Origin of the sequence: cyanobacterium endosymbiont of Epithemia turgida isolate EtSB Lake Yunoko (assembly GCF_000829235.1) — a bacterium.
GTDB lineage: Bacteria > Cyanobacteriota > Cyanobacteriia > Cyanobacteriales > Microcystaceae > Rippkaea.
Genome location: NZ_AP012549.1, coordinates 1,441,790 through 1,672,475 on the forward strand (window position 1 = coordinate 1,441,790; position 230,686 = coordinate 1,672,475).

The 230,686-nt window shown below is 33.5% G+C and carries 131 protein-coding genes, 5 tRNA genes, 3 rRNA genes, 13 pseudogenes and 1 riboswitch; of the genes and pseudogenes, 65 read left to right on the forward strand and 87 right to left on the reverse strand.

Features of this window, described 5'->3' with window-relative positions:
* Positions 1-2,534: 2,534 nt before the first annotated feature.
* The 3 genes from ETSB_RS04440 (at position 2,535) to thiC (ending at position 7,164) form a co-directional block, all read left to right on the forward strand.
* Complete coding sequence (locus ETSB_RS04440; RefSeq protein ID WP_044106551.1) at positions 2,535-4,115, forward strand: glucose-6-phosphate isomerase; 1,581 nt, start codon at positions 2,535-2,537, stop codon at positions 4,113-4,115.
* A gap of 241 nt (positions 4,116-4,356) precedes the next feature.
* A tRNA-Gln gene (locus tag ETSB_RS04445) sits at positions 4,357-4,428 on the forward strand.
* A gap of 1,251 nt (positions 4,429-5,679) precedes the next feature.
* Positions 5,680-5,776, forward strand: a riboswitch (TPP riboswitch).
* A gap of 5 nt (positions 5,777-5,781) precedes the next feature.
* Complete coding sequence (thiC, locus tag ETSB_RS04450; protein WP_044106552.1) at positions 5,782-7,164, forward strand: phosphomethylpyrimidine synthase ThiC; 1,383 nt, start codon at positions 5,782-5,784, stop codon at positions 7,162-7,164.
* A 1,591-nt stretch (positions 7,165-8,755) separates the two neighbouring features.
* Here thiC and recR read toward each other — a convergent pair.
* Positions 8,756-9,349, reverse strand: coding sequence for a recombination mediator RecR (gene recR, locus ETSB_RS04455; RefSeq protein ID WP_044106555.1), 594 nt, complete (start codon positions 9,347-9,349; stop codon positions 8,756-8,758).
* A gap of 141 nt (positions 9,350-9,490) precedes the next feature.
* Positions 9,491-10,606, reverse strand: a complete 1,116-nt coding sequence (locus tag ETSB_RS04460; RefSeq protein ID WP_044106557.1) for a DUF3747 domain-containing protein — start codon at positions 10,604-10,606, stop codon at positions 9,491-9,493.
* 545 nt (positions 10,607-11,151) lie between these two features.
* Between ETSB_RS04460 and gltB the strand changes: the two genes are divergently transcribed.
* Both gltB and ETSB_RS04470 read left to right on the forward strand, forming a co-directional pair.
* On the forward strand, positions 11,152-15,816 hold the full coding sequence (gene gltB / locus ETSB_RS04465) for a glutamate synthase large subunit (RefSeq protein WP_044106559.1): 4,665 nt from the start codon (positions 11,152-11,154) through the stop codon (positions 15,814-15,816).
* Positions 15,817-16,989: 1,173 nt separating this feature from the next.
* Positions 16,990-17,784 carry a hypothetical protein gene (locus ETSB_RS04470; RefSeq protein ID WP_044106561.1) on the forward strand — a complete coding sequence of 265 codons (795 nt, stop codon included), beginning with the start codon at positions 16,990-16,992 and terminating at the stop codon, positions 17,782-17,784.
* Here the strand turns inward: ETSB_RS04470 and ETSB_RS04475 are convergent.
* The 4 genes from ETSB_RS04475 to ETSB_RS04490 form a co-directional block, all read right to left on the reverse strand.
* Positions 17,770-18,615 carry a peptidoglycan DD-metalloendopeptidase family protein gene (locus ETSB_RS04475; protein ID WP_044106562.1) on the reverse strand — a complete coding sequence of 282 codons (846 nt, stop codon included), beginning with the start codon at positions 18,613-18,615 and terminating at the stop codon, positions 17,770-17,772. The two genes, ETSB_RS04470 and ETSB_RS04475, sit on opposite strands and share 15 nt — an antisense overlap.
* Before the next feature lie 4 nt (positions 18,616-18,619).
* Positions 18,620-19,918, reverse strand: a complete 1,299-nt coding sequence (locus ETSB_RS04480) for a homoserine dehydrogenase (protein WP_145972280.1) — start codon at positions 19,916-19,918, stop codon at positions 18,620-18,622.
* Between the two features lie 331 nt (positions 19,919-20,249).
* Positions 20,250-22,286: an FAD-dependent oxidoreductase gene (locus ETSB_RS04485; protein ID WP_171816403.1), complete on the reverse strand. Its 2,037-nt coding sequence runs from the start codon at positions 22,284-22,286 to the stop codon at positions 20,250-20,252.
* Between the two features lie 1,146 nt (positions 22,287-23,432).
* Positions 23,433-23,690, reverse strand: a complete 258-nt coding sequence (locus ETSB_RS04490; protein ID WP_044106568.1) for a hypothetical protein — start codon at positions 23,688-23,690, stop codon at positions 23,433-23,435.
* A gap of 2,902 nt (positions 23,691-26,592) precedes the next feature.
* Here ETSB_RS04490 and psb28 point away from each other — a divergent pair.
* Positions 26,593-26,715, forward strand: a complete 123-nt coding sequence (psb28, locus tag ETSB_RS10870) for a photosystem II reaction center protein Psb28 (protein WP_145972281.1) — start codon at positions 26,593-26,595, stop codon at positions 26,713-26,715.
* 482 nt (positions 26,716-27,197) lie between these two features.
* Here psb28 and hpnI read toward each other — a convergent pair whose 3' ends face one another.
* Positions 27,198-28,349, reverse strand: a complete 1,152-nt coding sequence (hpnI, locus tag ETSB_RS04495; RefSeq protein WP_044106570.1) for a bacteriohopanetetrol glucosamine biosynthesis glycosyltransferase HpnI — start codon at positions 28,347-28,349, stop codon at positions 27,198-27,200.
* Positions 28,350-28,809: 460 nt separating this feature from the next.
* Between hpnI and ldpA the strand changes: the two genes are divergently transcribed.
* On the forward strand, positions 28,810-29,892 hold the full coding sequence (gene ldpA, locus ETSB_RS04500) for a circadian clock protein LdpA (RefSeq protein ID WP_044106571.1): 1,083 nt from the start codon (positions 28,810-28,812) through the stop codon (positions 29,890-29,892).
* A 42-nt stretch (positions 29,893-29,934) separates the two neighbouring features.
* Complete coding sequence (locus ETSB_RS04505) at positions 29,935-31,710, forward strand: R3H domain-containing nucleic acid-binding protein (protein ID WP_044106572.1); 1,776 nt, start codon at positions 29,935-29,937, stop codon at positions 31,708-31,710.
* 1,524 nt (positions 31,711-33,234) lie between these two features.
* Here the strand turns inward: ETSB_RS04505 and petL are convergent.
* On the reverse strand, positions 33,235-33,336 hold the full coding sequence (gene petL, locus ETSB_RS09255; protein WP_084220189.1) for a cytochrome b6-f complex subunit PetL: 102 nt from the start codon (positions 33,334-33,336) through the stop codon (positions 33,235-33,237).
* A 901-nt stretch (positions 33,337-34,237) separates the two neighbouring features.
* On the opposite strand from petL, the gene aroB reads away from it, so the two are divergent.
* Positions 34,238-35,326, forward strand: coding sequence for a 3-dehydroquinate synthase (gene aroB, locus ETSB_RS04510; RefSeq protein ID WP_044107613.1), 1,089 nt, complete (start codon positions 34,238-34,240; stop codon positions 35,324-35,326).
* A 3,653-nt stretch (positions 35,327-38,979) separates the two neighbouring features.
* Here aroB and ETSB_RS04515 read toward each other — a convergent pair.
* Positions 38,980-39,318: a hypothetical protein gene (locus ETSB_RS04515; RefSeq protein WP_044106573.1), complete on the reverse strand. Its 339-nt coding sequence runs from the start codon at positions 39,316-39,318 to the stop codon at positions 38,980-38,982.
* Positions 39,319-42,151: 2,833 nt separating this feature from the next.
* Between ETSB_RS04515 and ETSB_RS04520 the strand changes: the two genes are divergently transcribed.
* Complete coding sequence (locus ETSB_RS04520) at positions 42,152-42,388, forward strand: hypothetical protein (protein ID WP_044106575.1); 237 nt, start codon at positions 42,152-42,154, stop codon at positions 42,386-42,388.
* Positions 42,389-42,468: 80 nt separating this feature from the next.
* On the opposite strand, the gene rpe is transcribed toward ETSB_RS04520, so the two are convergent.
* The 6 genes and pseudogenes from rpe to bioB form a co-directional block, all read right to left on the reverse strand.
* The gene (rpe, locus tag ETSB_RS04525; protein ID WP_044106576.1) at positions 42,469-43,170 is read right to left on the reverse strand and encodes a ribulose-phosphate 3-epimerase; all 702 of its coding nucleotides are present in this window, start codon (positions 43,168-43,170) and stop codon (positions 42,469-42,471) included.
* 400 nt (positions 43,171-43,570) lie between these two features.
* Positions 43,571-44,188, reverse strand: a complete 618-nt coding sequence (locus ETSB_RS04530) for a CPP1-like family protein (protein ID WP_044106577.1) — start codon at positions 44,186-44,188, stop codon at positions 43,571-43,573.
* Positions 44,189-44,263: 75 nt separating this feature from the next.
* Positions 44,264-44,548 (reverse strand): TatA/E family twin arginine-targeting protein translocase, encoded by a 285-nt coding sequence (locus ETSB_RS04535; RefSeq protein ID WP_044106578.1) that lies wholly within the window; start codon positions 44,546-44,548, stop codon positions 44,264-44,266.
* A gap of 789 nt (positions 44,549-45,337) precedes the next feature.
* A complete protein-coding gene (gene lspA, locus ETSB_RS04540; RefSeq protein WP_044106579.1) occupies positions 45,338-45,814 on the reverse strand; it encodes a signal peptidase II in 477 nt (158 codons plus the stop codon).
* A 58-nt stretch (positions 45,815-45,872) separates the two neighbouring features.
* Complete coding sequence (locus ETSB_RS04545; RefSeq protein WP_084220190.1) at positions 45,873-46,457, reverse strand: biotin transporter BioY; 585 nt, start codon at positions 46,455-46,457, stop codon at positions 45,873-45,875.
* A gap of 88 nt (positions 46,458-46,545) precedes the next feature.
* Positions 46,546-47,494 (reverse strand): annotated as a pseudogene (gene bioB / locus ETSB_RS04550) (biotin synthase BioB).
* 285 nt (positions 47,495-47,779) lie between these two features.
* Here bioB and ETSB_RS04555 point away from each other — a divergent pair.
* The gene (locus ETSB_RS04555) at positions 47,780-48,124 is read left to right on the forward strand and encodes a 4a-hydroxytetrahydrobiopterin dehydratase (protein ID WP_044106580.1); all 345 of its coding nucleotides are present in this window, start codon (positions 47,780-47,782) and stop codon (positions 48,122-48,124) included.
* Positions 48,125-48,368: 244 nt separating this feature from the next.
* Here ETSB_RS04555 and ETSB_RS10630 read toward each other — a convergent pair whose 3' ends face one another.
* The 6 genes from ETSB_RS10630 to ETSB_RS04585 form a co-directional block, all read right to left on the reverse strand.
* Positions 48,369-48,647: a hypothetical protein gene (locus ETSB_RS10630; RefSeq protein WP_044106581.1), complete on the reverse strand. Its 279-nt coding sequence runs from the start codon at positions 48,645-48,647 to the stop codon at positions 48,369-48,371.
* A 417-nt stretch (positions 48,648-49,064) separates the two neighbouring features.
* A tRNA-Ser gene (locus ETSB_RS04565) sits at positions 49,065-49,151 on the reverse strand.
* A gap of 489 nt (positions 49,152-49,640) precedes the next feature.
* A complete protein-coding gene (locus ETSB_RS04570; RefSeq protein ID WP_044106582.1) occupies positions 49,641-50,039 on the reverse strand; it encodes a DUF309 domain-containing protein in 399 nt (132 codons plus the stop codon).
* Positions 50,040-50,047: 8 nt separating this feature from the next.
* Positions 50,048-50,416, reverse strand: coding sequence for a ferredoxin-thioredoxin reductase catalytic domain-containing protein (locus ETSB_RS04575; RefSeq protein WP_044106583.1), 369 nt, complete (start codon positions 50,414-50,416; stop codon positions 50,048-50,050).
* A gap of 1,933 nt (positions 50,417-52,349) precedes the next feature.
* Complete coding sequence (locus tag ETSB_RS04580; RefSeq protein ID WP_044106584.1) at positions 52,350-53,306, reverse strand: PhoH family protein; 957 nt, start codon at positions 53,304-53,306, stop codon at positions 52,350-52,352.
* Positions 53,307-53,619: 313 nt separating this feature from the next.
* Positions 53,620-54,804 carry an NAD(P)H-quinone oxidoreductase subunit H gene (locus ETSB_RS04585; protein ID WP_044106585.1) on the reverse strand — a complete coding sequence of 395 codons (1,185 nt, stop codon included), beginning with the start codon at positions 54,802-54,804 and terminating at the stop codon, positions 53,620-53,622.
* A 2,352-nt stretch (positions 54,805-57,156) separates the two neighbouring features.
* Between ETSB_RS04585 and tilS the strand changes: the two genes are divergently transcribed.
* Positions 57,157-58,131, forward strand: a complete 975-nt coding sequence (gene tilS / locus ETSB_RS04590; RefSeq protein ID WP_044106586.1) for a tRNA lysidine(34) synthetase TilS — start codon at positions 57,157-57,159, stop codon at positions 58,129-58,131.
* A 70-nt stretch (positions 58,132-58,201) separates the two neighbouring features.
* Here tilS and ETSB_RS09620 read toward each other — a convergent pair whose 3' ends face one another.
* Positions 58,202-58,339, reverse strand: coding sequence for a Photosystem I reaction center subunit IX (locus tag ETSB_RS09620; RefSeq protein WP_145972282.1), 138 nt, complete (start codon positions 58,337-58,339; stop codon positions 58,202-58,204).
* 649 nt (positions 58,340-58,988) lie between these two features.
* On the opposite strand from ETSB_RS09620, the gene tsaD reads away from it, so the two are divergent.
* Entirely contained in the window at positions 58,989-60,029 is a 1,041-nt protein-coding gene (gene tsaD / locus ETSB_RS04595) for a tRNA (adenosine(37)-N6)-threonylcarbamoyltransferase complex transferase subunit TsaD (protein WP_044106587.1), read from the forward strand.
* Positions 60,030-62,561: 2,532 nt separating this feature from the next.
* On the opposite strand, the gene ETSB_RS09925 is transcribed toward tsaD, so the two are convergent.
* A complete protein-coding gene (locus tag ETSB_RS09925) occupies positions 62,562-62,708 on the reverse strand; it encodes a hypothetical protein (RefSeq protein WP_171816404.1) in 147 nt (48 codons plus the stop codon).
* A 285-nt stretch (positions 62,709-62,993) separates the two neighbouring features.
* Positions 62,994-63,263 carry a glutaredoxin family protein gene (locus tag ETSB_RS04600; RefSeq protein ID WP_044106588.1) on the reverse strand — a complete coding sequence of 90 codons (270 nt, stop codon included), beginning with the start codon at positions 63,261-63,263 and terminating at the stop codon, positions 62,994-62,996.
* 1,044 nt (positions 63,264-64,307) lie between these two features.
* On the opposite strand from ETSB_RS04600, the gene ETSB_RS04605 reads away from it, so the two are divergent.
* Positions 64,308-65,651 (forward strand): adenylosuccinate synthase, encoded by a 1,344-nt coding sequence (locus ETSB_RS04605; protein WP_044107615.1) that lies wholly within the window; start codon positions 64,308-64,310, stop codon positions 65,649-65,651.
* Between the two features lie 35 nt (positions 65,652-65,686).
* Positions 65,687-65,995: a 50S ribosomal protein L25 gene (rplY, locus tag ETSB_RS04610; RefSeq protein ID WP_044106589.1), complete on the forward strand. Its 309-nt coding sequence runs from the start codon at positions 65,687-65,689 to the stop codon at positions 65,993-65,995.
* 119 nt (positions 65,996-66,114) lie between these two features.
* Here rplY and ribH read toward each other — a convergent pair whose 3' ends face one another.
* Positions 66,115-66,708: a 6,7-dimethyl-8-ribityllumazine synthase gene (gene ribH / locus ETSB_RS04615; protein WP_044106590.1), complete on the reverse strand. Its 594-nt coding sequence runs from the start codon at positions 66,706-66,708 to the stop codon at positions 66,115-66,117.
* Between the two features lie 4,770 nt (positions 66,709-71,478).
* On the opposite strand from ribH, the gene rsmG reads away from it, so the two are divergent.
* Positions 71,479-72,210: a 16S rRNA (guanine(527)-N(7))-methyltransferase RsmG gene (gene rsmG, locus ETSB_RS04620; protein WP_044106591.1), complete on the forward strand. Its 732-nt coding sequence runs from the start codon at positions 71,479-71,481 to the stop codon at positions 72,208-72,210.
* A gap of 1,851 nt (positions 72,211-74,061) precedes the next feature.
* Here the strand turns inward: rsmG and ETSB_RS04625 are convergent.
* The 4 genes from ETSB_RS04625 to ETSB_RS04640 form a co-directional block, all read right to left on the reverse strand.
* Positions 74,062-74,134 (reverse strand) — tRNA-Arg (locus ETSB_RS04625).
* Positions 74,135-74,193: 59 nt separating this feature from the next.
* A complete protein-coding gene (locus ETSB_RS04630) occupies positions 74,194-75,105 on the reverse strand; it encodes an ABC transporter permease (RefSeq protein WP_044106593.1) in 912 nt (303 codons plus the stop codon).
* A 1,091-nt stretch (positions 75,106-76,196) separates the two neighbouring features.
* Entirely contained in the window at positions 76,197-76,427 is a 231-nt protein-coding gene (locus ETSB_RS04635) for a NifU family protein (RefSeq protein ID WP_044107617.1), read from the reverse strand.
* Between the two features lie 230 nt (positions 76,428-76,657).
* A complete protein-coding gene (locus ETSB_RS04640) occupies positions 76,658-77,290 on the reverse strand; it encodes a ribonuclease H-like domain-containing protein (protein WP_044106594.1) in 633 nt (210 codons plus the stop codon).
* A gap of 1,110 nt (positions 77,291-78,400) precedes the next feature.
* Here ETSB_RS04640 and ETSB_RS04645 point away from each other — a divergent pair.
* Entirely contained in the window at positions 78,401-79,018 is a 618-nt protein-coding gene (locus ETSB_RS04645) for a 7-carboxy-7-deazaguanine synthase QueE (RefSeq protein WP_044106595.1), read from the forward strand.
* Between the two features lie 848 nt (positions 79,019-79,866).
* Here ETSB_RS04645 and ETSB_RS04650 read toward each other — a convergent pair.
* Positions 79,867-80,712 carry a prohibitin family protein gene (locus ETSB_RS04650; RefSeq protein WP_044106596.1) on the reverse strand — a complete coding sequence of 282 codons (846 nt, stop codon included), beginning with the start codon at positions 80,710-80,712 and terminating at the stop codon, positions 79,867-79,869.
* Positions 80,713-80,827: 115 nt separating this feature from the next.
* Positions 80,828-81,814 carry a porphobilinogen synthase gene (hemB, locus tag ETSB_RS04655; protein ID WP_044106598.1) on the reverse strand — a complete coding sequence of 329 codons (987 nt, stop codon included), beginning with the start codon at positions 81,812-81,814 and terminating at the stop codon, positions 80,828-80,830.
* 306 nt (positions 81,815-82,120) lie between these two features.
* Here hemB and ETSB_RS04660 point away from each other — a divergent pair, with 306 nt between their 5' ends.
* Positions 82,121-82,906: a pseudouridine synthase gene (locus ETSB_RS04660; protein ID WP_044106599.1), complete on the forward strand. Its 786-nt coding sequence runs from the start codon at positions 82,121-82,123 to the stop codon at positions 82,904-82,906.
* Between the two features lie 5 nt (positions 82,907-82,911).
* Entirely contained in the window at positions 82,912-83,712 is an 801-nt protein-coding gene (locus ETSB_RS04665; protein ID WP_052470627.1) for a helix-turn-helix domain-containing protein, read from the forward strand.
* A 1,919-nt stretch (positions 83,713-85,631) separates the two neighbouring features.
* Here ETSB_RS04665 and ETSB_RS04670 read toward each other — a convergent pair.
* A complete protein-coding gene (locus ETSB_RS04670) occupies positions 85,632-86,051 on the reverse strand; it encodes a membrane protein (protein ID WP_044106600.1) in 420 nt (139 codons plus the stop codon).
* A 334-nt stretch (positions 86,052-86,385) separates the two neighbouring features.
* Between ETSB_RS04670 and ETSB_RS04675 the strand changes: the two genes are divergently transcribed.
* From ETSB_RS04675 to topA, 3 genes are all read left to right on the forward strand, one after another.
* Complete coding sequence (locus tag ETSB_RS04675) at positions 86,386-86,700, forward strand: DUF1825 family protein (protein ID WP_044106601.1); 315 nt, start codon at positions 86,386-86,388, stop codon at positions 86,698-86,700.
* Between the two features lie 125 nt (positions 86,701-86,825).
* Complete coding sequence (gene lhgO / locus ETSB_RS04680) at positions 86,826-88,007, forward strand: L-2-hydroxyglutarate oxidase (protein ID WP_044106602.1); 1,182 nt, start codon at positions 86,826-86,828, stop codon at positions 88,005-88,007.
* A gap of 661 nt (positions 88,008-88,668) precedes the next feature.
* Entirely contained in the window at positions 88,669-91,287 is a 2,619-nt protein-coding gene (gene topA, locus ETSB_RS04685; RefSeq protein ID WP_044106603.1) for a type I DNA topoisomerase, read from the forward strand.
* 550 nt (positions 91,288-91,837) lie between these two features.
* Here the strand turns inward: topA and sfsA are convergent.
* The 5 genes and pseudogenes from sfsA to pipX all read right to left on the reverse strand — a co-directional run bounded on the left by sfsA (position 91,838) and on the right by pipX (position 96,219).
* Positions 91,838-92,572 (reverse strand): DNA/RNA nuclease SfsA, encoded by a 735-nt coding sequence (sfsA, locus tag ETSB_RS04690; protein ID WP_044106604.1) that lies wholly within the window; start codon positions 92,570-92,572, stop codon positions 91,838-91,840.
* A gap of 713 nt (positions 92,573-93,285) precedes the next feature.
* On the reverse strand, positions 93,286-94,107 hold the full coding sequence (proC, locus tag ETSB_RS04695; RefSeq protein WP_084220191.1) for a pyrroline-5-carboxylate reductase: 822 nt from the start codon (positions 94,105-94,107) through the stop codon (positions 93,286-93,288).
* An 88-nt stretch (positions 94,108-94,195) separates the two neighbouring features.
* Entirely contained in the window at positions 94,196-94,768 is a 573-nt protein-coding gene (locus ETSB_RS04700; RefSeq protein ID WP_044106607.1) for a cell division protein SepF, read from the reverse strand.
* Positions 94,769-95,241: 473 nt separating this feature from the next.
* On the reverse strand, positions 95,242-95,898 hold the full coding sequence (locus ETSB_RS04705) for a YggS family pyridoxal phosphate-dependent enzyme (RefSeq protein WP_044106608.1): 657 nt from the start codon (positions 95,896-95,898) through the stop codon (positions 95,242-95,244).
* A 51-nt stretch (positions 95,899-95,949) separates the two neighbouring features.
* Positions 95,950-96,219, reverse strand: a pseudogene (pipX, locus tag ETSB_RS04710) (transcriptional coactivator PipX).
* Positions 96,220-96,753: 534 nt separating this feature from the next.
* Between pipX and ETSB_RS04715 the strand changes: the two are divergent.
* The 5 genes from ETSB_RS04715 (at position 96,754) to rrf (ending at position 104,104) form a co-directional block, all read left to right on the forward strand.
* Entirely contained in the window at positions 96,754-97,668 is a 915-nt protein-coding gene (locus tag ETSB_RS04715) for a substrate-binding domain-containing protein (protein WP_171816405.1), read from the forward strand.
* Positions 97,669-99,113: 1,445 nt separating this feature from the next.
* A 16S ribosomal RNA gene (locus ETSB_RS04720) occupies positions 99,114-100,600 on the forward strand.
* A 152-nt stretch (positions 100,601-100,752) separates the two neighbouring features.
* Positions 100,753-100,826 (forward strand) — tRNA-Ile (locus ETSB_RS04725).
* A gap of 218 nt (positions 100,827-101,044) precedes the next feature.
* Positions 101,045-103,917, forward strand: a 23S ribosomal RNA gene (locus ETSB_RS04730).
* 69 nt (positions 103,918-103,986) lie between these two features.
* A 5S ribosomal RNA gene (gene rrf / locus ETSB_RS04735) occupies positions 103,987-104,104 on the forward strand.
* Together the 16S, 23S and 5S rRNA genes with 1 tRNA gene alongside form the textbook arrangement of a ribosomal RNA operon.
* A gap of 181 nt (positions 104,105-104,285) precedes the next feature.
* On the opposite strand, the pseudogene ETSB_RS10300 reads toward rrf, so the two are convergent.
* Positions 104,286-104,585, reverse strand: a pseudogene (locus ETSB_RS10300) (7,8-didemethyl-8-hydroxy-5-deazariboflavin synthase subunit CofG); the annotation flags it as partial.
* Between the two features lie 134 nt (positions 104,586-104,719).
* Positions 104,720-104,850 (reverse strand): annotated as a pseudogene (locus ETSB_RS09625) (7,8-didemethyl-8-hydroxy-5-deazariboflavin synthase subunit CofG); the annotation flags it as partial.
* 1,487 nt (positions 104,851-106,337) lie between these two features.
* On the opposite strand from ETSB_RS09625, the gene ETSB_RS04750 reads away from it, so the two are divergent.
* From ETSB_RS04750 to ETSB_RS10875, 3 genes and pseudogenes are all read left to right on the forward strand, one after another.
* Positions 106,338-107,624, forward strand: a complete 1,287-nt coding sequence (locus ETSB_RS04750; protein ID WP_044107624.1) for a glutamyl-tRNA reductase — start codon at positions 106,338-106,340, stop codon at positions 107,622-107,624.
* 1,649 nt (positions 107,625-109,273) lie between these two features.
* Entirely contained in the window at positions 109,274-110,299 is a 1,026-nt protein-coding gene (gene purM, locus ETSB_RS04755; RefSeq protein ID WP_044106614.1) for a phosphoribosylformylglycinamidine cyclo-ligase, read from the forward strand.
* A gap of 713 nt (positions 110,300-111,012) precedes the next feature.
* Positions 111,013-111,099: pseudogene (locus ETSB_RS10875) on the forward strand (Mo-dependent nitrogenase C-terminal domain-containing protein); the annotation flags it as partial.
* Between the two features lie 587 nt (positions 111,100-111,686).
* On the opposite strand, the gene ETSB_RS04760 reads toward ETSB_RS10875, so the two are convergent.
* Positions 111,687-113,369 (reverse strand): DUF3352 domain-containing protein, encoded by a 1,683-nt coding sequence (locus ETSB_RS04760; RefSeq protein WP_044106615.1) that lies wholly within the window; start codon positions 113,367-113,369, stop codon positions 111,687-111,689.
* Between the two features lie 174 nt (positions 113,370-113,543).
* On the opposite strand from ETSB_RS04760, the gene ETSB_RS04765 reads away from it, so the two are divergent.
* From ETSB_RS04765 to ETSB_RS04780, 4 genes are all read left to right on the forward strand, one after another.
* A complete protein-coding gene (locus ETSB_RS04765; RefSeq protein WP_044106617.1) occupies positions 113,544-113,894 on the forward strand; it encodes a rhodanese-like domain-containing protein in 351 nt (116 codons plus the stop codon).
* Between the two features lie 354 nt (positions 113,895-114,248).
* Positions 114,249-115,334, forward strand: coding sequence for a heat-inducible transcriptional repressor HrcA (gene hrcA, locus ETSB_RS04770; protein ID WP_044106618.1), 1,086 nt, complete (start codon positions 114,249-114,251; stop codon positions 115,332-115,334).
* A gap of 683 nt (positions 115,335-116,017) precedes the next feature.
* Entirely contained in the window at positions 116,018-118,531 is a 2,514-nt protein-coding gene (locus tag ETSB_RS04775) for a glycogen/starch/alpha-glucan phosphorylase (RefSeq protein WP_044106621.1), read from the forward strand.
* A 1,022-nt stretch (positions 118,532-119,553) separates the two neighbouring features.
* Entirely contained in the window at positions 119,554-120,942 is a 1,389-nt protein-coding gene (locus ETSB_RS04780) for a hemolysin family protein (RefSeq protein ID WP_084220192.1), read from the forward strand.
* Positions 120,943-121,077: 135 nt separating this feature from the next.
* On the opposite strand, the gene ETSB_RS04785 is transcribed toward ETSB_RS04780, so the two are convergent.
* The 5 genes and pseudogenes from ETSB_RS04785 to ETSB_RS10635 form a co-directional block, all read right to left on the reverse strand.
* A complete protein-coding gene (locus ETSB_RS04785; protein WP_044106623.1) occupies positions 121,078-122,331 on the reverse strand; it encodes a serine hydrolase in 1,254 nt (417 codons plus the stop codon).
* Between the two features lie 89 nt (positions 122,332-122,420).
* The gene (locus tag ETSB_RS04790; protein ID WP_044106626.1) at positions 122,421-123,176 is read right to left on the reverse strand and encodes an RNA methyltransferase; all 756 of its coding nucleotides are present in this window, start codon (positions 123,174-123,176) and stop codon (positions 122,421-122,423) included.
* An 86-nt stretch (positions 123,177-123,262) separates the two neighbouring features.
* The gene (locus tag ETSB_RS09270; RefSeq protein WP_084220194.1) at positions 123,263-123,463 is read right to left on the reverse strand and encodes a hypothetical protein; all 201 of its coding nucleotides are present in this window, start codon (positions 123,461-123,463) and stop codon (positions 123,263-123,265) included.
* Positions 123,464-124,117: 654 nt separating this feature from the next.
* Positions 124,118-124,264 (reverse strand): hypothetical protein, encoded by a 147-nt coding sequence (locus ETSB_RS09930; RefSeq protein WP_171816406.1) that lies wholly within the window; start codon positions 124,262-124,264, stop codon positions 124,118-124,120.
* Positions 124,251-124,904, reverse strand: a pseudogene (locus tag ETSB_RS10635) (chorismate-binding protein). Before ETSB_RS10635 ends, ETSB_RS09930 begins: the two are co-directional and overlap by 14 nt.
* Positions 124,905-125,319: 415 nt before the next feature.
* Here ETSB_RS10635 and ETSB_RS04805 point away from each other — a divergent pair.
* From ETSB_RS04805 to ETSB_RS04825, 5 genes and pseudogenes are all read left to right on the forward strand, one after another.
* Positions 125,320-126,108, forward strand: a complete 789-nt coding sequence (locus tag ETSB_RS04805; RefSeq protein WP_232509865.1) for a PspA/IM30 family protein — start codon at positions 125,320-125,322, stop codon at positions 126,106-126,108.
* A 276-nt stretch (positions 126,109-126,384) separates the two neighbouring features.
* A complete protein-coding gene (locus ETSB_RS04810) occupies positions 126,385-127,152 on the forward strand; it encodes a PspA/IM30 family protein (RefSeq protein WP_044106634.1) in 768 nt (255 codons plus the stop codon).
* A gap of 152 nt (positions 127,153-127,304) precedes the next feature.
* A complete protein-coding gene (locus tag ETSB_RS04815; protein ID WP_044106636.1) occupies positions 127,305-127,634 on the forward strand; it encodes a thioredoxin family protein in 330 nt (109 codons plus the stop codon).
* A 94-nt stretch (positions 127,635-127,728) separates the two neighbouring features.
* Positions 127,729-128,866, forward strand: a pseudogene (locus ETSB_RS04820) (LL-diaminopimelate aminotransferase).
* Between the two features lie 271 nt (positions 128,867-129,137).
* A complete protein-coding gene (locus tag ETSB_RS04825) occupies positions 129,138-129,476 on the forward strand; it encodes a P-II family nitrogen regulator (protein ID WP_044106638.1) in 339 nt (112 codons plus the stop codon).
* Positions 129,477-129,538: 62 nt separating this feature from the next.
* On the opposite strand, the gene ETSB_RS04830 is transcribed toward ETSB_RS04825, so the two are convergent.
* The 10 genes and pseudogenes from ETSB_RS04830 to ETSB_RS08880 form a co-directional block, all read right to left on the reverse strand.
* The gene (locus tag ETSB_RS04830; protein WP_044106641.1) at positions 129,539-130,081 is read right to left on the reverse strand and encodes a LabA-like NYN domain-containing protein; all 543 of its coding nucleotides are present in this window, start codon (positions 130,079-130,081) and stop codon (positions 129,539-129,541) included.
* Between the two features lie 3,061 nt (positions 130,082-133,142).
* Positions 133,143-135,038 (reverse strand): ATP-dependent zinc metalloprotease FtsH, encoded by a 1,896-nt coding sequence (gene ftsH, locus ETSB_RS04835; protein ID WP_044106643.1) that lies wholly within the window; start codon positions 135,036-135,038, stop codon positions 133,143-133,145.
* A gap of 201 nt (positions 135,039-135,239) precedes the next feature.
* The gene (locus ETSB_RS04840) at positions 135,240-136,976 is read right to left on the reverse strand and encodes a DUF3685 domain-containing protein (RefSeq protein WP_044106644.1); all 1,737 of its coding nucleotides are present in this window, start codon (positions 136,974-136,976) and stop codon (positions 135,240-135,242) included.
* A gap of 51 nt (positions 136,977-137,027) precedes the next feature.
* Positions 137,028-137,359: pseudogene (locus tag ETSB_RS04845) on the reverse strand (transcriptional repressor).
* A 1,609-nt stretch (positions 137,360-138,968) separates the two neighbouring features.
* A tRNA-Met gene (locus tag ETSB_RS04850) sits at positions 138,969-139,042 on the reverse strand.
* A 118-nt stretch (positions 139,043-139,160) separates the two neighbouring features.
* Positions 139,161-141,377 carry a peptidoglycan DD-metalloendopeptidase family protein gene (locus ETSB_RS04855; protein ID WP_408643884.1) on the reverse strand — a complete coding sequence of 739 codons (2,217 nt, stop codon included), beginning with the start codon at positions 141,375-141,377 and terminating at the stop codon, positions 139,161-139,163.
* Between the two features lie 469 nt (positions 141,378-141,846).
* Positions 141,847-142,305, reverse strand: coding sequence for a tRNA (uridine(34)/cytosine(34)/5-carboxymethylaminomethyluridine(34)-2'-O)-methyltransferase TrmL (gene trmL / locus ETSB_RS04860; protein WP_044106645.1), 459 nt, complete (start codon positions 142,303-142,305; stop codon positions 141,847-141,849).
* A 109-nt stretch (positions 142,306-142,414) separates the two neighbouring features.
* A complete protein-coding gene (gshA, locus tag ETSB_RS04865) occupies positions 142,415-143,557 on the reverse strand; it encodes a glutamate--cysteine ligase (protein ID WP_084220196.1) in 1,143 nt (380 codons plus the stop codon).
* A gap of 996 nt (positions 143,558-144,553) precedes the next feature.
* Positions 144,554-145,702, reverse strand: a complete 1,149-nt coding sequence (gene proB, locus ETSB_RS04870; RefSeq protein ID WP_044106646.1) for a glutamate 5-kinase — start codon at positions 145,700-145,702, stop codon at positions 144,554-144,556.
* A 535-nt stretch (positions 145,703-146,237) separates the two neighbouring features.
* Positions 146,238-146,579: a hypothetical protein gene (locus ETSB_RS08880; RefSeq protein ID WP_052470631.1), complete on the reverse strand. Its 342-nt coding sequence runs from the start codon at positions 146,577-146,579 to the stop codon at positions 146,238-146,240.
* Positions 146,580-147,137: 558 nt separating this feature from the next.
* On the opposite strand from ETSB_RS08880, the gene alr reads away from it, so the two are divergent.
* Positions 147,138-148,328: an alanine racemase gene (gene alr / locus ETSB_RS04880; protein WP_044106647.1), complete on the forward strand. Its 1,191-nt coding sequence runs from the start codon at positions 147,138-147,140 to the stop codon at positions 148,326-148,328.
* Positions 148,329-149,639: 1,311 nt separating this feature from the next.
* Here alr and ETSB_RS04885 read toward each other — a convergent pair.
* The 3 genes from ETSB_RS04885 to hemW all read right to left on the reverse strand — a co-directional run bounded on the left by ETSB_RS04885 (position 149,640) and on the right by hemW (position 153,576).
* Entirely contained in the window at positions 149,640-150,881 is a 1,242-nt protein-coding gene (locus ETSB_RS04885) for a BaiN/RdsA family NAD(P)/FAD-dependent oxidoreductase (RefSeq protein WP_044106648.1), read from the reverse strand.
* Between the two features lie 789 nt (positions 150,882-151,670).
* A complete protein-coding gene (locus ETSB_RS04890) occupies positions 151,671-152,153 on the reverse strand; it encodes a flavin reductase family protein (RefSeq protein WP_044106649.1) in 483 nt (160 codons plus the stop codon).
* Positions 152,154-152,331: 178 nt separating this feature from the next.
* On the reverse strand, positions 152,332-153,576 hold the full coding sequence (gene hemW / locus ETSB_RS04895) for a radical SAM family heme chaperone HemW (protein ID WP_044106650.1): 1,245 nt from the start codon (positions 153,574-153,576) through the stop codon (positions 152,332-152,334).
* Positions 153,577-153,789: 213 nt separating this feature from the next.
* On the opposite strand from hemW, the pseudogene ETSB_RS10640 reads away from it, so the two are divergent.
* Positions 153,790-154,654, forward strand: a pseudogene (locus tag ETSB_RS10640) (PIN/TRAM domain-containing protein); the annotation flags it as partial.
* 328 nt (positions 154,655-154,982) lie between these two features.
* Here ETSB_RS10640 and ETSB_RS04900 read toward each other — a convergent pair.
* Positions 154,983-156,584 carry a helix-turn-helix domain-containing protein gene (locus ETSB_RS04900; protein ID WP_044106651.1) on the reverse strand — a complete coding sequence of 534 codons (1,602 nt, stop codon included), beginning with the start codon at positions 156,582-156,584 and terminating at the stop codon, positions 154,983-154,985.
* 1,719 nt (positions 156,585-158,303) lie between these two features.
* Between ETSB_RS04900 and nadC the strand changes: the two genes are divergently transcribed.
* A complete protein-coding gene (gene nadC, locus ETSB_RS04905; RefSeq protein ID WP_171816408.1) occupies positions 158,304-159,152 on the forward strand; it encodes a carboxylating nicotinate-nucleotide diphosphorylase in 849 nt (282 codons plus the stop codon).
* Between the two features lie 208 nt (positions 159,153-159,360).
* On the opposite strand, the gene ETSB_RS10880 is transcribed toward nadC, so the two are convergent.
* Positions 159,361-159,498 (reverse strand): hypothetical protein, encoded by a 138-nt coding sequence (locus tag ETSB_RS10880; RefSeq protein ID WP_145972284.1) that lies wholly within the window; start codon positions 159,496-159,498, stop codon positions 159,361-159,363.
* Positions 159,499-159,754: 256 nt separating this feature from the next.
* Here ETSB_RS10880 and trpB point away from each other — a divergent pair, with 256 nt between their 5' ends.
* From trpB to proS, 3 genes are all read left to right on the forward strand, one after another.
* Positions 159,755-160,996, forward strand: coding sequence for a tryptophan synthase subunit beta (trpB, locus tag ETSB_RS04910; protein WP_044106652.1), 1,242 nt, complete (start codon positions 159,755-159,757; stop codon positions 160,994-160,996).
* Positions 160,997-161,806: 810 nt separating this feature from the next.
* Positions 161,807-161,980: a hypothetical protein gene (locus ETSB_RS09935; protein WP_171816410.1), complete on the forward strand. Its 174-nt coding sequence runs from the start codon at positions 161,807-161,809 to the stop codon at positions 161,978-161,980.
* A 1,696-nt stretch (positions 161,981-163,676) separates the two neighbouring features.
* Positions 163,677-165,503 (forward strand): proline--tRNA ligase, encoded by a 1,827-nt coding sequence (gene proS / locus ETSB_RS04915; RefSeq protein WP_044106653.1) that lies wholly within the window; start codon positions 163,677-163,679, stop codon positions 165,501-165,503.
* Positions 165,504-166,532: 1,029 nt separating this feature from the next.
* On the opposite strand, the gene ETSB_RS10500 is transcribed toward proS, so the two are convergent.
* From ETSB_RS10500 to ETSB_RS04935, 6 genes and pseudogenes are all read right to left on the reverse strand, one after another.
* Positions 166,533-166,616 (reverse strand): hypothetical protein, encoded by an 84-nt coding sequence (locus ETSB_RS10500; protein WP_269763996.1) that lies wholly within the window; start codon positions 166,614-166,616, stop codon positions 166,533-166,535.
* A 29-nt stretch (positions 166,617-166,645) separates the two neighbouring features.
* Positions 166,646-166,873, reverse strand: a complete 228-nt coding sequence (locus ETSB_RS10315) for a sugar transferase (RefSeq protein ID WP_070104602.1) — start codon at positions 166,871-166,873, stop codon at positions 166,646-166,648.
* 600 nt (positions 166,874-167,473) lie between these two features.
* Positions 167,474-168,124, reverse strand: a complete 651-nt coding sequence (locus ETSB_RS04925; protein ID WP_044106654.1) for a DUF3318 domain-containing protein — start codon at positions 168,122-168,124, stop codon at positions 167,474-167,476.
* A 121-nt stretch (positions 168,125-168,245) separates the two neighbouring features.
* Positions 168,246-169,052 (reverse strand): sulfite exporter TauE/SafE family protein, encoded by an 807-nt coding sequence (locus ETSB_RS04930; protein ID WP_044106657.1) that lies wholly within the window; start codon positions 169,050-169,052, stop codon positions 168,246-168,248.
* A 347-nt stretch (positions 169,053-169,399) separates the two neighbouring features.
* Positions 169,400-169,520 (reverse strand): annotated as a pseudogene (locus ETSB_RS10885) (transposase); the annotation flags it as partial.
* Positions 169,521-171,142: 1,622 nt separating this feature from the next.
* Complete coding sequence (locus tag ETSB_RS04935; protein WP_044106659.1) at positions 171,143-171,829, reverse strand: MBL fold metallo-hydrolase; 687 nt, start codon at positions 171,827-171,829, stop codon at positions 171,143-171,145.
* 202 nt (positions 171,830-172,031) lie between these two features.
* Here ETSB_RS04935 and rplI point away from each other — a divergent pair, with 202 nt between their 5' ends.
* Positions 172,032-172,490 carry a 50S ribosomal protein L9 gene (gene rplI / locus ETSB_RS04940; protein WP_044106660.1) on the forward strand — a complete coding sequence of 153 codons (459 nt, stop codon included), beginning with the start codon at positions 172,032-172,034 and terminating at the stop codon, positions 172,488-172,490.
* A 1,544-nt stretch (positions 172,491-174,034) separates the two neighbouring features.
* Positions 174,035-175,183, forward strand: a complete 1,149-nt coding sequence (locus tag ETSB_RS04945) for a quinone-dependent dihydroorotate dehydrogenase (RefSeq protein ID WP_044106662.1) — start codon at positions 174,035-174,037, stop codon at positions 175,181-175,183.
* 853 nt (positions 175,184-176,036) lie between these two features.
* Here the strand turns inward: ETSB_RS04945 and ETSB_RS04950 are convergent.
* The 3 genes from ETSB_RS04950 to trpC all read right to left on the reverse strand — a co-directional run bounded on the left by ETSB_RS04950 (position 176,037) and on the right by trpC (position 178,644).
* Positions 176,037-177,185, reverse strand: coding sequence for a pyridoxal-phosphate-dependent aminotransferase family protein (locus ETSB_RS04950; RefSeq protein ID WP_044106663.1), 1,149 nt, complete (start codon positions 177,183-177,185; stop codon positions 176,037-176,039).
* A gap of 314 nt (positions 177,186-177,499) precedes the next feature.
* The gene (locus tag ETSB_RS10890; protein WP_408643698.1) at positions 177,500-177,589 is read right to left on the reverse strand and encodes a DUF5340 family protein; all 90 of its coding nucleotides are present in this window, start codon (positions 177,587-177,589) and stop codon (positions 177,500-177,502) included.
* Positions 177,590-177,753: 164 nt separating this feature from the next.
* Entirely contained in the window at positions 177,754-178,644 is an 891-nt protein-coding gene (trpC, locus tag ETSB_RS04955; RefSeq protein ID WP_044106665.1) for an indole-3-glycerol phosphate synthase TrpC, read from the reverse strand.
* A 221-nt stretch (positions 178,645-178,865) separates the two neighbouring features.
* On the opposite strand from trpC, the gene ETSB_RS04960 reads away from it, so the two are divergent.
* Together ETSB_RS04960 and ETSB_RS04965 are read left to right on the forward strand one after the other, a co-directional pair.
* Positions 178,866-179,054 (forward strand): hypothetical protein, encoded by a 189-nt coding sequence (locus tag ETSB_RS04960; protein WP_044106667.1) that lies wholly within the window; start codon positions 178,866-178,868, stop codon positions 179,052-179,054.
* Positions 179,039-179,335: a type II toxin-antitoxin system RelE/ParE family toxin gene (locus ETSB_RS04965; protein WP_044106668.1), complete on the forward strand. Its 297-nt coding sequence runs from the start codon at positions 179,039-179,041 to the stop codon at positions 179,333-179,335. The genes ETSB_RS04960 and ETSB_RS04965 overlap by 16 nt, the downstream gene beginning before the upstream one ends.
* 129 nt (positions 179,336-179,464) lie before the next feature.
* Here the strand turns inward: ETSB_RS04965 and ETSB_RS04970 are convergent, their stop codons facing one another.
* Positions 179,465-180,427 (reverse strand): ribonuclease Z, encoded by a 963-nt coding sequence (locus tag ETSB_RS04970; RefSeq protein ID WP_044106669.1) that lies wholly within the window; start codon positions 180,425-180,427, stop codon positions 179,465-179,467.
* Between the two features lie 1,334 nt (positions 180,428-181,761).
* The gene (locus ETSB_RS04980; RefSeq protein ID WP_044107630.1) at positions 181,762-182,928 is read right to left on the reverse strand and encodes an FtsW/RodA/SpoVE family cell cycle protein; all 1,167 of its coding nucleotides are present in this window, start codon (positions 182,926-182,928) and stop codon (positions 181,762-181,764) included.
* A gap of 814 nt (positions 182,929-183,742) precedes the next feature.
* Here ETSB_RS04980 and ETSB_RS04985 point away from each other — a divergent pair.
* The 5 genes from ETSB_RS04985 to ETSB_RS05000 all read left to right on the forward strand — a co-directional run bounded on the left by ETSB_RS04985 (position 183,743) and on the right by ETSB_RS05000 (position 188,746).
* The gene (locus ETSB_RS04985; RefSeq protein WP_044106671.1) at positions 183,743-185,146 is read left to right on the forward strand and encodes a DUF3370 domain-containing protein; all 1,404 of its coding nucleotides are present in this window, start codon (positions 183,743-183,745) and stop codon (positions 185,144-185,146) included.
* Positions 185,147-185,449: 303 nt separating this feature from the next.
* Positions 185,450-185,509 (forward strand): hypothetical protein, encoded by a 60-nt coding sequence (locus tag ETSB_RS10895; RefSeq protein ID WP_408643885.1) that lies wholly within the window; start codon positions 185,450-185,452, stop codon positions 185,507-185,509.
* Positions 185,496-185,705, forward strand: coding sequence for a pentapeptide repeat-containing protein (locus ETSB_RS10900; RefSeq protein ID WP_408643701.1), 210 nt, complete (start codon positions 185,496-185,498; stop codon positions 185,703-185,705). Before ETSB_RS10895 ends, ETSB_RS10900 begins: the two co-directional genes overlap by 14 nt.
* Before the next feature lie 71 nt (positions 185,706-185,776).
* Positions 185,777-186,925 carry a 5-(carboxyamino)imidazole ribonucleotide synthase gene (locus tag ETSB_RS04995; protein ID WP_044107631.1) on the forward strand — a complete coding sequence of 383 codons (1,149 nt, stop codon included), beginning with the start codon at positions 185,777-185,779 and terminating at the stop codon, positions 186,923-186,925.
* 684 nt (positions 186,926-187,609) lie between these two features.
* Positions 187,610-188,746 (forward strand): DegT/DnrJ/EryC1/StrS family aminotransferase, encoded by a 1,137-nt coding sequence (locus ETSB_RS05000; RefSeq protein WP_044106672.1) that lies wholly within the window; start codon positions 187,610-187,612, stop codon positions 188,744-188,746.
* Between the two features lie 2,091 nt (positions 188,747-190,837).
* Here ETSB_RS05000 and ETSB_RS05005 read toward each other — a convergent pair.
* The 5 genes from ETSB_RS05005 to ndhL form a co-directional block, all read right to left on the reverse strand.
* Positions 190,838-192,580, reverse strand: coding sequence for an ABC transporter ATP-binding protein (locus ETSB_RS05005; protein ID WP_044107633.1), 1,743 nt, complete (start codon positions 192,578-192,580; stop codon positions 190,838-190,840).
* 802 nt (positions 192,581-193,382) lie between these two features.
* Entirely contained in the window at positions 193,383-194,612 is a 1,230-nt protein-coding gene (locus tag ETSB_RS05010) for a lipid-A-disaccharide synthase-related protein (protein ID WP_044106673.1), read from the reverse strand.
* A gap of 77 nt (positions 194,613-194,689) precedes the next feature.
* Positions 194,690-195,499, reverse strand: a complete 810-nt coding sequence (gene trpA / locus ETSB_RS05015) for a tryptophan synthase subunit alpha (protein WP_044106674.1) — start codon at positions 195,497-195,499, stop codon at positions 194,690-194,692.
* 116 nt (positions 195,500-195,615) lie between these two features.
* Positions 195,616-195,894, reverse strand: coding sequence for a DUF3007 family protein (locus ETSB_RS05020; RefSeq protein ID WP_044106675.1), 279 nt, complete (start codon positions 195,892-195,894; stop codon positions 195,616-195,618).
* A 38-nt stretch (positions 195,895-195,932) separates the two neighbouring features.
* Positions 195,933-196,172, reverse strand: coding sequence for an NAD(P)H-quinone oxidoreductase subunit L (ndhL, locus tag ETSB_RS09290; RefSeq protein WP_171816459.1), 240 nt, complete (start codon positions 196,170-196,172; stop codon positions 195,933-195,935).
* A gap of 1,378 nt (positions 196,173-197,550) precedes the next feature.
* Here ndhL and ETSB_RS05025 point away from each other — a divergent pair.
* Together ETSB_RS05025 and ETSB_RS05030 are read left to right on the forward strand one after the other, a co-directional pair.
* Positions 197,551-198,816, forward strand: coding sequence for an ABC transporter ATP-binding protein (locus tag ETSB_RS05025; RefSeq protein ID WP_044106676.1), 1,266 nt, complete (start codon positions 197,551-197,553; stop codon positions 198,814-198,816).
* A 39-nt stretch (positions 198,817-198,855) separates the two neighbouring features.
* Complete coding sequence (locus ETSB_RS05030) at positions 198,856-200,049, forward strand: SGNH/GDSL hydrolase family protein (protein ID WP_044106677.1); 1,194 nt, start codon at positions 198,856-198,858, stop codon at positions 200,047-200,049.
* Positions 200,050-200,435: 386 nt separating this feature from the next.
* Here the strand turns inward: ETSB_RS05030 and ETSB_RS05035 are convergent, their stop codons facing one another.
* The 3 genes from ETSB_RS05035 to ETSB_RS05045 form a co-directional block, all read right to left on the reverse strand.
* Positions 200,436-201,002 carry a shikimate kinase gene (locus ETSB_RS05035; protein ID WP_044106678.1) on the reverse strand — a complete coding sequence of 189 codons (567 nt, stop codon included), beginning with the start codon at positions 201,000-201,002 and terminating at the stop codon, positions 200,436-200,438.
* A gap of 162 nt (positions 201,003-201,164) precedes the next feature.
* Entirely contained in the window at positions 201,165-201,350 is a 186-nt protein-coding gene (gene rpsU / locus ETSB_RS05040) for a 30S ribosomal protein S21 (RefSeq protein WP_044106680.1), read from the reverse strand.
* Between the two features lie 71 nt (positions 201,351-201,421).
* Positions 201,422-201,736 carry a pentapeptide repeat-containing protein gene (locus ETSB_RS05045; protein WP_044106681.1) on the reverse strand — a complete coding sequence of 105 codons (315 nt, stop codon included), beginning with the start codon at positions 201,734-201,736 and terminating at the stop codon, positions 201,422-201,424.
* A 2,807-nt stretch (positions 201,737-204,543) separates the two neighbouring features.
* Between ETSB_RS05045 and recA the strand changes: the two genes are divergently transcribed.
* The 3 genes from recA (at position 204,544) to ETSB_RS05065 (ending at position 207,267) form a co-directional block, all read left to right on the forward strand.
* Entirely contained in the window at positions 204,544-205,587 is a 1,044-nt protein-coding gene (gene recA, locus ETSB_RS05055; protein WP_044106685.1) for a recombinase RecA, read from the forward strand.
* A 93-nt stretch (positions 205,588-205,680) separates the two neighbouring features.
* Positions 205,681-206,388 carry a LapA family protein gene (locus ETSB_RS05060; RefSeq protein ID WP_044106686.1) on the forward strand — a complete coding sequence of 236 codons (708 nt, stop codon included), beginning with the start codon at positions 205,681-205,683 and terminating at the stop codon, positions 206,386-206,388.
* Positions 206,389-206,448: 60 nt separating this feature from the next.
* The gene (locus ETSB_RS05065; protein ID WP_044106688.1) at positions 206,449-207,267 is read left to right on the forward strand and encodes a carbon-nitrogen hydrolase family protein; all 819 of its coding nucleotides are present in this window, start codon (positions 206,449-206,451) and stop codon (positions 207,265-207,267) included.
* Here the strand turns inward: ETSB_RS05065 and ETSB_RS05070 are convergent.
* Positions 207,260-207,751: a crossover junction endodeoxyribonuclease RuvC gene (locus ETSB_RS05070; RefSeq protein WP_044106689.1), complete on the reverse strand. Its 492-nt coding sequence runs from the start codon at positions 207,749-207,751 to the stop codon at positions 207,260-207,262. The two genes, ETSB_RS05065 and ETSB_RS05070, sit on opposite strands and share 8 nt — an antisense overlap.
* A gap of 2,352 nt (positions 207,752-210,103) precedes the next feature.
* Here ETSB_RS05070 and groL point away from each other — a divergent pair.
* The 3 genes from groL to ETSB_RS05085 all read left to right on the forward strand — a co-directional run bounded on the left by groL (position 210,104) and on the right by ETSB_RS05085 (position 214,905).
* A complete protein-coding gene (gene groL / locus ETSB_RS05075) occupies positions 210,104-211,807 on the forward strand; it encodes a chaperonin GroEL (protein WP_044106690.1) in 1,704 nt (567 codons plus the stop codon).
* A 286-nt stretch (positions 211,808-212,093) separates the two neighbouring features.
* Complete coding sequence (locus ETSB_RS05080; RefSeq protein WP_044107635.1) at positions 212,094-213,545, forward strand: efflux RND transporter periplasmic adaptor subunit; 1,452 nt, start codon at positions 212,094-212,096, stop codon at positions 213,543-213,545.
* A 142-nt stretch (positions 213,546-213,687) separates the two neighbouring features.
* Positions 213,688-214,905: an ABC transporter permease gene (locus tag ETSB_RS05085; RefSeq protein WP_044106691.1), complete on the forward strand. Its 1,218-nt coding sequence runs from the start codon at positions 213,688-213,690 to the stop codon at positions 214,903-214,905.
* An 884-nt stretch (positions 214,906-215,789) separates the two neighbouring features.
* Here ETSB_RS05085 and ETSB_RS09945 read toward each other — a convergent pair.
* A complete protein-coding gene (locus ETSB_RS09945) occupies positions 215,790-215,951 on the reverse strand; it encodes a hypothetical protein (RefSeq protein WP_171816411.1) in 162 nt (53 codons plus the stop codon).
* Between the two features lie 82 nt (positions 215,952-216,033).
* Between ETSB_RS09945 and ETSB_RS09950 the strand changes: the two genes are divergently transcribed.
* Entirely contained in the window at positions 216,034-216,195 is a 162-nt protein-coding gene (locus ETSB_RS09950; RefSeq protein WP_171816412.1) for a hypothetical protein, read from the forward strand.
* Between the two features lie 1,476 nt (positions 216,196-217,671).
* Here the strand turns inward: ETSB_RS09950 and dnaB are convergent.
* Both dnaB and ETSB_RS05095 read right to left on the reverse strand, forming a co-directional pair.
* Positions 217,672-220,494, reverse strand: a complete 2,823-nt coding sequence (dnaB, locus tag ETSB_RS05090) for a replicative DNA helicase (protein ID WP_044106694.1) — start codon at positions 220,492-220,494, stop codon at positions 217,672-217,674.
* Between the two features lie 633 nt (positions 220,495-221,127).
* Positions 221,128-222,108, reverse strand: a pseudogene (locus ETSB_RS05095) (transaldolase); the annotation flags it as partial.
* 131 nt (positions 222,109-222,239) lie between these two features.
* Between ETSB_RS05095 and ETSB_RS05100 the strand changes: the two are divergent.
* Together ETSB_RS05100 and ETSB_RS10320 are read left to right on the forward strand one after the other, a co-directional pair.
* Positions 222,240-222,428 (forward strand): hypothetical protein, encoded by a 189-nt coding sequence (locus tag ETSB_RS05100; RefSeq protein WP_044106697.1) that lies wholly within the window; start codon positions 222,240-222,242, stop codon positions 222,426-222,428.
* Between the two features lie 717 nt (positions 222,429-223,145).
* Positions 223,146-223,667: pseudogene (locus ETSB_RS10320) on the forward strand (DedA family protein); the annotation flags it as partial.
* A 256-nt stretch (positions 223,668-223,923) separates the two neighbouring features.
* Here ETSB_RS10320 and ETSB_RS05110 read toward each other — a convergent pair.
* From ETSB_RS05110 to ETSB_RS05125, 4 genes and pseudogenes are all read right to left on the reverse strand, one after another.
* Positions 223,924-224,406 (reverse strand): single-stranded DNA-binding protein, encoded by a 483-nt coding sequence (locus tag ETSB_RS05110; RefSeq protein WP_408643704.1) that lies wholly within the window; start codon positions 224,404-224,406, stop codon positions 223,924-223,926.
* A 34-nt stretch (positions 224,407-224,440) separates the two neighbouring features.
* A pseudogene (locus ETSB_RS05115) lies at positions 224,441-226,965 on the reverse strand (sugar phosphate nucleotidyltransferase).
* 931 nt (positions 226,966-227,896) lie between these two features.
* Positions 227,897-229,492 carry a nickel-dependent hydrogenase large subunit gene (locus tag ETSB_RS05120; protein ID WP_044106699.1) on the reverse strand — a complete coding sequence of 532 codons (1,596 nt, stop codon included), beginning with the start codon at positions 229,490-229,492 and terminating at the stop codon, positions 227,897-227,899.
* Between the two features lie 60 nt (positions 229,493-229,552).
* Positions 229,553-230,515: an NADH-quinone oxidoreductase subunit B family protein gene (locus ETSB_RS05125; RefSeq protein WP_044106703.1), complete on the reverse strand. Its 963-nt coding sequence runs from the start codon at positions 230,513-230,515 to the stop codon at positions 229,553-229,555.
* Positions 230,516-230,686 lie beyond the last annotated feature (171 nt).

The window sequence follows — 230,686 nt, forward strand, 5'->3', positions numbered from 1 at the left end:
TTAATTCTTTAAGGGCAGAACGTTATTTTTAAAAAATTATGTATAAATCTTAGTTAAATAATTAGCTCTTCTGTTTAGATTAAATCTATTTTTGACGGATTTCACACTGTGATGGATCATAAAGAATATTGTAATGTCAAACTTTTAACAAAACTTGTTGTAGAAATACTAAGTAATTTTGCTCCTGAAGAAAAAGCTATGAATAAAATAAGAGGTATTAAATATTTAATTCAATACCTCTTATCAAGGTAATTGGGTTATCTTCTTAGATTAAGAGGATTACAAATCCTAACTAAATTATTTTTAATTATTTATACTACTTTCATTAAAACCTTAACTCTTATTTCCAATAAAAGTGATGTATTGAGAGTTAAAGAAGTAAGTGGAGAACACTCAACACAATGACAAGCTAGGATAAATTTATTTAGTATAAGGCACATCAAAAGATTGATGATTACAGTGCATGATGTTTTAACAGTTTAAATAAGTTTGTTTAGTTTTATTACTCCAGCTTGACCTTGCAAACTACTGCCACTAAAAATTTTATAAATTAATCTCTAAAATACTGCTCAAAAAATAGAATAATTTCCTTGGAGATTGACAGTTTATGAAAAAAGATAAAAGTGAATTAATTAAAATAATATTATTAAATAATAAAAAGTTATTTTTTGGTAATGTCGTTTGTATTTTAAGACAAAAACATATGTTTTACTATTAGCAAATAAGAAAATAAAGATATAACAATATAATATTTATTCAGTTGAGGTTCAAAGCCACTAAACTAAATTGAAAATGTCAATATAGACTTGTAGATAATAATAAAAATATTCCAATTAAAATATCTTCTTAGTCTTAAATAATAGCGTATATATTTTACGTAATAAAATTGATTAATGAGGAGTTATGCTTTTGAATAAAGTCAAAAAATTTTCATTTCTAAATATATAAAAATATAACTAATTGAATCAATAAAAAAACTTTAATTAAGTAAATAAAGCTAAAAAAATGAGAAAAAAATATAGAATAGTAAAAAATATAATAAATTTTTAAACATATAAAGTAATAAACAGGTAAGTTAGCACTCTTTAACTTGTTATGAAAATTTAATCAAAAATAGTATGATTCTCTATAAATAAGTTAAATAAAAAAATTAAAACTCTATATTAATTTTAAAATTAGCTTATTCCTTAACTCACTTTTTTATCTGATAAATAAAATTTTTACTACTTAATATTTATTTATTAAAATTTTAACTAAAAATCAAAAAAATAAATAAAGGGTTAGAAGCTATGAATATTAGTTCATTCATAATACAAACTCAAAAAGTCTCAATTAATAGAATATTTAAATCTTTTATAAAAAAATATGTGACTTGATATTATACCAAATATAATATAAATATTTTTCTAAAAAATTTATCCTATTATCATTAATTAAATTTTATTTTTTTTATTTTGTTTAATTAATTTTCTTAAAATACGCATTAACTATTAACAGAAAGATAATTTACCAATGTCTATTATCTTTCTGTTACATCCAGTTTTCTAAAGTAAGCTTACAAAAATTATCTAGTAATTTATAAAAATCAATTTTCTTTACTATACAATCAGCCTCCGTTTTAATCTATTAACAATATTTTTGTTTCAAAGAAGTTTACCTATTTAGACATTTATATATATTTTAAAATATTAATTATAAAAAAATATATAAATATGAATATTTACAGCCTTTACCTGCTATGCTAACTAGCTTTTTAAAAATAAAATTATAATTTTATTTTCGATTAATTCTGATCCAAGTATAGATTTTAAAAACCCTATATTTATTTTGTATTTTTAATAGATTTAACTGAATTTTAAAATCTATTTATAATACTAATATTATATTTTCTATACTTAATAATCTGTCTGCTTATATGTACTGAAATTATATTTCAACAAAAATATATTTATTATTAACCTTTTTTTACATATTTTTGGGATCGATCTAAGATGTTATTTCTAGTTCTGTCTATATTTATTTGTCTATTCTCAGATATTAATATTAATTAGTGTAATACTTTTTGAAGTAGTTTATTACTTGAAAAAAGGGGTTTTTATTTTAAGTATTTATCTTTAATATTTTTAACTATTTTCTTAATATAAGCAAAATTTATTTCTACAGCAGGAGCATTATTATAGTTTTTACTTTTTAGGTACTTTTCATCGTTAGGTTGAACTACAATACTGAGCTCAATAATTTTCTAGCCATTCTTATTTATCTAGATTTTTTTTGATCATGAGTGGGTTTTGACAAACAGATTTAGTATTGTCTCTTAGGGAATAAGACTACAAAAATAAGGGATATAAAAGTAGCCTTTGTTTTTATAGTCTCAAATTTTAACCTATAATCAATTCTAAATTCTTGTCAAAATTATTATTTTTTTAGAAAAAATAATAAAATCTTAACCCCTTATTCCTAGGATCTATATCTATGATCGTTGGAGAGATCTTTACTCATCTCCAAAAACTTATTTTGATAGTGCAGTATTTCCTATGAATCAGCTACAACTCTGGCAACGTTATCAAAATTGGCTATATTATCACCAAAAATTAGGACTATATCTTGATATTAGCCGAATGCGCTTTAGTGATGCCTTGGTTGATAGTCTCAAGCCTAAATTTGAGAAAGCCTTTCAGGATATGGAAGCTCTAGAAGCCGGGGCAATTGCCAATCCAGACGAAGGCCGCATGGTAGGTCACTATTGGCTACGCGCTCCGGAATTAGCACCCGATGAAAACATTAGAAAAGAAATTACTGAACCTCTCAAAGCTATTGCAGACTTCGTAACTAGAGTTCATAATGGAACTATTAAACCTCCTCTCGCTGATAAATTCACTGATGTTCTCTCTATTGGTATTGGTGGATCAGCCTTAGGACCCCAATTTGTAGCTGAAGCATTATCCCCCGATTTTCCTCCTATATCCATTCACTTTATTGATAATAATGATCCAGCAGGCATTGATCGCATCTTAACTCGTTTAGGTGATCGTCTCAAAAGTACTCTAGTTCTGATAACCACTAAGTCTGGGGGAACTCCCGAAACCCGTAACGGGATGTTAGAAGTCAAAGCCGCTTACGAAGCTAAAGGTTTAGCCTTTGCCCCTCATGCGGTTGCCATTACCATGCCAGGAAGTAAAATGGATAAGATAGCCCGGGATTGGTTAGCCCGTTTTCCCATGCAAGATTGGGTGGGCGGACGAACCTCCGAACTTTCTGCCGTAGGGTTGTTACCCGCCGCATTGCAGGGTATTAATATCCAAGAGATGTTGAGCGGAGCTAAGGAAATGGACGAAGCAACTAGGGTCAAAGACCTTAAAACTAATCCCTCAGCGTTATTAGCCTTAGCTTGGTATTATTCGGGCAATGGAAAGGGAGAAAAAGATATGGTTATTCTTCCCTATAAAGACAGTTTGCTGTTGTTTAGTCGCTATTTACAGCAGTTAGTCATGGAGTCTTTAGGAAAAGAAAAAGACCTTAATGGCAACACAGTCTATCAGGGTATTGCAGTCTATGGAAATAAAGGGTCAACAGATCAACATGCTTATGTTCAGCAATTGCGTGAAGGAGTTCCTAATTTCTTTGCCACCTTTATTGAAGTATTAGAGGACCGTCAAGGATCGTCCATTGAGGTAGATCCCGGAATCACTTCTGGAGACTATCTATCCGGGTTCATACAAGGAACTAGACAGGCATTATATGAGAATAACCGTGATTCGGTAACTATTACCATTCCTCAAGTGAATCCTCGTACTGTTGGGGCTTTAATTGCGATGTATGAACGTACTGTTAGTTTTTATGGCTTGTTAGTTAATGTTAACGCCTATCATCAACCTGGGGTAGAAGCAGGTAAGAAGATGGCTTCTTCTATTTTATCTTTACAAGCTGAAGTTCAAAAGGCGATTAAGGATTCTGTTGGAACTTTAGATATAGCCACGTTAGCAACGAAAGCAGGGTTTCCTGATGCAGTCGAAGAAGTCTACAAAATTGTACGTCATTTAGCCGCCAATGGACGAGGAGTTATTCTGGAAGGGGATATGGGAAACCCTTCAAATCTCAGAGTTTCTGCTGGCTAGCTAAGCTACCGAGACGTACCACATTATAGTGGAGTGAAATATTTATGACGTAGTGAAAAAAAGGAATATACGCTATCAGTAGTATAAGTAGTGTATATTCCTTTTGTCGTTTTATTTGATGATAAATATCAAATAAAATTTAGTAAGTTAACTGTACTATCCCTTGGTTAATCTATCTGCTCTGAAAAAGAACTTGACAAATTCCCGTCGACCCCTGTTATACTTATAAAGGCATAAATGTTGGGGTGTCGCCAAGTGGTAAGGCAGCGGGTTTTGGTCTCGCCATTCCTAGGTTCGAATCCTAGCACCCCAGTTGAGTGAACAAGAACTCCATAGCTATTCCTTATTGTTTAAATGACTTTTACGAGTCTGGAAAAAAGACAATTAATCTAAGACTGTTTTAAATCAAAGGACAAAGTTTACTTCTTGTTCACTAATTTCTTGAATGTAAAATCATGTCTTATTCTCGAGTTAATACAGCAAACTTAGTACTTATTGAAGTTTTGTTTTTAATTCCTATGCTTACTCTATTTTTAATTTGATTCAACTCCATAGTAGATTTTATTTTATGCCAGAACTAGCTTGGTCCAAAAACAAAGATTTGGATTATAGGCAAGATTGAATAATCGTTATTTAATGCCTTTGATTATTGACTGAGATAATAGCTTAAAGAAAAATAAAAAATAAAAAATTGAGTAAATCTCGATAACTGTAAACCAGATTTATTTTCATTGAGTAGTTATACTCAATTTTTAGGAAAGGAACTGATTGAGAGAACTGGTAGTTTATATGACAAAGTTAAAACTCTTATTGGTTGTCCCTTTTGTTGTAGTTTTTTATTAACTAAAAACGGATCTGATTTTTAATTTTAGTAATCAGATAGTTTCAATACTATGGTAAATTAATTGAGAACAACTTTATAAAAATTTTGTAAACTTTACGGAAATGGAAGAAAGAGATAAAATTCTAAAAATAGCTAAAAATAAAGTTTTTATCGATAGATATAGAAAAATATATTGTCTTTCTAGAGACAACATATTTTGGTTTAAAAGTAATTCTTATTAAGAGACTTTTATTTAGATAATTATTGACAATTTACTTTTAAATAAAACAATAATTTAATTATATTTATCTCTCTTGTTTTTTGTTTTTTTTATCACGTAACTCCCTCTCGATCAATTAGGAGTAACTGTAATGTTAAGATTGACATTTCTTGGAAAATCGTGGGTCCAAAGAACAAATAGTTGAGGTATGATATATTAAGCTGTTTGCAAGTACATAACTTTTAAGGTGATGAAGAGACTGGTTTAATGTCCTAGCTCCGCAACCTTAATCTTTGATAATCACCGCTAGAAAAGCTAAACGTACAAGGCTAAACGGTCAAGATCAAATTAGAAATTAAATAGGGTAGGACACATCCAAATTTACGCTTGGGGAGTAGTCCATCAGAGTGCTTACTGTAAAAAGTGGAGTCGGACTAGACATGAAACTGTAAGACCAAAGCTGGCAATGCCGCTATAGGCAAGATTCAGCCCAAGAATCCACTCTAACTTAGTCAGTGGAGTGTCAAGGCTAGGGGTGTCTGTTTTAACCAGACTGAGAGGGACCCTTAGAACCTAATACCGGGTAATGCCGACGTAGGGAAGCTGTTTCTTAAGGTACAAGTATGAGATCACAATGGATTGCTAAGCGTCATAACCACAGCAATGTATCCCAGATGCATTATGCTCGTCAAGGTATGATTACTGAGGAAATGGACTATGTAGCTAAGCGAGAAAACCTTCCCCCTAAGTTAATTCGAGAGGAAATTGCACGGGGGCGGATGATTATTCCCGCCAACATTAATCACCCGAATCTCAAACCGATGTGTATTGGTATTGCCTCTAAATGCAAGGTAAATGCTAATCTTGGTGCATCTCCAAACTCATCCAATGTGGACGAGGAGATAGTTAAACTCAACCTAGCAGTAAAATACGGTGCAGATACTGTAATGGACCTGTCTACAGGGGGAGGAGACCTAGACACCATCCGTGAAGCTATTATTAAAGCATCTACTGTTCCTATCGGGACTGTTCCTATTTACCAGGCAGTGGAAAGCGTTCATGGAAATATTGAAAAACTTACCCCCGATGATTTTCTGCATATCATTGAAAAACACGCTCAGCAGGGTGTGGACTATATGACGATTCACGCAGGATTATTGATTGAACATCTTCCTTTAGTTAGAAATCGTTTAACAGGAATTGTCTCTCGCGGTGGCGGTATCATTGCCAAGTGGATGCTACACCATCATAAGCAAAATCCTCTTTATACTCATTTCGACCAAATTATCGAAATTTTTAAAAAATACGATGTTTCTTTTAGTTTAGGAGATTCTTTACGTCCTGGCAGCATTCATGATGCTTCCGATGAGGCACAATTTGCTGAATTGAAAACTTTGGGGCAATTAACCCATCTTGCTTGGGAACACAATGTCCAAGTGATGGTAGAAGGTCCGGGCCATGTTCCTATGGACCAAATTGAGTTGAATGTGAAAAAACAAATAGAAGAGTGTAGCGAAGCACCTTTCTATGTTTTAGGACCATTAGTAAGCGATATTGCCCCAGGCTACGACCATATTACTTCAGCAATTGGGGCTGCTATGGCTGGTTGGTATGGTACAGCAATGTTATGTTATGTTACTCCCAAAGAACATTTAGGATTACCTGATGCAGAAGATGTTCGTAACGGGTTAATTGCTTACAAAATCGCTGCTCATGCAGCCGACATTGCTCGTCACCGTCCAGGGGCAAGAGATCGCGATGATGAACTGTCAAAAGCTCGTTATAATTTCGACTGGAATCGTCAGTTTGAATTGTCTCTAGATCCTGATCGTGCTAAGGAATACCACGACGAAACCTTACCCGCAAATATCTACAAAACAGCGGAGTTTTGTTCAATGTGTGGACCTAAATTTTGTCCTATGCAAACGAAAGTTGATGCTGATGCGTTGACGGAATTGGAAAAATTTCTAGTTAAAGAACAGCATAAACAACCTATTGCTCAATAAGATTGTTAGGGGTCAACAGCTCTTGGTCCCTAACAAAAATCGGAATTTAAAATAATATTTATCGATCTCTTTAAATAAAAAATTTGAGAAGATTCTGATTAAACTGATGACATGAAAAAACGAAGATCCTAGGGTAATCATTAACCTCAGCGATATTTTTCTCAAATGTAAGTTCAATTTTAGATGGTTGTTGACATCATCGTGTTTTAACTTAGGTATTTAGAATAATAACCGTAATAGATATTTCTTTTGGTATATGATTAATATCACTCTGTAAATATCGTAGAGCCACATTAGACTTTTGGGTAACTTTACTAACTTAGCTAGTTATAATGCGAATTCAGAGCGCAACTAAGAGCTCCATCAAATATGTGATTGTTAGTCTGATTAACATGAATAATATTACTGCAGCGTTTAAGCATTCGTTTGAAAGCTTCAGCAAGAGATATTTATAGTTCTGAGTAATTGACATTAAACAGTTTCAAGCAAAGGCTATTATCTAAGGAAACTTAAATAAGTGTACTATAAAAAATAGTTAAAAACGAGCTACTTTGAGATATCAGTCAACCTCAAATTAGGCTAACTTACTTCAATGAGTAAATACCATAAAATTTGACTCATAATTCCAAAATTATTTCCAATAAATTCAGCCTAAGTAAAACTTTTATTAAGTAATTATCTATGGTAAAAAAAAGAAAATATTAAATCTAATAGTGTGGAAAATATTTTAAATAAAAACTTATAATAATTTTAGTTTTATAGGATAAAACTATATTATTTGCCAAGATAGTTTAACGAAACTATTCTTAAATAAACTACCGACAACAAGTATGCATTAAATTTATATGAATTTTATTTAAATCAATTTAATCTCTAAATTTAATTAATTTTAAATACTTATTTAAAATTAATTACTTATTTTTGTAAATTAACTTCTTAGGCTTATTCTTTTTTGTATAAACTTCTTATTTAGTAGAAAAGTACTGAATTTAATTATAAAAATTAACTTACAAAAATACAACAATAATCTAGATAAAAATATAATTAGAAAATTTAATGTTCTTTTACATATTAGTCTATTTAAACTCAAAATGCACATAGAAAGTAAAAATAATAATTTTTTTCAAAAATATTCAAAGGATCAACTCTTAAAAAGATTGCACCAGCTATAAGTATAAATTACGCTTGCAGTAAGAAAGTCTTCGAAAAATAGAATATTTCAAGAAAAATAAGAATAAAAAATGGCATAATAAAGGATAAGATATTTTTGTCAAAGTCCGATATAAAAACTTTAAAAAACAAAGTCTTTTTAACAAGAAAATCTTAAAAAGAAGAGATTAGAAAACTTAAGTAGATATATATTTTCTTTATAAATTTAGAGTAATATTAGAATTATTAAAAATAAAAGTCTTCAATTATTTTAAGAAAAAAACAACTGCTATAGTAAGCCAAGGTAGTAGATGATTGTATATCTATGGGGTTTTTAAACCAACAATAAAAAAATCTTATGTAACTAAAATACAAAAATAAATAAAAAATAGCTCAATTTAGTTTATGCACTTATTATTGATGGAAAAGAAACAATTACCAATTATTTAAATTCCTGTCGTCCTTCTAAGGCCCGTGTTAAAGTCATTTCATCAGCGTATTCTAAGTCCCCTCCTATCGGCAATCCAAAGGCAATCCGCGTAACTTTTGTAAAAGGTTTGAGGAGTTGACCAACATAGAGAGTGGTAGTTTCTCCTTCCACGGTAGGACTAAGAGCTATAATCACTTCCTTCACTTTATCTTGGCTAACTCGTCTAACGAGGGGTTGAATGTATAATTGTTCAGGTCCAATACCATCCATTGGAGATATAACACCCCCTAAAACATGATATTTACCTTTATATTCTCTAGTTTTTTCTAAGGCAATCACATCACAAGAATCAGCCGTCACACAGATGACTTGGAAATCTCGGTGAGGATTACGACAAATTTCGCAGATAGGGTCCGCAGAAATATGAAAACAAACTTGACATAGTCCAACTTTCTCTTTTGCTTCAATTAAAGCATTGGCTAAGGTTCTAATTTCCGTTTCTGGGCGTTTGAGAATATGCAAGGCAAGTCTTTGGGCAGTTTTGGGTCCAACTCCTGGTAAATGTCGTAATTGCTCAATCAAACGTGCAAGAGGCGGAGTGTATATAATAGTCTAATACCCTCTAAATATTAACTTACGTCTCCTATTATATTAATGTCAATTGGGTTAAGTGATTAAGTAAAAATAAAGTTTAGGTAAAAGAATTGGATGAGCTTTCCTAGCCCAATGATGACTATAATTTTACATTTAAGGAATAATAGTTGATTTTAGCCCAGCATTTTCTAAAGTTCGATGGACTTCCTCCGCATTATCACGATCATTAAATAGTCCTACTTGCCAGACGGACTTCCCGTTATGAGATGTGGGAAACGCTTCAGGATAGAGTGATCGCACTTTAACTTTTTGATAATTAGTGTTAGTAGCAACAATCACACGGTATCTTTCAAGAGAGATACTAGACAAAGAACCTACTACATCAGGTAACCTTTTACGTCCTGAATTAGTGTTAGTTGAGGATTGAGGAGGTGGAACTATAGAGTTACTGTTATTTTGAGGAGGTGGTGCTAGGGGGGGTAAGTCAGAGAAATTAGGTAAAGGTTCAGTAATAGTAGACAATGAACGAGGTTGAGAGGGTGGAGATAGGGTAGTTGTAAGAGAAACAGATACTGAGGATAAGGGTTTCAAGGCAGCTGAGGCTCGACTGTCGGGTTGATTGTCTGCCGTAAAAGTCATCTCTCGTATAGGTTTACTATCTTGAGCGTTCTGTCTGGTCCTAAAGGAATTAGTAGCCATCAAAGGAGATCGTTCTTCTATAGCTGAACTATTCCCTGTAAGATATATATGACTTAATACTCTACCGTTATAGGTCCGTTTTGTGAATCTCCAACCAGGATTAAGCTCAAGTCGTATAAACCCATTAGCTATTCCGTTACTTCTTCCGACAATAATTTCGGATTGATTAAGATCATCACGATGGGTTCCGACGAGTATCAGCTCTCCATCGTGTTCTATAATACGTAGGAGATAATCTAGTCCATAATCTTGTCCATCAATGCGAATAGAATAGCCGTTGCTATCTGTACTACGTTCACAACTTCCTGTAAAATCAAAGTCAAGGAGCAATGGATTAACTAAAACCGGATTAGTTCCACTTTCACTCCAACATTTTTGCTGACCAGGAATTTGATGTATGACTAGCAAGTCGTATTTATTATCACCATAGGGTCTAGCAATAGCGATAAGGTCGTCTTGATTAACTTCTTGTTGCTCGAAAGTTGAAGCGTTACTAGGAATATAAGGCGTAAAACCAATGAAGCAAAAGGCGATGATGGCAGCTGTTTTGCTCAGAAGTGTGAGTTTCATAAGTATTCTAATGTTTACGTCTTAGAGAAAAATAAATAGATTGTATTTCCCTCAAGGATTTAAGTGGGAAAGCATTAAAGTTAAAAGTTTCGAAGTTTATTTAGAATTTCTACTAATCATTAGGCATCTTCAGTGATTGATGTATTTTTTCTTCTCCACTCGACGCACTGACAGAAACAAATGTTGCATCTCCTAGGAATTAGCTTTATCGTTGCAATTTTACTTTTATTTCAAGCAAATATCGAAAATTTAAGTTAGTAATCTAGGTCCTTCTAGAATCTGGATAAGCTAAATTATCATTAACAGATTGCATTGTCATGGCTAAGATTCGATAGCATAGAGGTCAAGGATCTTTGAATACCTCTACAACTAGAAGTGTAGGAAGGTTATCTGTTTTGTTCCGTTGTCACTAATTGTTGTTAACAACATCCTAAACATGATGGTTTGGTGAGCTCTTCGCTAAACCAGCTTTAGCGAAGGGGTTTGCAGTTTTAAACACCATACGTATTTTCGTATTTTCAACTTATATGTATAAGCGTAGCCCTATGAAAAAGACCAACCACCTTTTCCCGTCAACTCATCAACCATTGCCCCCGTATTGTGGTCAAAAATGGCTAGTGGAAGAAAGAGATGCATGTGGGGTTGGTTTTATTGCTGATGTCAAAGGAGAAGGAAGCCATAAACTTATTGAACAGGCAATTGTTGCCTTAGGCTGTATAGAACATCGGGGGGGCTGTAGTGCGGATAATGACTCAGGAGACGGTTCGGGAGTCATGACAGAGATTCCCCGTGAGGTATTAGTTCCTTGGTTTACAAGTCAAGGTTTAACTATGCCACCTGTTGAACAATTAGGGGTCGGAATGGTCTTTCTACCCCAGAATAAAATTAAAAGGAAAGCAAATCGTGCTTATATTGAGACAGTAGTATCCGCGGCTAACTTAAAAGTATTGGGGTGGCGAGAAGTTCCGGTTAAACCTGAGGTTTTAGGAGTTCAGGCTAAACAAAATCAACCCCATATCGAACAGATAATGGTGGCTTCTCCAGCCGGGTTATCGGGAGATGCATTAGATAGAATACTATACATAGTACGGTCAGGGATTGGGAAGAAACTGGCAGAGGACTTTTATGTTTGTTCTTTTAGTTGTCGTACTCTTGTCTATAAAGGAATGGTTCGTAGCACGATTTTAGGAGAATTCTATGAAGATTTAAAAAACCCTAACTATAATAGTAGATTTGCTCTATACCATCGTCGCTTTAGTACTAATACCATGCCAAAGTGGTCTTTGGCACAACCTATGCGTTTGTTGGGTCACAATGGAGAAATTAATACCCTTATTGGGAATATCAACTCTATGGCAGCCAGAGAAGTTCATTTAAGAATTCCAGGATGGACTTCTGAAGAGCTAGAGGCGTTAACTCCCATTGTTAATAATGACAACAGTGACTCCTGCAACCTTGATAGTGTTTTAGAATTATTGGTCCGTACTGGTCGTAGTCCCCTCGAAGCGGCGATGATCCTAGTGCCTGAAGCTTATCAAAATCAACCTAATTTAAAAGATTATCCCGAAATAATTGGTTTTTATCAATATTATAGTGGGTTTCAAGAACCTTGGGATGGTCCAGCCTTACTTACATTCAGTGATGGCAAAATAGTAGGAGCTTGTTTAGATCGTAACGGTTTACGTCCTGCTCGTTATTGCATTACCAAAGATGATTATTTGGTAGTTGGTTCTGAGGCAGGAGTTGTTGATTTACCAGAAGAATACATTGTAGAAAAAGGAAGATTAGGTCCTGGACAAACTATTGCCGTCGACTTAGAGTCTAATGAAATTCTTAAAAATTGGGATATCAAGAAACGTATTTCCAGACAGCATCCTTACCGGGAATGGTTGCATACTTATCGTCGAGAAGTGACTTCTCAACCCTTCTCAAAAAACATTCTTCTCGATCAACCTGGTCAACTTTTGCAACAACAAACTGCTTTTGGATATACAGCCGAAGATGTAGAAATGATCGTGGTTCCCATGGTAACTCAAGGAAAGGAACCTATATTCTGTATGGGAGATGACATTCCATTAGCCGTTCTTTCAAATAAACCTCATCTACTCTACGACTACTTTAAACAACGGTTTGCCCAAGTGACTAATCCTCCTATTGATTCGTTATGGGAAAGTTTGGTAATGTCTTTGGAAATGTTATTAGGAGAACGGGGAAATTTATTAGATCCTAAGGCAGAAGATGCAAAACTGTTAAAAATTGAAAGTCCTTTACTCAATGAGACGGAATTAAAGCAGATCAAATCTTCTCAATTTAAGGTAACGCAACTATCTACCTTATTTGATCTAACTGCCGGTCCTGGAGGACTTAAAACTAGCTTAGATAGGTTGTGTTACGAAGCCATCCAAGCGGTTAGAGACGGTTCAAAAATTATTATTTTAAGTGATCGTGCTTCGGAAATGGGCAGTGTTACGGAAATCACCAGTTATATTCCTCCCTTATTAGCTGTAGGAACTATTCATCATCATTTAATTAAACATGGGTTACGTCTACAAACTTCCTTAGTGATAGATACGGCACAATGTTGGAGTACCCATCATTTTGCTTGTTTAGTAGGTTATGGCGCATCAGCAGTTTGCCCTTATTTAACCCTCGAAACTATCCGTCAATGGTGGAATGATACCAAAACTCAGAAATTAATGGGAAATGGAAAAATTGAACCTATTACTCTTGACGAAGCATTTGCCAACTACCGCCATGCAGTTGAATTAGGATTATTGAAAATAATCTCTAAAATGGGAATTTCCTTATTGGCTTCCTATCATGGGGCACAAACTTTTGAAGCGATCGGTCTAAGCTCTGAACTAATTAAAATGTCCTTTGACGGAACCACTAGCCGTGTTGGTGGCTTAAGTATTATAGAATTAGCTGAGGAAATTATCGCCATTCATAGTCGTGCCTTCCCTAATCTAACTGATAAAAAACTGAAAAACTTCGGTTTTATTAACTACCGTCGAGGAGGAGAATACCATATGAATTCCCCCGAAATGGCTAAATTTCTTCATAAAGCAGTAGCAGTTTACAAAGAAGGGATAAATGGCGGGAATAAAAAGGGTTATGATCATTATGCGATGTATAGTAAATATCTTGAAGAACGTCCAATTACTGCCTTGCGAGATTTATTGGAATTTAATAGTGATCGTCCTTCTATTTCTGTTGAAGAAGTGGAAACAGTTGAAGCCATTGTTAAACGGTTTTGTATTGGGGGAATGTCTTTAGGGGCTTTATCACGGGAAGCACATGAAACTATAGCGATCGCTATGAACCGTTTAGGAGGAACATCTAATTCTGGGGAAGGAGGAGAAGATCCCATCCGCTTTATCACTTTCACCGATGTAGATGCTAATGGAAATTCCCCTACATTTCCTCACCTAAATGGACTAAAAAATGGAGATACAGCAAGTTCTGCTATTAAACAGATTGCATCAGGACGTTTCGGAGTAACTCCCGAATATTTGATGAATGGAAAGCAATTAGAAATTAAGATGGCCCAGGGCGCAAAACCAGGAGAAGGAGGACAATTACCAGGGCAAAAGGTCAGTTCCTATATTGCCATGTTACGGCATGCTAAATCTGGTGTTACCTTGATTTCTCCTCCTCCTCACCATGATATTTACTCCATTGAAGATTTAGCACAGTTAATATTTGACTTGCATCAGATTAACCCTATGGCTAAGGTTTCAGTGAAATTAGTATCAGAAATTGGCATTGGAACCATTGCAGTAGGTGTTGCTAAAGCTAACGCCGATGTTATTCAAGTTTCGGGACATGATGGGGGAACGGGGGCATCACCCTTAAGTTCCATTAAACATGCGGGATGTCCTTGGGAATTAGGGATTACCGAAGTTCATAGTATGTTGTTAAAAAATCAATTGCGTGATCGCGTCATCTTACGTGCTGATGGAGGTTTAAAAACCGGATGGGATGTAATAATGGCAGCGTTAATGGGGGCTGAACAATACGGTTTTGGCTCTATTGCTATTATCGCTGAGGGCTGTATTATGGCCCGTATTTGTCACACCAACAACTGTCCGGTAGGGGTTGCAACTCAAGAGGAAAAGTTGCGTAAACGGTTTAGTGGAGTTCCTGAAAATGTAACCAGTCTTTTTTATTTTATTGCTGAAGAAATACGGGCAATTTTAGCGAAATTAGGTTATCGTTCCTTAGATGAAGTGATTGGACGTTCCGATCTTTTAGTTTCTCGTAAAACACCAAAATTAACCAAAACCCAAGCCTTAAATCTCGATTGCTTAGTTAAACTTCCTAACGTAAAAGAAGATCGCCGTTGGTTAAACCATGAAGCAGTTCACAGTAATGGAGAGGTGTTAGATGATCGCATTTTAGCTGATACGGAGATCGCCTCTTCGATTGATGAACACCGTTCCGTTACAAAAAATATCAAGATTGTCAATACCGACCGCACGGTTGGAGCGCGTATTTCTGGGGTAATTGCTAAGAAGTATGGAAATACCGGATTTAAAGGAAAATTAAACCTCAACTTCAAAGGGGCATCTGGTCAAAGTTTTGGAGCATTTAACCTTCCTGGCATGATTTTGCACCTTGAAGGGGAAGCCAACGATTATGTTGGTAAAGGAATGCACGGAGGAGAAATTGTGATTGTTCCACACAAAGAAAGTAGCTATAAGCCAGAAGATAACGTTATTATCGGTAATACTTGCCTTTACGGCTCAACAGGTGGTTTTTTATATGCTAATGGTCGTGCAGGTGAACGATTTGGAGTGCGCAACTCCCTGAGCAAAGCAGTTATTGAAGGTGCTGGTGATCATTGCTGCGAGTATATGACGGGAGGTGTGATCGTAGTCTTAGGAACCATTGGACGCAACGTAAGTGCAGGAATGACTGGAGGAATAGGTTACTTCTTGGATGAAGAAGAAAACTTCCCCGAAAAAGTGAACCTTGAAACTGTAGAAATTCAAAGGATTTGCACTAAATCCGGGGAATTTCAGCTAAAAGAGTTAATTCAATCTCATGTTGACCGCACAGGTAGCCAAAAAGGACAAATGATCCTCAATAATTGGGAGGATTATGTGAGTAAATTCTGGCAGGTATTTCCTCCATCTGAAGCAAATAGTCCTGAGATAAACCCTAATCCCGTTACGGTTGAGGAAAAAACGTTAACTACTGTTAAATAATAATCACTATCCTATAGTTTCCATAGCCCCTTTTCCGATATGAGAGGGGTTATTTAAAAGTCTTTTATCTGTTGTTGAAAATCAATGCAACATGTAAAAAATAATGTTAATCATAAAATTTGATTAAGAAATAAAGATTTATTGGAAATTAAAATAATTTTATACCCATTTGTTAACTGTAGTATGGTGCTTCGACTACATACAAAGATTCACTTTTATGTAAAAGTAAACATAAAATATGAGCTAAAGTCACTACGCGAAGCTGTAAAAAAGATTTCTAATTTTAGAGATTAGTTTAACAAAACTAAACCTAAACAATCACCTTCAAATCTAAAGTTAATAATAGTTTTGGAGAATGAAGCAAAAAACAAAAACAATTATCTTTTAACGCTCAATTAAAGAAGTTAATAAATTTTTCTCTATTAAGTTCATAATCACGAAGTATTTTTTGTAATGATCCTCAATTAAGATTTTGTATCAAACGTACTATTTTACTGCTAAACCTTATAAGTTTTATTTTACTTATATATTGGCATTCAATTTAAAATATAAACTGTTTTGAACATTAAAACTACTTGTTATACTGTTACTTTTAATATTTCTATTATTAGATAATTACTTTAATTAAAGTTTTTTTATATATATTAATAATTTTTTTGACAATAAAGATAATCTTGTATATTAAAAATAATGAGGGTTTTGAAGTAAATTTATATTCTCATGTTTAACTATAAACAATTTATTATAGGTAATCAAAATGACAACAATAAAGTTAATAAAGTTAACTGTCCACACTTTTAGTTGTATTTCTAAATATAATCGTAGATTTTGTAGTGTATTTTTATTTATAAAGTCTATTATTCCAATGAGTGTGAGTTAAATCATTTTTTTTAGTCTTAAGATATTTAATCTTTTACCAAAAAATAACTATCTAAAAGTAAAACTATTCGTCTGCTTAATCCCCAGTTTCGAAAGTTTATTTATGACACATTATGTTCCTTGACAATATTGATTCCTAACTACTTTGAGATAGTTATTTTATTTATTCTCTTATTAAGCTATTCGACGAGTTTAGAATACATTCTGACGACATTTAGATCTTAAATATTGACAGGACTTGATGTCCTTAATGATATTAGCTTTGTCATGCACTTCGATTTATAACCAGAAATTATGACTGGAAAAGTATTTAATGGCAATCCAGCCGTCTTTCTCATTCTTGTCCTTCCTCTAACGACAGGGATCGTTTTTTTGTATAAACCTTGGCTATGGATTTTAGAGGTCGTGAGTTTAACTATCCTCTGGAAAGCTTGGAATAATTACCGATGGCAACAGTGGTGTTTTGAGATTAACCCAATTTTTAATGAGTTGCTACAAATAAACCAGGGATGCCTCACTCCAATGGATTTGTCCTTAAAAGCTAATCTCTCTGCTAGAAATTCCAACCGATTTCTTGTCAAAAAAGCTCATGAATACGGGGCTTATTGCAAAGAATTACCCGATAAAAATAGGGTTTATTACTTCATTACCGTTAGTACTCTAGTTAATATTTTTGACGACAGTGAGCCTGAACTTTTAATTGAAAAGTCAGAATATATTGACCCCATAGCTAACAGCATTGACTCTGATATTATATTAAAGACTTCTAAAACTAAGCAATATGAACTTTCTGACACAGCAGTAAGGGTTTTTTCTCAACTAGCTGAACTTGAAGAAGAACGACAAAAATTAAGCCAATCCGCCACGGAGACATTTGCTAATTTGGAGCTGAAAACAATTGCTCAGACACTCTCGGAACATTCATTAAGCGAGGAGGAATCTGCTAAGATACCCCCTGAATTATCTTTGAGCCAAGTAGATTTGGCTAAGCGTTTGGAGACGACCTCAAGTACTATTAGAAGACGAAAAAGCGATTCTCTACCTTCATTGAAAACTTTTTGTGACGAATATACCTTAAAGTTTTGGTAAATGAGTCATTGGATCTTGAGCAACCCAACCTACAGGAAACTTATAACGAACTTCAAAATGTAGATGAGATTCTAATAAATCTGGCTGCCCTGTTTTTCCCACATATCCTACTATATCTCCTCCTTTAACTGTCTGACCTATCTTTACCTGAAACCGATTTAAATGAGCATAACGAGTCTGTCTGCCATCACCATGGTCTATTACTATTAAAAAGCCGTATGTTCCTTCTTGAGCTGCAAATATTACTCTCCCGGTATCGGCAGCCAGGACTAAAGTTCCTACCTGAGCCAACAAATCTACTCCTCCATGAAAAAAAGACTGTCTTGTTGTTGGATCACGGTGCCATCCATAGGTTAACCCTACCCTAGCGACGGAAAGTAAGGGATATTTATCAAGTCCCATATAGTCTTTTCGCCTAGTCTTTTCTCCAATTTGCCAATTGACCCCAGGAATGTATACTACAGTAGGATTTTGAACACAACCATTAATTTCAAAAAGTACATCAGCACGAATACCATAAGCTGTAGCTAAATCCCTCCAAGTCCCTCCATTAGGAACTTCTACTCTAATTCCATTAAACGGAGGAATTAGAATTTTCTGCCCAACCAGAACTGACTTTCTCTTTAGATTCGGATTAAGTCTGACTAGAGTTTCGGGAATTAAATTATAATTTCGGGCAATACTATATAGGCTTTCTCCTGAGGTAACTTGATGACGCTGCAGACGAGATAAAACTGGAGTAGGACACAGTTGAGATGGTGATGTTTGGGCTAAATTAAAAATAGGAGGAATTACAGAGACTAGAAAAGTTAATAGTAGTTGACTACTCACAGACCTACAAAACTCGTAAAACACTAGGGATACTTTTGATTGTCTCTAGGGTACGGACTTCATCTAGGGCAGTCCGAAAATTTCCTTCACAAACATAGTGAGTAACAACCACAATTTCTGCTAGTTCCTCTTTAAACCCAATTTGTACCACAGACTCTAAACTTACTTGATAGTTCCCAAAACTCCTTCCGAGATTACCGATTACTCCTGGGACATCTTTAGTGAGAAAGCGAGCATAAAAACGGGTTTCAATGGCTTCTATCGGTGTTATTTGACAATAATGCTGATGAGTACAGCTCAATAAAGGGTTAAGAGTTTGGGTATGATTATTGCTTTTGAGTATAGCCACAATATTCATAATATCTGAAACAACTGCGCTGGCTGTAGGACCGGAGCCTGCCCCTGGACCATAAAACATAACTTGTCCTAGAGGATCGCCTTCAACTAAAATGGCATTGTTCACTCCTTCAACACTAGCTAAGGGATGGGATTTAGGAACTAAGGTAGGATGGACCCGTAATTGAAGGATACGAGATTCTGTTTTCTCTGATATTTTAGCGATCGCTAAAAGTTTAATCACAAACCCTAATTTATCTGCATAGGCAATATCGACTGTACTCACTTTGCGAATTCCCTCACAGTAAACACTTTCGCGTTGGACTCGTTCACCAAATCCTAGAGAGGCTAAAATGGCAATTTTATCAGCAGCATCCAATCCATCTACATCGGCAGTGGAATCAGCTTCAGCATAGCCCAAGTGTTGCGCTTCGACTAGGGCATCACTAAAATCAGCTCCAGCGGTAGTCATTTGGGTCAGAATATAGTTAGTGGTTCCGTTCACAATACCGATAATGCTAGTGATGCGGTTTGCCCCCAAAGACTGTTTTAGAGGTTTAATAATAGGAATTCCGCCACCAACAGATGCTTCTAGAAGAACATACACCCCTGCACGATTGGCTGCTTCGTAAATCTCGTCCCCGTGACGGGCAATAACCGCTTTATTGGCAGTAACAACGTGTTTTCCTTGGTCAATTGCTTGCAAAATCATTGTTCGCGCTGGTTCTAGTCCCCCTAATAATTCCACCACAATGTTAATCTCAGGATCAGTAACAATGGCTACTAGGTCTGTGGTGATTACTCCTGGGGGAAATTTAATTGGACGGGTTTTTTCTAGCGATCTTACCCCTATTTGACTAACAACAATTTCTTCCAACAGAGGATTTCGCCCTGAGGAATCAAGCAATATCTGGGCAGTTCCTATCCCTACTGTTCCTAAACCTAGTAACCCAATCTTAAAGACCACCACCGTACTCCTAATCATCCTTATCTTTAAATCTAGATTAACGGTTTTTGACAGTAGTTTCTTAGGAATTTATAATTTTAAGGTACGAATAGGATATTTTAACTTTATCAATTAATCATTAATAATTATTCAGCCCTTAATACTTTTATACAAAAGCAGAGAGCGACAAGCCATTTACTTACACTACGGATAGTAATATGAGCTAAGCTTCATAATTGCGATCCAACTTTTAATAGACTAAACATTATAGTAAAGTAGTTAAGAACAATTGTTTCCACGGCAATCTCAACTAAATTTCTCTCACTAATTTATCCTAGAATTCTAATTAATTTTATTTCCAATTATCCCAATCATTATTAAAAATAGAAGTATCTGGAAAGCTTGTAAAGTTACCATTCTTATCCAATTTTTGTTGTAATTTTTTTAACTTTTCTGATCTAAAAATTGGCTCTTTAACCATTTGATAAGGTAAGATTTGTTGATTCAAAGCAAAAGCCGCGACGGTTCCTGCAGCCGCTCCTGAAGACCATTCAAACGAATGGACTCGATAGGCTGCAGCCGCAATATGACTCACGGCAATACTCTTTCCTGTTACTAAAAAATTATCAAGTTCTTGGGGAATCATCGCCCTTAAAGGAACTTGAAACGGGTAAGCTTGCCCGGCGCCTTGTCTTTCTCCTTTTCGTTCAGTGTTCTTGGGTTTTTCAGCCGGAAATTCGGTCATACAAGGGTGAAAATCAATAGCATAATGACCTATTCCTACTGAGTCAGTATAAATTGTAGACCGCTTTCGTCTTGTTACGTCACTGGGAGCAATTTCTCCACTCAAAATTCCGAAACCTTCCCATCGTCGAATAGTTGCATGAAGACGACGATAAGTTTCAAGAGAAAGAATTTTTTTGTAAAATTCATCTTGATAATTACGACTAGAAATATCAATTTCTGTTATAAAAAACCCATTGTTATAAGTAGAAGATTTACGTCCAATAATTCGCCTTGCTTCACGAATATAAGGGTATTTAGACAGTCCATGTTTAGTTCCCATCGGAGAGTCAAAACCTGATAGAAAACGATGATTAGTATTAATTTTTTTGACTTCTTTTCCTAATTGAGAATCTGTAGTTCCCCTCATTAACCAATAAAAATATCCTAAGGCGTTTTCTTCTCCTTTGCGTAGGGACTCAGTCCTTAGCCCTCCCATCCATTTTCCAGATTTCAGTTGTCCAGTCTCTTGCAATTGTTGACGGGTATAAATTAGGTTGTCTTGAGGATTTCCTGGACGATAATCATTACCCCAAGTCCAATTTTGCATAGAGATATCCCCCGGAGTGGGAACAGTAAAATTAATTCCCCCAAACTTTTTAGTATTTCCTTTTTTTTGATTCCAAATTCTTCGGTAAGTATAAACTAAATCGAAGTCAGCTAATCGTTTTAATTCATAACTATAATAAGGGGCATATTGTGAATAGAAAATTGGCATCTTATGCGTTTGAGATTCCTTCATGGTTTCTATAGCAAAAGTGTAAGTAAACCCTTGAGTACAATAAGGATTACCTGCAACGCTTGATGAAGAGGGTTCAAGATAGGAACGAGGATCAATCCCTAAACGGTGAGGAATACCCGTCAAACCAATGATTTCTCCTGTTTCTGTGGCTTCTATAACATACCAGTCTGCAGGCTCTTGTTTCTTATTTTTGTCGGGAGTAAAACGAATAATAGTTTTGTCAAAACGAGGAGAATCTTCGTAACGGTAAGAGTCTTCAATAGTTTGTGAGAGGGGATAAGTATTAAGAGGAAGTTTACCATCAGCTGATTGATGTTGAATAGCAATCATACTTAAAATTTGTTTTCCTGTTCCTCCTCGAGGATTTTTGCCAATATTTATATCTTTAATAACTGTTGAAGGAAACCATTTTAGAGTTCCATTGTGTTTATTAGCTGCATCTTTCAACATCCTCATTAAAATGAGATCACCGTCTCTTGGCAAAAAACAGGATTCACTTACCCAACAATCTCCAGGATTGAGCTTACCATAATGCTCTTTGATACGTTTTCTCAATTCTAGATAACCACGGGGGTAAATTAACTGTGATCGCTGAGTTTGTCGTTCGTCTAAAGCTGAAGTTCCTTGGGCCGAAATTTGCCCTCCCACCCAGTCAGTAATTTCGGTAAGACAGACATTTTTTCCAGCCAGTAAACCTTCATAAGCTGCAGCTGTTCCCGCAAGTCCTCCACCAACAATCAACATTTCACATTCAACAGTTTTATCAGGAGTACGAGGAGGGTTAGCCAGGGTCAAAGGAACAGTAATTTGTCCTAGAATGAGACTAAGAGACAATGTAGCTAAATAGCGAGGGATTTCATGCATTATCTATGTGTCCTTTATTAAGAAATAGATAAGTGATACTAACTAACCAGGATACAATTTTTATAGAGTTAGGGATGAGTATACATTAATTCCTATTTTTTATTGATATTAAAATCCTTTCTTTAACTTGTTATCAAGATAACTAATTAGGAACTACTTAATTTTTACTTGAAAATATATCAAATATAAAATATGAATTAAATTTTAATTGGAGACTAATTCAAGCAATAAGATTCTTTAAGTTTTTATCGGAAATTTAAAGCAAGAAAATTATTCAAATAATTTTTATTTTACATGGCAAATCAAAAGAAAAATTAACTATAAATTTTAAATTTTTATGTTTTCCAATTTTTATTGACGTTAACTCCTAAAAATTGACTAGCCATAATTCCTTTTTCCAAAGATGAATTGGAACTACCCGTAGCTGTAAATAAATTATATTTGGTGACATGATTAGAAAAATTTTTTCTAGAAGATGCGATAAATTTACTCAATCAAAATCTATATTTTAAAATTTAAATCATTTTTACCGTAATCAATAAAAATGATTTTGTGAAGAGAAGAAGCTAACATCTTTTTTCTATAAACACTGATTTTAATAAAGTTGATGTTACTAAGAGAGGGACTCTATCATAAGCGACACTATAGACATCTCTATTTTTTATAAATAATTTTTAGTTAAAATTTTTTATTTACTTGTTAGTTAACTCTATTTTAGGAGTCCCTGATTGGGAACCTTTAGAGGTACAAACAATAGAGTTAGACTACTGATTAAATTCATTGCAAGGTTTTGTAAACTCAAACTAATTTCAGCCTCCAGCTCTCTAAATCACCATAGCTATCAAACTAACTAAAAATTAGCAGTGCAGCAACTTTTATCATCAGTAATCAAGATATATTTTGTTTTCTTATAACTGGATAGAAGAGTTGTTACAGTCTGACAGGAACATGGGTCTAGTACTGCCCAAGAAAGAGATATTAAACTTAATATTAGTTATTTTCAGCAGAGAGTTGATATTAGCATATACTAGGAAGTTACTACAAAATACAAACTTTAAAATGTTTTCCTGATATTTTACTTTGACAGAAGTTTTTAGGCTAAGTGACAGGACTTAAATACAGTAGCATATATGGGGGGTGAATTAGTTAATCTAAAATAATAAAACTAAGATAATATTCGTTAACTAGAGTTGTCACTAGTTGAGAGAATAATTGATGATTGATCCATAGCTGTTCAGTTTCTGCAACGGCAGCAGTTATCATCCATATTGTCTCTGCGTACTCTTGAGAAGAAATGAGACCAGTGTTTCGAGCAATATTAAGTTCAAGATACTCATTAGCTGTTTCTGGTTGAATTTGGTAGATTATTGCTTGTAGCTGAATATGCGCTTTTAAACTTTTCATAATCGGTTTTAGGATGAATTTTATCGGTTAAAATCGATAAACTTGTATGATGAACAGATTACTTTTAATATTCTCTGAAATCCTAGCAGTTAACCTCACCTTATAGCATGAACCAATAAGTCGATTTTAAAGGAATTCTAATAAGGAATCACTCTGCTGCAAGGATTATCCATAGATCTTAGAGCAATAATTTCTCTAATTCTTCTGAGAGCTTATGGACTATTTCAGAAAAGATGACTGATTATCTTCAATATGTTTTCTGAACTCCATCATCTTAGTAAACCACCAAAAAATAAGGTTAAAAAAATTAAGGTGACAGAATTTTTAGTGCACACTGAAATTAAATTAATGAGTAGAAATTATTAATAAATACTATCAACTAATGATGACAGAACTAATGTTCAACATCTAACTGAAAATTTGAAGAAATTAGGGAAAGTTTATTGAATAATCAAAAAGTAGCTAAATATTGGTTGTTTTTTGCTCTACAGGTCTATAATTCTATATTTTTAGAATAAAATCTCTCTTTGAATTTTGTCTACAGTGGGCAATACCTCAATTAAATTTAGCCTCAAAAATCTGATTGCTGAAACAGACAATATTTTCTATTTTCAAGGGAGTAATCAGATTTTTGAGGCTATCAAGAAAAGAAGTTTGTCTCCAATCTCTGTCACCTATTTCATGAAATCAGCCAAACTTTTAGTCTTGTAAGACTCTTATATAATAAATCAACTGAAAACTCAAGTTACTTATGCAACTGTACTATCTCCATCAGTAGAAACCGTTCTCTATATAATTCTTCTTTACAAATACGTTAATCATACCATCCCGATGCGGTGGTTTTTATTTCTTCCATTATGTTTTAGTTTTATTTAGCCTGTTTTTATACAAAAAAATTTATTGCTAATGTTTGGAAACAAACTATTGGCATAATATTGATGAATCATGGTATTTTCTATTTTAGGAAAATTTGCCATTAATTCTACCAATAAATGATTAATTTGTTTTTAAATAGTTCTCTATTTAAAAACAAATTAAAAAAAATTTTAAGCTTCTGTTATTGAACATTTAAAACCTCTTAAGTTATTTATTAACTAAATTTTAATATCTTAAGTCTTTCAATCAGCATAATTTTTTATGATTGTATCCTTGCATCGTAATATAAAAACTTTTACATTTTTTCCATGTGGAAACATTGAAGAGTTATTTCAATTTCAATAAGGACCGGTGACTCTTGATTATGTTGTAATTCGAATAAGGCATTGACCTTTATCGGAACGAGATATGGAAGGATATATTATAAAATTACCAACAGTATTTTAATATCTATGTTTTTTGAAGAAAAGATCTTAAAACCATTGTATACTTTACTCCGTGGGTAATTATATAGCACGAATTGAGAACATGTACAATTTATAGTATTCAAAATATCAGCCATAGTAGCCGATATTTACCATTATAATGATTGAGATTATTGAATAGGCAATAGTTATGAGACGATATCAACCATTAAGTCTCCAAAATATTTTTGAATATAAAATATTAAGAACTAGAAACAGGTTAAATTAACTAATAGTAGTGAAATTTAAATCTTTATAGGTAGATCCGCCTTAGTTAAGGGAGTGCATTACGAATTGGAAAAGCTTGTGTTGAGTTCTTATTACAATGGGGCAGTTGTTGTGGAACTTGATATTAATATCGGTCTTTATATAAACATCCCAATTTTTTTGTAACTCATTGTAATTTAACTTATAAAACAGTCATTAAAACTATCTTAGAAGAAGCTATTATCCAGTTTAGTGGTTTATACATGTTAATTCTCAAGAAGTGAATCTTTCCCTTATGCTTTGAGATTAAGAATTTTTCTGTAAATATTTAGGATAAAGTGATGGGGATTGATTTAGATGTAAATTCAGTTTTATATGTGGGTATTACCCCTTTTGGGGTTAGATGTTAAAAATAATCAAGTTGCTATCTTTAACTCGAATTTTGACTCAAAAAATATTTCTATTATAAAGCTAAATACAAAATATGCTGCTGTATCTAAAGCAGCGTTAAATTAGTTAATTTGTATAAAAATTTTTAAAAAATAAAGTATAATATATGCCTCAATTTTATTTATACGATTTTAATCTTTAATATGGATATCAGGAGTAAATAAGTTATAAAGAATTGTGTAATATATCAAACTTTTGATAATAAAATAAACCTACAGCAGTATATATCTCTATCAACAGGATATAGATAAGTATTTTAAAATTCTAATTTTTATAAGGATTACAAGTAAAAAATCAATCACTATTTTTTTTGTAAACAATAGTGATTGATTAAAAGTATAATTTATAAATTAATCAGTACGTATTACTTTTTTAAAACCCCCACTAAAAAACAGTAAGAATAAATCTAGCAAAATAGGTAAAAAATTAGATAATTTTTATAGATTACAAACTAGGGTAATTAGGCTGAATGAAGAAAGTTAAAGAGACTCGATTTAAAGAATCATAAAATATAAAAATTAATTATTAATTATTAATTATTGATCAAAAAAATTTAAAACCTCTATAAATTAAACATGAGTTTTATTAATTAAACAAGAAATATTCTGGTCAGCATTTAGTTTAAATTCAAGGTATATATACTAAAAATTAATAAATTATCAAAATAATCTTAAAATTAGTATTTTTAGTATTTTTAACAATAAAATTTTTGCAAATTAGAAACTAGATACTTGACAAGTAATTTAAGTATATTAATTAATATCATTTCAATAATAATTGAAAATCATAGATAAAATAGGTGATCGCTATTTTTTAGTTATCATGTTATTATATTTCCAATCCTGAAAAAACTGACCTAATGATGAGAATATATTATCTCCCGATTTTATTAAGAAGGAGAAAATATTTTCTATGAAGTTAACAAGCAATTAATTAATAGAAAACCTACTTCTGTCAAAGCTATTCTGATTATCAACTTTCCAGATAAGTGGGAGCATTTCATGTATTTTATAAAACGATATATTTAAAAAACACCCGTGAGTTTAGTAAAAATTAGTCTATATTTATAAAATAAAATTTATAGATCTATTTTTATGAAAAAAACCGTAATTACTATTAATAATAGTCCCATAGTTGCAACCGAACTACAGTAATAAATTCATTGAACCAAGTCTAAAAGATATTGGTAATCAAGTAATTAGTCATTGTATTTATTTCTGAGTAACCAAAATAAATTTATAAATAAAAAAATATTTTAATGTACTAACCTAAATGTAGTTATTGTAAATGGAAGAACTGTAATTGCGTAGCAAGGTACAACTAACGATAAATGCCGTATAAGTTTTATTAACCAACACCAGTATTTGGGAAATCATTTCAGTTATTAAGTTACTAAAAAATAGATTTACTAGCTATAGTATCGAGTATGATAGCAGGTATTCATAAACACCTTTTAATTTTTTCTTTTTATAAGTAAAAACCTATTTATTTGCAAATAAGTTATTTTTAACTAATGACGAACCACCATTTTTCCGTGCCTGGTAAGCTCGAATTCTACTCCACGCCATATCACTGTTCTTTGAGTAAATGATAACGCCCAGAATACTAACCCTAGTATATCGCGAAATGGCAATAAATAGAGACTTTTAATTCCCTCAGTATCTTCCATTTTCCAGGAAGTTATTCCTGCGGTTATAAGGCGAATAGTTACAACTACTATTAAATTATATAGCGCAATTATATCTCCTCGAATTAAGAAAAATAATAAGGCAAAGGGAATACTTCTAATAAGAATAGTTGCAATAAAAGGAAAAGGTCTTGCCAAATAAGTATTTTGATCCCAATATACTTGGTGATCCCACCAAGTACGCGAGTTTTTTAGATCTACAACTACATCAATAATATAAGGTAACAAAATCATATTTTTACCAGAATTACATACTCTTCGTCCTATTTCATAATCTTCCACTAAGTAATCTGCTAGGCTTTCTAAGCCGCCTATTGTTTCTAGAGTAGATTGTCTAATGGCAATAGAAGGACCCAAGCAAGCATTAGAAGCTCCTGTCACTTTAGCAAAAATAACACTAGGTATAAAGTCAGCATTGATAGTCAGAAGTTCCATTTTTTCAAACCAGTGATTACCTCTGATTGCTTTAAACAAAGTACAGACACATCCTACTCCAGGATCATCTAAAGGAGCTACAATCTTTCTAAGATAATCGGGTTGTAAATTAGTATCACTATCACTGATAATAATAATGTCGTGACGAGCTTTTTTTATGGCTCCTAAAAGATTATTAACTTTTCCATTAGCTCCTACTTCAAGAGTACTCACTACTAGAGAAATTCGATCTGAACCAAATTCTTCTTGGATTTCTTTCAGAATAGAAAAAGCAGGATCTTCAGGATCTTGAACTGAATAGATAATTTGATAGTTCGGGTAATCCTGAGTGGCAATGGTGCGTAAATTGTGTTTCAAATTTTTTTCTAGTCCTCTAACTGGCTTAAGAACGGTTATGGGTGGGGTAAAATTACAGATGACATTTGGCTTCGAGTTCTTCAGAAAGTGTTGAATTGTGAAAACTGTTAGGATTGAAAATATAGCTCCCCCTAGAATGGGAACTAAGCAAATAAATTGTAAAATTTGAGCTAAACTAAACACTTGTTTGTTCTTTCCTCACACGGTATGTATAAATAATATTAAGTTGTCCTAAATTAAGAAGATCATAACTAAAAGTTGAATAACTGTAAACTTCATCTAGGTTCTTATCTAGCGATGCCTAACCTAGTATTCAATGACTGACTAGGAAAACAATATAAATAAGCCTATAGGTTCTTTAGTTTAATAAAAATAAACTAAACTTTTTGCCTTAATTCTATACGATGATAAGGTAGTTCATGTTAATATGAGTCGTTGTTATAGAAAGTTTCTACAGTGGTCTTAACAGGACTTCTCATTAGACATAGTTTTTTCCTTTAACGTCCTTGTATGATTGGGATAAGAATCTTCTCTAAATCAGCGTTTGTGAACTGAGTTTTTGTTATCCCTATTTCTAAGAGGGATTTAAATATCAAAGAAATTTTCTAACATAAAAGGTAGACTAAGGACTACTATATTGAAAGTGAGCGCATCCTATCCTTTGCAATCTCTCAAAGCAGGAAACTGGTTTAAGCTAATTTGTGGGGCGAGTTTCCAAGACCTGCCAGCTATTCGTACTCTTGTTTTAGCTTATGCCTTGGCCGGGGCTGACTGTGTTGACGTGGCTGCTGATCCTGCTGTAGTCACCGCTGCTAAGGAAGCGTTAAATATAGCTAAAAAATTAGTAAATAATCAAAAATATCCGATATTTTCCCAAAAAAGAACACTTTGGTTGATGGTAAGTTTAAATGATGGAGAAGATCCTCACTTTCGAAAAGCTTACTTTGATGCTCAACATTGTCCTTCAGATTGTTTCCATCCGTGTGAGACAATTTGTCCTCCTAGAGCTATTATCGAAATTAAACGAGGGAGTTTTGGGGTTCTAGAAAGCCGTTGTTATGGGTGTGGTCGTTGTATCTCTATCTGTCCTTATCAATTGGTTAAAACCCGTTCCTATTTAGTCTCTCCAAAAGAAATGATTCCCCTTATTCAAAGAATGGGTATTGATGCCATAGAAATTCATACTCAAGTGGGACGAGAAACCCAATTTAAACAATTATGGCAGGCTATAGCTCCTTGGATTAGTCATCTTAAATTGCTCTCTATTAGCTGTCCCGATGGATGCGGGTTAATTGAATATCTTCATTATCTCTACGATATAATTTCCCCCTTGCCCATCCCCTTGATTTGGCAAATGGATGGTCGTCCCATGAGTGGGGATATTGGGAAAGGAAGTACCCACGCAACGATTAAGTTAGCTCAAAAAGTTCTCAATGCTCAAATACCTGGATTTGTTCAACTCGCAGGAGGAACTAATAATCACACTGTTTCTAAATTAAGAGAGATAGGACTTTTAACCCCTTCAATTTCTTCTACTTTGGTTGTGTCTGGCATTGCTTATGGTAGTTATGCTCGCTCAGTACTATCCCCTATAGTAAGACAGTTGGAAACCCAATCAATAAACTTAAACCTCCAATCCGTTTTAGAAGACCAACCTGATTTACTTTTAAAAGCTTTTAAAATTGCAAAATTTATAGTTTTATCCCTAAAGTCATCTAAATTTTAAAATATGTTTGGTTTTTGACTTATTGACGACGTTCTCTAAATTATGTTAGACCCCACAATAGATACTTTTTTAAATCCTTCTAAACGAATGCAAATTATTGATGATCTCAATAAGCTTCTAGAAATTCTACCTTCCACTATTCGATCTAAAATTGAGCAATATTCTCAGCACGAAAACTTAATTGAAGTAGTAATGGATTTAGGAAGATTGCCTGAAGCACGTTTTCCCGATAGAGCATTGTATCTAGGAGATATTCCCGTTTCTGCTAAAGATTTGAATTATAGTATTGAGCGCGTTGGGCATTTTAGTGGCGATAACCGGGCTGGAATTGAGGGCACTCTACACCGTATTAGTGCTATTCGCAATCGCAGTGGAGAGATTATCGGTTTAACCTGTCGTATGGGAAGGGCTGTTTTCGGAACCATCACCTTAATTCAGGATTTAGTAGAAACAGGAAAATCTCTACTGATGTTAGGTCGTCCTGGGGTAGGGAAAACTACCGCTTTACGGGAAATTGCACGGGTATTAGCCGATGATTTACATAAAAGAGTCGTGATTATTGATACTTCTAACGAAATTGCCGGAGATGGAGATATTCCCCATCCTGCTATTGGTTGTGCCCGACGGATGCAAGTAGCTAGTCCTGAATTACAGCACAGAGTGATGATTGAGGCAGTGGAAAACCATATGCCAGAAGTTATTGTTATTGATGAAATTGGAACTGAACTTGAAGCATTAGCCGCCCGTACTATTGCTGAAAGGGGAGTTCAGTTAGTGGGAACTGCCCACGGTAACCGTATTGACAATTTGATTAAAAATCCGACTCTTTCTGATTTAGTTGGAGGTATTCAGGCGGTAATACTGGGAGATGAGGAGGCCAGACGACGTGGTTCGCAAAAAACTATATTGGAGAGAAAAGCTCCTCCCACCTTTGAAATCGCTATTGAAATGTTAGAACGTCAGCGTTGGGTGATTCATGAAGACGTCTCTCAAACTGTTGATCTTCTCCTGCGTGGTGGTAAACCTACCCTCCAAATCAGAACGGTTGACAACTGCGGACAGCTCCAAATTACCCAGGAAACCCCGGAGAAATCTTCTAATAATGTTTTGGAAGGACATTCTTTTCTAGAGGCATCAAAATATCCGACAAGATGGCGTACATCAGGGAAAATGAGTCCGATAGCCCCTTTTCTCAGCCAACAAAAGAAAGAACTATCTTCAGAATTTGATCGTCTGTTAGATGCTTCCTGGCATCAACTAGAGCCAACTAACCACAAGGTACGTACTCCAGGTCCGAATGGAGAAGATTGGCCCGTATACATTTACCCTTACGGTATTGGACGATCACAGATTGAACAAGTAATCGACATTCTCAATCTTCCGATTGTGTTAACTAAGGATTTACGTGGTGCTGATGTGGTGGTAGCCTTAAGATCACAGGTGAGAAACCAATCTAAGCTACGTCAAATTGTTAAGGTTCGTCAAATTCCCATTTATGGGATTAAATCTAATACCATTCCTCACATTACCCGAACTTTACAGCGAATTTTAGGTATAGATGAACTAAAAATTTCTGAAACAGCCGATTTACGCTTGTTTACCCGTTGGGGTAATGATGATGAGTTAGAGGCTTTAGAAGAAGCTAGGTTAGCTGTAGAAAGAATTGTGCTGCCCCAAAAACAACCTGTAGAATTATTACCACGATCGCCTAAAGTAAGAAAAATGCAACATGAATTAGTAGAACATTACCGTTTACAATCTGATAGTCTTGGAGAAGAACCTAACCGTAGACTACGAATCTATCCCGCTTCAGTCTAACTAAAATACTCAGTAAAGTAGACATAGTTGATCCTAGCGAAATTTTAATAAAAATAGTTTGATTTAGTTATTCATTATGATTTATAATGTTTTTTACTTTAGGCGCTAAGTAACTTATCTCGTATTACAACTATAGTTGTAATAGTTATTGAGTCTATTTATCAAAGAATTAATCTTCAAGATATTGCAGCAGCGATGAGATCGACAAACGGCAATCATATTTACTAATAAACTAATTTTTTTTAACCTTATGTAAGCGAAATAAACTTTTAGAATGTTATTTTAAAAATTAGTATCATGTGTTATTTATGGTTTTTATTCATTAATAATAGTATCGTTACAGAGAATAAGTGAACCGTTGAATTTCTTTGACATCTTGGAGGTGATGGTATTCTTTTGGCTAATAAAAGAGGGGCTATTCCTCATCGCTTATCGGAAGTAACCAGAAAATTAGTTTTGGCGTAGAATGTTATTAAATCCCCTGTTGGATCAAGTAGAACAGCTGTTTTAATTGTGCACTTAACAATGGCTTTAGTTTAACGAATATTTTTAGGTAAAATTATAGTACGGTTCGGAAAAGTAAGTGAGGAATTTGTTCAGTTTTTTATGATGTTAATTTTAGGCTCTTTTGTATATGATTAATTCTAAGTTCTCTATAAAAATTTAGCCGATATAAAGTTAGGATTCAGACTGAGTATTAAGCTCATGTAATTTTTGACCGATTAAACAATAAGAAATACTTAAAAAGTTTCTCCTGTTCAAGAGGGGCATAAAAACTATTTACACTGCCTAACACCAATACTAAATTGTTTCTAGAAGACTTATTATATTGTAGTTAATCCTTGATAAATATTGAAATTTTAAAAATATTCTGTAACCCATGGTTTAATGTGCTTTCTAATTCTAATTCTAATTCTAATCTTATTCTTAGTGAAGTCTTTAGTATTTTACTTTTGATTAACGTATTACTAATTAAACTAATTTGAGTTGAATCAAGCTCTAATAATTCTCTTACATTAATTGCGATGTTATTTGGCAATTTTAAAAATAAGTAACGGTGGAAGACCAAGCAATATCCTCAATATTATAATTAGCGTTATAAAAAACTACAGGATATAAAAAATACTTTGAAAACAAAATTATACCTTCTCTACATGACTTTAAGCATGATTGACTTATTGTCAGTGCTAAATGTAATAATAATCACATTAATTCTTGAGTAAAAATTTTTCTATAATTGTTTGGTTATGGGGTTTTCATCTAATGTTGACTAATGTTTAACCCGCCGTATCTTTTTGAGTTGCAAGAGGTTAGGCTTTTAAAACCTTAACTTAATCTATTACAGCAACTATTATAATCTATGTTAATTAACACACGATATTTACTGAATTTTTTTAGTATTTATTGATTATAAGCGCTATTTCAAGAAAGTGTTTACTAAAGTAAAGTAAACCTCAAAGGATAAGACTTTAAATATAGTTTTTAGGTAACCAATGACTAGAAATCACTGGTTACTAATTATCCTTAGATAATTTTGGCAACCCGTAGACTAAAATACAATCCCAAGGCGATAAATGTGAATACAATGAGGTATCCTACAAAAGCAACGAGAGCAAAAGTAGACATTTTTGACAATTCCTGATGATAATGATCATTGAGTTATTGTACTCGAGAATGCTCCTCAATAGATACCCTTATTTGATGGGGATATTTTTTTCAAAATAGTTTTCTGATCTGAACTAATACCTTTTAATTTTGGGATAGCAAAATTAACGCCTTGTAAAGCATCTCCTTGAAAATTAACTATATCTAATTTTGGTTCTTCTAAATCTCAGTCACTAAGAATAGTATTTATTAAATTAGCTTCTAGAAAATATAAATGAGATTATGAGTCAAGGTAAACTACCAGAATTTCTATATGTAAATTTAAAATTTATACTAAATAAATTATTTTTTATAAATTCTATGTCTAATAATTATTAATCACAATTAATTTATAGTTTTTTATTTGAATAAAATACCTTTTTTTGAAAAAAAGTCATAAAAAATACTAGGATCAGAAAATTAATCTATATGTAAAAGTAAAGATTTTTAAATATAAAATAAAAAGTTAATTATCTAATAAAGAGTATTTTAGCTAAATAATTAGCGCCTTAGTAAGGCATTTAAATTCAACTCAGTACTAAAATTTTTATTTTTTTTAAAAATACTAAATAATCTTTATGTAAAAGATAGTTATAAAAAATTGATATAAAATTTTTATAAAAAAATATCGATAACTAGGTTTTAAAAAAAAATAATTAAAATACCCTTTAAGTATATCAAGCAAGGCAATATAAACAACTTCATTTGTATTATCTAATCTGAATAGATTGACAGCGAATATCACTATTTTAGTTATTATTTATTTTTATATTTTATTGATTAACAGTTAGAATCTTTTATTGTTGATGTATTCCAGCTTATGATATTATCGTCTACAATTAATAATTATCGATAATTACTGACAAGGACAAGTTGATTCGTGATATCTTCAATTCTTGAAGTTAAACTACCACATGCCTCATATCAAGTTGTGATCGGCTCAAACATTCTCAGTAAATTAGGGAGTTATCTTGAACGCCTCGATCTGGGTCAAAAAATTCTTTTAATTTCTAATCCAGAAATTTTTGACTATTATGGGGATATATTAGTCGAATCTCTCACAAAATCGGGGTTTGAAGTGTTTAAACATTTGATTCCTTCTGGAGAGCCCTATAAAACTCTAGATATGATTGCCCGAGTTTATGATACTGCCCTAAAAAATCGTTTCGAACGGTCATCAACCATGGTAGCCCTAGGAGGGGGAGTTATTGGTGATATGACAGGTTTTGCAGCAGCTACATGGCTTAGAGGCATCAACTTTGTTCAGGTTCCCACGTCCCTTTTGGGAATGGTAGATGCTTCTATTGGGGGCAAGACAGGGGTTAATCATCCTCAAGGAAAAAACCTGATTGGGGCATTTTATCAACCTCGTTTAGTGTTTATTGATACCTTTTTATTAAAAACTTTACCCGTGAGAGAATTCCGCGCAGGAATGGCGGAAGTGATTAAATATGGAATTATTTGGGACCAAGACTTATTTAGCCAATTAGAAGAAGCCACAGTCCTTGATAATTTAGATAGTTTAAGTCAGGAATTATTACAGACTATTCTAACCCGATCTTGTCAAGCAAAGATAAATGTGGTAAGTAAAGACGAAAAAGAAGCAGAGTTACGGGCTATTTTAAATTACGGTCATACTATTGGTCATGCGATAGAAAGTTTGACTGGGTATGGAATAATCAATCATGGAGAAGCAGTAGGAATGGGAATGGTAGCGGCAGGCAAAATTGCTGTTAAGTTACGATTATGGACTGAGCAAGAAGCTGGACGGCAAGATAATTTAATTGCAAAAGTAAAATTACCAACTGCTTTTCCTGAAATGTTAAAAATTGATGAAGTTATTAATGTTTTACGGACTGATAAGAAAGTTAAAGCTAGTAAAGTTCGTTTTATTCTTCCGACAGAAATTGGGAAAGTTATTATTAGTGATAACGTTTCATCTGAAGTTATCAGAGAATGTTTATTTTTCTAGAGATTGATTTATTATCTACTGCTCTTATACTAAAAAAAACTTGACTATCAAACTAAGTTAGTTAAACAGTTTATTCTAGTAAACTTTATAAAGTTTTTATTTAATCACCATATAAGATATTGCTTATGTTTATATTATTGATAGTTTGATAACACAATATTTTAGGCATATTTTTATTTTAACCAATTTTTAACTATTACTTGGTCTTCTTCGCTATGATTAATATCAGCTTTAGTATTGGATATTATCTTCTATCGTTTCAGTATAACGACGAAATAATTATACTGCTTCATTTGGCTCGACAATAAGCAATTCTTCCATCTGCTAATGTTAACCATGTGATCGAACTCATTACCGCTTCGATAAATTTATGATTATGGATTTAGGTTTTATATCAGTTAAGTAATGATTTAAGGGGATGATAATTCCTGTCATGGTTTTAAGTTTTAAAATATTAGTTTTTTGCATATATTAAGTTTGTTAATTAATTTCAGCCAGAACTAAGAGTTTATAGCATAAATTTTTATTATGAATAATATCATATCTTTTAAAATTAGATAATTATTTAAAATACGCATATTTTTAAAAAAAATTTATGTTTTTTACAATAAACCGGGGTATTTTTCTTATTATACAACGCCAAATAAGGCGATCTATAATTAAGGATAAAATTTTGACTTTGTGTGCGGTTTACTGACTCAATAAATAGTAATATATAGGAATATTATTAATATTATTTTTTTAAAGGTTTATAAACTACTATTTTAAATAAAAAATAACAGTTTATAAATTAATAAACTGTTATTTTTTAGCCTCAGTATGTATTTAGTAATATAACCGGATAAAGACATAAATATCCAGGGTTTATTTGCTTTAAAAGTAATATTACTGTATACAAAAAAATCTAAATAAATTAACGCTGTTAACATAATGGCAGAGAAAAGTATTATTTATGATAATCTAAAAAAAAGTAACCTAAAAAATATAAAAGATTCGGCAATATAACGGGCAGATAATTAAGGATTTTTTTTTATAAACTTATAACACTGATAAAGAAAATTGTGACTAATCAATGAGACTATATAGAAGATTTTAAAAAACCACGCAAAAAATTGCTATCTGATGTCAGCCTCAAATTTTCACTTAATAGGGGGACGAATAAAAATGAAGTATGAATGAACATCAATGTCACAATACTTCAACAGTAAATTCAAGAAAAGAAGGAGTTATAATCATCACTGAATGTTATCAAATTTTTCCAACATAGTTTAGAACAGTGGCAATCACAGCATACACATAACAATTCATGATCTCGGTTTTCGGTGGGCTAAAATTGATAATTCAGATATTTCTATGGAAACGTCAGGATTGAAACAATCTCAAAATTAATAAAATTTGTAGACTCCATAAAATCGATCTTAATTTAACAATTGAAAAAACATTTGTTAGTTGTAATAGTCCAATATTTTGCAACCCAAAAGACCAAAATCATCAAATAGATATAGTTATTGCTACCAAATCACTATAGGCACTATTGAACTATTTTAGTTTGCTTATTTTAACTTAAACTTCAGAACTAGTACTGCTAAACAGCTTGGTAGATTCAATATTACTTTCTTTACAGAAATATGAACAAAAAAACTCCTAAAATAGATTATTGGTCATAGAACACTTTTCAATATCAAAATACTTTTCATTCAATTACAGGATGATATAAAAAGTATAGTAAAAGTGTATAAATCTTAAAAAAGATAAACATCTTCCTGTTGTCTGTTGTTTCTTGCTTTTCCTGAAAAAGTTACCCATAAGTAACTCTCATGATTTTTAATAAATGTTGATTTTAACCATTTGAAAGTCTCCTACTTTCTTGTTCTTGGTAAGATAGCTTTTAATTATTTTTAAAAGAATAGAAGTTTAACTTGACTTTTCTTTTTTTAAATTATGCGCTGATATTACAAATATGCACAACTATAAAAATAAATAGTTTCAGAAGACGAGTAGTCGACAATTTATACCATGGAAAACGTACTTTCTTCAGAAGATATGGATAATTTGATCAAAATAATTTATTGTCATATTTTTTTTTATGCGTTACTAAAAGACTGCAGAACTTTTCTCTAATTTTAACTTTCTAATGAATAGATTACCGTTTAGAGCTTTATTGGTAGATTATTGTTGTACAACACCTTGATTTAAAGTTTATAGGAAAATACTTCTTTGTTGAACAGGGTCTTCAATAAATTACTCAATAGTGGCAAGTATATCGAAAACTTCGGTAAAGATATCTTCTCTTGTCAACGTCATCGAAAATTAACTTAATAAGCTCAAGAATCATTCCCCTTTAATATTCAATCTTTCCATAATAATAACTATTATGCTAGTATTTCTTCGGTATTTGCTAACATTATTCGGTTAAGTGAAATTCGTCGCTTTATTCCTAGATAAAAAAATAAAGTTCGGCTTTCCTTTACTGTCCCTAAACATGGCGTACAATTTACCTGGTTTTAAAGGAAATCTTACCTTCAGGTTGTTTATTAAGAATATTAATATTGCAACTTCTATATCTCGACGTCAATTGATTTGTTCGAGGATGAATCTCAAGCATAAAAGTTGAACGATAAGAGAAAGTAGTGGATGAGCAGAATGATTAAGTAATATAAGCTTAATTATTCTGTAGATTGGTTAATTTTTTTTATTTTTATGTCACGTTAGTTTTATAAATTTTTATAAAAACTACTATAATTTTTTTAGTAGTTTGGTAAACTAAGTTTAGTTTTAAAACTTGTAAGTATGAACTAAAAAAATTATTCTTCATTAATTAATTCCTCAACTTTTCTAAGTTAGCAGAGAAAAAGTAAACTCGTTGTCTAAATTTATTAGTTTGATCTAAGATGTGGTAAGATTACCATCAAAGATAAACTATAAAAGTTTTGCCCTACATTAAACTAAAAATCAAGATAGCTCTTGAATAAAAAAGTTTAATTTATAATCTTATCAGCTAGCTGTTAATATATCTTGGCAATCAGTTTATGTATTATCTCGAAACTGTTGCGTCAAGCTACTAAAAAAAAGGGTATTTCTCAATTTAAGAAATATAGTCATTATTGTTGAGACTAAACTAACAAACTACAAGTTACCTGATGATAAGAGAACACTGATTTATCATGTGGCAAAACTTAACTTAAAGATGTTAACACAATGTAAAAATAAAACGATCAAATATACTTTGACGTCAATTTTATCTAAAGGTAGGTAGTTTATATAAACTAATAATTTTGCCAGAATTTATTATATTGTTTTTATGACGATTTATCCCAATTTTACTACTCAAAATTTTTAAATTTGTAGCATAAGGGTTCAAAGTTAATTAGTTATCAAAACTTATCAATATCTTAACTATAAAACTGTCTTAGACAGAAATTATGATGAATCAATAAATGTTTTAAAAAAAGTCCTAATATTTAGGTAATTATTTTTTCGGTAGTGTGGAACATTTGTAAAACAATTAAAATATTTTGAAAGAGTCCAATCTCTGAGTTCTTAAAAAGATAAAGACATTGAGAATCCAAGCTGTCCCGTTGAGCAAAAAATTCATAACAATGATATGGAAAGAATCCCCCACTACAATTACAGCTCTTAGTGGGGGAAGTATGTTAATGATTATCGATACTCTCCATGCTTAAAGGAACTAAATCTCCGTGAATGGTCAATCCCAATAACATAAGTTCGTTTTCTGGAATCAGGTTGCCTGTGAGAACACAGCTTTCATCTTTTCTGGCAAAGGCTTCGATGGTAGCACGAATATCCATTTTAGAAAAATTAGGTCGGTAATTTCCCGATTTCTGTTGTACATAGTTCCAAAGAATATCTCTGATCAATGCTTGATAACCCTGGTTTCCGGCTAATTCTTTGAGCTTTTGTTTTAAGGTTTGTTCTAAGCGAATACTGGTAACTTCCATCTCGGTTGTCGAAATCCGTGGAAGGGTTCGCATAATGTTTGTCTCCAAAAAGTGTGGATGCATGTGCTACAAGTGTATATGAGTACCTCATTGACAAACAAGTAGAAGTTATGAATTAAAAATTATGTTGGAATATATGCTTATTGACACGGATAAAGTTATTGCTGATATATTATGTTCATTGAAACCTATTTAATGAACATAATATTATTAAATATAAGGAAACTAAATTTTAGATTAAATCTTCTAAAATAAGATTTTAATTTGCTTGAAGAGATAATTTTTCTAAAATTAAATAAAAGTATATAAGGTACCACAAAAAAATAATTAAGATTACCTTGTATTGTATAATTATAAATTTATTAATTTCACAGGATTTTTTAAATATTTAGTATTTTATTAATAAATAAATAGTTTGGTTTTTATTTAAAAAACAAACTATTTGTTAACTTAATCTTTCTGGAAAGATAGAATATAAAATTGAACACTATTATTCTGTTAATAGCTTTTGCAATACTTTCACTTTCCCTAAAATCTCTGAATAATTATTTATTAAAAAATAAACTACTATATCATAATCATATTTTTTATCTTTGATATTGGTAATTATTTTATACATTATTTAGTTTTATTATTCCAAAATTTTAGTTTTATTTATCTTTTTTGTTTGTGAGTTAAACCTAATATAATTTATAGTAAAATTAACTTTGTATAAGAATAATTATTGTTCATATATTTAATAATATTTATTAAATATATGAATATGACCTTTATTTTTATTTTTTAATAATATTTTTATTATTAATAGTATTTGATTGTGTTTAGTAAGTTTCTGTTAGATTCAAGTTAATTCAAGAATTAACTTGAATCTATATAAATAGGCAAGAAATATCTAGAATAGATATTTCTTGCCTATTTAGTATGAAGTCGAAAAAATCATTATTTAACGTTATTTTCATTGCTATTGTTAGTTTTTATAGAAGTATGGATCAATGGGTATAGTCATTCCCTATGAATCACTGATCAGATCCCTAGTAGTGGATAATATTTAGCATTTACCTTTGAGCGCGATGGAAATTGAGACATCCATCTTTATGATTTGCAACAAAGTCATTTGGTTTCCCTTTCTAACCTAGTCTCCGTCGAAAAAATTAAAGCTTAAATTAGCTTTGATTAGGCGGTAATCAAGGTTATGTAGCCTATATTTTGACCAAATAAGGTAAACTTTTATAATTTATAATCAAGATCTGAATGTTGATACAGATCTTGATTAAGATTAATATTAATATTTAAGATTTTGCTAAACAAATAACTATTAGCAAGGGTAAAAAAAATAGCTTTTAAAACTAGTTAACTGGGTCGGTAAAATATTATAAATACAGTCAAAATAAATAAAATTTATTATTTTTAAATAGTATTAAATATGGTTTTATTTGAATAAGTATTTTATTTTTTAATATGTGTAATTTTTCCTTTATGGAGTAATATTATCTACCTATAAAAAAATATTATTTTCGAATTTTATCATAATTTTAGTTGATAAAAATTAGATTTTTATCCGTTTTTAACTTTATTTGTTAATAATATTTACTGTTTTTTATTATATTTTTTTAAAAAATATAAAGCTTAGGTATCGTAGTTGGGTTTATTGAAGCAAAAAATTTTTATTTTTTCTATTATTTTGTACTATTTTAGTTACTTTGTAGTGTAAATTTTAACTATAAAATAATGAAATACCTAATAGGGATTATTTAATTACTCCTTTTATAATCATAAAGTTGTACTAAAATTTTTATGTTGTGCTATATTTGCTATCATTGCAGCTTGTAGTATTAACCTATATAATATTTTTTTATATATAAACTAATCTCTTACATTTCAGTTAAAACTTTTTTTAAAAAATCAAATAACTATTCTACTATCTTTCCATATCTTCTTGCTTCTATGATTTCTACGCTCACTCCTCTATATAAATCTACTAATACTACATAATAATTTTCTTATTCTTTAATTATAAGAATTTCATTAAATGTTAACTGTTTCAATATATAATATTTCTTTTATAAATTTTTAATTTCAATTTTTGAATATTTTTTATTTACTTATTTTATTGCCTTCAATTGTACACATAATATAAAAAATATATTTTGAATATATTTTTTATATACTTTTTGTTTAAAAAAGATGTTTTCATAATTAATTTTATAGTAGATACTATTATCGACTCAAGATAAAGTAAATATACAATAGTTGATTTATCATCATAGTGAAATTTATGGGTATTTATGATACAACATAATAATTTTATTTTTATCTTGCTTAAAACCTAATAATTGGCAATATTAACTTCTCTTAAACTTAAAATTCTACTCATTAAATTGAATTAAGTATTTTATATTTTAGATATAAAGTAAGTTAAATTTTAAGTTTAAAATAATTTGATCTAAACAAAGAAGCCGCTGCTGTACTACTTATATAGTACAGCAGCGGCTTTTAATCTATTAATAGAGTATAATTTATGGCATAACTTGTATCACTACAACAAAGAGAAATTTAATTTTAATTAACCTAGAGTTTGATCGCATAGATATACACGCGTAATGTAGCTTTTTGAGTTAAAGTCTGGAGAAATCTCCGGTTTCGAACTGGATTATTTAACCAAAAACCTCAGTGATCACACTAGTCGAATGATTGAAGTCTATAATACTGAAGTTAACTTGATGACTGTACATAGAAAAAAATAATCAATTAAATCTTCTAAAATTAGATAATTGATGTTGCGAAGATGTACCTTGATCCATCGTTGAGTTATAATGCTCAAACTACGTTAGTAGATAATAAGTCACTTTACTTAATCAAACGATAAATGACTATTCCAACCTTTACTCATTCTTTTTTACCTGACCATCAGTCTCCTATTAGTTCCTCAACTCAGCTGCGCTCACAAACAAAGATAGAGTCTAATTCGGTAAAACAACTGAGCAAATCCTATCAAGGATATCAAGCAATACAGCAACTCAAATATTTACATCTAGAAGCCGAAATTGACGTTCTTCTACAAGAGTTACAGACAATGAAGCAAAATAATCAAATGGAGAGTTAATCCTAATCAAAGATAATAAAAGGCAATCAATCTGATTGCCTTTTATTATCTTTGATTACATACAAGCATAAAATTAAAAGTTAAACTGCTGCTAACTCTGGCTGAGGACGCTTGCTGTTTCGAATTTTTTTAATAGCTTCCTCATAGCTAGAAGCTTTAAATATCGCTGATCCGGCAACAATAGCGTTAGCACCTGCTTCTAACACTTGCCAAGTATTGTCTGGTTTTAAACCTCCATCGACCTCAATCCAAGGATCTAGTCCGCGATCATCACACATCTGACGAAGTGTATTGATTTTGCCTATCATTTCGGGAATAAAGCTTTGACCGCCAAATCCTGGATTAACACTCATAATCAGTACTAAGTCACATAGTTCCAAAACGTGCTCGATGAAGTTTAAGGGAGTAGAAGGATTAAGAACTACGCCAGCTTTTTTCCCTAATTCTCGAATTTGTCCTAGGGTCCGGTGTAGATGCGGGGAAGCGTTATGTTCGGCATGAACAGAAATGATATCAGCACCAGCCTGGGCAAAATCAGCAACATATTTTTCAGGTTCAACGATCATTAAGTGAACATCCAAAAGCTTGTTAGTGTATGGACGAATCGCCTTAATGACTAGTGGACCAATAGTGATGTTAGGGACAAAACGACCGTCCATGACATCAACATGAATCCAATCAGCTCCTGCTTTGTCTACGGCTCGAACTTCTTCTCCTAAAAGGCTGAAGTCAGCTGAAAGAATAGAAGGGGAAATTACGATGGATTTAGTAGATTGGCTCATAACTTTAGAATGTTCTTCAATGGCTCGCTTGTGATATTAATTTTAACAAAGTTCTAAAAATATACCTAATCATGATTTATATAGATAGCTATAATTGTCTTATTCTATCTTGGTTGACTTTAGGATTAAAATCAATTATAAATCTTACTAAGAAGCCAATTGAGAATAATACCTAAAATCAAAAAGTTATTATTGTATTACATAGAGGTTGTCATAATTTGTATTATAGGTTGAAACTAAGATGAATATTTATTGAACGTACAATTATGGTCACAGTTAAATAAAGAAGAACAAAAATAATCAAAAATATATCAGTCACTAAAAATTTAGTTAAACAAATAAAATAGGAAAAAGTCAATAATTTCAAATAACTATCTCAGATAGGTTACATTTATATTTTTTAATGTATAAAACTGCTAATCAACCAAAATACAACAAGTGTAACGATGCCTGTTAGCTGATCTGGAGCTAAAATAATACTAAAATTAGTATTCTTGAGTAAACTAATAATAATTGTCCCTGATACTATACCGATGAATAAACCAATGATAGTTATGAAAAAAGCTCTTGCAAAACGTTGCTCTTTACGGTTAAGAAAATAGATATTGGCAAAAACCCCTAAAACCAAAATAAAAGGAATTTTACTGGAAGATATAAGCATAATAAAGGTACTTAAAGCTGTAAATATCCCAGCCATCCCAAAAATATCATTAAAAGATGGTGTATCAATCAAACTTTGTAACCACGGGAGAGAATCATCTAAGGATAAAAAAAGAGGAGTTGAAGATATTTCTAGTGATTTTTCTGGGAAACGTATACGATCTGGCACTTTAATTTTTCCTTCTTGTCTCATTCTAAGACGATCCATAATAATGGCATCATAGGCTACTTCAATGGTTTCAACTACTTTATTATCTTCACGATACTTTTGCCTCAAGTGATTTTTAGCTTCTTGGATTTCTTCAAATGAGGCTGAATCATTAATTCCCAGGACCTCATAGGGACTTTGTTCACTCATCTAAAATTTCCTCTTAGAACATTTCTCTAGCTTATTTAAGCTACTCAACAAATTAAACGACAATTTTGAGATTGTCTATTTTTTTTGCGTATTATTAATCGTCTCCTTTGTAGGATTGTTTAAAAAAGATGGTTGAACAGTTGTATTTTCTTCTAATTGGGCTTTCATCGTGACAGAATTTTCTAACTTTTGGGCTTCACGTTTAAACTCATTTTCAAACTCTTTAGAGGCTTCTTGGAAGCCTCTAATAGCTTTGCCTAAACTCCGTCCAATTTCTGGCAGTTTCTTGGGTCCGAAGATTAATAAAGAAACTGCAAAAATCAACACCATTTCTGGGAGTCCAATACCAAAAACGTTCATAAACATTCCTCTACATTAGTTAATGACCATTGTTGATCTGTGACGATGGCTAACACTCACACTGTTATCCTAAGTAAACTGACCCAGCAGCATATTTAATAACGACTTTTAAAACCCGATAAAAATGATAAGTTATAAGTTAACTATTAACCTATTAAATTCATGGAGCTTTACACTAAAAAAACTAATCTCCTATAAACTGCAATCGAGACTAATCTCTTGACAGTAAATATTTAGATAATCAAGAAAAAATTGTAATCGTGTTAGGATGATTAGCAGAAATACTGAAAATGATCTCTCTCATTATGACGAATGGTTACCTAGCGAGGAGCTACCCTACCGCACTCAGAGCCAAGTGCTCTGAGCAGATCTATTAAGCTAGTACGCTGCGCGATAAACGATAAATTAATTTTGTCTCTAAATCTAAAAACGTTGTCTGTTCCGCTTTGATTGAGTGGATTTCTTTATAAGTAATTGCGCGTCAGGGACTACTGGTTCACCCAAATCTCTTAACTATTTCTATCTTAGAAGCAGTTAGTTACAAGCAGATGTTTCCCAGTTGTTTACTTAATTAAACCCAGTTTTATACCTCTTACGACATTGTTAATAAATGAACATTCTAGCATACACTGGCTATAAATTTGCCAACTGTTGCACGGATTTTGCTAGTTTAAGTTCTCTTCTCCTTTTACTGTCACAAGACCCCCAGTATATTTTCGTTATGTATCACGCTACGCCAATATTCTCTATAATTCTCTTAAAATGTGTTTTAAAAACAATCTCTGAGACTTAAAAGTTTGACTGCTGAGAAGATGATGGACCAGAAAAACTAGCAATTAATAGAAAAATAATCCCAAAATTGATAAACACATCAGCTAAGTTAAAAACTGGAAACTGAATTAATCGAAAATCCAGAAAATCAACCACATATCCAAAGCAAAAACGATCTATTCCATTTCCTAAAGCTCCTGCTAGGATAAGTCCATAACCCAACTGTTCTGTAAACCTCATTTTATTCCCCCACCAAGCTAAAACCATTAAACCTAGACTAACTCCCAACGAAAGCCAGCGCAGCCATTTTGCCCCTCCAGTAAAAAAACTAAAGGCAGCCCCTGTGTTAATAACATAGGTAAAATGGAATACCCCTGACCAGATATGAATAGTTTGTCCTAAATTGGTAAACGACTGAGTAACCCAATATTTAGTTATTTGATCAATTATTAAACCAGCTAAGCCAACCAGCCAAAAAAAACTGTTTTTTTTCATGTACGCTTGCCATATTTAGGATAATTTTTAACCCTAATTTTTGCTCAAATGAAGTTTATTAATAAAATAAGAGTTGACGTAAAATGAAAGCCGCTACAGCGACGGCACAAGTAATTGCTAACTGACTAGGCAAGGGATTAGTGGAATAATTCATGATCAACTTAGGCAAACTCTTAGGAGAAATTATTGTAGGATTTAAAAAGGATAACCCGACTAGATACACCAAGCCACATAAATGAATCATCAATAGTCCACAGACAGCACTCCAAGCCAAACACTCCAGTCTTCGCCTAGTACGAAAAGCCATCAAACCACATAGCCAAGCTCCTGGGATAAACCCCAACAAATAGCCAAAACTAGGCTCTTGCCAGTAATTCAGACTCCCACCTTGAGCAAATACAGGTAATCCAAATAAACCCAGGAAAACATAAGCAATTTGTGATATGACCCCGGCATTTTTTCCTCCCACACACCCAGTTAACAACACGGCTCCTACTTGAAAGGTTACGCCCAGAGGTATGGATTCAACTCCTTGTTGTTCCCAATTCCACGGCAAGCCCACGATAAAGGACTGCACAAATGTACTGAAAATCGTCAACAATAGACCAATTATTGCCCAGAGAAATTCATTGGTAGCAGACACCTTAAATCGGGGTAGTTTTGAGGTAACGACGGGTTTTTATTTTTTGTAATTATGTTTGATATTTACCAGGAACTGGAGCTTCACCCCCTTATAGTCCTAACAATTCAACCATAGTAATATCTCGTTCTGGAAGCTATCCGAAGGTTGTGAGATAGTGCCCAATTAGCATAGCATTAATTTCAGACTTTAACCCTAGACTTTGTAATTCGCCTATAGTTTGGTTTTGCCCTCCAGCATAACGTAGGATTTGTTGGGGTAGGATAAAGCGAAAGATAGAAAAGTTTTGAACCCGTCAAAAAGTTTGAGTGAAGAACGTTCTCCTAGGGAAGTTCCTTTTTTAGGGTTAAACAAATTTATAGGAATAGATTCTATTCCTAATTCTCGCAAAGACAAAGAGAGATCTATTTGATCTTTCCAGGTTTCTTCCATGCCCAAAATGCCTCCTGTACAGGAATGAATACCTGCTTCTTTAATGTTCTTAACAGTTTTAATGCGATTATACTGTGGCTGGTAACGATTTCAGGATAAAAGTTATCGTAGGTTTCTAGATTATGATTATAGCGGGTAACTTCAGCTGCTCTCAAGAACCGGCTTGCTCGGAAGTAATTTCTCTCAAAGTAAAGCAGGGTTTAATGCCTGTTTCGCGGCTAATTGGTTTAACAGTTTCTAAAATTAGCTCAAATTATGTGAAGTTTGCTCCTAGTTATTTAGAATTTCGCTCTTGACTTACTAAATAAAATGGCTTTGTTTTTGCTGCTGTGGATTTAGCTTGGTCAATAATTTTTTTTGGGGACTTTAGCTGCTAAATGGGGGAATCTTCTCCCTGATGATGAACAGGCTGAGAACAAAAGCTATAATCTTCTGAACAGCTCTCCGATTTAACCTTGAAAATGCTGCACAGATCCACTGTTGTTCCACAACAGACATGTTTAATACAGTCAGCCACCTCCCTAGCATAGTAACAGAATATTTTTTTGTCCTTTAATTTCTGTGAGGGGTAAGGATTCTGCTCTATTAGTGTGAATACCCTCAATAATGTTCTAGGTTAATTTATTAAGCCAGTCCTTTAAAGTTTGTTTCCCTTGATGAAGTAGGAAAATGGTTGGAGGAGAGGAGGATACAGATATTTAAACTACAATTGGCTTTCCTTGATGCTGTTTTAAAACCATATGGATGATATCATGAGAATTTCCTGTCTTTCTGTCTGTCTGAACTGATATAGTTTTAGCTAAAAGTGTATGTAAAAATCTAACTTCTTTGCCCTTGATAAATAGGTTAATTTGGTTATAATATTGACAATGAAAGAACTAAAGTAGTCCATCATGAGTAATCTTGCAAAAAAAGAACTTGAAATTTGCAGTGCTGATACTCCTTCTATTATTCCAGAAGAGGTTAAACAATTAAAAAAACAAATTCCTGATTGGCATGTTGTCGAAAAACAAGGACAGTTACAACTAGAAAAACAATATAAATTTCCAGACTTCCAACAGGCAATTACCTTTACTAAGTCCGTTGGAGATCTCGCTGAATTAGAAGGACATCATCCAACGTTGGTGACAGAGTGGGGAAAGGTTACTGTTTCCTGGTGGACCCATGCAATTGGTGGACTCCATAAGAATGATTATATTATGGCGGCTAAAACTGATGAAATCAGAAAAATATTTTGAAATAACCTGATTTTAAAAGAAAAAGAGCGGATATAACGAGTTTTTTAATATTCAGTTTCATCGATGGGACTGATTTTGTCAGTTATTTAGAGAGTTCCATCTTCCCCGACTGTCCAGACATTATAAATCCTGACTACATCCTCCTTTTCGTCGATATCAAGGTTACCTATTAGCTCCTTGATGATTAACTTCCTCTCCACTGTGAACTAACTCCATTGCTTCACAAGGATCGGTAGTTTCTGTTTCAAATTTCTGTTTCAGGGGCATTTGCCACTTCACAAGTTTTACTTCTAATTTCTTCTCCTGTATTGGTATTTGCTGTTCTCGTTGCCAATATTAGAAGAATAATAACATCCCAACTGTGGGGTATAAGGCTGGTTTTTGCTTGTTCAGTAAAAACGGAACTGGTGCTACTTGGGAAAACTAACATTACATTATTTTGGGCCGCAATAGTAACAGCTGCATTTGATACGCTACTGGTAAATACCCTAACTACTTTCGTAACTTTATCAACTTCTGTCAATTTTTTATGGCTAGTACACCGGTGCTCGGCTTATTATTGAGCCTACCACAAGCATTAATTTCATCGAGGGCTAATTTGATGGCTTCAGGCACATTCTGACCAATTGAAGGTAGATCACTAGTTAGAAACAACCAAGCCCTTAATCTTAGTTTCTCATAGAAAGAGGAGTTAATCCTTCCTTTGTGTTGTTTATCACAACTAACTAATAAGCTACTGCTCAGTATAAGGGCTAGAACTAAGGAGATGAGAGCTTTTTAAAAATTTTTTCTCAAAAAAAAGATTATTATTCAGTTAATTCTCATACAAAGTGTTTCTTTGAGAGGGTTAAGGCAAAACGCAGATGAATCTTGAACAAGACGGTAAAAGCTCATAATAAATTGTTGTGCTTTGATGGTCGAAATTACACAAGTCTAAGAACGGAGAGGGAGGGATTCGAACCCTCGATGGGTGTTACCCCATAACTCCTTAGCAGGGAGCCGCTTTCAACCACTCAGCCACCTCTCCAAGGCATGTCAGCTCATAGTAGCATATTTTTTGCAACCAAAACTATTTTTTGTCTTTCTATTTTCTTTAGTATTCAATTTGAGATTTTTTTTAGCTTTTAGTTATTTGTATATTGACAAATTACGTCAAATACAGATTGTCTGCAATAGATGAAATGATGGTTATCATGACATTTATTGAGCTTACCTAAAATTATTCAATTATCTCTGGATTTTCAATTTAATGGTGTTCTTTTTTTAAACTGAGACTAATCGATATTATAAAACATAATCCATGATTATCTTAATAAATTATTAAATATTTTGACTTGACTATTATAACAAAAATACTAAAATTAAGCAAAAACCCTAAATATAGAGTTTGATTAACACTTAGTAGCTTATTTCTTCTTGACGGGTTTGTTTAAAATATACTCTTGTAAGAGAATATTTTAAACTATTAGTTTTATACTCTTCATTTATGGTAACTACTTTGTTACAGAGATTTTAGTTAGTGATTTACTGTAAGGATATAAGGTAAACGTTGAGTATCATTCTCTGAAATATTCTCGAATTGTTTAGTCACCACTGTAATTTTTCCAGAATTAGTTTGTTGGAGATAGTGTAATAATTTTTGGCTTTCTCTGACTAGGCTAGATACATCAATTCCTTGATAATCAGGTTGATAGGAACTGAGTAGTCTAATGCCTTCCCCTAATAAAATTACCGCCCCGCGCCAATTATAGTTTTTAAAATGATAGCAACCGACAGCAATTTGTAAAATACTTTTATAAAATTGTCTATCTGGCTCTACAGAATCTATCCAGAGAGACTCTAAGGTATTATGACAACCATAGAATTCCCGATAGTTGAATTGCTCAATGCCTTGCAAAAATTGCTCCCTTGACATGGTTTTGCTTAAGAACTGATATTGTCTCTAATCTCTTTAATATATTCAAGGCTAATTTGTTGTTGATTTCCTGCAAAATCGCTATCTGGGTTGATAAACAGCATACAATGACACTCCTTACGTTCGCGCATGGGAACACATGGACAGTTCCAAAAAGTATTTTTTACTTCAGCCTCTTTATCTTCATAATGACGACAAGGGCATAAAGGAGCACCTAATTCTTGTTTATGTCTTGCCAGTCCTTCAATAACCACTGCTGTTACTGATAGTTCACTACAGAAATAAGTGTCAGTCTGTTTTGCATATTGTTCAGCAAAATTTTTCATTGCTTCTAGAGTTTTATCACTATAATTAGAGTCAGCATTGGCTGAGATCATGGAATTTATCCAAAATTAATTAAGGTTCTTTATTTAAATTAACACTTTTTTCAAGTTTTTTTAGATTGAAAGCATTATTTTGACGTTTGAATAATCTCAATTGTTCGAACTATCTTTAACTTAGTTATGACTTACTTTATCATAATCAAAGTAAAATTTTGTTTTTTTGTTTACTTTCAGGGATAAACCCAGTCGACAATCTAACCTTCTGGTTGCTCTCGACCCTATCTGTTTGATAATCTTCGATTAGAAGACAGAAGCGGTCAAAAGATGAAACCCAGAGAAAAGACTGTTAATACAAAATTATAATTTTGGGTTAAATCCTTACTAGATTAATTTAATAGTAATAATGTATAAGTCATACTAGTTTAGGCTATAGCCTAAACTAGTATGTAATAATCCTAGCCAAATCTTTGAATTGCGGGCAGTGTTGAAATTGTTATTTAGATTTGTGCTAGAAAAGTAGTTCAGAATACAGGTAAGAGACTATTAATATATAGTATTCAAAATTTTTGATCAAAAAAGAATACTTTAAATTAAGTTATGTTTATGTATAATGCTTGCACATGGTTGCCTTAAATCGATCAATTGCTCATTGTCGCTGTTAAAAAAAAGAACAAAATTACCTCGTATTAAGTACAAGAATACAAGATAATTAATCATATATGATATTTTAAGAGAATTGTAAAAACAGTTATTATAGCCAAAAATTTTGATACTAAATACTATACTTCAGTTTTAATTTAATGATAGAAAGTAAGAACTAAAGTTATCAGCAAAAAGAAAAGCTATAAATATTGAATTAGGGTTTACTCATTTTACTATTGTAAATAATGGATCTAAACTTAATAGTTATAAACATTTAGTCGACCATCAAAGTTGGTTAAAGTGTAAGCAGCAAACAAAAATTTTCTTATCGATTAAAGGGGAGTGATACTGATTGTATTAAAACTTAAGGAGAATAAAATAATGTTTTATAAATAGGCAATGATTAAGAAAAAAAATATAAAAATATATTAAATATTAATGATTTAATTTTAAAATGTGTATCTTGCCGAATAGTAATATTTTGTTACTAAAAATTTTTTTAAATAAGAACTATATAAAGTAGGTTTTGATATTTTAAAAATCACTACTTAAATTCAAGTCAGTATGATTTAATAATATTAAGGTAAAAAAAATAAAATATGTAAGATATTTAAACCTAGCACAAGGTTCGATTGATAAAAAACAAGACTTATTTTATTTTATCTCCAAAAATAGTACGTTACTTTTTATAAAATATAAATTTATATTTTATTTTTCGTTCTCTCCTCTTGAAATATATCTTAAATTTTACGCATAAACTAATTTATAAGTAAGTCAGTAAAAAAAATACGCGAGTATTTTTTTATAAGAATTGATAGTAAGGTATTGCTTATTTATATTAAATAAATAGTGACAACATATAATTTAACTAAAGCTATTAATAATAGTAGGTAAAAAATATTTTGTATTATATTAAATTTAATATAAAAAATAAGTGATAAAGTTTTATTAAAATCGATAGATTTATTTTGGTTTAACTGAAAAAAATTTTTGTCAGTCCATAAAACACACCAGAATGAGAGTCTTCTTAAAAAGATTAACTTTAATAAAATGATTTATTTTTCGAGAGTTTGATACACTGACTCATGATAAATAATGATGATCGTTACAATTGCGTCTCCTCTAAAACAAAAATAGTATATTTGTTTTTACAATAAATACTATCAGTCTGAGAACAGAGTAGCAATGCTATCTACACCTTCGATAGAGGTCATCTGGAGCACAAAATACTTTGGTAGTATAAAGAATTTGGTTTTTATTTTGTAGGTTTTAATAGCTATTAATCTCCATAATGTCTGTTTCTGTAGTCAAGATTATAAAAACGGTGTTGAATAATACGGTTAAATTAAGTGTCAAATCTTTCATAAGCTTCTACAATTTTTTGAACTAATGGATGTCGAACCACATCTACCTGAAAAAATTGACAGAAAGCAATGCCTTCTACTGACTTTAGAATTTTTTTTGCTATCACTAATCCTGAATCTTGATGATGAGGTAAATCGGTTTGAGTTATATCTCCAGTTACTACCATTTTTGAACCAAACCCTAAGCGTGTCAAGACCATTTTTAATTGAGCAGGAGTAGTATTTTGAGCTTCATCAACAATCACAAAAGCATTACTTAAAGTTCGTCCTCGCATATAAGCTAAAGGCGCAACTTCTATTTCTCCTCGTTCAATTAAAGTAGGAATTCGTTGAGGGTCAATAAACTCATCTAATGCATCATAAAGAGGCCGTAAAAAAGGGTCAAATTTTTGTTGCAAATCTCCTGGTAAAAACCCTAATTTCTCTCCTGCTTCTACCGCAGGGCGAGTTAAAATCAAACGTTCACATTGATTATTTAATAAAGCTTGTGCAGCTAAAACAGTTGCCAAAAAAGTCTTTCCAGTTCCCGCCGGTCCAATACAAAAAGTAATGTCATGAGTTTGAATTGCCTTAATATATTGTCGTTGACGAAATGTTTTTGCGTAAATAATTTCTCCCCGTCGAGTCCTAGCTAAAACTGATTGTTGTAAGTTCTTATATTCCTCAGTTTTTCCTGTATCTATCGCTTGAAAGGCTGTCATTAAGTCAGGATGAGAAATTGTCTTTGCTTCCTGCCAATAGGGTTGAAGTGATAGCACTACTTGTATTGCCAGTTTCACAGATTTTTCTTTACCATAAATCTGTAACTCTTGACCTCTTAAAACTAGATTAGCTCCAGTATAACGGGACAAAAATTTGAGGTTTTCATCTCCAAGTCCCGCTAAAGCCATGGCACTTTCATTAGTTGGTAGTTGAACAGTTTGGGAGGTTTCAGTCATAAAATACTAAATATTATAGTTAAGATGTCAAGTATAATTTTTTTACAAAAAAAATAGAATCTAATAGGCTGCTAATAAAGTAAATTTCAAGAGAATTATTGGGCGTGTATTAAACTGTAACGCCTCAGAAAAATATTTTGGGATACTACGCTAGAAATACAAAGAAGAAAAATTGCCTGAAAAAGTATAATACGCTTAACAAAGCCTACTTAATGCTTACTTTCGGAACAGTCTCTAAACTTTAGTAAATAAATTAAACAAAAAAAGAGAGGAGATTAACCTCCTCCAAAAATTAACTATCATTAGAAACCTATTAACGGTCTACTGATCCCATAATAATATCGATACTACCCAAAATAGCCATAATATCAGCTACCTTCATTCCTTTTAAAAGATGAGGAAGAATTTGCAGATTATTAAAGTCAGCTGCACGAATTTTCCAACGCCAAGGAAAAACATCATTATTGCCTATAATAAAAATGCCAATTTCACCCTTACCACTTTCTAGGCGGACATAATGTTCTCCTTCGGGAATTTTAAAGGTGGGGGCAACTTTTTTAGCGATATATTGATAGTCAAAATCATTCCATTCGGATTTTTTCCCTTCCATCATCCGCTTTGCTTCGAGGTTTTCATAAGGACCTCCTGGTATGCTTTTTAGCGCTTGACGGACAATTTTGACCGACTCACGCATTTCCCGGATACGGACTAGATAACGAGCAAAACAATCTCCTGCTGTTTCCCATTGGATGTCCCAGTCAAAGTCGTCATAGCATTCATAATGGTCAACTTTGCGCAGGTCCCATTTAACTCCAGATCCTCTTAACATAGGACCTGATAGACTCCAATTAATGGCTTCGTCGCGGGTAATGGTACCGATTCCTTCAATACGGCGACGGAAAATGGGATTGTTAGTAATTAATTTTTCATATTCATCAATTTTAGGCTCGAAAAACTGACAAAAATCTTCACATTTATCAATCCAACCATAAGGAAGGTCAACGGCAACCCCCCCAATACGGAAGTAATTGTTATTGATTAAACGCATTCCCGATGCTGCTTCCCAAAGATCATAGATCATTTCCCGTTCACGGAAAATGTAGAAAAATGGAGTTTGTGCGCCAACATCTGCCAAAAATGGTCCTAACCACAATAAATGATTGGCGATACGGTTAAGTTCTAACATGATGACGCGGATATATTGGGCCCGCTTGGGAACTTCAATATTCGCTAGTTTTTCAGGGGCATTAACGGTAATTGCTTCATTAAACATTCCTGCAGCATAGTCCCACCGACTAACGTAGGGAACATACATGACATTAGTACGGTTTTCAGCTATTTTTTCCATTCCTCGATGGAGGTAACCGATAACGGGTTGACAGTCTACTACATCTTCCCCATCTAAGGTTACGATTAAACGTAATACCCCGTGCATAGAGGGATGGTGGGGTCCCATGTTGAGTACCATGGGTTCGGTTCTAGTTTCTATTTTTGACATAGGGCTGTTAGTCTTTTTTCTCCAATTGTATTATTATGACACCGCTCGCTATCGAGTATAAATCTCATGAATGGGTGATTGCTGATGTTCATACAAAAAGTTTAGAGTTTATCCTTCTTCATTCTCCATACCATGAATAGCTAAAGTTATGAGATTCTTTCGCCTACACAAAAAGTGAGTACTAAAAGTAACTTTTCCAAGAAAGATGTTAAAGCCAGCATTGAAATAGTATTTATTCAATCTATAAAATTTTTAACATTGAAATCTTTAAAGGTACATTTCCTAAATGAACCTATCATTAAAAGTAATTAACTATTTTAGATAGCTACTCTTGACAGGTTTAGAAACCCAACTAAAGAGGTAACAGATATCACTATAAGATTAAAAATAATGGAATAATACCTCTTGCTGCTGAGGACAAAAACACATTGATCATAATAGCAATGGTAGAGAAAAGAGATTTAAATAAGAAGAATATCAAAATAATGGCAATAACGGTAGATAAAATACTTGATTGAATATAAGTTATTACGCTCTCTATGTTCAGCAGATATCACCATTACGTAAGAAACGAAACGTCTTGACTGTTAAACACATTCACCTTCATGCCAAATTTCACTCTAGCTACAGAACTTAGAAAAATTATTTTTACTTCAGAAGTAAAAATAAAAAATGGCTAATAGTATTTATAATCATTGTAGGCAAAAAAGCAATTTAATAATATTATTAATAATATTATTAATAATTTACAGAGTTAATTTGCTATTTATTGTTGTTCTTGATATTTTTAAAATAGCTTTTTTAGTAAACCTATGATGGACCTCTGCGGTGCTGTAATGATAAATCTTTATTTGACGTATAGGGAACTCGTTTTTAGGTCATAAATCAGTAATCCTTTTAATCAACTAAATGGCATTCCCTATCCTTTATTCACCTTTACATAGTTTAAATAAGTCTGGATGAAGGATTTGAATGGTGATCATATCTTCCTTCGATAATATTTTATCTATTACAATGGGCAATAAATTCCCCAATATCGAGAATTGCGCTAGATTATTTCAAGAGAATTTTTTAAAATTATTTGATACTGCTCTCGCTGTTTTTTAGCACTAAATTATAAATTTACATAAACTATACTAAATATATATAAATATCGTAAAAAAAAAGTAGATATAAACATATTTAAAGCCAAAAATAGAATAATTTTGTATTATATAACAGTGTTTTTTTAGTTGAGTAATTCATAGAAACCGAACTAGACATATTAGTTAATTATATTTTGAGCAATTACTAGGATAACCAGATTGATTGAGAGCTCTAATAATGAAAAAAAATTAATTTTTAATCAATAGATTTTTATGAAGTTAAAATCAAAAAAATAAACAAATAAATACGACTTATATTTCTATGTCTACTATCAATTTTATAATTTTTGCAGCTTTATAAAAATATAAATTATCTATTTTTATATAAGTTTTTAGCGAAATTTTTAGTACTATTGCTTCAGTTTTATCAGTAAAAAATACTTCATTATTTATCCATTGTTTAAAAATAAAAAGTAATAAATGACTGATGTAAAAATTATTATGGTTAGTACAATATTTTGTCTAAATCTAGGTTTTTTGGTTTTTCTAGTAGAGTAATGATTCATAGCTATGTAAACTTAGTTTATAGCAAAACACTTATTATAATTTAATATTACTTTTTTGAAGAATTAAATTATAATAAAGGTGTTTATCATGAAAGTAAATAGTGAATAACTATGATTTATTTTTTTAAAAAAATATAAAAACGAAATCAGGTATCACGATAAGTTTGATTTTAAAATACTTTGGATTTTAACTGTTAATATTTATTGTCCACAATACTAATCAATATGATAAAGAGATTACAGATAAAATTTGTTGGAATAGTGTAATGTTATAACCTGACTCAGAAAATGCACTTAAGATTTTGTATTCTCGGAGGATTTTAAGTCACTCTGTTTCTAGGAGGGTACTTTTAACTTTTATGAAGTTACTGAATACTAAAGTTCTATACAATCTGTTAACCATTGATCTGATAAAAAAATAACATCGGAAATATAGCTTATATAAATTGACACTTAAAATAATTTAAAGTATTGTAAAATTAAGTTATAAATTTTTTTGAGTGTATTCTTTCAGTAGAATTAAAGCTCTTTTGTCTAAGTTTTTATGTAAAATATCATTTTTTTTGAATAAGAAGTATATGTCTTTTTATGTCAAATGATTGCCAAGTTAATAGCATATTTTTATACTTTTTTATTACCTTAAATTATTTTAAATTTTTCTCTATTTATTTTATGTATTCCTTTCTATTTTCTTAAAAAATATGTGGACTCTTCTTCATTCTCGCTTACATATCACGTTACGACAACGTAACCTATTGCCGCCAAAAAAATGTATTTTAATTGCAGTCTCAGGAGGTCAAGATTCATTATGTTTACTCAAGCTTTTACTTGACTTACAATCAAAATGGACTTGGAAGATCGCGATTGCCCATTGTGATCATGGGTGGAAATATGACACTGGAATAGCATATTTTGTACAACAACTATCTAATAAATGGAACATTCCTTTTTATTTAAAAACCGCCTCCCAATTAAAAGAAACTGAAGCAGCAGCTAGAAATTGGCGGTATCAAGCACTAACAGAAATTGCCCAAGAAAATAACTTTTCTATAATTGTTACAGGACACACCCAAAGTGATCTCGCTGAAACCTTACTTTACAATCTTATTCGCGGTGCAGGAAATGACGGACTAAGTGCTTTGACTTGGCAACGTCTTCTAGCAGATAATATAACTTTAGTTCGTCCTTTATTAACTATTAATCGTTCGGAAATTTGGGAGTTTTGTCAAGAGTATGAGCTTCCGATCTGGGAAGATCTAGCTAACGAAAATTTAAACTATGCTCGTAATCGTATCAGAAAAGAATTAATACCTTATTTAAAAAAAAATTTTAATCCTCAAATCGAAACGACTTTAGCCAAAACTACTGAAATAATAAAGGAGGAAACTGAATATTTAGAAAGTTGCGCTAAAGTTAACCTAGAAAAAGCACTTAATAAAGATAGAAATCGATTAAATCGTCTAATTTTACAGTCAATTCCTCTTGTATTGCAACGGCGAGTTATGCGTCAATTTCTTTTCAAGATAAGTCCCAAAAATATAAACTTTGAGCATATAGAAGCCTTAACAACTTTAATTTATGCTCCTAGACGATCACGTATTTCTTCTCTTCCTGGTAATCTGGTAGCAGAAGTTCAAGAAGATTGGATAATTTTTACAAAAAGAGAACCAGTCTAAAACAATCTTGATTAAGATATTCTATAGTTAGGTTTCACTAATCTTTTTATTCAATTAACACTTTTAATGTTTAAGTCTTATTTTTCTTTAAAGAATAAAACAAAAGATAAGGATCAAAACGGTTGAATTTGACTAATAAACTGGCAGTAACAATCAATAATACTGCTATTAAAACAGGGACAGAGAAATATGTAAAATTTACATAAATAGTTTTCCTAAATAATAGAGACGGCTAAACAAGTACAATGAATTATTAATGAACGATAAGAAACATAAATTTCACTATATATTGTAGTTAACTCTCCGGAGGTCAATTTTTAAAACCTAGCTACAGACAAAGCAAAGCCTCTTAGTGTTTTACTGATTGCTGAAAAAACATCAATAATGATTTTCTTCATTTCCGTATTTTTCCGATCTCTAATATTTAATCAAATAAACCCGGTAAAACTAACCACTCAATCTGGTAATTTAAAGGAAAAGGATACTAGAAATGTTTCACCTTAAAGTCCATAAGCATGTACATGACGTTCAACGGATTTTGATATTACATAGGTCTGCTAGTGATGTAACAAAAAATCTCAGATTTTATCGATAAGTAGCTGACTAACCAGAACGAGTAAACTGATATGAATTATCTATGGAAGCTAAAAGTGTAGAATTGGACTGGAATGTTGCTATTAAAATTAAAGCCAGCAATTCTCTTTATCCGAAATATTTTCTTTTGAGAAAAAATGAGTTTTTGTACATGAGATGAGAGAATCAATTATGTATTGACATTATCTCATTTCTTACAAATTAGTCGAGTGCATAAAGTAAACAGAATAAAAAAGTAGTCTTTCGTCATAAATTAGCAAAGAATGGTTACAGTGTTGGCAATTGAAACAAGTTGTGACGAAACCGCCGTTGCAATCGTAAATGATCGTAATGTTTGGAGTAGTGTAGTAGCCTCACAAATTCCTCTACATCGTATCTATGGTGGTGTTGTTCCTGAAGTGGCTTCCCGCGAACATTTAATAAAAATCAATCTTTGTATTGAGCAAGCGTTAGTTCAATCCCAAATTAGTTGGCAAAAAATTGATGGTGTGGCTGCTACTGTCGCCCCAGGATTAGTGGGAGCATTAATGGTAGGAATGACAACAGCTAAAACTCTCTCTCTTGTACACCAAAAGCCTTTTATTGGTGTTCATCACCTCGAAGGACATATTTACGCAACTTACTTAAGTGAATCTACTTGGAAACCCCCATTTTTATGTTTGTTGGTATCAGGCGGTCATACCAGCCTAATACAAGTTCAAGATTGTGGAGTCTATAAACAATTGGGCACAACCCGTGATGACGCGGCCGGAGAAGCATTTGATAAAGTTGGAAGGTTATTAAATTTAGGCTATCCAGGGGGACCAGCCATTGATCGCTTCGCTAAAATCGGTAATCCTAAGGCGTTTCTTTTCCCAGAAGGACGGATTTCTTTACCAGAAGGTGGCTATCATCCTTATGATTTTAGTTTTAGCGGTTTGAAAACAGCAGTATTACGGTTAGTTAACAAATTAGAAAAAGAAAGTAATAACCCATTGCCTGTAGCTGATATAGCAGCCAGTTTTCAGGAAACTGTAGCACGCTCACTCACGAAAAAAACTATTGCCTGTGCTCTAGATTATGGTCTTCATTCTATTGCTGTTGGGGGAGGCGTTGCTGCTAATAGTGAACTGAGAAAACAGTTAGAAGTATCAGGAGTTAAACACAATCTAAAAATTCATTTTCCTCCTCTAAGATTATGCACTGATAATGCTGCAATGATTGGTTGTGCTGCAGCTGATCATCTTTCCCGAGGACACACTTCTTCTTTGACTTTGAATGTGACTTCTCAATTGTCTATTACTGAAGTTATGCAACTTTATTGATTAATAATTATTAATTATTTAATTGTGTTTAAGCTCTTTTTATTCACTAAGAAATAAAAAAACTTTTAAGTGAATATGATGAACTACAAATTGGCATGAAATAATTTTATATACAAAAACACAATACATGATTATATCGATAATATCATTGTTAAGTTAGGTAGTTTATAAGAACAGTAGTAGATAAACAATTTAATCATGTATTCATAGCCGATAAAATCAATTTTGTTGATAGCTTAGTTTAGTTTTTGAAAATAAGAAATCTATAATATTATTGGATATTTTTTATTTTTAAATAACAGTTTTAATATGGTTTACATCAAGAGAATAAAAAGATGATAATGCGACCTATAATTTCATATATTTCATTAGTTCTCTAACTTCTATTACTTTATAAGTGAATAAATTTTTCATAACTAGATAAGTCCCTAGCTAGAGCTATAGTATCAGCATTTCTATTTTATTCATAAGAAAAAGTGATTTATTTATCCATTGTTCACAAGTAAAAGGGACCAAAGAAACTCAACGTAGCAGACGACTCAGGTCAACATGATATTTTTTTCTTGATTATTGGAATATTTTACATGAGCTAGTTTTTCTTTAATCGCTCGGCAAAATTATGAGGCACGGCTAACTTAACCCTGATTTTGTCAATAAAAACTAGATCTAAAAGTTTAGGTTGACTAACTGTAGTCAAATATTTTTATTTCTGAGTTTAAAGCTTATTGTGTGTAACTTACCAAGGTATAAAGTATTTTAAAAAATCAAGTTAAGTTTTTTGACGAAACGACATATAGTAAAAATACTAACTGTAACACCTTATTTTTTCTCGTAAGTGAGAACTTAGTTATTGTAGAATAGTATCATTATTTTTTCTAATATTCTATAATATTAAGCATATATTTATATCTAATCAAAGAAGATTTAAAGCATAGATATAATAGTAATTATATACTTTTTATTATTTGATAACTTCTAAACAATAGATAAACATATGTCAGATTTAAATTCAAGTTGATTGATATTATTTACATTTAATCTGATTTTAAAGGGAATATATATAGACTACTGCTTTATCTTTTAGTGTGACTATTATTTTTATATTCTTTACATCAATCTATCTGAACAAAAACTACTTTTAGTTAAATAAAATATAAATTTTAATATATTTAATTTGATACTAAAATAATAAAGTATTAATTGTTTAGTTATCGACGATATAAAAACTAAATTAACATGATATTTACTATTTCTAAAAAAATTAATATTTTTATTGTACAACTTAATCCATAAGAGTATTAATAATTACTTAAAATAACAATCTTAACGATAAACAATAAAATTGTTATCTCAAAAAATAGAATAAGATAAAGATATTTTATATATTTAAATCAAAAATTTCTTTTATACAACTAATATTAATACTTAGTTAAGTAAGAAATAATTTAATAATTATAAATACTTTTTTGTTTTCAAATTTACATAATATAAAATATTAATTTCATATTATGTAACTAACCATTCATATTAATTTTTATATAGAAAATTTTTCTTATTAAGAAATAATCTATAGTTCTTTTTGATTAATTTTTTTAAAAAATTTGTTAGTAGTAGATACTTAGTCTATAAAAATTTTAAGATTAAATTGTACTTTAAATAAAAATATATTTAGGTAATCTGTATTATCTTTGATTGACTTTAAAATTAATAATGTACCACAGTAGCGCGAAATCAAATTTGATTTATATTTATAATCTTATCTCACAGGATTTAGTTTGATTTAAATAAGTTTTTAAAAACTTATTACGCTCTACTATAAGGCTGAGAAAAAACTTATATCAGAGTATAATTGATAAAACTAATTCTAGTAATTTATTCTTTGTAAACCGAAAAATAGCATAATAACACCATTGTTCAGGACATAATCTCTGCTAAAAAATTATTACCAACTACATTAGTATTTTTTTTACAAGTAGAAACCTATAAAGAAAATTATTTCATAGGTTTATTTTCTGATCTATAATAATCGATTTTAATAAATTTACTATAATTTTTTACCAACAAAACCTATTAATTAAAAAACAAAATAATAACGCTGTTTATATATTTAATATAAATTGCTTAAATCAAAAAATATTTAGGTAAACTTAAGATAAGATTTTATGCTTATGGATTTGTATTTTCTGTCTAGTCAATATCGTCATTTTAATTGAGTTATACATGGGCAAATTAATAAATTTCAAAAATAGCGATACATTAGAATCTACTAACCAGGTAGATAGACTGACTTTAGTCCTGCTTAAAAAATATATTAAAGTATAGTTAACGATATTTACCTCAATAAAAAATAACTAATATTTATCTATATTTTATTTTTATAGTTCTAAAAAATAATTCCCGTTATTGCTACTTTTGAATAAGTTATTTGTATGGAAATAAAAAATATATTTTAACCTAAATAAATATAACTTAACCCCAGATAATTAAATTAAAATAAAAAAGATAATCATGATTATTTTAACTTTTAAATATTTAGGTTGTTGATCTTGTTAAAGACAATGTCATCATTCCCATGAATAAACGAACATAAAAAGTTTTCCCTGATGTGAAACTATCGAGAACTACAAAGTCTATAGGAACCAATAATATAATTACGGCATGCAATGCTCGAGTAGTCAAGTATAAATTATTCTAAGAAATTCATTAACTTCTTATCTAAAATATCAAGATATATAGCCTAAAAATATAATACTGAGCGATGGACAAAAATTTTTCCTACTTATTGGTGACTAACACCCCTTAAGAGATCACCACCATTAAACTCTCAATAATATAAGTTTAATCTAGCTTCTAACAAGTTAGACAAAGATAGTAGACTAACTACTTCAATTAAGTTTAATTTAGTGGATTTATTACCTAGAGATAAAATTTTTAAAACAGTGAGTGATTAATAAGGAGTATCTTTTATCCTCTTTTCTCTGATATATATTTTTGTAGTACCTGCTCCAATCTAGCAACCGAAATACGAGGGGAAGGACGGGGAATTATTGTTTCAGTATCCTCCCATCTTTGATACAAAGTAGGAACTTCATATTGATAAGCTTCGAACCAATCTTCACGAGTTGTAATATCTCTAATTTCTAGGTTAATATTTATAGTTTGAATTTGTTCTAATTTTTTTTGTAATCTTTCACATAAATGACAACCAGGTTTGCTATAAAGAATTAATTGCATAATATTTATAGATAGAATGTATTGTTATGAATAATTTAATGAATTTCATTAAAAGTTAACCATCATTTAGATTACCTTAAAACAGATTATTTATGCAAGTGTGTAGACGAGCTTCAAATTCATGGTTTTCAACTACATAAAAAAAATGCTATAAGTAAATATACTTACCTCCAACAATAGAGATAATCTAACCCAATAATTATTTATTGTTTAAAATTTAAATTTATACTACAAAACAATTTAAATAGTGTGTAAACAACCACACAAATAGAATTTTTTATTGACTTTAAATAAGTAGTAATATTCTTATCTTGTTGTTAAAGATAGCAAATAAGGTAGAAAATTATGCTGTAATTGCTGATAATTAGGAAAAAATATTAAATTTTAGATGATTCTAAAATTTAAGTTTTCTTAAGTAAAATAATAATTAAATTAAAAGAAAAATATATCAACTACCTGACCATCTAGATTGAAACAAAATTGAAAATCAGTAGTTTACTACAATAACTAAACTTAAACAAATGTTACCCATACTTGAAACAGTTAAGAAATCTATATATTTTTGTTTATCAATTGTTCTAGTGTTTTAGAATTTTTCTGTTAGGCTTTAACATAAAAATTTTAAAAACCTATCCTCTTTTTCTTGCCTGAGATATGTTTTAATGTTTGTTTTTTGTCAAGTATTACTTTTGACTTTTTTTTTTGTTCTGAGATTTTGTTATAGCTAAGAAAAAAAATGGTGTTTTTATCGCTAAGGAATTTATTTTAAACACCTGCATCTACAAATAGTAAACTTATAACTTTTGTTCGAGTAAAATCTCTAGAATAGAAACCGGGCAAGAAACAATGTTATCAGTTATTAAAAAGTCTGAACTTGATAATCTCCCTAAATAGATATTTTTGTCGACAAAAATATCTATTTAGGGAGATTTAGCTAATGAAACTGGGTTAAAGCCAACTAGTTGAATAATTTTAACTTGACAAAAACTTCTCTTATAAGAGACAATGTCAGATTGTGTGAACTTTAATTTTTTTTATAAACTCTTGGCTAACGTAATTGTCATCGGCGCACAGTGGGGCGACGAAGGAAAAGGAAAAATTACTGACTTATTGAGCCGTTCAGCCGATGTGGTGGTACGTTCCCAGGGGGGAGTAAATGCCGGCCACACCATTGTTGTTCAGGGAAAAACTTTTAAACTCCATCTGATTCCGTCAGGGATTCTCTACCCGAACACAGAGTGTATCATTGGTTCAGGAACAGTTATTGACCCTAAAGTCTTACTTCAAGAATTGGAACAATTTCAGTCTTTAGAAGTTTCAACTGAAAACCTCTTTATCTCTCAAACTGCTCATGTCACGATGCCCTATCATCGTTTGCTTGATATGGCATCTGAAACAAGACGGGGTAAACATAAACTAGGTACAACAGGACGAGGAATAGGACCGACCTATGCAGATAAGTCGGAACGAACAGGCATTAGGATCATTGATTTGATGAATCCTAATGGCTTGCAGGAAAAATTGGAATGGACGATTAATTATAAAAATGTCATTTTAGAAAAACTGTATAACCTGTCGCCTCTTAATCCTGAAGCTGTTATTGAGGAATATTTGGAATATGCTGAACAACTACGGCCTTATGTAGTGGATAGTTCCCTCAAAATTGCTGAAGCCATCCAAAAACGTAAAAATATCCTGTTTGAGGGGGCTCAGGGAACTCTGCTAGACTTAGATCACGGTACTTATCCTTATGTGACTTCTTCTAATCCTATTGCAGGAGGAGCTTGTGTAGGAGCTGGAGTGGGTCCAACTGTTATAGATCGAGTAATTGGAGTCGCCAAAGCTTATACAACTCGTGTGGGAGAAGGACCGTTTCCAACTGAATTACACGGAAAAGTAGGGAAATTATTAGGCAATCGCGGCGCAGAATTTGGAACTACTACTGGTCGTCGTCGCCGTTGTGGTTGGTTTGATGGAGTGATCGGCCGCTATGCAGTACGAATTAATGGTTTAGATTGTTTAGCTATTACTAAACTTGATGTACTTGACGAATTGGAAGAGATTAAAGTCTGTATTGCTTACGAACTCAATGGTAAAACCTGTAATCATCTTCCTAGCAACGCTAAAGAATTCGCTCAGTGTAAGCCTATTTACGAAACTTTACCAGGGTGGCAACAGTCCACTACTAATTGTCGTGTTCTCGACGATCTTCCCCAAACTGCTTTAAGTTATCTTAAATTCTTAGCGGAATTAATGGAAACCCCTATTGCGATCATTTCTTTGGGAGCAAGTCGTGATCAAACGATCATTGTCGAGGATCCGATTCACGGACCGAAACGGGCGCTACTGAATGTCAACGGAGAACCAGTTAGCTCAACATTTGACTAACAATTAACGATTTTGTTTTAGGGAGTAATTATCTTATGTCTCTTAGTATTGAGTGTCAAAAAAGACCTGAAGGCAGTAAACCTAATGCCCTGCGCCGGAAAGGATTAATTCCTGGCAGTTTATATGGACATGATGGAGCAAATTCTATGTCCTTAGTTGTTAATGCGAAGGAAGCAGTGAACCTCTTAAAAAAGGTTTCCATTAATGAGACCATCATCGAAGTTCAGATCCCCGATCTATCTTGGAAAGGTAAAGCTTTAATTAGGGAAGTACAAGCTCATCCTTGGAAAAGAACGGTTTTACATTTGAGCTTTTTTCATGTAGTTGATGCTGAAGCAGCCTAATGGTTTGACATATTCATCCTCTCAGTGAAAATATATTAATCAATATCCCCGCTAATCTACTGAGACAACGGGGAGTTTTTGACTTTCTAAAGCATCAGTTAATTGGTCAGTTTCAAAGATTATTCTAGTTGTTCTGAAATTTCCGAGAAAGATTCACTAATCATCGGGCGACTATGGGAAGAAACTGGTAACTTAGAGGGATTATTACCTTGGTACGTTGAAGATCGTACTTGCTGGTGAATTTTTTCCATTAAACTAGCCATTTCCAAAGCATTGAGAGCATAATTCCAGCCCAAATTGCTTTTAATCCCAGCTCTTTCCAGAGCTTGTTGCATAGTGTCGGTGGTTAGAACTCCAAAAATTACCGGAATGCCTGTTTGAAAGCCTACTGCTGCGATCCCTTTGGCAACTTCTGCGGCCACATAATCAAAGTGGGGCGTATGTCCTCGAATCACAGCCCCCAAGCAAATGATGGCATTGTAACGATGAGACAGAGCTAGTTGACGAGCCACTAGAGAGATTTCAAAACTTCCTGGGACCCAAATATAATCAACCTGAGTACTGTCAGGATTAACATTTATGCCGTGCCTTTTTAAGCAATCTTTACAACCTGATAGAAGTTTTTCGGTTACTAGGTCATTGAAACGACCAATAACGACAGCAAAGCGTAAGGCAGATAGATCTTGAGTAAAAGTTCCCTCGAATGTCGTCATAAATATTCAGTTGAGTACGTCTGTGTAAAGGTTATTTCTCATATCATAGAGGTCAACAGTTGTTGACCTCTATATTAGTTATTAGTTTATCCATGATTGATAGTTAATGTCCCTATATATAATTTCTACTTTAGGTAAGGACACTTGTATTGTATTCGAAAATAAGCTTAAAATTCCTCCAATTGATGATCAGGACAGTCCAAATAGCATATTCAATATTTAAGGTAAGAGTTTAGACTTATCTTGAATTTTTAAAAAAAATATAGGTTACTGGGATACCGCAAACCATGATAAAGAAAAAGAGGACTACAGTTGATAAAGCAATTTAGAAAACGATAGACATTGTAAAAGTTTTCCTAAAGTTATCGTAAGTAGAGTTGGGTGAAAGTAGCTTTGAGAGTCTAAGCTATCAGACTGTCAAAGCTACTTTATTAGTAAGTTATTAAATATAAGAATATTCATAGTTTCTCTATTTATAGTCATTTAAATTTTTGAGTAGTTCTCAGACTAAAGATATAAGTAACTATTAACTTATATTAGTTAGAGTATTATACTTCATAACTTTTTAGATAAAAAATACTGGATACATATATAAAAGTTGAATCAAAGTAAAAAATTATTATTACTTTGACTATAAATATATGATCAAACAATTTATTATTAGTAATCTACTGAATAAATTAAAAATATTTAGTAATTTAATTTATAGCTAGAATATAATTTATTTTATATTAAATACTGCTTTGATTTTTAATAAAATTTAGGTAAGAATACAAGATTAAAATTTATTACCAGTCAAAGATAAAATAAGAGTTGTGCAAAAATTATTATCAAAATAGTAAGTTAATAAACTTTTAATTTAAAAACTGGGTAGATTTTTAAACCTATAAATTTATAAATTTTTATTGTAATTAACTTTAATTTATTAGGATATTCTACTATTTTGTTATTGCTTGGCTACGATAGGCAATATTTAGACTAAATATTGCCTATCGTAAAAAATTTACGATAAATACACTTTTAATACCGATTATTTAATCTTAATAATTCTGATATATGGATTTAGGTTTTCTCACAAATATTTTATATTTATCTGAATTTATTCTTTTATTTAACTTTGATAAAAGTTTATTTAGAGATAGAATTAAGTATTAACTTGCTTTGTACAATCAAATCTATCTGTTACCACTTAAGTTTATAAAATCAATTAGTTGATAACACAATTAAATATCTTAAAAGAATATTTTAATTATGTTAAATTTTAGCAACCCCCGGTTTTTTGAATTAATCTTAAGCTATTTAAATAGATAAAGTTTTTATATGCAATTATTGATCTACTCAAAAGAGTATATATTTTTATTTTTTTGTTATTAAATTTTCTATAAATATATTTATAAATTAATCATATTCTATGTATAAATAGTTCATAAAGTATCTTCTCTTTTTAAGAATTATTTTTATAATTAATTTGTTATTTTAATAAATCTTTTTAAGAAGTAAATTACACTAAAGATAAGTTAATGTTGTATGTATTTACAGTAAATGTAACTATTTTTATCTCATTTAAAATCTTACAACAGATAATGATAAAGTTTTCTCGATTTAAAATATTATTTATTAACCTAAGTTAAATTTTTCCTTTTATAGAATAGATATAAATTAAATAAACGTGTTGAGTTTGCGATAATTTAATTCAAATAAAAACCTTGTTATTATATTGTCTATAGTATAATTACTACTTTTTAAAAAAATTATAATTAATAATGAATCTTTATCCTTGTTTTTATTCGTGTAGCTTTTATATTAATATCAAATATATAAAAATAAAATCTTTAAATAAATTAAAATATAAATAAGAAATTAACATAGAATATATAGGTTAATTTTTGAATAATAAATATGTTTTAATTAAATTATTAGTAATTCTTTACAAAAATTATACATATCTTGTATTTATTGATATTTTTAAAATGCCAATAAATACAAGATATTCTTACTGGTCCAATATGAGATTAATAATAAACTCCTTCTATATTATGCTCTTAAAGCAGAAAGCTATAGCTTTCTGCTTTAAGCTTAAAAATTTAAAGTTAAAAATATTTTGACAAAAAAATCTTAGTTACAAGTCAAATAATCTTATTTTAAAATTAGATTTTTATAAGAATTATTATAAGTACTTTGTTATCTCAGGCAGGATAGTAAGTTTAAGAAAATTATATTTATTTATTATTATTATTGTTCATTAATTAGTATAACTACAATAATAATAAATAGAATTTCTCATAGAAAATATGGTGTCTTAAAAATATTTTTATTAACTTGTATTTAAACGCATTCAAATTATTTACGAAATTAAAGTGACTAAATTTATCAATAAATTTTATAATTAAGTGTTAAAAAATCGAGGTAATTAAGTAACTATATCTGTCTAGTAAACAGACTAAAAAATACAAAATTATTCAAAAAATTAGATAGTAATTATATATTTTTATACAATAGAATTTCTCATAAAAGAAATAATTTTACTTTTTACAAAAAAATACTTATAATGAAATGAAAACAATCTAGATATAAATAATATCTATAAAATCTTGTTTAATTGAAAATTAGAGCTTATTATTACAAAATAAGTATCTAAAAAGTAAAGATTATTTTTAATAAAACTATTTTTTATATTTTAAGAATAAAATATAAAAAATAGTAAATTTTCTGTAGTGATAAATTGTACCCATGGTAATAAAATTGTTAATAAATCTAATAAATCAAAACAAGAGGAGATATCGTATTTATCATAATTCCTTAAAAAAGAAGTTTTTATAAACTAAAATCAAGCATGGTTTTTTGATTAAAATTACTATTTACGTTAACTATAAATTACTGGACAACAAATAGTTAAAAAAATTTATTTTCCATTTGCTAAAATTCTTTACTGACTAAGTAAAATTATCTAGGTTTACTTCAGTATTATTCTGATGGAATTAAATTTATTTGTTGTTGTACTTATCTATTAATATCTGTATGAGAGCAAAGCTATAAGAATAATTTTAAAAATTTATAAATATTGAGGCGTTAGTAAAAAATTTTATGTTAAATATTTTTTGCTAACGATACTAGAGATAACTCGGAATTAATTTAGAAACCTACTGTGTATAATGACACATATTATAGGTTAGCTTATTAAAACTTAGCCCATATTTAATTTATATATTTCTTGTACATGATATCATCAATATATTGAAATTTTAATGGTTCAGATCTATTAATCTCAATAAGAATTTAACCAAATAGTCTGTTTAGCTAAAGGAGGGGTAAGAATTGGGAATATTTTCTGTCGTTTTGATAAAAAGTCTCTGGAAATTCTTTATATTACTTCATATCTGGATGAAAAAATTAAAAATGAGGAGAAATTTAACTTTCAAATGATTTAGCTATGATATGGGAATCATTGGGATATCGTATATTATTAGTCGAAGATTTAATTGATTCTGGTATTTATCTTTAAGAAGGAACCCAAAAATAATTAGAATTCGGTCTGCTTTCCTCTGCTACAAAAGTTCTTCTGCCGTTAAACCTGATTACTATGTGAAATATTTAGCTTTACATGTATATTCATATATTTGAAAAGTTAAGAGTCAAATTACTTGTTTAAAAAATAATGTACGAGATACTAACAAAAAAATATATATCTATCAGTTATGCAAATAAATAATGAGAATTATTATCATGGTATACGTTCTTATGTCCATAACAACGAATCTCTAAAGAGAATCTATAACTGCCTTTCTCATATTTAAGGACATATCAGAGGGGTGGGTAAAAACAATGGTAATAGATAATCGTCACTGCCTATAAATTTTAATCCAATTAGCAACAGTTAGAGTAGCAATTGATCGAGTATCTTAGTCAAATTTAGATGAATATTTAAGCGAATGTGTAGCATGTGCGGAACAATAGGGTAATATCAATGAGGAAATTGAAAAATTAAAAGTAGCTTTAGATAAAATTTTGCCTTAATCTTGTATTTGAGTGAGTTGATTGTTTCTCAAAATCAAAGATTATATAGTGAATTAATCCAATTTAGTCAACTCACTCAAGTTCTTCTATTAAGACTTGTAAAGGTAATTTTCGAGGGAGTTGGAACACATATAAATTTATGGGGTAATTTTTTTGTGTCGACTATATTGACAACTATGAGAAATTTTATGCATTGTCATGAACTAAAGTATTGAACTATAATACTTAATTGGAGTACAAAGATTGGGGAATGATAGGCACGACCCCATATAAGAAATATTATTAACTTTATTTATCCACGAGTGGGAAAGTTCTCTTTTTTATTCGAATGCAAACACATGAATATGATACGGAAGAGCAATATTTGGCTATATTGGAAACTAAACTATATTTAAGAAAAATAGTTTTTATAACCTTATTTATTGCTCAAATAAGTTATATACTTGTGATTTTAAATTAATTATTTATTGAAATACATTATTTTTTTACTCTTTATTTTATGGGGCGATGGTTACAGCAAAAGTGCTTAATTTAAAGTTAATTAATGTTACTTTATTACACAATTTCTTGAATGTATTTCTAGTACAGAAGTGTTAAGTAGAAAACAATTAGTAATCTGTTTTTAATTTATTCTACTCTTTATTTTGATAAAATTTTAAAAAATATTTATTTACTTGAAATAAAAAATTATCAATATTGTTATGATAGACAACATCTATCAAATATTTTTTTAAAAAAATTTAACCTTAACGATTTATGATCTGTAACTTATTACCTGACTTCAACGAAATTTGGCAAAAAACTCTACATTGGGAACCCACTAAATCACAACTTGAACAATGGGAAAAATTATATCAAGAAATAATATCAGCTAACTGCAAAATCAACCTGACTAGGATTACTGAACCCAAAGATTTTTGGGAAAAACACTTATGGGATTCTTTGGCAGGTATTGATACAAAAATTATTGATATTAAGTCTTCTTTAAAAGGAATAGATATTGGTACAGGAGCAGGATTTCCAGGTATTCCAGTAGCTACAATTTATCCTAATTTACAAGTTACTCTTCTTGATTCAAAAATAAAAAAAATAAAGTTAATAAACTTAATTTTAGATAAATTAAAGTTTATTAATTGTAAAACATTAATTGGAAGATCAGAGACTATTGGGCAGATAAAAAAATATCGAGAAACTTATGATTTAGCTTTAATTCGTGCTGTTGGCACACCTTCTGTTTGTACTGAATATGCCTTACCTCTCTTGAAAATTGGAGGAATAGCTGTATTATATAGAGGACATTGGCACGATAAAGACAAGTTAACTCTAAAATCTACCGTAGAAAAATTAGGGGGTAAAATTATATCAATCAAAAATGTTGAAACTCCATTAACTAAGAGTATTCGTACCTTTATTTATATTAAAAAAATATCTACAACTTCCCAAAAATTTCCTCGTCAAATAGGAATACCTAACCGGAATCCTCTATAAATTACACTATTATAAAAAAAAATTTTTAGATATTATTAAGCAAGACTTTTGAAGCTAACTTAACCTTATTAAGACTATCGACTTTAGGTTTTTGATTATTTTTTCAATGGAGATTTTATCCAAAATTTTTATATTGACATTACTATACAATTTAACATCTCAAAAAACTCTACTATTTGGGAGAAAAAGTCATCAAGAGAGATAGAAACACTTACTGTATGGTTGATGTAGAGACTCATACAATTTTTTAAAGATTTTTTTATTTTCAGTAGTGGTATATTAATAGTTCTTAGTTCAAAACTTTTCCTTGTTCTGCCCTGTTAGGGCTCACTTTTTGTGAACAGCTTTCTATTTTTGACTTATTTTAAGTTTATCTACTTACCGGTTTTAAATTATTTTTTTGACTTTAAATTTTATAAAATTTTTTAAATAAATGATTGTTATATTTTTCTCTGTCTTTCAACTTTTAACTAATTAGAGTCTCTTTTGCTGGTTAAAATTTTAAAATTTTTCTGATCCATAATTTAAGATTAAATGTTGAGATTTACCCAAAAAATAAAAGTATAAATGACACTTATTTATACTTTTATTTTTTGTTCTTATTTATATACTTGATATTTTGCTTATTAGTTATACATCATAAGTTTTATAAAATAAAATGATATATTTTTTTTATAAAACAATCAAAAAATAACAATATTGACTCTTTCTAAGAAAACCAAATAAACTTTATGATCTAAAATATTTTTATAGTATAGTAAAATATTAATAATATCTATCTAAAAAATATTAATGATGATGAGATCAACTAAATAACTAATTATAAATTATTAAATACATTCCCTTTATCTTTAATATATTAAAAATATGTAAAACTTAGCTTTAGTAGATACTATCGGAATTTATATTCCACCTGTGTGCTTGAACTATAAAAATCATCTAATATCTTTTTTAAAATAAAAATAAATTCTTGGATCTTGTTTGAGAATAAGTAGATATTAAAAATATTATTAAAATAATATTTTATATTTAAAGACTTTAAACCTTGAAATAAACATGCTTTTATGATCAATTACATAATCATTAACTAAGATTATTTTCTTCTTTATTTTTTGTCTATACTTTAGTCTTATAAAGAAATAATCATTTAATTCCCTTTTAAACCTTATAGGATTTTTAAGAATGTAGATTTTCTTGATTTGTTAATTAACTAAGGAGAATTAGCTATAAAATAATTTAATATTTACAAAGAGTACATAATTGTTATTCTGATAATTACTGGTAAAGACTTTTGCTTAAATGGTAATATTTTCCTTGAAATATCGCCATTTAAGCCTCTATTTATTACTTCAATAAATAGAGGCTTAATAATCTTCACAATATTGATCAGCCACTTATAGTGTCATTTATGTGTTTTTAATCAAATGTTTAAAAACCTAAGCTAGACGAGCTGTAGCAATATTACAATAAATAAAAGCTAAAGGTCTTACCTTACGAAAATTATAGAATACCAATAACTTTACTTTTACCAAAATCAATTTTTTATAATTATAGAATAAGATTCTAACAGGAGTTTTAAAAATTATTAGTTATCAGATACTGATTTATTATACTCAGTCCAGAAAAGGAAAAATTTAGATTATATATATAATCTCTGTCCTGTAGTCCTTTGTTAATATTTTTATCTTGCTTTAGTTTATATAAAGAATAACAGGAGAAGAATAGTGTTTGTAACAATATAAAATTAGCAGAAATAAGTATATTAGTCTCAAAATTATTAATTGTTTGGATACATTTGATAATTCAGTGAATAATTACTCAGATTTTAATGTGATGAATCTTGAGAATAAACGGGAACGGAGGGACTTGAACCCCCGACACCCAGGACCGGAACCTGGTGCTCTATCCACTGAGCTACGTACCCATAGCCAACCCTTAGGATAACATTATCTGTCGTCAGTTGTGGAGAACATGAGTAAAAACTTAACGACGGGTCTTAGGGTCAAAGGCATCTCGTAAACCATCCCCAACATAGTTAATACTTAAAACAGTTACAAAAATCGCTAACCCTGGGAAAAAAGCCATATGGGGTGACCAGGTCAAATAATCTTTGGCTTGAAATAACATTTGTCCCCAGGTTGGCATATCGGGAGGAAATCCCAACCCTAAAAAACTTAAAGTAGATTCAGTAACAATTCCATTTCCTACCGCCAGAGTCGCTGCAACGATGATAACACTGAAGACATTAGGTATAATATGAACCGAGATTAATCGTAAGGGACTAGCACCCAGGGCAGTCGCCGCACTCATAAATTCCATTTCCCTTAGTTTTAATACATTTGCTCTTACAAGTCGCGCTAGGGACATCCAATTAAGTCCACCAATGACGATCACAACTAGGATAAAGATACCTAACTCAGGTCCAGCAACTATTTTAACTGTATCCCGAAATAAATAAACTACTAGCAATAATAGAGGTAATTGGGGTAACGATAAAAATAAATCTGTTAAGCGCATCAATAGATTGTCTACTAACCCTCCATACAACCCAGCGATTACCCCGATAGCCGTTCCCCAAAAAATCGCTACTACCATCGCCGTAATTCCTACAGTTAAAGAAATGCGTCCTCCAAATAACACCCTTGCAAGTTGATCCTGTCCAAGATCATTGGTACCAAAAGGATGTTGCCAACTTGGGGGAATAGACGCTTGAGCAAAGTCAATAGTATCGATAGGAACATGATAAAAAAATGGACCAACAACGATACTAGCAATGATAAGACTTAATAAACTTAACCCCAATAAAGCCAGCCGGTTACGATAAAATCGCTGCCAGGTATTTTGCCACAAACTATTTGAGGGATAATCTTTCAGTTTTGGGGACTCAAAAGTCATTATATTTCTTGCTTTTACCCGACAGAATTTTTAAAGACACCCATCGTAAATAAGTTAGTTCCTATTTAATACTTAACCTTCATCATCTTAATGTTAAGGGACATAACTTAAATTTTAAGGAACTTTGTCTTTCTAGCAATTATACTATATTCCCACACACCATTTCATTTTAGTAACTGATGATACTCTTTATTTTGACGGTAATTATTAAAAATAAAAATCTTATATCAAAAAGCATAAGCCGTCAAATTAAAGCAATTTAACCTTATATTATCGATGTGCCTTACTTATATAGATGGGAAATCTTTCTTTTCAAGGAACACTTAGAATTTCAGATAAGAGATGGTATCCCGATATCATTTTTTAAAAATGGGGAGATTATCTAACCTCAGTGTTCTCTAAAAAGTTGAAGATAACTTAAAACCCACGTTCCTTTTGCTGCGGTTTAATAATTGGTTTTCATTACAAGACTATCTGTGTTGTAGTAAACAAAGTCTATTTTCTCACCCTGGGTTGTCCTTCAAGCCTTAGATTGATACTTTATTACTGGTATAAAGACCTTAAAAGTTACTTCTTTTGTCCTCTTGACTACTTAAGCAAAAGGATTACGGCAATACGATTTTGTTCTGATAAACATACCGTTTTAGAACAGATATTTAAGCACGTTTCTATATCAAGATAGATTATCCAATTATTTTTGTTGGATAAAATTAACTTCATATCTAAAGTCGGTGATAATATCTGAAAACTAACGTAGAGAAAAAATTGATCTCCAGTTCTTGGCTCGCCTTTGTCTTTACACGGCTGATGTTGTCAATCATTGGCATAAATTTACTTCGACTAATCTAACTCAGATCAAAGCAAATCTAAGGAGGAATAACTTAGTAAAAAGTAAATCTTAGTTGAGCTAATTTTGTAGAGCAACTGTTAGAAACTTCGAATCTGGCATAAATTTAGAGTTCAATAAAAAAATTTTTATTTTTTTATTGAAACAAAAGCTATTTTGGTTATAAATTTATAAATTACCTTGATTAACTGAAAACCCCTATTACTGTTTTTGAATTAAGGTATAGGGGTCTTTCGAGACTATCTCACATAATCTGTTCTACTTCGGCAACTTCAGGAATCATTTCCTTTAGACGTCGTTCAATTCCCATTTTCAAAGTCATAGTTGAACTAGGACAAGATCCGCAAGCACCCTGTAAGCGAAGTTTAACGATGGGACCGTCAATATCTACGAGTTCCACATTACCACCATCAGCCATCAAGTAGGGGCGCATCTCATCCAAGACTTGTTCCACATTATCTCGAGTAAGTGCCATTTCTTCCATAGTTAACCTCGATCTACCTCATTTCTAAAATCGCTGTCATTGTCATCCTAACGCGAAGCCTGGTATTTGATAAGTATTGTTAGTAGCAAATTCTCTCAGACTTGAAAGAGTTATGCTGACAAACAGATATAGGTTTTTCGATAATCGCTTTTTCGTCTAAAATAATGAATATGGATAACATTTCATAAACCAATAGTTTAATATTTCCTTTTGTTAAGATTTCAGTGCTCAAAAATCTCTCTATATTGTCCAAGATCTAAGTCTACAAAAGTGGGAATACAATCAAAACAATTTTGGGCTAGTTGCCATCTTTCTTCTCGTTTTAACATAGTCGTTAATTTTTCCTGAATGGATAGTAGATACAAAACATCATTTGCTGCATAATTCAATTGTGCCTCTGATAAACTAGAAACGTTTCCCCAGTCTGAACTTTGGGGACTTTTATCCAATTCAATACCTTCTAATTCCTGTACTAAATTTTTTAATCCATGAGAATTAGTATAAGTACGAGCTAATTTACTAGCAATTTTGGTACAGAAAATTGGTTTAGTATGAATTTTAAAAGAATACAATAATTGCGCCACATCAAATCGTGCATAATGGAAAACCTTAATAACTTTTCTAGATTCCATTAACTGTTTTAAATTGGGGGCTTCTGTCTGTCCTATTCTAATGCGAATAGCCGTAACAAATCCATCAGAATCACATAATTGGATTAAACAGAGACGATCACGTTGGGGAATTAAGCCCATGGTTTCTGTATCTACCGCAATAGATGTAGTGGTTGAATAGCGACGTAAAGTATCATCAGATAAATCACAATCTTCAACTTGAAAATTTGTTAAATTTAACATAAAAAAGTTAAGTTGGTAATAGCTTGATAAAACTTTTAAAAAGCTGTTGAATTAACCAGGTAAAGGCTTAAAATCATCTAATAGCTAGATGTAGTTAATTAAAATTTAACTCACTAAATCTAGTCTACACTATTTTAGTAGTGTAACACAAAAGGCTTTGTTTAAAAAAATCAAGTCATATTCAACTGAATATTTATAATTCACTAAGAAAATTGAAAACCTGACAATTTTTGTGAAAGCTATTCCTTTGTTAAAATTCAATTTGTTTAGTTCTAATTTTTATATTATTTTTATAATCAAGTTGTAAACAAAGTTATTAAAAGTCTAGTTATTCAATTTTTATAACTTATTTTTTTATTAATGATCACCATAGATAGTATATCAAAGTAATTGTGTGAGTTAAACAAAGTTTATCTAGAAAGTAGCCGGCAATTTTTACTCACTTTATTCAGTACCTTATGAATTTTTATAAATCTAGATTTAATAAAGTGTAAATAGTTAGAAACTATTATCTTATATTCAAAAATAATCATCTCTGAATAAAATTTTATAATATAGTATTTAAACTAAAATTTAAGCTTTTTATTTGAAAAATATTTAGTTATCTTTTACAAATTCAAAATTACTATAATACATAGTAATTATCTTAAATTTTTTATATAGCTTATGTTATAGTTGACTTGTCAATACGTAGTCACAAGTATAGTATAGTGACTAATGGATTTGAGTTCTTATTGATTAATTTGGTAAGTCAAGGGAATTAAAGATTATACAAAAGTTGTTTATAATTGATTTTCTCCTAGATAATTAATTCGCTAACTGAAAAAAAACTAGGAGCAGTTAAGCTGAAAAGAGAAGGTCTTTCCAGAATATAGTTTGGATGAATTTCTTCAAGTTAGGGTAATTTATTTAGAAACTAATCATTGGCTAAACTTTCTGCTATTTAAAGATAATCATGCTAGAAGGTTAAACAAAAAATCAATTATAAAATCAGAGACTATAGATAGTAATCAATAGCTAAAATAGATTATTAATTGTTGTTTGATAAACGTAATGATCTTTCGGAAAAACTGCTAATTATAGTAAATAAACAGTTTACCCTTATCTTGAATAAAAATGATATCATCAGACCTAATTACTTATCCTATCGTAGAAACCTTTCATTCAATCCAAGGAGAGGGAGCATGGATGGGGGTAAGTGCATTTTTTATTCGTTTGGCTGGATGTGATGTTCATTGTTCTTGGTGCGATCAAAAAGAGTCCTGGACAGTTAAACCCTATCCACTAAGGACTGTAGAAGAGTTAGCAAAGTTAGCGAAACAAAGTAACCCTCTCATTGTTGTTATTACAGGGGGAGAACCTTTGATTCACAATTTAGATCCCTTGACAGATAAATTAAGGAGGTTAGGGTTGCGAGTTCACTTAGAAACATCAGGAACACATCCATTTAGTGGTAGTTTCGATTGGGTAACTTTTTCACCGAAGCCGTTAAGTCTACCCAATGAAAGTATTTATAGCCAGACTAATGAATTAAAAATAGTTATTGCATCAGAATTAGATTTACAATGGGGACAGCAAGAGGCTAAAAAAGTCTCTTCGGGTACGATTAAGTATTTACAGCCAGAATGGAATAGTCATGAAAGTAAACAACTAATTTATGATTTTATTTTGCAATGTTCCGACTGGCGGATTAGTGTGCAAATCCACAAATTTTTAGATTTTAGGTGAATGTAAGTGGAATTTCGCCACCTCAATCGGAAAAGTTATTTAATTCTACACTAACTTAAAATCATTATGAGAAAGTGTTGCTGAACGTTAGTAAATCTAATTTTTAAGATCATTAGTTAAATTCTGATGACTTTTTGAGAAAATATATATAGCGGCTGAATTTATAGTATTACGTATTATGGTTAAGAAATTAATAATTATTAGAAGATTTTGCAAGTTTGTGCACTGTCCACCTCACAACAAGGTATTATTATTACATAATACGGTATTTTAATGAAAAATTGCCATAAATTTGGTATCAAAGATCAGCCAAGAGTAGTTTAGTGGTTACGGCTCTTGACTGATCTTTGATACTTCTCCCGACGATTCGTGTAAGGATATAACTCTGGTCTCTCTACTCCACAACGAAAGGTTACTTTTTTAGTGATCTTTATCTCAGATAAAAGATATTGCAATTTATCCATACTCTACCCAGATACTCCTAAAGTCAGTACTAACGAATATCTATCAGCTGTAAGTACATCGTTTTTAAATCACCAAAAAACTTTTCTTACTTGCTTCCTGGCTTCTCAGTATGATCAACTGTCTAACATAATCTGTAATCTATGAATGCCTGTTTTCATTAGCTAACTTGAGGAAGTCAGTTCTTCAACTTCTTATCTTGTTTTAGAAGAAATTGCCATATTTGCTATATATCTAATTTTTCTAATTTATTAGTCAAGCTCTAAGCGTATTTTTATACTAACATCAAGATATTGTAAATATTTCCCTATGTTTTGAGAAGTACCACAAGTCTACAGCGCGGGGATTCCCGCGCATAAGCTAGTTAATATTAAATTAAATAAAAGTTATTGGTTTTGTACATCCCCTAAATTAAATAAAAACGGTACACTTCCTTGATTTTTACTTCCCATTACTAATACATTAGGCATTTTTGCTCCTCCTTCTCTCCAAGCTTCAATTGCCTCTTTTTGGAGAACTAATTCCCCACCTTGGGCTTTCAGAGTTTCTGCTAGTAAACGTTGGGCTTCTGCCTTTCCTTTAGCACGGTTGACATCGGCTTGGGCTTCTTGTTCAGCTTCCTGGGCAATATAAACTGCTCGTTGCGCCCGTTGTTCAGCAATTTGTTTTTCTTCAACGGCACGAGCAAATTCAGGAGAAAAGTTTAGATCAATAACGCTTGTATCAAGGACAATAATGCCATATTTAGCTAAGCGCTCATTGAGGGCATTATCAAAGTCTTGTTTTAATTCATTACGTTGAGTGATGGACTGTTCTACAGTACGTTTAGCTGCTGCAATCTTAAAAGATTCTTGGGTTTGGGGAGCAATAATTTTTGCAACGATGTTTTGTAATGTTCCTTGCGTCCGGCGAATTTGAGCTACTTGTACAGCATCAAGACGAAAGTTAATCGCAAAACTAGCGGTTAGATCCTGTAAATCTTTAGTAGCACTTTGGGCAGGCACTTCAAACTTTTGCACTGTTACATCATAAACGTCCACTGTTGAAACTAACGGCGGTTTATAATGTATTCCCTCTAATAAAGCCCCATTTTGGGCTTTTCCTAATACACTAAGTACCCCTGCCTGACCAGGGTTAATTACAATAAATGAATTAAAGCTAATAAAAACCACTAAAGCGACAATGATGCCACCAATTAAAGGCCATAAACTCGGGAAGGATTGACGAGTCACAAGGTTTTCTCCTTAATCTAAATTAAATGTTAAATTTGACAACGTATTGTATAGAGTTTGGAGTTTCAAGTTAGAAGTTTAAAGATAAAAACTCTTGTCACCTTACTCTTCACTCTTAAACTTCTCTTAGCCACTGTACCGCATCTTTGGCATGGTAAGTTAAGATTAAATCGGCTCCTGCCCGTTTAAAACTAGTTAAAGTTTCTAGAATTACTTTTTTCTCGTCAATCCAACCATTGAGAGCGGCTGCTTTGACCATAGAATATTCTCCAGAAACATTGTAAGCTGCTACAGGGAGGTAGGTTACTTCTTTAACACGCCAGATTACATCCATGTAGGATAAAGCAGGTTTGACCATCAACATGTCCGCCCCTTCTTCGATGTCTAATTTTACTTCTTTAAGGGCTTCTCTAGCATTTCCTGAGTCCATCTGATAAGTAGATCGATCCCCAAATCTGGGGGAAGATTCAGCCGCATCACGAAAAGGACCATAATAAGCAGAAGCATATTTAGCAGCATAGGAAAGAACAAGAGTATTATTAAATCCTGCTTCATCTAACCCCTGTCGAACCGCTTGGACAAATCCATCCATCATCCCTGATGGGGCAATAATGTCAGCTCCTGCTTTAGCTTGAGAAACTGCCGTTTTCTTCAGTAACTCTAGAGTAGGATCATTAAGAACTCGTCCAGTTAGGTCCCCTACTTCTAGATAGCCACAGTGACCGTGATTGGTATACTCACACAAACAGGTGTCGACAATAACTACTAAATTGGGAACTGCTTCTTTGATAGCAGTAGCCGCCTGTTGAATAATTCCATGATCATGCCAAGCTCCTGTTGCTGCAATATCCTTAGTTCTAGGAATACCAAAAAGAATAATAGACGGAATGCCTAGATCGTAAACCTCTTTGGCTTCATCAACAATTTTATCCACCGAGAGTTGATAAACTCCTGGCATAGACTTAACTTCTGTGGCGATTTTTTTGCCAGGAACGACGAATAAAGGGTAAATTAAATCATTAGCTGTCAAAATTGTTTCTCGCACCATGCGGCGCAGTTGGACAGTTTGACGTAGACGACGAGGGCGATTAATCGGAAACATAAGTCAATAATTGAGGATAAAATTAAGTTAATCTTGCTATTTCGATCACTTAAAAGTCGAAAGTTGCCTATAATAATGTCTTTTAGTTAAAAGTAAAATCTTACCAAGGCTATTTCTGCATTTGCTTTTATTCTGATAAAAGTGTTTAACTAACTAAAAAATAATAAACTAGCTTAAGTGTTGCATACCTGAGCATAATTATTAAAGAGTAAAGTTTTTTATATAGTTGAGTTAAAAAATATTTTTATAAAAATATTTTTTAAGTTTTTTGTCTAAAGTTAAGTCTCGTTAAAATAGGTAAACTATATGGAAGAAAGGGTTCAAAAAATTTTATCCCAATGGGGAATCGCCTCTCGTCGAAAAGCTGAGAAATTGATTTTAGCCGGACGGGTAAAGCTTAATGGACATCGGGTTCAGTTAGGTGAAAAGGTCAATCCTGAGTATGACCGCTTAGAAGTGGATAGCCAAATTATTCAACCAACTCAACGACCTGATTTTCTGTATATTTTACTCAATAAACCTCAAAAAGTCGTTTCCACCTGTGACGATCCTCAACTTCGTTTTACAGTCCTTGATTTACTGCCAAAAAACCTCTGTCAAGGTACAGGTATCCATCCTGTCGGGCGACTAGATTTCAATTCAACTGGAGCTTTACTTTTGACCAATGATGGAGAACTAACTCTCAACTTAACTCATCCTCGGTATCATTTACCAAAAACTTATGACGTTGTCATTTCTGGAAATATTCCAGAAACACGCTTACAACAATGGCGTGAAGGTGTTATGCTTATGGGCAAAAAGACCCTAGCAGCTCAGGTTGAAGTAATTCACCGTTATCCTTATCAGCAAACCCACTTACGAGTGGTTATTACTGAAGGAAGAAATCGTCAAATTCGCCGTATCGTGCAACAGATGGGGTGTCATGTACTACGACTACACCGCAGTGCGATCGGTTCTATTACTGTAGATTCAGAGTTATTTCATGAATCTAGGTTACCCAGCGGGCACTATCGCTTACTAACAACCTCAGAAATTAATTTTCTAAAATCTCGTCCCCATCTAATTACAGAAACATCTCAAAAGCTCAGTTGAGCATTATGTCTAGGAAAAAGCTCTCTGTTAATCCATCGTCAGACTTACTATCTAAGATAGAGCGATCGGAAATCTCTCCCAGAAAAGGGAGTCTAACTTTTTGGCGACGGTTAGTGACTAAAATTCATTTAAATCTATTGGTAAAAAACAATCGAAGAAGAAAACTAACAGAAATGGAGTTTCGAGTATATTTGCCGATAATTTTTTCTTTAAGGCAAATTAAGCTACTTTTATCTAATCGTCGATGGAATAAAACTTCATCCTATGATCTCGAACAAGAACAATATAATGTTTTAACTAATATAGGAAATCAACTTTATCAAGCTCGTCGGGAACAGGATATCTCCCTTGAGATGGTTGCTGCCGATACCTTTATCTCTCTAGGGTTGTTACAGTCACTCGAAAAGGGTGATCTAAAGGATTTGCCAGAGCCAATTTATGTCAGAGGACTAATTAGAAAATTTGCTGATTATTTAGGTTTAAATGGTAGAGTTTTAGCCAATCATTTTCCCACGAAAATGGTAGGAAAATCTTCTCAATCTTCCCGTCTTCAAATTTGCTTTCCCACTTTGGAGTTACGTCCTTTTCATCTCTATTTTATTTATATTGCCATTATTATTTTGTCTGTTGAAGGAATTTCTAATCATCTTAAACGCACAGCTTTAGATTTAGAGACAGGGGAGGTTCATCACTCATCCCCTAAGTCCTCTTCGTCAGTCACAGTATCTAGTGATCAAAATTCTTTTGTCAACCAACATCAAAAGGTTTTACCCAAAAAAATATGTTGTGATAGATACTGGCCTTAAAATAACTGTTTTTTAAAATTTTAAAAAAATATTGACTTACTATGATTAGTTTATATAAAAAATATTAGTTTAATAAAACTCTTGTTTTAATATTATTAAGGTTAATTTAATTGAGCTATAAACGTATAGTTTTAATTAATTTAATTTTTTTATTTACATCTTAATATCCCTTTTTGTGGATATCAATTGTCAGAATAAACTACAGGTTTTAAAATTTATCTACTCATTATCTAACAACTTTGTAGTTTTTATTTATTTTCGAAGTTTATTCAAAGTCTCTAGAGGAATTATAAAAAGTGACTTACTCTACTTTAGTTTTTCACTGATTTTTTTTAGACTTTCTCTAACAATACTGACTTCTTCTATTTGGCTTAATTTCTTTTAATCCAAGTTTGGAAAATATTTTACTATTATCGTTTTAGTTTTTTTAAATCAGACTACAGGTTTTTAACTTTTTATATATACTAGTAATGTTTGTTAATTGAGTAGTTCCTAGTAATAGCAATAAATAAACTACCTGATTAAATTTTAATCGATTATTAAATCAATGGTTTAATTAAACCTTATATGATTTTGCTTGTATTTTTAAACTTTATAAATTAGTTAATTATATATAAAAATATAAACCTATACTAATACTTTTAGTATCAGTATTTCTATTAAATAAGTACAATAATCTCTCTTTTTATTCATCCTTAAAAAGTAAAATAGTCTAAAAAACTTAATCTAGTGGTTGTTATGATTAACATCATATTTTTAATATATAAATTTTATATGTATAAGTTTTAAATGCATGAAGTATATCTTCTGTAGTTAAGTTTTTATATTCAACTACAGATAGTAGAAATATGAACTGTAACAGCTGTTGTTCAGTGTCACCGAGAACTATTTAACTTAGCACACTATCTTTTTATACTATACTTTAGTAAGTGTTCCACAGTATTAAGTTGTCCTACCTAAATTAAAGAGAATTTTTTGTAAACATAAGAGAATATTTTTATGCTTTGTATTGCTTCTTAAAGTCTAAGAACAAGATTCATAAGACTATAATTAACTTGAATACACTATACTACTTGTTAAGTTGATTTATTAATCTTAATTATTAGTTAATATGATTTTAGTGATACTATTTACAGTGTACATAAATTAATTAGAGTTTAATTTTATGTCAACTACTACCTTAACTTGACATAAAAAAATATATAAAATTTATTATTTTTTTTAAAAAAGTTTAGATATTGAATAGTATTAAAAAGTTTAATAAAATAATCGTTATATTCTATTGACAGACTGATAATATAAAAAAAAATTCAAAACTGGATTACTATTGGTGTTTTTGGACACCACTAAAAACAAGATAAAAGATGCTTAAAGCTAAGGTTTATATATTTTTTATTATCTATTGATTATCCAGGATGTGGCATAATTTCAGTCAATAACAATGAAGAAAATATAAAAAGTTAAATTAGCCAGTGAGGTATTTACATATAGATTAGCCTTGGGGATAATAAAAATTATTTGCTGATGCTCAGAATAAGGCAGTTTATAATTTGAGATATTTTTGATGAAGAATAAGAAATTATAAGAAGTTTAATTAACTAAAAGCTAAACAGAGAATTATAAATTTAATTTGACGAGATTAAAAATAATTGTCGGATAAATATAAGCTAATATCTTTATTAACCACAAGCTTCTTAAAAAGAAGATATCAGATAATTTTAAAATTTTCAGTATTAATTAATAGTTAAAATACTTTATTTACATTTTTTAAGATATTACTATTCATGTCTGAATACTCATAAAAAATTGACAAGTACTGCAGAATAAATTAAATCAAATAAATTAAAGATTTAATAAAACTGATTCAATTAGATATTCATGAAATTTTAAATAGATATTGACAAGTATTTTTGTGTCAATCAAGCAATGCGATCAAGAAGTCGACGGCGTTTCTGTTCAAATTCATATTCTGAGACTAACCCTTCTTCCCGCAATTGATCCAATTCTCTTAGTCCTTCGGCAATAGCCTCGACTTTTACCGGTTTAGTAATACTAGGATTAAGAACAACAGGTTGGGAATAACTTAAGGATAATTCGTTAAATTGAGCTTTAAACAGTTCTTGTCCTTGTACAATATACCATACTACATCAATAGCACAAGCAATACGGGGAATAGGACTATCCCACAATAGACAATAGATTACTCCCCAGACAGGTTGTCCCAGGTAGAATTTATGAAGTCCTGCAATTGGCCACGGAACAATCGTAGCAAGTAAAGCTAAGATAACCCCTACTTTACGGCTTTTTTGTTGATTTAATAGCTTTTCTAAAATTTCCATAGAATTTTCGATAAAATAATAATAATTGATCTAATTTATTTAATCTACTGTTTTTGACTGTTGTTTATAGGAAAACGGTTCCTTCTTGAAGTCATAAGTGTCTCAGCAAAATTAATTACTAAGTTCACAATGCCTAATAGTAGAGCTATAATCTTTATTAAACAATTATTATGGGGATATATATCCTACCGTTGTTAGCATCTCAATCAACGACTAAAGATGATACGGAAACCCGTAGTTTTCAAGAGGTTGAGAGTCATTTATAATGGTATATGAAGTCCTGTTGTCAGATGGGACTGCTGATTGACGTCGTTTAAAATTACATGAAATGACAATGGGATTTTTTGATTCTGAAGTTGTTCAACAAGAAGCCAAACAGTTATTTGAAGACTATCAATCTTTAATAAAGTTAGGAGGAGAATACGGAAGGTTTGATCGTGAGGGTAAAAAAATTTTTATTGATAAAATGGAAGCTCTTATGGATAGATATAAAATTTTCATGAAACGCTTTGAGCTATCGAAAGATTTTATGGCAAAAATAACTGTTGAACAACTCAAAACTCAACTAGTACAATTTGGCATCACTCCTGAGCAAATGTTTCATCAAATGAATTTAACTTTAGAGAGAATGAAATCCGAAATCGAATAATGAACAAGGATAGAATCAGTTAATTCTAAGAGCTAATAAATGGGTATTTTTTTTGGCATTTTTCTGTGATTATCAGAAAAGAAAATAAATGGTAAAATAAAACTGTTTTTAATGTCAAAAAAAATATGTATGATTTTGCAATTATTGGTGGAGGTATTGTCGGACTTGCCACAGGGATGGCATTAGGTCATAAATACCCTAATGCTTCGATTGTAGTTTTAGAAAAAGAAGCCTGTATTGCTTTTCATCAAACTAGCCGTAATAGCGGTGTCATTCACTCAGGCATTTATTATCAACCTGGTAGTTTTAAAGCAAAATTTACTTCTGTTGGTAACCAGTCTATGGTAGATTTTTGTCGTACCTATAATATCCCTTATGAAGTTTGTGGAAAAGTTATTGTTGCCACGAAAGAAACAGACCTTCTCTTATTAGATAATTTTTATCAACGTGGTTTAGAAAAAAAGTTAAAAGTTAAAAAGATTAGCTCTCAAGAAGTAAGGGAGATAGAACCTTATGTTAACTGTCTAGCTGGAGTTTACGTTCCTACTTCAGGAATTACTGACTACACAAAAATAAGTCAAAAATATTCTGAATTAATTCAAGAGCAAGGAGGAGAAATTTGTCTTAACACAGAGGTAAAAAAAATTGTTAAAACTTCTGAGAGCCAAGTTTTAGAAACTAATCAAGGAGCAATTAAAACCAGTTTCGTTATTAATTGTGCCGGATTATATAGTGATCGCGTAGCTAAATTAGCTGAGGTTGATAGTCAAGTCAAAATTATCCCATTTCGTGGTGAATATTACGAGTTGACTCCTGAAAAACGTTATTTAGTAAAAAATCTTGTTTATCCTGTTCCTAATCCCCAATTTCCTTTTTTAGGAGTTCACTTCACCCGTATGATTGATGGAAGCGTTCATGCTGGACCCAATGCAGTGTTAAGTTTGAAGCGAGAAGGATATAAAAAGACAGATTTTAACATCAAAGATTTTGCTGAGGTTATGACTTATCCAGGATTTTGGAAGTTGGCAGCCAAACACGCTGATGAAGGCATAAAAGAAACGATTCGCTCTTTTAGTAAAGCCGCTTTTGTTCGAAGTCTACAACAACTCATCCCTGAAGTAACGGTCTCTGATTTAATTGTCAGCAAATCTGGAGTTCGCGCCCAAGCTCTGAAATCTGATGGGGAACTAGTCAATGACTTTTTAATTATTCAAAATGAACAAGCTTTGCATGTTTGTAACGCGCCTTCTCCAGCAGCAACTGCTTCTTTAGAAATTGGTAAAGCAATTGTTGCCCGAATTCCTTAAATAATTTTGACTAAAAATCATTAAGGAGGATGAATCAATTAATTCATTCTTTTTTTGCTATCAGTTCACAAAGTAATCTCTTCTGAGAGTAAAAATTAGCACAATGAAACGACCTTTTTAGTTTTCAGCAAAAGAAATGAATATAAATTTAGCGTCTTGCTTTTCCGTAGATTATAGCTTTTGTTCATAATGATAATCGTATTCTAGTCGAAAATTTATATTCGATTTTAATTAAACTTCTTGAAGTCTACAATATTATTTGACAATGGACACTCTGAGTATCTATAAACAATTTAGGCATTATTAGCTATATCCTTGCACTAGAGAGATTTATAAATACATCCCTAACCATTTTTTCAAACATCTATAGATAGTGTTCTATCAGATATAGAGCAGACTTACCCATGATCCCTTATAAATTGAGTCAATCTTTCAGAAAGTCATGCTAAATTACCTAACAAGATGGATGAAAAAATTTACTGAAACTTTTTATTATCCTAATTAATAGCCTTCTATTGGATCCTAAAATGTTCAAAAGGCAAGTCAATTCTTTATGCTATAAGCTAATTAACATAGGAATTTCAGACACTATTAACTGATCTAGACTTTGTTATAGTCCCGATTTTTTGCTACACTCGCTCGATTAGACTGAACTATTATTATGCCAACGCTTGTTATCGTCGAATCTCCGACTAAAGCTCGTACCATTAGAAACTATCTACCCAAAGGGTATCGCGTCGAGGCATCTATGGGGCATGTACGAGATCTCCCTGCCTCAGCTGAGGAAGTTCCCGCATCATATAAGGAAAAAAGTTGGTCAAACTTAGGAATTAACATTGAGAATAATTTTGAGCCACTTTATATCGTTCCCAAAAATAAGAAAAAAGTGGTTCAAGAACTTAAATTTGCTTTAAAAGAGGCCGATGAGTTAATTCTTGCCACTGACAAAGACCGTGAAGGGGAAAGTATCAGTTGGCATTTGCTACAGCTACTCAAGCCCAAAGTTCCTATCAAACGTATGGTTTTTCATGAAATTACTCGTGAAGCCATACAACAGGCGTTGAATAACTGCCGTGATATTGATAAGAATTTGGTTCATGCCCAAGAAACAAGACGAATTTTAGATCGTTTAGTTGGTTATACGGTTTCTCCGCTACTTTGGAAAAAAATTGCTCGCGGTCTCTCCGCTGGACGAGTGCAATCAGTAGCAGTTCGTCTGTTGGTGCAACGGGAGCGAGAACGCCAAGCTTTCCAGTCAGGAGGATACTGGAATCTCAAAGCTTTATTAGAAACAGAAGATAAGAACTCCTTTAATGCTAGGTTAGTGACCCTAAAGGACAAGAAAATTGCTACAGCCAACGACTTCGACCCCAGTACTGGAAATATCACTCAGGGACGAGATGTAGTTCTTCTTGATGAAGATAAAGCTTATACTCTTAAATATCGCTTAGACGGGAAGCATTGGACTGTTAGCAATACAGAAGAAAAACCCACAACTCGCAAACCTGCCCCTCCTTTTACTACCTCTACTCTTCAACAGGAATCTAACCGAAAATTAGGAATTTCAGCACGGGATACGATGCGGATTGCCCAAAAACTTTATGAAGAAGGGTATATCACTTATATGAGAACAGATTCTGTCCATCTATCTGATCAAGCTATTACTGCTGCGAGAAACTGTGTTGAACAAAAATATGGCAAAGAATACCTTAGCCACAAACCTCGTCAATACACAACTAAAAGTAAGGGAGCCCAAGAAGCACATGAAGCCGTTCGTCCCGCAGGAAATGAGTTTTGCACTCCTCAAGAAACAGGATTGTCAGGCAATGAGTTTTCCCTTTATGACTTAATTTGGAAACGTACTGTGGCCTGTCAAATGGCTAATGCTAGTTTAACCCAAATCGTTATTAGTCTTAAGGTAGAAGACGCAGGCTTTCGTGTTTCAGGTAAACGGATTAATTTTCCAGGTTTTTTCCGCGCTTATGTAGAAGGGTCTGATGATCCTGAAGTAGCTTTAGAAAACCAAGAAATAATCCTTCCATTTCTACAAGTAGGAGATCATCCTACTTGTCAACAATTAGACGTTTTAGGACATGAAACCCAACCCTCTACTCGATTTACCGAAGCATCTCTTGTAAAAATCCTCGAAAGTGAGGGAGTCGGTCGTCCGAGTACCTACGCCAGTATTATTGGGACAATTATTGATCGTGGTTACGCTCAAATGCGCAGTAAAGCCTTAGTCCCGACGTTTACCGCTTTTGCAGTGGTAAGTCTATTAGAGCAACATTTTCATGATTTGGTGGATACAAAATTTACCTCAAAAATGGAACATACCCTCGACGAAATTGCTACTGGAGAAACTCAATGGGTACCATATCTCAAGGATTTTTATTTGGGGGAGAAAGGATTAGACAATCTGGTTCAACTGGGTATTGAAAACATAGATCCTGCGGTTGCTAAGGCTGTTAACCTAGATAACCTAAAGGTTACTATTAAACTTGGAAAGTTTGGACCGTATATTGAGATGATACAAGAAGGAGAAGTGATTACCGCTTCAATTCCCATAGATTTAACTCCCGCTGATCTTAATCCTGAACAGATATCCTTGATTCTTAAGCAAAAAATAGAAGGACCTAAAGAATTGGGTTTACACCCTGAAACAGGCGAATCTATCTATGCTCTTATTGGGAGTTATGGTCCCTACGTTCAGTTGGGAGAAGTTAGCGAGAATAATAAGAAACCCAAACGCACCTCCTTACCTAAAGAAATGAAGCTTGAAGATATCACTCTAGAGAAAGCTCTAGGATTGTTATCTCTTCCTCGTCTGCTGGGAAATCATCCTGATACGGGAGCCAAAATCAAAGCAGGTTTAGGGCGTTTTGGTCCTTATATAGTTCATGATCAAGGGAAAGAAGGTAAAGACTATCGTTCCTTAAAAGCGGAGGATGATATTTTGACGGTTAACCTAGAACGATCTTTAGAATTATTAGCACAACCAAAGCGAACTAAAAGAGGTGGTCGAGGGGACAAAAAACCGCTGCGAGAATTAGGAATCCATCCTGAAGACAAAGAAGCCATTAACCTTTATGAGGGTCCTTATGGCCTCTATGTCAAACACGGCAAGGTTAATGTTGGTCTTCCCGAAGGAGAAAAAGTGGATACTTTAACTCTAGAAACAGCATTAGAATTGTTAGCAACCAAAGCAACAACTAAGAAAAAAATAACCAAAAATAAAACTACTAGTAAAAACACAAAATCAACAGTCGACAATAATAAATAATGGATCTACTAGACTTAAGTTTAAGCGGCAATTAAAAATTGTCGCTTAAATCAAACAGGAGTAAAACAATACAACATAAGCTTGTCTTCATCAGCTTATAGTTGGGCTATGAAGACAGACTTAATTTTATAGAAATCAGGCTTTAGCTTGTATTCAATTCTAAAAGTTCTTCTCTTATCATTATTTAGTTTAAAACTATTCCATTAACATAACTCATTACAAACAATAAGGATTGATACAAAAGATAGTAAGAATGTGAGGAGTTAGGTAGTAAACTATTATGGACATTGTCCAAATTGCTTTAAAATACCCCCTGTTATCAAAGTCGAGGGTTTAGAAAATGTAGTTTACGGACTGAGCCGATAAATTAAGAATGAAGGGAAGTATGTCAAACTAATTTTTCAAATGTAAATTATATATGCTAAGCTCTCATTTGAGTACTCCATCAAGTTTATGCAAAGAGAAGTGTTGCACCTCCTATCTTATAACTGTTGTAAATTCAGTAGCATGTGGTTAATGGAGATGATTTACCTAATAATTAGTTTTAACTTTACGATAAAAAAGGTATCAAAAATTCTGCAAGTCCTAAATAGCGAATACTTTCAGGAGTAACTTCAAAACGATAAGGTAATATTTTGACTCCCTGATTGACTGCTTTTCTTAAAAGCTTTCCATAAGTAGCATCAAAATTATCTCCAGGGGCAAAAGAATGACAATCTTTTCGATTAATAAAATAGAGCATGATTGGTTTTGCATCTGGTAAAAGTGATATTAATTCTTTTAAATGTTTTTGTCCACGACTGGTGACAGTATCAGGAAAGAGAGCTATTGTTCCTTGACTAAGGGTTGTATTCTTCACTTCTATATAAATGGGAGACTTTTCCCCATCTTGTGTTAGGAGAAAATCAATACGACTTTTTTTATTCCTTCCATAGGGAACTTCACAATGAACTTGGGTATATTGTCCCGCCAACTCTAGTAAACTTTGTTGTTCCAACGCGAGTTTAATTACCTTGTTAGGGAGAGCTGTATTAATTCCCACCCAAGTTCCCTCAACATTAATCATTTCCCAAGTGTAGGCTAATTTTCGCTTAGGGTTATCACTTTTAGAAACATAGACATGACTTCCAACCTTACTCACTCCTATCATTGCCCCTGTATTTGCACAATGAGCCGTAATTATTTTCCCTGTTTCAAGTTCAATATCAGCTAGAAATCGCTTATAGCGTCTAATTAGAATCCCTGAAATTAGAGGAGGATAAAAATAAACAAAATTAGAAGTCATTATTATTAATAATTAAAATAACTAAGTCAATGAACTTTTAAAAAGCATAAACTGAAATAGAAAGGTGCTTGAAAGAAAAAATTATTCAAATGCTAGCCTGCTTAAAAATATAGCTAACAGTATAAATAGCCAAAACTATCAAGGTTGATTTGGAACCCCAAAATTTTATCTAAAATTATAGTAAAAGTAGAGATATTATATTTCTATTTTAAAATATAAAAAGTTGTAAATACTTGGAATAATAGATGAAATTATTCAAATAGTACAATTTAAAAAAGAATGTTAAGATAGATTATCTGAGAGAGAGGAAAGTCATTGAATATTCTGAGAGATAGACAAAAAAACGAAATAATTCTAGAAAATTAACAAACAAAAAAGCAACGGTATATAGTGGAGTATTTAGACTCAATCAAAGTTTTAGTTGTATATATTTAGTCAAAAAACAGCTTGAGAAGGAAAATTTTTATTAAAATTTTAGATAGAGGAGTAGATGAAGCCCCAAATACTGCAAAGACAAGGGGATAAATACAATCATCGTTTTTGATGATGACAACTATATATAAGTAATTTAGTAAAACTACAGCTAAAATAATAAAAAGAAAAAAGATTCTATTTATTTTTTATGTGAACCTAATTAATCAAGAACTGATTTTAATAAAGGCCAACGAAATTAGATAAACGAAATAATCTGTTTTTTCACCTTTCATTTAAAGCTACATACTTATTTGTTCACCTAATTGTTGGGATCGTTGATAAGCTGCTTGTACTGCTTCAAGAATAGCTGAACGAAATCCTGCCTTTTCTAATCGAGCTACTCCAGCAATGGTAGTTCCTCCTGGAGTAGTGACTTTATCTTTTAATTGGGCTGGATGTAACTCAGTATTTTTTAGCAATTGTACCGTTCCTAAAACTGTTTGTAACGCTAGCTGAATAGCAATTACCCTCGGCAAACCGACAGATACTCCTCCATCAGCTAAAGCTTCAATCATCATTGCTACAAAAGCAGGTCCTGATCCAGATAGTCCTGTAACTGCATCTATCAAAGACTCCGGCAGTTGTACCACTTCGCCAACTGCCTCAAAAATAGTAGTTGCTAACGTTAAGTGCTTGGGTTCAACCCTTTGTCCAGGAGAGATCGCGGTCATCCCTACCCCGACAGTGGCCGGCGCATTAGGCATTACTCGCAGCATTGGATATTTTGGAAACTCTGCTTCTAAGCGAATCAAGGGAACCCCAGCTAGAATAGAGATAACCAGAGGGTAAGGCTGAAGACGTTCTACTACATTTAGTGAAGTTAGAACCTGATCTAACACCTGTGGTTTAATGGATAACAATAACACTTCTCCTGAATCAACTACTGTTTGGTTGTCTTCAGCAATATGAACCCGATAGATTTGTTCAAGAAATTTTCGTCGCTGTTGATCGGGTTCGCTAACTAACACCTCATGAGGTTGATAAAGTTTTTGATTTAAAAGGCGGGATATAATAGCCTCTGCCATCATCCCGCCGCCGATGATACCTAATCTAATAGACACAAGTTTTAATTGAATTTAACTTAACGATCTAGCTCTCACCAAAACATTATAGTTACTATAACATCAACGTAACAGGAGCTTACATCTCTTATTGAACCATACGGCTGGAATCAGTTCCCCAACTAGGAGTAGGCGCTGAAGTGCGCGCAGAAGAGGGGTGAACTTCTGGTACATCATGAACCATCCCAGAAAGAGTACTGACCTTAATACAACTTGGTGTAAACAAGAAAATACTTTCACCTATTCTTTCTTGGTGTCCATCAATAGCATAAGTTCCACCTGCTACGAAATCTACAGCTCTTTGTGCTTCTTCGGGATCCATCACATTCAGATTAAGAACAACAGACTTACGCTCCCGTAAGATTTGAATAACTTGAGGCATTTCGTCAAATGAATGGGGTTCAACTACTACTACTTCGGCAATACTACTAGGAATCCCCGGCATTCCGATAACATTATTCCTATTTGTCCCCATCTGTGGATCCGAGGCTAAATTCAAATCACGATTGCGTGAAGATGGTTGAGCATAGTCTTTCCCTATAGAAGGAAGTTGCTGCTCTTCATCCATCTCCTTATAATCCTCTGAATCATAAGAATCGTATTCATCATATACAGGTTCATCAATACCCACAATTCTTTTTAGCTTCTCTGTCAAAGACATATTCAAAATTTCCGTTTTTTACAAAGGGGTAACCGACCAAATAAGGAAAATAAAGCTTAAATAACAGTATTGTGTTCTTTAGCTCAAAATAGGACCTAGAGCGCCACTTAGTTTATTTTAAAGACTTAAGTCCTACGACATTGTTAAAACCAGTTCCTTTGGGTCCCGATGGCTCTACCATTCAGTCGTTTTGGTTCAATAAGTATGTTCTTAGTCGTTTTAGTTCAATAATATGTTCCCCCGATATAGATTTTCGAAAAATATTATTTGACCAACTGTCTTAATATTTTAGGACATCTTTGACCAGCTGTCTTACATTCTAGAATATCAACTAACAAAGAGTTCTAACAAATGTAAAGAGTTTTTAAAATAGAAGGAATATGTTAGATTATGTAATTTTTTTCTTAGAATAAACACAAAAACACTTTTAACCAATTTTTTAAGATAATAGTGAAGGTAAACATCAAACACATTTAATCTTTCTCACCAAAGATAATTCTTCCTAAGCGAATCATGGTTGCTCCTGCTTGTATAGCTAGTAGATAGTCCCCAGACATTCCCATTGATAACTGATTGAGATCTAAGTTTGACTGTTTTTTAATTTTATGGGCTAAGTCTTTTACTTTTTTAAAAGTAGCTAAAATTTCTGCTTGAGATAAACCTAAAGGCAAAATTGTCATCAGACCTTTTATTTTCAAGCTTTTACAGGTTTTTAATTCTGATAAGCCCGCAAAAAGTTCTTCTTCTTCCCAGCCATATTTATTAGGATCGGATAAAATTTTGACTTGAAGACAGACTTTAGGAGATAGAGAAGACTCAGCGGCAAGTCGATTAAGACGCTGAACAATTTTAAGGTTGTCAGCCGAGTGAATCCAGTTAAAGTGCAAAACTGCTTTTTTTGCCTTATTTGCTTGTAAATGTCCGATAAAATGCCAACAAATATCTTTTAAGTCGTCGAGTTGTTCTTGTTTTGATATGGCTTCTTGAAGGTGACTTTCAGCAAAGTCTCGTATTCCTGATTCATAAGCTGCTCGTATTTGAGCAACAGACACCTGTTTAGTGACAGCTATTAAACGAACATGAGAGGGTAATTGTTGACGAATTTGATTAAGACGTTGAGCAATAGTCATTGACCCACAAAAATATTATAGTTTTGGCTTAAAGTTACATATACTAATTGATCAAGGAAATGTTCGTTGACAAATTATCTGAAGTTCTTGATAATCTTGAAAAGTTCCTAAACGACGTAAATTGCGCACACGAGTTTCTACCAATAGCCTAGCACCGGAACGACTTACTGGCTCAAAAAGCATGTCACTTGGCAAAATTTTTAACAAGAAAAATAACCGTTAAGCATACAAGGTTGTAAATAACTCTTCATTATTATCTAATAGACACACTCTATAAAGTAGTCCGAAGGTGGGATGGTTGAAATAAGTTTCGTTGCTCATTCAAGTTCCTAAAAAAGTTTCTCTTTTTGAGACAATAGAAGAATAACTAAAGCTGTTCGTGTATGTCAACTAGACCTTCTGTCTATATAATCCTGACGAATTGTATAGTTAATGATTGTAACTATACAACCTAAATTCGACCTTAAAAGTTCTAGATACGGCCACATCGTGCTAGATGACAGATTTTTATTTTTTAGCTCTTTTTTTGACTGTAGTTTAGATTGGTTTCAAAAAAGTTATGGTAAATAATGGTTAGATATTTTATTTTTTAAAGTTTTTAAACTTCCATAACTTAATTTTTATAAAAATTAAGTTATGGAAGTTATTAGCTATTAATATATTAAATGCAGTCTATAAAAGTTTTATTTTTTATACTAAAAAGATTTAAAGGTTTTTTATTAGTTATGAATTCTTAAGAAAGTTCTTTGTGTTTAACTTTCGTCGAGACAGAACTTAATTACTTAAGTACAATTGGTCAGAAGTTGTTATTAAAGATAGATTATGTCACAAAAAAATAAGGCCTTTGTGATCATTATGTTTTTTTTGATCACTCTCGGAATTTTAGGGGGAGTTTATTGGCGGTTTATTCAAAAAATTGGCGTTACTCGCCGAATTATTCTTTTTAGAATGACTATATTTTCTAAAAATAAAGCAATTACATCTGGTTCTCCTTTACCACCACCTCCTTTTCTTACCGATTCAGGAACTTTTTCTTTTCCGAAAAAAGTTCCTCCAGGAACTCTTATCAGAATTAGTAGCTCCATTGCTATGGTATTACTTAATCAAGCTCTAAAAAATAGTTTTGAACAACAATTCCCAGAAACTCAGGTAATTGTAAACACACAGGCATCGGATGAAAGTATTGACTTACTATTAAAAGGCAGTATTGATATCGCAGCGATATCTCGTCATCTTACTAGTCATGAAGAATCCCAAGGATTGACCGCTCTTCTTATTGATAAAAATGTGCTCGCCATGGTAATTGGGGCTCAAAATTATTTTCGTGATGAGTTAAAAGAAGCTCAGGTAGTTGATATTTTTCAAGGAAAAATCATAAATTGGTTAATTTCAAAACGATCTCCAGGAGCCACTCAAGTGATTAATCACCCTTCTGCCAGTAGTACACGTCATATCTTTGAACAACTAATCTTAAAGGGGAGGAATTGTAGTAACACTCCTAACATCACCACTACAACTCAAGAGACTACTACTTCTGTCTTACAGAATTTAGGCACTGATGGCATTAGTCATGAAACTTATCTTCAAATTAAAAATCCACAAGCAGTGCGAGCTGTTCCCACTGATTACCATACCCTTGAAGTCCCTAAATATCCTTATAGACGATCATTCTATTATGTTTACCGAAAACCTTCTTCAGAAGCAGTCAAAATATTTTTAGGTTATGTATTTTCTCCTATGGGAGAGAAAATTATCAGCGATATTCAATAAGGTCATAAATTAAGAGCAAAGTATCATATGATCATTTATATGACTTCTTTATAATTCATAATGGGATTTTTTTATAAACAGCAAAGGTCATGAAAAGTCTAATAAGGTTTATAGAAAATGGTGATTACTTCTTCCATAGTAATTGTTTTAGAAATTAAATCTGTTCAAGTGTATAACCAGTTAAAAATAAAGTCTATACTGAGCAGTATAGACTTTATTTTTATTCTTAACTAGGATAATTACAAACTAATTTGATTCTAGTATAAATTTACTGACAAAAATAGATATAAAGTTAGATATTTTTAAAATTATTTAGTTCTAATTACAAAGCTAGCTCTTATTTTAGCGAGTTTAACAAAGAGTTAAAATGAAAAAAGCAGTAGTTTTACTTATTTTCAAAGAAAATAAGTAAAACTACTTTTGTTGAAAGCAATCTTTATAGCTTACGACACTGAACTCTGAAAGAATTTGATTCATTAGTAGAAGGTTCATGTTGCCAGAAGATATTCCCTAATCCAGTAAGAGATTGTTATTTTATGGAGTCTATACCCTGAATAGTAATATTTACTGCGTGTTTCTTTTCGTCTATCGAAGAATAAATTGCAGAAATTATTTGAGCTAGGTTTCTTTTATAGTAATTAGCTTAATTAGGCATTATTTTTTTCTTTTAATAATGCCTAATTAAGCTAATTACTATAATTTATTTCCAAATAATTTTTGCCTAAACTTATAGATATTTTTAGACGTTAAAGTGTTTAAAAATATTTATTGATTTTTTGCCTTGATTAATTAATTATATGTATATTGTTGATCCCAAAAACTTTGTCTTAATTGAAGGTTAAAAAATCAGTCATTCTGACCTACTATTGTTCTTTTGTATCTATTAAAATATCAATTTTGACAATTACCATTTTAAATAATTTTCAGCTTCGTCGTATTTTTGCCCAGATATTACGAGAATAATAACCACGATTCCTTGCTTTGTTGAACGCAAATTCAACAAATGGAGTATCAAAACAGATATGATGTGACGACTATTTCTTGTTCGTGAAGGGAATTCGTGAAGGGAATTAAAGATAAACACTTATATATGTACAATGTCACAGATGTCTCTTGATTTTTTTTAAATCAATCTCGCCAAGACTACGTTATAGCTTGATTTAGGAAGAAAGAAAAAAATTTTTTTGAAAAAAGCTTGACATTTTTAAATCGACTGGTGTACATTGGTAAATGCGCAACTGAGAGCAACACTCTCCCCAGCGCACTGGACCTTGAAAAATCAATAATTTAGAAGCTAACAACTGTATAGTGCCCCTTGTTATTCAAGATAATTATACATCTCACTACTTTCCCTGTCTACTAGATAGAGAAAGCAGAGAGATAAAAGTAAAGAAAGCCGGAAAACTAACTAAGTTAGAAGATACCGGCTAAAAGTCAGATCAAACACTATGGAGAGTTTGATCCTGGCTCAGGATGAACGCTGGCGGTATGCCTAACACATGCAAGTCGAACGAGCTCTTCGGAGCTAGTGGCGGACGGGTGAGTAACGCGTGAGAATCTACCTCTTGGTTGGGGATAACATTTGGAAACGACTGCTAATACCCAATGTGCCGTAAGGTAAAAGATTTATTGCCAGGAGAAGAGCTCGCGTCTGATTAGCTAGTTGGTGGGGTAAGAGCTCACCAAGGCATCGATCAGTAGCTGGTCTGAGAGGATGAACAGCCACACTGGGACTGAGACACGGCCCAGACTCCTACGGGAGGCAGCAGTGGGGAATTTTCCGCAATGGGCGAAAGCCTGACGGAGCAATACCGCGTGAGGGAGGAAGGCTCTTGGGTTGTAAACCTCTTTTCTCAGGGAAGAAGATATGACGGTACCTGAGGAATAAGCATCGGCTAACTCCGTGCCAGCAGCCGCGGTAATACGGAGGATGCAAGCGTTATCCGGAATTATTGGGCGTAAAGCGTCCGCAGGTGGTCACTCAAGTCTGCTGTTAAATACTAGAGCTTAACTCTGGAAAGGCAGTGGAAACTGAGAAACTAGAGTCCGGTAGGGGTAGCGGGAATTCCCAGTGTAGCGGTGAAATGCGTAGATATTGGGAAGAACATCGGTGGCGAAAGCGCGCTACTGGGCCGGAACTGACACTCAGGGACGAAAGCTAGGGGAGCGAAAGGGATTAGATACCCCTGTAGTCCTAGCCGTAAACGATGGAAACTAGGTGTGGCTTGTATCGACCCAAGCCGTGCCGAAGCTAACGCGTTAAGTTTCCCGCCTGGGGAGTACGCACGCAAGTGTGAAACTCAAAGGAATTGACGGGGGCCCGCACAAGCGGTGGAGTATGTGGTTTAATTCGATGCAACGCGAAGAACCTTACCAGGGCTTGACATGTCGCGAACCTTAATGAAAGTTGAGGGTGCCTTCGGGAGCGCGAACACAGGTGGTGCATGGCTGTCGTCAGCTCGTGTCGTGAGATGTTGGGTTAAGTCCCGCAACGAGCGCAACCCTCGTTCTTAGTTGCCATCATTAAGTTGGGAACTCTAGGGAGACTGCCGGTGACAAACCGGAGGAAGGTGAGGACGACGTCAAGTCAGCATGCCCCTTACGCTCTGGGCGACACACGTACTACAATGGTTGGGACAAAGGGCAGCGACCCCGCGAGGGAAAGCGAATCTCATCAAACCCAGCCTCAGTTCAGATTGCAGGCTGCAACTCGCCTGCATGAAGGAGGAATCGCTAGTAATCGCAGGTCAGCATACTGCGGTGAATTCGTTCCCGGGCCTTGTACACACCGCCCGTCACACCATGGAAGCTGGTCACGCCCAAAGTAGTTACCCTAACCTTTTGGAGGGGGACTCCTAAGGCAGGGCTGGTGACTGGGGTGAAGTCGTAACAAGGTAGCCGTACCGGAAGGTGTGGCTGGATCACCTCCTTATAGGGAGACCTCAGTTCAAGGAATAAAGCAAAAGGTATAAAACGAAAGTCTAAAACCTAGATAAAATAATGCTTTTCCTTAGAACTAATCCCAAGGTCGTGCAAGGGAAACATATCTGAATTAGCTTCTAAATTATGATTGGTTCAGGATAAGGGCTATTAGCTCAGGTGGTTAGAGCGCACCCCTGATAAGGGTGAGGTCCCTGGTTCAAGTCCAGGATGGCCCACCTAACCTAATGTGTATTGAACAGAATAACACTCAAGTACCAGTTCAGCACCGAGTCTCGCTTGAACAAAGTGAGGCAGACTGCTGGGCAGTTAGAGCCTAGTAAAGCACCTTGAAAACTGCATAAAAACGAGAAAACGGTCATTACTTACGTTACTAGATTGAAGCGTAAGAGAATATTGACCAAATAGAAAAGTCTAAGTAATACCATATTAAAATGGTCAAGCTACAAAGGGCTAACGGTGGATACCTAGGCACACAGAGGCGATGAAGGACGTAGTTACCGACGAAACGCTCCGGGGAGCTGGAAACAAGCATTGAGCCGGAGGTCTCCGAATGGGGCAACCTTAAACACGACCATCTGAATACATAGGGTGGTGCGAGCCAACCGGGTGAACTGAAACATCTTAGTAACCCGAGGAAAAGAAAGCAAAAGCGATTCCCCCAGTAGCGGCGAGCGAACAGGGACCAGCCTAAACCATCAGCTTCGGCTGATGGGGTTGTGGGACAGCAATGTGGACTGTAGCGGTTAGACGAAGCAGCTGAATACTGCACCAAAGAAGGTGAAAGTCCTGTAGTTGAAAACTTAAGCAGCCTAGCTGAATCCCGAGTAGTACGGGGCACGAGAAATCCCGTATGAATCTGCGAAGACCACTTCGTAAGGCTAAATACTCCTGTGTGACCGATAGTGAAATAGTACCGCGAGGGAAAGGTGAAAAGAACCCCAGTAAGGGGAGTGAAATAGAACATGAAACCGTTAGCCTACAAGCAATGGGAGGACGATTTAACGTCTGACCGTGTGCCTGTTGAAGAATGAGCCGGCGACTTACAGGTTGTGGCAGGTTAAGGGAAAATACCTGAAGCCAAAGCGAAAGCGAGTCCAAATAAGGCGCTAGTCACAATTTGTAGACCCGAACCCGGGTGATCTAACCATGGCCAGGATGAAGCTTGGGTAACACTAAGTGGAGGTCCGAACCGACTGATGTTGAAAAATCAGCGGATGAGCTGTGGTTAGGGGTGAAATGCCAATCGAACCCGGAGCTAGCTGGTTCTCCCCGAAATGCGTTTAGGCGCAGCGGTTGTGTACCATAGCGGGGGGTAAAGCACTATTTCGCTGCGGGCTGCGAAAGCGGTACTAAAGCGAGATAAACTCAGAATACCCGTTATGCATCAACCAGTGAGACGGTGGGGGATAAGCTTCATCGTCGAAAGGGAAACAGCCCAGACCACCAGCTAAGGTCCCCAAATGAATGCTAAGTGATAAAGGAGGTGGGAGTGCATAAACAACCAGGAGGTTTGCCTAGAAGCAGCAATCCTTAAAAGAGTGCGTAATAGCTCACTGGTCAAGCGCTCCTGCACCGAAAATGAACGGGGCTAAGTATTCTACCGAAGCTGTGGACAGGAAACTGTGGTAGGGGAGCGTTCTATGTAGGGTGAAGCACTAGCGGCAAGCAGGTGTGGACAGCATAGAAGTGAGAATGTCGGCTTGAGTAGCGAAAATATATGTGAGAATCATATACCCCGAAACCCTAAGGGTTCCTCCGGAAGGCTCGTCCGCGGAGGGTTAGTCAGGACCTAAGGCGAGGCTGAAAAGCGTAGTCGATGGACAACGGGTTAACATTCCCGTACTGATTAGAGATTGTGGCGGGGGACGGAGAAGGCTAGGTCAGCCGGATAATGGTTACCGGTATAAGTATACGAGGTGTTGAGGGATGGAGAAAACATCCTGAGCTGAGTTGCGAGTTCGACTCTCTACGGAGAGGAAGTGACTGATGTCAAGCTTCCCAGAAAAGCCCGGACCACGTTAATTTCTAATTACCTGTACCCGAAACCGACACAGGTAGGGAGGTTGAGAATACTAAGGGGCGCGAGATAACTCTCTCTAAGGAACTCGGCAAAATAACCCCGTAACTTCGGAAGAAGGGGTGCCACCGAGAGGTGGTCGCAGTGAAGAGGCCCAGGCGACTGTTTACCAAAAACACAGGTCTCCGCCAAGTCGTAAGACGCAGTATGGGGGCTGACGCCTGCCCAGTGCCGGAAGGTTAAGGAAGTTGGTTAGGGTAACCGAAGCTAGCGACTGAAGCCCCGGTGAACGGCGGCCGTAACTATAACGGTCCTAAGGTAGCGAAATTCCTTGTCGGGTAAGTTCCGACCCGCACGAAAGGCGTAACGATCTGGGCACTGTCTCGGAGAGAGGCTCGGCGAAATAGGATTGTCTGTGAAGATACGGACTACCTGCACTTGGACAGAAAGACCCTATGAAGCTTTACTGTAGCCTGGAATTGGATTCGGGCTTTTCTTGCGCAGAATAGGTGGGAGGCTTTGAAGTCTGGCTCGTGGGTCAGATGGAGCCAACAGTGAGATACCACTCTAGAAAAGCTAGAATTCTAACTTTAACCCGTTAACCGGGGAAAGAACAGTTTCAGGTGGGCAGTTTGACTGGGGCGGTCGCCTCCTAAAAGATAACGGAGGCGCGCAAAGGTTCCCTCAGGCTGGTTGGAAATCAGCCGTAGAGTGCAAAGGCATAAGGGAGCTTGACTGCGAGACCTACAAGTCAAGCAGAGACGAAAGTCGGCCTTAGTGATCCGACGGTACCGCGTGGAAGGGCCGTCGCTCAACGGATAAAAGTTACTCTAGGGATAACAGGCTGATCTCCCCCAAGAGTTCACATCGACGGGGAGGTTTGGCACCTCGATGTCGGCTCATCGCAACCTGGGGCGGAAGTACGTCCCAAGGGTTGGGCTGTTCGCCCATTAAAGCGGTACGTGAGCTGGGTTCAGAACGTCGTGAGACAGTTCGGTCCATATCCGGTGTAGGCGTAAGAGCATTGAGAGGAGCCTTCCTTAGTACGAGAGGACCGGGAAGGACACACCGCTGGTGTACCTGTTATCGTGCCAACGGTAAACGCAGGGTAGCCAAGTGTGGAGCGGATAACCGCTGAAAGCATCTAAGTGGGAAGCCCACCTCAAGATGAGTGCTCTCACAGGGTTAACCTGGTAAGATCACGGGCAGACTACCCGTTTATAGGTGCTAGGTGGACATCCAGTAATGAATGAAGCCGAGGCATACTAACAGATCGAGGGCTTGACCTTTTATGTTGTCTTAAACTTTTCTTTTCTCGTTTTTTGCAGTCTTGAAGGTGCTTTTTAGCCATTTGACTTCCTGGTGTCTCTAGCGCCGTGGACCCACTGCGATTCCATCCCGAACTCGCTTGTGAAACGCGGCAGCGGCCAAGATACTTGTGGGGTAGCCCACCGGGACAATAGCTCGATGCCAGGATTTGTTTTTTAACAATAGCTTGCTTTCCTTGATGGGAGCAAGCTATTTGTTTTATATTTAAAATTATAAGTTTATAACCTCAATAATGTTGTTCATTTTCTAAACAATCAAGTAAAAAAGAAGGAAAGAAGGGTCTTGGCTATTATTCCTAGTAGTAGTTGAGGAGGATTAACAAAGTTTTCCTCTGTAAGCGTAATTGAGGAACTTTACTAGGGACGTAATGATGAACAGTTTCTAATAATTTAAGAGTAATTTGTTCTGAAATTAACCTTATCGATACATTTACATATTTGAGGGTTTCCATCTCAGTAAAACTTAATGGTCCGACATTAGTATGGGGTAAAAATCCTAGAGATAAAGCTAATTGACACAGCTTATAAATTCTCTGTAACCAAAATTGTCTTTGTGGAGACTGGGGATGAATTTCTCCGCTAAGAATGAGTATTTCACAAACATTTTTTCCTTGAAAAGATTGTAAAATTTGCCAGCCATGCTTTGGGAATACTTAACCACGAAAGAGGTTAAAAAAGCTTATTCATGTCCAAGACTATGAGGTTGTAAGATAACTTCTTGAATATGACCCCATTTTCGATTTCGATGAATTCGGGTTATCGCTCCTAATGTTTTCCAGCAATCGTCAGATATTGACCAGGAGCAACTCGAAAATTGCAATAGGCACAAAGGTTAAAACATTCATGGGTAACAACAAGAGTATAAGAGGGACTGTAGGTGATAGGATGGGGCATGAGAAGGTTCTTGATCTATTTTATTGCTAGGCTTTTAGTTTACAAGTTAATTGAGAATTAAGATTAATAGCTTTGAATTTACAGACATTACTATAAAAGTTAATGATCGTTATAGTTGATGAACAAAGAGAAATTAAGATCAAAAGATAAAATATCATTTATATTAAAGAGCTCTAATAAAAGGATTAAATCACTTATAACGAACAAAAAAGAGAGAAGTTGAATTGACTATTGGAGCAATTCGTAAAAAGCAAATTTTTTTTGCAGATATGCAAAAACAGCAATTAGAAATAAATAAAGACGATTATCTTTTGTTACAAATTACTTAGTACAAACAAATAGTTTAGTTATAAGAAAGTTTATAAAAAAGATAATAGAAATAACAGTTAAATACTGAACTCAGGTTGGCAAATAAAATGCTAAATTTAGAAGAACCTATTATTATCTATTGTCGGAAGTGAGGTAATAATAGGTTAGTTTTTTTAAAAAATATTTAAGATATGTATATTTATATTCTATATTCTGGATTTTTTTATGCTATAAAGCAACTTTTATAAAATTTTATCGTAATTACGTTGACTAAAGTTTTAGTAAGGTTGCTATCTAGAAATCATTATTTTAAATTTTTTATTATAAATCTATTTAAGTTTACTTACCTATCATAGATCTGCTTTTTCACTGTTTTTTATGAATTTTTATCTTAACTTATGTTAATCAACAATACAAAATATAGCACAATCTCTGAGGAGCAAAATCTCAATAATATTCTCTACTATGAGAGACTTTTAACTGAGGTTTATAGACCGCTAAGGAAAACTGATTCAGCAGTTGAAAGAAAGAAATCTGTGGAAATTACACTAGGCTTAAAAATTATCGAAGTTGTCGAACAAGCGGTAATTGCTTCATATAAATGGATAAAGAAAGGCGAAAACCATTGCTGATTATGTGGCTGTTGCAGCAATGTACGAAGGCATGAACATTATATGTGTGGTCATATCTTTATCGGAGAAAAGGAACGAAATAAAGCTCCCAGATAGAGCATGGGAGAAAAAATTGGAATCTGTACTCAAAAAAATAAGGAGTCAGGACTCACAGTTTAGTTATCTCTAGCCAATCTAAGACAGCTCGTTTTATAGATACGATACTCATTTAACAAACCTAAATCCATTAATCTTCACTAAATCGCCTCAGTTAAAATTGAAATGTGAGAAGTAATAGATTGTAATGGTAAACAGTTTTTAATTCTATCGCTTAGGAGTAGTATCCGTATAGGAGTCAGCAATAGTAAGGTTTTTGAGTATAAATTTTGGGAGCTCCCGATTCCCAAGCTTCTAGTTTCTGTTTTAAATTTTATAAGGTTTGTTTCAATAAATATTAGCTATAGTGGCTACTTAGATATAAATTATCCAAATCAAAGAGAGTAGAACTTAAATTCTTGAATTTTTCATTGCTTAACAGTGCAAGATCGAATGCTTGTAGGAGAACACATGAATATTGCCGTTGTGGGTTTAAGCCATAAAACAGCCCCTGTCGAAATCCGCGAAAAGTTGAGTATTCAAGAAGCTAAACTCGAAGAGTCCATTGTCCATTTAAGAAGCTATCTCCACATCGACGAAGTAGCGATTATTAGCACTTGCAATCGTTTAGAAATTTATGCAGTGGTTACTAATACCGAAAAAGGGGTAGTAGAAATTAACCAATTTCTATCTGAAGTGGGTCATTTATCGTTAAATTCTCTACGACGATACCTATTCATTTTGCTCCATCAGGATGCAGTACGTCATCTGCTACGAGTCTCTGCGGGTCTAGAAAGTTTAATCTTAGGAGAAGGACAAATCTTAGCCCAAGTGAAAACTACCCACAAATTAGCCAAAAAATACAAAGGTATTGGGCGATTGCTTGATCGTCTCTTTAAGCAAGCCATAATTGCTGGCAAAAGGGTTCGCAGTGAAACCAATATCGGAACTGGTGCTGTTTCTATTAGTTCTGCCGCCGTAGAATTAGCACAAACTAAAGCCAAAGATTTTGCCAATCGTCGAGTAACAATTATTGGCGCAGGAAAAATGGCTCGTTTATTGGTGAAGCATCTTTTGGCTAAAGGAGCAACAGATATTACTGTTGTGAACCGTTCCCAACGACGTGCCCAAGATTTAGCTAATAAATTTTCTCAAGCACCTCTTACCTTAAAGCCTCTTAATGAGACGATGCAAGTAGTGGCTGCTTCCCATATTGTTTTTACGAGTACAGGAGCCACAGAACCAATTTTATGTAGAAAAAATCTTACCGAGGCATTAGATCCTAATCATTTTTTAATGTTGTTAGATATCTCAGTTCCTCGTAATGTAGCTGCTGATGTCCAAGACATGGATATTATTGAATCCTACAATGTGGATGATTTAAAAGCAGTAGTGGCTCAAAATCATGAAAGCCGTCGTCAGATGGCGCAAGAAGCTGAAAGACCCCTTGAAGAAGAAATAAAAGCTTTTGAGTTGTGGTTGCGTTCTTTAGAGACAGTTCCTACCATCAATTCTCTACGAACCAAAGTAGAAAGTATTCGAGAACAAGAATTAGAAAAAGCTCTATCTCGTTTGGGAACTGAATTTACTGAGAAACACCAAGAAGTAATTGAAGCTTTAACACGAGGAATCGTTAATAAAATTCTCCATGAACCAATGGTACAATTGCGAGCTCAACAGGATATTGAAGCTCGAAAACGTTGTCTTCAGTCTCTGCAGATGCTATTTGATCTAGAAATAGAAGAACAGTTTAGTTAGAGATTAGAATTGAGTGATTTTTAGGAGAGACGTTTACTGAAAACGTCTCTGTTTTATTTTACCCTAAATATTTTTTATATTTTATAATCCGGATTATTTTAGAGTAGCTTTTTCAAAACCTATATTGTAGCTCTAAAAAACTTTCAACTCACTGATTTTCGTCCCTTAGATTATAACAAAAGAAAAATTTTAGAAGCTTAAGAAAAATATAATTTAGCAAAATAATAAAATCAAACTTAGTTATTAAGTGACGACTTAACAGAGATTAAATCCTGATTCATCATTTTTTCTGTCGATGAATAATTATGCAAACTGTCGATACAATAAATCTAATTTTAATAAATAATCAATTTTATCCCATTACTGAGAATCTAATTTAATTAGCTCTATCTTTTTTTAAAAAAATAATGGTTTATATTTACTGAACTTAAATAAATTTATGTTCTTCTAAGACTTTATAAAAATTCTGAAACCAAAAACGACTAGCTAATTAAACTTCTTTTATTTATATATAAGACAATTATTTTTTTAAAACCTTGTTCTATTTTAAGCTTATTTATTTATATAGATAACTGCATCAAATAAAAGCTTATAAAATTGCTCAAATAATATTTTGACATAAATAAAATTTTGCCCAAAGAGGTTATCACAAAAAATATAAATTAAAACACAACAAATTACACTCTAATTGCTTAAATATAGAAATATAAAATAATTTGTTATTATTTGTTCAGAAAAACGTTGTAGAAGGAGACTACACCGTTGAAAAAATTTAATAAGTTTTTATAGTTATTGCCTAATGAATAGTGAATTAGATAATCCCTTTAATCAATGCCACTGCACAATAGAACAAAATCGATATTTCTCGAGATTAGCTCATATCTTTAATAGTCCGTTTTGGACGGGCATGGGGTCTCTCCTCATTTTAGGAATTAATAAAGACAAGACAAGCTAGGCTACAATTAGATAGTTAACAATATGGATGTTAATTGACAATATTTTAGAAAATAAAGTCTAGTATAAGATTAACTAGTGAATTACTATTAACAGTGTTGTTTTAAATTACATTTAAACTTTAAAATCACAATAATAACTTCTTGGCAAAGCAATAGTACCTTGATAGATAAGTAAGTAACCTATTTTATAACGTTCATATACCAATTAGAGAAAATTACAATAAAAAGGTATTTTGTATGCTGTCGTCTGTAATTTTTTTCTAGAATATTTTTTATGAATCACAGTAATATAAATACTCTAATTAAAATTAATTAGAGTCTATCAGTCAGTATTTAATATATATTTTTAATCATACAAATTTTGACCAATATATTGATAATATAGACAATATATTGTTACTAGTGCAGCTTTTTAGGAAGAGAACATTTTTAGATTCAGTAGGATGTAATTTATTTTTTAATAAAAGTTCTTAAACAACTTTAAAACCTTTAAAGATATTTAAAAAAATATTTATCTGCATTATTATAAATAATTTTTTGAAACTATGATAGGATAAACCATTTATCACCCCTTTTCTGAACTTGAACAAATTATCGCAATCTAGCCAACTCTTTTGGAGCCAAAATAAAAAATAAACAAAAGTGGATAAATACAGTTTAAAATATAGCTCGGGAAACCGTTACAAGATATCTATGGATTATCGAGAAGCAGGGGTAGACATACAAATAGGACGATCCTTCGTTGAAAAAATTCGCCAGGGAGTCGAAAGCACCTATCGTAAGGAAGTATTAGGGAGCCTTGGTGGGTTTGGGGGATACTTCGAGTTACCTCAAAACTATCGAAATCCTGTTTTAGTTTCGGGAACTGACGGTGTAGGAACTAAACTAAAAATAGCCCAAACACTGAACCAACACCGTACCATTGGTATTGACTTAGTAGCCATGTGTGTTAATGATGTCTTAACCTGTGGTGCCGAACCTTTATTTTTTCTAGACTATTTAGCTACGGGGAAATTAAATCTACAACAACTTAGCGATGTCGTTGAGGGAATTGTTGAAGGGTGTCGTTTGAGTGATTGTACTTTATTAGGGGGAGAAACCGCGGAAATGCCAGGTTTTTACCAGGTTGGGCAATATGATGTAGCGGGGTTTTGTGTGGGAATTGTAGAAAAAAATAAGATTCTTGATGGTTCTAAAGTTAAAATTGGGGATATTGCCATCGGACTTGCCAGTAGTGGCGTACACAGTAATGGCTTTAGTCTGATTCGCAAAATAGTAGAGATCAATGGACTTGATTGGAGCGATGGACGTGAAATATTTGACGGAAAAACCCTAGGAGAGGTTCTCTTAACCCCCACCCGACTCTATGTGAAACCAATTCTTGAAGCATTAAACTCAGGAATAGAGATTCAAGCTATGGCACATATTACAGGGGGAGGACTACCAGAAAACCTACCTCGTTGTTTAAATAAAGGGCAATCCGTCGTTATCAACCCACAAAGTTGGGATGTCTTACCAATTTTTCGTTGGATAGCTCAATCTGTCCAAATTTCCCAGCCAAGTCTATTCTCAACGTTTAATATGGGAATCGGGTTTGTCGTGATTGTACCATCCCAACAAACTACATTAACCCTAAATTTTTTTGAACGCCAAGGAATTCCATCCTATCAGATCGGTCAAGTTGTAGAAGGAACTGGAGAAATTATTATTAACAGCTAATGTCAAGTCAACTATGACTTAATCAAGTTTGATATTTTAAGCTTTTATTATTCAATTTTTTGTGGTATCAATAGATAATAAATTATTAAATATATTTCTTGATCCCAGGGTTAAAACAACTTAGTAGGTAGTACGCTCACAACTTTTTAGCAAAATTAACGGAATTCTATTAGCATGAAAACACTGGTTTTCTTCAGCTTGTCTTTTGAATAACTAGTAGAAAGATTTACTTTAAGGACAATTTAGAGTACAGTAAAAAGCCATTCATTATAGTTGATAGTAGGTATTTTTAGTAAATTAGTAAAATCGAATTATTTTTTTGTCTAAACTACGTTAGATTTAGAGATATTTTATAAATTTTAAGCTTTTGCTAAGTTTTTACCTTAATTAATATAACTAGAATAAAGACTTAAATTTGTAATCATGATCTAATAATCAAACAACTGTTTAAAAAATAAGATTTTTTAAACAAAGCTATAGCTGAAAGTTATCAATCTAACTGACTACATAATCAAGAATTTTATTATTAATAATAAAAGAAAATACTTGTAATAGAGGTTGATAATAGGTTGATTATTTCTTTGATCTTTATTAATTTATTTTGGTCTGATGGGTTGCCAACTTTACTAAGTTGGCTCAGTCATAAATAGATTTTTGATTTCTAATTAGCCTATCGTCTGTGTCTTCTTACTTTTTCTTAGTGTCTCTTCGCTCATGAAGTTAAAGTATTTAGGCGGGTTGTTGTAAGTATTATTCCGTTATGTAAACTTAACCCTCTCTACAAAAATAAATTACTTTAAGCTTCTGAGTCCTTTGCTATTTAGCTAATAAATGGGGTGAGGATGTCAACCAATACTTCAAATTAACAGTATTGGTTGATATCCTCACCGCCAGACTTCATAAATAAGTACTTATATATTTGTTTTTTACTTCAACATCTCTGTGGCTATTATCGTCCTTAAGACCTGGTATTAAAAAAATATGAACCAGTCTAAGAAGTCATTAGACGCCTCCCATATGTTCTACTGAGCCATGATAGGTTACTTAAACCAGGGTTAAGAACAGATTATTGGAGAGTATGTCTAGTTTTAATCATAACTAGATGGGGATATCGTTGAATTTTATGTTGAAGGCAGTGAAGTTATGCTAGCTTGCTCGCATTTGGATTTAATTTTCCAACAGATATATTTTAGTAAATACAATATTGCAGTCCATTAATTTTTTTTACGCTTTAGACAATTAGTACAAATTAAGAAATGCTCCTTAACACAAAGAGTGATTAGTAAAGAAATATAAAAATTTTAAAACCAAGTTAGAAGTCAACAAGTGTTAACCCCTATCAGTAACTATTAAATTCACTATTAACTTTCAACTATTTTTATTTAATTTAATGAACACCTAAATTTAAGAAGATAGTTGCACGGCGAATACCATTGTCTTTTCCTTTACTACTTACTGTGAAAGACTGCAGATTGTTTAACAGAGGTTGAATAGACAGTTCAATGACTTTAAAAATCGGCAATTTTTGTTCTAATAATTTTTTCCCTTGACTCCAATCAACATAAAAATAACCGTCATTTTCAGGAGATATTGCTGCAATAGCTTGTTGTAATTTTTTACTATGAATTAAAGTTATTTTTGGAGTTGAAAGTGCCTGAGATATAGCTTCAACTGAAGTAGCAAAAATTACATAATCATTCACATCTGTATGAACGCCGCTAACTCTCGCTTCCAAAGAAGTTAAATTACCCTTATTTCCCGTTGCTGTGTTAAGTTTTGTCCAAACAGTTACAGGATTATTTAATAATGGTAAATATCCCACACTATATCCTTGTTCTTGTGCTAACTGATCAAAGTTTTCTACCCACTCAGAAAAATTAACATCTGGTACTTTTTGGGCTACAAAAATCACATCAGGTTCACCTCCATCTAAACTAGGGACAAGAGCTAAGCTAAATTCTCCTTGAATAAACGGAAAGACTTTTTCAGAGAAATCTAATCCTAAAGGTTCTTGAACAGAGACTAAAATACTATTTAATAACTGTTGTAGAGGACTTTTGTTCGCTAACCCTGTCTCAATTTGACTCCATAATTTATTTAAGTTAGTTCCCGCAGCTGTTAAAATACTTTCGACAGGTACATAGGCTAATGCCCCCACGGGTTTGGATAAAACCGGAGGCTCTTCTCCTTGTTCTGATCCCCCAATTAATGCTGTTTGGGCAACTAACCCTTTAGATTTGAGAGAAAAGGCGACTGTTAAAGTTTGAGTAATTTCGGGAATTTCAGGAATGGGTAAATGTCCTAACCAAGCAGATAAAGCTGGAAAATTAGTATAAACGATGCCAATACGAGGTTCAGTAATTGTTTTTAACGCTTCTTGATAGTTAGTAGAATTTTTCAGATTTAATGTTCTAACTTGGACATTATTGATAGCATCCCTTAATATTTTGGGATCGTTGGCAAATAACACAAAATTGTCTAAGATAGCTGTGGCAGAAAGACGAATATTAACAGGATTATCACGGTGACGTTGATAAATTAAATTGACCCCTTTGTAGGATTCAAAAATCAGATCTGAAGTTTCAGAGATCACGTTTTTAGAATAGGAACTTTGAAGAAATACTTTGGCTAACTTTCTATCTTTAGTAGCAATGGCTAATAAGTAACCAGGTTGAACCCCATTGTCTGGGTTGCGATCAAAGTCCAGGGAAGTCACAGCCAAGGTGATTTCTTCCCCTAGCCAAGGTTGAATCTGAGTTTGATAATCGAGTCCTGTTGTCGACACAAGTTGCTTTTCAAGGGAAAGGAATTCTCGATGCGACCTTCGTCTATTTTGAGGAAAGGAAATGTACTGAGCTAAGGATTCCAGACGATCAGGATTAACAAGTAACGACACCATAAACGGAGCTTGTTTTGGGATAAAAACAGCCGTTATTGGTTCCCTGAAAACGCCTCCTGGCAAGAGCTTTAGAGGGCCTTGTCCCAAGATCCAATACAGACTACTACTAGCTCCAAACAAGAGGATGAAGACACTAATAGCTAGGATGATGAAGAAAGAACGAAGCTTCACAATAATTCATCGTTTGTGATTAATGACTACTTCTGATTGTAGTCGTCATTTGACGATAAGATTTTTAAGAAAACCCTAATCTTGAGCGAAACATCCCAAAGTAATTTTTTTTCTCTTCTACTCAAAACTGTTAAGCTGGGCTATCGAACAATTTTTTAGGACGACTTTATTTATATGCCTCAAAATTTATCCATTCCTCAAATCACTGTCACAAAACTAGCTGAACGACTGGCTCAAGCCAAAGATGAATTACAATTGATAGATGTACGAGAACTACATGAAGTTATGATCGCTTATATTGAAGGGTTTACAGTGCTTTCTTTAAGTGAATTTGAACGCTGGTCAGATAAGATAGCAACAGATTTTAATCCTCATGCAGAAACCTTCGTTATTTGTCATCATGGTATGCGTTCAGCCCAAATGTGCCGCTGGCTACTGAATAATGGTTTTACTAATGTTAGTAATATTATTGGTGGCATTGATGCATATGCTCTCTACGTCGATCCAACCATCCCTCATTACTAATATTTTTTTAAAATTACTATGAGCTAAACACTGTTAAAAAAATTTTTGTTTAACACCCCTCCCGGACTGAATATGATCAATTGATAGCTGATAACTTCCAAAAATATTGTTCTGACTTTATTCTTTAACTATAAAACCTTTTTCTTTAGAGAAACAAAGTTTTTATAGACCAGTAAACTTTGCTCAAAAAGGGTTTTCGCTTTTTTTGTAATTTTATTATAGCTAGTCTAAAAAAGCTTATTTAGTAAAATAGTTTTACTATAAGGGATTCTAATAGTAATTTCCTATAGTAGGAGATATTTGTACTTTTTGATTGCTATAAGTTCTTTCATCAAACTTTTATTCTTTATTATTATGACTGTTAAATCTACTTTAACTAAACGTTATCAAAACATTCTACGAACAACCATCCAACATTATATTGCTACAGCTGAACCAGTAGGCTCAAAAACTTTAGTTCAAGAATACGATTTGAGTGTAAGCTCAGCTACTATTAGAAAGGCTTTAGTAAAATTAGAAAAGGCTGGGTTTCTTTATCAACCTCACACTTCTGCCGGTCGAATTCCTTCTGACTGTGGTTACCGAATCTACGTTGATAATTTAATTACGCCTGATAACTACATTAGACAGAAAATTGAAAAATATTTAAACAAAAAATTACAAAAAGAAACATTTAACTGTGAGATGTTGTTACAAAAGTCAACTCAAATACTGGCGAATTTTAGCGGCTATATCGCCTTAATTACACTTCCTCAAAGTTCTCTGAATCAATTACGTCATTTACAATTAATACCTGTTTCGTCAAACCAAGTTATTCTCATAATTGTTACGGATAGTTATCAAACTCAATCTATTCTAGTTGATATTCCTAAATCTGTCCTCAATGAGGAGCTTAATGATGAAAGCTGGTTAACACAAGAACTACAAATTATCTCTAATTTTTTAAATAGCCATTTAAAAAGTAAAAGTCTTTTAAATTTAGTAGCTTTAAATTGGCGTGATATCGACAAAAACCTCATTCATTATACAGAGTTTTTGAAAACTCTATTACAACAAATATCAGACTACTTAAAATCATCTATTTCAACCCCAATTATAATACATGGGTTTTCCGAAGTATTACATCAACCAGAATTTTCTCAACTAAAACAAGTACAAACTCTTCTCTATTTGTTAGAAAAACAACAAGATCAATTATTACCATTAATTTTTGAAGTTCCTGAAGTTAAATCTCTAACGACTCAACGAGTTACTATTAGAATTGGTTCGGAAAATCCTCTAGAGTCAATGCATCCTTGTACTTTAATTTCTGCTATTTACAAACAAAGAGATATCCCAGTAGGAAGCGTTGGCGTTATCGGGCCAACTCGTATGGTTTACGAGAATACAATTCCTTTAGTAGAATCAACGGCAGACTATTTATCTGAAGTTTTGAGTTAAACCATTAACATTTCAGTTGTAGTTAAGTAAAAATAGAGCGTAGCACTAGTATATTTAATATTTTTTTATTAATCTATAAAATAGTCCAGAACTAAATATAATAGACTAAAAATAGCATGCAATAAAAAATTATGATTCTATTTTAAATAGACATAATTTAACTAGAATTAAGTAGTAATATATTAACTAATTAATTGGTTAATATGTAATTTTAAATAAAAATTTGCTAGTTTTGATATTAAAACTACCTATTGTAAGATATTTTTCAATGTCCGCACTTATTTGTAATGATACGATTATAGAATAAACTCACTGAGTGTCAATTTTTAGATCACTTATTTAAAGGCTAGAATTTTATATAAAATTATTATTTGGTTTATTAAAAATTAATTTTATATTTTAGCATTTTAAATAAAAATATATGAGTAAAAAATATTAGCTTCTTTATTAGAAATTACGAAATATCAAGTTTCTATATATTTGCAATTAGGTAAAAATAGTTCACTACTTCAAAATCTTTAGTCTTTTTTTTGAAAAAAGTTTGTCAGCAAAACTTAACCTAAAAACTTTAGTTCCAGTGATAATCGCTTATGCTGGCTAGTAGTTGTCTAATCTATACCAGTATCATCCTGTTAAACTGACTTAGGATGATCAATACATGAAAAAAACTTACTACCATAATCATGGATACTTTCACCCCTCAGTCAAATATTAAAGTGGAAGATGATCGCACTGGGATGAGTGCGGAAACACTGAAACGTGCTTTCCTAGACAATCTCTTCTATCTCCAAGGCATTGATCGCTCCAATGCATCTTTGTATAACTATTATGTAGCAATCGCTTATACTGTCCGTGATCGCCTTCTACATCGCTTCCTTAAAACGATAGAAACCTATAAAAAAGAAAAAGTAAAAATTGTATCTTATTTCTCGGCTGAATTCCTCATGGGTCGCCACCTAGGAAACAATCTAATCAACCTAGATATGTATGATAAGATGCGTGAAATCGTCGAGGAATTAGGTCTTGATTTCGACAAAATTATTGAGCAAGAACCAGACCCTGGACTAGGTAACGGAGGACTAGGTCGTTTAGCTGCTTGTTTTCTTGATTCTCTTGCTTCTCTAGAAATTCCAGCTATTGGCTACGGAATTCGTTACGAATTCGGAATTTTCCATCAAACCCTCAGAGATGGCTGGCAAGCAGAAATTCCTGATAATTGGCTACGATTTGGCAATCCTTGGGAATTATCCCACCCCACCGAGAGCGTAGAGGTTAAGTTAGGGGGCCATACCGAAATGGTTCACGATGAGGCAGGTAACATGAGAATAGTATGGATCCCAGCTCGTACTATCCTTGCCGTTCCCTATGACACACCCGTTCCAGGCTATCAAACCAACACCGTAAATCCCCTACGTTTGTGGAAAGCAGAAGCCAGTGAAGCCTTTAATTTTGATGCCTTTAACGCAGGACAATACGACCAAGCAGTAGCTGAGAAAATGGATGCAGAGACCATTTCTAAAGTTCTCTACCCTAATGATAATACTCCTGCAGGCCGACAACTTCGTTTAGCGCAGCAATACTTCTTTGTTTCTGCTTCCTTACAGGACTTAATCCGTATTCATCTAAGGACCCACAATAGTTTAGATGATTTCCATGAAAAGGTTGCGGTCCAACTCAATGATACTCACCCTGCTGTGTCTGTCGCTGAATTGATGCATTTGTTAATAGATAAACACAATTATTCTTGGGAAAAAGCGTGGGACATAACCCAAAAAACTTTTGCTTATACTAATCATACTCTGTTACCAGAAGCCTTAGAACGTTGGCCCGCAGGATTATTTGCTAGTCTTCTACCTCGACATCTAGAAATTATTTACGAAATCAACTATCGTTTTCTTGAAGATGTAAGAACCTGGTTTCCTGGAGATGATCAGTTGATATCTAGTCTATCTTTGATTGAAGAAAGGGAAGAAAAGCTAATTCGTATGGCTAATTTGGCTTGTGTTGGTTCCCATGCGATCAATGGGGTAGCGGCCTTACATACAGAACTCTTGAAAAGAGATACCCTCAAAGACTTTGCTAAACTCTGGCCTGAGAAATTCTATAACAAAACCAATGGGGTGACACCACGCCGTTGGATTTTACTATCTAACCCAGAGCTAGCTACTTTGATTACTGAAAAAATTGGGGATGGTTGGCTCAAGAATTTGGATGAAATGCGCAACATAGAGGCTGTTGTTCATGATCCTGACTTTCGTCATCGTTGGCGTGAAATTAAACAAGGCAATAAACGCAGCTTAGCGGCTTATATCCTTAAAAATAGAAATATCCAAGTTGATCCTAATTCCCTGTTTGATGTTCAAGTTAAGCGAATTCATGAGTACAAGCGGCAACATTTAATGGTTTTACACATCATTGCCCTATACAATCGCATCAAACAGAATCCTTATATTGATATTCTTCCTAGAACCTTTATTTTTGGTGGTAAAGCCGCACCTGGATACTTTTTAGCTAAGTTGGTTATTAAATTAATCAACGCCGTTGCCGAAGTTGTTAACAAAGATCCCGATGTTCGGGGCCGATTAAAAGTTGTTTTTTTGCCTAACTTTAACGTTTCTTTGGGTCAACGGATTTATCCAGCCGCTGACTTATCTGAGCAGATTTCCACTGCTGGCAAAGAAGCTTCTGGAACTAGTAACATGAAATTTGCTATGAATGGGGCATTAACCATTGGAACTCTAGACGGAGCGAACATCGAAATTCGTGAAGCAGCTGGGGCTGAAAACTTCTTTTTGTTTGGTTTAACTGCTCAAGAAGTTTACGATCTCAAGACTAATGGATACAACCCCATAGATTATTATCATAATAATGAAGAATTACGGGGTGTTATTGACCGCATTGCCAGTGGCTACTTTAGTCATGGAGATGGAGAATTATTCCAACCTATTGTTGGTCCCTTAATCTGCCATGATCCTTATATGTTAATGGCTGATTATCAGTCTTATATTGATGTTCAAGAAGCCGTTAGTCATGCCTACTGTGATCATGAGAAGTGGACAGATATGTCTATTTTGAATTCGGCGCGAATGGGTAAATTTTCTAGTGATCGCACGATTAGGGAATATTGCAAAGAAATTTGGAATGTTGATCCTGTAAGCATCACAATCGAAAATTACAATCCCGCAACGTCAGGTTGATTTTTCTTCGGTGAAGAATAGTCTGAGAATAGATCATTCCTGTTGAAATATTAAGGTCAGATAAATATAGTCTTGATTTTTTTACCTAAGTCTAAAGTAGAGATTAAAAACCGTTGAGCCTACTTTCCTTCAACTTCTATCCTAGATAATTTTTAACTGTTGGATATTAAAATAGTGTTTAAGTTGACTGCAAATAACTGTAGAGGAAAATTTCAAAAAACATTAGTCTTTCTCTTAAAGATCTGATATTTTTGTAATTTATTTATATAGTTAAAGAGGAATGGTTGTTAAAGAACTCCTTGCAAATTTATTGACTCGTGGTTCTCTTTAGGCTTTCGAATATCTTGTTAACGCGATGTTAATAAATTTGGAAGGAGTTCTTTAAAACGTGCTCGGTCTTCAAATAATTTTTCAATTGAATTTTATCTTAGGTTGAAAACAAGTATTACGTTTGAGAGGTTTCGTCTCTCCTGTCATACAGTAGCAATAATATTGAATAAAATTGTACTGCACACAGCAATGAGATAGCTTGTTAAGTCAGGATAGTCTTCAGACTGTTTATCAAAAATGACTACAGGTACTTCTTAAGCAAAGAACTCAGACGACAAAGATCACCTTTTCGAAATTGAGTGTACTTTTTATCCACCTTTACTACAGTTATCACAATTTAACTGCCTAGAATTAAAGGAGGAGTTTAAGGAGAATTTTGTTGACTTAATTCCCCATCAGTAAGATGTAAATCTGTCAAAGGAAGAAATAGGGAGTTAAGCGACTATTGAAGGGATTTGTAGTGCATCACAAATCATGGCCTGCATGATTGTCAGTGATTTAGCTACCAACATTGATCTAATTATATAAATTGGGTTTTAGGATCTATAATAGAAATGTTTTCTCTCAAAGAGAGTTTAAGGCTTCATAATTGGTTCAAGATTAGAAATTACTAGCCTCAAGCAACAATTCGGTAAAGATTTAATTTGCGAAATTTAGAGATTATTAATAATGGTTACAAGCTTTATTTTTCAATGAATAGTTTGAGTGTTAGTGAAATCTTACTACGTCTTTTATTAGTATTCTTACTAATTGCCATCAATGCCTTTTTTGTTACCGCTGAATTTGCCATGGTGTCGGTACGGCGGTCACGTATCAGTCAATTAGTAGAAGCTGGTGATCTTCAGGCTCAAACTGTCCAATCCCTACAACGTAGTATTGATCGTCTTCTCTCAACCACTCAATTAGGAATTACTCTTTCTAGTCTAGCTCTAGGTTGGCTCGGAGAAGGAACCATGGCAGTTTTGGTCAATCCTCTTTTGAGGAATCTGCCGTTTGCTCCTAAACTGACCCAATCCATATCCTATAGTCTTGCTATCCCAGTTGCTTTTTTGCTAGTTGCTTATCTACAAATTGTGTTAGGAGAACTCTGTCCTAAATCTGTTGCCTTGATTTATTCAGAGAAATTAGCTCGATTTTTAGGTCCTCCTATTGGGGTAATTGCCCAAATATTTAATCCTTTTATCTGGATTTTAAATCAATCAACTCGCTATTTATTATGTAGCGTTGGGATTAGATACATGAGGGAAAGACGATACAATCAAGTAACCTCAGAAGAACTTCAATTAATCATTGCCACCGAAGGAGAATCAACTGGATTAGAAGCTAAAGAACGAGCACTACTGAAAAATGTCTTTGAATTTGGCGAGGTTATGGCTGTTGAGGTAATGGTTCCCCGTACTCAATTAATTGCCATTTCTGAGGAAGCAACTTTTGGGGATTTACTCGAAGAAGTCGCTATTACTGGCCATTCTCGTTATCCGGTCAAAGGAGATTCCCTTGATGATATATTAGGCTTTATTAATTTTAAAGATTTAGCTCCTCCGTTGGCTCAAGGAGAATTAACAAAGGAATCTTCTTTGCGTCGTTGGCTTAAACCAATTAAATTCGTCTCTGAATCCATGCCATTAGATGAATTACTATCTGTAATGCAGAGATCACAGTTGAAAATAGTGATTGTCGTGGATGAATTTGGAGGAACTTCTGGATTAATTACTCTTCAAGATTTAATTGCAGAAATTCTTGATAGTGATTTAGAAGAAACTCGGACAGAAGATATTTCTCTACAGATGTTGGATAATCAAACATTTCTAGTAAAAGCTCAAATAAATCTCGAAGAACTTAATAAAGTTTTAGACTTAGAGTTACCGCTAACAGATGAATATCAAACCTTAGGAGGCTTTTTACTCTATCAATGGCAAAAAATTCCTTCTATAGGGGAAACTTTATTCTATGACAATTTAGAATTTACAGTTGTCACGGTCGAGCCTCCTCGTCTATTGCAAATTCGTCTCCATCGTCTAGAAGGATCTGTTGCTGAAATTATTGAAGATAAAATCGTTGATTGTCAAGAAAATGGGTAATAAATACGAATAGGCAGATTAAATTACAATTATTAGTCCAAATTAATTACGAGCGACAGTCAATCGCTTATTCTTGAGAATTAATAAGTCCTTAAATTAGACCCTAGTAGTTTTTGGGTTTCTACTGAAATGAGCTTAAGGTTTAACACTTTGATTAGGTTGATACCATTTAAAATGTTGATAAACGATGCGAGAGAAATCTTGAATGATCATTCTCCCCATGACATCATTGTAAGAACGTTCAGCAAAGACGGCCCCAATGTAACGCTTCCCCGTTGGAATATCAATGATGCCAGCATCTCCTAAAATTGTACCAATATCCCCTGTTTTATGAAAAATCATTGCACCCTGTTCCAGTCCTTGAGGTAATAAGGTTTGAGTACGTGTTTTTTGCATAATTCCCAACAGGCGATCACGTGATCGGACCGTCAATAAATCCCCCCGTTCAATGAGGGCCAATAATTCCACTAAATCTTTGGGACTGGTGGTATTAGTCCCTTCTAAATCGGGTAAATGATTGTTAATCTCTGTCTTGGTTAATCCCCATTCCTTAAAACGTTTATTGAGAACTTCTTTACCTCCCAGACGACGGACTAACATATCCGTGGCTGTATTATCGCTGATAACAATCATTTTTGTCGCAGCTTCTAAGGCACTAAACTGAGTCCCAGGCTTCTGATATTGCATACTTCCTGACCCTCCAGTGATAATTTTCTCGTCCATGGTTAGCATTTCGTCTAGATAGATTCTTCCGGCATCTAACTCTTCGAAAAAAGCAACAAGAACAGGAATTTTAATGGTACTAGCAGCAGAGAGAGAAGTATCCCCATTAAAATTGACATAGTTACCGTTATCTAAATCGATAAACCAGCCATGAGACTTGACTTTAGCGTATTTCTCTTGGCTAGCTATTTTTTCTAATTTGGTTTTAAGAGCAATTAATTCTCGCCCTAGGGGAATATTTGTTGGATTGCTAATAGTCGCTGTAGGGATTTTTTCTTCAAATTGTACAGACTCGTCAGAAGCAGTCAGTTGGGGAGAATTAGAGTGGGTGGCGAATAAACTGGTGGGACCTAATACGGTTAAAATTGTTCCTGCAATCGCACTTACTCCCACTCCCATAATACCTAAACGAAGAATATACAAAAACACGACGGTCATAAAATTGGAGGGAGAATTTTTAACGCGTCGATCAAGAAGTTTGGTAGAAACCGCTAAGGTTGATACCCTTCGGCGAGGAAGTCGTCTGGTTGAACGCCCTACCCCAGAAACACCATTTATCTGTTGACGATGAGAACTACTTTTGCCATTAGTCGAACGACCGGAAGAGTCGTTATTAATTGCACTATTTTGGGGATTATAGGAGGAATTAATCATTCGACGGGGCATAGTCTAAGAATCCTTGCAATTAAAATCGAAGAAGAGACAAGTTAAAATAATACTTGCGACGTCAATCAGTGTCAATCTGATCGAGACGATTAACTTTTACGACTGTAATTGTCGGGTAAATGTTGCCATATAAAATTAATCTGTCCAAGAATTCCTCGCAGTAAAGCTACTTCTTCAGCACTTAAATTTGAGTGGTTATAAAGACGGCGGAGTTTTTCCATTTTAGCCTTAGCCGTATGGGGAAAAAGGTAACCCATTTTTAATAAAACCGCTTCGAGGTGATGATAATAGCCTTCGAGTACATCAAAAGATGCCAGTTTTGTCGAAGAGTCTGAAGAAAATTCCAGAGGTATTTTGGAAGCTTGGTAGAGTTCATATGCACAGATAGCAACGGACTGGGCAAGATTTAAAGATGGATAGACTGGGCTAGCTGGAATACAGAGAAAACGTTGGGCGTAATTGAGTTCTTCATTACTTAATCCCCGATCTTCTGGTCCAAAAATTAAGGCACTGGGGAGGTTGGAGTTTAATAACCAGGGGAGGGCTTGACGGGGAGTTTCTAGAGGAGTTGAAAGGCTACGAGGGCGGGCTGTAGTAGCTATCGTCTGCTGACATCCTTGCAATGCTTCAGGTAAACTGCCTACTTGTTGAACTTGTTCTAAAATGTTCAGAGCATGAACAGCCATTAATCGCGCTTCTTTCCCGAAAGGATCACAGTGAGGATTAACTAAAATTAGCTGTTGTAACCCCATATTTTTCATGACTCGCGCTACTGATCCCACATTCAATGGGCCAGTAGGCTCAACTAAAATAATTCTGATTTGTGCTAAAGACATGATTGACATCACTTTCTGAATTCACTAGGTATCCCCAGCATCATTCCATTAACATAGATTATTAATGATGAAGGCATTTTTAAAAAAGTCAACTGTTAGCGAGTTTGGCGCGATGCCAACTTTTCAATTGTTGCCTGGGTTTCTTGCAATAGTTGGTGGCGAGGATCTTCAATTAGCTTTAAAGAGGGGACAAGATTACGAGAATGTAATTGCGTGTAGAGTTGCAGTTGAGCTACGTAGTCCTGTATGTTTTCCTGCATGGTTTCTGTATTGCTCGAAGTCGTTTCCACTTTCAATATATTTTCCTAAGATTACAGTGTGTGATTTATTTGATTAACCACTCTACGAAATTATCATGTTATTATGGGTCTAACGATAAATAATAATAAATTTTACATACTTCTAAACGTACCGTCGTAATATTACCCTTCAAAGAAATCATAATTTTCATCACTCTTGGCTATACATAGGAGCCATCTTTATTATTTTAAATATTCTAACTGTATTTAGATGTAGATTAAGCTGCAGTATGGCAACTTTTTTGAAAGTTTATACAAATATCGTATTTGATGCTCTTAAGATTACTTGTCGTTTTATTTTACTTAACTTGTGGAGATTAATCTTAACCCATCATAAAAAACTTAATTCAAGTAAAGTAGATAGCTCTAAATAAACCTAAAAATTACTATTACGAGGGTAATTACCAGAAAATATTGACTTTATTTTCTGGACAAGCTAACTCTACTGTTTACAATTAAACCTATACTATTATTGTCTGTTTTTTAGGAAAGAGAACTTAGGATAGAACCACTATTATCATTGCTCATTATCTTTCAAAGACTTGTTGCATTAACTCTATTAATATAGTGTGATATAGGAAAATAATTGAAAAATCAACCCATGGATAGTTAAAAAAAAATGATTTATAAAAAATTATTGTTCACAATATATTAAACTTGCCCTTTAACTTTAACAGCCGCTTTAACTAATGGGGTGTCAACAATGTGATAGAGATTAAGATTGATCTTTCCATGGACTGAGAGTAAAATAGCCCTAATTAGGGACTGTACCTTGAGGAGCATTTCATAAAATTCCATCTGAGGCGCCGATAATCGTTTCAATTGGGGCTATTAGGATTGTACGTATGACAATGTTTAAGTCTGCTGTGCCATTTAGTCCTAAAAAACTAATTGCCCCTGAGTAAATACCTCTTGCTTCTCCTTCAAGTTTATTAATATCAAGTTTATTAATAATTTCCATGATTCTTATTTTAGGAACACCGGTCATTGAGCCACTAGGAAAAGCCACGCTTATACAATCAATAGTTCTGAGAGCTTGACGAAGGTAGCTGCAAACAGTATTGACTAATTGATGTACGTATAATGGCATAAGTTTCGACATCCATTAATTTCGGGACATGACAGGCTACCTATTTCACCTACTGGTCCTAGATCATTTCGTAGCAAATCCACAATCATTAAGTTTGCAGCATGATTTTTTTCCATTTTTGAAACTTTCTTGTATTTCCTTATCTTCTTGAATATTTACTCTCTTTGCTTTTGTTTCTTTATTTGGCTTAGATTCAACTTTATTATTACGCTCAATTTTGAGTAAATGCTCTGGAGATAAACTAAGAATGACGAAATCTTTAACCCCAAAAAATGCTGAGTAAGGTGCTGAATTAATTTTACGTAATTTTCGATAAAGTGTTGTAGGAGCAAGTTTACTATCAGTCATAAAAACTCTAAAGTTAAGATATCTTCCTATTTTTATTAGCTATTTTATATTTTATAAATATTATTTGCATATAAAAAATTTGATATAATTTACGTATAAATAATAAAACTAAGCTGTTTTAACACTTATCTTTAATAAAGATAAGTGTTAAAAATCTAAATGTATTTTCACTCAAAAAATAAATATTAGATTTATTAATACGATGATTATTCGCATTTATTATAGAAATATCACTGCGGCAAATAATTATATTTCAGCAGCGATATTTCTATAATATTAAATATTTTTAACTGCTACTTATCTTTTGTTTTTTAAAATCAATGTAGTTTGTGAGATAAAAATTATAATTTTGGTGAATAACAATAGACCATAACTCTTTCTAGAGAAAGAGCAGCAGGAAAATAAATTCCATTGTTTGATTATTTCATCACTCAGAGAGTACAAGAATGCTCTATCTCCTCCCAACATCTCCGTTTCTCCTCCTCAAGCCGAACTCAAGTTAATATGGATAGGTGGACCGAGGAAATTGAGGATAGTTATGGAATGGTTAGAAAGAATTAGTCGAGTCTTACGATCACAGATTAATAGCTTAATCAAAGAAGAAGAGGATCCCGAAAAAGTTTTAGAGACAGCGATTGCCCAAATAGAACAGGAATTAATCGCCATGCGACGAGCATTAGCAGAAACAATCGCTATCAACAAAAGTGCACAACGCCAGTTAGTTCAATACCAAAAGACGGCAGAAAAATGGTATGAACGGGCAACAATAGCTATTGAAAAAGGAAATGAACTCCTAGCCAGGGAAGCACTCATTGACCGCCAAAATTACCAAATCCAAGCTCAAAGAATAGAAAATCAACTAGAACAACAGAATCAGGTAGTTGAGAAGGTTAAGCAAGATTTACGAACCCTAGAACGGAAATACGCCGAAGCTAAAGCAAAAAAAAGCCTTAATGTAGCCAGACTGCGATCAGCGATAGCTTCCCAAAGACTACAAGGAATTGTTGGCAATCTAAACTCAGGCAGTTCTAGTAGTATTTTTGAGCATATAGAATCGAGAATTATAGACCTCGAAGCCGAGTCACAAATAACCCAAAGTCTGAGTACTGATCCCTTAGAAAAGCAATTCATGTCCTTAGAAATGGATAAAATAATCGATACAGAAATTGTCAACCTCAAAGCCAAAAAATTGACCTCACGCTAGTATAAACAATCATCAGTAGTATCTTTCTCAGAAATAGATGGAATTAATGCTAAGCTCGATCAATTCTGAGACGTAATTCTTGAGAAACAGAGATAAATTTTGTTCAGGAGTATTTCAAAGTTGTTTTTTTTCTCCGACTTCTTCACTCTCCCTCCGTGACCATTCATATGCCAAACTAGAAATGGACAAGCCATACTCAGTGGACTAAGAAAGCAATCTTAACTTGAAAATTTTACTTACCTTACCTAGTACACGCACCGGAGGATGAACAGCATCATGGGATTATTTGATCGCCTAAGCCGAGTTGTTCGAGCTAACTTAAACGATCTCGTCAGCAAAGCAGAAGACCCCGAAAAAGTCTTAGAACAAACCATTAATGATATCGGAGAAGACTTGATACAAGTGCGTCAAGCAGTTGCACGTGCTATTGCTGAACAAAAGCGTACTGAGCAACGATATAATCAGGATATATCAGAAGCCAACAAATGGGAACAACGGGCCAAACTTGCCCTGTCTAAAGGGGATGAGAGTCTAGCTAGGGAAGCCCTAGTTCGTAAAAAAACTCATACTGATACTTCCGTGACTCTTAAACAACAGCTGGAACAACAAAATGGTCAAGTAAATATCCTCAAACGTAATTTAGTAGCTTTAGAAAGTAAAATTTCTGAAGCCAAGACTAAGAAAAATATGCTGATCGCTCGGTCTAAAGCAGCTAAAGCTAACGTAGAAATTCAACAAACTTTGAGTGACGTTAATACTAGTGGTTCGATGGCAGCTTTTGAGCGCATGGAATCCAAAGTATTGGAGATGGAAGCTCGTTCCCAAGCCATTGGGGAGTTGGGCGATACTGGTCTTGAAGAACAATTTGCTAGATTAGAGTCTGGAAGTGGTGTAGATGAAGAATTAGCCATGCTCAAAGCTCAAATCAGTGGGATTTCTGAACCACAAAAATTGCCTGAAGCATCTAATACCCAATCGTATCGAAAAGATTTGGCGGTGGATGCAGAATTAGAAGACTTACGGAAAAAATTAGATAATCTTTAAAGGAGAAATCAAAATACGTAACAAAAAATTTCATTGCAATTTTTAGGGACGTATATTATTACGTCCCCCCAACTGCAAGCAAAATAACTTGCTAACCTGTAGCCTAGATAACTGGTAACTCAATTACTTAGATGTCCAATTAAAAAACAATTATGAGTAGTGTCCTCGAAATTACTGATACCAAATTTAAAGAAGAAGTTTTTTTTGCTAAGCAACCTGTTCTAATTTATTTTTGGGCTTCTTGGTGTGGTCCATGTCAATTAGTTTCTCCTTCTATTAGTGAGATCGCCAAAAGTTACAGGAATCGTCTAAAAGTGGTTAAATTAGAAGTTGATACTAATCCTAAAGCAACTGCTGAGTGTCGAGTTAAAGGAGTTCCAGCTTTGAGACTCTATAAAGACAAAGAACTTTTGGCTGCCCATGAAGGGGCTATTACCAAACAAAAACTTATTGAGGACATTTTAGATCCTCATTTAAGTTAAATAGTAAGCAGTTAATAATGAATAGTTAATGATTAATAACTGTTTACTAGGCTATTTAAACAGGTCATTAAATAACTCTAAATTTGTAAATACTATGCGCTTTGCCAGCCGTCTCAAAGCTCTGTCAAGGAATGTCTTTGCCGATATAGATCAGGCGAAAGCCGAGGCCATATCGGCAGGTAAAACTGTCATAGATTTATCCTTAGGCTCGTCTGATTGGCCAGCTCCAGATGCAGCGATTGCTGCCATCGAAAAATCTTTGCGCGACCCCACGACCCACGGCTACCTGTTACACCCAGCATGGAACACTTACTTTTCGGAAAGCTGTGGCTAAATGGTGCACTCACCGTTTCGACGTTGAGATTGATCCTCAGACCGAAGTATTACCTTCGATCGGTTCTCAGGAAGGAACAGGTCATTTGCCTTTAACTATCCTCAACCCTCAGTCAATAGCCTTATTGCCCGATACTGGCTATTCTTCTTAGGTAGGTAGGGGGTGTTTATTTAGCAGGGGAAGGGGATAAATTTATATAATGCCCCTGTTAGCCGAAAATTAATTCTCACCTATTTTAGCAAATATTCCTACTTATGTTCTGGCTAAAGCTTGTTTGATAGTGTTGAATTATCCTCATGATACCAGGATAGCTATGGCTTTTTCGTCCTTTTTTCAGGAAACAGTTAAATTTTGTCAGCAATATAATTTAGTTTTAGTTCATGATTTTCCTTACGCTGATATTGTTTTTAATGAAATAAAATTACCGTCTTCTATTTTCTAAGCAGATCCTAATAAATATAGTTCAATTGAGTTTTTCACCTTTTCTAAGTCATCCAATATGGATGGATTTTGAATTGGGTTTGCTATTAAAAATGCTGAAATTGTTACAGCACTAAGAAAGATTAAAGCAATTATTGACTTTAATCAATACCGAGGAATTTAAAAGGGATAAATTGCCGCTCTAGAAGACTCTCAAGAAACCGTCAAACAAACCGTTGCTGAATTACAAAAACGCCGCGATGTTTTGATTAAAGTACTAAATAATATTAATTGGTTAGTTGAATATCCTCAAGCAACTATATATCTTTAGTATTAAGAACGGGAGTTGCAGTTTCTCCTAGAGTAGGCGTTGGAAAACGGGGAGAGGGTTATATTATATTTAATAATAGTTCATAATCCTGATGTGTTAGAAATAGCAGTTAAGCAAATTGCTGAATTATCAGGAAAGACTCTTTGATATTTATCTGACGATATCTATGAAATACTACAAATTTAAGTAAGATCTAGGTCATCCAATCTTATCTTTGAAAAAGATACATTCAGTTACTTTTGCTCAAAAGTATTCATAAGGAATATCTTTGAGCAACTTACTACTACTTTGAACCTTTTTTACAAAACTTCAGAGACAGTAGTTTTTAGAAAAATTTTCAAATTCTAGATAATATAAACCTAAGAACTGGCATTATAACTAGAAGCGAAGAGATATCTTTTCATAAGGAGTAATTAATTTGAAAAAAGTAGAAGCGATCATTCGTCCTTTTAAATTAGATGACGTTAAAATTGCTCTCGTCAATGCAGGCGTTGTTGGAATGACGGTTTCAGAGGTGCGGGGATTTGGACGACAAAAAGGTCAAACGGAACGGTATCGTGGGTCAGAATACACGGTGGAGTTTCTCCAAAAACTTAAGATAGAAATTGTCGTCGAAGATCCTCAGGTAGATATGGTGATCAAAAAATTGGTCGCCGCAGCGCGCACCGGGGAAATTGGAGATGGGAAAATCTTTGTTTCTCCCGTGGATCAAGTTATCCGTATTCGTACCGGAGAAAGTAATCTTGAAGCAATCTAACTAAAATAGGGGATTACGGACCATCAGTCCTTCCCCACCAGACAATGTGATGTCAGCATTTTTTAACTTTGAAAATCGAGTTTTTCAATATCTTGGCGAATATCATTAAGATCAATATAGCGATCAGTAGCATTTCTCAATTCCCTAGCAATCATGCCCTCCGTGGAAACAACTGTAATATGGGTACTCTTAGAACGTAATAGTTCAATTGCTCGTTCAAAATCTCCATCACCACTAAAAAGAATTACTCGATTATATTGATCTACTGTATTAAACATATCAACTACAATTTCAATATCAAGATTAGCTTTTTGTGAATAACGACCTGATATATCGTCATAATATTCTTTAAGAATTTTAGTTCTTACTGTATATCCTAAACTTATTAAAGCGTCTCGAAATCCTCTTTGATCTTGAGAATCTTTTAAGCCAGTGTACCAAAAAGCATTCACTAAACTAACGATAGGATCTTTAGTAAAATATTCTAGCACTCTCTTAGGATCAAAAAACCAGCTGTTTTTTTGTTGAGCATAAAACATATTATTACCATCAATAAATATAGAAATGCGCTCTTTATGAAAAATACAAATATTCGTAGCATTCATGAAATTAAAACCTAAGATTATTTAGGAATAAAATTTAATTGTTTAGCTTAATAGTTTAGTTAAGCAATTTTACTTAATTAAAATCTTACCTTAAAAGTTTATTCCTTTGTTGTGATGGATATCTCCAATAGAAAGGAGAAGTCTTTAAGATACAAGTAAAAGAGAAAAATACTTCTAAAGAAGTATTTTTAGCTAAGTCTAATTCTTTAACTATTGAGAGAACTTCAAATACATAATTGTCCAGAATTCTTCTTGAGCTACTAAATAAAAACACCAATAGCTTCATCATACTGGACATAATTTTACAGTAGTGATACATACTAAAGCTAAGGAGAGTAAATCAACATAAGCAGTTACTTCTTAACAAGAATAAACTATAATTTCCTCTGTTTGTTGATAATTTTACAGAAAGGTTTGTTCAACAGTTAAAGATAATAAATAATCATAATAATCGGTAACTTGTTTTCATGGTTAATTAACTGTCCCTCAATATTGCTAGCAAGAGAATTAATCAGTTTGTGTTCCTTTTAATATCGATTATTATTCTGTTAATTCATAAAACTAACTATTATTAAAGAAGGGTAGCCAGCAAAGGCAAACTGTAGTTCTTTATAAGCAATCACTATATTTTTTCAGTCAAAGTATCAATTTATCCTATTCCTATTATTTAAATATAAATTTCTATACTGCTCAAAATATAGCTTCCCCATGAGTAGTGACATGGAATAATAAATCTCAGTCTATATTAAAGTAATAAGCTCCTCGGATGTGACTAACTTGATAAACTAGGTTTCCCTAATCAAATTCCTTCAATCGATAATAACAAGTTTTAGGATTAGTCAATTGGCTGACAAGCTATTCACCAGTCAAAATAGAAGAAAAAATAAATATTTATATTTTTAATAATCATTTAAGTCAAGTTTAATTCGGATTAATCAGAATACTTTTTTTATTTAAAATTAATAACCTACTATCATACTCATCAATCTCATGGTAACTTAAATGAGCTAAGATTTTTTTGTTATTCTGGACTAACTAAGATAGAATAATAACCAATAAGAGCTGTATTTTTTATTTTGTAAGACTTATAAAGTTTCCAAATTTTTTTATTCTCAAATTAATTATTCTAATTTTTAAAATACAATCAAAATAATATTTTGAAACCCTATTGATACTAATTAATTAATCAGACCAAGCTAAAAAAGCCAGAATAGCTCTTCCCGATTGGTGTAGTAAAATTATAAAAATGATATCAATTTAAATCTAGATTTTTTATAGTAAATTAATACATCAAATGCTTTTTTAAATGTTTTTCTAGTATAAAATATTGTTATTAATTTCTAAGATATCCCGATTTTAATAATTAAATTCTAATTTAATAGATATGCTATCTAATACATTACTTAATCTCATTACTCAGGTAATTAATATCGACGGTGTAAAAATGGCTAGTTATTATTTTGTAAGTCAAAATTTTATCTTTATATAGCTCCAAAAAATCACTTGTATAGAGTCAGAAATATTTTTAGTATTTCTCTCAGTAAATTTCTATTGATTGATATGTACTCAATGCCATAAAATTTTGAGGGAAGGATTAGATTTTTTTAAAAATAGAAATCTTTATACATATGAAACTAACTTTAAAAATCACTCAATAATTTTTAGAAACTAACGGCAAAAACGCCACTCGAAGAAAATGACTCCGTCAGAGATTGACAGTTTATTAAAAGAGAACTCAAAGAATAAAAAAGTTAGGAACCTATAAAATCACTTATCTTAGAAAAGTAAAAAAATTACGCGGCAATTTTAGTAAATATAGACAGTTAAAAATAGACAGCTTTTTATAAAAAAATAAAGAGGTAATAGTAAACTATTTATACAGTCTGAGTTCATAGGTATTGAGCCAAATAGAATGGATTAATACAGTATTTTTATACTAACCAGGTCATATAAAATCATCGATATTAATGTCTTGAGAGCATAATTTAAAAATTGTTTAAGTTTATAGTAGTTTGCTTGTTATTAAAATTATTGCTCAATCAAACTATGTTAGAGTTTAGTAGATTTTTATCATCCTAAGTTCGGTAGAGTTGTATAGATTTATAGATTTCCTATAAAAGGGTTATCAAAGAAATACTTTGTCATGCCCAAATAGTAGTGTGCAGAGTAAAAAAAGATATGTATAAACACTTAAAGATAAAAGAAAAATAGATAAAAAACTAGCTGACATAATCCATAGTAAATATCTCTTACTCCAACATAAAGAAAGCCAAGATAGAGGAAATTTTAAAAATGTTATTAGTTTTATAAAATATGTAGAACAAAAAATAGGAGATAAGAAAAATTTTTAAATCTCAAACAATAAGTGATGAAGCTCTCAATAAATTTATAAAATGGACATAAACTGCTTATAAATATTTTCCGAATAGTTGTCATCTAATATATAGATAGATAAACGGAATTGTAACTTATTTTTATACTCCGATCACCAAAGATTAGTATAAGCTTGTCTTTTAATTAATTAGAAAATTAAATTAATTAAAAGACAAGCTTATAGCTTAACTAACTTTTACAATTTTAGAAGGATAGTTTTATCAAACTGAAACTTTTTATCCTGACTTATTAAACTCAATCTAATAGCTAATTAATTCTTTAATCTAATTCTATTAGACTAAAAAATATTTCAAAAATATAATCCATACTAGTTAATTAAAATAAAACTCAAATTGATTAGTTAATCGAACAGAGAGATATTTTTTTACTTTATATTTTGGCTCTATTGAGCGACATTAATAATGCTTGCAAACCTATATTTTTCATAAAAGTAATATCTGTCAAATCAATAACAATTATTATTGTTTATATTTAAATTAAAAAAATAATTATTTTACGGAAACTATCGATTTAGGTACTAGATAAAATATCGGAAGGTTTAAAAACTTTAAATTCATAAGTCATAGTTAGCTTACTAACTTATTAATATCTTAGTATCGAAAAGGTAATTTTCATAGAGTTTCAAAAGCTTACAAACAGAGATATAAAATTCTATAATCATACAGACTTACAACCATTTAGCTGGAAGTCCTAAGGGCTGCTGGAAAGAAATCTCAAATTTTTCTAATAATTGGCGGAATTGCTCTCCTTCAATAGTCTCTTGGTCAATTAGAATATCTACTAAGTGATCAATGGCAGTACGATTCTCTTGAATTATCTTTTGAGCTTTATCATGGCAATGATCTACGATATGTCGTACTTGGTGGTCAATTTTACCAGCAATATCCTGAGAATAATCAGATTCATTGTGATCATCATTTTCCAAAGCAACTAATCCTAACTCAGACATTCCGAAGCGAGTTACCATTTGTCGGGCCAAGTCAGTCACTTTTTCAATATCGTTCCCAGCCCCAGTTGTGACTTCATCCTCACCGAAAATTATTTCTTCAGCAGATCTACCCCCCAATAAACCGACAATTCTAGCCAACAATTGATTTCTGGTAATTAGTCTAGATTCTTCATCTGGAGTAAACCAAGTTAAACCTTTGACTTGGCCTCTGGGAATTAAAGTAACTTTTTCTACGAGATCATGTCCACTACATAAAGTTCCTACAATTGCATGACCCACTTCATGATAGGCAATTAACCGTTTACTCTTACTATCGACTAAAGGAGTTCCTTCCATTCCAGCCACGACCCGATCAATAGCATCGTTAATTTCTGTCATGGTAATGGCTTCTTTGCGTCGCCGTGCTGTGAAAATTGCCGCTTCGTTGAGGACATTGGCCAAATCTGCCCCCGTAAACCCTGGGGTCCTTCGGGCGATCACTTCTAAGGATACTTTTTCATCAACTTTTTTATCCCTGGCGTGAACTTCTAAAATGCCTTGACGACCTTTAAAATCAGGATAATCTACTATTAACTGTCGGTCAAAACGTCCAGGGCGTAACAATGCTTTATCGAGGACATGAGAACGGTTAGTAGCTGCAATCACAATAATTCCCTGATTACCCTCAAAGCCATCCATTTCTGTTAATAATTGGTTAAGAGTTTGTTCTCTTTCATCATTTCCTCCTCCATAACCTACTCCTCGTTGACGACCTACCGCATCAATTTCGTCAATAAAAATAAGACAAGGGGCGTTTTCTTGAGCTTTTTTAAATAAATCTCGTACCCGTGAAGCCCCGACACCAACAAACATCTCTACAAATTCTGAGCCTGATATACTGAAGAAAGGAACAGCTGCTTCTCCTGCAATAGCTTTAGCGAGTAAAGTTTTGCCAGTTCCGGGGGGGCCAACTAACAGCACCCCTTTAGGTATTTTTGCGCCTATTGCAGTAAATTTTTCAGGTTGTTTGAGAAAAGTCACTACTTCTTGTAATTCTTCTTTAGCTTCGTCAATACCAGCCACTGCGTCAAAGGTAATTCCTGTTTTAGCTTCCATCTGGAAACGGGCGCGGGATTTTCCAAAGTTCATAGCTTGACCAGACATACCGGCTGAACGTCGTAGAATTACTAGAAAAATTGTAAATAATAAAAAAAGAACGATTAAATTGGTAACTAATCCGATTGCAGCTGAGTTATCGGCGGATGGACGAATTGCAAATGGCACTTCGTTATCTCGGAGTTTAGCAATCAATTCAGTATTAAGATGATTTTTAAATATGGGAATTTCTTGATGTTGCCCTTTTTTGTCTGGATCTTTAAAGGTAACTTTAGCTTTTTGTTGTTTGGGATCAATTTCCACGTTGGCCACTTGATCCGATTCAATTTTCTCAATTAATTCGGTGTAGCTGCCTTGATCAGTTTTAGTGTCTGTTTTCGTTTGTCCCCAGGCGGGTGTGGCTATTAGTAATGATTGAATGAGCATCAAACTAGTAACAAACTGATCCCATCCTCTTAAGGAGATTTTATGTTTCTTTGATTGCTTAGCCTTGGGGGCTACTGTATTTTTCTTTATCATAGTTTGTCGAGTTAGATTTTGCTCTGAGGTCAACTTAAGAATAGTTGTCCATAACTAAGTTCAGCCAAGAAGTTGTTTTATTTTTATTATGAACGATGATGTCAAATAATTGACAAGAGACAACAGTTAAGGTAGTGGACTTGTTAACAGTAAAATGCCAGCTGTTATCCTCCCTAATTCTCTCCTTCTTCCCCCTTAGGTTTAAGAGTCTCGTCGTTCCCGATTTTTTCCGTAGCGAGTTTCTTGTAGACTATTGCTAATTCCTTGAATGATTCCACGAACAATTAGTCCTAATCCTCTGCCAACAACTTGAGTGAGTAGATAAACTAATCCATGACCAATTAATCTAACCATAGAGCGCAATACGGGAGCAAAGGCATCACGAGATTCTAGAATAATGGTAACTGCCCAACGAATTCCTTTAAGCTGTTTAAGTTCATGTTGTCGTGAGGCATAAATAAAGGTGGCTTCAATTCCTTTTTTACTCCAGAATAATAGTCGGTATTTACTTTCAAAAATATTGCGCGGTTCTTCCCAAAATTGCTCTTGACGATAAACCCAAGACAAGTTATTACGAAATTTAGCAATTTCTCTAGAAGAACCCATTTTGTCTAAAAATAATTTACGGCTTATTACTTCGATATCTGAGAAATTATTTAAAATCAAAAACACAATTCCATTGGCTGTCTGAATCATAAAGTTTTCAAGTAAAATCTCAGCTCGATGGCAAACTTCAGTACTTTTAGTAGAATATAAAAGACCCTCAATTATTACTTTTTGATCAAAAAGTAAATATTTTAGCAATTCATCAAAATAATAGATTTTTCTGAGAAATTCTTTTTGAACTAAACTGATATTATGATCTATAATATTTTGAATATCATCTAAGGTTATTGTAGATCGCAATACACAATACTTACCTAAAAAATTAACCGCTGATTCGTGCCAAATTTTTTGGGCAATCATGGCAGTATTCTTCGGTAATTCTGAAGCATCTACTGTAATGAATTTCAAGTCTTCTAAGCTTCTCCCTAATTGATGAATAACAATGGTCATTAACTCTTCTTTTTTATCAGTTCGGAGAATATCTATTTCTAGAGAAATTGATGTTAAATTGTCATAGTTGAGCGCTAATTTTTTAAGCGTATTCTTGAAAATTGCTAGGCTATTGAGTGATTTTACCCCTAGGATGTTTGTTGAGGAGTCAGCTGAGAATACAGGAGGATCGTTCTGATTTTGAGAACCTGTTGAGGAAAGCTTTAATTGTGAAATTGGTACAGCCGTAGTAACATCGATGGGAATGAATCTATTAACTAACCATTTGGTAGCTAATAATTCTCGCCTTTTCCCTTTCAAAAATTCTTTATTAATCCACGATAATTGGTTTTGGGTAAGCTGTAGATTAATTTGTTTAATGGTTTTATTAATTTGTTTAATGGTTTTATTAATTTGTTTTAATCCTAATTGTTTACCCTGTAAAAGCCATGTCTGAGGAGATTTAGGTTGTTCCAGAGTTACATTAGACGAGAAAACAGCTAGGGTCGGCCAAACTGTCTGACCTTGAGCTATTTTTTGCAGTTGTTCGATCAAACGTTCTATCGTTATCCCTTTTGGACAATAACCTTCAACACCAGCTTGTTTAGCCGTTTGTAGTGACAATGGATCGGTTAAATGACTTAACAAGCATATTTTAAGAGTGCGATAGGTTTGTTTAATTTCTTGAAGAAACCTCCACCCCTCTGAGACGTTATTGGGGGTATCAGGATCTAAGATGATTAGATCTATTGAGTGTTCTACTAAGGTCTCTCGAATAGGTTTAGAGAAATCTGTTTGAACGACAACACGAAAATCCGAATAGTTGCCTAAGACATTAGAGAGTCCTAAGCGAAAAATAGCATCATTATCAATTAGTAGTAGATTAATCGGGCGATCGCTCACGATTCTTAGGAAGAAATGATAACACTATCTTTAGTTTAGTCCAGGTTTGTCTTATTGCTTATAACCAAAAAAGTCGATTCGATAGTCAGTTATTTTTCCCCCTGTTTGCTGTTCCACTTGTTCAAGTAATTCCGAGGGTAATTTCAGATAAATGTCCATAATTTGTTTTGTTATGTATCCAGACAGTTAACATGACTGTGAGAGTCGCTGATATGACCGTACAGCCTGCCGTAAGATTGTTCAATACATTCAACTTGGTTTGAAAGAGCCTCTAGGTTTTGATCTACTGAAGCATAGCTAATCTCTTTGCCCTCTTGGGAGAGATACTTGTAAATTTCCCTAGCGGACAATTGTCCCTTAGCTTTCCAAAGTAACTCTAGGATGAAGCGACGTTAACGGCTAATCCGTGTTCCCAGTGTCTGACAAAGGTCAAGGATATCTTCAAGTGATCGGAGTGAGTAGTTGGCTTTGTCTTTTTTGTTTATTCATAACTATGCTGATTACTCCTAATAGATTATAAATTCATTACCCGTTTAGCTTAGATTAATTTTTTACTTCTAAGAAGAATGCTCAAGTTTTTCTAGTTCTGTTGATGTAAGAAGTTTCTGTTGTTAAGTTATATGTAGTCCTTTATTTATACTAATTGCAGCTAAACTTTCTGGATTATTGTACTGAGAATTAATTGCTTAATTCAGGAAACAAATGGTTAATATTTATTGTTTAAAGTAAGCTTTAGCGTCTCCGAACTCAAACTCTTTTAAGTGCCATACTGAAACTACAGTTAATTCAAAATTATAGGTTATTATTTACTATAAAATCCTACTCAAGTAAATGAATTATCTCAAGTGCAATGATATCAATATTTTCAAATTAATAACGATATCTTAGATAACTTATAACAGGGTTTTTAGGACAGTTTAATTCAATAGTTTATTGGATTATGACCGCGCAAGTGAAAAAAAAATTGATTAATTTATTAACAAAGCAGAACTCAGTTTAATAAACCTATAGGAAAATAGAATCAAGTTAAAGCTCGTAGAATTTCCTAAAGTATATTTATTTTAAAATAAATGTGATTCAGTTAAGCCAGTTCATCCCCAAAATATAAGTCAAAACAATATAAAGTAAACTATCATTAAGCAATGATAGAGATATAAAAAAATTAGTTTGATAACGTTTATTTATAGCTACCTGTTTATTTCTGTTTACAAACTCAATTTTTTATAAAAAGTTTTGAAAATCTTAGAAGCCTTACAAAACTTTAAGCTTTTATTTATTAAAACGTTTTTACAGTTAATCTAAAAGAGCCATAGTGTTTATATTGGAAGAATCTCTAAATATTTTTCCAAGTTCTTTGTAGATTGTTTTAAAAATATTTATTGAATTTTTTTAACAATTAAACCAAGGAGAACAATAGCATTTTAAAGCTGATTCAAACGTAGTTTATCCTTTTTGACTAAAAATTATAACTTATCTATTAAACTATCTAAATCGATTGGGGTAAAACTTATTGATTTTAACCATATAACTATTTTCTTTATTAAGAGTACAAAACATTGCTAACAAGGAGTTTTTATGTCGGCTAAAGTCATAATTTTAATCTCCTAATTATAATGTCCCCAAAATTAAGTACAGAGACACAACTGTTTTTGTATTTTATTACAGTTTATAGTAATGGATTTGTCTCGAATAGTGTAGGTCCGAGTGTCACTGACTACAAACATACAATTGATAACTTTAACAAACTTAGAACGGCAAAAACATTCTTAACCCTAAGATAGCTTGATTTGACAATAACAAAAACCCTCTAGGATAAAAACTAAAATAATTGCCAAATAATGCTTTCAAGACATTAGTATTAATAATTTTACATAACTGGTTAAGTAGAACCAGAGCAATTGTGACTCTCTAATTATTTGAAAAAATACGAAGAGAAGTTCTCACTAAGTAGCTTCTATCAAAATCAACTATTAAACTTTTAACTTAATCAAATGGCTCAAGGCAGATTTGAACTGCCGACCTTGGGCTTATGAGTCCCCTGCTCTAACCTACTGAGCTACTGAGCCGTACTCTTTTTATCTCGGTTAGCATAACACAAAATAACGAGATTAACCAAGGTAAATAAAAAATCAGAGGAAGTCTAACCTTCCCCTGATAAGGGATTGAACTGGGAAAATTTATTGATTACTTTCTTTTCTTGGGTAACAAGGCTACAGGATTAACCGCTCCTGTGCCACTCGGATGAACTTCAAAATGAAGATGAGGACCAGTACTGTATCCCGTACTCCCCATTTCAGCAATTTGCTGCCCTTGCTCTACCTTTTGTCCACGACGAACCAACAAACGGTTATTATGAGCATAGAGAGTAATACTGCCGTCAGGGTGACGAACTTTAACTAATTTTCCGTAGCCTCCCGAATTCCATCCGGCTGTAATCACCTCACCAGGGGCTGCGGCAATGATAGGAGTACCAATGGGAGCCGCAATATCAATTCCTCTATGCATTCTGCCCCAGCGTCGTCCATAGCCAGAAGTCAACACCCCTTTACTTGGCCAAATATAGCCAGTAAACTGCATAGGGGCATTAGGAAGATAATTATCAGGAACGGATAAAGGTGGTAATTCAGGTCCGACATTCGTCCCCACAGGGATACGAAAAGCGTCATTATATTGTTCTGCATCGTTAGGAGCAGCCCCCATTAACCGGGAACGGAATTTAGGTAGCTGTTGGGCAACTTCTTCTTTAGAAGAAGGGTAATTACGGCGATCACTGGCCCACTCAGGATTTAAAGTTTGTCCTAGCACAGGAGTTTTGGATTTTTTTTGATTATCAAGCTCTGTTTTAATTCTGCCAGATCCAGTCTCAACTCCATATTCCTGTTCAAGGTTAGCAATATCTGTTTTGAGTTGTTTAGTATAGGAATCTGGACTAGGATTAACAGTTGTCTCGAAATGCTCGAGATCTTCATTTCTAGACGACTGTTTCTCCCATCGATTAATCTCAGCCGGAGAAGCTGATGATGGCACACTCACAGAAACTGGAAGAGGAGAATTAGAAAATCGACTAGGAGATGATGCTACTAAATTTCGAGATTGAGAAATATGAGGTCGATTTTTATATTGTGCCTTTGTTGCAGATTCAGGAAGAACCAAACTCTGATGAACCTTTATTAAATTTGGATTAGTAATGCTATTAGCTCGAATTAACTCTGAAAGGGTTAAGCCATGATAACGAGCAATACTATTAAGAGTGTCTCCAGGTTGAACACGATAGGATTGTTTAGGTTGAACTAATTTTACTCCTGGTTTAGAAACAATCCGAGCTTGCTCAGTTGAGGTTGATTCTACAGAGATCCCAATTTGAGATGGTTCAAAAGTTGATTTGCTAAGGGGTGAAGAATAAAAAGAAAAGACGGCGATTGAGGCTAGATCGTTTTCAGGTGTAGAAACTGGAATCGGAATAGGTTCATTAAATTGAGGAATTTCTGCTTGTTCCATCTGAGACAAGGGAACTGAAGGAAGTTTCGTCAAAGAGGATAACGTTGAGGGGGAATTTTCACCAGTTTTTTCTGCTGTGGAAGTGGAAGAAACATTCTTACTCGAAAAACTAGAAGATAGAGAACCGGCAGTATCTACAAGCATGGTTAGATTCGAAGCCGAAACTGACTCAGGGGAGGTAATCACTTGAATCGTCGTTTCTCTGACGGACCCATTCTCTTGAAATTGACTGCTAATAGGTCTTAAGGGTTGACTCACATCAGAGACATTGGCTAGCAAGGAACTGATATTAGACTTTAGGTTAGACTTCTCCGTTTTTAATTCAGCCAGACTATCTTGTAAACGTTTACGAGTTTCTCTAAGGTGATCGAGAGAAGTATTTACGGGGTTGGGGGGTAATTCTTGGGACTTGGAGAGTATTGTTCCAAGTTGACGTGGTGGAGCCTGAAGCTTAAATTCTTCTAGGGAAGGGATTTTTAAAATTTGCCCAGAAACTAAGTCGGCTTCGACAGAGAGTTTATTGAGGTTAGCGAGCGCAGCTGCTTCCACTTGATACTCTTGGGCTAGTTGCTTGATAGATTCTCCGAGCTTAACTTTGTGCTTAAGATTTAGAGGAGCTAATTGACTTTTAGAGGAGCTAGTGGCGTTATTTGAGCTCAACGAGGCTGATAGATTTGAAAGAGTAGCAGTAGCAGTTAATGAGTTAGCTGCTACTGCTGCTTTATTTTGAGTCAGTAACAATCCTGTAGCTCCCATAGAAATAGCTAGTCCAATCATGGCCGTAGAGCGACGTACTTGACCACAATTGTTATTGGGAGTGGGAGTCAAACTGCTTAATGGAAGCTCGGCTAGAGGGATAACTGATGTATTGTGATAGTCAGCAAGGCACGAAGATATCGGCATTGCTTTGCGTGTAAATGTATTTTTCAAAAAAACCTCCTAATGTTTAGGAACGAGCCATTATTAAAAATCTATATATCCGGTCGAGTTTCAGAAACAGAATAGATACTTGATTTTACAGGGGAACATCTTAATAGAGATATATTAATAAGTCAATATACTCAGATATCATTTTATTGATGAAACATTAAAATCAACTTATTTTCTTTGCTGATTTATTTTAGATAAGTATAGTCTGATTCTGATTCCAATGAGGGACTTCTTACATCTAATCTTTCTGTCTGATGCAAGTTTGTAGACGATAGTAGTTGATTGAAGGTTTCGTGGTGAAGTAGTATGGTCTAACGATTAAAAGTTCTAGTTTAGGGTGTTCTGAGTCGATGAAAACAACACAGTCAATTTCTTAATTCCATAAAATTTACATTCCTGTAATTTTCAGAGAATAGATGTGGATTGCTTATTGATCACTTACTTAAACCATCTTTAATTGTCGTCGTGCTTCAAATAGACCAATAGTGACGCTCACTGACAAGTTTAAACTACGCACTTGAGAGTTACTCATCGGAATATATAGGGTTTCTTGGCAATTAGCTAGAAGAGATTGGGGTAGTCCTTCGGTTTCGCTCCCAAATAAGAGCCAATCACTATCTTGAAATATCCATTCAAGATAAGAACGACGACCCCGAACGCTAAAGCCAAGTAAATGCCCCCCCTGTTGTTTATGACAATCCAAAAAATCTTCTAAACTGTTGTGGTAGTTAAGATTGACATAGGGCCAGTAATCTAAACCCGCCCTTTTTAAATAACGATTACTTAACTCAAATCCTAATGGAGCGACTAAATGTAATTCTGTGTGTGTAGCTGCACAAGTTCTGGCAATATTACCAGTATTTGGTGGAATTTGCGGGTTGAATAAAATAATTCTGGGCATATAAATCTATAGTTTTTATTTAATTTAAATCAATATTTAATTTTGAATCACAAAAAGCATCAGTTTGAATAAACTCAATATATATGTACATAAATAATTACAACTTATTTTAGGCAACCAGCAAAGATTGACATAACTTATCTTCTAACTCTTCTTCGAGTTTGGCAACAGCTTCGATTTCTTGAGCCAAAATCAAGGAAATGGGACAACCAAACTGATATTTCCTGATCCATTGTTGTGCTAAATTACCATCGCGCAAAATTCTTTTTATGGGGTTAAGAAAGCAACTAAAGCCTTTCTGTTTGGCCGTTGGTAATATCTCTTGATACAATTCTTGAATCCAACTTTTTGCGTCTATCCTACGTCCATCTCGCCAGTGGATTAGTTGGGCAGTTAGGCTGTCTTTGGCGACTACCTTTTCATTATGAGCAGTAATAGTCAATAATTCGTCCGGGGATAATTGGCTATGAATTAGGGGATCAAGACTAGGATCATCAATAAGTTGAATTAAACGAGCCTCTAACAACGCCACAACTGATAATAAAGCGATAGGTTCAACTATCAGGTCACAAATTCTCAATTCCAAGCGATTAAGATTATAAGGCCGATTATCTCCATTAGGACGCACTGATGTCCAAAGATGGCGTACATTCTGCATGGTTTGGCGAGTTAACTGTTCTTCTGTCCAACAAACAAAGTGACCGTGACTTTTAAACAGAGGGACATGCTCAGGAGTGTGGGGAAACAAATGCCAACGGGTAGAATGATAGCCAGTGATCTGCCCATCAAGGAAAGGGGACGATGCACTTAATGCCAAATAAAGAGGAGCTTCTAAGCGAATGAGGCGACAAGCTCGAATTAAAGTTTCCGGATCATTAATTCCAATATTAATATGAATACTAGCAGTCACAACTCTCGTGCCATAGGTTTTCTCAATATAACTATGGTAAAGATTATGGAGATCGGACCGATAGAAGCGATCACTGTTTCCTAATGAAAGGGTACTTCCCGGAATCAAGGTAAAATTGCCAATGCGTTGTAGATATTTCCTTAGGTTGTGTCGGGGTAGAATGGTAGCACACAATAGACGATCATAGGAGGACAAGGGGACTGTGGTGTATTCTACGTTGCGTGAATCAGGTTCTAGAACAAATCCTTCTAAGTCTTTAACAATACGCTCGGACAATCCCACAATTTGCCCGTCGGATGTCCCTGTGTACATTTCAATTTCGAGCCCTTTGGATAATAGCACGATGATTCCTCTGCGTTAGCTGGCTAATTTTCCTAGTCATGTGTCACTTATATCTCATTATCGATGGACAAGGATGATTTACTCAACAAAAATATTTTGGCATTTTCTGGTGATCAACTCCTTATAAACCGTTTGGAGAATTTTTATCCTAAATTAAATCAAAGAGATAAATCAATTTAAATGATTTATATGAGCTTATATAGGAAAAAAACCATATTATCCCTAGTATTAGAGTTAATTTTAGCTTAAATACTTTTTTAAAATTAATTCTCGTTGTGTGGAGGTATTTTTGTCTTAAGCTTTTCAGCTAGACATCTCTTTTATCAAAGAAAAGAAACTTTTGAAGATAATTCTTGGCAGGGACAATGGGCATTTGACGGAGAAATTTTATGGGCTGCAGAAAAAAGTCGATGTAATCTCCAAAAAAACCTAATAATGAAGTCCTAATTAAGTGAGAACTTACAACTTCATTATCGAAAGGGGCATTGAGTTCAATTCAAATCAAATGCCCTAAAATAAAATTATGATCAACTTAAAAAGATAAATCCAAAAACTCTATGTTATACCGAGTGTAATACTCTAATTTATCTTTTTAAGTTGATTGATAGATTAAATTACAAGTAAGCTTTAAATTTAGCTACGTTTCTTGATAATTGTCTTCAACCTCTCTAGGAGGGACACATTAGACTCAGGGAAGTATGACTAGAGAATTTATGTCCAACATCTATTGAAATTAATCACCAAGGCAATACCTACACCATTGAAGTTGCTGAGAATCGAAAAATTTTCGATGTAGCTCAAGGTGAGGGGATGGGGCTTCCGAACTTCAAGGAGAAGGATACGTCCTTTTGTGTGTTTCCTGTCCGCATTCTAATCTCAAAATTGAACCTAAAAAGGAAGATAAGGTTTATAGTCGTCAGATTTCCCAATCTGAAGTCACTCCTTTGGGTACATTAAACTCCGCTGAGCAATGCCCACCCCATAGGTTTTTAAATTTCAAGATTGAGGAATGATATTAGGCTTCCAAAATTTATAACTCTCTTGGACAACTAAATTGTCTCGATGCACCATGGTTTGTGGCCCTTCATAACCCAAAATTTTAGCAATTTTATCAGAGTGATGCCCTTTAATTTTTGTGACTTCCAAACTGCTGTAATTAACAATTCCCCTGGCTAGTTCTTGTCCTTGTTTATCGCATAATTGAATTGCATCAAATGCTTCAAATTGTCCCTCAACTTTAATAATACCCGCCGCTAACAAGGACTTTCCTTGGTGACAAATAGCTTCAATTGCCCCTTGATCGAGATAAAGTTGTCCACTAGGAACCAACCCGTAAGCAATCCAACGTTTACGAGCGTTTTCACTACGCGGTTGGGGTTCAAATTGAGTTCCAATTGCCTTCCCTCGTAAAATTTTGAGCAAGTTACCTGGTTTTTGTCCATGAGTAATCACGGTTCTCACCCCTGCACTAGTAGCCAGTCGTACAGCTGTTAGTTTGGTTTCCATTCCTCCTGTTCCCCATTGAGACCCTTTATTCCCTGCATTGACCTTTAATTGATCAATTTTTTCAGCATTGACCAGAGTAATGGGTTGAGCATCCTGAACTAGTCGAGGATCGGCCGAATAAAGTCGATCAACATCTGTTAGTAAAAATAACCAATCGGCATGAATCACACTAGCTACAAGAGCTGATAGGGTATCATTATCACCAAATTTTAACTCTTCAGTAGCCACTGTATCATTTTCGTTAACAATAGGGATGACTCCCAACTCGAATAGTGCTCGAAAAGTGTTAGAGACATTGACATAACAGCTACGTTCTATTAGTTCCCGTCGTGTCAGCAAAACTTGAGCAATAGGCTGTCCGATAGTAGTAAATAGGTCATCATAGACGCGGATGAGACGACCTTGACCAACAGCAGCGATCGCCTGTTTAAAAGCTATTTTTTTTGGGCGTTCTTTCAAATTCAGACAACCGCATCCTACCCCTACAGCCCCAGAAGAGACTAATACCACCCGATAGCCCAATTGTTGCAACTGAGTTAAGGTTTCTACTAAAGTAGCAATGGTGGACAAGGCTAATTGTCCACTTGCGGATTGAGTTAAACTCGATGTCCCAATTTTAACAACCAGAGTTTGTGTCATTGATTAATAAATGGTTGAGGGTTAATCCTGCCTTTGGCATAGTCTCGCCGTCAAGCTACGTTGTGACTAGACATTCTTAAATTCACATTTAAGGATTTCTGCTTCTTAGATTTTTGACAAGGCAAAGCCTTGTCGGACTGTCTTCAAGTAAGGCATTTCCTAATATGCTATGTCCTTGTCTAGATCCTTATCTACACCACGCTAATAATTCGAGCTGCGGCCACATGTTTGTCTCTATGTGTTCGAAACTTAAATATCCGGGACAATATATGTTTTCTAACATCAAAAGTTTTCTTGCCAGTATGAAACCCATAATTGATGTGTATTTGTGAGGTAAGATTTTTGTCAATTTCAACCATAAAAACATCTCGTTTCCATGCCACTAACTTGAGGATGCTTCGGCTTATTCGAAACCATTCTCAAGACAGTCTTTAGAAAATATCCGTTTACCCCATGAGCGAAAATCAATATTCTCAAAGGGCTTGAGAAATAGGGATTGAGCTTGATTACAGAGGTGGGGAACTAACTTAAAATGTCAATCTTTGCGAGGATTGGAAATACGCCGATACAATCTAGCTATCTTTTGATTTAACTTGTAACGATTATTAGACCCTTTTTGTTTATTCTTTAATTTAAGTTTCAGCCATTTTATATTTTGGTTTAGAAAATATGGTATGTACGCAATTTCACTATCACTGATTTCACAGAATTGATCCAAGCTTGAAGCAATTTCTAATAATTGCCTTGATAACATCATAAGGTACTCAGACGTTCCCCGTACAATGCGAGCTTGTCTTAATTCAAATCCATCTTGTATGTTTCTAAACTTTACCCATACTAATTGAGGTAACTTAAGGGGATTCTCATAGAAACGCATTCTATAATTTATGTTTGGAACAAGGAAGGTACAACTTTCTGGACTACATATCGACAAAAGTCTCGTTTAAAACTTTTCATACTTGTTTGAGAACTTGAGCACTACCTGTATTAAGAATCTTGTTAGGTTTTGTTAGCCTCTGAGATTGTTTATAATAATCAGGATAGGGAACTTCAGAAAGGAAGATGTCCTCTTCTTGTTAATTATTAAGAACAAATCTTGAAAGATAATTTACTAGATATTAGCCAATTTTTACGCCTGCTAAAAGTATAATTACAGACCAAAAGACAAACACTTAATGTATAGTCAATGACTTTAATTTACTGCCTCTCTGGTATTGGTTTATACGTTAAGGCTAGCATTGGTTTAGTCTTTTATAATGTCTCTGTTAGTCTAGATTAATCTAAATAAACTTTCAAGTTGTGTAAAAATCTTTTAAGATAGATTCCTTGACTTTTCAGAAACTTTTGTTAGATTAGGCATATTTCTAATTCTATCAAGAGCTTCAAGGAAGAGCTCAATGGATTTAAGAGTTGAGTGTGTTTGGAGTGAGAGTTGATGTTGAGTAAAGAGTCAGCGTATGAGATTGCTAAAAGAAATCGCCACGATTATCATCTATCAGAAATTATCCGTCAACGGGCTTGGATAGAAATTCATGCAGAAGCCTTAATTCATAATGTTAAGGAAATCAAAAGATTGTTATTACCAAAAACATCATTAATGGCTGTGGTTAAGGCTGATGCTTATGGTCACGGTGCTATTAAAGTCGCCCAGATAGCCTTACAAGCGGGGGCTAATAGTTTAGCGACGGCTACCCTAACAGAAGGAATTGAACTTCGAGAAGCAGGAATTACAGCCCCGATCTTGATTCTAGGAGCAATTAATACCCCTAAAGAAATTGCGGTGATCGCTCGCTGGCAATTACAACCTACTCTGTGTAACCCCCAGCAAGCTTTAGTTTTTTCTGATACTCTCAGTCAACTGGAAGAGTCCTTACCTGTTCATCTTAAACTTGACACAGGAATGTCTCGTCTAGGGACACCTTGGCATCAAGCAAGAGAATTTGTAGGGTTAGTAAGTGGGTTGCCTTATCTTAAAATTGCTAGTTTATATTCCCATCTCGCTACGGCGGATAATCCTGATACCGAAGTGATGCAAAAACAGCACCAACGGTTTGAGAAGGTAATCTCTCAATTGAAAACCCATTTATTTAAATTACCCCCGCTACATTTAGCTAATTCAGCAGCAACTTTAATTAACCCGAATTTACACTACGATTTAGTTAGGGTTGGATTAGCTTTGTATGGATTATATCCTGCTCCTCATTTGCGTTTGATCACCACCTTAAAACCTGTACTACAAGTTAAAGCTAAAATAACTCAGGTTAAAACAATTCCCCCAGGAACAGGGGTTAGTTATGGGTATCAATTTGTCAGCGATCGTCCAATGAGTATTGCTGTCGTTGGTATTGGTTATGCAGACGGAGTTCCCCGTAACCTTTCCAACAGGTTAGAAGTTTTGATTCGAGGTAAACGAGTACGCCAAATTGGGGCAATTACCATGGATCAGTTAATGTTAGATGTTAGTTCTATCACAGATATTCAAGTCGGAGAAATAGTCACTTTAATTGGCAAAGATAGAACAGAAGAAATTACAGCAGATGATTGGGCAAACGCTTTAGGAACTATTTCCTGGGAAATTCTTTGTGGGTTTAAATATCGACTTCCGCGAATTCTGATAGATTCATAAGTCAACTGCCCTCAAGTTTTGGTTTATTAGCAACAGTCTAATATGCTTTAGAGATGTACCCTATAAAAGGTCTCTCAGGCTCAATCCAATGAATCAATTATCCATTGGATTGAGCCTGAGAGTTTAACAAAGTAAAATTAAGAGTTGAGATTTTTTTTAACACTTGTTATTTTCAGTGTATAAAATGGGTTTCCCCAGGATTGGGGAATCTATGTGGACTATGAATAAACTGTGGTTTTCTCGTAATTCAAAGATGCTTAGAACCTAAAGTGACTTCATTAGTTCAACTAATTACAGTGGTCAATGCGGACTTAACATTGATATGGCGAATTCCCTCACTCTAATATCATGACAACAACTATTGATGGATCTGTTAGCGTCTGTCACATTCTTTACATTTTATTTGGAGCAGTTTTTTGTTAAGTAACATAGTCTGGTCAAGAACATTGCCAATAATTTATTAAGGGTAATTACAATTCTCGGTAGATTGCCGTATTCAAGTAGCTATTAATGCTTGATATTTTGGTTGTTTTCTTGAAAGGGCGGGAGGATTTAAGTACATGCGAATTTATACGTTATTTTCTACTAGTGGCGTTAGAGGATACTCTCTTATTTTTGTATAGTCGGAATTCCTCTATAGTTGCAAGTCACTACAGAATTATGATTCAATAATTTATCCATTCATTGTCAATATTTGAAAGTTTAGGGCAACTTTAGCTAATTTTTGATGATTATTTACAGTATTTTGTTCTACAAATAGCAATTACTCATGGTTTATCAGAAAATATAATGTTGTTAATTATAGTGATGAGTTTTGCTAGATTTTTCGTACAAAATTTGTGTTGACATATTTGTAATCAATAATAGTTGTGACGTTTGTGTATAATGCTATGATAATTTTGTGGTTAACTATACTTTTATTTAGGCTGTAAAAATGTTGATTTTAGACTGCTAATATTATCATATTTTTTTTATTTCATCTTTATTTCAATTTAGGCTTTAACAAAAACACAGAATAGCCAAAAACTTGATGGTTACTTTTTAAGTCGGACATCATCTTTAGGTAGTATGTGTTATTAATAATATGGTGTCTATACTACGCTGTTATTTGCTCGCCATAAAGAGAATAGTTGGTAACTCAAGAAAATATATTGATATCGATGTTTTCTATTACACAAGAAGCTACAATTAACACATTATCTATTTAAGCTCATTGTTGCTTAAGTTCAAGAAAAAAAGTTACATTAAAATACTCTTTTATTTTCGCCGGGTTTTTAAAAAATAATCGATCATAGATTGTTATTTATATCATCATTTATTTCCTATTGCTTTTCCTGCTAACCAACCCGTAGTCCAGGCACTTTGTAAATTAAATCCTCCTGTCACTCCATCAATATCTACAACTTCTCCAGCCAAGTATAAATGAGCGCAAACTTTGCTTTCCATCGTTTTAAAATTAATTTCTTTTAAATTAACGCCTCCACAAGTAACAAATTCTTCTTTAAAAACTCCCTTGTCTATAATTTCATATTGTCCTTGAGTTAGTTCTTTTGCTAACTTGATTATTTCCTTTTGAGATAGTTCTGACCAATGTTTTCTGCAATCGATAGTAGCATGTTCTAGTAGTTTTTGCCACAGTCTTCTGGGTAAATAGAAAGGGGAAAAGCTCGAAATTTGCTTATTTGATTTTTGATGTTGCAATTTAATAACTAACAGTCGTTGTTTGACTTTTTCAAAGTCATCAGGAAATAAAAAATTAATTAGTAGAAACATATTATATTTTTTTTTCTGTAATATTTTTGCTCCAAATGCAGATAATTTAAGAACTCCAAATCCACTAATACCCCAGTGGGTAATCAAAAGCGAGCCTGATTGTTGACATTGCTGTTTTCTTTCTGTTCCTAATAACTTTAATCCTACTTGATCTAGACCGATTCCTTCTAATCCTTGAAAACGAAAATCTTTGACTTTAAAGGTAAATAAAGATGGAAGAGGTGAGATTATTTTATGTCCTAAAGATTTTGCTAACTGATAGCCAATTATATTACTTCCTGTTGCAATTAAAACGCGATTACATTCTAAAATCTTTCCTGTTTTTAACTCCACTTTAAAGTGATCATCTTTTTTTATTAAATTAATAACTTCTGAGTTAATATCAATATTAACTTTCGCTTTCTTAGCTGTTTTGATTAAACAATCAATAATGGTTTCTGAAGTATCAGTAACGGGGAAAACGCGACCGTCAGTTTCCGTTTTTAAAGCCACGCCCTGAGATTCGAACCACTCAATCATATCTTTAGGTTGAAAGCGAGTAAATGCCCCTCGTAATTCCCTACCTCCTCTGGGATAATAAGTAACTAATTGTGCTGGATCGAAACAGTGGTGAGTAACATTACAACGTCCTCCCCCAGAAATACGAACTTTCGTTAATACTTTGGAAGTTGATTCTAGTAAAGTCACGCGACTATGGAGATGAGTTTGGGCGCAAGTGATAGCGGCAAAAAATCCCGCTGCTCCCCCTCCAATTACAATAATCTCTAATGAACTACTCAACGTTAATTCTTTACTCTTTTACTTCATTCTATCAATGGTTTTATTTTGTTAACCTTTGTAATTAACTGATGACCTATCCCTCTTTACCTAAAAATCTTCTATTGATTTAGGGACAAAAGATCATTTAGCTTCACCTACTATAGTTGTTAGATAAAAATTTTAGTCTTGATTGTTGCGGTTGCTATTTCAGATAATCGTTAACCTCATTACATTTTAACTGAGACAGTGAGAATAACAACCGTGTTTTTAAATCTCGTCGAACTGACGTTTAATCATAGCTACTTTTTGTGCGTTGTCTGTAAGAAACACTAACTCCTGATATATCTATTTAGGAGCTGTAGTGACGGGTAACATAAGTAAACTCAATATAAATACGATTCATGGTAACTCCTAATTTATCTTTGATTTCCTAACATAAATCTTTATTTATATATTTAGTTTGTTCTGAAGTGATTTTGGCAATATTTTAAATTTCTCCATAATAAACTGGATAAAAAATTACTCCAAAAGTTATTTTAACATTAGGTTGAAAATCAGTAATTACATAAGTTTCTAGTTTACAAAATGCTTATCCATCTAAAATAAAAAACTTGCTGATAAGCTTTCCACAACAGATAAACTAGTTTCGTAAACAGATGATTTTACCTTAAATAAATAGGATTTTACTCTCTAATACTTTTCAACTACTGATAAGAGCAACAAAAAGAAATCGATGAAATAACAAAAAGAAAAGTAAATAGTCGATAAACTAATTGATTGCTTGCTAATTACTGTTTACTGACAACTGATTTAACCACCATATTGCCAACCCGTACTTTCTAATAATAAAGGGTTTCCTTCACGATAAATTTCTGCACTAATAACCTCCCCAACAAAGACTGTATGATCTCCTTTTTCTACAAAACCCACCACTTGACATTCCACATAACCAAGAGAATCTTTGATGATAGGACATCCGGTTTCATTTCCCTCAACGAATTCTACATCTTCAAGTTTATTTCCAACACGACGTTTAGGTTTAAAAAATTTAGCAGCTAATTCTTTTTGTCCGTCTTCAAGGAAACTCAAGGTAAAAACACCACTTTTTTTAAGTATTTTGTGAGAACCAGAATCATTTCTTACGCAATTAATGACTAAAGGAGGATCAAATGAACTTTGCATTACCCAACTGGCAGTAAATCCATTTAATTCCTCTCCATCCTTGACACCACAGATATAAAGTCCGTGAGGAATTTTGCGCAACATGGTTTTCTTCGCTTGTTCGTCTAACAATGTTTCTTGTCTCCGTAACTTATGAATCTTTGTTCATATGGTACCAAAAATTATGACTAAATTATCACCAAATATACTAAGCTTAACTGTTATACTATTAATAGTTAAATTATAAACAACAACAAAACTCCTAGTTTGTTGATGATAGTTTTATATAAATGATAAAGCTGGGAACTTGTTAGCTCAGGCTATCTTGCAGATTATAAAACAAAGTTGCTAGAATTCTATTAGAAAATAGAAATCCTTCAGGATCAGTTAATTTTAAATTAGTATTTTCTGGTATTGCTTTTATATCCTCTAAAACTATCTTTTTTTTCTGTTCATCAATTAAATTAATTAAATTTTGCTGGTAATAAGTAGACAGACAAGATACTATTCTATGAGTTATTTCTTTACCAAAATCTGCTTTTACTAAAGATAAATTTATACCTTCAGACAACCTTAATTTTAGCATTAAACTTTCCAGTAGAATATCTATATTAGATAATTTAGGACAATCGATAAAACCGCCTGATTGTGATAACTGATTTACCCACGAATAATAATATTTTCGGGTACGAGGACGAGTAAAGCGTTGTTGGTTTGTATAGCTGGCTGCTCCCATTCCAAAGCCATAGTAAGGCTGATTTTCCCAATAAACGCGGTTATGACGACACTGGTAGCCTAGTTTAGCATAATTAGAAATTTCATAATGTTGATATCCTGCTTCAGTCAATAATTGTTGACCAAGACGGTACATTGTTGCGGTTGTCTCATCAGTAGGTAATGGACTTTTTCCGGTTTGATATCGTTTCTTAAAAACTGTAACAGGTTCAAGAACTAAATCATAACAAGATAAATGGGATGGGTTAATTCTTATCGCAGTTTCTAAAGAAATTTGCCAGTCTTCTAACGTTTGGTGAGGCAACCCTGATATTATATCAATACTAAAATTTGTAAAGTTAACTTTATTAATCCAATCTATAGCTCTAAAAATATCATCAACCCGATGAGTTCTTCCGCAAATTTCTAACAAATTATCTTGAAACCCTTGACAACCTAAACTAATTCTATTGATCCCTACAATTTGATAATTTTGTAATTGTTTAAGACTAAAAGTTCCAGGATCTGCCTCTAAAGAAATTTCTGCATCAGGAATAATACCTAAATGTTTATCTAAAGTTATTAAAATCTTTTCTAGATGAAATGGAGATAATAAAGATGGAGTTCCTCCTCCAAAAAAAATAGTTTTTAAGAGACTATTTTGAGATGGAGTAGCGGTAATCTCTCGACATAATACTTCCACGTATTCGGAAATAGAAGAAGATTTTTCAATATTTATTTTATTTCCTAACACCGATATCGGAAAATCACAATAATAGCAACGACGACGACAAAAAGGGATATGTATATAAGCTGCCTCAGGAAGATTACTTAATTTCATGTATTTCACAATATAAAGGAATTTTATGAAAAAAATTAAAAACTTATTGATAATTTAACTGATTTTTTTAACCTTATTAATCTTAAAATCAAGAAGAATAAGGCTGAAGGTAATAAAATGTAATGGATAGATTAATTTATTCCTATATAAAATCCAGAAAATATCTTAATTTTGAAACCTAAACTTACTAAATATTGATGTATTATTAGACTTATACTTGAGTTAATTGTTATTCTTATATTTATTCTAGTAGCTGCTGAAATCGGTTTTAATAACATTAATTCTTTACCATATGTTGTTCGATATCAAGTCCCTAATTTGAAAACATTACACTGATTAATACTTGTTTGACCTCAATTATTTGGACTGGACTCTGGCTTAGTAGCTCAAACCAAATATCGTCGTTTGTAAAATAGAATTAGTAGCACCTCCATTGAAGTTATTTTGAAACGGGCTGTGGGGCTAGTCATTAGGTTATTAATTTCTAATTTCCTGTTAGCCTCTATATTTTTACTCCCTATTCCCAGACAATTGATCTTCATCAAACTAATGGTTGGTATCTTAGGGAGTGTTGTATTGTCCTTCATGGGGATTAGTTTAACCGATACTCATAGACGCACCTTACTACGACTGATTAACCTCAATAGTATTAAAACGATGTAGTGTCCGAAGGGACGTTAAAACCAGCCTCTACTAAGGTTCTTGATACCAGTTGGATCATTAACGGTCGTATCGAATAACTTCTCAAAACCGGATTTATTGAAAGACAGTTGCTAGTTCCCTAATTTGTCTTACAGGAATTACAACAACTAGCCAATGCAAGTCATGATAAAAAAGAATTTGGGGACGGCAAGAGTCAGACATCCTCAACCTAATACAAGAGGCATTTCCTCAACTTATTCATTCAGTAGATCATGAGGAGATTACTACCGTTGATGCTAAATTGGTATATTTAGTTCAATAAATTCACCTAATATTGCTAACAAGTGACTATAATCTAAGTAAAGTAGCCAATTTACAAAAAGTGGTTATTCTTAATAATAATGATATCGCTCAAGTTATTCGCCCTATTTATCTCCTAATAAATATCCTAGACAAACAATATTCTCAGATAATCCCACGAATTCACACGGTGGGGTTTTTCATTGATTATTTTTTACCCATCGATTTATAATAATATCGAATTGAATGTCTCTGAAAAAACTTCAGTTACCATTTTTAGTAGGCAGCCTATTATAAATAGGGGCAATTTTTTGTTCCCTTTCTGAGTTGACCATCGTGAATATACTCCATAAATTGCTGAGGGCACTATCATTTTACTTTATAGACATAAAGTAAAATGATAAGATCAATACTTTTATTCTCTGGTAAAAACTATCTTATACATATATTAATTCTTCAGAATTTTACCTTAATCCTAAAACGTTCTGTAGGATCGCTCTATCTTCAGGTTTTGCAGAAAACCGTCCTCTTTCCAAATCTCGAATCCAACTTTGACTTTTCCCCAATTTTTCTGCCAATGCCCTTTGACTCATTCCTTGACGTTGCCTGGCAGTTAAAATTTGTTCAGCCGTGAGATTAGATAATTTTTTAGAACGACTTTTCCGGTTAGTAAGTTGTTGTTTTTTACGCTCAAATTTAGCCAGTTGTTCTTCCCATTCCGGGGGTAATTCAAAATTACGAATGCGCGCTTTCATTAACTGATTCCATTTGCCACGACGACCGGCATCAGTAACGCGATTCTCTTGAGAACCGTCATTAATCCAAAAGTCTAAGGCTTCATCAGCATCATCAGGTAAATCCGCCAATTTTACCCACATCGGTTGAATGATTTCAGGATAGGAAACAGGATCAAAAACAGCTTTAATACCATAATGGTTAAGCACTTCGAGGTCACTTTCGAAAGAACGAATGAGTCGCTTTCGTTGTTCCCGTTGCAAGTTTGACTGATTGATTTTTCCTTGACCATAGGCTACTCGCATTAAGGTAGAAACTGTTAAACATTGTTTTCTACCCATTTTACTTTTAAATAGCAACCACAACATAATCCGAACTGCTCCTTGATGTTGCTGCCAAATACTCATGACTGTCGTCAAAAGAAACTTAGGCAATGACCCATATTGATAAAAAGCAATCCGTCGTTTGTAACCTTGTTTGTTCAAAAAATATTTTGCCCACAGTCCTGGTTTTATGGTGAAAGTTAGTCCAATTAAATGTTGACATCCCGAGTCGTCTTGCTGAAAATGATGTTGAATATCTAAAATATGCCATAGGGGACTTTCAGGAACCGTAAATCCCTCAAGTTGTCCTTGTTTTGGCCAATCAACCGTTACTCTAAGTTGTCCTGGTTGTTGTACTAATGTTTTAATTAACGATAGCTTTGTCGCTTTACTAAGATCTTTACGTTTATCTAAACCTAAATAATCTTCAACTTGTTGATCACTAATAATAAACTCTTGCTCCCAAGGTTGATCTAATGTAGTTGCATAAGCTGAAAAAATAAGATGTAAACTTGCAGAACGAATATCAATTGTTTCTAAGTTAGAAACATTAGATGCATAGTTACACGCTTCAGAAGAAGCTGATTCTAAAGTATCATTTAATCGAAAGATCATGGTCCCACGACCTTGTTTAACCTCTCGTTGGTAATATAGTGCTCCATTATCGTCTTTTTTCCAAGGCAACACCGCCGCACTAGTTAACACATTGCATCCTTCCCAAATAACCATTGATGATGCAAATGGAGTATCATTTCCATTGACAAAAAGCTCATCAGAGGTTGCTATTCTCGAAACACTTTTATATCTACCTTTTTTTGCTTGAACAGGAAGAGGACTACTGATGGGACATTGGACAATACATTGAGGTTCTGAGAAATAGCCTTCACAATTGTTACATAGTCCCTGGTCAATCAGATACTCTCCATCCTTGACTTGAATTGCCCCAGTAGGACATTTTATTTGACAGGGGGTACAGCTTGGACAACTGTTGGCAATTGTATAGGACATAGCACTTTCTGCAGAATTATAATTCGTAAAAAAATCAGCATCTCAAATTTAAGATGGACTTGATATAACATAAATTTTGCTCATCTAGTTTAATTGACAAATTTATCAAATATCAATCAGAAAATTACCTTCTAATTTTGTATTTGGAAGATCATTTCCTGATTTTAATAACCAGAAACCGACAAGCAAATCTATCAAAATTGAAAACCCTATAAAACGACCACCACAATCGCTGAGTATAGTCATCTTTAGATAATTAGTGAACGATATCAAGAAGCATGATTATCTGTATTTCATCAAAAATAATATATGTCACCCTGAACGTTCACTTTTGTTACCCGTTTATGCTATACGATGAAACTACTCCTGTTCCCAATATTATTCACGAGATACGCGACATTCTGTTTACAATGAACATTGTATGATAATTTACTATCTATAAATTATGCTTGTAATTTTTCTAGATTCATTGTCTAAGATTATTCTAAGGATGCAACCTTTTATATTGTATATGAAATTAGCAGTAACAGTTATTTATAAAATAAATAGTAAAATGACATAAACAGCTATTCTAGACTGAAAATATTAGATTAACAACTAATAACTTCCAATATTTTTATCCCGACTGTACTCTATAACTCAAGTTCTTACATAGAAAAAAGCCTTTATAATCCTGGAAACTTTAAAAAAAGACTTTAAGTTGTTTTATGATATTTTTTTATATCTAATCTAGAAAGGCTATATTAATTTATCTATTAAAGAAGTGAGTTTGAATAAATAAAAAATATAAAAATAAAAATCAATTACTATCAATCTGCCTATCAATTAAGCTAAAAAAATTGAGGAAAACAATAACTGTAAAAGCAGTAAATGTAGAAAATATAAAAATAGAAAATATAAAAATAATAAATAGTAAAGCAGCTATAAGTTTGAAGAAAAAGGATTTCAAGTAAAATTGAATAGGTTGGTATAGATTTTGAGAAACATATAGGAATGTTATCAATTAATTAATATTATTTTTGAATAAAAAAACAAAAAAATTCTATTTTTAAAAAAAGAAGAAGTATGTGAAACCAAAAAACACAGTCAAGACAAAAGAATAGAAAAAGTAATTATTGCTGCGAACAACTTAGTTCATACAATTAATTAAGATAAAGTCAAACTAAAATAAAAAAAATTATATCTCGTTTCTTTGCTAACTTATAGTTTAAAACTAAATATAATAGCAGGGCAATAGGATCAAAGAAAAATTTATAAAGTAGGATCAGTGTTTGGAAGGTAACACGATTGAGCGAAGATTATTGAACAAAGTTTTGCTCAAAATAATTATCATAAATAATTTTAATGAAAGCAATAAAAAACTGAATCTAGTTACTTAAATATAGAGAAATAAAAAAAATTTCGATGTTTATTTGGAGCTATTCACTTAGTAACTGTTTTAGAAAATGTTCTTCCCTTTTTATTTTTTATCACCTATTTATCTAAAATTGATAATAACATTGAGAGAATGTACTTGCCAATTACTTCGAGTTGATTGTAAAGTAATTTTGGTAAAATCGATTACTAATAATTTTTAAAAAATAATTGAGCTATTAGTGATTTTACCGTACTGAGCCGTTGTATATTTACAACTTGGGTGTAGTCTAAGTCTATAAAAGTTGTCAATTTATCTCTCCTATCACTCCCTCTTTCTCTTAGTCTTAATTACCAATTTAGATAATGAACATCTTACCTCATCGGCTAATTTTAGATCCACTACTTAACACATGGCTGCGAGAAGATGTGGGGCGAGGTGATCGCACCGCTCAAGGTTTATCTTTACAACAATGGGGACAAGCGCAATGGTTAGCTAAAGAAACAGGAGTTATTGCAGGGATTCCCATAGCCGCTAGGGTATTTGAATTATTGAGCGATCAAGTTCAAGTCAATTATGTGATTGCCGAGGGAAACCAGGTACAACCTTCACAAGTGATTACTACCTTTGACGGACCGTTGGATGTGCTATTGATGGGAGAAAGGGTCGCCTTAAATTTAGCAATGCGCCTAAGTGGAATTGCCACAGCTACCAAAAAGTACACAGAGGTAATCGCAGACCTTCCTACTCAATTGGTAGACACTCGTAAAACAACCCCTGGCTTAAGAATTTTAGAAAAGTATGCCACTCGGGTTGGAGGAGCAATTAATCATCGTATGGGGTTAGATGATGCAGTAATGATCAAAGACAATCACATCAAAGCAGCAGGGGGTATTAAACCAGCTATTGATAGCATTCGCCGGACTACACCTTACCCTCTCACTATAGAAGTAGAGACTACCACTCTAGAAGAAGTAAACCAAGCCCTAGAAGGTGCTGCTGATATCATTATGTTGGATAATATGGAATTAGCCTTAATGAGACAGGCGGTACAACTTATCCGTAATAACAACGTTAAGGTAAAAATTGAAGCCTCAGGTAATGTTAGCTTAACAACCATTCGATCTGTAGCAGAAACGGGTGTTGATTATATTTCAAGTAGTGCACCCATTACGCGATCACCCTGGTTGGATTTAAGTATGAGAGTCTTGTAAAATTTTAATTTTACAGTTGATAGTTAACTGTAAAAGAGTACCCTTGAGACAAGTTTGTTGTGATCTAATCTCTTTTAAATCAGCTTGGGATCAATCGGCTCTTGATAATTTAGCATGGCTGAAATCGGACTCTTGTAGTGTTGTTTTCACTTAAAGATGCGCCTCTCAAGTCACGACCGCAAAATCAACTCTTGTTAAGTCCAAGTGACTAGGTCAAGTTCCTACCCAAAATACTAGCCAAGCTCAGATTACTCCCTTCAATATCTAAGAAAATTGTTCCGTACAAATCAGCATTACGACCGTTGACATTGGTCACACTAGTTTCTTGTAAACTAGTTTTGGACAGGTAAACTCCAACTCAATTAACTCCTAACTAATCGACTTTAATCAAATCAGTTCTAACAATATTTTTGATTTTAATATTACGAATATCATCTAAATTTAGAGTTTGATTTATGGTATTTTCTAGTAAAACTTTGCAATAGATTTAACATTTAATCGAGTTGAGGTAGGAAGGAAAGAAAAAATTACTTATTAAATTCGATAGAATTAACATCGAGAGTGTCACCATTTTGAACAGATACATAGATCACGAAACTGTAATGACTATAACCCCCATTTCTACCACTTCAACCACACGACCCCAATATCCTGATACTTTAGGACGTTTTGGCAGTTATGGTGGAAAGTATGTTCCCGAAACCTTAATGCCAGCCTTAAGTGAACTAGAAACTGCCTACAGTCACTACAAAGATGATCCCGACTTTCGAGAAGAATTAAATCAATTGTTACGAGACTATGTAGGAAGACCTAGTCCCCTCTACTTTGCTGAACACTTAACTACTTATTATCGTCATTCTGATGGTAATGGTCCTCAAATTTACCTAAAACGAGAAGATTTGAACCATACCGGAGCGCACAAAATTAATAATGCTCTGGGACAAGTGCTGTTAGCTAAAAGAATGAATAAAAAGCGCATTATTGCTGAAACAGGGGCGGGTCAACATGGAGTGGCGACCGCTACTGTTTGCGCCCGTTTTGGTCTAGAATGCGTAATTTACATGGGTGTTCACGACATAGAACGTCAACAATTGAATGTTTTTCGCATGAATTTATTGGGGGCTACTGTAAAACCTGTTGAAGTGGGAACAGGAACTCTTAAAGATGCTACCTCACAAGCTATTAGAGATTGGGTAACAAATGTAGAAACAACCCATTACATTCTCGGATCAGTAGCTGGACCCCATCCCTACCCTATGATGGTGCGTGATTTTCATCAAATTATTGGACAAGAAACCCGTCACCAAAGTTTAGAAAAATGGGGCGGTTTACCCGATATTCTTTTAGCTTGTGTAGGAGGTGGTTCTAATGCTATGGGACTATTTTATGAGTTCGTGGACGACCCCTCCGTTCGGTTAATTGGCATCGAAGCTGCAGGGGAAAGTATTGTGTCCGGAAAACACGCTGCAACCTTAACAAAAGGTCGTCCGGGAGTTTTACATGGAGCCATGAGTTATCTTTTACAAGATGAAGATGGACAAGTGAGTGAAGCCCATTCTATCAGTGCTGGATTAGATTATCCTGGGGTTGGTCCAGAACATAGTTATCTTAAAGATAGCCATCGCGCGGAATATTATAGTGTTACCGATGCGGAGGCAGTAGCAGCTTTTCAAAAGTTGTCTCAATTAGAAGGGATTATTCCCGCTTTGGAAACTTCTCACGCGATCGCCTATTTGGAAACTCTTTGTCTTCAATTGGAAGGCAGTCCTCGTATTATTATAAATTGTTCAGGGCGAGGAGATAAAGATGTACAAACGGTAGCTAAATATTTAAATAATGAATAATTAACTATCATTCCATTTATGTGTTATTTTCTCAATAAAATAACACATAAATGGAATGATAATTGAGGCTTAGAAGAATATCAATAGCCACAAGAAGTAAACTCAGAGACTTTTCTTAAGCGAAATATTAAGTGAAGTGCGTTATATAAATAATAACTTTTTGGTAGTTTATTTCCTTGCTTTCTCCCCTAAACTACCAAAATATTTTTTTAGGTAATTGACGCTTTGCTAAGAACTTGAATATCAGTAGATAACACTATATTAATAACTATAGAGGAATAGGTAAACTGTCAACTTATACTAAAAAAATTATAAGATTCTCTAGCCTAAGAAGTTCATAAAAAGCTTAAAAATCAATAGAGATATTAGTTAGTTTATTTTTTATAAAAGTTATTCAATCTCTTTTTAGCTTTTTTAATTTGCAAGTCCATTAACTTCATATAGCTATCACTTTTCAAACTATTTAAGACTAATTTAGATTAAAAATTTTTTCTCTGTTTATAATAAACTACATATATAGAACATTTTCTCTTTTATCTGGGTCCGTTCAATTCTTATTTGTTTTCATTTTTTGGTGACAGTTTATGTCTTCATAGATTACTAAATAAATAAATCACTTTATTGGTAGCCTGCTGTATTGAGACCTCTATAATTTTGGTATTCTTGAACGCGTAAATATTCTTTATTTTTTGACTAAGAGTTGTTAATGAAGTTTCAATCAGGAGAATAAGAAAATCAAATGCGACTTATACTCCTATGGATTCCATTACTTTTCTTACTTTTGTAGCTGTATAAGACGGTAAATTATCTATGACCAAACAAGCTCTTAGTCAAATTTATAGTATCAGTATTTCTATTTTAGAAGTGAGAAAAACTTTTTTATTTGTCCATCGCTCAAAAGTAAAAGGGACTAAAAAACTCGATGTGACGAGTGATCCAATTAATATAATATTTTTTTCTGAATTATTGGGACATTTTGTATAAGCTCATTTTCCTTTAGTTGCCCTGGTATACTTACGAGTGATAGCTAGTGCAACTCCGGTTTTATCAATAAAAACTAGGTCTGAAAGTTTGAGGTATCTAAGTTTGGTTAAAATATTTCTGTTTCAAGATTTAACGCCTACTTGTGTAATCTTCCAAGGCATGAAGTATTTTTCTGGGTTAACTTAAATGTTTGAATTGAACAACAAACGAGATGAGTATTAACTTTAACATTTTTTTTCCTTATAGACGAGAATTTAGTTCTTTTAGGGTACCATCGTTGTGGTTCTCAATTGTTCTATAACATCAAGTAGCGGTTATTTTACTTCAATTGAAGGATATGTTCCTTAGCTATGAGCAATGGAGTGCCGCTTTATTTTTTTGTGCAACTAGTGTTTTTGGGGTATTTTAAACTTAATCTATCCAAATAAAAATCGCTATTAAATAGCAATTTTCTTTAACTTTCACACCATTGCTGACAATCTAATCACACTAGCTCTATGTTTTCTTAAAGGAGAAAACATAGAGCTTTACTTAGATAAAATAAACTTTTTTTCTGCTCCGGACTGAAAAATACTCTTAAATGAGGAGATGACATTAGTTAATCAAAATTTTATAGCTAAGTCTGTTAACTTGCTGTGGAACCTTGTTTACGGTGGTTACTTTTGAAGGCATAATGCCCATTAACATAGTGCTTCTTATTTATCTCAAACTACATCAACTTAAGATCAAAGGCAAAGGATATCACTTAGATAAGGACTAAGCATAGATAGGATTATGCTGTAAACTAGAACATAGAGTAACTGATTCAGAGTCATTATTTGTTCTATTTTTGATATTTAACTTAGTACCAGGATGATTATCGCATTTTAAATCAATCTTTCAGTCTGGAATTATTTTTAATAAAATCAACATTTTCTGTATTATTATTTTAACCTAAGATATTCTAGGTTTTTGAATTATTCAATTTATTTCTATAGTTTATGTGAATTTAAGGATACTTAAGATAATTGTTTTATATTCACGATATGAAATCATAAATAAATCTCATGGAATACCTGTTGGCTGAGATAAGATTATTTAGGATTGTTCTAATTTTTCTCTATACTCATAATTAACTAATCGAATTTATTAATAAAAATTTAGAAAATTTTTCAAGCGAGTTATTGCTAATTGAAACCAGATATTTTGTTATTTTTAACTGAAAATCAAAGTCTTACTTAAAATAGTAACAATCTAAGGCTACATAAAAAATACCCAATTTAATAAATAATCAAAAATTTTTAAAAAATTAAATTGATAATTTTTGTATAAACTAATTAACCAATCACCTGAATTATTAAAACAATCGAATAAGTCATCTATCATTTGTGGATAATGTACCAATTAAATGGCGTCTTAAATTAGTATTATTTTTTTAACAGTTAAATTTTTTGATAGTATTTAATGACAGACTGTTAATTGTCTACTTGATCCATCTTTCCCAATTGATAAACTCCTAATCTAGGATATTCGTGAATTATTCGGTTGAACTCCTGATTCTACAATGACTTGGGATTATATTTGTTCTTTGTCTTCTTTCTTACTAAGAACAAACAAATAAAGCTAGGTTAGACTTAACAGAAGTCCTCTTGCAAAATTTGAAGATCACCAAAAGATGCCATAATGAATTCTGGGTTAATTTAAGAGGAAACTAACCATGCGACTGTCTCAAATGCTTTTTGTTACTCTAAGGGAAGATCCTGCCGAAGCAGAAATTCCTAGTCATAAACTGCTATTGAGAGCGGGATACATCCGTCGCATTGGTAGTGGAATTTATACCTATTTACCACTGATGTGGCGGGTTTTACAAAAGGTATCCCAAATTATTCGTGAAGAAATGAACGTTGTCAACGCTCAAGAATGTTTACTTCCTCAACTGCAACCGGCAGACTTATGGCGAGAGTCAGGTCGATGGGAAACCTATACTAAAGCAGAAGGGATTATGTTTTCTTTGGTCGATAGACGACAAATACAATTAGGACTAGGACCAACTCATGAAGAAGTAATCACTACTCTTGCTAAGGACATGATCCATTCCTATCGTCAATTACCTGTCAATTTATACCAAATTCAAACTAAATTTCGTGACGAAATTCGTCCCCGTTTTGGGTTAATGCGGGGACGGGAATTTATTATGAAGGATGGCTATTCTTTCCACACTTCTCCTAAAAGTCTTCAAGAAACCTACGAAGCTATGGACCAAGCTTATCGGAACATAATTCATCGTTGTGGCTTAGCCTTTAGACCTGTACAAGCAGATTCAGGAGTGATTGGGGGAGCAGCCTCTCAAGAATTTATGATCCTTGCTGAAGTAGGGGAAGATCAAATCTTTTATACCGAAGATGGAAAATATGCAGCTAATATAGAAAAAGCGGTATCTTTACCTCTTGATGCGGAAACATCTCCTTTTGCCAAATCAGAGAGACGAGAAACTCCAGCAACCGACACTATAGAGAAACTCTGTAAATTCTTAAAATGCTCCCCCACAGTGATAGTAAAAAATGTCCTCTATGAAGTTTTGTATGATAGTGGAAAGACTGTTATAGTGTTGATTGCAATTCGTGGAGATCACGATGTAAACGAAGTTAAGTTAAAAAATGAATTAGCAACATTTGCTCCTCAATATCAAGGAAGTGTAGTTTTAGATTTAGAAATTTCTAATAAAACATCACAACAAAAATGGGCAACTAAACCCTTACCATTAGGATATATTGCTCCCGATCTAGAAGACAATTATATCGGTAATAGCAAAGATTATGCCCCGGAATTATTGAGAATAGTGGATAAAACTGTTATAGATTTGAAAAACTTTATCACGGGGGCTAATAAGAATGGATATCATCACATAGGAGCTAATTGGGATAAAGAGTTTAAGTTGCCGAAAGTAGTAGTAGATGTAAGAACAGCTATGGTGGGTGACCGCGCGGTTCATGATCCCAAACAAACTCTAAAAACCGCTAGAGGGATTGAAGTCGGACATATTTTCCAATTAGGAACAAAATATTCCCGAGCAATGGGGGCAACCTTTACCAATGAAAAGGGAGAAGAACAGCCCTTAGTTATGGGATGTTACGGAGTAGGAGTTTCTCGTTTAGCTCAAGCGGCTGTGGAACAGTCTTATGATAAGGATGGAATTGTTTGGCCGGTTGCAATCGCCCCATACCATGTAATCGTAGTTATTCCCAATATTAATGATTACAAACAAATAGAAGTGGCTAATAAACTTTATAATGAGTTGAACCAAGCAGGGGTAGAAACCCTCTTAGATGACAGAAATGAACGGGCTGGAGTTAAATTTAAAGATGCGGAGTTAATTGGTATTCCCTATCGTATTGTGACAGGACGATCACTCAAATCTGGTAAGGTAGAAGTGGTGGAACGGGCGAGAAAAATCTCTCGAGAGATAGCTATTGAGGAAGTCGTAGTTATCTTGAAACAATGGGTCACTAAAATGGGAACACAACCACAACAAGCAACAAAATAAGATTTATCCTCCTATAAAGAGATAATATTAAAATTGTGACTTCATTACCGTCAATGTGCGTTGCGGTTTATTTTTCAGTTCTTCTAACTTCATCTAAATTAATAAATTTTTGGTAAGAACTGCGCTTAACACTTTTGCTTAAAAGTATAAATAGTGCCGATAACTGTTATTGGTTGATTGTGAACGAGTCGCAGTTTCTTCAAAGATTTTAGCTTTTCTAGACTAGTTATGACAAAATCATTATCAAAAAAATTGGAAGTACTGCTTTGCAAGGTTTCTATAACTCCGAAAACTTAATTTTAATGGATATCAAGTCTTCGGAGTTATAGAATGCAGTTAAAACAAGAATTTTATAAATTATTAATTGCTCATTCATAATACTCGGTCTAGAAGAGACTAAGATTTTTCCCATGATCAAGCAATTGTGCTGAGCAGCAATGTGAACGTATTGTAATTTATTATTTAATTTTTCCATTAAATACAGTAAATCCTTTGGCTAAAGGATTTACTGTATTTTGTTTAATTTATAACATTTTTTTTGCTAAGTTAAAAGTTAACCCCACATTCTAAACTTTAATTTTTAGACAATTGAAAAACAGATATATCTCTATGGTAATAATTAACATTGAAGAAAAAATTTTAATGAGCATCAAGAATTGTGTTAGTTAACCCTTTGGCTAAAGCCAATTTACATTTCCACAAAGTTTTTTGAGACAAATTACACTCAATTACTTCTTTAGACCAAGGTTATTTTTTAAAAAAGCTTCAAATTTGATTATAATTTTTAATATAAATTGATTAATTAATGATAAGGTATTTACTTTTTTTGACATAAACAAACAACTATTTTAATTAAATTAAAATAGTTATAACAAGAAATTTTCAATCATACCAGTAGCTTCAATTTGCCTGGCAACGTAAATCTAGTTCTATCAAATCTTCAAAAACTTTGACCTAAGATTACCAATAAACTTGTCATTTTTCCGTCATTACTGGTTTAACGTTTAACCATTGCCATTGAGGAATTTTCTAAATACCTACTTCATCAGGAATTGGAAGTCGAGAACCCACTGGACTTATATCTCCTTCAAAAACACCCCAGAGCTGGGACAATTCTTCTAAACTGGTACATCGTAAAAGTTTTACAACTTTCGTACGTTCATTATTTTTAAAATCGCTCCCTGTACTTCGTTATAAATTTTATGTTTGTGAGCTTCTGTATTTATATATGTAGAGCGAATTTTTATCGTTTTAAAGCGGGTTTCCCACCATCCATAAGAAATTTGTTTGAAAAAGATTGCTCCTGGAATATCGATTTCAATGGCAATAAAAATGGGGATTAATAATGCCCCAGTAATTACCCATTCCACTAGACCACCCCAAATATCATATCAATAGAGCGTTTAATCCAAGAACTGACTGAAGAAGAGAATTTAAGAAGTTGTAGATTATTCGTCGAGGATATCGACCTTTTCTTTATATCCAGGGTTTTGATAATCAGGAAAACCTTCATCGAGTGCTGTCATGGACAAAACTAGCATAATAGGGAGATAGAGATGATACAAAACTATACTATTGTAAAGTTATAACTTTTAAATATTGTAAAGTTATAAATTAATGCTACAAATCAACTATTATCAATAAATTGAGTCTTAGTAAAATTGAAAATTAATTGAATTGTCGGGTAACGAGACTATTATAAAATCATTAATGACAAATGTCTTAAATACCCCTGCTTCGAGAACTGTCAATCTCAGGGGCATCTGCATCATTGGCTGATTGTCAACAACAACAATTAGAAACTTTATTTCTAGTATCTGGCGAGTCACATATAACAATCAAAAATTACAAGTAAGAGGTCACTGAATTTTACGTCTTTGGTAAATTATGAAAGTAGGAATTGGCTTAATTTATTTTATTTGTTGTAAAACTGTTAAGACAAAAATCTTAATAGTGTTAATAATCTCTTATTAAAGACTAGGACGTTGAATTGGGTTTTGCTGCATTTTAGCTTTTGCTTTGGCTGCACTTTTTCTGAGAGCTTGGAGACGAGTTTCATATCGTTTGCGTTGACGACGGTTTGGGGTTTGCTCAATGAGAGTTTTTAAAGCACTACCAAGACTTTTATAGGCATTGGGTAGGGAATACCCGAAACGGGTTGCTAAGGTGATTGCTTTTTCATCTGCATCAAGGGATTCTCGGAGTTTCCGTTCACCGTTATTTTTCTGCCAGAGTCGATAGCCAGAAATTCCGCATAAAGCAACGGCTAACAAGAGTAGTAAACCATCTTGTACCCAAAGTTCGCCAACTGCTCCCCCTAAACCAATAGCCAGAGCAGCCATTTCCCACCCTTCTCTGGGAATTGTGTCATTTTGAATTCGGGCAACTTCATGCCAAAAGAGTAGATTACGCTGGTCAATGGAGAATTTTTCCCATTGAATCAGATCAACTTGTATTTCGACTTCATCTTTTCCAAGTTCTTCACAGCGAAGCAGAGAAGGATTGACTTCAGTGCTACCTTCGACCATGACCCAACTTTGCAATTCTGGTGGTAATAAGGTTTTAAGCCGTCGAAGTTCACTCATTTCTGCTCTGGCAGATGAAGCTACGTAGGATGTCATAGGATTGTTTATGTTAATTAATTATACTATTACAATGATGTTATCTTTGATTGTAGCAATGCCAAATATTAGAGTTCATTGCTTCTATCATAATTTGAGTTTAAGTTTCACCTAAAACCAATCAACCGGGTGAAACACCTAATTGTTGGATGAGAATAAAGACTGCTACGACAATTAAGAAATAACCAAATCCTTTTTCCAGTTGTTTAGCTTGAACATATTGAGATAAATAGGCCCCGAAAAAGGTCCCGAAACTTGCTACTAGGGTAAATGAGGCCATTAAACTCCAATCAAGAGGGACTTTACCCACATATCCTAAAAATCCAGCTATTCCATTTAAAGAAATAATTACTAAGGAGGTTCCAATAGCCTCTTTGATAGGGGTATTCCCTAATAAAACTAAGGCTGGAACGATAACAAACCCTCCCCCAACTCCCACTAGTCCGATCAAAATCCCAATGCCTAACCCTTCTAAGACCAACCAAGGCCAACTATATCGATAGACTGGTTGAACCTTCTGATTAGAGTCAGTCTTTTCTTTAAAAAGAGATGAAGGGGGTGAGATATTTTTCCGAATGATTAAAACGGCTGCTAAGATCATCATTATGACAAATAGTAGCAGTTGAATTTTTTCTGTAATAAAGGGAAGAATGGCTAAATTAGCTCCTGCAAAAGCCCCCAACATGGTGGCTTTCCCAAATAAAAATACTTTTTTAAGATTCACATTCCCTTTACGCCAGTGGGGAATTGCCCCGATGATGCTGACGATACCCACAATAACTAAAGTCATGGCAATTGCGCTTTTGGGGGGAATTCCCATAACATAGACTAAAATGGGTAGGGTAAGAACTGAACCTCCTCCCCCTAATAATCCTAGACTAATCCCAATACAACCAGCCAGCAGATGTCCAATAATTTGTATCAACATATCAACAATTATATTTTCATATAGTTAACGATTAGGAAACAAAAGACATAATGCAACAATTAGGGTCTCCCTCCTCACCCTACCCTAACCTCACTTAGGCTAATTTTAAATAACGTAATTTCGACGAGATTTAAAAATACGGTTGTTATTCTCAATATATAAGCCAAAATACGACGAGGTTGATGATTATCTAAAATAATAACCGCTAACGATCCAGACTACAATGATTATTTAAAAACAGCAGAATACAAGGCCAACTTGTCTTTAAATTCTAAGTTTAGAGAAAATTTTTAAAGTAAATGAGCATAAGATATCAGTCGAGAACAAAGGTTAACAAAACAGTTCTAAATACTTTGATTTCTTAAATGTTCAATTTGAGAGATATTTTTAGTCGTTAACCGTTTCAATAAGAGAACGCTTACGCGGTAATATTATATCACTCAGTCTTACTAACTTTTGCTTCATATTCAATTAATGACTAGTCCTTAATTAAGGTCCTTGTTAGTAGAGCTTTGTTAATAGAGATTTTTAAAGAGTTCTTAAATAAGATATTCTAAGTCTCCTAACAATTTGTCAATTAAACCTTACTTTACTTAATCTCTAAATCAGTTTGCGGTAACCTGTATTACTTGAACTTAACTTAAAAGCAAATGATTCACCCCGGTCGTTTATCATTAAACGTAGTTAAAATTTCTAATGTCATCTCACAGAATTCTAGAACCATCGAACCAAGCCTCCAGAAATTCGGTGGACTCTACTGTACTGCAAACTCGGCAACAGATATTTATCGCGGTATATTTCGACAGAATCAATCCCTATAATTTCTCTTTTATTGTTCGTGGAAGAACAAAAGAGAAACGTTATTTTCTAAAGTATTTTTAATAAAATGATTATAGCTGACTATATTTACTTAATTTTTGCCATGGAAAAGAACCTATAATGTATAATATTTTTTTTCAAAGTTCGATTAAAGAGTTCGGATATTTACCTCTATATTTTGATAGCTTCGTCCCTTCTATAAGGGTTTTATTTCTTTATTTTTAGCGCTCGTTTTATGGGTTCAGAAAGCACATATTTTAAAGTTTATATTTCAATGAATAACTTCTATTTAATGTAATAAAGTTTCATCAATTAAATTGTTATAATCCAAGTTCCTGATAACTACTCAAAAATCTATCTAGCTCCTATAAATATACCAAAGAACAAAAAGAAAGAAGAGACAACTGAGTAGTGTTTTTTTATACTGTTAAAATCAATTATTTTAATTTATTAATTTTGTTTTTTTATCATAATTGTTTTCTTTGTTATTTTAACTAATTTAAATTAAGTTAAATGGGATAATTTTAATTATTTTTTATTTTTTTTTTGAAATTAATATAATTTGACAGTGAGTCAACTACGCTTGACTTTTTTTAGTAAAAAATTACTATCTTTACAAAAGAAAATAGAAAGTTCTTCAGGTGGCTAATCTGTCTTCTGTTATCAATAATTCTAGCAAATAATAATTATTACTTTATAATTTATTGAGCAATGGACTTAAATCATACTGTCCTAAATTAGGAGTAGAAGATTGAACATCATTCACAAAAACATCAGAGGCATTAAAAATTAAGATTGGGAAAAGTAATGATTTTTGAGTCTTGGGGAAAGTTTAACTTACTTAAATAGGAGAATTCCAGTAACTTAAGATTAATGATATGTTGAGCATCCCCTTGATTTCTTTGACAAATACCACTTATTAAGGATGGGTTGCTATATTTTTTTTTGTAATTATTTGTAGCTAATTATCTTGAGGGACTTTTTTATTTCCTAAATACCAGCAACTACAGAAATGCTAATACTCAATATTACCGATAAACACCGTATCAAAGTAGTCATTTTTTTTCAACGATAGACGATTTGTTATTATTATAAATAATCCTCTCAAAAAAAATGACTACTTTGACGATTAAGATGACAATTTATGACAAGATAAGCTTTAAAATAAATAAAAAAATTACAAATTAATAATATATTTTTTGCTATAAATATGTCTTAATATTTTTCAGGTGACCATATTTTTATAGTCACTTGAAAAATTAAATTTTTTCTCATATCTTCCCACAATTTTTATTGGCAGGGATAGCTTCCATTATCTTTTTAGGATTGGGTAAATTAAGATTGTTCATGAAGGTAATAAAGTTAGTTTTATCTCGTCCTACAAAGCGAGGGTTACATCTTTTTTCCTCTCCAATAGTAGAAACTGTGTGACCTCGATAGTCGTGACCAGGATAAACTAAGATATCATCAGATAAAGTAAAGAGTCGCTGAGTTACTGAGTCATAAAGGGTTGCTGCATCTCCACTTTGAAAGTCGGTGCGTCCACATCCCCGAATAAATAAAGCATCACCTGTCAATAAGTGAGTTTTATTAACTAAGTGTGCTAGATGACTATCCGTGTGTCCAGGGGTAGCGATCGCTTCTAGAATAACTTCTCCGAGTTGTAAGGTTTCGTGGTCTTTTAAAAAACGATCAGCGCAGGCAATTCGGGAATTTTCGGGAATAATTCCCAGGCATCCGGTTATTTCCCTGAGTTTTCCTGTTCCTGTAATGTGATCAGCATGAATGTGGGTTTCTAAACAGTATTTGAGAGTCAATTCTAGTTCTTCTAAAAGTTGGCAATCACGTTCAATTTGTTCGAATACTGGATCAACCAGCAACGCTTCTTTTGTCGTGCGATCAGCGATGAGATAAGTGTAGGTTGAAGATGTCCCATCAAAGAGTTGACGAAATAGCATAACTTAGTTAGGGGGTCAGATTATCAAAACCTTTTTAAGTATACAACTATTTAGTCATAAAAGGAGTAATTTAATGTTGGTGAAAGATTAGAATAAATTCATCTTCAAAATTAGTTTTTAACTTGTAAGGAATAACTAATTAGTTTTACAATTATTTATTATAGTTACTAAACAAAATTTACTCAAGAATATAGAGGAATCCATGGCTAAACGCGTTAAAATTGTATTGAATCAATCTATCAATAAATTAGGAGACACAGGAGCTCTCGTAGAAGTTGCCCCAGGATATGCTCGCAATTATTTAATCCCTAAAGGACTGGGGGTTATAGCAACATCAGGTATTCTAAAACAGCTAGAACAGCGCAAAGAAAAAGAAAGACAACGCTTACTAGCTAAAAAACAAGCAGCTGAAGCCCAGAAAACAGCCCTAGTAACTATTGGACGTTTTACTATCCGCAAACAAGTTGGGGAAGGAGAAGCTATTTTCGGCACTGTCACCACCCAAGAAGTGGCTGAGGCAATTCAGGTAGTCACGAATCAAGAAGTGGATCGTCGTGGGATTACTTTACCTGAAATTAGTCAAACTGGATTTTACAAAGCGACAGTAAAACTACATCCTGAAGTCACCGCAGAAATTGAAATTCAGGTTGCATCTTTGTAGTGTCTAGTAACAAGAGTGTGGGTCGGGAATTCTGTTTGAATACCTAACCCATCATTCCCTTAATTCAGAAGGCAACGCAGTCATATCATTAAGACGAATAATATCAATTATATTGACTTATTGAGGAAAAAATATCCACAAAGCGTATATTTAAGACAATTTAGTCACTAAAATAGAAATAGCAAAAGTGAATAGTCTAGGAAAAGGTTTCATAAAATTCTGTCAAAGTGACCCGAATTCTTTTTTTATTTGTTCAAGAGACTCTGGAGATGTTCCAGATATGTGGCTGATTTCATCCATAGGGTGCATAATCGCAACTTTAGTCCAAAGATTAGGGTTTGTGCTCGCAAAAAGTTTAAATTATAAAATTGACGCAATTGATATCTATTGAAGGGGAACTTTATTCCTGACTAAACTAACGTAAATTTGTGTCTCTAAAATTTAATTTTACCGTCTGATTTAAAGCCAGAAACATTAAGGTGGAACTCCATTAAAAAGACAAATTTAACAAATCTCTATCCGTTGATCGAAAAAAGTCAATAAATATTAATTTTATAAAAATAGTGACTAACAACAAGCCTACTAAAATTTATATTGTCACTAACAATTGGGCGTAGAGAGTTTCAGGATAAATTTAAACATAACCTACTGTAAATGGAATGTAAATAGCAGAAAAAAGCATCTTTAAAAGACTATAGTTAAACGTTAACAATACCATATCCGTATTTAAATAAGCATAAGTGAACATAATATTATTACTACGATAAAACAAGTTAATTAGCAGCAGTAATTTGTAGCAAGAGAAAGTTAATAGCCAATATCAATAATATAAGTCATTCCCCGTGGTATGAAGTAAATCAATCTTTTGGAGATGGTTTAATGATACAAAATCTAGTTAAATAAAATTAATTTTTGGTGTATCTTTAAGTGTTATAAATCAAAGACTAAGTATAATAAATGGACTAATTTACTTAAAAAATAGAATAAAAAGCCAAGTAGTTAACTTAAACTTTTAGCAAAGAGGAACATCAGGACAGCACAGAAAATAAAATTTTGCTTTGATTGAGTTAAATATTACTATTTGTAAAATAAAAAAGGTTCTGTTTTATATTTTAAGTTCTAGTCATCTATTTGAAGAAGAGTATAATAGAAGGAACCCATAAAAATCTTATCCAAAATCAATATTTTCCTAAGTATATTTTTTTTGAAAAACTCAGTAAATAAGTGTTAAGAACAAAAAAATTAATCAGACATAATTGGTTTTATGTATATAAAAAAGATTTAAATCAAAAAATAATTAATTTATAGCTAATAGTATTTGTCTTTTAAAGAAGCTGTAAAATCATCAAATGAAATCTTACAATAGTGCTACTGAGGTTGTTAAAAAACAATGATAACGCTTTAATCAGTAAATATACTTAATTAATTTAGAGATATAAATATAATTAACTAATGATATTTAACAGGCTTTTACTCAAAAAGAACGTTATGCTGGTGTTTAGTTTTTTAAAACTTAATTTAACCTATATCCGTTGATTATTTATATGTTTAATTTAATCAAACCTTTTTATCCTCTCGTATTAACGGCGTCCCAAAATAACCCAGAAAGCGCACATTTACAACTTTTAAAAACTCTAAATATAGTTGATCTCACTCGTAATACTGTAGGAGGACGTTGGTTAATTTCCCAACTTGATAAGTCCTTTTGTGTCTACGATCCTCGCCTCAAACAAACATTATGGGGACTAACTTTTGATAACCCCGTAGGATTGGCTGCAGGATGTGACAAAAACGGAATGGCAGCAGCAATATGGAGTCATTTAGGCTTTGGGCTAGCGGAGTTAGGAGCTGTTACCCTCCACCCTCAATCAGGAAATCCCCATCCACGTTTATTCCGTTTACCCCTTGATAAAGCAGTTTTAAACCGCCTGGGAGCGAATAATCTAGGAGCTGAAAAGATCGCCCAAACCTTGGGAAAAATTTGGCAGCATAATCCCCGTACTATCCCCATTGGAATTAACCTATGTAACTCTAAAATCACCCCCTTAGAGAAGGCGGCTAAGGATTATGTAGAAAGTTTTCGTTACCTTGAAGATAAAGCTGATTATTTTGTAATTAATGTAAGTTCTCCTAATACCCCAGGATTGCGAGAACTTCAAGAAAGGGAACAACTTAAGACTATTTTACAGAAGTTACAAAACGCCAATGAACGGCAGAAGCCTATTTTTATCAAAATTGCACCAGACTTAGATTGGGAAATGATTGCAACAATTATTGAATTGGCCCAAGCTCATAAATTATCTGGAATTGTTGCAACAAACACTACTATTAAACGGGAAGGATTAACTACCAATATTCTCCCAGAAACAGGAAATAAAATTCAAGAAGAAGCAGGAGGAATTAGTGGACTCCCTATCCGTGATCTCTCGACAGAAATTATCCGTTTTATTTACCAAAAAACTCAAGGAAAATTGCCTATTATTGGAGTTGGGGGAATTTTTACTCCGGAAGATGCCTGGGACAAAATTACAGCTGGAGCTAGTTTATTACAATTATACACGGGATGGATTTATCAAGGACCTTGGATTATTCCACAAATTTTAACTGGCTTAGGTAAGAAATTAGAACAAGAAGGCTTATTACATATATCTCAAGCAATAGGTATAAGAGCAAATACAGGAGTCTGCAAGTAAATGCAGTATGCAATCCTAATATTTTATTTTCGGGAAAACCATAATAGGTTTGGGTAAAGGATTATAAGGTCTATAAACAAGAGCGGATTAATTGAAAATTTTTAGATATAATTCCCTTATTTAAGTCTGATAGAGTCTCACTCATAATTAACTTTGTTATGATTACACATTAGTTACGGCAGTTATCTTTTGTTGACTGCTTGATAGCAGGTTTCAATTGAGTAGCTTATACTAGAAATAATACGTAAATCAGCCAATTATGTTTTCATTAATGACTAAATCAATTACTTGATTGGAACCTCTATCATTCGAGGATTCTTGAGTTTATAAATATTCCTTGATTTTTGACATGAGGAGATAAAAGTGTTATCTGTGCTCTTATAGATTTCATCATTAGATCATCAACTGTTTGTGTCCGAAAGAAAATCATAAACTTATTGATTTATGCAATGAAGCTAAATAAAACATTAGATTGATAGTAGGCGAAACTTCGAATATTGAGGATCTAGTTATAGTTTATAAGAAAAGTCAACATTGAGGCTGCATTAACACAGTCAAGGAAAACCCAAGCCTCATTAATTGATTTATATAATCTAACCAAGATTACAGTATAGGTAAACTTTATGAGCAGTATCTAGTGTATTAAAATCAACACAGAGATGGCTTACTCATACAATTTTATGGTATTAAAAGACGTGATAACCGTAATAATTTTGGGTATTTAGAATATCTTGCTTAGCCTAGCGCTCCAAAGTATGATGCTCTGATGAGTTTCCTAGGCAGAAGCTTTTTCTGGTTACAGGCTTACAGACTAAATTCTCCTAAAAAAGGGGGACTTAGTCTGTAATACCAATTAGCCTAAAATCTTAGAAGCAGCAGCAACTCCTGCTCCTGGGGTTACTTTTTGACTACCTAGGGTGATTAAGGTAGATTCTAAAGCAGCGATCATCGTCAAAATATCTCGCTCACTAACAAAACCTAAGTGACCGATGCGGAAAATTTTTCCTTTAAGGTGATCCTGTCCTCCCGCTAGAGAAATATCAAATTGCTTTTTAATCGTTGATCGAATATCTTCAGCTGTAACTCCTGTCGGCATGACAGCTGTTACAGCGGTACTCGCCACCTCATCATCGGCTAACAAAGGTAGCCCTAAAGCCTTAACCCCTGCGCGAGTCGCCTCAGTTAAACGACAATGACGGGTAAACATTTCTTTTAACCCTTCGGACTTCATCATTTCCAAGGCCACTTGTAACCCATAAATTAAGTTAACCGGAGGGGTAAAAGGAGAGCTATTTTTACATGTTGCTTTTCTATACGCTCCTAAATCTAAATAAAACTTAGGAAGAGTTGCAGTTTCGTAAGCTTCCCAGGCTTTTTGACTAACACACACGAAACCCAACCCTGGAGGGATCATATAACCTTTTTGGGAACCAGAACCAACCACATCTAACCCCCAGTCGTCAACAGGAACGTTGATAGCCCCTAAACTGGTGACAGCATCGACGATGATTAAAGCTTTCCCATGATTTTTGACGTATTTATTAATAGTTTCTAAGGGATTTATTACCCCTGTTGAGGTTTCTGAATGAGTTATAATAACCGCTTTAATGTGTTTTTGAACGTCGGCTTCCAATTTTTTGCGAAAGTCTTCAGAATCTAGAGGTTTACCCCATTCGGCGGTAATTTCTTCTACTTCCAACCCAAACGCCCGACTAATTTTTCCCCACCGTTCACCAAACTTTCCGTTATTACCAACTAATACACGATCGCCAGGACACAAAAAATTAATAATCCCTGCTTCCATCGCCCCAGTTCCGCTAACGGTTAACATCAAAACATCGCTCTGGGTTTGATGTAACCATTTGAGGTTTTCAGTAATTTCTGCACAAATTTCACCGAAACCACTACTGCGATGACCGATAGGATGTTTGGCCATAGCCAGCAAAACCTTTTCGGGTACAGGGGTTGGTCCTGGGATCATTAACATATGCTTATCTTCCATGAATGCTGGCTCCTGTTTCGGGTTGAAACTCTTCCAAATAGTCAGTCTACTCCATTCTTATTCACACTAATAAAGTTAAGCTGATGGCTTTGGTTATTTTTAAGGTTTCATTAAGGTTTATTATTTACTGACTCCCTAGCTAATTTTATTCATCGGTAATGGAGTTTAAAAAATCATTAAAACTCTTAAAAGACCAATAATGTTCAAAAAGAATACAAATTTTGTCATAGATCGCTTTGATTTATTTTTATTGAGTGCGGGCTTTGCGCAGAGTAAAAATAAGTCGTCAAACACGATTTTATAAAACAGGCTATTTATAAGCAAACAATAGCTAGACTTTTACCTTCTAGTAATTGTAGTAGCAGTTCGTAGTGAACTAAAGAAGGAGAGAAAAGAGACTTCATGTTTAGTTATCAATTATCAGTTATCAGCGATGGTCTTGATTTAGGCAAAAAGTATAACACTGTAAAATTACAGCGACTCATAATGAGTTTAGCAAATATTGATGGTTAATCCCTAGGAATTATTCTGAACTTGTTATTAAAACTATCTATATTACTTATATCGATCATCTGATTGAAGAAAATAATTGAGTGATAGCCTCGGTGATATCAGGTTGTTTGACTAAAGATTCCCCAATTAATACTCCATCAGCCCCTGCTTGCTGAACAAATTTTAGGTCATCACAAGTATGCAATCCTGACTCGCTAATAATTTTAATTCCTCGTTTTTTAATTGTGTCCCGTCTAGCAGCTAATAATTTCCTCGTGATGTTAAGATCTACCTCAAAGGTCTCTAAGTTACGGTTGTTAATTCCAATCAAAGATACGCCTTCAACGCCTAGGGCTCGATCCAATTCCTCTAGGGAGTGAACTTCAATTAGAGAAACCATACCTAAAGATTTGGCAATTTTCAGAAAGTAGGTAAGATCACGATCATTCAAAATAGCGGCAATCAGTAACACGCTATCAGCTCCATTGGTACGAGCGAGGTAAATTTGATAGGGGTAGAGAATAAATTCTTTACACATTAGCGGCAAATTAACTGTTTGACGCACTAAGGCAAGGTTATCAAAGCTTCCTTGAAAAAATTGAGTGTCGGTTAGTACTGATAAACAACTCGCTCCTCCTCTAGCATAAGATTGAGCGATCGCTACCGGATCAAAATTTTCACGGAGTACTCCTTTACTAGGAGAAGCTTTTTTGACTTCTGCAATTAAAGCTGGTTTGGTTTTTGCCGAGGTGATAGCGGCTAAAAAATCCTTAGGAGGAGGTAAGTCTTTCACTAGTTTGCGCAACTCTAACAGGGGCAGACGTTGTCTTAGACGATCAACTTCTTTTTCTTTATGCCAAACAATTTTTTCAAGAATGTGTCGCGGTTGCTCATCAGGAATACAAACTTGATAACGAACAACATCAACATTTATGCCAGGATTAGGAGAACGTCTTCGGATTTGCATAGGAGTTAGCAACAAAAATACAAATTAGGCTAAGCAACATCTTAGCCCTGCGATCCTATCACAACTGTTTGTCACTATAGCTAAAATGAGGTATTTTTACCTTACTTCGTGTATTTTTGTCTGATACCAATACTACCAATTACCCTTCTATAGCTAGAATAAAAGGTATATATAGCTTTTCTATAAGTTCTTAATCCTATCAATTTTAGTCATCTTTGACCATGAATACTTTTAAAAAGAGAATACAATCGATCTTGAATAAATTACCAGATGATTGTTCAATTGAAGAGATCCAGTATCATTTATACGTACTTGAAAAAGTGCGTCAAGGATTATACGTTGCCGATCAGGGAACCACCTTACAACAAGAGGAAGTTGAGGGGCTTTTAAACAAATGGCTTATCGAGTAATTTGGTCTTCCAAAGCAATTGAGGATGTCGATGCAATTGCCACATATATAGCCCGCGACTCGCCCTCTTATGCCGCAGCTGTCGTCCGTAAAATCCTAGACATTACCCACCGTCTTCAGGAATGTCCTCTAACCGGAGCAATTATTTCCGAAGGGGACGATTCAACAATTCGTGACAAGTTGGCTTATACTTATCGCGTAATTTATCGAGTTCGAGACAAAATAGTAACAGTGGCGGTGATCGTTCATACAAAGTGTTTGTTAGGACTGGCCAATTCTTAAAGAGATATTCTTATAAAAGAGGTTAAACGTTAATACTCCCTTCACCGTCAAGGGAGTCGTTTTTATTTTCAAGTAATCAATATTGTTGTTATAGCATCTATTCATTCAATACTAATTAGCCATTTTTAATTACCGAGTTTTTGATAATGCTTCTTGAGATAGTCTTCTTCTGGGTACTTCATAGGTCATAAAATCACGGGCAAGAAGAGTATTAGGAAAAATTGCCTGAGCTTCTGTTAGTAAATCAACTAATTGTAATACATTTCCAGGGGCGTAACGGGGACTAAAATGGGTCATAATTAGCTGTTTAACACCAGCCATTAAGGCAACTTGTGCTGCCATGGTTGAAGTAGAATGGAGACGATCAAAAGCTAATTGAGCATCTTGGTGGGCAAATGTTGCTTCATGGATTAAGACATCTCCCCCTTGCGCTAAGGCTACAGCCCCATCACAAAAGACTGTATCAGTACAATAAATAACTTTACGACCGATTTCTTTATCTCCACACAGGTCTTTTCCTCGAATATGACGACCATCGGGTAAAGTGACGAGTTCACCTCGTTTTAGCTGACCGTAAATCGGTCCTGGAGGAATTCCTAAAGCAGTTGCTTTTTCTATGTCAAAGCGACCGGGACGATCTTTTTCTTCAATACGATAACCATAGGCTGAAACACGGTGTTTGAGTAACCCACAATGAACGATAAATTGATCATCTTCATACGTGACCCCAGAGCGTACTTCATAAACCCGCACTCGATGAGAGAGTTTTATTTGGGAATACTTAGCACAAGCTTTCAAGTAGGCCACTAAGTCTGGTGGACCATAAATTTCGATATCTTGGGCATTGCCTGCTAAACCACAACTAGCTAACAGTCCCATTAACCCATAGATATGATCACCGTGCATATGGGTGACGAAAATTCTGGTGATTTGGGAAATTTTGAGATCACTACGTAAAAGTTGATGTTGGGTCCCTTCTCCACAGTCGAATAACCAGACTTCTGCTCTTTGGGGCAGACGTAGAGCAACACTTGATACATTCCGTGATCGCGTCGGTACACCAGAACTGGTTCCTAAAAAGGTAATCTCCACAATACTTTAACTCTGCTTGCTTTGGGACTGTTCATCCATTTTAATATTTTCCGTTTAACTGAAAATCTTGTACAGCCTTGAAAATTAATGAAGTAATAGAGATAAGGTACCAAAATTATCAAACTTTACGCTTACCTCTCTGAACTTTAACAATGAATTACTTAGCCTATTTAGTTTTATCCTACTAGTATAGGACATAATTTTAATCTTCTCAATATTTGAGAGCTTATCAAGAGGATTCTGGCATATAGATAGATTGAAGCCAAAGTTACTTGTAGAGATTTCAGGTTTTGTTGTAGACCAATATAATTGTAAACCATTTTTTGTAAAAAAGGTATTACGAGAATTCCCCGAATTCAATCAACTAGCAAATATTGATTTTTTTTGTAAAAAGCAAAACCAATTATTTCAATATAAACTTGTTTATCTAATGTTAAAAATGGGTAAATTAAAATTTTTACTCTTTCGTTTATAATCATTTATTGTGACTTATCCTAATAATCAATTTAAAATTAAAGTTGATTATTTAGAAAAAAAGCAATGCTGAACTCATGATGTAGACCTAGTCAGTAAAATACTGAGCTAAGAAAAGTTAAGTTTAATTTTTCTTTAAAACCCATATGAGTCATTCTTTAAATAACTTACATTATATTATTAGTACCTTTTTCTACCTCTTTAATTTTTATAAAAATTAAAATGCCTTTTTATTGAAAGTAAAACAGCCTGTTTACCTTATAAAGGGTAGGCACAATAAATTAGTTTTTTAATACTAATTAACTAATTTTATTTTCCTTAAAATAGGTCGAAATTTTATCTATATAACCGCCATAGGTTTTAAAACAGTAGTGTATATATAAGAAATATAGTTACTTTTTAGTCAAGGTTGTTGTTTTATCATCTAATTGAGTATTAACTAATTTTAATACATCAAAAATATCTGAGAATACTTGTAATTTTTACATTAATTTATCTATAACATTCTTATAAGGTTTCCTGAGATATATACTCACCTCTTCAATCTTAGTCAAAACTTTTGTCCTCGGTCTTCGAGTTATTTTACGATTTCTTGAGATTTTCTTATTTCTATAATTTCTACGCTTAAAACGATCATCTAAATCTATTAACACTACACAATAACTTTCTCATACTTTAAGTATAGTAATTTTATAAATTTTTAAATATTTTAATATCTTATTTTTTTAATTGAATATAGATATTGAGTTTGACATGATTAAATTTAAACATAAAAAATATTAGGATATTCTATATCTAAATAATTAAAGTTTTGAGTAGCCTCTTATTGACAATTAATTTTTCCTTTATATTTTTAATTTTTACATAACAAGTTTGTTAGGAACGGATAAAGTAACAACGGGAGCTTCATTATTTTCCCTAGCTACCCTAATTAATAAAGCCGCTAAGGTTAAACTTGCTAAACTTGAACTTCCTCCATAGCTAAATAAAGGAAAGGGTAAACCCGTTGTGGGCAAAGCACCTGTTGCTACACCAATGTTAAGTAGGGCTTGTCCCACCATTATGACCATGACCCCAATAGCTACTAGTCGTTTGACTCGATGACGGCATTTCATGGCAATTCGTAAGGCAAAAGTTGCATAGCTAAATAGAAATAATAACAAAATAATTCCTCCCACAAAGCCAAATTCTTCTGCAAAAACTGAAAATATAAAGTCAGTATATTGGATAGGTAAATAGAAAAGTTTTTGTTGAGACATCCCATATCCTGTGCCAAATATTCCCCCTGAACCGACTGCCATCAAACTTTGTACTAATTGATAGCCATTCCCCATAGGGTCTTCCCAAGGATTAAGAAATGCTGTGACCCGTTCCCGTTGGTACTCTCGTAAACTAATACTAATAAAGGCAGTCAAAGCTCCCCCTAAAGCAGTTGAAGTTAAATAAATTGCAGGAATTCCTGACGCTACAGCTATTAACCAAAGACTCATCCCACATAAAGCAGTAGTACTTAAATTAGGTTGTAATAAAATTGAAGCTAAAATAACTGAAAAGGCGATCAACCATTGCCAACGAATCCGCCAGGGTACTCGTTCCCATTGTCCAAAAATTAGGGAACTTTGTAAGACTAAAAAAGGTTTCATTAATTCTGATGGTTGAATCAAAACTGGACCTAATTTTATCCAACGAGTGGCACCGTTGATATTTTCTCCCAAACCAGGAACATGGGTTGACAGAATCAATCCTAATACTAGAAATAGACACCAAGGGGACAGCTTAAATAAATATTGTAGAGGTGATCGCACAATTATATTGAACCCTTGTAATCCAGTCCAAGTCCAGATTAACTGACGAATCATATAGTACCATCCGTTTCCTGTTTCGGCTTCAGCGACGGCATAGGAAGCGGAAAACAGGGTGATTAAGCCTATGGATATCCACAAGAAGGTTAGCCAGCGTAAAAAGCGAGCTTCTCCTGACCAGTGTCGAACATCGGGATCGAAAATAGGAATGATATAACGTAACACAGTCTGTTTGGAGTTTCGATTAACCCATACCATAACACCTCATGGTAGTTAAAACTAGTTTTTATTGTTTGATAGTTTTAAGAACTATCGGTCAAGATTATGTTATTTAACAACATTGTAGTTGTGCAGGCTTTGAAAAGAGCGTAATAGTTCTTTATGGGGGATATTATTGCTCATAGTTGTATGATATTAGTTATGGATACTAAGTTATAGAAAATAATTTTTCTATAATAGGTTATGATATAATTAAAACTCAAAAAAGTGGGAAGTATTGCTTTATAAAGTCAAGGGTTACAATTTTAAAAAACCTTTCTCTTTATAAAAACTAGGTTTTCAAGGTTACTAGTTATCAGGCTCAGTTTTGGAATAGTATAGAAGATTGAGTGTGACATATTATTTTTATAATTCGGTTATCTGTAAAATTTTTCTCATCCTTTTTGGCTTAGTTAAAAGTAGTATTTTAAATTTAATCTATTTATTTTGATAAAAAATAGGAGATTAGACTTAGTTATTTTTACCTGTTCATTAATTCTATTAAAGATAATAGATTTGACTAATTTGGGGCTAAGAGAAATGATGGAAAAGTTGAAAATACTATTTACTGATTGCTTGGGCGCTCACTGATCTCGAGATAAGCTCTTAATCGATTTTTATTCCCATCGCTGAGTGCTGATGTAAAAGTAATAAAGTACGCATGTGATAAAGCAGGATTTGTAGAAAATTATAACTTTAACCAGGGATTGACAATCTTGAGTTAAAGACGGCAATCTTAAGGAAAGCTAGAATCAAATTTTAGACCTGCTGTTCTCAGCCTATGCTGTCCTTTCTATCATCATTCATAGTGGCTCAAACTATTTACCCGTTAACATTTCGGGAGGCTAGCCCAGATTTTATTGCCCAACCTCAGGAAGTTCGGACTCTCCCAGGAAAACTTAACGATGTGTTAGTTTTTAACAGCAACAGTCCTGAAGTAATCGAAACTGAAGGTATTTTGTTGTCAACGTTTCCGTCAAGTGGCAAAAGATTTTCTAATGCCCACTTAAATAAGCCGTTAAAAGGACGTTTTGACGTTTTTACCCACCATATTTCTCGTCCCGCTTACTTACAAAGAACTCTTTATCAGGGACTGCTTGTTCATAACCCTACTTCTCAAACAATCATCATTAAAGTTTTGCAGGGAGCGAGTTATCGTACCTCTCCTGATGCCCCGTTTATTAATCTACCTTCTTTAGTCGAAGATCCATCAGGACAGGTTTTTTCGGGTCCAGGTTCTCGATTAATGAGCGATATTTTACGAGGAGTTAATCATAATAAATTTCCTACCCGTATAATACTGAGACCGAGCGAGAGCCGAATGTTATTTACGTTACCCATTAGTCCAAGCAATGGTCGTTCAACTTTTATGCGTCTCTACAGTAACGGCCCTGTCTACATGGCTAATTTAGCTTTATACGAAGTTCCTCGCTTCGAAATTAATCAGGATGAGGATAAAAATAAACCGAAGAAAATAATTTACAGAAAACCAACCCTTAACGAATGGCGATATTTAGTTACTACTGGCAAATTAGTTACTCCTAGGGATCTTCCTCCGACACCAATGGATCAAGATTTAGGAGAAGAAACAATTTACGGACGAGTGGCTGGTATTTCTGTGGGGTCTGAATGGGTAGCACGACTGACCGATCAACCCAATAAAATTCATCTGAGTATTCCTCAGCGAGGAAAAGCTTTCTCTTATCCATTAAGTACAGTCACTACGGGAACTCACGGAACAAAGCAAATTCAAAGTGCGCCAATGGTCGTTCGATATCCCGACACTGCTTACCGCGCTCATGGTAATTATGGAGTCCATTACAATTTAATTATTCCAGTAACTAATAGGAGTTCTGAGAAGCAAACTGTGGAAATTTCCCTCCAAACTCCTTTTAAACAAAATGAACATGCTGATCGCTTAGTATTTGCCTATCGTCCTCAAGGTCAGGTATTTTTCCGAGGAACTGTAAAGGTTGCCTATGCCACCCGAAATGGTCAATTCCAAGAGCGTTATTTTCATCTGGTTCAAAGACGGGGACAACAGGGAGATGCTTTAGTCAGAATTAACCTCGAACCAGGAGAAAGACGAGAAGTCGAAGTTGATTTTCTCTATCCGCCCGACGCCACCCCTCCTCAAGTGTTGACGGTGAGAACCCTGAATTTGTTCTATGGCAGAAGTCGTTAGAGACCCTAATGAAAATAGGTGTAATTTCTACTAGGTGTAAGAGTTAACAAGCCGTTGATTTCTATTCAGTTCAAAAGTCGGGGTAGCCAAATTTCCCTTACAATCAAAGACGACAATCTCGGTATGTTATTAGCGATTGAGTTAATGAAATATTCCCTGCGATTGATGCTATTTTCCTTCTCACTTGTATTTCTTTTGAGTCCATTGTCTGTCCTGGTAGCTAGTTTTTAAGATATATAGTTAATTGGTAAAGATTTTTCTCGACAGTACATAAAGACGGCACAATTTATTAATGTAGATTTAATCGACGCGAATTTTATGGATTTTGACTTACATGGAGTAGTTTTTAATGGTATTGATTGAAATCGACCTTCATTGGGTTGATTTAACTAACGGGTTGGCTTATATGTCCAACTTTGAAGAAGCTGACTTAAGGAATGTTGTCTTAACTGAAGCGATTATGCTGAGGACAATTTTTAACAATGCTAATATTACTCAGGCTGACTTTACCTTAGCAGTTTTAGACAGTACACAGGTAAAAGAACTGTCGACTGTCTAGCGGAATCAATTCTAAAACGGGAATAAGTACCCGTGAATTCCTAGTTTATCGATAGTTAATTCATGGCTCAAATGAAAGTGAAGCGCGTTGGTGTTATTGGAGGAGGTCAGTTAGCCTGGATGATGGCTAAGGCTGCTCAACGGTTGGGTTTTGATTTGATTATTCAAACGCCCCGGAAGGACGATCCTGCCGTGTCTATTGCAACAGAGGTTATTTTTGCTCCTATTAGTGATGGAGCAGCTACCATCGAACTGGCTGCTCATTGTGATGTAATTACGTTTGAAAATGAGTTTATTGATCTTGAGGTCCTTAAACCTTTAGAAGATAAAGGTGTTCGTTTTTGTCCTAGTTTGGAGGTTCTTACTCCATTATTGGATAAATATAAGCAAAGATCTTATCTACAGCACATTGGCTTACCTGTTCCGAAATTTACCACTTTAGAAAACCTATCATCTCTCGACTTTTCCTTTCCGGTCGTGCTGAAAGTTCGTCGTCACGGTTACGACGGCCAGGGAACTTTTATTGTTCAAACCCCAGAGGAGCTAGAAACCACCGCCAAAAGTTTGGAGGGAATAGGAGTCATGGTAGAAGAGTTTGTTCCATTTGAACGAGAATTAGCCGTCATGGCTGTCCGTAGTGTCACTGGAGAGGTAGCGGTTTATCCTCTGGTGGAAACTTATCAACCTGATCAAGTCTGTAGATGGGTGCTCGTCTCTGGAGATATCTCAACAGAAGTTCAAACAGAAGTAAAACAGATAGCCATTAATTTATTGACTCGATTGGAAGTGGTAGGAATTTTGGGTATCGAACTGTTTTTAACTCCTCAAAGTCAGGTTTTAGTTAATGAAATTGCCCCCCGTACCCACAATTCAGGACACTATACCCTCGATGCTTGTGAAATATCTCAATTTGAGATGCAATTACGGGCATTGTCCGGACTACCATTGGGTTCAACTGAGTTGAACTGTTTAGGGGCTGTGATGGTAAATCTATTAGGTTATCAATATTCAAGGCAAGATTATCTAGAAAAACGACAGAAACTCTCAGAAATTTCTGGTTCTTACGTTCATTGGTATGGAAAAACTAATGTTCGCCCAGGAAGGAAAATAGGTCATGTTACCGTCTTGCTTGAGGAAACTGAAATGACTTTAAGTCTAAAAAATAGACAGCAACAGTTGTTAGAAATTGCACAACAGGTAGAGTCAATTTGGTATAATTAGTGATTGATTGATTAACTCATGTTTGCTTTTGTCTCATCGTCAAATATTCAACTACCACCGAGATCAATAGATCAAATTACTTACAACTTAGCAGAAATATTGAGAGTTATGCTAACAAGGGAAAGAGAATCAAATTTCTTACTTAAAGTGCCGTAAAGGAGAAACTATATTAATGTATCTCTTCTCTTCCTAAACATAGACGAAATGTCTATTGAATCGCTAACATGGTTGCCACGCTTCTCAAACATACTCAATAAGAACACGATACGTTTACTCCAGTGACCATGAAATTGTCAGAAGGAAGTGAGATCAAACTTTATTATTGCTTTTATACCAAAAGTTAGTACGCTGTATTTGCTAAAGAATATTTACAATTGGCGTTTAGATTCGCCTTATGATTGAGTGCTAGAAATTGATGTCACTGACTATTTCGCAGCAACAAATCTTCAATATATCAATAGCAGTTATTATAGAATACTACTTTCAATTTTAAAATTAATATTTACCAGATATTAACCTTCAGAATATAATCACTCTACGTTTTGAGATAGCCTATCAAACCAACACCAGTGGCGCTCTCCAAGAATTACGACAGCAGTTAAATCAAGCTTCAAAATAAATAAGATTGATTGCTTTTAAGTGGAAAATTTGTTTTCATAAGATATAAATTCCGGGTAGGTAAGAGTGAATACAATTTTTCCAGTCGATTTAGTCCGTCAATACAAGCTAATTAGTGAAGAAGTGGACCTAGCTGTTCTCGATGTGGTTCGCTCAGGTCGTTATATTGGTGGTGATGCTGTTAGTGGTTTTGAGCGACAATTTAGCCAATATGTGGGAACTTCTCATTGTGTCAGCTGTAATTCTGGAAGTGATGCTCTTTATTTGGCCCTACGCGCCTTTAATATTGGGCTGGGGGATGAAGTTATCACCTCCCCATTTACTTTTATTGCTACTGCAGAAACCATCTCTATGACTGGAGCTACTCCAATCTTTGTAGATATTGATCGCACGACTTTTAATCTAAATATAGATCTCTTAGAAAAGGCAATTACCCCCAAAACAAAAGCCATTATTCCGGTTCATCTGTTTGGTCAACCCGTTGGTATGACTCAACTTATGGACATTGCTCAGCGTCACAATCTTTATGTAATTGAAGACTGCGCTCAAGCAGCAGGGACGAGATGGGATGAGAAAAGAGTAGGAAGTCTGGGACATATTGGCTGTTTTAGTTTCTTTCCCACGAAAAATTTAGGAACCTGTGGAGATGGGGGAGCTGTTACCACAAATGATCTTGCGATCGCTGATACTATTCGTACTATTAAGGAACATGGTAGCCGTCAACGTTACAATCATGATTTAGTAGGAATAAATAGCCGTCTTGATACTATTCAAGCCGCAATTTTACAAGTTAAATTACGTTATTTAGATCATTGGAACCAACAACGGCGAGCAGTGGCGCAACGATATCATGAGTTGCTCAAACTCATCTCAGGGATTCAACTGCCTCAAGAGTTATTTGGAGGGTATCATGTTTGGAATCAGTACACTATTTTAGTCAAAAATAAAAGAGGAGAAACCGAAGTATTCCGTGATCATCTTCAGAAAAAATTAGAGAAAAAGGGGGTTATTTCGATGATTTATTATCCTATTCCTTTACATTTACAGAAGGTTTACCAAGGGTTAGGTTATGAGGTTGGTTCATTTCCGGTAACAGAAAAAGCTGTCCGTGAAGTCTTATCCTTACCGATGTTTCCTGAGATTTCTTTTAAGGAACAACAGCAAGTTGCTTATGCTTTAAAAGACTGTTTAAATGATAATTAAAACGTTAATTATACAATTCTATTTTTTAGAAAAAGTCAAGTTATTTTATGGTCAATACTAACCTTACTTAGTTAGACTTTTAAGTAATAGATTAAATTTAAAGTATGTAGGATCAATATATCTCCAGAGGTTTTCTGATCTTATTTCTACAGTTCTTTGTTTAAATTTATCTTTTAATATGATTTGTCTGTTGTGAAGAAAAATTATCTTTCTAATCTCATGCTTTTCCACTCTAAATAAATGGAGGCATTTTGGGGGGTTGGTTACTTGACCAAGATTGCTAATTTTTACTAAGTTTTTTAAAACTACTTTAAGTAATAATTTTACTTGAGTTCAACAGAACAATGAAAAGTATTACGAGCTATATAAATACTTTAGTTTAATAAGGAATTCAATGATAAGTTAAATTGGTTTTGATGATTTTAAAATGGGGAAATCTAATAATAGCCTCTTTACTGACTTCTTCTAAGTGAGGACTAACTTCTGAAATAGTTTTTGATATGGACAAAGGTTATCTATCATAATGTATTAACCAAATAATATATTGAGTTCATGTGTTTACACATTTTAGATAAATAACAATAAAAATATCTTAAAATTGTACGTTATGCCTAATTTTAGAGGTAAGCTTTTCCGGAAAAAATCCCATTGGCATTCGAAAGCTACTATAATTATATTATCGAATTTTTTTACCTTTCATTTTTATTGATTTTTATATAATTATGACTTTTGCTAAGTAGTAAATACAAACATAACTAAGTTTATAATAAATAATATTGGGATTAAAATCCTTGTTATTTCAGGAATAAAGCCTTTACTGTTAACTTTTGCATTCTAAGCTATTCGTTATTTAAATTGCTAGTTGAGACTGTATGAGAGGAAAAAGACACGAACTTAGGCGTAAAAATAGAACCCTTATACTAAAAAAGTCAATGAGTGGTTTAAATACACGACATTATACCAACTTAAAATTGTTTTGTCTTTCAAGTAAATAAATAATTTTGAGAGGAATATAAGCTCTTAATTAGAGGGAATAAATAAAATTTTTACAGCCAAAACAATTTTTTAAAAAATATAAATTAGTAAAAAATCAAACAAAATCTCAGCAAAGTAGTAATTATATTATTGCTAATAACATAAAAAATTTCTTGAAAAACCTAAAATATAAAATATAAAATTTTATTACTTTGGTCAAACAATTTTTTTAAAAAAAATAATGTAATTAAAAATTGAAATATATAACTGTTTATGTTTTAAAAGTTAAGCTAAAGTTAAGATAAAAGAAAGATAGACTTAATAATTTTTTATTGTTGTAATTTAGTGTTATAAATTGTTCTAACTTGTCGAGGTCGTTAAAGCGTACTTAAATTGTTACAATTTAATAACCAGAGTAATTTAAAAATTAATCTACTAAAAGATAGTGCCTATCAATCTATTAAATTTAGTTCCGATTATCTAATAATAGATTTTTAATTCAGCGCGAATAGATATAATGATTTCCTGTTTTTACTTTTTCCAATTCCTAATAAAATAATTTTTCAAATTTTCCTGTCAGACATGTTTAAAGACTCATTGAAGCACATCTATTTATTATTATTTCCCATGTCTTCTAAATTTCTTGATTAAATGACTCTACCGAACTTTAATATGCTCTAATTTGGTAATAATTTTAACGATAAGTAAACTTTTATACACTCAAAAAATTTTTAAATAAAGCTTTAAAGACGTTAAAATTAATGATTGTACATCCTAACCTAGGTAAAACCGATTGAATCATTCCAATCTATATAATTTAAATTATCTCTCTTTATAAAAGATTTATTGTTTGTTCAATCCATAGATTATAATCACCAATATCTAAAGTCTTAGATATCGTTGTTTTCCGTCAATAGCGTTTATATAAAACAACTATCTTCATCAACTCGAACTACAGACGTGGACTTTGTAAAAATTGATAAAAGTTAATCCCTACGAAAATGTTTGGCTAGATTTTAGTAAATTGGTATTGGTAATCTTTAAACCTGTAACATGAATCTTTCGTGAAAGCCTGTAAGACTCTACAAAACTTGTCATTTTCTCTAAACCTATCAACTAAAAATCTTCTTTTCCTTTTTCATATTGTTTTTTATAGAATCTAGCATAACGGCCTTCTTTGACCAACAACTCACTATGAGTTCCAAGCTCAACGACTTGTCCTTTTTCTAAAACTAAAATGCAATCAGCGCGACGGATAGTACTTAAACGATGGGCAATAACAAAAACAGTGCGGTTTTCCATCACCCGTTCTAAAGCCTCTTGTACCAACGCTTCGGATTCAGAATCCAAGGCAGAGGTAGCTTCGTCTAATATCATAATACGGGGATTGGGCAGAACAGCACGAGCAATCGCAATTCGTTGTCGTTGTCCCCCTGACAAGTTAACCCCCCGTTCTCCTACCCAACTTTCATAGCCTTGGGGTAATTTGCTAATAAATGAGTGAGCGTTAGCAATTTTAGCTGCTTCTTCAATAGTCTGTTGAACCAAGTATTCTTGTCCATAGGCAATATTTTGGGCAATCGTTCCTGAAAATAAAGTAGTTTCTTGGGGAACAATACCAATTTGACGACGAAGACTAGTTAAGGTAACATTTCTAATGTCTATTTCATCAATGAAAATTTGACCTTCCTGGGGGTCATAAAAACGGGGTAATAGATTAATTAAAGTCGTCTTACCAGCCCCAGAAGATCCCACTAAGGCAAGAATTTGACCAGGTTCGGCTAATAAGGATAGTCCTCGCAAAACTGGTTGACCAGGTTGATAGGCAAAACTGACCTTGGAATATTCTACTCTTCCTGTCACCCGGGGTAAAGTTAACCTATCAGGACTCTCAATGACACTGGGTTTACAGTCAAATAATTCGAAAATACGATCTATTGATGCTTCGGCCTGTTTAAATTCATTGTAATTACTGGTCATTAAGTCAATGGGATGCAGCAACAAAGCAACAGCTGCTAAATAGCTAACAAATTCCTCAGATTTTAGATTTCCTTGTGAAATCTGCCAGCCTCCAATCAGGAAAAGCAACATAATACTAATCGCTTCAAGAAACCCTACAATTGGATATTGAAATGCTTTAAGTTGTTCTGCATGATATTTAGACTGACGGTTACGTTCTGCTTCTTGGGAAAATCGCTTAACTTCATAGTCTTGGGCGGCAAACGCTTTAACGATTCGAATACCACTAAAAACCTCTGTTAATAAGGACGAAAGATTGGAAACTTGGTTTTGACTACGACGGGATAATAGCAATAATTTTCCCCCAAAACGACTGACTAAGATAGCCATTAACGGAGACAAAACGAAACTGGCAATAGTTAACTGCCAGTTTAAATAAAACATATAAGCAGGAATCACAATCAATTGAAGAAAATTAGAAATAAATTGATGGGATAGTTTATCAATAATTTCTCCAACCCGATCTATATCTTCTGTTAAGCGATAGGTTAAGTCTCCAGTTTTTGCCGTTTCAAAAAAATTTAGTCCTAATCTATGGAGGTGAGTATATACTCCTTTTCGTAAGTTTAAACTCATAATAAGGGCAGCATTGATCATAAAAATATTTTGCCCATATTGAAAGACTCCTCGAACTAAAAATGCCAAGGTTCCTAACCCCAACCAATAAGCAACTTTTTCTACATCTCCTTTTCCAATAAATAGAGCTACTTTACCAGCAAGATAGGGCAAACAAAGAGTGATAGAAACAAATCCTAAAATGCATAATAGTCCTTTGACAATCAATGGCCATTGTGTCCATAAATATGGAAGTATTCGCCACCAATTTGATCTTTTTTTTATAGCCATTACTAATAATTATTTTTTCAAGATTCAGCTATTATTAGACAGTGAAGGTATTTAACATATCAGCAAAGTCAGCAATTTTTTCACTGTTAATATCAATGGACATTTATTTCTAGTAAATAGAATATTTACTAGAAGTTTATCTAACTTCTCTAATTGAAATAAGCTGTATAAACTAGTGTGGTATTGTAACACATTTTGTTGCTCAATTTGGTTGATAAATATAAATTTATTTAGCTTAATTTATCTGTTGTAATGATATCTTATTTAAGGATCCCATGTAGTTTTAATTAGTAATTTAGATTGCGAACAGTTTATACTTATGCCTCTGCACTTTTTTTATATATGAGTACTGTTTCCCTTATCAATAACCTGCTTTACACTTGAAAATAGACCCAAAAAATTAATAATAGACTAACAATTTTGGCTCTTCTATACTTAATAGACTATATTAGTGGGTAACAATATCTAAAACTTTAGATTAGTTATTTTACTAAACCTGTCATATGGAATTATTAAGATTAACGTGTTTAAAACTTATTTAGTAATTTTTAAAGTTTCTATAGAGCCAAACCAGTAAGGTAAGCTCAATATAATTATTCTATCCTTTTTTTTGATATATTCTTAGATTCAAGATTATATGCAGGTCGTTCTCTTGAACTACTTGAGGAAAATCAAAATTATTCTTGATTAGATGGGATATTATTCCGTATTTGAGCCTTTTACCAAGATAAAATTTTAACAAATCGACGATGCCAGCCTCATTCTTCATAAGAAGGAAATAATTTTTTTGACTTTTCTATCTTTTTTTACTGAACATTATTTGGTTTTTATCCTCCATATAATTCAATAAAAGTTTAGCAATTCTGATAGATGCTCCAGGCGGACCAAAACGCTTTTGTCCTTTTTCAAAACAGGTGGCTAAATACTCCTTATCCGCTACTGTTTCTGCTATTCGTTTGGCTGCTTCACGAAGGGTTTCTAAAGTAGCAGGTCCGGTCCCGATAGTTTGGGCGCAACTACCAATGAGTCTGGTTTGCGCCTCGGCAAATTCATAAGTAAATTGGGGTCCCTCTCCTGGGACTTGAATAACGGGTTTTCCTAAGGCTACCCCTTGATCTACTGCTAACCCGGCCATTCCTAACATTAGGGTACAATTGTGTAGAATATCGCTAAAAGCGTCAGAATAACACCTAACTTCGGCTGTTCCGCAATCAAATTGATAAGTTAGTTGACCTGCGTTGTGTTTCCATCCTTCATTGTTGGCTATTTCGGCTAATTGGTTCATTAGTTTGGGGACCAAAGCTGCTCGAAATTGAATGTGATCGGTGGGCATCACTTTAACAATTTCTAGAACAAGGTTCAATTGCAATTTAAAATTACGTTCTGCTTCAGGAAGTCTTGATCCTGGGAGTAAGGCGATAGTAGGAATATTGGGGTTAAGATGTAGATCTTTTCCCGTAGGGACGAGTTTATCTAGAGAAGGAATTCCGCCGAATTTGGCTTTAATGATTCCTTGTCGTTTAAGATCTTGAGCGGTATAAGGATCTCTAGTCACCACCGCTAAACATTTTGGTGATCGCAGGAAATGCCCAATAAACGGACCAATATATAATTTTCCTTCATAAAGACTCGACAGACAGGAAATAAAAGAAACGTAGGGATATCCTGTAGAATAGGCAAACCCTTGGGATACAGTATCCCCTGTTGCCATAATTAAGTCACAAGTGGAGGCATATTCCCAAACTGCCTTTAATTGCCTCCAGGCTAACCCAATCAATCCCGCTCGGAGGTCCGTGAGAAAACGCCAACGGTTAATATAGGAAAATCCTCCAGAGGGCATATTTTGAGTAGGTCCAATAATCGGGATATTCAATCGACGATAGGCATTCCCTTCCCCAACAATAGGCATTGCTGCTATCTCTAAGTCTGAACAAAGTTCAAGTAAGGTTTCAATCACATAGGAGGAGTGGTTATCCTCTCCATGTCCATTACTAATAAATAAGATTCTTTTTTGAGAGGATGACATAAGAATTTTTAACAATTAATTTTCAACGTGACACCCCACCATAGAGATCTCACTAGATACTCAATGCGTTTCAACGGTCAGACAAGTTTGGGTTGATTTATTCCTTGTTTTAAAGATCTAAAAAATTCTTCAACCGAACTTAATCCTTCTTCGGGAGTTCCTTGAGATAACCGTTTGACAATAGCACTTCCTATAATTACTGCATCCGCCCCCCAATTTTTCACCTGAACTGCATGTTTAACTTCGGAGATACCGAAACCAACCCCAATAGGTTTGTCAGTAACACTATGTAAATTAGTGATTAACTCTTCTACCCTACTGGCTACTTGTGACCGAACTCCCGTTACTCCAGTCACACTCACCAAATAGATAAACCCCTGAGATTGACGAGCAATTGCCTGAATTCGTTCTATGGGACTATTAGGAGCAACTAATAGGGTTACTTCAATGCCCTCCGCGGCTGCAAGGTTCAACAAGCTCTGAGCTTCTTCTAGAGGCAAATCAGGAACAACTAGACCTTTAACACCAGCTTCTTTAACTCGTTTCAGATAAGATTCTACTCCATGATAAAAAATAGGATTGTAGTAGGTAAATAAAACAATTGGGGCTTTAATTTTCGGGGAAACTTGTTTAACAATCTCTAAGACGTCTTGTAATTTAATTCCATGGACTAAGGCACGGGTGGCGGCTGCTTGTATAACAGGTCCATCAGCTAAGGAATCGGCATAAGGAACCCCTAACTCAATCAAATCTGCTCCTAAACGATCAAGAAGGTGTAAAGCTCGAGCAGTAGTGTCTAAATCAGGATCACCAGCTGTTATAAAGGGAATTAAGGCACATCTACCCTGAGCGCGTAGAGATCGGAAACAATCAGAAACCGAGGTCATAGTTGTAAATTACCAAGTCGAAAGTTAGAAGGGATAAACGTGTGTTGACCCTTACAGAGGTCAAATACAAGTTTTATTGATTAACATCGAGATCTTGATTGTTCTTGTGCGATTTCCTATTGTAATTTTTCAAGTTCTTCTGAGCTCATTGCTTCAAGTCGTTTTTGCAAGACTGCATCTTCATAGTCTTTAACTTGTTGATTGTAGGTCATTTTTTTACCCATTACTCTAAACAGGTAGGTCAGCGTCCAGCCAACCAGACCTATTATCAATAAAGACTGACTACAAATTCCAGCTGATATTCCATCAAATCCTACAGTCTCAAAAAATAGATAAGCCACTCCACCTGCGGTAAAAATAGTAATTCCAATGGCAATAACATCAATTCGTCGCATGGTGTGCTATATCTTTAAATTTAAATTAATTCCTGGAATTAAGTTGTGATATTGCGCCGTTTAGGTCTAAAATTCAAAAAAGGACTCAATATTAACATTCCTGGGAAAAAGAAAAACATCAAAAAATACATCAATACTCGTTCAAAAGAACTAGCTACATACCAACGACTGTTTAGATAAAAATAGACTATTCCAGGAATAATCAAAAGATAGAGAACGCTCAAAGTTAGGTAGAGTAGAGCAATTGAAAGAGTATCGTTCGTTAGAAAGTCGGCTATGGTCATTGTTCAACAGTAAATATTTACACTTAGCTTAGTTTATCTAAAATTTTCACAAAATGCCTCCACTACAGTCAACAGAGACACATTGAAAATGCAAGTGAGCGTATGTATCTCACTAAAAGTTTGGAGACACCTGCTTCAATACATTGTATAGACGTAGAATGGTGCCGTCTACTAAAGTAAGAGAGTTTGAATGTATGGTGTAGTCAAAGAACCTTGACTTTTTATTCAAAAAACCAAATTTAACCTGTAAGAGTTGTTATATATGGCAATAAACGTACAAACATACTCAGATAAAGATTTTCAATATTTTAGAAAGCTATCCCAACGATGGTGTAGGGCATACAGAGACAAAACTAAAAGCTTTCGAAGAGTCTGGCTTTGAAGTTTTGATGGAGATATTGGGAATGTAAACAGTTTCGTTGAGCAAAGAATTTATAACAGTAGTGTAAAAAAATCTCTTGTTACAACAGAGGTTAATAAGGCAACACCTCAGTCTACCCCATTTCTAAATTCTTAATGTCAATGTTTAGGTACTTTTTAGAAATTTATGTTTTTATGCCCTCTTAAAAAGAAATATATTCTTTCCTTTTCAAGAAAACTTACCTATTTTTTAACTTTGTCTCCACATTGATTACATCTAATTTAACAACGATTAATCTTTATGATTTTGAGATATACAGTTTTTTCTTCCCAAGGTAAATCTCTTTAATAGTAATTTAATTATCAAAACAAAAATTATTTTTTAATAAGCAATAATCAGTACAATTTGCTCTTAGCTACATTTTTTAAAGACAATGAAATTGTTACCATATTACTTAAAACTTTAAGTTAGATAATGGGTTAAATCTTTATTTAAAATCTTGTTTATTAAGCCGGATTTAGTTTTTTATTTCATAGGTATAAACCTATCAACCAGTAAAGATATTGATTTTAGTATGATTTAATTTAAGGATGAGAGCTAAAAATTATATGTATAACAGTCATGGCTATACTTAACTTATTATTAATTTTTAAACTATATATAAATATATAGTTTAAAAATAACGATTATTAGATGTCAGTCAGCTTAACAATTCAGGTAAAAAATTGGAATAGCAAGAATCATTAAAATTGACTAAGGCTTTAAATAATTTCTCCAAAATAATGGAAATAAAAACTCCAGAAAGCAGAAATTAAAACAGTATAAATTAAGTTATAATTATTTATATATAAATATATTAACCATTTTTTTTATTGACATTTATTGAAAGTTACCTACTTAATTGATATTTTGATAAAAAAAAGAAATAAAAGTAGAAAAAATATTTTTGGTTAGACGGCTTAGACAGGTATTAAAATAAGATTTAAATCAAAATTGTTGTAACGGGTTAACGTGGCTAAAGTTATTTTAGAACATCTTTATAAGAGTTTCTCCCCTAGTGGCACAAAATCGATCCCTTCAGAAACTGAGTCAAATCTTTCAAAGAGTAATCAAGCCAACGTTCTACGAGATATTAACTTAACAGTTAACGACGGCGAATTCATGGTCCTTGTTGGACCTTCAGGTTGTGGAAAAAGTACATTATTACGTCTCATTTGTGGGTTAGAAACAGCAACGGGGGGCAATATTAAAATTGGTGATTGTGTTATGAACACCCTTCCTCCAAAACAACGGAATATTGCCATGGTCTTCCAAAATTATGCTCTCTATCCTCATATGAATGTTTATGATAACATTGCTTTTGGTTTGCGTCGTATGAGCCGAGATGACTCAACGAAATCCATCTCATCCTTACCTAAGTGGCTAGAATCAGCTTTAGTTAGCTTAACACGGTCATTGCCTAAGTCTTGGCGTTATCTTTCTGCGACAGAACAAGTTATTAACGAAAAAGTCTCCCAAGTTGTTCAACTTTTAGAACTGGATCATCTCTTAGATCGCTTTCCTAAAGAGTTATCAGGGGGACAAAAACAACGGGTAGCTTTAGGACGCGCGATTTCCCGTAAACCGCAAGTTTTTTTGATGGATGAACCTTTGTCGAATTTAGACACTACATTGCGGGTAATGATGCGTTCAGAAATTGTTCAACTACAACGAAAGATGAACATTACCACTATTTATGTTACCCACGATCAAACTGAAGCAATGACCATGGGCGACCGTATTGCCGTCATAAATGGTGGAGAAATTCAACAACTAGCCCCTCCTTTAGAACTTTATAATCATCCGGCTAATCGTTTTGTGGCAGAATTTATTGGGTTATCTCCTATGAATTTTATTGAGGTTACAGTGGATACTCCTGTCACGATTACTCATCCTCAATTTTTTATAAAATTACCGCAATTTTGGGAACCTTATCTTAAAAAATATGTGCGAACCACAGTATATTTAGGTATTAGACCAGAACATTTGACTGTTAGTTTTCCTTCACCGAATAATTTAGAAGTTAAAGTTAATTCAATCGAAAATTTAGGCAATGAAACTTCAATTTTTTTTCACCTAGTTACTGATATAAATTCTTTAATAAAAGTTTGTATTTCTTCTGATGATTGGGCTAAATTTGATCAAAATAGACAAAGTTTTTGGTTGTCTTTAAATCCAGCTAAAATTCATCTATTTGACTATAAAACTCAAAAATCTATTCAAAACATTCTATTCTAAAATAGTAACAAATTCAATTCATTTAATTGCTCAGAATTTATGTTTAAATTTAAACAATTCGGATTAGATATTTTGTTAGGATTATGTGGTATTATCTTTGCTTTAAGTATAAGTGAAATTGGGTTAAGAATTGCCCGAGTTTCCTATCCCAGTTTTTATCAAGTTGATGAATATAGAGGACATGCTTTAATTCCAGGGTTTTCTGGTTGGTGGATTCAAGAAGGAAAGGCATGGGTTAAGATAAATAAAGATGGATTACGAGATAAATACTATACCAAAGATAAATCAAAAAATACTTTTAGAATTGCTATTTTAGGAGACTCTTTTTCCGAAGCCATTCAAGTAAATTTAGAAGAAACTTTTTGGTCATTTATTGAACAGGGATTACGTAATTGTCCCAGTATTAATAATCAAGCAGTCGAGGTCATCAATTTTGGGGTGGGAGACTATGGAACCGCCCAAGAATTGATGACTTTAAAACACCAGGTTAAACATTATTCTCCTGACATGGTAATCCTAGCTATTTTTACAGGAAACGATATTGTTAATAATTCAAAATTATTGAGTCATAATGATAGATTTAGTCCTTTTTTAATTGAAGAAGAGGGTAAGTTTTTTATGGATTTTTCTTTAAAGGAAACAAAAACCTATCAGTGGCGTAGTAGCTTAGTAAGAAAAATTATTTTTTCTACTATTAATAATTTTTATTTGTTACAAATGATCAATAAAGCAAGAATTACTTTTAAAAATCGCGATATATTTTGGGATAAAGAAACATTAAAAAATGATAGTTTTGATATTATTAAATATCTTGATTTTGTGCCACAACTTTACTTAGAAGATAAGGATGAAGACTGGGAAAAAGCCTGGGATATTACCGAAGAATTAGTTAGAATGATTAAACAAGAAAGTGAAACAATAAAAGCTAAATTTTTGGCTGTAACATTAAGTAATCCAGCACAAGTTTATCCTGATAAATCACTACGAGATAAATATTTTAAACAAGGAAGAGTGGTAGATCAATTCTCTCCTGACAAAAGAATTAAGGCGTTAGGAGAAAAAGAGAAATTTGATGTGCTTAATCTAGCCCCAGAATTCCAGTACTATGCCGATAAAAATAATCAATTTTTACACGGATTTAAAAATACTGTCTTAGGAAGTGGACATTGGAATCAATTAGGACATAAACTTGCTGGGGAATTAATTACTAATAAAGTTTGTAAAATACTTTAGCTGTTATCTAAATTTATTCCCAAAAAACCTCGTACTATTTATATTTTTTCTAAAAAATAGTTACATTTAAAACTTACAAGGCAAGTATTGAATATTTTTCTTAGCTTGTCTTTCAGAGTATAAGAAAGATTGATTTTGGTGAATCTTCTACCTCAATTTATTCAATGTCTATTGGTTTGTTATTAGTAAATAAAGAAGGTTTTTGTGAAAATAAACGTAATTAAAAACAAATCTATACGTTATTCATGGTTAATAAATTCTGTAATATAGAAAAGAAGCTTGTTATTTAGATGCCAATGTGTCATAGGTTTGAATATTGAAGAAGCTAAAAAAGTTTTTTTTTAGCTTCTTTTAAAGAAATAACATAGTTAAACTTAAGTTGATATTTAGTTTTTATTTTTATTTTTATAAACTTCGAAACTAGATATGATTTTACTTGGAATTTTTGCTAAAATTCTGGTAATAAGCATCTCAGGAGTGTCGTTTTCATTAATGAAAATCCGTAAATCTCCTTGAGTATATAAAGAACGTCGCTGCTCGAATAAGGAGTTTAACCTACTCGTTAAATCAGTCTTTTGTAAAAGGGGACGGGTGTAGTCGTTAGCTAAACGAGCTGTTAATAATTCTACAGAAGCATCTAACCAGATAATTAAACCGTGACGAAGATGACTCCAGTTCTGAGATCTTAAAACAATACCCCCTCCCGTCGCAATCACACTTTTGGTACAGGCAGCTACCTCCATAAGTACTTGGCTTTCAATTTGTCGAAAATTTTTCTCTCCTATGGAAGTAAAAATTTTGTCAATAGGTTGTTGTGTCACTCGTTCAATTAAAACGTCAGTATCAAAAAAACGATAACCTAACTCTTGTGCTAAAAGTTTTCCCACAGTAGTTTTCCCTGTTCCCATCATTCCGATGAGAAAAATGTTTGTGCCTCCAAGTAACTCTTGCATTTTTAATAAATTGACAATTGAAAGTCTACTTTTGTCTAGCCTAATCTAAATTAGACGTTGTAGTAAAGTTGAAATTACAAGATTTAATCCTTACCTTTTTGTTAATTTTTTAGTCAAAATACATAATAACTCCATAAAAAATACAAAATTAATTGAGTCTTTCTAAGAATAGTTTCTTTTGCGTTGTTTCTGTTTTTCTATTGCTTTCCGTTTACGTTTTTCAGTTGGCGTTTCAAAATGACGGTGTTTTTTCATATCAGTAAAAATTCCAGCTTTACTGACCTGTCTTTTAAAACGACGTAGAGCTGATTCAATCCCTTCATGCTCTCCCAAAATTATTTGGGTCATTGTTATGTCCTCAGTTAACTATGTACGATTACTAGGTCGAGATGAGTCAATAATAACATTATTGGTATATTTTAAGTTGAACTTATTTGACTAGGCATAATAGTACCATTAAGATAAGCATTGCTTAGATTTACATTACTTAAATCAATTGCACTAAGATTAGCGGAAGTCAAATTGGTTAAGGTGAAATTTGCTCCCGTTAAGGTTGCTTGGGTCAGATTGACATAACTTAAATTGGCCTTGGTTAAGTTAGCCCCTCTGAGATCAGCACCACTTAAATTAGCCCCACTTAAGTTTACACTTCTCAAATTAGCAGCAATTAGATTAATGTTTCTAAAATCTCTTTGTCCAGCAGCATATCGGCTCAGTATTTCTTGTGTATTCATACAATATCCTCGTTTATCAAGAAAATGAAATATTTTTAACTTTTAGTTCTGAATTAATGTCTATAGACTTTTAATCGAATGATTTTGTGTCTTAAGCAGAATTTTGCTTGATTCATATTGAGACATAGATGTAGTTCTAAAGAAAGGGTCTAGAAAGTTAAATTCACTAAGAGTTCTTATCAATAACTTACGATAGTAATTCTCATAATGGCATCTTAGCATAGTCTCTAACATTTCCCTAAATTTTAGAGTTCTCTTTATTGAGAGATAAAGGAATTCAATAAGCAAGCTTTTTTTTAAAAAAAAACTAAAATACAATCAAAATACCCTGAGTATTTTTACATAATTAACTTATTTAGTTGACAGTTTAAAGTTAAGTTAAATATCTTATATTTTTATTTTAATTTAACAATATTTATTAAGTACCGAAACAAGTTAAATAAACCTATTAAAGTAATAAGTTTTTTAAAAAAACCATAGAAAACATGTTTAACAAGAAAACATGATAAACAGATTCATTGCAGCTTTGCTTGTTTTATTTACTCATTTAATAGGCATTTATCTCACTAATAGCATAATTTTTTGAGTCATAATAATTAATATTCATATTAGATGAGATTATTGATAATAAACATATTTTTTTTATTTCTCAAGTAATAAGCCTGAATCTGAACTCCACAACGATCAAAAAGTAACTATAATCAATCTTACAAAGTTATAGATATAAAATATTATTGCAGCTAAAAAAAGATAAAAAATAAATATTTTACTGAAAATTAGAGAATAATTAACAGATTATGATTATCTTGAGTTTTGGACTACTTTTATCCTCTCTTTCTTTCTTCTTACTCATTGTTTATTATACTAATAAAGTTAAAATCCCTAATTTTATTGAATTAGGAGTTTATAGTGTTGTTATAAGTTTTCTAAGGTTTTTAGCAAGTTTGTCTAACTTAGTATCATTAATGGAGTTAAGTAAAATTGGCACAACTTTTTATCTCAAAAAAAGTGTTTGATCCTATCAACTAATTAGACTGTACCCCAATCGATAAAAAATAGAAACTTAAAATAACAATATAAAAATTAATTTTTATATTGTTATTTTAAGAGTAATTTAGTTGACTATCTTAATTTTTATATTATCTATGCTAATGATATTGATACTATTCGTAGTAAAAGTTATTTATTCACCAATTTTAAATAACTAAACCACATAGCAAATTGAATCGTAAACTACATCATAAAATATCTATTATTACTATTTTTAGCTATTATTCTTAATAAAGAGTTTGATCTATTTTAGTAAATTTTAAATGTCTATTTCATAGAGAAGGAAATAAAAATTTTCTAAAATAAATAGCTAATATTCTTATAAATTTGGTTATTGTATAAGAATATTTTATAAAAATTAAATTAATCATATAGAGTGTTAAGTAATTCTGGAAAGATATCCCTTTAAATTTGATAATCGTAGATTTTACTGAACTATCTTCACTCAAACACCAATCTGATAGCTCAAATTTAATTATCTGTAACTCTCCTTATGTGCCCCATCACTATATTATATAAAACCTGATAACAAAATATGGCTACAGAAGTTAATTTCTCCGTTTTTGTCATTTGTGGATACAGCAAGGAAAATCTCAAGATAACCAATTCACAGTAAGTTTATAGATGTCAACTATGGTGGAGCTGTTAACAAATATTTGTTACAAAAAGTAACTCTTTTTCGAGTTCATAGATTTAAGTCTAAAGATATCGAGTTCGATGAATGTATTTGTTTGGAGTAAAATATTTCTTTTTTTAAATAAAAGAAATATTTTACTTTGTAATAATAACTATTTTAACCAAATATTTTTAATCTATTGATTTATTATTGTTGGATAGTGAACATAAATAAACTCTTCTGTTATTTCTAAATATCCATAGCAATCCTAAAAAAATGGTCTTTTATATTTATTTATATGAAAGCTTTAAATTACAATTTTCTACATTGTTTAAAATTACTACATGAGGAATTTAATATCATATACTTTGTGACAAAAATTTACCTTATATCTTACTAAGTATACGATATATACTCTCTTATCAAATCAAGTCAAATCAAGAAAAGTATTTGTTATTAACAAATACTTTTCTTTTTAAAAAAATAAAAAATAACTCAATTAGAGTATTTATATTGATACAAATTAAATCTAGTTTTCTCAATAAAAGTCGTTGTCTACACTACTTATTTTTGTACATATTTTGGACATAAAAATGCTAATAAACTTATTTTTTTGATGTATTAAACCTTCATCTAGTGCTAAATACAATAATGTTTATTTACTTTTATATTTTTGTAATATTTTTGTATTGTATAAGGTTTATTTCAGACATATAAAATATGGGAGATCCTGAAAAGAAAGCAAACATACTTTTATTCAAAACATAAAAGTATGTTTGCAGAAGAGAATTACATGAGTTTAAATCTTATGAATTAGCAAGTACAAATACTATTTTGATAATTAATTATATACTTTTGTAGTTTAAACCAACTAAGGTAATTGAGTGCAGTCTATTTAAATAATATAACAGCAAATGCCTAGCCCTTTATTCAGTTTTAATCTATTAAAAGTTTTTGAAGTTATCTGTTATCTATCTGTTTCAGAATAACTTCAGGATTATGCTCATTGTCGATATCATTTTAAATAATAAAAACTATAACGAAATTGTCATATTTAGTGTCAGCTACTAGAAAAAACAGCTACAATGTACAGATATTCTTGTACTATAAATTTTTGTTCTAAAAACTTTTTGAGGCGTTAATGGCTACTATAATTAATAATCCTGACAAAGAAAAAGCCCTAGACTTAGTTCTTAATCAAATTGAACGAACTTGCGGTAAAGGCTCCATCATGCGCCTAGGGGATGCAGCGCAGATGCGGGTAGAAACCATCCCCAGTGGATCATTAACGTTAGATTTAGCCCTAGGAGGAGGATTCCCTCAAGGACGAGTAATTGAGATTTATGGACCTGAAAGTTCTGGAAAAACTACTCTCGCTCTCCATGCGATTGCCGAAGTCCAAAAAGCCGGAGGGGTAGCGGCTTTTGTCGATGCAGAACATGCCCTTGATCCCGCCTATTCCCATGCGTTAGGAGTAGATATTAAAAATTTACTTGTTGCTCAACCTGATACCGGAGAGTCAGCTTTAGAAATTGTTGATCAATTGGTTAGATCCGCTGCCGTTGATATAGTCGTGATAGATTCTGTAGCCGCCTTAGTTCCTCGTGCTGAAATTGAAGGAGAAATGGGGGACACTCAGGTGGGGTTACAAGCTCGCCTTATGAGTAAAGCTCTACGAAAAGTTGCTGGAAATATCGGAAAAACAGGTTGTGTCGTCATTTTTCTGAACCAACTACGTCAAAAGATAGGAATTACCTATGGTAGTCCTGAAGTTACTACAGGAGGAAACGCTCTTAAATTTTATGCCTCAATCCGTTTAGATATTCGCCGTATTCAAACTCTTAAAAAAGGTAGTGAAGGAGAGTACGGAATTCGAGTCAAAGTTAAAGTTGCTAAAAATAAAGTCGCCCCCCCTTTTCGTATCGCTGAATTTGATATTATCTTTGGTAAGGGAATTTCTCGCATGGGCTGTACGCTAGATTTAGCTGAACAAACCGAGGTCATCAGTCGTAAAGGAGCATGGTACAGCTACAATGGAGATAACATCTCCCAGGGACGAGAGAATGCGGTTAAATACCTTGAAGAGAATCTAAAAGTTGCGGAAGCTATCGAGCAGCTAATTCGAGAAAGACTCGAGTTAGGTTCTCTGAGTTTTGCTGTCTCCAAAACTGATGAAGAAGAATAAAAAAACTAATATTAAATAATATTAAAGATAGGGTAGGTTAAGCTCCTGCTCACCTTTCTGGTCAGCAACCTTGTCATTCAGAAATGATATTAGATGAAGTTATTATTCACGTTATTAATTATAGTTTCAACTGTTGTTTTTCTCATTCAAAATCAGCAGGCTGTAACTCTTTATTTTATAGGTATAAATGCCAAAACTGCCTTGCTTACTCTAACATTACCTGTAGGAATTTGGGTGATTTTGTTTATTATTTTTGGAATTTTAACCAGTTTAATAATACAATTTTTAAATCAATTTTCTAAATCATTTTCTCTTAGAAACTTTAACTTTCCTCCTCAATCCTCTCAATTCTCAGAGTCTTCCCCTTCTTCAAAAAAAGCCGGTTGGGGAAACCAGTCTCAAAGGAATTGGGGAAAAATAGAACAAGACTTTGAGGAAGAAGATGGTTGGGATATTGAAAACCCCCCGACAAAACCCACATTTACTCGTGAAAAATTAGAACGAAAACTACAAGAAGAGGAAGAGCAATCGACAGTTTTTGAGGTTCGACAGCCCCCTAGAAAAGCTTTTCATAAAGGTTCAATTTATTCCTACATATATCGTGAATCCCACGACCCTAAAGACAGCCCACTCTTTCAAGAATCGGTCAAATCTCCCCCGAAAAAACAGGATACTCTTGAGTTAAGAAATAAAACAGTAGACCAAGTTTATGATGCTAGTTACCGCGTTTTGACTCCTCCTTATCGTAATGATCAAGAGTCTTCTAATTTTGATCAAGAAGAAGATCAAGATTGGATATAAGGAACTTTAAAAGTTAAAATATAAGTCTACGTTGCATCTTCAATATTATTAACTGAACTGATGAAATCCTATCTTGCTGCAGCTATTCAAATGACTAGTCAGCCTAATCTCCAAAAGAATTTAGTTGAAGCCGAAGAACTAATCGAATTGGCTGTGCGTCGGGGGGCTGAGTTAATTGGACTACCAGAAAATTTTGCATTTTTGGGTAAAGAAGAAGAAAAATTAAAGGAAGCGAAAGTCGTTAACGAAAAATCTCAAAAATTTCTCAAGACTATGGCGCAACGCTTTCAAATTACGATTTTGGGGGGAGGCTTTCCCGTACCTGTGGAAGGAAATTCTACCAAAGCTTACAACACTGCCATCTTAGTTGATTCTTCTGGAACAGAAGTCGCTCGTTATCAAAAAGTTCATCTGTTCGATGTAGATCTTCCTGATGGCAATACATATCGCGAGTCAAGTACAGTCATGGCGGGACAAAACTTGCCTAATATCTATCCTTCTGAGCAATTTGGCAATTTAGGACTTTCTATTTGTTACGATGTTCGCTTTCCTGAAATTTACCGTCATCTATCCCATCAGGGGGCTGATGTTATGTTTATTCCAGCCGCTTTTACCGCCTTTACGGGCAAAGATCACTGGAAGGTATTACTTCAAGCTAGAGCTATTGAAAATACCTGTTACGTGATCGCCCCTGCTCAAACTGGAAATCATTACGAACGACGGTATACTCATGGACATGCTTGTATTGTCGATCCCTGGGGGACAATTTTGGCTGATGCGGGACAAAAAGAAGGAATAGTAATCGCAGAAATTGACCCTTTCCGTATTCAACAGGTACGTAGACAAATGCCTTCTCTGCAACATCGTGTCTTCATTTAATATTATTGATTAGTCCACATAAAGCAGCATAGGCAATGGCAATTGCATCTACACTATCATCAATGGGAAGTAATTCTAATCCAAATAAATGACTTACGATCTGGGCCACCTCTTTTTTGGTAGCTCGTCCGTTTCCCAAATGACATTTCCAACTTGATTGATGGAGAAAGATAGGCTCGATTTTTACTTCACGATAACTCACTAAATTAATCACTCCTAGAGCCTGCATTACACCACCTGCGGCTTTAATTTTACGGTCAAAATAGGGCATCTCAATAGCAATTCTATGGGGTCTAAATTCTCGGACTAACCCTACTAAATCTTGTTCAATTTCTACTAACCGTTGAGAGGTTGATAAGGTTTTTGGAGTTTCAATAATCCCATAGTCAATCAATAGAGGATGATTTGATTTTGTTTCTTGTAAAATTGCCCATCCTATAATTGCCAATCCTGGATCAATTCCTAACCAAATTAGTTCAGACATAATTGAATAAACATGACTTTTGAGAAAAAATTCATGTTTTATTTTGATTAAAAATTAGTGTTTATTACCTTACCATCATTGAGTATTAGGGCAGCTCTTGCTCAAAAATTCTAGACTCAAGGAGTAGAGATCGCATCATCAACTTATAGCGTATATCGCTTACAGAAAATTACTGATTAAATTGATTTTTCAAAAGAAAGAATACTAATTTTTTTTAGGGGTGTTACCCAATAGTAAAACTGAAAAGAAGTAGTATCTACTATAGAGAATAAATTTAAACATATTAATATGGCTGTTGTCAATACTTGATAGTGATTAAAAGGTAATTGAGAAGATATTTCTCTAGAAGATCATCAAAGATGATATAATGTTGATTTATTAAAGGTCTTATAGACTATTTATGCATTCTTAGATAATTTCAAACAAACTAAAGGAAGACTAGTTATTATAAGTGCCGTAAAAAGTTATTTTTATTGTAAAAGAGATTATCCTTACAGTATAAGTAAATTTATTTTAATAACTTTATACCAAATCAGATTAAATAAATTTAATGAGAAAATTAATTTTATATTTATTAAATAAAAAATTAACAATAACTATAAAAAACTTTAAATTTTAATATTAAAATTTATGTAATTTTTTGTAATTTTAGTAAAAATAATTCATCAATAATATCAAAGATTTCATGATTTTTATAATTAATAACTTGAGTACATATTAATATTCGATAATCAATACGATTGAAAGTCTTGTTTTATTAAGTAGCAAAGCTTTTAGTCATATATCGCTACTAATCCGAAGATACCGAAAATAAATGATAAAAGTTTAGATAGAAAATAGTGCTTTTAACTCATAATTAATTCGTCTTATTAAGTTAATGTATAGTCAATATTTCAAATGAATATATAGTTTTAACACATCAAGATTAGTCAGTTAAACTTAGAAAATTATAGTGTTTACCTTGTGTAAATTTTAGAAACCAAAAGTAGTAGTTATTCCTAACTTTATTAGAGAAGTGACGATTAAAAAAGATTTAAGTAAAGACTTCCAAGTTTTAAAAGCTAAAAATTTATTGAGTAATTTAAATAAATTGTACAAAAATTATGACAGAGCAGCTAATTTTTTAAAAAAATTGTAAAGTTCGTTATTAACGACTAATTAGTTAGTTCATTGATAATAAATAATCTTGTATTTAATTTTTTTTATAAACATATAGTTGATAGTTAATGTAGTTGTAAATTTATCAATATTACTTTCTCTCTTTTTTAAAAGAACAGGAACTTTGAATGTTTTTATATACTCTATAATTCTATGTTTAATATAAAAAACATTAATTACTGAAGAATAAATAAGTTTAATTTACAATAAAAAGTACATAAATTTAAATCAAGTATAATTCATTAATTTTTAGTAAAATCATATATCATATAACAAAAAAAATTTAATTAATACTAGTTTAAGTTTGTTATATATTTTTTATAAATAATTTTAAATTACAATAAATGCTATCATCTTTATGATAGAAATCACTAAATTGTTAGGGATAAATACCAAAAATTTTTGTTTTGGGAACAAGAAGAAAAAATTCATGACACGAGAACGGCTTAAGGTCGTCATTGGTTTAGTCTGAATAAATTGTTTAGGTCTCAAGTTGAGTCTATCTAAAGTTTTAATACACAAGTGATTGTTCTTAACAACCCTAAAAATGAGTCTGCTTAAGATGAGATGACCAAAGATTTTAAGAAATGTGATTGACTTATTTAACTCTCAAATCAGAGAAACCCCTAACTAAACAAACATGAAAACTCCTTGAAGCGTTAAAAACTATTCCTCAAAACTTTGAAAAGTTTGATGAAGATTAAGGCATTTTTTTCGCAAAGGTAAGGGACGTGCTACAAGTTCGCTAAAGAATATTTAGAGATTCACTCTTTTTCCCCTATTGATATTTTCCTCATCGTGTTCCGTTATCTCTACAATAAAGGTGAGGAAATCCCTCCCCCAGTTATCAGCAAATCCAAACAATTATTATTTCAATGACGGAATTGTTAGCACTCACTCCTATTGAGTGCTAAATTGACATAAGTAGGGTTAAACCGTCCCGAAGAATATTCACTCAGGACAACCTTGTTAAATTCAAACTATAAAATTTGGATTTCTAACTCTAAATCAGTTCTGAGTGTAGAGCACTGCGCATTAAAGTTAAAACATTGGCACAAGTATTGGTATAAACAAACAGCCAATTCTGTGCCCTTGGTATTTTCTAAGTAGGCGTAGCGGCATAGCTCACCTGAAGCTTTCTAAATCAGGGGAGTTGTTAGTATCAAGAGTCACCAAAATACCTAAGAAAAAATCATGGCAAAAATTGTTTCATTCAGCGATGAATCGAGACGGGCATTAGAGAGAGGGGTTAATGCCCTAGCTGATGCAGTTCGCATTACATTGGGTCCCAAGGGACGTAATGTCCTACTCGAAAAAAAATTTGGAGTTCCCCAAATCGTTAACGATGGAATTACCGTCGCTAAAGAAATTGAACTCGAAGATCCCTTAGAAAATACAGGGGCTAGACTTCTTCAAGAAATAGCTTCTAAAACTAAGGAGGTGTCCGGAGACGGAACCACAACTGCTACCATTATTGGTCAAGCCTTAATTCGGGAGGGGTTGAAGAATGTCATTGCTGGAGCCAACCCGGTTGCCTTACGGCGTGGCATCGAAAAGACCACAGCTTATCTTGTCAAAGAAATTGGAATGGTGGCTAAACCAGTAAAAGGAGAGGCAATCGCTCAAGTAGCTACTGTCTCGGCTGGTAACGATGTCGAAGTCGGCAAAATGATCGCCTTAGCAATGAATAAAGTCACCACTGATGGGGTGATTACTGTGGAAGAATCCAAGTCCCTAACTACCGAATTAGAAGTTGTAGAAGGGATGCAAATTGATCGTGGTTATCTTTCTCCCTACTTCGTCAGTGATCCTGAACGGCAACTGGTAGACTTTGAAAAACCTTTGATTCTGATTACCGACAAAAAAATCAGTGCAGTCGCCGATTTAGTTCCCATTCTTGAAAATGTTGCTCGCGCTGGCAGTCCTCTACTCATCATTGCAGAAGACATAGAAGGAGAAGCCTTAGCTACCTTGGTCGTTAATAAGGCTCGCGGGGTTCTCAATGTAGCAGCTGTTAAAGCTCCTGCCTTTGGGGAACGCCGTAAAGACGTCCTTCAAGATCTTGCCATTCTAACTGGTGGTAGCGTAATTTCTGAAGATGTGGGGTTAACTCTTGATGCGGTTACTATCGATATGTTGGGAAAAGCCGCTAGAGTGACTATTGAAAAAGATAATACCATTATTGTTGCTAGTGGCGAACATAAAGCTAAAGTTGCTGTTGAGAAACGGGTAGCCCAACTTCGTAAACAACTAGAAGAAACTGACTCTGACTACGATAGCGAGAAACTTCAAGAACGAATTGCGAAATTAGCTGGAGGTGTAGCCGTAATCAAGGTGGGAGCCGCCACTGAAACGGAACTAAAAGATCGCAAACTTCGTATTGAAGATGCTCTCAACGCAACTAAAGCTGCAATTGAAGAAGGCATTGTTCCAGGGGGTGGAACCACCTTAATTCACTTAGCTAATAAGGTTGTTGAATTCAAGGCGACTTTGACCGACCCCGAAGAGCAAGTGGCAGCAAAAATCTTCATAAAAGCGTTGGAAGCCCCTCTGCGTCAATTGGTAGATAACGCTGGACTTGAAGGGTCAGTTATTGTTGAGAAAATCCGCAACACAGAGTTCAATGTGGGTTATAACGCTATCACAGAAAAGTTTGAGGATATGATTGAAGCGGGTATCCTTGACCCCGCCAAAGTTGTTCGTTCTGCTTTACAAAATGCCGCTTCTATTGCTGGTATGGTATTGACTACTGAAGCGTTAGTAGTCGAGAAACCTGAACCCGAAACCCATGCAGCCCCCGATATGGGCGGCATGGGCGGCATGGGCGGCATGGGCGGCATGGGCGGCATGGGCGGCATGGGCGGCATGGGCGGCATGGGCGGCATGGGTATGATGTAATTCCCTAAGCTCTCAAGGTTCAGTTCCCCATCTTACATAATTTTATAAAGAGAGATGTTCTTTTGAATGTCTCTTTTTCTTTTGGAAAAAAACACAATTAATTTTTAACTTTTGGAAAAAATTTAATTTTAAAAATGTTAATTAGTGATTAACCGTCTTTTAGGGTTGATTCCTCAAAAGTCTCTTGAGCAAGGTTTGTTCTGTTATCAAGGAGAAGAATAGGAGAAACGTTAGTATAGTGGGAACAACTCTTTATCTTTCGTTTGTTTTTGTACTAGTAGTCCCTATGGAAGTTCCTGTAATTGGTAAGTTAAACAGTCCCCTCCCTCTGATTTTAGCCCTGATGACTGGGGGCATCATCTTAGTCGGCGGCATGACCTACAGAATAGTTGAAACCCCAACTGCTGAAATTGAACTGAATGACTTAACCGTTGTGGTCAAACGGGAAACCTTGGCAGTAGAAATTGAAGCAAGTGGAACACTAGAACCTATTGAAAGTGTCAATCTTAGTCCGAAAAATCCAGGGAGACTACTAAAATTATTGGTACAACAGGGAATGCCTGTTAAACAAGGGCAAGTTCTTGCTGTCATGGAAAATACAGAGGTTCAAGCCCAAGGAAAACAAGCTCAAGCGAATTTTCAAAAAGTAATCGCTGAACTCGAAGCAGCTAAAATTACTATCCCTAGTGAAATTAACCAAGCTCAAACTCGACTTATGCAAGCTGAAGCTCAACTTGAAGAAACTCAAGCGAATTTAGCACGAGCTCAACAGAGAATCCCAAGATATATTGAGCAAATTAAGGCACAAATATTGGCTGCTCGTTCTCGCACTCAATTGGCAGCTTCGCGCGTAAAGCGCAATGAAGAATTAATGAAAGAAGGGGCAATTACCCACGATAGTTTTGATGAAGTGATTAGCGACTATCATAATGCCGAAGCAAATTTGCTCGAAATTACCCAACGGCTCGAACAAGCTCAAAACACAGCTAACCCAGAAATTAGTCAACTACAACAGGATATTATCCGATCTCAAGCTGCCGTTACTGAAGCAAAAATTGCTTTTGAAGAACGGAAAAAAACAGCTGAGGCTGAAATCAGTCGCCTAGAAGCTTCTGTAACTGCCGCTAAGGCAGAATTAGAAAGAAGGATGATTCAATTCCAAGACACAGCTATTCGCGCTCCTTTCGACGGAATTATCACGCGAAAATATGCTAATGTTGGCGCATTTGTTACCCCAACTAACTCGGCATCTACTTCTATTTTGGCTTTAGCGCGAGGGTTAGAAGTAGTGGCCAAAGTTCCAGAGATGGATTTGGGGATGTTAGAAGTAGGACAACCGGTCAAAGTGATTGCTGATGCCTATCCCGATAAAATGTTTCAAGGAAAAGTGATTCGTATTGCCCCAGAAGCAATTATTGACCGCAATGTCACTTCCTTTGAGGTCACTGTCGGGTTAGTGACAGGACGAAATGAACTTAAGTCTAAAATGAATGTAAATGTTACTTTTTTAGGAAAGCAACTGAGTAATGCTCTAGTAGTTCCCACTATAGCTATCGTTACCCAAGAAGGAAAAATAGGAGTCATGGTTCCTGATAAAGAAAATAACCCTCAATTTAAACCTGTTACTATCGGTATGGTTTTAGATGAAAAAACCGAAATTCTTTCTGGATTAAAGTCAGGAGATCAAGTTTTTATTGATATTCCTTCTAATAAGAAAGACAAGAAATCTCAATCTTAATGACCAGAGTTCTAAGTATGACTAGGTTCTGCTACGTAACAGAGTTATGACTTGTTAACACAAAAATAGTAGTTTTAGACTTCCAATATCGATTATTAGTTCACACATTGTATTGTGTCAAGCTTAAGTATTAACTATTCAGATGAATATTTTAGAAAACTTTAAAATGTCAGCAGCTATGTTAGCTGCTAATAAATTACAAACTAGCTTAACTATGCTAGGGATTATTATGGGCAATGCTTCTGTGATTGCTACTATTGGTTTAGGACAAGGATCACAAAAACTTGCTAACGAACAATTAAAGTCTTTAGGTCCTAATATTCTGTTTGTTATGCCGGGTAATCAAAAAAGCCGTCAAACAACCTTTAATGTTCCCAAAACACTTGTTTGGGAAGATGCACAAGCTATTGCTTCCCAAGTGTCTACCATCAAGGCAGTCGCCCCAGAAATTAATCAACGTCAGTTAATTTCTTATAGAAATCGAAACACTAATGTAACCCTTGTTGGAACGAACTCTGAATATTCATCCGTCCGAGACTTTCCAGTAGCAATAGGACGGTTTATTAACCAAATTGATCTTAAACGTAATCAACGAGTAGCTGTAATTGGTTCAGAAATTGCTGAGAATTTATCTCTTTTACGTTATCCCATTGGGGAGAAAATTAGGATTAATAATATCAGTTTTGAAATTATCGGAGTGATGGAACCTAAAGGGTCTTTTTTTGGGATTAACCAGGATGAAAGTATTATAATTCCCTTAACAACTATGGCTAATCAAATTGTCGGGCAGATTTCCCCTCATGGGGTTGCTTTAAGTGTAATTCATATAGAGGCAAAGAGTACGGATACTGTTCGCGCTGCTAAATTCCAAATTGAAAATTTACTACGCCTGAGACATCAAATTACGACCGAAGATGATTTTGGAGTTCGAACTTCTAAACAAATGATGTCTATTGTGAAAACTATTACTTCAGGATTAACAATCATGTTAGTTGGTATTGCAAGTATTTCTTTAATTGTTGGTGGTATTGGCGTAATGAATATTATGTTAGTTTCTGTCACCGAACGCACCCCGGAGATTGGACTTCGGAAGGCATTAGGCGCAACTCAAGGAGATATTCTAATTCAGTTTTTGATTGAAGCGGTTATTATCGCCATTTCCGGAGGAGTTATTGGAATTATGTTAGGTGTTAGTATTTTAGTATTGGTTGGACTGATGTTTCCCTTATCTCCTGTCATTGCTTCCGAAACTATTTTTCTGTCTTTAGGTATTTCTGGGGGAATTGGTTTAGGCTTTGGGGTAATTCCAGCACAACGGGCAGCTAAACTTGATCCTATTGTTGCTTTAAGAAGTTCTTAACAGTTCAAGAAACTTAAGTAATTTTTAAAAAATGTAAAGTTTTACTAAATCTGTCATATAAAAATAAAAAATATAAAGGTAAAATCTGATTGTTAGCAATAAGCTAATCAAAGCCTATACTTTTTCTACAAATAACATTGTAGCAAGTCTTTTGTTTAAATCAAATTATTCTAAACTCAACATTTTCACTTTATTTATATCTATGGAATCAAATACTTAATCTAGTTTGATCAATGAAATTATAAGTTTAGAATAAATCACTATTGATCCTTATTAGATTTTAAATTAGATATAAATAGTTTAATTTATTAAATAAACTTAACAGTAACTTGTATCTACTGTCATTAAAATACCAGAAAACCTCATCAAAATAATGAATTAACTATTAGAGATTTACCTTGAGCAGAGAAGGCAGTCTATCCTAAGATTAATTGTCGTCAAATAAAATGTAATCAATATAAAAAAAATATATTCCCAAAAATATAAGAAAAAAATTTTCGAAGAGCTTCTAAAAAAAAATGTTAAACATGTGGTCAAAAGTAATGAAGTTAGTTAAAAATAAATAGAAACAATGCTTAAATGTTACACTCACTGAATATAGTTTAAGAAAATTTTTCCATAGTGCCACTTATTTTATCAGCCCAATTCCTCATCCATACTCAGATAACAAAGTTAAAAAGTTTATTTTTTTAACTATTTGTTACGACCCACTATAGGAAAATTTTAGAGGAAAAATATTGATTAACAGTATTTTTTAGATAACTCAAATTCAGATTATTGGGAAAACAACTTTTAGTAAATGAACTACATAAACCAACAACCACCTCTCTTCAAGAGAACCCATTGTTGATTGATAGTCAGTGGATAACTCAGTCAAAAACACTTTAGTTTAGATTAACCGTTTCTATGAGAAAGACTAGATCATCAATGGGAGCAGGGGCAGCCATATCCGAAGGTAAAAAGGCACGAATGCTGACGAACACCAGGGCAACCAAAAATATCAGGATAATAAGAAACGGAGCAACATATTGGCGAAAAAATGTCATGGTTATGAGTGAAATAGGTCAAAATTTTAAAATAGAAAGAGCTTATACTTGATTAACATTGTAAGTAGCAACCATAAAATGATTGACAACTATCTTGTTTTATTCTCCTCACGGATATATCTTAAAACAGATAGAAACAGAACAATTTAGTTATGTTTATAGTGCTGTTAATCGTCAAACAGGAAGATTTATCGCCTTTAAGAACCTCCATACTCAATGGTTTTATGCTCATATATTTTTGTGATAATTCTCTCGTTTAGTTAAGTCTGCGCCAGATTAACATTGTGTATTGTCAGACCTTAAAACACCATAACACAGCATAGGACGTTGTATGCTGACGGATTACCTTCAAGGAAGAACCTTACTGTACTTAATGAATGTAGAAGAAAACCTCAGCTTACAATATCATAATTAATTTTGGATGTTATTGAATCTTTTATAATTGGTATTTAAGCACTTAACCTAATTTTAGAATATAAGTGTTTATTTAATATTTTTAAAAATATATATCATGACTAAGAGTATAGGCTTGATGCTAAAAATAGCTAAAATTGATGAGTTTAAATAAAAAAAGGAGAGTACCAGTAGGTTAAAAACCTGTATATAGAGGAAAATAAGACGATTGTTCTTAACAGTCTAGTAAAGTACAGATATAAAAACCCCATTTGAAAAACAACATTTTTATATTTTTAAAATGAGAGAAACTTAAATGAAGTTAGTATCAGTCTATTTTTTAAGTTAAAAATAATTCATTAGATTATTAAATTTGACTACCGAATACTAAAGTAATTAGGTGAAATCAATGAATTTATAATCAAAAAAGTCTTAGGCGATCTTGACTCACTTTTTTATTATTTTGCAAGCCTTTATAAGGTTAGCGTTAATGAGGGTTAAAAATTCAACTAATAATTAATACTAAACTCAAGGATAATTCTTTCTTTAAGTCGTCAATTGTCATCTTATTTTAGAGCATTAATACTTTAATTTAGTTTTCATATTTTTTGAAAGTATATGGTTACTATTTAGTAATTTAAAGCAACTTTGAGTTACCTCAATATATGGTAATTACCTTGTTTTTTATATGCAGTTATCATCTATTAATATTTTTTTAACAAATGTATTAATATAATCAGCTTTTTCTCTTGTCTTTCCGCATTTTATGCGTGGTATTTTTTTTTAGTACCATAACTATATAAATAATTGTCTCTATTGTAAAATAGATTTTTATCTACGGATATCCTTCTGCTTTTAGCAATTTATTCTGTTTTTTTTAAAAAAATCATTTAAGTTTATTGTTTTATTAATATCCATAATTTTTTAGTTTATTACTGATTTTAAATATGTATATATTATATACTATTGAGTAATATTTTTGCTCCCTAATTAAGCGATATATATTGGAATTTTAGCACATCTTTGCTAAACAAAAAACTTAGAATTATGTTTGTTATTCACTATTTCCTGCTTATTTATGAGTGATTGCTGCGTAAGATTCTGTTTCTCTTGCCGTTTTTAACTATAAATCAGAAGTATTGTAACTAAGTTTTAATAGGCAACATTCCTCGATTTTTGTGTATTGTTTATGTGCTATTTTAACCACTTTTTAGTGTAAATTATAACTATAAGGTGTCAATAGAATTTATAGTAATTACTTGAGTACTTTATTAATTACTTCTTTCCTGATTAGAAAACTAACTTAACATTCTCTTGTAGTACAAAATCAATAATTAGAGTTATTTTGCATATTGAGAAATTGAGTAAATTCTGGCTGAAATAAAAGTTTAATGGGACCAGTTGGTCCATTTCGGTGTTTTGTGATAATTATCTCTGCGATTCCCCTATCTACAGTGTCAGTATTATAATACTCATCACGATATAACATCATAATTAAATCAGCATCCTGTTCAATTGCCCCACTTTCTCTTAAATCTGACATCATAGGACGTTTATTATTTCTTGTTTCAACAGCACGACTTAACTGAGATAAAGCAACAACAGGGACATTTACCTCTCGGGCTAACCCTTTTAAAGAACGGGTAATTTTAGACAATTCTTGGTTTCTATTTTCACTACCTCCCCCTTCCATTAATTGTAAATAATCAATTAAAACTAACCCTAAGTCTCCCTTTTGTTCTGCTTTTAAACGTCTTATCTGAGAACGAATCTGCATTACAGTTATGTTAACAGAATCATCAATATAAATAGGCATTTCTGATATATTTCCCAGGGCTAAACTTAACTGTTCATATTCATTTTGTACAAATCTTCCCGTCCGCAAACGATTACCTTCAATTTTGGACTCAGCAGCTAATAATCTTAAGGAAAGTTGTTCTTTTGACATTTCTAAGCTAAAGATAGCTATAGGTAGCTTACTATTTTTGGCAATATTAGCCGCTATCGCTAAGCCAAAAGCTGTGTTATGTACACAAATATCATTAGCAACAAAATTATGAGTTTCAGGAATAGTTAAGTCATAGACTTGTTGTTCCCCAGTGTATTCAATTGATACAATTTTATCCCAATAAACCTCACTTGTTGCTAGTGGTTCTAAAGATAAATCATCTAAAGTCAGGGCTAATTTTAAGAATTTATTCTGTAATAATACTTGTTTATTAAAATGAAGATTATCATAGCTTTTAATCCCTGCTATTTTTTCTAGATCTGTCCAGACTTTATTTTCTTTAGAAAAAGCTATTTGTTGCCAAATTTGCATGAGAATAAGATCCCAATTAGTTTTATATCTTTCTCTTACTAAAGCTTTTCTAGCTAAGTCAATTACTGTTTCTTTTCCAAAGATTCCTATCTCGTTAACAAATATCTTAATTGATTGAGCATCAGCAATATTAATTTGCCAGGTTATCCTGTAATAACTTTTGTATTTTAAAAATTTTTTTTTCAGACTGGCAACTATACCAAATCTTAGCAATAAATGTTGTATTTGACGAGCTAAACTTCTACTTAATGAACAATAATACAGTTGAACTTGTCCACTTTCAGAAAGAGAAATCCATCCATCAGTAGCAAACAAGCGATTAAGAAACAAACTTAATAGTTGGGGCTGTAACTCAAAAATAATTGACGGAATAGTTTTATTGTAAGCATTTTTACCCCATAACCCCAATTCTTGTAACCAAGTCTTTAATGAATTTTCACCATTATTGCTAATACTAACTATTTCGTAATAAGTAAGTTGCTGGTCATCAACTGGTAAAATTAGACATAGGTTATCAAAGTTTTTTTTATTTGTAATACAATTTTTCTGTTTCCAATCACAGAGCAAAGAAGAATGAACTCTTAATAATTTGTCCAATTTTTGATCAGACAAATTATTAGATTCAGTGATTTTTTTTATACAATCTGCAAAGATTGTACGATGAATTCTAATAAATTCCAAATCTCCTATTACATCTAAACTTGAAGTTTTTGTTAGTCGTGAAGTTTTGCGCCTTACTTTTACTTCTTTAAAGTTAGTTACAGATTGAACAAAATCTTTTTGTAGTAAAGGACTATTATTCTTGAATAAAGGATGATGTTTGGTTAAACAACCATCACCTATTAAATAGGCTAATAATTTAACTTGATGATTAGGAAGTGTTCCAGTTCCAATAATATTAATTTTTCGAGGAATAGCAATTTTATCACCTAGTTTTAGTTGTGAAAGTTGCTGCCATCCATGAATAGTTAAATAAGGGTGAGTTAAGGTCGTTTCAACATAACGTCCTAGTTTAGTGGTTACTCTAAATACTGGTTTTATACCATCATCTATAAAGTTAGATGGATTAGTTATCTTAAATTTCCAATCTTTATTTAAAGTTAATAGTTGACCCTGGCGACGATGATAAATTTCTTCTATTGTTACTAAACTGCCGTCAGCTAAAACAATTTCTGAATTAGCTGCTAAACATTTTCCCATAGAAGGCCGTCCTGCAATAATAATTAAATCAGAACGCTGTAAACCTCCTGTCATAGCATCTAAATCGTAAAAATCCGTTTGAATTCCAGGTAAAGAGATTTTTTGATGACGTTTTTCTAATTCATTGTAGGTTTGTACCAAAGTATCAGCAATAGGAATTAATCCTTCCTGAGGACGCTTTTGAGTTAACCTGAAAATTTTATTTTCTGACTCATCTAAAATTTGGTCTAATTTCTTAGTACTTTCAAATCCTAATTCTACTATTTCATGACCGGATGAAATTAATTGACGCCGTAGGTATTTCTCCATTACTAGTGCGCCATAACGGTCGATATTGACTGCTGAAACTGTACGATCTAATAATTGCATTAATTTATCAATGCCGCCTATTTTTTCGAGGAGTTGATAATCTTCTAGGTAACTTTTTACCGTTAACAAATCAACGGGGTTTCCTTGAATGTAAAGCTTCAAGGCTGCCTCATAGATTTCTTTATGAACTGGGACATAAAAAGCATCTGGGGTAATTAAATCTACTATTCGTCCCATAGCATCTCGATCCAGTAAAATACCGCCTAAAATGGATTCTTCTGCTTCAATATTTTGGGGAGGTAGGGCATTGTTAACAACCATAAAGTTACGGTTTTATAAATCTGGAGTATTTAAGAGACCGAATTATTATACTATAGCGATTGCTTATCTACATCTAATCAATGGACTTAACTTATAAGAAGAAAAAATGAAGTTAAAAACAAAATAAATTAACATATTTGTATGTATAACAGTCTCATTCTTTATAAGAAAGTTTTACTTTATAAATTTTGTTAAATAAAGAATACAAATGGACTATATATAGTTATTAATACAATAATTGTACTACATTATTTAAATTTTCTTAAAGAGAGACTGAATTTAGGAAGAGTGATTTCTAGTAATAGATTATAGTAATACTCAAATATTATCGATACGGTTAAAACATTTTTATATTAAATATATGCATATATCTAATATATTTTAGATACATCAATACTATTTATTTCAAAGCATTTTTCTAAAATTTTAGATAGACTATAATTTAATGTCTTAAAATCAACTATAGAGTAATTTTAATAATAATAAAGATGCGCTACTACGATTGTAACGCACCCTAACTAAATAAACTTCAAAAACAGCAGATTATTGTTGATTTATCAAGGATAACAAAAACATTTCCCTCTAATTCATGAAATTCCAGAAAGTATTAATCGCAGTATAACGGACTTTTTATTCACCTTCAAGACTGGCTAAGCGGGTTTTTAACAACTCTTCTAAGGTTTCTAACGCCTTTGTAAAACCCTTAATTCCTTCATCAAGCTTATCAAAAGCCATCTTATTTTTTTGGTGCATTTTGTCAAAGTTAGCTCGATCAACAAAGATTTTTTCTATCTTCATTTTAGCTGCAACTTCTGGATCTAGTTTTCGAGGTAATTCAGCTTCTGTTAACTGTAGTTGTTCTAAAAGTTTGGGAGAAATAGTCAATAAATCACAGCCTGCTAATTCATAAATTTCTCCTATATTACGGAAACTTGCTCCCATCACTTCAGTTTTGTAGCCAAATTTCTTGTAATAGTTATATATTTGGGTCACAGAAAGTACTCCAGGATCTTCAGCGGGAGCATACTCTTTTCCAGTTTCCTTTGTGTACCAGTCAAGAATACGTCCTACAAAAGGAGAAATCAGGGTAATACCCGCTTCTGCACAAGCAATAGCCTGGTGAATTCCAAACAACAGGGTTAAGTTACAGTGAATACCTTCTTTTTCTAGAACTTCTGCAGCTTTAATTCCTTCCCAAGTAGACGCAATTTTAATCAGGATGCGATCACGTGAGACTCCATTAGCTTCATACTCAGAAATTAAATAGTGAGCTTTTTCTATAGTTGCTTTTGTATCATAAGATAGACGAGCATCTACTTCAGTAGACACCCGTCCAGGAATAATTTCGAGGATTTTCAAACCAAAGGAAATTGCTAGGCGATCAAAAGCTAAAGTAGCAACATCAGAAGCTGAGGCATTTTTACCTAATTTTGTTCGTGCTTGTTTGAGAGTATCATCCACAATTCCCTGATATTGAGGCATTTGAGCTGCCGCCGTAATCAATGAAGGGTTAGTGGTAGCATCGCGTGGCGTAAAGGTTTCAATAGCTTGAATGTCTCCTGTATCAGCGACAACAATAGTAAATTTACGTAATTGTTCAAGTAAAGTAGTCATAATTGCTCCTTATGAGACACCTAATATATTTTTAAGTTAGCTAGTGAAAGCTAAATAAAGGTTAACGGTACCATTTACTATAACTTTATCAGTGGCAACCCTTCTACAGGAATTAATTTCAGGAAGTTCTAATGATTGTTGGAATAATCGAGCTTCCGCAAGTGAATCCCCTCCATTATAAAATAGCGATATGCATCAAACCAGGGGAGATACCCACATTGTTGAAGTATCTAGGTAGAGTAGATGAAGGCAAAATTGTCTATCTAGAAAAGATCGATGAAGCAATAAAGTTAGGAAAAATATCACGGTTGAGATTCTAAACGAATTACTCTGCCATCTCCATTAGTATGATAAACCCAAGTTTTGGACCCATTTGTTACGACCACCCTCCATCCTTCGACCAATACTTGAGTACAAAATTCATCAGGTCTTGCTAGTTCTAAACAATTATTTGTCCAAGTCTTGGCTTCATATATTTTGATTTATAGAATAGAGGTTTCTATTCCAATGAAGTTTGACGCTTTTCGACGGACTGCGTTAATTACTGTTGTTGGAGGTTCACTTTTGGGAATCATAGATTCGGAGGTTTCCACAAGAGTAGTTGATTGAAGTGATAGGATAATGGAAGAGATAGGTTGTTGAGTACATCCCCAAAATTCTAGCTAGGCTATCATACAGCAACACCAACAGAGTTTTTTGATAGCTTTCATTGACTTTTTTCTTATAACTCCTAACTTTTCTCTAGCAATCTAACAACTTTAGTGAAAAGTTAGGAATTATAGTTTATAATACCTTTTTCTGTATAAGTTCTCTACCAATTGCTTTATAAAGTTTTTATCCATGTAGCAAGTTACCAAATGAGATTGGATAATTTGATTGTAAGCCTTCTCAAGTTTATGTGACGTATCGTTAATTTCTTGTTACTCCATCATTGATGATTAGATTATGCTGAATGTGTAGTACAAATAACTGGCACTGTTTTCAAAATTACGTCAAGATATCTAACTTGGAGTTAACTTTTACAAAGCTAAAGATAAATGACTGTGGAGCTGCTATCGCTCGATAACATACAAGAAATTGCGCGTCAATATGGTTACTGGGCAGTGTTTATCGGCATCACCTTAAAAAATGTAGAAATTCCCCTTCCTGGGGAGACCATTACTATTGTCGGAGGAGTACTAGCTGGAAGTGGAGATTTAAATTATTAGATAGTGGTAGTAATGTCTCCTATAGAAGCGGTTATCGGCGGTAATATTGGCTATTATATTATTGGGTTAGGAGGTTGCGCAGTTTTATCAGTATTTAGTCGTTTATTCAGAATTTATCCATAAAAGTTAGAGGCAGCCAAGGCACAATTTGGTAATACTACGATGAGTGCTGTGTTTTTTGGAAGCTTTGTAGCGTTGTTGCGGATTTTTGCTGGCCCAATGGCGGCGGGGATTACTAAAATGCTCTATAGTTGATTTTTGCTATGTAATTTTGGTGGGGCTGTGATTTAGGTATTTTTTATGGTGACTTTATCTTTTTTTGTAGGACGCACTATTCCCCTACACGAATTAACCGATTTTAAAGTACCACTTAGAAGTTGCTAAACAACAAGGTAACACCTGGTTAATTGAACATCTTGAAGCTGAATAGGCGTTGTTACGTTGATTCTACCTTGCCGTGACAGACGTTGGTACTGCCTGATGCAAATCAGAAAGTCTTACCCTAAGTTTTTATGGAGTATGGAGTTGCTACAAGAATTATAATTCTAGGATTTTGGTAGGTAACGCCCACTTTAGGTCTAATCATCTTGAGTAAGTTGGCTAAGACTTAAAAAGGAATTGGATCTTCTTCTTCATGAAAAGTGTTTAAGCTAGGAGCAGCGACAGGCTGTCCTGATTCGGGATAGAGAGAAGATTGGCAAGAATCCCCAGAAACCACATTATCCTCAGAAGTAAACGGGATTGGGGAAGTGGAATAACTATCTAAGGGATAAATATGGGAAGCCACTAACTCAACCCGTTTTTCTTTAAATCCCTCAGGACGGTCAAAGGTACTCATCGAGAGACGACCTTCAATAATCAGGCAGTCCCCTTCTTTGTAGGTATTTTTCATTTGAGTTGCTAAATTACCCCATCCAATCACTTTTATGCTGGAAGCTGAAGCTTCCGGGCGTCTCCCTGTAAACTCTACTAACATTTGAGCAATCGGAGTTTTATTATCTTGAGTATAACGTAATTCTGGGGGACGGATTACTTTAATCATTAAAACACAACTATTCATCGAATCAACTCCTAAACTATCGTTAATCATTAGTGTGAATTTTTATTAAACTTATTTTCGTCGGTTACATACTGACCATTTCTCCTTGTTCTTGCTCAATAAAACTTTGAACTTTCTGACGGTAATCTTTGAGAGACATATCTACCCATTCACGATCATCACTATTAGCAAAAATGTGGACTAAAGGTTCTCCTGCATCCGGTAGAATAAGAACCCAATTATCATTTTGAGAATTAACAACTTTCACGCCGTCAATTAATTTTAACTGTTCTGGGAAGTGGGTTTCCACTAAATAACGCATCAAAGATCCTTTAACTTTCCAAGGGCAGCGAACTGAATAGGACTTATGGCATACTCGCGGTAATTCGGCTCGAATTTGTGCCAATGATCGCTCTTGAATAGTCAACATTTCTATTAATTTAGCAATTCCGAACATTGCATCAAATCCTGGGTGTAGTTGAGGAAAAATAAAACCCATATCCCCACTTCCTCCCAAAGACACATTAGGGTTAGTTTGAGACGCTTCCATCAAAGCGGTGGGGTTGGCTTTAGTGCGAATAACCTTACCATCATGGCGGCGGGCAATTTGTTCGACGGCACTAGATACTTCCACTGGTACCACCACAGTACTACGAGGATAGGCTGTAAAAATAGTATTCACCATCAATGCTGTGAGCAATTCTCCGCGAATGGGTAATCCTGACTCATCCACCAAGATAAATTGCTCCCCATTGGCAGACACCTGAACTCCTAAATTAGCTGTAACTGCTTCTACTACTTGACCTAATTGGTGTAACAAGGCTTCTCGTTCTTCGTTGGAGACCGAGGTTTGTCGTAAACTGGCATTTAGAACCACTGCATCACAGCCAAATTTTGTTAATAGTTGGGGTAGAATAGCTCCTGAAACTCCGTAAACATAGTCAATAACAATTTTCGAGCCACTATGGCGAAGTGCTTCTACATTGAGTTGAGTTTCAAAAGTGTTGCGGTAGTTTTCAATGATTTGGGCGGGGTAAGACATATCACCAATCTCTGAGATTCCAACCCGTCGTAGGTCTTCTTTGAAATAGGCTCCTTCAATTTTCTTTTCCTTAGATTTGGCAATATTAATCCCCTGTTCATCAAAAAATTCAATGAGGATATGATCAGGGCGATCTGGATGAGCTCGTAGGTGAACTCCGCCAGTAACCCCTAATTTCGGGGTGAGAATGCGGGTAATTGGAATGGCTGTCGCTTCTAAGTTTTGAATGTTAATACCTACAGACATCAACCCAGCAATCAAAGAACGGCTGACCATACGAGAGACACTACGCTGGTCACGGGAGACGACGACCTGAGAACCCAGTTTTAAGGTTGAACCATAGGCTGCACCCAATTTAACAGCAAATTCAGGAGTAATGTCGATGTTGGCTAGTCCTGTTACACCCCTTTGACCAAATAAATTGCGATGGGCTATATTACCCCAAATCAAATTGATATTCAAGATAGCTCCCGATTCTATGCGTTTGCTAGGCCAGACGCGAACACCTGAGCTAATCTGGGCTTCTTCTCCAATCGTCGACAATGCTCCCACCACTGCCCCTTCTAGAATTTGGGCACGCCGATCAACCCGTGTTCCCCTAGCAATGACACAAGCAGCTAGATAAGATTCGTCTCCAATTGTAACTCCATTCCACAGAATAGGACGTTTTAGATCTGCCCCTACGCCAATGGTGACATTATCGCCGATTACACTTCCTTTTTCTATAACGACCTGCGGACCAATGCGACAATTGTGACCGATAAGGATGGGGGGGTAATTTTGGCCGTGGGGTCGATATAACTATTTTTTCCCAACCAAAATCCAGGAGATATCTCTTCATAGGCAAAATCTAAAGTCACTTTTCCTTCTAGAGCATCATATTGAGCTTGCCGATAAGCTTCTAAATTCCCAACATCACACCAGTATCCCTCGGCGATAAACCCGTATATGGGTTCACTTTTTGCAAGGAGGAGCGGAAAGAGATCTTTAGAAAAGTCCGATTCTTCATTATCAGGAAGGTATCGTAGAACTTCAGGTTCTAAGACATAGATTCCAGTGTTGACGGTATCCGAGAAAATTTCGCTAGTGGAGGGTTTTTCTAAAAAGCGGTTAATTCGTTGGTGTTTATCGAGAATTACCACTCCAAATTCAACGGGGTTAGGAACGCGGGTCAGGACTAAGGTAGCTTTAGATTTTTTTTGTTTATGAAAAGTGATCGCTTTTTGAAGATCAAAGTCTGTGATACTATCCCCACTAATCACTATAAAGGTATCATCAAGGAGTTCTTCAATATTTTTGACAGAGCCTGCTGTTCCTAAAGGTTGATCATCTTCTACCGCGTAGGTCATTTCCACCCCAAAATCACTCCCATCTTGGAAGTAGTCCCGTATTACATCCGGGAGATAGTAGAGAGTGACAATGACTTCTAGAATTTTATTGCGTTTTAATAAATTAATGATGTGTTCGGCAATGGGTCGATTTAGGATAGGAACCATTGGCTTAGGCAGATTGCAAGTTAGGGGTCGTAACCGAGTTCCTGAGCCCCCAGCCATTAGCACTGCACGCATAAATCCTTATTCTCCTTATTGTTTTTTAGAGTTACTCAACTCGATGGTCGCAAGCAAATATCTTAACTGTTGAGTCTGTTTCAATCTTACTGGTTATCGTCTTACTCTTTGTTCAATAATCAAATTCGTTATCCCGTGAAAGCCTATCTATAGACAAAACATCAGAGCTTAGTGTACAAAAGGCTAGACAGTAATCAATCGAAAACCTTGCTCTCATCCACCGACTATAATAATTCAATGTTTCTTCATAGATTTTTCTAAAATATTTTTATCAAAAATTGCTTGTTTTCAACTACTAGTTAATAAACTTATGCTAATCTCTTCCCGACGAGAAAGGATAAAAATTCTTAAAACCTAATTTTTTAGATAAAAAACAAGTTCTCGCTATTTCATTTAGTCTTAGTGATGGACAAAATAGAATCTTAAAATAGGCCAACATTACAAAATAATTTTGTGAATTTTTCGGATAATCTCCTAATGCTATTGACATAATAATGCCCCAAACTCTCTTGTATTTAAAAATTTTTCTGTGAAAATTTATACCGTCGAGCAACTCATAAGTTGCTTTTTACATTGCACTAGCAACGCGTCCTAGTTTACATTAAAGTGAAAGGAATATATATGATTTTGTCATAAATAAGGGAAACAATAGATCTTACCGCAAAATAGGGTACAATCATGAGGGCAGTTACTCTCTTCAAGACATTTTCCAGGAAGTTTATTATGTTAGTTGGGAGTAAGATAGTCAGATAGATATTATTCCTAAATAACAATATTCAAAAATAGAAATATTCAGCATAGACACAGTAAGGTTTATTAAGATGATGTTCATCATTGAGATGCAAACTGAGATTTACATCTACTCTCCTAGATAGCTAGGTACTTTAAAGCGGTCTAAAGTACCAAAACACTATTCTAGTGTGAGTTTTTACTAAGCAGTTCTAAACCGTGCTAATTCTTTCCCTGTTTTTGCGTCATGAGCGTGTACCGTGCATACTAAACAGGAATCAAACGAACGGGCTACATGACCAACTTCAACAGGGTTTGTGGGGTCTTCGATAGGAATGCCTATCAACGCTTCCTCAATAGGTCCGCGAACATTTTTACCGTCCCTGGGACCTACATTCCAAGTAGTAGGGGCAACGATCTGATAGTTCTTGATTTTACCGCTTTCTACTTCAACCCAGTGACATAAGGCACCACGACTGGCTTCGGTCGCACCCCAACCTCGACCATCTTTGGAAGTCGGTTTGATGTACCAGGGTTCATTGAGTTTAAATTCTCCTAAGCACCGTTCTATTTCCCGATACAGTTTAACAGATTCGTGCATTCGTGCAAACTCTCGTAAATGAATGCTAGGTCCACCCATCTTTTTGAACATATCGAGAATTAATCCATCATGATGTTGGAAGCTTTCTCCCTGTGTACCGCCTGCAACTAACTGACGTGCCAGAGACCCCACTTCCATTCGACCTAAATCTTTGTGACTTACCGCAGTTGACCAGGAATATTTATCTTTATAATCTCCTGTATTTTTTTCTTTTGGTCTAGTTTTGCGATCAAATGGGTGAATATCAGAGTTTCCTTCTTTATACCACGCATGACTGGTATTCTCACGAGCAAAGGTATGGTCTACCATATGATGGGTATCAGAGAAGCTATCATAGACACCTGCTTTCATGATGACCGCAGCATTGCGACTTTCGATGGTAGGCTTTTGATATCTATCTTCGTGGGGGAGATAACCCCAGGTAAGATAACGTCTAGGGCCTTGACCATATTTATCTAAACCAATGTCTATACCCATTCTCCAATAAAAACCAAGGTCAGAATTAGCATGATTAGGATTTTCCTCCAACCATTCCAGGAAATCTTCGTAGGTTTTAATTCTTTCATAACGTTCTAAAGAACATCCTAACCAGACTGGTTCTAACCAATTAGTACGAAAATACTCCATAATACCCCAACCTCGTGTAACATCAGTTAGGGTTGGCGCACACATCACGCCTCCAGGAACCATATAGCTAGAATGAGGCCACTGTCCACCGAAGAGGGCATACAATTCTACAGGTTTAGCTGAGATAGTGATGGCCAATTCATAGGATGTTCCAGTAAATGCACTAAAACGTTTACAGGCTTCTTCGTAGAGAGGACTATTCCTATATTTTTTGTTGGTTAAGTCAATTGCATAAAGAGCATAAAAATGCCGAGGATGACTTTGAAGAGTTTCCACTAATTGCCCTAAATTTCTGGCTAAAATAGCGTTACGGGGAACTTCAGTTTCCCAGATTGTGTCCAAAGCCCAAGAAGCGCAAGTAAGGTGAGATGCACCGCAAATTCCACAGATACGAGGAGTAACAATCAAGCCGGCTTGAGGATCTTTGCCTTTTAAAATTACCTCAAATCCCCGAAATAACTCCGCTTTAGTCCAGGCATCAACTACTCTTCCATCTTCAATGTCTACTCGTACATCCAAATCTCCTTCAACTCTTCCAACAGGAGATAGTTCTAATGTTTTAATTGGCATATTCACTTCCGGAGAAAATTTAACTAATTCAGTTCTAACAGAGCGACTTTAAAGAAGATTTTAGACAATGAACATATCATCATCAGCCCAAGACGGACTAGTATTTTTAGCCATAACTGTCATTACAGCATAATCTTTCTTGTTAACTTGCGGGGGTAAGTCTTTGGGAACGCCCATGACTGTTCGAGTTCTAAAAACTGTTCCTGGTTTCAAATCATAGAAAGGAAACTCAGGTTCGGTACATCCTAAACACGGCATTCCAACACGAGTTTTGGAGGAAACTCTATTCCATAGAATTCTATTACAAGGAGAATGAGTCATGGGTCCACGACAGCCCATGTCATAGAAAAGACATCCGGTACGCTGTCCAAATTCCTGGGTACTCGATTTATAGTTAAAATGCATATTGCGAGTACACCCAGTCTGGGTAAAGGACTTAAAAAAAGTTTCGGGACGATGGAATTCATCGAGAGTGATGTCTCCTACTCGTCCTACAGCCACCGCTATTAAGATTTGGGAAATCCAGTCGGGATGGGCTGGACAACCAGGGATATTAATTACAGGTAAGCCCGCTTGAGAACGATATTCAGCTCCCAAGGCTCCCCCTTTTTTGCGCTTGAGAAATTGGAGTCCAACCGACTCGCTAGGATTGGGGTCCATAGCAGGAATACCGCCATAGGTGGCACAGTCTCCTACTGCAACTACGAACCCTGCAACTTTGGATAAGTCTGCTAACCAGTTTTTCATAGGACGGCCAGCAAACCGGTTCCACTCTCCACTTCCATGAGGGGCATTAACAACAGTTCCTTCAAATACAAGTATATCAACAGCGATTTTTCCACTAACACAGTCATCTAGGAGTTGTTGCAAGCTATCCCCTAATTCTAGTCCCAGGGAAGGATGCCAGAGAATGTTAATATCAAAATCCGTAACTAGGTCTACAAGAGTGGGCTCTTCTGCGTTGAGAAATGATATAGTATTCCCACTGCAGGCGCCACCTTGAAGCCATAGAATATTAGTCATGAGGAGTTCTATCCTGAGGTTTTTAGTTTAAATTAAAAATTTGACCAATTAGTAAGCTAAGCTTTTGACAATTTAATTTTATGAGATAGTGTACCATGATAAACTTTAAATTTTGTTTAAAAAATAACAAAATTTAAAGTTTACTTCACTTTAGAAATAAAAAGTTACCTA

Coding starts and splice junctions, on each gene's coding strand:
- ETSB_RS05120 (WP_044106699.1), bottom strand. CDS start 229,492: ATGCCAATTAAAACATTAGAACTATCTCCTGTTGGAAGAGTTGAAGGA.
- ETSB_RS05100 (WP_044106697.1), top strand. CDS start 222,240: ATGATTGTTGGAATAATCGAGCTTCCGCAAGTGAATCCCCTCCATTAT.
- rplY (WP_044106589.1), top strand. CDS start 65,687: ATGTCTCTTAGTATTGAGTGTCAAAAAAGACCTGAAGGCAGTAAACCT.
- topA (WP_044106603.1), top strand. CDS start 88,669: ATGCCAACGCTTGTTATCGTCGAATCTCCGACTAAAGCTCGTACCATT.
- ETSB_RS04530 (WP_044106577.1), bottom strand. CDS start 44,188: ATGAGTGAACAAAGTCCCTATGAGGTCCTGGGAATTAATGATTCAGCC.
- ETSB_RS04575 (WP_044106583.1), bottom strand. CDS start 50,416: ATGATCTCAGCCAATGCTGACTCTAATTATAGTGATAAAACTCTAGAA.
- ETSB_RS04985 (WP_044106671.1), top strand. CDS start 183,743: ATGCTGTCCTTTCTATCATCATTCATAGTGGCTCAAACTATTTACCCG.
- thiC (WP_044106552.1), top strand. CDS start 5,782: ATGAGATCACAATGGATTGCTAAGCGTCATAACCACAGCAATGTATCC.
- rsmG (WP_044106591.1), top strand. CDS start 71,479: ATGATCTGTAACTTATTACCTGACTTCAACGAAATTTGGCAAAAAACT.
- ETSB_RS04950 (WP_044106663.1), bottom strand. CDS start 177,185: ATGGAAGATAAGCATATGTTAATGATCCCAGGACCAACCCCTGTACCC.
- ETSB_RS04945 (WP_044106662.1), top strand. CDS start 174,035: ATGTTTAATTTAATCAAACCTTTTTATCCTCTCGTATTAACGGCGTCC.
- ETSB_RS04780 (WP_084220192.1), top strand. CDS start 119,554: ATGAATAGTTTGAGTGTTAGTGAAATCTTACTACGTCTTTTATTAGTA.
- recA (WP_044106685.1), top strand. CDS start 204,544: ATGGCTACTATAATTAATAATCCTGACAAAGAAAAAGCCCTAGACTTA.
- ETSB_RS04515 (WP_044106573.1), bottom strand. CDS start 39,318: ATGCGAACCCTTCCACGGATTTCGACAACCGAGATGGAAGTTACCAGT.
- trmL (WP_044106645.1), bottom strand. CDS start 142,305: ATGCCCAGAATTATTTTATTCAACCCGCAAATTCCACCAAATACTGGT.
- ETSB_RS04535 (WP_044106578.1), bottom strand. CDS start 44,548: ATGAACGTTTTTGGTATTGGACTCCCAGAAATGGTGTTGATTTTTGCA.
- ETSB_RS04935 (WP_044106659.1), bottom strand. CDS start 171,829: ATGCTATTTCGTCAACTCTTTGATGGGACATCTTCAACCTACACTTAT.
- dnaB (WP_044106694.1), bottom strand. CDS start 220,494: ATGGTTGTTAACAATGCCCTACCTCCCCAAAATATTGAAGCAGAAGAA.
- ETSB_RS05045 (WP_044106681.1), bottom strand. CDS start 201,736: ATGAATACACAAGAAATACTGAGCCGATATGCTGCTGGACAAAGAGAT.
- nadC (WP_171816408.1), top strand. CDS start 158,304: ATGAACATCTTACCTCATCGGCTAATTTTAGATCCACTACTTAACACA.
- ETSB_RS05110 (WP_408643704.1), bottom strand. CDS start 224,406: ATGATTAACGATAGTTTAGGAGTTGATTCGATGAATAGTTGTGTTTTA.
- lhgO (WP_044106602.1), top strand. CDS start 86,826: ATGTATGATTTTGCAATTATTGGTGGAGGTATTGTCGGACTTGCCACA.
- ETSB_RS05030 (WP_044106677.1), top strand. CDS start 198,856: ATGTTTAAATTTAAACAATTCGGATTAGATATTTTGTTAGGATTATGT.
- ETSB_RS10890 (WP_408643698.1), bottom strand. CDS start 177,589: ATGAAGTCTCTTTTCTCTCCTTCTTTAGTTCACTACGAACTGCTACTA.
- ETSB_RS05125 (WP_044106703.1), bottom strand. CDS start 230,515: ATGACTAATATTCTATGGCTTCAAGGTGGCGCCTGCAGTGGGAATACT.
- ETSB_RS05060 (WP_044106686.1), top strand. CDS start 205,681: ATGAAGTTATTATTCACGTTATTAATTATAGTTTCAACTGTTGTTTTT.
- ETSB_RS04775 (WP_044106621.1), top strand. CDS start 116,018: ATGGATACTTTCACCCCTCAGTCAAATATTAAAGTGGAAGATGATCGC.
- ETSB_RS09930 (WP_171816406.1), bottom strand. CDS start 124,264: ATGGAATTTTATGAAATGCTCCTCAAGGTACAGTCCCTAATTAGGGCT.
- trpC (WP_044106665.1), bottom strand. CDS start 178,644: ATGCAAATCCGAAGACGTTCTCCTAATCCTGGCATAAATGTTGATGTT.
- ETSB_RS04815 (WP_044106636.1), top strand. CDS start 127,305: ATGAGTAGTGTCCTCGAAATTACTGATACCAAATTTAAAGAAGAAGTT.
- ETSB_RS04570 (WP_044106582.1), bottom strand. CDS start 50,039: ATGTCAAGGGAGCAATTTTTGCAAGGCATTGAGCAATTCAACTATCGG.
- rpe (WP_044106576.1), bottom strand. CDS start 43,170: ATGAGCCAATCTACTAAATCCATCGTAATTTCCCCTTCTATTCTTTCA.
- rplI (WP_044106660.1), top strand. CDS start 172,032: ATGGCTAAACGCGTTAAAATTGTATTGAATCAATCTATCAATAAATTA.
- hrcA (WP_044106618.1), top strand. CDS start 114,249: ATGACTGTTAAATCTACTTTAACTAAACGTTATCAAAACATTCTACGA.
- ftsH (WP_044106643.1), bottom strand. CDS start 135,038: ATGATAAAGAAAAATACAGTAGCCCCCAAGGCTAAGCAATCAAAGAAA.
- ETSB_RS05070 (WP_044106689.1), bottom strand. CDS start 207,751: ATGTCTGAACTAATTTGGTTAGGAATTGATCCAGGATTGGCAATTATA.
- ETSB_RS04810 (WP_044106634.1), top strand. CDS start 126,385: ATGGGATTATTTGATCGCCTAAGCCGAGTTGTTCGAGCTAACTTAAAC.
- groL (WP_044106690.1), top strand. CDS start 210,104: ATGGCAAAAATTGTTTCATTCAGCGATGAATCGAGACGGGCATTAGAG.
- ribH (WP_044106590.1), bottom strand. CDS start 66,708: ATGACGACATTCGAGGGAACTTTTACTCAAGATCTATCTGCCTTACGC.
- ETSB_RS05010 (WP_044106673.1), bottom strand. CDS start 194,612: ATGTCATCCTCTCAAAAAAGAATCTTATTTATTAGTAATGGACATGGA.
- ETSB_RS04995 (WP_044107631.1), top strand. CDS start 185,777: ATGAAAGTGAAGCGCGTTGGTGTTATTGGAGGAGGTCAGTTAGCCTGG.
- ETSB_RS04635 (WP_044107617.1), bottom strand. CDS start 76,427: ATGGCACTTACTCGAGATAATGTGGAACAAGTCTTGGATGAGATGCGC.
- trpB (WP_044106652.1), top strand. CDS start 159,755: ATGACTATAACCCCCATTTCTACCACTTCAACCACACGACCCCAATAT.
- ETSB_RS04700 (WP_044106607.1), bottom strand. CDS start 94,768: ATGTCTTTGACAGAGAAGCTAAAAAGAATTGTGGGTATTGATGAACCT.
- hemB (WP_044106598.1), bottom strand. CDS start 81,814: ATGTTTCCGATTAATCGCCCTCGTCGTCTACGTCAAACTGTCCAACTG.
- rpsU (WP_044106680.1), bottom strand. CDS start 201,350: ATGACCCAAATAATTTTGGGAGAGCATGAAGGGATTGAATCAGCTCTA.
- ETSB_RS04715 (WP_171816405.1), top strand. CDS start 96,754: ATGTTTTTTTTGATCACTCTCGGAATTTTAGGGGGAGTTTATTGGCGG.
- ETSB_RS04470 (WP_044106561.1), top strand. CDS start 16,990: ATGACTGGAAAAGTATTTAATGGCAATCCAGCCGTCTTTCTCATTCTT.
- ETSB_RS04505 (WP_044106572.1), top strand. CDS start 29,935: ATGTTAGACCCCACAATAGATACTTTTTTAAATCCTTCTAAACGAATG.
- ETSB_RS04460 (WP_044106557.1), bottom strand. CDS start 10,606: ATGAAACTCACACTTCTGAGCAAAACAGCTGCCATCATCGCCTTTTGC.
- gltB (WP_044106559.1), top strand. CDS start 11,152: ATGAAAAAGACCAACCACCTTTTCCCGTCAACTCATCAACCATTGCCC.
- ETSB_RS10900 (WP_408643701.1), top strand. CDS start 185,496: ATGGTATTGATTGAAATCGACCTTCATTGGGTTGATTTAACTAACGGG.
- ETSB_RS04660 (WP_044106599.1), top strand. CDS start 82,121: ATGGAAGAAAGGGTTCAAAAAATTTTATCCCAATGGGGAATCGCCTCT.
- ETSB_RS04765 (WP_044106617.1), top strand. CDS start 113,544: ATGCCTCAAAATTTATCCATTCCTCAAATCACTGTCACAAAACTAGCT.
- ETSB_RS05065 (WP_044106688.1), top strand. CDS start 206,449: ATGAAATCCTATCTTGCTGCAGCTATTCAAATGACTAGTCAGCCTAAT.
- alr (WP_044106647.1), top strand. CDS start 147,138: ATGTTGAGTAAAGAGTCAGCGTATGAGATTGCTAAAAGAAATCGCCAC.
- ETSB_RS04750 (WP_044107624.1), top strand. CDS start 106,338: ATGAATATTGCCGTTGTGGGTTTAAGCCATAAAACAGCCCCTGTCGAA.
- ETSB_RS04670 (WP_044106600.1), bottom strand. CDS start 86,051: ATGGAAATTTTAGAAAAGCTATTAAATCAACAAAAAAGCCGTAAAGTA.
- ETSB_RS04705 (WP_044106608.1), bottom strand. CDS start 95,898: ATGACTATTGCTCAACGTCTTAATCAAATTCGTCAACAATTACCCTCT.
- ETSB_RS05035 (WP_044106678.1), bottom strand. CDS start 201,002: ATGCAAGAGTTACTTGGAGGCACAAACATTTTTCTCATCGGAATGATG.
- tilS (WP_044106586.1), top strand. CDS start 57,157: ATGTGGACTCTTCTTCATTCTCGCTTACATATCACGTTACGACAACGT.
- ETSB_RS04440 (WP_044106551.1), top strand. CDS start 2,535: ATGAATCAGCTACAACTCTGGCAACGTTATCAAAATTGGCTATATTAT.
- ETSB_RS04490 (WP_044106568.1), bottom strand. CDS start 23,690: ATGAAAAGTTTAAAAGCGCATATTCAGCTACAAGCAATAATCTACCAA.
- sfsA (WP_044106604.1), bottom strand. CDS start 92,572: ATGACTTCTAATTTTGTTTATTTTTATCCTCCTCTAATTTCAGGGATT.
- ETSB_RS04585 (WP_044106585.1), bottom strand. CDS start 54,804: ATGTCAAAAATAGAAACTAGAACCGAACCCATGGTACTCAACATGGGA.
- proS (WP_044106653.1), top strand. CDS start 163,677: ATGCGACTGTCTCAAATGCTTTTTGTTACTCTAAGGGAAGATCCTGCC.
- ETSB_RS09935 (WP_171816410.1), top strand. CDS start 161,807: ATGACCAAACAAGCTCTTAGTCAAATTTATAGTATCAGTATTTCTATT.
- ETSB_RS04665 (WP_052470627.1), top strand. CDS start 82,912: ATGTCTAGGAAAAAGCTCTCTGTTAATCCATCGTCAGACTTACTATCT.
- ETSB_RS04960 (WP_044106667.1), top strand. CDS start 178,866: ATGAATACTTTTAAAAAGAGAATACAATCGATCTTGAATAAATTACCA.
- lspA (WP_044106579.1), bottom strand. CDS start 45,814: ATGAAAAAAAACAGTTTTTTTTGGCTGGTTGGCTTAGCTGGTTTAATA.
- ETSB_RS04630 (WP_044106593.1), bottom strand. CDS start 75,105: ATGACTTTTGAGTCCCCAAAACTGAAAGATTATCCCTCAAATAGTTTG.
- ETSB_RS04790 (WP_044106626.1), bottom strand. CDS start 123,176: ATGTCAATCATGTCTTTAGCACAAATCAGAATTATTTTAGTTGAGCCT.
- ETSB_RS04485 (WP_171816403.1), bottom strand. CDS start 22,286: ATGCATGAAATCCCTCGCTATTTAGCTACATTGTCTCTTAGTCTCATT.
- ETSB_RS05085 (WP_044106691.1), top strand. CDS start 213,688: ATGAATATTTTAGAAAACTTTAAAATGTCAGCAGCTATGTTAGCTGCT.
- ETSB_RS04925 (WP_044106654.1), bottom strand. CDS start 168,124: ATGACATCCTACGTAGCTTCATCTGCCAGAGCAGAAATGAGTGAACTT.
- ETSB_RS04600 (WP_044106588.1), bottom strand. CDS start 63,263: ATGCAATTAATTCTTTATAGCAAACCTGGTTGTCATTTATGTGAAAGA.
- ETSB_RS04785 (WP_044106623.1), bottom strand. CDS start 122,331: ATGCCCCGTCGAATGATTAATTCCTCCTATAATCCCCAAAATAGTGCA.
- ETSB_RS04900 (WP_044106651.1), bottom strand. CDS start 156,584: ATGTCCTATACAATTGCCAACAGTTGTCCAAGCTGTACCCCCTGTCAA.
- ETSB_RS04965 (WP_044106668.1), top strand. CDS start 179,039: ATGGCTTATCGAGTAATTTGGTCTTCCAAAGCAATTGAGGATGTCGAT.
- ETSB_RS08880 (WP_052470631.1), bottom strand. CDS start 146,579: ATGCGTTTCTATGAGAATCCCCTTAAGTTACCTCAATTAGTATGGGTA.
- tsaD (WP_044106587.1), top strand. CDS start 58,989: ATGGTTACAGTGTTGGCAATTGAAACAAGTTGTGACGAAACCGCCGTT.
- proB (WP_044106646.1), bottom strand. CDS start 145,702: ATGACACAAACTCTGGTTGTTAAAATTGGGACATCGAGTTTAACTCAA.
- purM (WP_044106614.1), top strand. CDS start 109,274: ATGGATTATCGAGAAGCAGGGGTAGACATACAAATAGGACGATCCTTC.
- petL (WP_084220189.1), bottom strand. CDS start 33,336: ATGTCTACTTTTGCTCTCGTTGCTTTTGTAGGATACCTCATTGTATTC.
- ETSB_RS04555 (WP_044106580.1), top strand. CDS start 47,780: ATGAGTAATCTTGCAAAAAAAGAACTTGAAATTTGCAGTGCTGATACT.
- ETSB_RS04675 (WP_044106601.1), top strand. CDS start 86,386: ATGGGATTTTTTGATTCTGAAGTTGTTCAACAAGAAGCCAAACAGTTA.
- ETSB_RS09945 (WP_171816411.1), bottom strand. CDS start 215,951: ATGACATTTTTTCGCCAATATGTTGCTCCGTTTCTTATTATCCTGATA.
- ETSB_RS04830 (WP_044106641.1), bottom strand. CDS start 130,081: ATGAATGCTACGAATATTTGTATTTTTCATAAAGAGCGCATTTCTATA.
- ETSB_RS05020 (WP_044106675.1), bottom strand. CDS start 195,894: ATGCGACGAATTGATGTTATTGCCATTGGAATTACTATTTTTACCGCA.
- ETSB_RS04930 (WP_044106657.1), bottom strand. CDS start 169,052: ATGTTGATACAAATTATTGGACATCTGCTGGCTGGTTGTATTGGGATT.
- ETSB_RS04855 (WP_408643884.1), bottom strand. CDS start 141,377: ATGCCGATATCTTCGTGCCTTGCTGACTATCACAATACATCAGTTATC.
- ETSB_RS04580 (WP_044106584.1), bottom strand. CDS start 53,306: ATGACTGAAACCTCCCAAACTGTTCAACTACCAACTAATGAAAGTGCC.
- ETSB_RS04520 (WP_044106575.1), top strand. CDS start 42,152: ATGACTATTCCAACCTTTACTCATTCTTTTTTACCTGACCATCAGTCT.
- ETSB_RS05080 (WP_044107635.1), top strand. CDS start 212,094: ATGGAAGTTCCTGTAATTGGTAAGTTAAACAGTCCCCTCCCTCTGATT.
- hemW (WP_044106650.1), bottom strand. CDS start 153,576: ATGAAATTAAGTAATCTTCCTGAGGCAGCTTATATACATATCCCTTTT.
- ETSB_RS04640 (WP_044106594.1), bottom strand. CDS start 77,290: ATGTTAAATTTAACAAATTTTCAAGTTGAAGATTGTGATTTATCTGAT.
- trpA (WP_044106674.1), bottom strand. CDS start 195,499: ATGACCTCGGTTTCTGATTGTTTCCGATCTCTACGCGCTCAGGGTAGA.